At 61.9% G+C, this 223,935-nt stretch carries 218 protein-coding genes and 2 pseudogenes (2 of these 220 only partly in view); 108 read left to right on the forward strand and 112 right to left on the reverse strand.

The annotated features are described in order from the left end of the window. Together CWR53_RS08710 and CWR53_RS08715 are read right to left on the reverse strand one after the other, a co-directional pair. A protein-coding gene (locus CWR53_RS08710; RefSeq protein ID WP_100851258.1) for a LysE family translocator crosses the window boundary here: on the reverse strand, positions 1–249 show its 5' portion. The gene continues 381 nt to the left of window position 1, outside the view; the window shows 249 of its 630 coding nt (coding positions 1–249); it begins with the start codon at positions 247–249; the stop codon falls past the left edge of the window. A gap of 1 nt (position 250) precedes the next feature. Beyond that, the gene (locus tag CWR53_RS08715) at positions 251–1,039 is read right to left on the reverse strand and encodes a YqcI/YcgG family protein (RefSeq protein WP_100851259.1); all 789 of its coding nucleotides are present in this window, start codon (positions 1,037–1,039) and stop codon (positions 251–253) included. A 159-nt stretch (positions 1,040–1,198) separates the two neighbouring features. On the opposite strand from CWR53_RS08715, the gene CWR53_RS08720 reads away from it, so the two are divergent. The 4 genes from CWR53_RS08720 to CWR53_RS08735 all read left to right on the forward strand — a co-directional run bounded on the left by CWR53_RS08720 (position 1,199) and on the right by CWR53_RS08735 (position 9,961). Beyond that, positions 1,199–2,119, forward strand: coding sequence for a LysR substrate-binding domain-containing protein (locus CWR53_RS08720; protein WP_058603856.1), 921 nt, complete (start codon positions 1,199–1,201; stop codon positions 2,117–2,119). A 157-nt stretch (positions 2,120–2,276) separates the two neighbouring features. Then, the gene (locus CWR53_RS08725) at positions 2,277–4,637 is read left to right on the forward strand and encodes a DNA polymerase II (protein WP_100851260.1); all 2,361 of its coding nucleotides are present in this window, start codon (positions 2,277–2,279) and stop codon (positions 4,635–4,637) included. Between the two features lie 83 nt (positions 4,638–4,720). After that, the gene (locus CWR53_RS08730) at positions 4,721–9,199 is read left to right on the forward strand and encodes an NEL-type E3 ubiquitin ligase domain-containing protein (RefSeq protein ID WP_100851261.1); all 4,479 of its coding nucleotides are present in this window, start codon (positions 4,721–4,723) and stop codon (positions 9,197–9,199) included. 210 nt (positions 9,200–9,409) lie between these two features. Beyond that, positions 9,410–9,961: a DUF4174 domain-containing protein gene (locus CWR53_RS08735; RefSeq protein ID WP_100851262.1), complete on the forward strand. Its 552-nt coding sequence runs from the start codon at positions 9,410–9,412 to the stop codon at positions 9,959–9,961. A 68-nt stretch (positions 9,962–10,029) separates the two neighbouring features. Here CWR53_RS08735 and CWR53_RS08740 read toward each other — a convergent pair whose 3' ends face one another. The 3 genes from CWR53_RS08740 to CWR53_RS08750 form a co-directional block, all read right to left on the reverse strand. Further along, complete coding sequence (locus tag CWR53_RS08740) at positions 10,030–11,367, reverse strand: MFS transporter (protein WP_100851263.1); 1,338 nt, start codon at positions 11,365–11,367, stop codon at positions 10,030–10,032. 157 nt (positions 11,368–11,524) lie between these two features. After that, positions 11,525–13,090, reverse strand: coding sequence for a sensor domain-containing diguanylate cyclase (locus CWR53_RS08745; RefSeq protein ID WP_058603861.1), 1,566 nt, complete (start codon positions 13,088–13,090; stop codon positions 11,525–11,527). Between the two features lie 74 nt (positions 13,091–13,164). Beyond that, complete coding sequence (locus CWR53_RS08750; RefSeq protein WP_058603862.1) at positions 13,165–13,644, reverse strand: hypothetical protein; 480 nt, start codon at positions 13,642–13,644, stop codon at positions 13,165–13,167. Positions 13,645–13,773: 129 nt separating this feature from the next. Between CWR53_RS08750 and CWR53_RS08755 the strand changes: the two genes are divergently transcribed. Together CWR53_RS08755 and CWR53_RS08760 are read left to right on the forward strand one after the other, a co-directional pair. Continuing rightward, positions 13,774–14,271 (forward strand): GNAT family N-acetyltransferase, encoded by a 498-nt coding sequence (locus tag CWR53_RS08755; protein WP_100851264.1) that lies wholly within the window; start codon positions 13,774–13,776, stop codon positions 14,269–14,271. 122 nt (positions 14,272–14,393) lie between these two features. Continuing rightward, positions 14,394–14,714: a hypothetical protein gene (locus CWR53_RS08760; protein ID WP_058603864.1), complete on the forward strand. Its 321-nt coding sequence runs from the start codon at positions 14,394–14,396 to the stop codon at positions 14,712–14,714. A 105-nt stretch (positions 14,715–14,819) separates the two neighbouring features. Here the strand turns inward: CWR53_RS08760 and CWR53_RS08765 are convergent, their stop codons facing one another. The 6 genes from CWR53_RS08765 to lpxO form a co-directional block, all read right to left on the reverse strand. After that, a complete protein-coding gene (locus tag CWR53_RS08765) occupies positions 14,820–15,599 on the reverse strand; it encodes an ABC transporter ATP-binding protein (RefSeq protein ID WP_100852608.1) in 780 nt (259 codons plus the stop codon). A 5-nt stretch (positions 15,600–15,604) separates the two neighbouring features. Beyond that, positions 15,605–16,621 carry an iron ABC transporter permease gene (locus CWR53_RS08770; RefSeq protein ID WP_078478765.1) on the reverse strand — a complete coding sequence of 339 codons (1,017 nt, stop codon included), beginning with the start codon at positions 16,619–16,621 and terminating at the stop codon, positions 15,605–15,607. Beyond that, positions 16,618–17,628 (reverse strand): ABC transporter substrate-binding protein, encoded by a 1,011-nt coding sequence (locus tag CWR53_RS08775; RefSeq protein ID WP_100851265.1) that lies wholly within the window; start codon positions 17,626–17,628, stop codon positions 16,618–16,620. Before CWR53_RS08775 ends, CWR53_RS08770 begins: the two co-directional genes overlap by 4 nt. 147 nt (positions 17,629–17,775) lie before the next feature. Then, entirely contained in the window at positions 17,776–18,942 is a 1,167-nt protein-coding gene (locus tag CWR53_RS08780; RefSeq protein ID WP_100852609.1) for a DUF1624 domain-containing protein, read from the reverse strand. 140 nt (positions 18,943–19,082) lie between these two features. Continuing rightward, positions 19,083–19,652 (reverse strand): GNAT family N-acetyltransferase, encoded by a 570-nt coding sequence (locus CWR53_RS08785; RefSeq protein ID WP_100851266.1) that lies wholly within the window; start codon positions 19,650–19,652, stop codon positions 19,083–19,085. Positions 19,653–19,660: 8 nt separating this feature from the next. Further along, complete coding sequence (lpxO, locus tag CWR53_RS08790) at positions 19,661–20,560, reverse strand: lipid A hydroxylase LpxO (protein ID WP_023536108.1); 900 nt, start codon at positions 20,558–20,560, stop codon at positions 19,661–19,663. Between the two features lie 157 nt (positions 20,561–20,717). Here lpxO and thpR point away from each other — a divergent pair, with 157 nt between their 5' ends. Further along, complete coding sequence (gene thpR / locus CWR53_RS08795) at positions 20,718–21,299, forward strand: RNA 2',3'-cyclic phosphodiesterase (RefSeq protein ID WP_100851267.1); 582 nt, start codon at positions 20,718–20,720, stop codon at positions 21,297–21,299. Here thpR and CWR53_RS08800 read toward each other — a convergent pair. After that, positions 21,288–22,193 carry an AraC family transcriptional regulator gene (locus CWR53_RS08800; RefSeq protein ID WP_058603869.1) on the reverse strand — a complete coding sequence of 302 codons (906 nt, stop codon included), beginning with the start codon at positions 22,191–22,193 and terminating at the stop codon, positions 21,288–21,290. The two genes, thpR and CWR53_RS08800, sit on opposite strands and share 12 nt — an antisense overlap. Before the next feature lie 178 nt (positions 22,194–22,371). Here CWR53_RS08800 and calA point away from each other — a divergent pair, with 178 nt between their 5' ends. Further along, on the forward strand, positions 22,372–23,424 hold the full coding sequence (gene calA, locus CWR53_RS08805) for a vanillin reductase (RefSeq protein WP_100851268.1): 1,053 nt from the start codon (positions 22,372–22,374) through the stop codon (positions 23,422–23,424). A 51-nt stretch (positions 23,425–23,475) separates the two neighbouring features. Here calA and CWR53_RS08810 read toward each other — a convergent pair whose 3' ends face one another. Then, on the reverse strand, positions 23,476–24,792 hold the full coding sequence (locus CWR53_RS08810; RefSeq protein ID WP_100851269.1) for a hypothetical protein: 1,317 nt from the start codon (positions 24,790–24,792) through the stop codon (positions 23,476–23,478). A 198-nt stretch (positions 24,793–24,990) separates the two neighbouring features. On the opposite strand from CWR53_RS08810, the gene CWR53_RS08815 reads away from it, so the two are divergent. Continuing rightward, positions 24,991–26,190, forward strand: a complete 1,200-nt coding sequence (locus CWR53_RS08815; RefSeq protein WP_100851270.1) for a sugar transporter — start codon at positions 24,991–24,993, stop codon at positions 26,188–26,190. Between the two features lie 27 nt (positions 26,191–26,217). On the opposite strand, the gene CWR53_RS08820 is transcribed toward CWR53_RS08815, so the two are convergent. The 3 genes from CWR53_RS08820 to CWR53_RS08830 are packed head-to-tail and all read right to left on the reverse strand — an operon-like array spanning position 26,218 to position 28,670. Next, on the reverse strand, positions 26,218–26,802 hold the full coding sequence (locus CWR53_RS08820) for a LysE family translocator (protein ID WP_058603872.1): 585 nt from the start codon (positions 26,800–26,802) through the stop codon (positions 26,218–26,220). Between the two features lie 50 nt (positions 26,803–26,852). Beyond that, positions 26,853–27,683: an AraC family transcriptional regulator gene (locus tag CWR53_RS08825; protein WP_100851271.1), complete on the reverse strand. Its 831-nt coding sequence runs from the start codon at positions 27,681–27,683 to the stop codon at positions 26,853–26,855. A 45-nt stretch (positions 27,684–27,728) separates the two neighbouring features. Continuing rightward, positions 27,729–28,670, reverse strand: coding sequence for a LysR family transcriptional regulator (locus CWR53_RS08830; protein ID WP_100851272.1), 942 nt, complete (start codon positions 28,668–28,670; stop codon positions 27,729–27,731). A gap of 102 nt (positions 28,671–28,772) precedes the next feature. Between CWR53_RS08830 and nfsB the strand changes: the two genes are divergently transcribed. Then, positions 28,773–29,426 carry an oxygen-insensitive NAD(P)H nitroreductase gene (gene nfsB / locus CWR53_RS08835; RefSeq protein ID WP_100851273.1) on the forward strand — a complete coding sequence of 218 codons (654 nt, stop codon included), beginning with the start codon at positions 28,773–28,775 and terminating at the stop codon, positions 29,424–29,426. A gap of 22 nt (positions 29,427–29,448) precedes the next feature. On the opposite strand, the gene CWR53_RS08840 is transcribed toward nfsB, so the two are convergent. Next, entirely contained in the window at positions 29,449–30,603 is a 1,155-nt protein-coding gene (locus CWR53_RS08840; protein ID WP_100851274.1) for a cysteine desulfurase family protein, read from the reverse strand. A gap of 173 nt (positions 30,604–30,776) precedes the next feature. Further along, on the reverse strand, positions 30,777–31,703 hold the full coding sequence (locus CWR53_RS08845) for a LysR family transcriptional regulator (protein ID WP_100851275.1): 927 nt from the start codon (positions 31,701–31,703) through the stop codon (positions 30,777–30,779). A 140-nt stretch (positions 31,704–31,843) separates the two neighbouring features. Here CWR53_RS08845 and CWR53_RS08850 point away from each other — a divergent pair, with 140 nt between their 5' ends. Further along, positions 31,844–33,073, forward strand: coding sequence for an acyl-CoA dehydrogenase (locus tag CWR53_RS08850; RefSeq protein WP_100851276.1), 1,230 nt, complete (start codon positions 31,844–31,846; stop codon positions 33,071–33,073). A gap of 23 nt (positions 33,074–33,096) precedes the next feature. On the opposite strand, the gene CWR53_RS08855 is transcribed toward CWR53_RS08850, so the two are convergent. Next, positions 33,097–33,894: an OBAP family protein gene (locus tag CWR53_RS08855; protein WP_100851277.1), complete on the reverse strand. Its 798-nt coding sequence runs from the start codon at positions 33,892–33,894 to the stop codon at positions 33,097–33,099. 177 nt (positions 33,895–34,071) lie between these two features. Here CWR53_RS08855 and CWR53_RS08860 point away from each other — a divergent pair, with 177 nt between their 5' ends. After that, the gene (locus CWR53_RS08860) at positions 34,072–34,440 is read left to right on the forward strand and encodes a histone-like nucleoid-structuring protein, MvaT/MvaU family (protein WP_058603880.1); all 369 of its coding nucleotides are present in this window, start codon (positions 34,072–34,074) and stop codon (positions 34,438–34,440) included. After that, positions 34,440–34,772, forward strand: coding sequence for a hypothetical protein (locus CWR53_RS08865; protein WP_100851278.1), 333 nt, complete (start codon positions 34,440–34,442; stop codon positions 34,770–34,772). The genes CWR53_RS08860 and CWR53_RS08865 overlap by 1 nt, the downstream gene beginning before the upstream one ends. Here the strand turns inward: CWR53_RS08865 and CWR53_RS08870 are convergent. The 7 genes from CWR53_RS08870 to ribBA all read right to left on the reverse strand — a co-directional run bounded on the left by CWR53_RS08870 (position 34,723) and on the right by ribBA (position 42,619). After that, positions 34,723–35,757, reverse strand: coding sequence for a TerC family protein (locus CWR53_RS08870; protein WP_258313236.1), 1,035 nt, complete (start codon positions 35,755–35,757; stop codon positions 34,723–34,725). The two genes, CWR53_RS08865 and CWR53_RS08870, sit on opposite strands and share 50 nt — an antisense overlap. Positions 35,758–35,955: 198 nt before the next feature. Further along, positions 35,956–37,263: a substrate-binding domain-containing protein gene (locus CWR53_RS08875; RefSeq protein ID WP_100851279.1), complete on the reverse strand. Its 1,308-nt coding sequence runs from the start codon at positions 37,261–37,263 to the stop codon at positions 35,956–35,958. Between the two features lie 130 nt (positions 37,264–37,393). Next, positions 37,394–38,542 (reverse strand): ABC transporter ATP-binding protein, encoded by a 1,149-nt coding sequence (locus CWR53_RS08880; RefSeq protein WP_058603883.1) that lies wholly within the window; start codon positions 38,540–38,542, stop codon positions 37,394–37,396. A gap of 18 nt (positions 38,543–38,560) precedes the next feature. Further along, complete coding sequence (locus tag CWR53_RS08885) at positions 38,561–39,370, reverse strand: ABC transporter permease (RefSeq protein WP_023536057.1); 810 nt, start codon at positions 39,368–39,370, stop codon at positions 38,561–38,563. A 5-nt stretch (positions 39,371–39,375) separates the two neighbouring features. Continuing rightward, on the reverse strand, positions 39,376–40,293 hold the full coding sequence (locus tag CWR53_RS08890) for an ABC transporter permease (RefSeq protein ID WP_100851280.1): 918 nt from the start codon (positions 40,291–40,293) through the stop codon (positions 39,376–39,378). Then, complete coding sequence (locus CWR53_RS08895; protein ID WP_100851281.1) at positions 40,290–41,315, reverse strand: ABC transporter substrate-binding protein; 1,026 nt, start codon at positions 41,313–41,315, stop codon at positions 40,290–40,292. Before CWR53_RS08895 ends, CWR53_RS08890 begins: the two co-directional genes overlap by 4 nt. A 185-nt stretch (positions 41,316–41,500) precedes the next feature. Next, the gene (ribBA, locus tag CWR53_RS08900; protein ID WP_100851282.1) at positions 41,501–42,619 is read right to left on the reverse strand and encodes a bifunctional 3,4-dihydroxy-2-butanone-4-phosphate synthase/GTP cyclohydrolase II; all 1,119 of its coding nucleotides are present in this window, start codon (positions 42,617–42,619) and stop codon (positions 41,501–41,503) included. A gap of 75 nt (positions 42,620–42,694) precedes the next feature. On the opposite strand from ribBA, the gene CWR53_RS08905 reads away from it, so the two are divergent. The 5 genes from CWR53_RS08905 (at position 42,695) to CWR53_RS08925 (ending at position 45,693) form a co-directional block, all read left to right on the forward strand. Next, positions 42,695–42,988, forward strand: a complete 294-nt coding sequence (locus CWR53_RS08905) for a DUF1330 domain-containing protein (protein WP_058603887.1) — start codon at positions 42,695–42,697, stop codon at positions 42,986–42,988. Between the two features lie 48 nt (positions 42,989–43,036). Further along, on the forward strand, positions 43,037–43,438 hold the full coding sequence (locus tag CWR53_RS08910; RefSeq protein WP_058603888.1) for a hypothetical protein: 402 nt from the start codon (positions 43,037–43,039) through the stop codon (positions 43,436–43,438). Between the two features lie 134 nt (positions 43,439–43,572). Then, on the forward strand, positions 43,573–43,794 hold the full coding sequence (locus CWR53_RS08915; protein ID WP_028686977.1) for an MbtH family protein: 222 nt from the start codon (positions 43,573–43,575) through the stop codon (positions 43,792–43,794). Further along, positions 43,791–44,510 (forward strand): thioesterase II family protein, encoded by a 720-nt coding sequence (locus CWR53_RS08920; protein WP_100851283.1) that lies wholly within the window; start codon positions 43,791–43,793, stop codon positions 44,508–44,510. The genes CWR53_RS08915 and CWR53_RS08920 overlap by 4 nt, the downstream gene beginning before the upstream one ends. Positions 44,511–44,610: 100 nt before the next feature. Beyond that, complete coding sequence (locus tag CWR53_RS08925) at positions 44,611–45,693, forward strand: DUF1615 domain-containing protein (RefSeq protein ID WP_375335490.1); 1,083 nt, start codon at positions 44,611–44,613, stop codon at positions 45,691–45,693. A gap of 274 nt (positions 45,694–45,967) precedes the next feature. Here CWR53_RS08925 and CWR53_RS08930 read toward each other — a convergent pair whose 3' ends face one another. The 9 genes from CWR53_RS08930 to CWR53_RS08970 all read right to left on the reverse strand — a co-directional run bounded on the left by CWR53_RS08930 (position 45,968) and on the right by CWR53_RS08970 (position 53,498). Then, complete coding sequence (locus tag CWR53_RS08930; protein WP_100851284.1) at positions 45,968–46,831, reverse strand: metal ABC transporter solute-binding protein, Zn/Mn family; 864 nt, start codon at positions 46,829–46,831, stop codon at positions 45,968–45,970. Further along, positions 46,828–47,727, reverse strand: coding sequence for a metal ABC transporter permease (locus tag CWR53_RS08935; protein ID WP_058637323.1), 900 nt, complete (start codon positions 47,725–47,727; stop codon positions 46,828–46,830). Before CWR53_RS08935 ends, CWR53_RS08930 begins: the two co-directional genes overlap by 4 nt. Next, positions 47,727–48,473, reverse strand: a complete 747-nt coding sequence (locus tag CWR53_RS08940; protein WP_100851285.1) for a metal ABC transporter ATP-binding protein — start codon at positions 48,471–48,473, stop codon at positions 47,727–47,729. Before CWR53_RS08940 ends, CWR53_RS08935 begins: the two co-directional genes overlap by 1 nt. Further along, positions 48,470–49,372 carry a metal ABC transporter substrate-binding protein gene (locus CWR53_RS08945; RefSeq protein WP_100851286.1) on the reverse strand — a complete coding sequence of 301 codons (903 nt, stop codon included), beginning with the start codon at positions 49,370–49,372 and terminating at the stop codon, positions 48,470–48,472. The genes CWR53_RS08940 and CWR53_RS08945 overlap by 4 nt, the downstream gene beginning before the upstream one ends. Before the next feature lie 15 nt (positions 49,373–49,387). Further along, positions 49,388–49,954: a DUF6162 family protein gene (locus CWR53_RS08950; protein WP_100851287.1), complete on the reverse strand. Its 567-nt coding sequence runs from the start codon at positions 49,952–49,954 to the stop codon at positions 49,388–49,390. Next, the gene (locus CWR53_RS08955) at positions 49,951–50,271 is read right to left on the reverse strand and encodes a hypothetical protein (RefSeq protein WP_027914698.1); all 321 of its coding nucleotides are present in this window, start codon (positions 50,269–50,271) and stop codon (positions 49,951–49,953) included. Before CWR53_RS08955 ends, CWR53_RS08950 begins: the two co-directional genes overlap by 4 nt. Next, positions 50,268–50,807 carry a hypothetical protein gene (locus CWR53_RS08960; protein WP_058603897.1) on the reverse strand — a complete coding sequence of 180 codons (540 nt, stop codon included), beginning with the start codon at positions 50,805–50,807 and terminating at the stop codon, positions 50,268–50,270. The genes CWR53_RS08955 and CWR53_RS08960 overlap by 4 nt, the downstream gene beginning before the upstream one ends. Further along, entirely contained in the window at positions 50,804–51,997 is a 1,194-nt protein-coding gene (locus CWR53_RS08965) for a PepSY domain-containing protein (protein ID WP_100851288.1), read from the reverse strand. The genes CWR53_RS08960 and CWR53_RS08965 overlap by 4 nt, the downstream gene beginning before the upstream one ends. Before the next feature lie 166 nt (positions 51,998–52,163). After that, a complete protein-coding gene (locus CWR53_RS08970; RefSeq protein ID WP_100851289.1) occupies positions 52,164–53,498 on the reverse strand; it encodes a lysine N(6)-hydroxylase/L-ornithine N(5)-oxygenase family protein in 1,335 nt (444 codons plus the stop codon). 165 nt (positions 53,499–53,663) lie between these two features. Here CWR53_RS08970 and CWR53_RS08975 point away from each other — a divergent pair, with 165 nt between their 5' ends. After that, entirely contained in the window at positions 53,664–54,110 is a 447-nt protein-coding gene (locus CWR53_RS08975) for a hypothetical protein (protein ID WP_100851290.1), read from the forward strand. Positions 54,111–54,134: 24 nt separating this feature from the next. Here the strand turns inward: CWR53_RS08975 and pbpG are convergent, their stop codons facing one another. Then, positions 54,135–55,061 carry a D-alanyl-D-alanine endopeptidase gene (gene pbpG, locus CWR53_RS08980; RefSeq protein WP_058603901.1) on the reverse strand — a complete coding sequence of 309 codons (927 nt, stop codon included), beginning with the start codon at positions 55,059–55,061 and terminating at the stop codon, positions 54,135–54,137. 292 nt (positions 55,062–55,353) lie between these two features. On the opposite strand from pbpG, the gene CWR53_RS08985 reads away from it, so the two are divergent. Further along, positions 55,354–55,542 carry a hypothetical protein gene (locus tag CWR53_RS08985; RefSeq protein WP_058637315.1) on the forward strand — a complete coding sequence of 63 codons (189 nt, stop codon included), beginning with the start codon at positions 55,354–55,356 and terminating at the stop codon, positions 55,540–55,542. Between the two features lie 72 nt (positions 55,543–55,614). Here the strand turns inward: CWR53_RS08985 and CWR53_RS08990 are convergent, their stop codons facing one another. The 3 genes from CWR53_RS08990 to CWR53_RS09000 form a co-directional block, all read right to left on the reverse strand. Beyond that, positions 55,615–56,493, reverse strand: a complete 879-nt coding sequence (locus CWR53_RS08990; RefSeq protein ID WP_058603903.1) for a DMT family transporter — start codon at positions 56,491–56,493, stop codon at positions 55,615–55,617. 141 nt (positions 56,494–56,634) lie between these two features. Further along, entirely contained in the window at positions 56,635–57,009 is a 375-nt protein-coding gene (locus tag CWR53_RS08995) for a response regulator (protein ID WP_081322820.1), read from the reverse strand. Between the two features lie 282 nt (positions 57,010–57,291). After that, entirely contained in the window at positions 57,292–57,474 is a 183-nt protein-coding gene (locus CWR53_RS09000) for a hypothetical protein (protein ID WP_100851291.1), read from the reverse strand. Between the two features lie 217 nt (positions 57,475–57,691). Here CWR53_RS09000 and CWR53_RS09005 point away from each other — a divergent pair, with 217 nt between their 5' ends. After that, positions 57,692–58,513 (forward strand): shikimate 5-dehydrogenase, encoded by an 822-nt coding sequence (locus CWR53_RS09005; protein WP_100851292.1) that lies wholly within the window; start codon positions 57,692–57,694, stop codon positions 58,511–58,513. A gap of 59 nt (positions 58,514–58,572) precedes the next feature. On the opposite strand, the gene CWR53_RS09010 is transcribed toward CWR53_RS09005, so the two are convergent. Both CWR53_RS09010 and gloA read right to left on the reverse strand, forming a co-directional pair. Next, positions 58,573–58,815 carry a hypothetical protein gene (locus tag CWR53_RS09010; RefSeq protein ID WP_058637310.1) on the reverse strand — a complete coding sequence of 81 codons (243 nt, stop codon included), beginning with the start codon at positions 58,813–58,815 and terminating at the stop codon, positions 58,573–58,575. Positions 58,816–58,908: 93 nt separating this feature from the next. Continuing rightward, positions 58,909–59,436 carry a lactoylglutathione lyase gene (gloA, locus tag CWR53_RS09015; RefSeq protein WP_058603908.1) on the reverse strand — a complete coding sequence of 176 codons (528 nt, stop codon included), beginning with the start codon at positions 59,434–59,436 and terminating at the stop codon, positions 58,909–58,911. 300 nt (positions 59,437–59,736) lie between these two features. Between gloA and cobF the strand changes: the two genes are divergently transcribed. After that, entirely contained in the window at positions 59,737–60,501 is a 765-nt protein-coding gene (gene cobF / locus CWR53_RS09020; protein WP_100851293.1) for a precorrin-6A synthase (deacetylating), read from the forward strand. Positions 60,502–60,510: 9 nt separating this feature from the next. Here cobF and CWR53_RS09025 read toward each other — a convergent pair whose 3' ends face one another. Next, positions 60,511–60,870 carry a response regulator gene (locus CWR53_RS09025; RefSeq protein ID WP_058637307.1) on the reverse strand — a complete coding sequence of 120 codons (360 nt, stop codon included), beginning with the start codon at positions 60,868–60,870 and terminating at the stop codon, positions 60,511–60,513. A 234-nt stretch (positions 60,871–61,104) separates the two neighbouring features. Here CWR53_RS09025 and CWR53_RS09030 point away from each other — a divergent pair, with 234 nt between their 5' ends. Genes CWR53_RS09030 through CWR53_RS09050 form a run of 5 tightly spaced genes read left to right on the forward strand, consistent with a single transcriptional unit; the run spans position 61,105 to position 67,602 of the window. Further along, positions 61,105–64,569, forward strand: coding sequence for a response regulator (locus tag CWR53_RS09030; RefSeq protein WP_100851294.1), 3,465 nt, complete (start codon positions 61,105–61,107; stop codon positions 64,567–64,569). Then, a complete protein-coding gene (locus tag CWR53_RS09035; RefSeq protein ID WP_058603911.1) occupies positions 64,566–65,387 on the forward strand; it encodes a protein-glutamate O-methyltransferase CheR in 822 nt (273 codons plus the stop codon). Before CWR53_RS09030 ends, CWR53_RS09035 begins: the two co-directional genes overlap by 4 nt. Beyond that, a complete protein-coding gene (locus CWR53_RS09040; RefSeq protein ID WP_058603912.1) occupies positions 65,384–65,959 on the forward strand; it encodes a chemotaxis protein CheB in 576 nt (191 codons plus the stop codon). The genes CWR53_RS09035 and CWR53_RS09040 overlap by 4 nt, the downstream gene beginning before the upstream one ends. Then, entirely contained in the window at positions 65,953–67,179 is a 1,227-nt protein-coding gene (locus tag CWR53_RS09045; protein WP_100851295.1) for a hybrid sensor histidine kinase/response regulator, read from the forward strand. Before CWR53_RS09040 ends, CWR53_RS09045 begins: the two co-directional genes overlap by 7 nt. A gap of 45 nt (positions 67,180–67,224) precedes the next feature. Beyond that, positions 67,225–67,602 (forward strand): response regulator, encoded by a 378-nt coding sequence (locus tag CWR53_RS09050; protein WP_027914716.1) that lies wholly within the window; start codon positions 67,225–67,227, stop codon positions 67,600–67,602. Between the two features lie 122 nt (positions 67,603–67,724). Here CWR53_RS09050 and CWR53_RS09055 read toward each other — a convergent pair whose 3' ends face one another. Next, complete coding sequence (locus CWR53_RS09055; RefSeq protein ID WP_100851296.1) at positions 67,725–68,594, reverse strand: DMT family transporter; 870 nt, start codon at positions 68,592–68,594, stop codon at positions 67,725–67,727. 124 nt (positions 68,595–68,718) lie between these two features. On the opposite strand from CWR53_RS09055, the gene CWR53_RS09060 reads away from it, so the two are divergent. Together CWR53_RS09060 and CWR53_RS09065 are read left to right on the forward strand one after the other, a co-directional pair. Further along, complete coding sequence (locus CWR53_RS09060; RefSeq protein ID WP_100851297.1) at positions 68,719–70,101, forward strand: PLP-dependent aminotransferase family protein; 1,383 nt, start codon at positions 68,719–68,721, stop codon at positions 70,099–70,101. Between the two features lie 129 nt (positions 70,102–70,230). Continuing rightward, entirely contained in the window at positions 70,231–71,655 is a 1,425-nt protein-coding gene (locus tag CWR53_RS09065) for an MBL fold metallo-hydrolase RNA specificity domain-containing protein (protein WP_181405471.1), read from the forward strand. Here the strand turns inward: CWR53_RS09065 and CWR53_RS09070 are convergent. Next, on the reverse strand, positions 71,628–72,539 hold the full coding sequence (locus CWR53_RS09070) for a LysR family transcriptional regulator (protein ID WP_100851298.1): 912 nt from the start codon (positions 72,537–72,539) through the stop codon (positions 71,628–71,630). The two genes, CWR53_RS09065 and CWR53_RS09070, sit on opposite strands and share 28 nt — an antisense overlap. 95 nt (positions 72,540–72,634) lie before the next feature. Here CWR53_RS09070 and CWR53_RS09075 point away from each other — a divergent pair, with 95 nt between their 5' ends. Continuing rightward, positions 72,635–73,804 (forward strand): MFS transporter, encoded by a 1,170-nt coding sequence (locus tag CWR53_RS09075; protein ID WP_100851299.1) that lies wholly within the window; start codon positions 72,635–72,637, stop codon positions 73,802–73,804. 33 nt (positions 73,805–73,837) lie between these two features. On the opposite strand, the gene CWR53_RS09080 is transcribed toward CWR53_RS09075, so the two are convergent. Beyond that, positions 73,838–74,461: a glutathione S-transferase family protein gene (locus tag CWR53_RS09080; protein WP_100851300.1), complete on the reverse strand. Its 624-nt coding sequence runs from the start codon at positions 74,459–74,461 to the stop codon at positions 73,838–73,840. A 167-nt stretch (positions 74,462–74,628) separates the two neighbouring features. On the opposite strand from CWR53_RS09080, the gene CWR53_RS09085 reads away from it, so the two are divergent. Both CWR53_RS09085 and CWR53_RS09090 read left to right on the forward strand, forming a co-directional pair. Continuing rightward, entirely contained in the window at positions 74,629–74,931 is a 303-nt protein-coding gene (locus CWR53_RS09085; RefSeq protein WP_100851301.1) for a DUF3077 domain-containing protein, read from the forward strand. 83 nt (positions 74,932–75,014) lie between these two features. Then, a complete protein-coding gene (locus CWR53_RS09090; RefSeq protein WP_058637298.1) occupies positions 75,015–75,737 on the forward strand; it encodes a hypothetical protein in 723 nt (240 codons plus the stop codon). 7 nt (positions 75,738–75,744) lie between these two features. Here CWR53_RS09090 and CWR53_RS09095 read toward each other — a convergent pair whose 3' ends face one another. After that, positions 75,745–76,281, reverse strand: coding sequence for a WYL domain-containing protein (locus tag CWR53_RS09095; protein WP_058603922.1), 537 nt, complete (start codon positions 76,279–76,281; stop codon positions 75,745–75,747). A gap of 228 nt (positions 76,282–76,509) precedes the next feature. Further along, positions 76,510–78,363, reverse strand: a complete 1,854-nt coding sequence (locus tag CWR53_RS09100) for an ABC transporter ATP-binding protein (protein WP_100851302.1) — start codon at positions 78,361–78,363, stop codon at positions 76,510–76,512. 309 nt (positions 78,364–78,672) lie between these two features. Here CWR53_RS09100 and CWR53_RS09105 point away from each other — a divergent pair, with 309 nt between their 5' ends. From CWR53_RS09105 to xth, 4 genes are all read left to right on the forward strand, one after another. Then, on the forward strand, positions 78,673–79,578 hold the full coding sequence (locus CWR53_RS09105; RefSeq protein WP_100851303.1) for a LysR substrate-binding domain-containing protein: 906 nt from the start codon (positions 78,673–78,675) through the stop codon (positions 79,576–79,578). An 84-nt stretch (positions 79,579–79,662) separates the two neighbouring features. Next, positions 79,663–80,367 (forward strand): SDR family oxidoreductase, encoded by a 705-nt coding sequence (locus tag CWR53_RS09110; protein ID WP_100851304.1) that lies wholly within the window; start codon positions 79,663–79,665, stop codon positions 80,365–80,367. 59 nt (positions 80,368–80,426) lie between these two features. Next, positions 80,427–80,669, forward strand: a complete 243-nt coding sequence (locus CWR53_RS09115; RefSeq protein WP_023536082.1) for a hypothetical protein — start codon at positions 80,427–80,429, stop codon at positions 80,667–80,669. Then, entirely contained in the window at positions 80,666–81,469 is an 804-nt protein-coding gene (gene xth / locus CWR53_RS09120) for an exodeoxyribonuclease III (protein WP_058603926.1), read from the forward strand. Before CWR53_RS09115 ends, xth begins: the two co-directional genes overlap by 4 nt. 78 nt (positions 81,470–81,547) lie before the next feature. On the opposite strand, the gene CWR53_RS09125 is transcribed toward xth, so the two are convergent. Next, a protein-coding gene (locus tag CWR53_RS09125) for an IS3 family transposase (protein WP_375335469.1) occupies positions 81,548–82,917 on the reverse strand; the annotation gives its coding sequence in 2 pieces (ribosomal slippage) (positions 81,548–82,435 and positions 82,438–82,917; 1,368 coding nt in all). Positions 82,918–83,216: 299 nt separating this feature from the next. Between CWR53_RS09125 and CWR53_RS09130 the strand changes: the two genes are divergently transcribed. Beyond that, a complete protein-coding gene (locus CWR53_RS09130) occupies positions 83,217–83,444 on the forward strand; it encodes a hypothetical protein (RefSeq protein ID WP_100851305.1) in 228 nt (75 codons plus the stop codon). A gap of 17 nt (positions 83,445–83,461) precedes the next feature. Here the strand turns inward: CWR53_RS09130 and uvsE are convergent, their stop codons facing one another. The 8 genes from uvsE to CWR53_RS09170 form a co-directional block, all read right to left on the reverse strand. Further along, complete coding sequence (uvsE, locus tag CWR53_RS09135; RefSeq protein ID WP_100851306.1) at positions 83,462–84,475, reverse strand: UV DNA damage repair endonuclease UvsE; 1,014 nt, start codon at positions 84,473–84,475, stop codon at positions 83,462–83,464. Positions 84,476–84,502: 27 nt separating this feature from the next. Next, a complete protein-coding gene (locus CWR53_RS09140; RefSeq protein ID WP_100851307.1) occupies positions 84,503–86,695 on the reverse strand; it encodes a xanthine dehydrogenase family protein molybdopterin-binding subunit in 2,193 nt (730 codons plus the stop codon). Next, the gene (locus tag CWR53_RS09145) at positions 86,692–87,693 is read right to left on the reverse strand and encodes a xanthine dehydrogenase family protein subunit M (protein WP_100851308.1); all 1,002 of its coding nucleotides are present in this window, start codon (positions 87,691–87,693) and stop codon (positions 86,692–86,694) included. The genes CWR53_RS09140 and CWR53_RS09145 overlap by 4 nt, the downstream gene beginning before the upstream one ends. Beyond that, complete coding sequence (locus CWR53_RS09150) at positions 87,690–88,196, reverse strand: (2Fe-2S)-binding protein (protein WP_058603931.1); 507 nt, start codon at positions 88,194–88,196, stop codon at positions 87,690–87,692. The genes CWR53_RS09145 and CWR53_RS09150 overlap by 4 nt, the downstream gene beginning before the upstream one ends. 97 nt (positions 88,197–88,293) lie before the next feature. After that, positions 88,294–90,081, reverse strand: a complete 1,788-nt coding sequence (locus tag CWR53_RS09155; protein WP_100851309.1) for a thiamine pyrophosphate-requiring protein — start codon at positions 90,079–90,081, stop codon at positions 88,294–88,296. Positions 90,082–90,188: 107 nt separating this feature from the next. After that, positions 90,189–90,569 carry a hypothetical protein gene (locus tag CWR53_RS09160; protein WP_058603933.1) on the reverse strand — a complete coding sequence of 127 codons (381 nt, stop codon included), beginning with the start codon at positions 90,567–90,569 and terminating at the stop codon, positions 90,189–90,191. Between the two features lie 84 nt (positions 90,570–90,653). After that, entirely contained in the window at positions 90,654–92,132 is a 1,479-nt protein-coding gene (locus CWR53_RS09165; RefSeq protein WP_100852611.1) for an MFS transporter, read from the reverse strand. Positions 92,133–92,244: 112 nt separating this feature from the next. Then, entirely contained in the window at positions 92,245–92,691 is a 447-nt protein-coding gene (locus tag CWR53_RS09170; protein WP_100851310.1) for a hypothetical protein, read from the reverse strand. A gap of 298 nt (positions 92,692–92,989) precedes the next feature. Between CWR53_RS09170 and CWR53_RS09175 the strand changes: the two genes are divergently transcribed. Then, entirely contained in the window at positions 92,990–93,277 is a 288-nt protein-coding gene (locus CWR53_RS09175; protein WP_058603935.1) for a general stress protein, read from the forward strand. A gap of 60 nt (positions 93,278–93,337) precedes the next feature. Continuing rightward, positions 93,338–94,216 (forward strand): manganese catalase family protein, encoded by an 879-nt coding sequence (locus CWR53_RS09180; protein WP_058603936.1) that lies wholly within the window; start codon positions 93,338–93,340, stop codon positions 94,214–94,216. A gap of 60 nt (positions 94,217–94,276) precedes the next feature. Here CWR53_RS09180 and CWR53_RS09185 read toward each other — a convergent pair whose 3' ends face one another. From CWR53_RS09185 to CWR53_RS22940, 3 genes are all read right to left on the reverse strand, one after another. Continuing rightward, positions 94,277–95,401 (reverse strand): mechanosensitive ion channel family protein, encoded by a 1,125-nt coding sequence (locus CWR53_RS09185; protein WP_058603937.1) that lies wholly within the window; start codon positions 95,399–95,401, stop codon positions 94,277–94,279. 210 nt (positions 95,402–95,611) lie between these two features. Then, on the reverse strand, positions 95,612–95,995 hold the full coding sequence (locus tag CWR53_RS09190) for a low affinity iron permease family protein (protein ID WP_100851311.1): 384 nt from the start codon (positions 95,993–95,995) through the stop codon (positions 95,612–95,614). A 64-nt stretch (positions 95,996–96,059) separates the two neighbouring features. Continuing rightward, positions 96,060–96,209 (reverse strand): hypothetical protein, encoded by a 150-nt coding sequence (locus tag CWR53_RS22940; RefSeq protein WP_181405472.1) that lies wholly within the window; start codon positions 96,207–96,209, stop codon positions 96,060–96,062. Between the two features lie 129 nt (positions 96,210–96,338). Here CWR53_RS22940 and CWR53_RS09195 point away from each other — a divergent pair, with 129 nt between their 5' ends. Both CWR53_RS09195 and CWR53_RS09200 read left to right on the forward strand, forming a co-directional pair. After that, on the forward strand, positions 96,339–97,052 hold the full coding sequence (locus CWR53_RS09195) for a DUF72 domain-containing protein (protein WP_100851312.1): 714 nt from the start codon (positions 96,339–96,341) through the stop codon (positions 97,050–97,052). Between the two features lie 73 nt (positions 97,053–97,125). After that, positions 97,126–97,350: a hypothetical protein gene (locus CWR53_RS09200; protein ID WP_100851313.1), complete on the forward strand. Its 225-nt coding sequence runs from the start codon at positions 97,126–97,128 to the stop codon at positions 97,348–97,350. A gap of 203 nt (positions 97,351–97,553) precedes the next feature. On the opposite strand, the gene CWR53_RS09205 is transcribed toward CWR53_RS09200, so the two are convergent. Continuing rightward, positions 97,554–97,799 carry a hypothetical protein gene (locus CWR53_RS09205; RefSeq protein ID WP_058605215.1) on the reverse strand — a complete coding sequence of 82 codons (246 nt, stop codon included), beginning with the start codon at positions 97,797–97,799 and terminating at the stop codon, positions 97,554–97,556. A 186-nt stretch (positions 97,800–97,985) separates the two neighbouring features. Here CWR53_RS09205 and CWR53_RS09210 point away from each other — a divergent pair, with 186 nt between their 5' ends. Next, complete coding sequence (locus tag CWR53_RS09210) at positions 97,986–99,095, forward strand: Gfo/Idh/MocA family protein (protein ID WP_100851314.1); 1,110 nt, start codon at positions 97,986–97,988, stop codon at positions 99,093–99,095. Between the two features lie 39 nt (positions 99,096–99,134). On the opposite strand, the gene CWR53_RS09215 is transcribed toward CWR53_RS09210, so the two are convergent. Next, positions 99,135–99,605 (reverse strand): hemerythrin domain-containing protein, encoded by a 471-nt coding sequence (locus CWR53_RS09215; protein WP_058605217.1) that lies wholly within the window; start codon positions 99,603–99,605, stop codon positions 99,135–99,137. A gap of 100 nt (positions 99,606–99,705) precedes the next feature. Next, positions 99,706–101,460 (reverse strand): glycoside hydrolase family 15 protein, encoded by a 1,755-nt coding sequence (locus tag CWR53_RS09220; RefSeq protein ID WP_100852612.1) that lies wholly within the window; start codon positions 101,458–101,460, stop codon positions 99,706–99,708. Between the two features lie 225 nt (positions 101,461–101,685). Between CWR53_RS09220 and CWR53_RS09225 the strand changes: the two genes are divergently transcribed. Continuing rightward, positions 101,686–101,979 carry a DUF6555 family protein gene (locus tag CWR53_RS09225; protein WP_100851315.1) on the forward strand — a complete coding sequence of 98 codons (294 nt, stop codon included), beginning with the start codon at positions 101,686–101,688 and terminating at the stop codon, positions 101,977–101,979. A 69-nt stretch (positions 101,980–102,048) separates the two neighbouring features. On the opposite strand, the gene CWR53_RS09230 is transcribed toward CWR53_RS09225, so the two are convergent. Both CWR53_RS09230 and CWR53_RS09235 read right to left on the reverse strand, forming a co-directional pair. Beyond that, positions 102,049–102,540 carry a hypothetical protein gene (locus CWR53_RS09230; RefSeq protein ID WP_100851316.1) on the reverse strand — a complete coding sequence of 164 codons (492 nt, stop codon included), beginning with the start codon at positions 102,538–102,540 and terminating at the stop codon, positions 102,049–102,051. A 25-nt stretch (positions 102,541–102,565) separates the two neighbouring features. Beyond that, positions 102,566–103,069: a CinA family protein gene (locus CWR53_RS09235; RefSeq protein ID WP_100851317.1), complete on the reverse strand. Its 504-nt coding sequence runs from the start codon at positions 103,067–103,069 to the stop codon at positions 102,566–102,568. A gap of 164 nt (positions 103,070–103,233) precedes the next feature. Between CWR53_RS09235 and CWR53_RS09240 the strand changes: the two genes are divergently transcribed. From CWR53_RS09240 to CWR53_RS09250, 4 genes are all read left to right on the forward strand, one after another. After that, positions 103,234–103,467 carry a PLDc N-terminal domain-containing protein gene (locus CWR53_RS09240; protein WP_058605221.1) on the forward strand — a complete coding sequence of 78 codons (234 nt, stop codon included), beginning with the start codon at positions 103,234–103,236 and terminating at the stop codon, positions 103,465–103,467. A 9-nt stretch (positions 103,468–103,476) separates the two neighbouring features. Then, complete coding sequence (locus tag CWR53_RS22945) at positions 103,477–103,641, forward strand: hypothetical protein (protein ID WP_181405473.1); 165 nt, start codon at positions 103,477–103,479, stop codon at positions 103,639–103,641. Positions 103,642–103,752: 111 nt separating this feature from the next. Further along, a complete protein-coding gene (locus tag CWR53_RS09245; RefSeq protein WP_023536033.1) occupies positions 103,753–104,277 on the forward strand; it encodes a hypothetical protein in 525 nt (174 codons plus the stop codon). Between the two features lie 107 nt (positions 104,278–104,384). Further along, on the forward strand, positions 104,385–106,418 hold the full coding sequence (locus CWR53_RS09250; RefSeq protein WP_100851318.1) for a PAS domain-containing sensor histidine kinase: 2,034 nt from the start codon (positions 104,385–104,387) through the stop codon (positions 106,416–106,418). 54 nt (positions 106,419–106,472) lie between these two features. Here the strand turns inward: CWR53_RS09250 and CWR53_RS09255 are convergent, their stop codons facing one another. From CWR53_RS09255 to CWR53_RS09265, 3 genes are all read right to left on the reverse strand, one after another. Continuing rightward, positions 106,473–107,678: a zinc-dependent alcohol dehydrogenase gene (locus CWR53_RS09255; RefSeq protein WP_100851319.1), complete on the reverse strand. Its 1,206-nt coding sequence runs from the start codon at positions 107,676–107,678 to the stop codon at positions 106,473–106,475. A 102-nt stretch (positions 107,679–107,780) separates the two neighbouring features. Beyond that, a complete protein-coding gene (locus CWR53_RS09260) occupies positions 107,781–108,953 on the reverse strand; it encodes a PAS domain-containing sensor histidine kinase (RefSeq protein WP_058605224.1) in 1,173 nt (390 codons plus the stop codon). Next, positions 108,950–109,759: an alpha/beta fold hydrolase gene (locus CWR53_RS09265; RefSeq protein ID WP_100851320.1), complete on the reverse strand. Its 810-nt coding sequence runs from the start codon at positions 109,757–109,759 to the stop codon at positions 108,950–108,952. The genes CWR53_RS09260 and CWR53_RS09265 overlap by 4 nt, the downstream gene beginning before the upstream one ends. 226 nt (positions 109,760–109,985) lie before the next feature. On the opposite strand from CWR53_RS09265, the gene CWR53_RS09270 reads away from it, so the two are divergent. Next, positions 109,986–111,584 (forward strand): hybrid sensor histidine kinase/response regulator, encoded by a 1,599-nt coding sequence (locus tag CWR53_RS09270; RefSeq protein WP_058605226.1) that lies wholly within the window; start codon positions 109,986–109,988, stop codon positions 111,582–111,584. Positions 111,585–111,668: 84 nt separating this feature from the next. Continuing rightward, a complete protein-coding gene (locus CWR53_RS09275; protein WP_100851321.1) occupies positions 111,669–111,908 on the forward strand; it encodes a hypothetical protein in 240 nt (79 codons plus the stop codon). Positions 111,909–111,987: 79 nt separating this feature from the next. On the opposite strand, the gene CWR53_RS09280 is transcribed toward CWR53_RS09275, so the two are convergent. Both CWR53_RS09280 and CWR53_RS09285 read right to left on the reverse strand, forming a co-directional pair. Beyond that, on the reverse strand, positions 111,988–112,395 hold the full coding sequence (locus tag CWR53_RS09280) for a response regulator (RefSeq protein ID WP_100851322.1): 408 nt from the start codon (positions 112,393–112,395) through the stop codon (positions 111,988–111,990). Between the two features lie 161 nt (positions 112,396–112,556). Further along, the gene (locus tag CWR53_RS09285; protein ID WP_058605229.1) at positions 112,557–113,252 is read right to left on the reverse strand and encodes a type 1 glutamine amidotransferase domain-containing protein; all 696 of its coding nucleotides are present in this window, start codon (positions 113,250–113,252) and stop codon (positions 112,557–112,559) included. A gap of 229 nt (positions 113,253–113,481) precedes the next feature. On the opposite strand from CWR53_RS09285, the gene pstS reads away from it, so the two are divergent. The 11 genes from pstS (at position 113,482) to nahK (ending at position 126,221) form a co-directional block, all read left to right on the forward strand. Next, on the forward strand, positions 113,482–114,513 hold the full coding sequence (pstS, locus tag CWR53_RS09290) for a phosphate ABC transporter substrate-binding protein PstS (protein WP_100851323.1): 1,032 nt from the start codon (positions 113,482–113,484) through the stop codon (positions 114,511–114,513). Between the two features lie 65 nt (positions 114,514–114,578). Further along, on the forward strand, positions 114,579–115,544 hold the full coding sequence (gene pstC / locus CWR53_RS09295) for a phosphate ABC transporter permease subunit PstC (protein WP_100851324.1): 966 nt from the start codon (positions 114,579–114,581) through the stop codon (positions 115,542–115,544). After that, positions 115,544–116,437, forward strand: coding sequence for a phosphate ABC transporter permease PstA (pstA, locus tag CWR53_RS09300; protein WP_058605232.1), 894 nt, complete (start codon positions 115,544–115,546; stop codon positions 116,435–116,437). The genes pstC and pstA overlap by 1 nt, the downstream gene beginning before the upstream one ends. A gap of 72 nt (positions 116,438–116,509) precedes the next feature. After that, positions 116,510–117,271: a phosphate ABC transporter ATP-binding protein PstB gene (gene pstB, locus CWR53_RS09305; RefSeq protein WP_042139286.1), complete on the forward strand. Its 762-nt coding sequence runs from the start codon at positions 116,510–116,512 to the stop codon at positions 117,269–117,271. An 88-nt stretch (positions 117,272–117,359) separates the two neighbouring features. Then, positions 117,360–118,052 (forward strand): hypothetical protein, encoded by a 693-nt coding sequence (locus tag CWR53_RS09310; RefSeq protein WP_058605233.1) that lies wholly within the window; start codon positions 117,360–117,362, stop codon positions 118,050–118,052. Beyond that, positions 118,049–118,648 (forward strand): hypothetical protein, encoded by a 600-nt coding sequence (locus tag CWR53_RS09315; RefSeq protein WP_100851325.1) that lies wholly within the window; start codon positions 118,049–118,051, stop codon positions 118,646–118,648. The genes CWR53_RS09310 and CWR53_RS09315 overlap by 4 nt, the downstream gene beginning before the upstream one ends. A gap of 259 nt (positions 118,649–118,907) precedes the next feature. Continuing rightward, entirely contained in the window at positions 118,908–120,098 is a 1,191-nt protein-coding gene (locus CWR53_RS09320) for a porin (protein ID WP_100851326.1), read from the forward strand. Positions 120,099–120,396: 298 nt separating this feature from the next. Continuing rightward, complete coding sequence (locus tag CWR53_RS09325) at positions 120,397–121,713, forward strand: type II toxin-antitoxin system HipA family toxin (RefSeq protein WP_100851327.1); 1,317 nt, start codon at positions 120,397–120,399, stop codon at positions 121,711–121,713. After that, complete coding sequence (locus CWR53_RS09330) at positions 121,710–122,147, forward strand: helix-turn-helix domain-containing protein (RefSeq protein ID WP_100851328.1); 438 nt, start codon at positions 121,710–121,712, stop codon at positions 122,145–122,147. The genes CWR53_RS09325 and CWR53_RS09330 overlap by 4 nt, the downstream gene beginning before the upstream one ends. Before the next feature lie 326 nt (positions 122,148–122,473). Next, a complete protein-coding gene (gene nosP, locus CWR53_RS09335) occupies positions 122,474–123,637 on the forward strand; it encodes a nitric oxide-sensing protein NosP (protein ID WP_058605237.1) in 1,164 nt (387 codons plus the stop codon). Next, positions 123,567–126,221 (forward strand): hybrid sensor histidine kinase/response regulator NahK/ErcS', encoded by a 2,655-nt coding sequence (gene nahK / locus CWR53_RS09340; RefSeq protein WP_100851329.1) that lies wholly within the window; start codon positions 123,567–123,569, stop codon positions 126,219–126,221. Before nosP ends, nahK begins: the two co-directional genes overlap by 71 nt. Here nahK and CWR53_RS09345 read toward each other — a convergent pair. The 6 genes from CWR53_RS09345 to CWR53_RS09370 form a co-directional block, all read right to left on the reverse strand. Next, positions 126,210–126,872, reverse strand: coding sequence for a response regulator transcription factor (locus CWR53_RS09345; protein WP_078478721.1), 663 nt, complete (start codon positions 126,870–126,872; stop codon positions 126,210–126,212). The two genes, nahK and CWR53_RS09345, sit on opposite strands and share 12 nt — an antisense overlap. A 56-nt stretch (positions 126,873–126,928) precedes the next feature. Beyond that, positions 126,929–127,489, reverse strand: coding sequence for a PQQ-dependent catabolism-associated CXXCW motif protein (locus CWR53_RS09350; RefSeq protein ID WP_058637254.1), 561 nt, complete (start codon positions 127,487–127,489; stop codon positions 126,929–126,931). A gap of 108 nt (positions 127,490–127,597) precedes the next feature. Further along, positions 127,598–128,389 carry an ABC transporter permease gene (locus CWR53_RS09355; RefSeq protein ID WP_100851330.1) on the reverse strand — a complete coding sequence of 264 codons (792 nt, stop codon included), beginning with the start codon at positions 128,387–128,389 and terminating at the stop codon, positions 127,598–127,600. After that, positions 128,389–129,129: an ABC transporter ATP-binding protein gene (locus CWR53_RS09360; protein ID WP_100851331.1), complete on the reverse strand. Its 741-nt coding sequence runs from the start codon at positions 129,127–129,129 to the stop codon at positions 128,389–128,391. Before CWR53_RS09360 ends, CWR53_RS09355 begins: the two co-directional genes overlap by 1 nt. Next, on the reverse strand, positions 129,126–130,115 hold the full coding sequence (locus CWR53_RS09365) for a YVTN family beta-propeller repeat protein (RefSeq protein WP_100851332.1): 990 nt from the start codon (positions 130,113–130,115) through the stop codon (positions 129,126–129,128). The genes CWR53_RS09360 and CWR53_RS09365 overlap by 4 nt, the downstream gene beginning before the upstream one ends. 29 nt (positions 130,116–130,144) lie before the next feature. Further along, complete coding sequence (locus tag CWR53_RS09370) at positions 130,145–131,338, reverse strand: ABC transporter substrate-binding protein (RefSeq protein ID WP_100851333.1); 1,194 nt, start codon at positions 131,336–131,338, stop codon at positions 130,145–130,147. 147 nt (positions 131,339–131,485) lie between these two features. On the opposite strand from CWR53_RS09370, the gene CWR53_RS09375 reads away from it, so the two are divergent. Next, positions 131,486–132,769: a histidine kinase gene (locus CWR53_RS09375; RefSeq protein WP_100851334.1), complete on the forward strand. Its 1,284-nt coding sequence runs from the start codon at positions 131,486–131,488 to the stop codon at positions 132,767–132,769. Beyond that, a complete protein-coding gene (locus CWR53_RS09380) occupies positions 132,766–133,404 on the forward strand; it encodes a response regulator transcription factor (RefSeq protein ID WP_058605246.1) in 639 nt (212 codons plus the stop codon). Before CWR53_RS09375 ends, CWR53_RS09380 begins: the two co-directional genes overlap by 4 nt. Positions 133,405–133,418: 14 nt before the next feature. Here the strand turns inward: CWR53_RS09380 and CWR53_RS09385 are convergent, their stop codons facing one another. Both CWR53_RS09385 and exaA read right to left on the reverse strand, forming a co-directional pair. Continuing rightward, a complete protein-coding gene (locus CWR53_RS09385) occupies positions 133,419–134,078 on the reverse strand; it encodes a pentapeptide repeat-containing protein (RefSeq protein WP_100852613.1) in 660 nt (219 codons plus the stop codon). A gap of 62 nt (positions 134,079–134,140) precedes the next feature. Beyond that, positions 134,141–136,036: a quinoprotein ethanol dehydrogenase gene (gene exaA / locus CWR53_RS09390; protein WP_100851335.1), complete on the reverse strand. Its 1,896-nt coding sequence runs from the start codon at positions 136,034–136,036 to the stop codon at positions 134,141–134,143. A 251-nt stretch (positions 136,037–136,287) separates the two neighbouring features. Here exaA and pedF point away from each other — a divergent pair, with 251 nt between their 5' ends. The 11 genes from pedF (at position 136,288) to CWR53_RS22950 (ending at position 146,811) form a co-directional block, all read left to right on the forward strand. Continuing rightward, positions 136,288–136,749 carry a cytochrome c-550 PedF gene (gene pedF, locus CWR53_RS09395; protein WP_058605249.1) on the forward strand — a complete coding sequence of 154 codons (462 nt, stop codon included), beginning with the start codon at positions 136,288–136,290 and terminating at the stop codon, positions 136,747–136,749. Continuing rightward, positions 136,746–137,639: an ABC transporter substrate-binding protein gene (locus CWR53_RS09400; protein WP_100851336.1), complete on the forward strand. Its 894-nt coding sequence runs from the start codon at positions 136,746–136,748 to the stop codon at positions 137,637–137,639. The genes pedF and CWR53_RS09400 overlap by 4 nt, the downstream gene beginning before the upstream one ends. A 9-nt stretch (positions 137,640–137,648) precedes the next feature. Further along, entirely contained in the window at positions 137,649–138,413 is a 765-nt protein-coding gene (locus tag CWR53_RS09405; protein WP_058637245.1) for a quinoprotein dehydrogenase-associated SoxYZ-like carrier, read from the forward strand. Between the two features lie 40 nt (positions 138,414–138,453). Next, positions 138,454–139,386, forward strand: a complete 933-nt coding sequence (locus CWR53_RS09410; protein WP_100851337.1) for a quinoprotein relay system zinc metallohydrolase 1 — start codon at positions 138,454–138,456, stop codon at positions 139,384–139,386. Positions 139,387–139,528: 142 nt separating this feature from the next. Next, positions 139,529–141,319, forward strand: coding sequence for a PQQ-dependent alcohol dehydrogenase PedH (gene pedH / locus CWR53_RS09415; protein WP_100851338.1), 1,791 nt, complete (start codon positions 139,529–139,531; stop codon positions 141,317–141,319). A 118-nt stretch (positions 141,320–141,437) separates the two neighbouring features. Then, positions 141,438–142,958 carry an aldehyde dehydrogenase family protein gene (locus CWR53_RS09420; RefSeq protein WP_058637424.1) on the forward strand — a complete coding sequence of 507 codons (1,521 nt, stop codon included), beginning with the start codon at positions 141,438–141,440 and terminating at the stop codon, positions 142,956–142,958. 119 nt (positions 142,959–143,077) lie between these two features. Then, positions 143,078–143,149 carry a pyrroloquinoline quinone precursor peptide PqqA gene (gene pqqA / locus CWR53_RS09425; RefSeq protein ID WP_003253598.1) on the forward strand — a complete coding sequence of 24 codons (72 nt, stop codon included), beginning with the start codon at positions 143,078–143,080 and terminating at the stop codon, positions 143,147–143,149. Positions 143,150–143,212: 63 nt separating this feature from the next. Further along, positions 143,213–143,485 (forward strand): pyrroloquinoline quinone biosynthesis peptide chaperone PqqD, encoded by a 273-nt coding sequence (pqqD, locus tag CWR53_RS09430; RefSeq protein WP_100851339.1) that lies wholly within the window; start codon positions 143,213–143,215, stop codon positions 143,483–143,485. An 88-nt stretch (positions 143,486–143,573) separates the two neighbouring features. Beyond that, positions 143,574–144,737: an alcohol dehydrogenase-like regulatory protein ErcA gene (gene ercA / locus CWR53_RS09435; RefSeq protein WP_058605255.1), complete on the forward strand. Its 1,164-nt coding sequence runs from the start codon at positions 143,574–143,576 to the stop codon at positions 144,735–144,737. Then, the gene (locus CWR53_RS09440; RefSeq protein WP_100851340.1) at positions 144,721–146,448 is read left to right on the forward strand and encodes a NahK/ErcS family hybrid sensor histidine kinase/response regulator; all 1,728 of its coding nucleotides are present in this window, start codon (positions 144,721–144,723) and stop codon (positions 146,446–146,448) included. The genes ercA and CWR53_RS09440 overlap by 17 nt, the downstream gene beginning before the upstream one ends. Before the next feature lie 222 nt (positions 146,449–146,670). Beyond that, the gene (locus tag CWR53_RS22950) at positions 146,671–146,811 is read left to right on the forward strand and encodes a hypothetical protein (RefSeq protein WP_167340226.1); all 141 of its coding nucleotides are present in this window, start codon (positions 146,671–146,673) and stop codon (positions 146,809–146,811) included. 39 nt (positions 146,812–146,850) lie between these two features. Here CWR53_RS22950 and CWR53_RS09445 read toward each other — a convergent pair whose 3' ends face one another. Both CWR53_RS09445 and nhaA read right to left on the reverse strand, forming a co-directional pair. After that, positions 146,851–147,708 (reverse strand): SDR family oxidoreductase, encoded by an 858-nt coding sequence (locus CWR53_RS09445; protein WP_078478710.1) that lies wholly within the window; start codon positions 147,706–147,708, stop codon positions 146,851–146,853. A gap of 154 nt (positions 147,709–147,862) precedes the next feature. Beyond that, entirely contained in the window at positions 147,863–149,200 is a 1,338-nt protein-coding gene (gene nhaA, locus CWR53_RS09450) for a Na+/H+ antiporter NhaA (protein WP_058605259.1), read from the reverse strand. Between the two features lie 229 nt (positions 149,201–149,429). On the opposite strand from nhaA, the gene CWR53_RS09455 reads away from it, so the two are divergent. After that, complete coding sequence (locus tag CWR53_RS09455; RefSeq protein WP_100851341.1) at positions 149,430–153,767, forward strand: NEL-type E3 ubiquitin ligase domain-containing protein; 4,338 nt, start codon at positions 149,430–149,432, stop codon at positions 153,765–153,767. A gap of 51 nt (positions 153,768–153,818) precedes the next feature. Here CWR53_RS09455 and CWR53_RS09460 read toward each other — a convergent pair whose 3' ends face one another. Continuing rightward, positions 153,819–156,245, reverse strand: coding sequence for a TonB-dependent receptor (locus CWR53_RS09460; protein ID WP_100851342.1), 2,427 nt, complete (start codon positions 156,243–156,245; stop codon positions 153,819–153,821). 794 nt (positions 156,246–157,039) lie between these two features. Here CWR53_RS09460 and CWR53_RS09465 point away from each other — a divergent pair. The 4 genes from CWR53_RS09465 to CWR53_RS22955 all read left to right on the forward strand — a co-directional run bounded on the left by CWR53_RS09465 (position 157,040) and on the right by CWR53_RS22955 (position 161,427). After that, entirely contained in the window at positions 157,040–157,384 is a 345-nt protein-coding gene (locus CWR53_RS09465; RefSeq protein WP_258313220.1) for a hypothetical protein, read from the forward strand. A 306-nt stretch (positions 157,385–157,690) separates the two neighbouring features. Beyond that, positions 157,691–160,045, forward strand: a complete 2,355-nt coding sequence (locus CWR53_RS09470; protein WP_100851343.1) for an FdhF/YdeP family oxidoreductase — start codon at positions 157,691–157,693, stop codon at positions 160,043–160,045. A gap of 90 nt (positions 160,046–160,135) precedes the next feature. Further along, entirely contained in the window at positions 160,136–161,251 is a 1,116-nt protein-coding gene (locus CWR53_RS09475; protein ID WP_100851344.1) for a catalase family protein, read from the forward strand. 17 nt (positions 161,252–161,268) lie between these two features. Further along, entirely contained in the window at positions 161,269–161,427 is a 159-nt protein-coding gene (locus CWR53_RS22955) for a hypothetical protein (protein ID WP_165919269.1), read from the forward strand. 93 nt (positions 161,428–161,520) lie between these two features. Here CWR53_RS22955 and CWR53_RS09480 read toward each other — a convergent pair whose 3' ends face one another. The 3 genes from CWR53_RS09480 to CWR53_RS09490 all read right to left on the reverse strand — a co-directional run bounded on the left by CWR53_RS09480 (position 161,521) and on the right by CWR53_RS09490 (position 164,920). Then, positions 161,521–162,441, reverse strand: a complete 921-nt coding sequence (locus tag CWR53_RS09480) for an amidohydrolase family protein (RefSeq protein WP_100851345.1) — start codon at positions 162,439–162,441, stop codon at positions 161,521–161,523. A 99-nt stretch (positions 162,442–162,540) separates the two neighbouring features. After that, entirely contained in the window at positions 162,541–163,869 is a 1,329-nt protein-coding gene (locus tag CWR53_RS09485; RefSeq protein ID WP_100851346.1) for an MFS transporter, read from the reverse strand. Between the two features lie 73 nt (positions 163,870–163,942). Next, positions 163,943–164,920, reverse strand: a complete 978-nt coding sequence (locus tag CWR53_RS09490) for a hydroxyacid dehydrogenase (protein WP_100851347.1) — start codon at positions 164,918–164,920, stop codon at positions 163,943–163,945. Positions 164,921–165,144: 224 nt separating this feature from the next. Between CWR53_RS09490 and CWR53_RS09495 the strand changes: the two genes are divergently transcribed. Further along, positions 165,145–165,822, forward strand: a complete 678-nt coding sequence (locus CWR53_RS09495) for an RraA family protein (RefSeq protein WP_100851348.1) — start codon at positions 165,145–165,147, stop codon at positions 165,820–165,822. Positions 165,823–165,892: 70 nt separating this feature from the next. Beyond that, a complete protein-coding gene (locus tag CWR53_RS09500; protein WP_100851349.1) occupies positions 165,893–167,125 on the forward strand; it encodes an MFS transporter in 1,233 nt (410 codons plus the stop codon). A gap of 51 nt (positions 167,126–167,176) precedes the next feature. Here CWR53_RS09500 and CWR53_RS09505 read toward each other — a convergent pair whose 3' ends face one another. Further along, entirely contained in the window at positions 167,177–167,686 is a 510-nt protein-coding gene (locus CWR53_RS09505) for a ferritin-like domain-containing protein (protein ID WP_058605114.1), read from the reverse strand. 187 nt (positions 167,687–167,873) lie between these two features. On the opposite strand from CWR53_RS09505, the gene CWR53_RS09510 reads away from it, so the two are divergent. Then, positions 167,874–168,092: a hypothetical protein gene (locus tag CWR53_RS09510; RefSeq protein WP_058605115.1), complete on the forward strand. Its 219-nt coding sequence runs from the start codon at positions 167,874–167,876 to the stop codon at positions 168,090–168,092. A 57-nt stretch (positions 168,093–168,149) separates the two neighbouring features. On the opposite strand, the gene cyoD is transcribed toward CWR53_RS09510, so the two are convergent. From cyoD to cyoA, 4 genes are read right to left on the reverse strand one after another with little or no spacing between them, the layout of a single operon-like run. Beyond that, positions 168,150–168,491 (reverse strand): cytochrome o ubiquinol oxidase subunit IV, encoded by a 342-nt coding sequence (gene cyoD / locus CWR53_RS09515; RefSeq protein ID WP_371921600.1) that lies wholly within the window; start codon positions 168,489–168,491, stop codon positions 168,150–168,152. Further along, positions 168,488–169,099, reverse strand: coding sequence for a cytochrome o ubiquinol oxidase subunit III (gene cyoC, locus CWR53_RS09520; RefSeq protein WP_058605117.1), 612 nt, complete (start codon positions 169,097–169,099; stop codon positions 168,488–168,490). The genes cyoD and cyoC overlap by 4 nt, the downstream gene beginning before the upstream one ends. Before the next feature lie 3 nt (positions 169,100–169,102). Further along, a complete protein-coding gene (gene cyoB / locus CWR53_RS09525; RefSeq protein ID WP_100851350.1) occupies positions 169,103–171,076 on the reverse strand; it encodes a cytochrome o ubiquinol oxidase subunit I in 1,974 nt (657 codons plus the stop codon). Positions 171,077–171,080: 4 nt separating this feature from the next. Beyond that, positions 171,081–171,962, reverse strand: a complete 882-nt coding sequence (gene cyoA, locus CWR53_RS09530; RefSeq protein ID WP_181405487.1) for a ubiquinol oxidase subunit II — start codon at positions 171,960–171,962, stop codon at positions 171,081–171,083. 269 nt (positions 171,963–172,231) lie between these two features. Here cyoA and CWR53_RS09535 point away from each other — a divergent pair, with 269 nt between their 5' ends. Further along, positions 172,232–173,554 (forward strand): APC family permease, encoded by a 1,323-nt coding sequence (locus CWR53_RS09535; protein ID WP_100851352.1) that lies wholly within the window; start codon positions 172,232–172,234, stop codon positions 173,552–173,554. 100 nt (positions 173,555–173,654) lie between these two features. After that, positions 173,655–173,840 (forward strand): DUF1289 domain-containing protein, encoded by a 186-nt coding sequence (locus tag CWR53_RS09540; RefSeq protein WP_058605120.1) that lies wholly within the window; start codon positions 173,655–173,657, stop codon positions 173,838–173,840. A 107-nt stretch (positions 173,841–173,947) separates the two neighbouring features. Here CWR53_RS09540 and CWR53_RS09545 read toward each other — a convergent pair. The 6 genes and pseudogenes from CWR53_RS09545 to CWR53_RS09570 form a co-directional block, all read right to left on the reverse strand. Then, positions 173,948–174,463: pseudogene (locus tag CWR53_RS09545) on the reverse strand (LysR family substrate-binding domain-containing protein); the annotation flags it as partial. Positions 174,464–174,811: 348 nt separating this feature from the next. Beyond that, a complete protein-coding gene (gene hxsA / locus CWR53_RS09550; RefSeq protein WP_100851353.1) occupies positions 174,812–175,420 on the reverse strand; it encodes a His-Xaa-Ser repeat protein HxsA in 609 nt (202 codons plus the stop codon). Continuing rightward, positions 175,417–176,652: a His-Xaa-Ser system radical SAM maturase HxsC gene (hxsC, locus tag CWR53_RS09555; RefSeq protein ID WP_100851354.1), complete on the reverse strand. Its 1,236-nt coding sequence runs from the start codon at positions 176,650–176,652 to the stop codon at positions 175,417–175,419. Before hxsC ends, hxsA begins: the two co-directional genes overlap by 4 nt. Then, positions 176,652–178,139 carry a His-Xaa-Ser system radical SAM maturase HxsB gene (gene hxsB, locus CWR53_RS09560; protein WP_100851355.1) on the reverse strand — a complete coding sequence of 496 codons (1,488 nt, stop codon included), beginning with the start codon at positions 178,137–178,139 and terminating at the stop codon, positions 176,652–176,654. Before hxsB ends, hxsC begins: the two co-directional genes overlap by 1 nt. Continuing rightward, on the reverse strand, positions 178,136–178,435 hold the full coding sequence (gene hxsD, locus CWR53_RS09565; protein WP_100851356.1) for a His-Xaa-Ser system protein HxsD: 300 nt from the start codon (positions 178,433–178,435) through the stop codon (positions 178,136–178,138). Before hxsD ends, hxsB begins: the two co-directional genes overlap by 4 nt. A gap of 347 nt (positions 178,436–178,782) precedes the next feature. Beyond that, entirely contained in the window at positions 178,783–179,697 is a 915-nt protein-coding gene (locus CWR53_RS09570) for a LysR family transcriptional regulator (RefSeq protein ID WP_058605121.1), read from the reverse strand. A gap of 204 nt (positions 179,698–179,901) precedes the next feature. Here CWR53_RS09570 and CWR53_RS09575 point away from each other — a divergent pair, with 204 nt between their 5' ends. The 14 genes from CWR53_RS09575 (at position 179,902) to ureG (ending at position 195,276) form a co-directional block, all read left to right on the forward strand. Then, positions 179,902–180,924: a zinc-dependent alcohol dehydrogenase family protein gene (locus CWR53_RS09575; protein ID WP_058605122.1), complete on the forward strand. Its 1,023-nt coding sequence runs from the start codon at positions 179,902–179,904 to the stop codon at positions 180,922–180,924. Positions 180,925–181,538: 614 nt separating this feature from the next. Continuing rightward, positions 181,539–182,918 carry a hypothetical protein gene (locus CWR53_RS09580; protein WP_100851357.1) on the forward strand — a complete coding sequence of 460 codons (1,380 nt, stop codon included), beginning with the start codon at positions 181,539–181,541 and terminating at the stop codon, positions 182,916–182,918. Continuing rightward, entirely contained in the window at positions 182,918–184,246 is a 1,329-nt protein-coding gene (locus CWR53_RS09585) for a GntR family transcriptional regulator (RefSeq protein ID WP_100851358.1), read from the forward strand. The genes CWR53_RS09580 and CWR53_RS09585 overlap by 1 nt, the downstream gene beginning before the upstream one ends. Positions 184,247–184,377: 131 nt before the next feature. Beyond that, entirely contained in the window at positions 184,378–186,027 is a 1,650-nt protein-coding gene (locus CWR53_RS09590) for a VRR-NUC domain-containing protein (protein ID WP_058605125.1), read from the forward strand. Beyond that, positions 186,024–188,285, forward strand: coding sequence for an ATP-dependent DNA helicase (locus CWR53_RS09595; RefSeq protein WP_100851359.1), 2,262 nt, complete (start codon positions 186,024–186,026; stop codon positions 188,283–188,285). Before CWR53_RS09590 ends, CWR53_RS09595 begins: the two co-directional genes overlap by 4 nt. Before the next feature lie 243 nt (positions 188,286–188,528). Further along, the gene (gene xerC, locus CWR53_RS09600; protein WP_100851360.1) at positions 188,529–189,443 is read left to right on the forward strand and encodes a tyrosine recombinase XerC; all 915 of its coding nucleotides are present in this window, start codon (positions 188,529–188,531) and stop codon (positions 189,441–189,443) included. Between the two features lie 280 nt (positions 189,444–189,723). Beyond that, entirely contained in the window at positions 189,724–190,557 is an 834-nt protein-coding gene (locus CWR53_RS09605; protein ID WP_100851361.1) for an urease accessory protein UreD, read from the forward strand. A gap of 11 nt (positions 190,558–190,568) precedes the next feature. Beyond that, the gene (locus CWR53_RS09610; protein WP_003253929.1) at positions 190,569–190,871 is read left to right on the forward strand and encodes an urease subunit gamma; all 303 of its coding nucleotides are present in this window, start codon (positions 190,569–190,571) and stop codon (positions 190,869–190,871) included. Positions 190,872–190,890: 19 nt separating this feature from the next. Then, complete coding sequence (locus tag CWR53_RS09615) at positions 190,891–191,208, forward strand: urease subunit beta (RefSeq protein ID WP_028687722.1); 318 nt, start codon at positions 190,891–190,893, stop codon at positions 191,206–191,208. Beyond that, the gene (ureC, locus tag CWR53_RS09620; protein ID WP_058605129.1) at positions 191,205–192,908 is read left to right on the forward strand and encodes an urease subunit alpha; all 1,704 of its coding nucleotides are present in this window, start codon (positions 191,205–191,207) and stop codon (positions 192,906–192,908) included. Before CWR53_RS09615 ends, ureC begins: the two co-directional genes overlap by 4 nt. A 10-nt stretch (positions 192,909–192,918) precedes the next feature. Next, the gene (ureE, locus tag CWR53_RS09625; RefSeq protein WP_100851362.1) at positions 192,919–193,404 is read left to right on the forward strand and encodes an urease accessory protein UreE; all 486 of its coding nucleotides are present in this window, start codon (positions 192,919–192,921) and stop codon (positions 193,402–193,404) included. Positions 193,405–193,421: 17 nt separating this feature from the next. Then, the gene (locus CWR53_RS09630; protein WP_058605131.1) at positions 193,422–193,967 is read left to right on the forward strand and encodes a HupE/UreJ family protein; all 546 of its coding nucleotides are present in this window, start codon (positions 193,422–193,424) and stop codon (positions 193,965–193,967) included. Next, positions 193,967–194,641, forward strand: a complete 675-nt coding sequence (locus tag CWR53_RS09635; RefSeq protein WP_100851363.1) for an urease accessory protein UreF — start codon at positions 193,967–193,969, stop codon at positions 194,639–194,641. Before CWR53_RS09630 ends, CWR53_RS09635 begins: the two co-directional genes overlap by 1 nt. A gap of 11 nt (positions 194,642–194,652) precedes the next feature. After that, the gene (gene ureG / locus CWR53_RS09640) at positions 194,653–195,276 is read left to right on the forward strand and encodes an urease accessory protein UreG (RefSeq protein WP_100851364.1); all 624 of its coding nucleotides are present in this window, start codon (positions 194,653–194,655) and stop codon (positions 195,274–195,276) included. Positions 195,277–195,345: 69 nt separating this feature from the next. On the opposite strand, the gene CWR53_RS09645 is transcribed toward ureG, so the two are convergent. The 11 genes and pseudogenes from CWR53_RS09645 to CWR53_RS23485 all read right to left on the reverse strand — a co-directional run. After that, positions 195,346–197,547, reverse strand: a complete 2,202-nt coding sequence (locus CWR53_RS09645) for an LTA synthase family protein (RefSeq protein WP_100851365.1) — start codon at positions 197,545–197,547, stop codon at positions 195,346–195,348. A 135-nt stretch (positions 197,548–197,682) separates the two neighbouring features. Then, positions 197,683–198,963 (reverse strand): hypothetical protein, encoded by a 1,281-nt coding sequence (locus CWR53_RS09650; protein WP_100851366.1) that lies wholly within the window; start codon positions 198,961–198,963, stop codon positions 197,683–197,685. 45 nt (positions 198,964–199,008) lie between these two features. Further along, the gene (locus CWR53_RS09655; protein ID WP_100851367.1) at positions 199,009–199,767 is read right to left on the reverse strand and encodes a hypothetical protein; all 759 of its coding nucleotides are present in this window, start codon (positions 199,765–199,767) and stop codon (positions 199,009–199,011) included. A 45-nt stretch (positions 199,768–199,812) separates the two neighbouring features. Continuing rightward, a complete protein-coding gene (locus CWR53_RS09660) occupies positions 199,813–200,493 on the reverse strand; it encodes a C39 family peptidase (RefSeq protein ID WP_058605137.1) in 681 nt (226 codons plus the stop codon). A 61-nt stretch (positions 200,494–200,554) separates the two neighbouring features. Continuing rightward, the gene (locus tag CWR53_RS09665; protein ID WP_058605138.1) at positions 200,555–201,973 is read right to left on the reverse strand and encodes a hypothetical protein; all 1,419 of its coding nucleotides are present in this window, start codon (positions 201,971–201,973) and stop codon (positions 200,555–200,557) included. A 49-nt stretch (positions 201,974–202,022) separates the two neighbouring features. Next, positions 202,023–202,601 (reverse strand): hypothetical protein, encoded by a 579-nt coding sequence (locus tag CWR53_RS09670; RefSeq protein WP_058605139.1) that lies wholly within the window; start codon positions 202,599–202,601, stop codon positions 202,023–202,025. Position 202,602: 1 nt separating this feature from the next. Then, complete coding sequence (locus tag CWR53_RS09675) at positions 202,603–203,037, reverse strand: hypothetical protein (protein ID WP_058605140.1); 435 nt, start codon at positions 203,035–203,037, stop codon at positions 202,603–202,605. A gap of 299 nt (positions 203,038–203,336) precedes the next feature. Beyond that, positions 203,337–203,891: an AAA family ATPase gene (locus CWR53_RS09680; RefSeq protein WP_100851368.1), complete on the reverse strand. Its 555-nt coding sequence runs from the start codon at positions 203,889–203,891 to the stop codon at positions 203,337–203,339. Continuing rightward, positions 203,888–204,454, reverse strand: coding sequence for a nicotinamide riboside transporter PnuC (gene pnuC / locus CWR53_RS09685; protein WP_100851369.1), 567 nt, complete (start codon positions 204,452–204,454; stop codon positions 203,888–203,890). The genes CWR53_RS09680 and pnuC overlap by 4 nt, the downstream gene beginning before the upstream one ends. A 112-nt stretch (positions 204,455–204,566) precedes the next feature. Then, positions 204,567–205,301: a methyl-accepting chemotaxis protein gene (locus CWR53_RS23480; RefSeq protein ID WP_375335491.1), complete on the reverse strand. Its 735-nt coding sequence runs from the start codon at positions 205,299–205,301 to the stop codon at positions 204,567–204,569. Positions 205,302–205,487: 186 nt separating this feature from the next. Further along, positions 205,488–206,237: pseudogene (locus tag CWR53_RS23485) on the reverse strand (cache domain-containing protein); the annotation flags it as partial. A gap of 261 nt (positions 206,238–206,498) precedes the next feature. On the opposite strand from CWR53_RS23485, the gene CWR53_RS09695 reads away from it, so the two are divergent. Together CWR53_RS09695 and CWR53_RS09700 are read left to right on the forward strand one after the other, a co-directional pair. Next, positions 206,499–207,329, forward strand: coding sequence for an undecaprenyl-diphosphate phosphatase (locus tag CWR53_RS09695; RefSeq protein ID WP_100852615.1), 831 nt, complete (start codon positions 206,499–206,501; stop codon positions 207,327–207,329). Next, complete coding sequence (locus CWR53_RS09700) at positions 207,322–207,735, forward strand: DUF1294 domain-containing protein (RefSeq protein WP_100851371.1); 414 nt, start codon at positions 207,322–207,324, stop codon at positions 207,733–207,735. The genes CWR53_RS09695 and CWR53_RS09700 overlap by 8 nt, the downstream gene beginning before the upstream one ends. Before the next feature lie 73 nt (positions 207,736–207,808). On the opposite strand, the gene CWR53_RS09705 is transcribed toward CWR53_RS09700, so the two are convergent. Further along, a complete protein-coding gene (locus CWR53_RS09705; protein ID WP_100851372.1) occupies positions 207,809–208,711 on the reverse strand; it encodes a LysR substrate-binding domain-containing protein in 903 nt (300 codons plus the stop codon). Positions 208,712–208,840: 129 nt separating this feature from the next. On the opposite strand from CWR53_RS09705, the gene CWR53_RS09710 reads away from it, so the two are divergent. The 3 genes from CWR53_RS09710 to CWR53_RS09720 all read left to right on the forward strand — a co-directional run bounded on the left by CWR53_RS09710 (position 208,841) and on the right by CWR53_RS09720 (position 210,959). Beyond that, a complete protein-coding gene (locus CWR53_RS09710) occupies positions 208,841–209,452 on the forward strand; it encodes an FMN-dependent NADH-azoreductase (protein ID WP_058605146.1) in 612 nt (203 codons plus the stop codon). 191 nt (positions 209,453–209,643) lie between these two features. Further along, complete coding sequence (locus tag CWR53_RS09715; protein ID WP_058605147.1) at positions 209,644–210,528, forward strand: EamA family transporter; 885 nt, start codon at positions 209,644–209,646, stop codon at positions 210,526–210,528. Between the two features lie 131 nt (positions 210,529–210,659). Next, positions 210,660–210,959: a hypothetical protein gene (locus CWR53_RS09720; RefSeq protein ID WP_058639337.1), complete on the forward strand. Its 300-nt coding sequence runs from the start codon at positions 210,660–210,662 to the stop codon at positions 210,957–210,959. A 41-nt stretch (positions 210,960–211,000) separates the two neighbouring features. Here the strand turns inward: CWR53_RS09720 and CWR53_RS09725 are convergent, their stop codons facing one another. Beyond that, positions 211,001–211,333 (reverse strand): hypothetical protein, encoded by a 333-nt coding sequence (locus CWR53_RS09725; RefSeq protein ID WP_058605149.1) that lies wholly within the window; start codon positions 211,331–211,333, stop codon positions 211,001–211,003. Positions 211,334–211,630: 297 nt separating this feature from the next. Next, positions 211,631–212,773, reverse strand: coding sequence for a class C beta-lactamase (gene ampC, locus CWR53_RS09730; RefSeq protein ID WP_100851373.1), 1,143 nt, complete (start codon positions 212,771–212,773; stop codon positions 211,631–211,633). Positions 212,774–212,887: 114 nt separating this feature from the next. On the opposite strand from ampC, the gene CWR53_RS09735 reads away from it, so the two are divergent. Beyond that, positions 212,888–213,880, forward strand: coding sequence for a bile acid:sodium symporter family protein (locus tag CWR53_RS09735; RefSeq protein ID WP_058605151.1), 993 nt, complete (start codon positions 212,888–212,890; stop codon positions 213,878–213,880). A 50-nt stretch (positions 213,881–213,930) separates the two neighbouring features. On the opposite strand, the gene CWR53_RS09740 is transcribed toward CWR53_RS09735, so the two are convergent. The 3 genes from CWR53_RS09740 to CWR53_RS09750 all read right to left on the reverse strand — a co-directional run bounded on the left by CWR53_RS09740 (position 213,931) and on the right by CWR53_RS09750 (position 216,192). Then, complete coding sequence (locus CWR53_RS09740; RefSeq protein ID WP_027915556.1) at positions 213,931–214,476, reverse strand: cupin domain-containing protein; 546 nt, start codon at positions 214,474–214,476, stop codon at positions 213,931–213,933. Positions 214,477–214,615: 139 nt separating this feature from the next. Then, complete coding sequence (locus CWR53_RS09745; RefSeq protein WP_100851374.1) at positions 214,616–215,143, reverse strand: cytochrome b; 528 nt, start codon at positions 215,141–215,143, stop codon at positions 214,616–214,618. Beyond that, positions 215,140–216,192 (reverse strand): catalase family peroxidase, encoded by a 1,053-nt coding sequence (locus CWR53_RS09750; protein ID WP_100852616.1) that lies wholly within the window; start codon positions 216,190–216,192, stop codon positions 215,140–215,142. Before CWR53_RS09750 ends, CWR53_RS09745 begins: the two co-directional genes overlap by 4 nt. 124 nt (positions 216,193–216,316) lie before the next feature. Here CWR53_RS09750 and CWR53_RS09755 point away from each other — a divergent pair, with 124 nt between their 5' ends. Together CWR53_RS09755 and CWR53_RS09760 are read left to right on the forward strand one after the other, a co-directional pair. After that, positions 216,317–216,838: a sigma-70 family RNA polymerase sigma factor gene (locus CWR53_RS09755; protein WP_058605153.1), complete on the forward strand. Its 522-nt coding sequence runs from the start codon at positions 216,317–216,319 to the stop codon at positions 216,836–216,838. Beyond that, positions 216,835–217,584 (forward strand): anti-sigma factor, encoded by a 750-nt coding sequence (locus tag CWR53_RS09760; protein WP_100851375.1) that lies wholly within the window; start codon positions 216,835–216,837, stop codon positions 217,582–217,584. The genes CWR53_RS09755 and CWR53_RS09760 overlap by 4 nt, the downstream gene beginning before the upstream one ends. Before the next feature lie 32 nt (positions 217,585–217,616). On the opposite strand, the gene xthA is transcribed toward CWR53_RS09760, so the two are convergent. Beyond that, positions 217,617–218,429, reverse strand: coding sequence for an exodeoxyribonuclease III (xthA, locus tag CWR53_RS09765; protein WP_100851376.1), 813 nt, complete (start codon positions 218,427–218,429; stop codon positions 217,617–217,619). 156 nt (positions 218,430–218,585) lie between these two features. Between xthA and CWR53_RS09770 the strand changes: the two genes are divergently transcribed. The 3 genes in view from CWR53_RS09770 to CWR53_RS09780 are tightly spaced (at most 52 nt apart) and all read left to right on the forward strand, a layout consistent with a single transcriptional unit that may run on beyond the window. Further along, positions 218,586–219,233 carry a GNAT family N-acetyltransferase gene (locus tag CWR53_RS09770; RefSeq protein ID WP_100851377.1) on the forward strand — a complete coding sequence of 216 codons (648 nt, stop codon included), beginning with the start codon at positions 218,586–218,588 and terminating at the stop codon, positions 219,231–219,233. Positions 219,234–219,285: 52 nt separating this feature from the next. Further along, entirely contained in the window at positions 219,286–221,028 is a 1,743-nt protein-coding gene (locus CWR53_RS09775) for an autotransporter assembly complex family protein (protein WP_058605157.1), read from the forward strand. Then, a protein-coding gene (locus CWR53_RS09780) for a translocation/assembly module TamB domain-containing protein (RefSeq protein WP_100851378.1) crosses the window boundary here: on the forward strand, positions 221,025–223,935 show its 5' portion. It continues 764 nt past the right edge of the window; the window shows 2,911 of its 3,675 coding nt (coding positions 1–2,911); the start codon lies at positions 221,025–221,027; its stop codon lies beyond the right edge, outside the window. The genes CWR53_RS09775 and CWR53_RS09780 overlap by 4 nt, the downstream gene beginning before the upstream one ends.

The following is a 223,935-nucleotide window of genomic DNA, read 5'->3' on the forward strand; positions in this document are numbered from 1 at the left end:
GATGAACAGGCAACCCAACAGGCTCATGGCACTAAGCCACGCCCTGTCGATGGCCGCGCTGGTGAGGATGATCCACGCCGCTGCGCCGATCAGTACCAGCGAGGCCCAGTTGGTGCCCAAGGCCGTGAAAATGGCCTTGCGTGAGCCAGAAGCGGCTGCGGTATTGACGATCAATGCCACGACCGGACCCGGAGTGGCGATCAGCAGCAGGACGGTAAGGGCGTAGGTGGCAGTCAGGGCGGTATTCACGTCAGTTCTCGATCATGTTGTCGGGGGTGGCAGGCACTGCGGTCCGGGCATGGAAAGGGCAGCGTGCCGGGTTCAACGAACCGGTTTCCTGTAATTGATATTGCGTCCACTCAAAGTTATCCGCTTCACCGAAGAAGCCGAGGCTGTCAGGTATTACCCCGTCGTTGTAGTGGCCGACCCGCTGGCGAATGCGCTCGCGGATGCGCTGGCCGCTCGTGGTGGCGACATTGGCCACTTCGTCGAAGTTCTCGCGCGGGTTGATGACGAATGTGATGTGTTTGCCCAGGTTGCGGCTTTTCATCTGCAGGTGGCCCGGGAAATTCATGTTGATGAACAGCGCCATGCCGGCAAAGCAGAACGACCAGCCGCTGTGTGCGGGGTCGGCCGGCACTGTCTGGGGCCAGGGATTCGGATCCCGTGCGTGAACGCCTTGCAGCACCTTCCAGGCAAGTGCCTGCTGTTGCGCGAGCGGCATGTCGGTCACTGTTTCTAGAAACACCACCAACGGGTGGCCGATGCGAAGCTTAGGCGCAATCGGATCCATCAACCCGACATAGCTGGCCAGCCCTTGAGCGATGTCATCAGCCAGTTGTTCAGCGCTGGCGAAAAGGACGTAGCAAGTTTGCGCATTGACCGCCTTGCGCCCGAACAGGCAGGGGAAATCCGGATTGGCAACGGTATGGCGAAAGTGTTGCAGTGCAGCGGTTGTCCAGTGTGGTTCGATGCACGCATGTTCGAGGGTCTGCTCAAACGCATCCAGGCGATAGCATTGTCCATATCCCGTAAACATGGTTTCCCCAAACTTTTAATTGATGAACGATCTACGCAGTTTCAGGCAGGATCTAGGTTATGTATGTTTTTTTAATGCATTTTCTAGAACTAACAGCAGGTTGTAAAACGCGTGAAACTATGACCTACTATTAGTCTTGCTAATAGTCAGGAGGCGTCTATGTCGGAAAGGATTCAGGCCTTGCATGCACTGCGTGCGTTCGAGGTCGCGTCCCGCTATGGTTCGTTCACCAAGGCGGCGGAAGAGCTGGCACTGACCCAAGGCGCAGTCAGCCACCATATCAAGACCCTCGAGGGCATGTTCGGCTGCGATTTGTTCGAACGGCGAGGGCCCAAGTTGAGCCTGACCGAGCACGGACGCCTGCTCTCTCAAGAGCTCAAGGTCGGTTTCAAGATCATCGAAAACGCTTGCGCGCTGCTGCGCCAGGATCGCTACGGCCTGCGTTTGAAGGCGCCTTCGACGCTCACCGTGCGCTGGTTGCTAAGGGCACTGGACGGTTTCAAGAAACACGAAGACACCTGCACTGTGCAGCTCTCGAGCGTGTGGATGGACATCGACAGCGTCGATTTCTACTCTGAGCCCTACGATTGCGCCATCTTGCTGGCCAACGGCCGTTTCGCGGCCGATGTGGAGAGCTTCAGGCTGTTCGACGAGTGGCTCATTCCGGTCTGCCACCCCGACTACATGGGACAGGCGCAACCTGCGCTGTCGGACCTGAACCGTTGTGAACTGCTGCATCCCTCGCCTGATCGGCGCGACTGGCGGCGCTGGTTGGCGCGCATGGATGCCCTCGATGTCAGCATCGACCAGGGCCAGGTGTTCGACACGCTCGATCAAGGTATCTCTGCCGCTCAGCAGGGCCTGGGCATCTCCGTGGTCGATCTGGTATTGGCCAGTGCCGACCTGGCAGCCGGGCGCCTGGTCACGCCGTTCAAGCAGGCCGTGGCGACTGGGGATGGCTACTACATGACCTGGCTGAAAAACAGCCCCAAGGCCCGTCAGATGCAAAAATTGCGAGATTTTCTCCTCGGTCAGGTGCCACCCTTGGTGCTCAAGGACATCAACTACCTGTACAGCTGAGCCCGCTGTACCGCACACGGCAAGCGCAGCCACTTCACCGACGGTGGGCGCCGTGGGTTTGGATGCCGAAGCATCTTGTCGTCTCACAGGCAAGGCCCGGTGCGCCGGGGGCCACCCGTTACACTTGTCATCATCAACGAATGCAGAGGGCGCGGCAGTGGATTTGCAGCAGGGCTTCGTCCTGACCCGGCACTGGTACGACACGCAGGCAGGCACGTGCGTGGAGCTGTGGTTGGCCACCGATCAGGGCCCTCGGCAAGTGAGACTGGCGCCCCAGGTCAACGTGGCGTTCGTCCCTCAGGCGCAACAAGCGCACGCGCAGCTGCTGCTGGCCGACGAGCCGGATGCAGAGCTGCGCCCGCTTGGGTTGAAGACGTTCGATCAACGCCCAGTGGTGGGCCTGTACTGTCGTCAATACCGGCAATTGCTTCAGGTAGAACAACGGCTGCGCGCCGCGGGTATCGACGTCTACGAGGCCGATGTCAGGCCACCGGAGCGCTACCTCATGGAGCGCTTCATTACAGCCCCTGTGCAGTTCGCTGGACGCCTGGACGAGCAGGGTGTGCTCTGCGATGCCCAGCTCAAGCCGCACGGCAGCTACCGGCCATCGCTGCGCCTGGTGTCGCTGGACATCGAAACCACCGAGCGGGGGGAGTTGTACAGCATTGCACTGGAAGGCTGCGGGCAGCGCCAGGTGTACATGCTCGGGCCAGCCAACGGCGACGCCCGCGAAGTTGACTTCGACCTGCACTACTGCGCCGATCGCAGTGCGTTGCTGCACTGCCTGAACCACTGGATAGCGCGCCACGACCCGGACGCGATCATCGGCTGGAATGTGGTGCAGTTCGATCTGCGCCTGCTGCATGAGCACGGCAAGAAGCTGCAAGTGGCCATGGGCCTGGGCAGGGGCGGGGCGCCCATGACCCTGCGCGCGTCAGGTAGCGGTGGCCATGTCTTCATCGATGTGCCCGGCAGGTTGGTGATCGACGGCGTCGAAGCGCTGCGCTCGGCAACGTGGAGTTTCCCATCGTTCAGCCTTGAGAATGTCGCGCAAACCCTCTTGGGTGACGGCAAGGCCATCAGCACTCCCTACCAGCGCATGGATGAAATCAATCGCATGTTCGCCGAGGACAAGCCTGCGCTGGCCCGCTACAACCTCAAGGACTGTGAACTGGTCACACGCATCTTTGCCCACACCCGGTTGCTGGATTTTCTGCTTGAGCGTGCTTCGGTCACGGGCCTGGCGGCAGACCGCAGCGGTGGCTCGGTGGCCGCCTTCTGCCACTTGTACATGCCGCACATGCACCGCCAGGGCTACGTCGCGCCCAACCTGGGCAGCCGCCCCGAGGAAGCCAGCCCCGGCGGGTTCGTCATGGATTCCCGACCTGGGCTATACGATTCGGTGCTGGTGCTGGACTACAAGAGCCTGTACCCCTCGATCATCCGCACATTTCTGATTGACCCTGTCGGCCTCGCCGAAGGGCTGCAACAGCCAGATGACGCGCGTTCGGTCGAGGGTTTCAGAGGGGCGCGTTTCTCCCGCACACGTCACTGTCTACCGGCGATCGTCGAACGTGTGTGGCGCGCCAGGGAACAAGCCAAGCAGGATTGCAATGCGCCATTGTCACAGGCGCTGAAAATCATCATGAATGCCTTCTACGGTGTATTAGGCTCAAGCGGCTGCCGATTTTTCGACGCGCGTCTGGCCTCCTCGATCACGTTGCGCGGGCACCAGATCATGCGCCAGACCCGCGCCCTGGTCGAAGCCTGCGGGTATGACGTGATCTACGGCGATACGGACTCGACGTTCGTCTGGCTCAAGACCGGCCACGATGAAGCGGCGGCTGCGCAGATTGGCAATGCACTGGTGAGCGAGGTAAATCGGTGGTGGCGCGAGCACCTGCGCCAGACGCTTGGCCTGGAGAGCGCGCTTGAGCTGCAGTTCGAAACCCATTACCGACGTTTTCTCATGCCCACCATACGCGGCACCGAGGAGGGCAGCAAAAAGCGCTATGCCGGCCTCGTTCAGCGTGCCGATGGCACCGAAGACATGGTCTACAAAGGGCTGGAATCGGTACGCACCGATTGGTCGCCGCTGGCCAGAACCTTCCAGCAGCAGCTCTACCGGCGAATTTTTCGCGGTGAGCCTTACCGCGAATACGTACGGGAGTACGTCAGTCAGATGCTTGGCGGGAAGCACGACGCTTCGCTTGTGTACCGCAAACGCCTGCGCCGCCCGTTGGCTGAGTATCAGCGCAACGTGCCACCGCACGTACGGGCCGCACGGCTTGCCGATGACTACAACCGGCAACTGGGTCGCTCGCTCCAGTACCAGCGGGGGGGCTGGATCAGCTACCTCATGACCACCGCCGGGCCCCAGCCGCTGGAGAACCGTCGTGCCCCCATCGACTATGACCATTATCTTTCGCGCCAGCTGCAGCCGGTCGCCGATGCGATTCTTCCCTTTGTGGGTGACAGCTTTTCTGCGTTGATCGATGACCAGATGCTGCTGTTTTGACCCTGAGGTAGTACCCCGTCGCCACGGGTTTGTTCTTAGGTCTCGCTAACCTCCCGTGCACAATCATTTCACGGGAGTAACTGATGGATACCGCACTCACTGATCTTCAGCTGGCAGAGCAGGCCGGCCAGGACGGCCTGATCGCTGCTCGCTTGCCGGGCTGGCTCAAAAAGCTCGACAAGGCATTCGTCACCCAGGCAGGCCAAGCCCTCAACAGCAGCCTGACCTGCCGCCACCGTCTGGCGGCGCGGTGGGGATCGATCAAAGGCATCGACGCATTCGCCAAGCCCCTGCTGGAGAAGACCTTGAGCGCTCGCTTCGGTATCACCCAGGGCGTGGACCAGTTGTGGTTTCGCGATGCTTACGAGGTGCCGCTGGCCACGTACTTCCCTGTACGGGTGCCCTTGACCAAGCGCGAGTACTACCTGATACCGCTGCTCGAAGCCGTATTGCGAAATTTTACCGCTCAAGAGATGCAGCCACAGATCTTGCCGCCCATGGCCGGCGTATATGACGCGGCAGGTAACGCGGTGCCGGGACTTAGTGCCGCTCGGTTTGCCCAATGGGTCCGGGAATTGGATCTAGGGGCGCTCTATCAACAGCACTTGGCCGCCCATCTGACGTCGGCCTCCATGCAAGCGCTACTGGGCGAGCTGAACCGGCACGAAATGTTGCTCGATGCATTCAAGGCTGACGCCCAGGGCGTATTTGCCCCTGGCGAACTCAAACTGCTGGTCGACTTGTGGCAAAGCGGCAGGCTTGGACACCTGCACGGCGATCGGGTGATTCCCAAGCGTCTGCAGATACTGGACTGTCCATTGCAGCAGATTCTGGTGCTGGATGTGCGGGACGAATCGTTAGCACCTTTCTACACCTCGAGCAAGCGTGTGCTGGTGTATATCCCGGGTGACCCGTTTGGAGCCTGGAGCACTGCCGATAATCTGGAGCGCTTTGAGCGCGCCGTGCTGAACAAACGCTTGCGCCAGCCTGCCTATCAGCAATTTTTTGCGCGCTTCATCCGACGTCGTGATAGTCAACGGTTCTTCAGCCAGGTCGCAACGGCGTTCTATGAAGGCATGCCGGTCTGGGCCACGGCTGACTTGTACCCGGTAGCTAGCGCCTTGTCGGAGCCTGTGTTCGAAACGCTCGCCAGCGCTCGCGCTCAACACGTAATGGACGATGCCGCGACGCTGGCGCCTCCGGTCAATGCCTTGGATCGGGCGCTCGAGCGTGCCCATGAGCAACGCCTGGCAGCCGAAGGCTGGACGCTGCTGGGAATGGCCAGCTTCTGGCTACCTGGACTGGGGCTGGTACTGCTTGCCGTGACTGCCTGGGAATTGCTGAAGGAGGTGTTCCATGGGGTGGACGCCTGGCATGAAGGCGAGACGGAGCAGGCCATGAATCATATGACCCATGTGGCCGCTGAAGTCACGCTGATTGGCGCTACCGCAGGGGCGGGTTATGGCTTGGCCAAGGCGTGGAAACGCTCGACCTGGGTTGATGGCCTGGTCCAGTCCGATGTGCAAGATGACGGCGCGCGCCTGTGGTCTGAGGACTTGTCGCCGTTTCGAAGCGCCCCGCCACCTGCTCAAGCGTTGACAGATCACGAGGGAGTCAGCCGCCAAGGCACTGATGCATGGATCCGCATGGACGGCCACACTTACCCGGTGCAGCAACGGGCGACCGACGATCAGTGGCAACTGTTGCCGCGCGACGGTATGGGTCCTCTTTTACAGCACAACGGTGCAGGTGCGTGGCGGTTGTGGAGTGAATCCCCCCTCGATTGGTCGACAACCCATTACCTGTTCAGGCGATTGGGCGGGCCGATGGCCGAACTCGATGACACGCGCATCGAGCAGGTCATGGCCATTCACGCGCTCGACGACGACCAGCTACGCGGTTTGCATATTCGCGGCGCCGACCCCTTGCCAGCGCTGATCGACACCAGCAGCCGTGCGCATCTTGCTCAGCGTGTCGACAACCTGCTGGCGCAGTTGCGCACTGGCGTTGTAACCGAGGATCAGAGCCTGCTGGCGCAGGTTGTCCAGCTGACCGGTGGCGAAGGGCTGTCCAATGTGGATCTAGCGGCGCAGCTCGATGGACAACGGTACGAAGTCATGCAGCACCTGTTGGATCAGCAAACGCCCCCTTCGAGCCAGGAAATCCAAGCCTTACAGTGCGTATTTCCACGCTTGTACCCCGCTGCGGCACAGACGCTGCTGGCCAGTGCGAGCAGCGTCGACCTGCAACGTCTGCGTCAGACTGGCCGCGTACCCTTGCAACTGGCCGAAGCTGCCCGTCAGCGCAGCTCGTACATTCGGGTGCAACGCGCCCTCGAAAGCCTGTATTTGCGGACGTCCCAGGATACGGATTTGGCCAAGCTGGTCCTGGGGTTGCTCGCTTATCGAGCTGGCGGCATCGGTGATGTGCGTTGGCGGCTGTTAAGTGCGCAGTCCGACGGCGTACAACTGGCCAGTGCTGGAGAAGGGGATACCGAGCTACAGCTACTCCATGAAAACCAAGGCTTCAGCGTGAGAAACGCCTTCGCGCAGGAGATCTGTCCTCCTAGCGACCTCTTTGACGCTTTGGTGAGTGCCTATGATCAGACACAACTGACGTGCATGGGGCTGCATGCACCATTCGCCCAAAGCTTGCGCCAAGAAGTCGCTGCGCTTGCCCAGGTTCACCGGGCAGCCTTGCCTGAACTCCTGGGCATCAGGACTCGCCGCCGCTGGCAATTGCCCACCCGCTTGGCCGACGGTCGCGTGGGGTACCTGCTCAGTGGACGTGGAGGGCGCAGGCCGAACCCTTATCTGCGAAGGCTGAGGTTTCTGTATCCCACTTATACCGATGCTCAGCTTGACGCGTGGCTGAATGATGCGCGATCGGCAGCAGGAGGGATCGAAGCGCGGTTGCAGCGCCTGGAGGATCAGTACCGGCTCCTCAGCGTGCAGTTGCGCACCTGGGCCAGGCAAGGACCCAGCCACGCCGAACGACAACGCCGCCGATCGCTAGGGCAAGCCCTGCGCAGCTGCTGGCAACACGTCCTAGATGAGGGCATGCACGGCGACAGTCTCATTGAAGCGTATCGTTGGGACATGATCGGCATTCACACCGAAAGCCTACCGCAGCTGCCTCCCCAGGTAGGGTTCGATCATGTGTATTCGCTGTCGCTGCGCGACGCCAGCATCCGCGATCTGCCTGAAAGTTTCTTGGGGGCATTCACCAGTGTCCGGTCGCTCGAGCTTCCCGGTAACCAGCTCTCGCGTGTTCCTCAGGCGCTCTTGCAGCTGGAACACCTGTGGACGTTGGACATGGCGCACAATCAGATCGTGCTAGATGCGGGGCAAGCAACCATTCTGGCCAGCTGCAGCAACTTGCGTTATCTGGAGCTCTCACGCAACCCATTGGGCAGGCCCTTTTCGGTTGGCGGGCTCACACATTTGCATGAGTTGCGCCTAGCAGGTACCGGTCTGCGCAGCTTGCCTTACCAACTGCTCGAGAGCACATCGCTGCGGGTGGTTGATTTGCGCGACAACCTGCTCACGGCGTTGCCCGAGGACTTCTATGAATCGCGCCTGTGGGTGGAGGGCGAGGTCCACCTGGGCGGCAATCCGCTGTCGGCTGCTGAGCGCGAACGGCTGGCGCAAGCGTTGCTCACAGCCGCTACCCGCGCACGTGACCGAGCGATGGCACTGGTGCGGTTGCGCTGGATGGATGCGATCGGCCTGGCCCAGCGCACCGAACTGGGCGCCTGCTGGGAGCACCTGCAGGCCATGGACGACGCCGGCGAGTTCTTCGGTCTGCTCGAACGCCTCATGGAAACAGCCGACTTTCAACACCGCACCGGCGCGCGCTATCTCGCCGGCCGAGTACTGACCCTGTTAAGAGCCATGCGTGATTCGAGCGACCTGAGGGTGGCGATGTTCAGCGACGCCGAGCAACTGACCTGTCAGGACAGCGTGGCCTTGCGTTTCAGCGATCTGGAAGTGCGCCTGCGGGTCTGGCAGGCCGAAGCCCAAGCGCAGCTTGGTGAGCAAGAGCAGGCTCTGTTGCAGCTGGGGCGGCAGCTATGGCGTTTGGATGAGGTCGAGCGTGTGGCCATGGATGATGTGCGCTGGCGCCAGGCCGATGGTGCCGATCCTGACGAGATCGAGGTGGTGCTGGCTTACCGCTTGGCGCTACGCGAGCGCCTTGACCTGCCCATTTTCACCAGCGGCATGTCATTCAGGGCGGTAGCCGGGGTTACCGAAGCGCATATGGAACGGGCAGCCAGGCGCGTGCTGCAGGCAGAAACCAGCGAGCAATTGGCCAACTCTCTGTTGGATCGGGAGTTCTGGTGCAGGCACGTACGCAACGTGCATGCGCAGCGTTTTGAGGAGATGAACGCCCCTTTTCATGCACGGCTGGAGGCTGTGCAAGAAACTACAGATCTGAGCGAACAGCAGGTGTTGCAGCAGACAGAAGAAATAGCACAGCAACGCCAGGCAGGCGAACGGGCTCTTCTGCTGGCCATCACGCGTCAGGCGCTGGACAGCGCGGCCGAGCCCATCTCACCCTGAGGTGAAGCAGGCCGTCGTACCAGCGCAGGATAAGCGTGTTGAGCTATGCTCATAGGCATGCATGGGCTATCTAGGGCGCCACCTGGCAGGGTGGACACCTCCAGTTACTTTTGAGTTGCGCCCTGCCGGGTGGGTTGGTTTAGGCTCCTGCGTCGGACCTTTCTCCAAGGTTTGTAGTCTTTGTTTGATCGAGAGAAAAAGGAGATGCGCATGCTCGTCCGGTCACTGACCCTCGCCACCCTGCTCGCCGCCGTGAGCCCGGCCTTTGCGGCTGACAGCAATGGGCCACTGGCCCAGGAGCTGGGCAAGGCAAGGCCATTGGTCATCATCGCACCCAGCAGTGCCGACCCCACCCTCAGGGCTGTGACCAAGGCCATGGAGGATCCGGCTACGCAGGCCGCCTTCAAGGAACGTAACGTGGTGCTGTACAGCGTCGCCCAGATGATGGGCAAACAGGGCGACAAGAACCTCGAGCAGCAGACCACCATGGCACTGATCCGCGAGCTCAAGCTCGGTGCGAGCAAGGGCACCAAGGTCATCCTCGTTGGCAAGGACGGTGAGCGGCACATGCTCAAGGACGATGACACAGGGGAGGTCCTCGATCCCCAAGCCATCATCAAAGCGGTGGACGACCTACCTGCGAGCGAAAAAGCGATCAAGGCATCCGAGCCGGTCGCGGCCGCGGTGCAGGAAAAGACCAGGGATGCAAAACCGGCCAAGCCCTCCAAGCCCAGTGCACCGCCCAAGCCCCTGGAAGATTGAGCGTTTTGTCGAGCAAGCGCCTGCGAGAGGCAGGCGCCATGTAGGGCTGCCGGTGCAGCCCTCACGGGTCAGGCGGTGGGCTGCCCGGCGCTCCCAGTCGCAACGAGGGTAGGGTCATCGTGCAGCGATACCCGCGAAGTTTCCGGCAATGCCAGACCGCCTACTAGCGCTATCAAGGCAATGACGACCAGGTAGAAAGCTGGCGCCAGACTGCTGCCTGTCTGCCCGATCAGCCAGGTGGCGACCAGTGGGGCGGTGCCGCCGAACAGGGTGTAGGCGACGTTGTAGGTGATGGCCGATGCGGTATAGCGGGTACGTGTAGGGAAGCTTTCCGATAGCAGGGCCGCTGTTACCACGCCGCTCGACAACGCTCCCACCGCCAGCAGTACCACACCTAGCAGCGCGCCGAGCATCGACCCCGAGCTGGCCAGCCAGTAGGCCGGGAACACGCACAGCATCACCCACAAGCAGGTAAAGCCAATGGTTTTGCGCCGCCCGATGCGATCCGACACAGCGCCGGCAATCGGGCAACCAGCGGCGGCGAACAGCAGCGCAACAGTGGTCACCAGCAATGACTGGGCGCGAGTCAGGTTGCCCACCAATTGCAGGTAGGTGGCAAAGTAGGTGGTGAACATATAGAACGACAGTGCGGTGAGGGAAATGAACGCGCCCAGGTTGCGTATCGCTCCTCCATGATGGCGCAGGGTTTGCTTAAGGGGCGAATGCTCATGTTCCTTGCCTTGCGCCAGTGCTTCACGGAAGGCTGGCGTTTCTTCCATGCGCCAGCGCAGGTACAAACCCACCAGGCCCAAGGGTGCGGCGATCAGAAACGGTACACGCCAGCCCCAGGCGGCCATGGCCTCTGTGCTCAGGCTCGCTTCCAGGCCGTAGGCGATCACGGCAGCGCAGGCAAAGGCCGAGAACGTCGAGACCGGCACGAAGCTGCCATAGAACGCGCGCTTGTCGTTTGGTGCATGCTCCATCAGGTAAGCGCATGCCCCCGCATATTCACCTCCGGCCGAGAAACCCTGCAGGCAGCGTGCGAGCGTCAACAGCACGGGGGCTGCCAACCCGATGCTGGCATAGGTTGGGAGCAGGCCGATAAGGGTGGTGGAGCCTGCCATCAGCAAGATTGTCAGCGACAGGATGCGCTTGCGTCCCAGGCGGTCTCCCAGCGCGCCGAACACGATGCCACCCAGTGGGCGCAGGGCGAATGCCACGGCGAACACGGCGAAGGTCTTGAGCAGGGCGACGCTCGGGTCACCACTGGCGAAGAATTGGCTGGCGATGAGGGTTGCAAGAAAGCCGTAGACGGCGAAATCGAACCATTCGACAAAGTTGCCGATGGCCGAAGCGGCGATCACCCTGCGCAGGGTGGCAGGGGATACCTCGTGAGGTGCGGACATGCGGGTGCTCTCCGATTTTCCATTGGCAGCCATGACGAGCGTGGTGCGGTCGAGCCGCGCCATCAGTTGTTGTGGTTGTCAGTAGAGCGGCCCCGCTTATGGGTTGCTTTGTCGAGGACGACCTTCGGATGCCAGAAACGACCGCGGCGATGGGGGCCTAGGCCACGACAACGCGATTGCGCCCACCCTGCTTGGCCAGATACAGCGCTCTGTCCGCCGCGGCCAACGTGCCAGCCACCTCGTCTGTACCTTCCCACTGCGCCACCCCAAGCGATACGGTCAGGGCGCCCACCGGAGCTATCGGGGTGTCCTCGATGATCGCGCGCAGGCGCTCGGCCACACTGGCTGCCACAGCCAGGTCTGCGCCAGGCAAGAGCATCAGAAACTCCTCGCCGCCAGTACGGCAAAGCAAGTCGCCTTCCCGACAACAGCGGCGCATCGAATGGGCCAGTTGTCGTAGCACGGCATCGCCTGTGTCGTGCCCGTGGCTGTCGTTGATCCGTTTGAAATGATCCACGTCCATGACGATGGCTGAAAAACGCCGGCCTTCAGCCTCCAACAACGACAGGCTGAATTCCAGCCCGCGGCGATTGACCAGCCCTGTCAGGGGGTCGGTCTGGGCTTCGCGGTTCAGCCGGCCAATGCGTTCGTGTAGCAAATTCAGGCCGAACAACAACGCTCGCTTGAGCTCAGCTGCCTCGAAATACCACGCACGCACCCGGTGCAAATCTTCGGCCGTGTTGGCGCTGTCCATCCTCCTTGCACTGGCGGCGAGCTGCCAGAGCGGCCGAGCGATGACCAATGCCAGCCACCAGAGCAACAGGCTGCCGACCAGCGCCAGTGGCACCGATGTACCTATCACGTTGAGGACCAGGGTATTGAGCGGCGCCACGGTGCGTGACAGTGGCTGCTGGGCGACCACGCCCCAACGGGCACTGGGCACGGTGGCGAAGCCTGCTAGCATCTCGACGTTCTGGCTGTTGGTGAGCGCCAGGGTGCCGCTGGGCAGCGTTGGCAACTGGTCGATCAAGGCATTGCCCTGCACGACGGTACCGACACGCTGGTTATCAGGGTGGTACAGCAGGCGTCGTTGGTGGTCGACTACATAGAGGTATGAGCCGTCCTTGTAGAAATGCTCGCCCAGCAAACTGTTGAGGATGTTGCGTTCGCGCAGGTAGAGCGTGCCCCCTACGTAGCCCAGGTAACGGCCTTGCTCGTCGATGATCGGCTGCGAAAGGGTGACCACCAGGTTGTTGGCAGCAGAGACGTACGGGGTAGAGACCAGCGCACGCCGCAGGTGCAGCGCTTCGTCGACCCCCGGGGAGTGCATGCGCCCGCCCACCAGGTGCCGCAGCGGCGCAGGGGAGACGGACAGCAACGTGCCGTCGGCATCGATCACGAAGGTGGAATTGAACGCCATGCTCTGCGCCAGCACGCGGTCTGTTTCAGCCTGCAAGGCCACGGCGTCACTCAGTTGCCGGCCTTGCACACCTGCGCTGAACTGCAATTGCTGCAAGGCGTTCCCGATGAAGGTTTCGGTGATGCTGGCCAGCTTGGTGGCGTACACCCGGTTCGCTTCCAGCGCGTGGTCGATCAGCAACTGGCGCTGGACGCGGTAGCTGGCAAAATAGCTGGCGCACAGCATCACCAGTGCAGTGAGTGCACAGAGCACCAGAATGAGCCTGCGCAGGTCCAGTCGCAATCCATGCTTGGTGTTTGGCAATCCTGACCTCGAAATCATCAGATACGGAGAATGGCAAGCAATCCTCGATAGCCGTCGCGTAGAGCGCGTGACGCTCAGGGGGCGGGGTTTTCCAGAGCCTGGAGTTCTGCCTCCACGTCCTGCATGCGCTGTTCAGCCACCGCCTGTACCTTGGCATCTGCGGCGGTTTGCTGCATCAGTGCCGTGAGTTTTTCGCTCAACCGCTTGCCTTCAGGGGTTTTTTCCAAAGCGCGGGCCTTGGCGGGGTCCTGCAAGGCGCCGACGATACTGGCGAACTCGGCATCGGTAAAATTCTGTTCGCTGTACAGGCGGAACAGGTCTTGGCGCTGGTCGTCGACGGTCAGATGTCGGCGCAGGACCTGTTCGATGCTGGCCTGACTCACGTCCGGGTGCTTGCCTGCAAGGAGCACGGCCATGCGTTGAATGTTGTGGTCATAAGCCTCCTGCAGCGGCAGCTGGGCAACGATCTGTTCTTCACGCGTGGGCTTCTGGTCGCACGCCGTGACCGCGGCGATGAGCGCAAACATGAGCAGCAACTTCGGAGGGCGAGGCATGGCTTGGCCTGAGGTGGGCTGTGGAGTAGGGCAATTATACGGGTGCGCACGCGTCCTGGACGAGCGTTGCATTTGCCTTGCCGAGCTCGCTGCGGTAGAACCAGGCCCTTTCACTGTAACGGTTGCCCCATGCCTGAACTCATCCTGCGCCCCGTGACCCCAGAAACCCGGGAGGAGGTCGTGGCCTTTGTCGAGGCCGCGCGGCGGGACTTGTTTCCGATGCTTGCCAGCGCGCCAAAACCTGCGGACCTTGAACATTTTGATGATGTCTATCTGCAAGGCGCCGGCGCGTTCATCGAAGCACGGGCAGGCGCAGACCTGGTGGGCGTAATCGGCTACCTGCCCTATGACAATCGTTTTGCGCAGTTCGATTACGGTGACCAGCGTGTGGTCGAGGTCGTGCGTCTGTTCGTGTTGCCTGCCTATCGCCGGCACGGCGTTGCGGCGCGCTTGTTCGGGGCCTTGACGGCGCAAGCGGCAAGCGAAGAAATCGACCGTTTTTACCTGCATACCCATCCGTTTCTGCCGGGGGCCGTCAGCTTCTGGGAGCGACAGGGCTTCACCATGCTGCAGGTCGAGGACGACCCGGTCTGGCAGACAACCCACATGGACCTGCGGCTGCGTTAAGCGCTCGGACATGTCCTACATTGACGTGGGCGTGATGGACCACGCGTTCATTTTCTTACAAGGCAGGTGATGATTTGCTTCCTCGTGCACGGACTTTTCACAGCCGCAGAGGGAGAGCGACAATGCCGCACATGGCCCTGTACAAACTGAAACTGCTGGATGAATTCGAAGTTCGCACAGACGGTTGGTCGTTCGACGATTTCCAAAACCGCCTGATGGACATATGGCGTGGCGCCACCCGCCAGGATGCCGCCAGCATCATCAATGCCGCGCACCGAGAGGGCCGATGGCCCAGGACGGTCAGGCAGTACCTGCTCAGTCGCATCAAGGTGGCCGGTCACGTCGAACCGGAACTGGAAGCCACCTTCATCGAACTGTCGGGCTCCCTCACCGGTCAGGAGCGGGCGCAGTGGTGCCGCACGGCGACCGATACGGTTCACTGACCGCTGACATGGGCGCGCGGTGGCTTCGCTGTCGCCGCCCCTATACAACACGCAAGGCCGTCAGCCTACCCGTTGTCCATAATGCGCCGCGTGGCATGGAGGCAGTCACGCGCAGCGAAAACGCAGTACCTGAGCGCCGTCCAGCGGGTCGGTGAGCACGTGCGCGTGAACGCCGAAGGTGCTCAGCAAGCAAGCGGGCGTGAGCACATCCAGCGGTTTGCCCAGTGCCACCAGTCGCCCATTGTTCAACACCGCAACACGGTCGCACGTCAATGCCTGATTGAGGTCATGCAAGGCCACCAGCGTCGTGACCGGCAACCCCTGCACCTGCTGCAACAGGCCGAGTTGATGCTGGATGTCGAGGTGGTTGGTGGGCTCGTCCAGCAACAGTACCGCGGGGCGTTGCGCCAGCGCCCGGGCGATGTGAACGCGCTGGCGCTCGCCACCGGACAACGACCCCCACAGGCGGCTGCGCAAATGCAGCGCATCCACATCAGCCAGGGCGTGCTCGACGATGGCCTTGTCGTCGTCACCGAGCGGCGCCAAGGCCGATAACCATGGGATGCGGCCCAACGCCACGGCGTCGAAGACTCGAATGGCATCGAGCGTGTCAGCATGCTGCTCGACCAGTGCCAGTGCCCTTGCCACCGTTCTGCGAGGCAGGCGCGAGAGCGGCTTGCCCAGAAGTTGCACGGTCCCCGTGGCGGGCTTGCGCAGGCCTGCCAGCACCTTGAGCAGCGACGACTTCCCCGAGCCGTTTGGCCCGACGATGGCCAGGGTCTCACCGGCGTGCACCGTCAGGTCGATCCCGTCGAGCACCGGGCGGCCACCCAGGTGCAGGCTGATGCCCTGGCAATCCAGTGGGCCGAGCTGGATGGGCGCCATGGCGGTCACGCGCGTCCCCTTCGGGCTACCAGGATAACGGCGAACACCGGTGCGCCGATCAGGGCCGTGACCACCCCTACGGGGATGACCTGTCCGGCGATCAACGTCCGCGACAGGATATCCGCGGTGATCAAGAACAGCGCCCCGCCCAGGGCGCTGGCCGGTAGGAGCCGGTTATGACCGGGCCCGAGCAGCAGGCGCAGCGCATGGGGAATGACCAGGCCCACGAAACCGATCGCGCCGACGATGGAGACCATGACGGCGGTGACCAGGGCTGCACAGCTGATCAGTAACAGTTGAGTGCGCCGTACCGGCACTCCCAGGGATGCTGCCGAATCGGCGCCAAAGGTGAACGCATCCAGCGCACGGCGTTGCCACAGGCAAATCAGAAGGCCCAATAGGGCAACCGGCACGGTCAGCCAGACCGAAGGCCAGCGCACGCCACTGAGATTGCCCAGCAGCCAGAACAGGATGCCGCGGGCCTGTTCGGCCGTCGCCGACTTGGTGATCAGAAGCGCCGTCACAGCATTGAACAACTGCGAGCCGGCCACCCCGGCAAGGATGACGTGAGCCCCCGTGCTGCCTGGGCTCGCGGCGCGCGCCAGCAGCAGCACCAGTGCAAAGGCTGCCAAGGCGCCGATGAAGGCCCCAGCAGACATGCTCAGGGTCATGCTGCCCACGCCCAGCAGACCCACCAGCACCGCTCCTGTAGATGCGCCCGCCGACAGGCCCAGCAGATAGGGCTCGGCCAGCGGATTGCGCAGCAGCGCCTGGAGGATCACGCCGCAGGTGGCCAGCCCGGCGCCGCAAGCCGCCGCGACGAGGCTACGGGTCAGCCGGTAGTTCCACACAACGCCAGCATCGATGGGGTCGAGCGGGTAGCCCGCTTGCCAGGCGTGGTTGGCCAGCACCTGGCCGACCAGGCGCAATGACAGAGGGTTTTCACCGATCGCAGTACCCGCCAGCAGCGCACCCCCCAGGGCTACCAATGCGGCGCAGGTCACCGTCAGACGCTTGATCACGGGGCTGCAACGCCAGTGGAAAAGGCTGCCGCTAGCGTCTGCAAGCCGCGGAACAAACGAATGCCCGCCTGCATCGCTTCGGCATCGAGCACGATGATGCGCCCATGCTTGACCGCGTCCATGTGCTGGGTCACAGGGTCATTGCGCAAGAAGTCGAGTTTCTTCTGATAGTCGTCGGCCGGAAAACGACGGCGGTCCATGCGTGCAATGATCAGCCAGGTTGGGTTGGCCTTGGCTAATGTCTCCCAACTCACGGTTGGCCACTCCTCGGTGGAGCTCACCACGTTGCGCACGCCAAGGGCACGCAGCATGAAATCCGCAACGCCCTGGCGACCAGCCACGTACGGGTCGGTGGCCAGGTCAGCGCTGGAGAACCAGAACAGCGCCGAGGTGTTTGACAGGTCCACGCCTGCCAGCTGCGCCTGGGCATTGGCCAAACGGCCCTTGAGTTCGTCATTGAGGGCGGCGCCACGGGCCTGCACATCGAAGACGCTGGCCAATTCACTGACACTCTTGTAAATGCTTTCGACCTGGAAGGCTTGCAGCCGCGTGCCGTCGGCGCCTACCAGGTTGTCCTTGCCTTCGCAATCCGATGGCAGCACATAGGTGGCGATGCCCAACTCATCGAATTGCTCGCGCGTACCCACCGCGCCCTGGTGCCCGACCATCCATTCAAACTGGGCCGTCACCAGTTGCGGGCGCTTGCCCACCACAGCCTCGAAGCTGGGCTCGTTGTCGGCAAGCCGAGGGACCTTGGCGTCTTGCGCCTGGTAATCGGGCAATACGTCATTGAACCACAGCGATGAACCGGCGAGCTGGGCACCCAAGCCCAACGCGTACAGCATTTCGGTGCCCGCCTGACCGATGGTCACCACGCGCTGGGGTGCCTGGGTGAACACCTGGGGTTTACCGCAGTTGTCGATCGTCAGCGGATACGCGGTGGGTGCACCCTGGGCCAGGCCGGCGATGCCAAGGCCAGCGAGCAGGGTGGCGGAATGGGGCAGCATGCAGGACGATCTCCTGTGGGGCAGTTCCCGATGGCTCGCGCAAGACGAACGCGGGATTCCCTATTGATTTGAGGGTGGAAACCGGCGGCACGCATGGTAGACCATCGCGCCGCCGGGTGAAACGCTTTTAGGGCCTGGTTGAGTCGCCTAGAAGTACTTCAGCCACGCCAGATCACGCCGGCGTGCCTTCAGCCGGGCGAACCAGCGTACAGGCGGGTAGAGCATCAGCGGTAGCAGGGCCGACGTGAGCCAAACCGCGGCAATGGTCTGGAAACCAAAGTAGGCCCCCTGGTTGGCCCCCCACACACCTAGTGCGCTCAGATACAGGAGCTTGAGCACGTAAAGGTGCAGCAGATAGAAAAACATCGGGGCTGCGCCAAACATCGCCAGCACTCCGATCCAGCGCGGGTGCCCTGCGCGCTCGAATGCACGCAGCAGCAGCAACCCAACGCCCAGGGTTAACGTCAGGAACACCAGTGACGGCGGGTATTTGGTGATGTTGAAGAAACTCATCAGCGTCTGCGCCAGCGCTGGGTAAACGCTCCAGTGCGCTTCGCCATAGGCGTTGATCGCGCGCAGCGCGACAAAGCCCAACAGTGCGCCGCACCCAGCGTGTAGCAGCCGTCGTTGACGCAGTGCCGGTGTGCACGCGCTGTGCAACCAGGGGCCGAGCCAGTAGCCAACGGCGATGACGCCGACCCAGGGCAGTACCGGGTAGGAGGTGCGCAAGCGCAGTGTGGAACTGACGTCGAGCCAGGTACGGTCGTGAGCGATGGCCCAGGGCACATGCCAGGGGGATGCGGCGTCGAAGTGCACACCGTCAAGCAGGTTGTGCCCGGCGATGAGGGTCAGCCCAACGGCGAGCAGGCCAGCCCGGGGCAGCCATATCAAGGCTGACAGCGCCATCATGCTGATACCGATGGCCCAGATCACTTGCAGGTAGATCACAGTCGGCGGCACCTGGAATGTCCAGGCGAAGTTCACCAGGGTGAATTCCAGCACCACCAGAAAAAGCCCGCGCTTGAACAAAAACATCGAGACTTCGCCCCGACGCTGCCGTTTCTCGCCGTAAAGCCAGGCAGACAGGCCGGTGAGCAGCACGAAGACCGGCGCGCACAGGTGTGCGAGGGTGCGACTGACGAATAACGCAGGCTCGGTGGTTTCCACGGCCATCGGGTCACTGACCTGATGCTGCATGAAAAACGTTTCGCGCACGTGGTCCAGCAGCATGATCAGCATGACGAAACCGCGAAGGGCGTCGATGCTCTGCAAGCGTTGGTGTGAGAGGGGGGGTGCCAAGGATGTAGGGGGCATGGGCATCACGGTTAAAGACGACGGACGAAACGTTATCTTATAACCCGAGCGCTGAGCAAGACTGCCTGTTTTAAACCGTCAGAATCTGGCGTGTACTGGCTCCAGGGCACGGGCATCAGACCCTGGAGCGCCAAGGCTGACTACCGACCCTTGCGACGCGATACACGCGCTTCGATGTTCTTGCGGCCAATGAGCAGCGCAGGCTTGTCCGTGACTGGCTCATCGGCCAGCCATTTATACATGACAAGGCAATCCACCAACCCCAGGTGTGCATGGCGATAAGCCTTGGGCAAGCGGCCGACGGTTTCGAAGCCCAGCTTGTGCCACAAAGCCACTGCCACTTCGTTGCTGGCGACCACCGAGTTGAACTGCAGCGCCAGAAAGCCTTCCTGACGAGCCAGCTTCTGCGAGTGCTCGCACATCAAGCGTGCCACCCCGCGGCCACGTGCCTGCTCGGTCACCATGTAGCCACAATTGCCCACGTGGCTGCCTGGCCCGCCGGCGTTGGCCTTGAGGTAGTAGGAGCCCAGGAGCTCGCCCTGCGCTTCGGCTACCAGTGTGTGCCGGGGCAGCTCGAGCCACATATGGCGGGCCTGCTCAAAGGTCATGTCGGGATCAAGGGCGTAGGTTTCGCGCGCCTGGACCACGCCCTGCAGCGTGGGCCAGAAGCGCTCGAAGTCTTCTGGCGTCATGGGGCGGAGATTGATCATGTGCAGCCTCAGATGTAGATGAACACCAGCACCAGCGCCGCCACCACTGCCCATTTCTCGAGGTAGTAACGCGTGCGGTTCCGCTTCTTCAGCGCCTTGCCGCGTTCGCGGATGCGGTAGATGCGGGTGAACAGGCGGTTGATGGCGCCGGTCTTGTCCCCTGCATCGTTGGGCGCCGCGGCGGCGGCCATGACGTTGCGGCTGAACCAGCGATTGAACGCCGTGGCCCAGCGGTACTTGAGCGGGCGCTCCACATCGCAGAACAGAATGATGCGATTGTGCTCGGTGGTGTTGGCCGCGTAGTGGATGTAGGTTTCGTCGAACACAACGCCCTGGCCATCGCGCCACGAATATTTCTCGCCATCGACGTCGATGTAGCAGCCGTCGTCGTTTGGAGTATCCAGGCCCAAGTGATAGCGGTAGGAGCCAGCATAGGGGTCGCGGTGCCGAACCAGCTTGGCCCCAGGGGGCAGGGTGGCGAACATGGCGGCCTTGACGGTGCCAATGCCTTGGAGCAGTTGCGTGGTGCGCGGGCAAAGGGTCATGGCCGACGGATGACTTTCGCCGTACCACTTCAGATAAAACCGCTTCCAGCCTGTCTTGAAGAACGAGTTGAAGCCCACGTCGTCGTAATTATCGGACTTCTTGATTTCGCCAACCTGGAGTAAGCGCTGGGCTTCTTCACGGATTTCCTGCCAGTGTTCCTGCAGCGGTTGTAGCTCAGGGAAGGCTTCGACCGGCAGGTAAGGTTTGGCCGGATGTTTCGAGAACAAGTAAAGGAAACTGTTGACCGGGGCCAGGAAGCTGGAATGGTCACCCAGCTGGCGGGTCAGCTTGTGACGCACCCGGCCGCGCAGGTGGACGTAGGCGATCGAGAGGACGAATAGCAGAACGAGTGCAATTTTCATGGACGTTTACTTGTCGAAAAATGGCCATGCGCGATGGCATAAGCCCGCCAGCATAAACAATCGTCGCGGCAGTTTGTACCTATTGTTACGAAACTGTCCGCCCGGTTCGGTGTCGCGTTATATCGTCCGCTACCTGGTTTCACCTTCAGGAGATCTTATGGTTCAGGACACTCGCTCCACGGCCAGCCCGTTCAAGCGGCTGTTTTTCGCCCTGCCAGTCAGTGATGCCCAGCGCCGCGATGTCTCCCAGTGGCGACGCAGCCTGGCGCTGCGCAGCGGCAGGCCGGTGCCAGCCGCCAATTTCCATATCACCCTGGCATTCCTGGGCAATGTCGATGCGGCGCAGGTCCCATCGGTGTGCGCTGCCGTCGACCAATTGCTGCTGCCCGACAAGGCGCCACGGCTGGTGCTTGATCGCTTGCAGGTGTGGCACAAGGCCGGTGCCCTGGTGCTTGAGGCGCAGCATACGCCTGCGCCCCTTCTTCAACTGGTCTATGGGCTGCAACAGGCCCTGCTGCCCTTGGGTATCGCCGTTGCAGACCGCACCTTTCGACCCCACTTGACGTTGTCCCGCGACTTTCACGGGCAGCCCCCTGAGGCCAGCACGCCGCCTGAGTTCTTTGTCAGCGCCCGGGAATGTGTACTTTACGAGTCTCGAAAGGGCGCCTATCAGCCATTGGCACGCTGGGCATTGGGGGATGGGGGCGCATTCATTAGCCCACTGGGCTCACACCGGTAGGCTCTGATAGGGCAATTCTTCGCCGGGGCTGCGTTCGAACTGGCGCTTGTACTCGCGGCTGAACTGCGACGTGCTCTGGTAGCCCACCCGATGGGCGACCTGCGCCACGCCCATCCCTTCGCCGATCAGCATCTGCTGTGCCTTGAGCAGCCGCAGGCGCTTGAGGTACTGCATGGGGGCCATATCGGTGCAGCGCTTGAAATGCTCGTGGAAGGTGGAGACGCTCATGTTCGCTCGCCCAGCCAGAGCCTCGACACTCAGTGGCTCGCTGTAGTGTTCGCGCAGGTGGGCCAAGGCGGCGCCGATGCGGGCGAAATGGCCCTGTTGCTCGACCAGCGCTCTGAGTACCCCGGCCTGCGGGCCACGCAGGGCGGCGTACAGCACTTCGCGCACCCGGGCCGGCCCCAGCACCTTGGCGTCCACAGGGTCTTGCAGGCACTCCAGCAACCGCTCGACCCGCTCACGCATGGGCGCATCCAGGGCGGCCGAGGTCATCGACTGGGGCGTCTGAGCCTGTACCGGGCCGTCGGTGGCAAGGCCGCTGCTCTGCACCAGTTCGCTCAGCGTGGCACGGTCGATGGCGACTGCCACGCCCAGCAAGGGCACATCGGGCGTGGCGAAGGTTTCGCACATGAACGGTACCGACAATGCCTGCACCAGGTAATGCCCCGCGCCGTACTCGAGCGTGCGGGGTCCCAGGCGGGCCAGCTTGCTGCCCTGAGCCAGGATCATCAGGCTCGGCTCGTAGATCTGGGGACTGCTGGCCACGTAGTGATCCCAGCTCAGCACTTGTACCTGGGGCAGGTGGGTGGGCACGAACCCTGGGCGAACCGCCAGACGGCGTATGAGTGCGCAAAGCGGGGCATTGGCGTCGACGTGACGGGTCAGTTGCATGGAGCACCGGGGCAGAGAATCGGACAGCATGGATGGACGGATTATGCCCGTCACGCGTTGGCTGCACCAGAAGCTTCGGAGAATCAGGCAAGGCTTCCGGAGAATCTGCGGTGGGCAATGTTCCTATCTGAGAACAAAATGCTTCACATGAACCGTTTCACTTAACCGCGAGGTCTCCATGTATACCGCTATCGGTTACGCCGCCCAAACCCCCACCAGCCCGTTGGCACCCATGACCTTCGAGCGCCGCAGCCCGCGACCGGATGACGTGGCCATCGACATCCTGTATTGCGGGGTGTGCCACTCGGACATTCACCAGGCCCGCAACGAATGGGGCATTGCGGTCTACCCCTTGATGCCGGGCCACGAGATCGTCGGCCGTGTGACCGCGGTAGGCGCCCAGGTCACCGGCCACAAGGTCGGTGACCTGGTCGGTGTCGGCTGCATGGTGGATTCCTGCCGTCAGTGCGCGGCCTGTGCCAAAAACCTTGAGCAATACTGCCTCGAAGGCCCGACCATGACCTACGCCACGCCCGATCGGGTCGATGGCAGCAACACCATGGGTGGCTACTCCAGCAGCATCGTGGTGAGCGAGCATTTCGTGGTACGCATCCCCGAGGGCATGGACCTGCCCAGCGCCGCCCCTATCCTGTGCGCCGGTATCACCACCTATTCGCCGCTCAAGCACCACGGTGTAGGCCCAGGCCACAAGGTGGGCATCCTTGGCATGGGTGGCCTGGGCCACATGGGCATCAAGCTGGCCAAGGCGCTGGGTGCCGAAGTCACGCTGTTCACCCGTTCCGAGGCCAAGGCCGCTGAGGCGCGCCGCCAAGGGGCAGACCATGTGATCGTGTCCACCGACGCCGAGCAGATGAAAGCCGCCGCCGGTCGCTTCGATTTCCTGCTCGACACCATCCCGGTCCAGCATGACCTCAATCCCTACCTGGAAACCCTGACATTCGACGGCGTACACATCCTCGTCGGGCTGATCGAACCGATCGAGCCTGCGCTGCATGCTGCCAACCTGGTCATGAAGCGCCGCGTGCTGGCCGGCTCGTTGATCGGCGGTATCGCCGAAACCCAGGAAGTGCTGGACTTCTGTGCCAAGCACGACATTCGGTGCGACATCGAGATGCTGGATATCCGGCACATCAACGAGGCGTATGAGCGCATGATCGCAGGCGATGTGAAGTACCGCTTCGTGATCGACATGGCGACCCTCAAGGCCTGATCGGCCGTCGACCTGCACCGGGATCAAACGGTGCAGGTCCTGTTGCTGGCCTTACCAGGCCAGCGGCTTGTCCCCACCTTTCCAGAACAGCCAGCGGCGGACCTCGCCATGCGGGCCTGTACCGATCTGCCAATCAGGTCGGCCACTGTCGAGCGCGATCACCGAGATGAACCCCGCATGGCTTGCGGCAACGAGGGTTCGACCATCCTCGCTGATGTCCATTGCGCTGATGGTCGAACCTAGATAGTGCTGCCAGCGTTCGCCACCGTCTTCCCCAAAAGCCCGTAAATAACCATAGGCATCGCCGACGATGTACTCGTCCTGGCGCGCCACGCCTGCGTAGACCCGTGCGCCTTCCTGCACCACCGGCGTGCGGGGGTCCTGGCTGTAGTAATCCGTATCCAGACCCTCCAGATCGCTCACTCGGACGCCCAGCGACGCACCGCTGTAGAAGTGACAGGCATTGAGCAGCAACTGGTCCCCGGTACGGTTGAACAGGGCGTAGTGCGGGTATTCGCTGGCCGGTCCGATACTGGCAACAGGCGTTAACTGGCGGTCTAGCACCTGGTGTCGGTTGGCTTGCTCGCCTACCACGACCCATTGCCCGTCGGGCGATACAGCGCCATGGGCCATGCTCAGGCCCAGGATGATGTCATCGGGGTCCGTGCCCTCTGCCAGCGCTTGCTCGACCTGCTCCTGGCGCGGCAGCAGCCGGCTCGCGCCCTGCTCAGAGAGCACGAAAATGCCCTCGTCGCTGATCAGCAGCACCTGTTGCCCGTCGGGGAAGGGTATCAATGCAGTCGCAATGGGCGGCAGGTCGAAAGGCTCGAACGGATAGCCTTTGGGCAACCCCTCCAAACCGGTAGGCCACGCCAGCCGCCGCACCTGTGGGCCGCCCCATCCATCGGTCACGCGCACACCCTCGGCGTTGGCCAGGGCGAAGAAGCGTCGAGCCGGGCAACGGCCGAAATGCTCGACGCCGATGATGGGTGTCACGGTATAACCATCGATACGCACCACCTGGCCTTTCTCGTGGGGCATGCCGATCCGTGCGAGCAGGCTCCCGTCATCGAGCAGCAGCAACGTGGCGATACCCTGACCATGGGTGTCGAGCAGGGGCAACAAGGGCGCATGGGCTGGCGGCCAAGCCTGGCGAAATGCCTGGCGCTGGTGCTCCTCGACGGTCGGCTGGTTGACCTTGCGCAAGGCGGCGCGCCAGGCGTCCAGCAAGTGTTCGGTGGCAGGGTGCCGGGGTTCTTCGAGCTGCTCCCAGCCGTGCGCACTGCCTTGTGCGACATAGTCGTTGACCGCCTGGGCGTAGGTGATAACGGCCTGCTGCCATTGCTGCTGGGGATGCTGCTTGTCCATGAGTGGGTGGAACTCCTTGATGTGCGCCAGTATCCGAGATTGCGCATGGTACTCCTTCGGTAGGGCGGTTGTGAGGCCCGAGCATGACGCGTACCATGCCTGCGTCCCCAATTTTAATAAGACACACGCTCATACCGCTCCTTGCCGGGGCCTGACGTGCGTGGTCTTGCCTTGCCTGTGGAGAACCGGTTTCACGCCATGAACGGACCCTTACCTGACCACTTGCCGCCCACAGTAGGCGGCGGCAGCTGGCTGAGCGTCATCGCCCTGGCGTTGGCTGCCTTCATCTTCAACACCACCGAGTTCGTGCCGGTGGCGCTGCTCAGTGACATTGGCCGCAGCTTCGACATGACCACCGCGCAAGTGGGGCTGATGCTGACCATTTATGCCTGGGTCGTGGCATTGGCGTCACTGCCGATGATGTTGATGACACGCAACATCGAGCGGCGGCGCCTGCTGTTGTTCGTGTTTCTGGTGTTCATCGTCAGCCATCTGCTGTCCTGGCTGTCGCAGAGTTTTGCGATGCTGCTGTTCAGCCGTATCGGCATAGCCTTGGCGCATGCCGTGTTCTGGGCCATTACTGCCTCGCTTGCGGTGCGCGTCGCGCCCCCTGGGCAGCAGGCCAAGGCGCTGGGCCTGTTGGCCACCGGCACGACGCTGGCGATGGTGCTTGGCATCCCCCTGGGGCGCGTGGTGGGCGAGGCGCTGGGGTGGCGCGTCACCTTCCTGAGCATCGCTGGGGTGGCGCTGGCGACCATGCTGTGCCTGATGAAGTCGCTGCCGTTGTTGCCGAGCCAGAACTCGGGATCGTTGCGCAGCCTGCCGATACTGTTCAAGCGGCCTGCGCTGGTCATCACCTACCTGCTGGTGACGCTGGTGATCACGGCGCAGTTTACCGCCTACAGCTATATCGAGCCGTTCGCCCTGCATGTCGCGCAGATCAGCGGTGAGCGCACCACGTTGGTCTTGCTGTTGTTTGGCGGCGCAGGTGTGGTCGGCTCGTTCCTGTTCAGCCGCTACAGCGACCGTTTTCCCCAAGGTTTTCTGGTGGGCTCGATCGGCATGCTGGCAGTCTGCTTGCTGCTGCTCTTGCCATTGTCCGGCAGCTTCCATGCGTTCGCCGTGCTGAGCATGTGCTGGGGTGTGGCGATCTTGAGCTTCAGCCTGTCATTGCAGTCACGCACCTTGAAGCTGGCCTCCGACGCCACGGATGTGGCCATGGCGTTGTTTTCCGGCATCTACAACATCGGCATCGGCGGTGGTGCATTGCTGGGCAGTATCGTCAGCAGCTACCTGGGCGTGGCCAATATCGGCCTGGTCGGGGGCAGCGTGGCAGTGGTCGGCTTGTTGCTAGCAGTGGGCAGTACCCGCCGCTTTCGCGACGCGCTGACCCATTGAGTCTGGCTTTGCGGGCAACAAGGCTGCTCAGCTCAATACCGCAGCCCACGCTGAGAGCAAGAGCAGGCCGCCCAGGGCCTGGTTGAACACGCGCAGGCGGCGTGGCGTTTGCAGCCAGGCCGCACTGCCTGCGCCCAGCACCGCCCACAGCGTCATGCACGGCAGTGCGATCACCAGGAACACCAGTGCCAGTTGCCACACCGCCAGGCCTGGCGCGGCAAACACGCCGATTACGGACACGGCCATCAGCCACACCTTGGGGTTGATCACCTGCAGCGTTGCCGCGTCCACTGCCGTGAACACCCGCGCCTGGGCTGGCGCGCCGGTAACGCCGGTGCTGCGCAGCAGTTGCCAGGCCAGCCAGCTCAACCACAACACTCCGGCCCACATCATCAGATGCTGGGCTTGTGGGTGGCGCGTCAACCATTGACCCAGCCCCATGCCAACCAGCAACACAGTGGCCGCAGCGGCCAGGCATGCCGCCAGGATGGGCACCAGCGTGCTGCGCAGGCCATGTCGGGCGCCTTGGGCAAGGATAAGCAGATTGGTCGGTCCTGGGCTGATGCTGGCAACCAGGGCAAATGCAACGAATGGCAGAAAAGAATGCGTCATGTGCTGGGGCTCCTTTGGTGTCAGCCCCAATGCTCGCCATTTGCATCGCCTCAGTCTGGAAGGATTGAGCAGCGCTTGCGGTAGTATGCCGGGGTGAGCTGATAGGCCCGCCGAAACCACCGGCCCAGGTGGCTCTGATCGGCAAAGCCCAAGGTGCCGGCTACGTCTGCAGGGCTGGCCCCGCTGGCAAGCAAACGCCGGGCCCTGGCCAGGCGCAGCTGGATGAGGTACGCATGCGGGGCGAGCCCGAATGCTGCCTTGAAGGCTCTGGTCAAGCGGTAACGGTCGATGCCACAGGCAGTCGCCAGCTCTTGGAGGCCAACATCCCGTGCGAGGTTGTCATGCAGATAATCGCGGGCCCGTTGCGCCGTGAGCGGCAAGCGCGGGTCTGGATCGACTCGCTTGCGCCAGTGCAGGTGGCGTGTGAGGCAGGCGAGCAAGGCGTCGGTGGCTGACTGCCTGACGATGAGCAGCTCGTGTGCATGCAGGGCATTGAAGGCAAACGCGGTGGCTTGGCCAAGCTGCAGGTCCTGGGTCAGCGTGTCGGCGAAACGGGGCAAGGCATCACGCGGCGCGTGTTCGAATAGCAGGCGCAACTGCTGCTCCAGCCAGTCCGGCTCCAGGTAGAGCGTGGAGTAGGTAAAACCTTCTTCAGTGGGCGCGAGCCCGTCGTGCAGGTCCCCAGGTTCAAGCATGAAGACTTGCCCCGGCACACTATGGTGCCTGACCCGCCGGCAATTGAATTGCTGGACCCCTTGCTCGGTGACGCCTACCAGAAAGCTCTCGTGCCAATGGGGGTCGTAGGCATGACCGACGAAATGGGCGCGGATCGACTCGATGCCGGTCTCGGCGTCCTGCTTGAGGTCGATCCAGTTACTCATGGGGGCTCGCTGTGTGCATGCTGATGCTTAGGCTGTACAAGAAGCCTAGCGCCCTCGGCTACAGGTGTCTGGAAGATTTGTGCAACTGCCGAGCCTGGCTGCCGGCTGCAGTGCATCGAACCGCTGGCGCAGCCACTGGTGCAGTTGCGTGACGGCGGGGGTGAGCTGCTTGCGGTGCGGGCATACCAGCGTGACAGGCGTCGGCTCGCCCGGCCATTGAGGCAGGACGATTTCCAGCCTGCCGCAGGCAAGGTCGTCACTGACATCCAGCCACGACTTGTAGACGATTCCCTCGCCAAGCACCGCTAGGCGGCGAATCACATCGGCGTCATCACTGATCAGTGGCCCTTTCACGTGCACCGTGCGTTGGCCAAGTTGCCACTTGTCGTACACCCGACCGTGCTGCATGTACAACAAGCAGGCATGGGCATGCAGTGCCTCGGGCGTCTGCGGTCGGCCGTGGCGGGCCAGGTAATCGGGGGAGGCGACCAGGACGCGCTGGTTCCAGTCGGCCAGGGGGAGGGCGATGTAGTTGGCGTCCTGGTTCAGGCCGTAACGCACGGCAACGTCCACCGGATCACGGTTCAGGTCGGCAATCTGGTCGGACAGCATGAACCGCAGGTGCAAGGCCGGGTGCTCCCGGCGAAACGCGCTGAGCCAGGGCAGCAGCATGTTGCGGCCCAGGTCCGAGGGTGCTGAAACCTGTAAGGTGCCGCGCAGGGCGGTGGCATTGCCGTGCAAATCGTCATGCCCGCGGCGCAGGCTTTCCAGCACGTTCACGGCAGTCGGCAGGTAGCGCTCGCCCTCGGCAGTCAGGCGCAGGCTGCGGGTAGTGCGAACGAACAGACGTACGTCCAGATCACGCTCCAGCCGCTTGATGGCGGCCGCCACCTGGCCGGGCAACAGGTTCGCTTCGATGGCAGCTGCGGTGAAGCTGCCCAGCACGCTGCTGCGCACGAACAGTTCGAGGTCGGCAAGACGCAACATTGTCACTCCAGGGGTGAAAGTGTTGCTCGATTGTGCCGGTTTTTATTTGTGGCAGGAAAGATACCATGGGCATTCCTTTTCTCTCGACGTCCGGAATTGCCCATGGATACCGTCTCGCTGGCCAAGCGCCGCTACACCACCAAAGCCTACGATGCATCGCGTCAAATTCCCCAAGCCACGGTCGATGCCTTGCTCGAGCAATTGCGTCACAGCCCATCTTCGGTGAATTCCCAGCCCTGGCATTTCGTCGTTGCCCAGAGCGAAGCTGCCAAAGCCCGCCTGACCATGAGTACCGACACCGACTACGCCTACAATTCGCCCAAATTGCGCGATGCTTCCCATGTCATCGTTTTTTGCACGCGCACCGACATGACCCAGGCGCACCTGGAGGCCGTGCTCGCCCAGGAGGCACTCGACGGGCGTTTTCGCGATGAGCAGGCCAAGGCGGCGCAGGACAACAGCCGACGCCACTACGCCGACCTGCATCGTTACGAGCGCAAGGACCTGCAGCATTGGATGGAAAAGCAAACCTATCTTGCCCTGGGTACAGCCTTGCTGGGCGCCGCTGCCCTGGGCCTGGACGCTACCCCCATCGAAGGCTTCGATAGCCAGCGCCTGGATGCCGAGCTTGGCTTGCGCGAACAAGGCTTCACCAGCGTAGTGCTGCTGAGCCTGGGCTATCGCAGTGAAACCGACTTCAATGCCGGGTTAAGCAAATCGCGGCTCCCGGCATCCAAGGTATTCACCTTCCTGTAAGGGCATGCCCGGCTGGCGTGGTTCACCAGAGTGCAGCGCTGGCCGTGGTCAGTGCCGAGGCCAATACCGCAATGGCCTTGTCGACTTCCGCCTCGGTGGTGAACCTGCCAACGCTCAGGCGAATGCTGTTACGGGCACGGCGCTCGTCCAACCCCAGCGCCAGCAGGACGTGGGATGCCGCATTGTTCGCTGAATTGCAGGCCGAGGTGGTCGACAGCGCCAGTTGTGTGGCGAGCGCCGCGCTGTTGAACCTTGCCTGATCGATACACAGGTTCAGGGTGTGCGGCACGCGCTGGGTAGCGCAGCCGTTGAGCGTGATGCCGGGCAGTGCCAATAGGCCCTCGCGCAGGCGCTTGGCCAGCTGCGCCAAGCGCTGGTACTCGCCATCGCCTGGTTGGCCGGCCAGGGCAAACGCGCTGCCCATGCCCGCGATCTGATGCGTGGCCAGGGTACCGGAGCGCAAGCCTTGCTCATGACCACCCCCATGCAGTTGGGCACGCATGCCGGCGCGCGCGCGCGGGCCAACGAACAGCGCACCGATGCCCTTGGGGCCATACACCTTGTGGGCGGAAAAGGACATCAGGTCAACGGGCAGGCTAGCCAGGTCGATGGCCAGCTTGCCTACCGCCTGAGCTGCGTCCACGTGGAACACGGCGCCGTGCGCCCGCACCCGCTCGCCGATGGCAGCGATGTCGGTGACTGTGCCCAATTCATTATTCACCGCCATCAGCGACACCAGGCGCGTATCGGCGCGCAGCGCGTCCTGAACCATGGCCGGATGGATCAGGCCTGATTGATCAGGTTGCAGTCGGGTCACCGCCCAGCCTTGGCGCTCCAGTTCGGCTGCGGTGTCCAGAACGGCTTTGTGCTCTAGCTGACTGGTAAGCAAATGCCCAGGCTGGCCCAGTCCCTGCGCGACGCCTTTGAGCGCCAGGTTGTTGGACTCGGTAGCCCCGGATGTCCATACCAGTGACGCCGGCGGCGCCCCCACGCGTTCGGCTACTTGCTCACGGGCCAGTTCGACTGCATCACGCGCTGCCTTGCCATAGACATGCCCGCTCGAGGCCGGGTTACCGAAATGGGCATGCCGACCCAGACATGCAAGCATGGTCTGGATCACTCGATCGTCGACCGGGGTAGTGGCAGCGTAATCGAAGTAGAGAGGAGCGTCAGACATAAGCAGGTCCATTGGCAAGAGAGCGAGGATGCCTGAACAAGATTAACTGCGTCACGAAGAGACTTTTGCTCTAAATCAAGGCTTTTTAAGACCATTTTGCAAAAGCATTCTCCCGATCGGGCATAACGAAAAAAATATTCTCACCCTTGTCTCGACACTCAGACGGTCTTTTCTCACTGACCGTTGAGAGACCGTTCCTCTTCGCTGACTACTCGCTCGCACAACTCGGTGATCTGCTCGCGCATCCAGCGGTTCGCTGGGTCCTGGTCAGTGCTTTCATGCCAGTACAGGTGCGTCTCCAACGCCGGCACCTCTACAGGCAAAGGCTTGTAGCACAACTGATGACGGCGGGCGAAACGCTCTGGCACGGTCATCACCATGTCGGTTTGCTGCAGTACTTGCGAGGCCATCAGGTAATGCTGTGAGCGCAGGGCCACCTTGCGCTGCACGCCCATCTTGCCCAGCGCAAGGTCCACGTAACCCAGCCCGTTGCGGCGGCTGGAAATGTGGATGTGGGTCATGCCAAGGTACCCATCCAGGCTCAATGCCCTGTCGGCCAGCGGGTGACCTTGGCGCAGGGCGCAGACGTAGCGGTCCTGCATCAACTTGATGTGCCGCACTTGAGGGTCGGTGTTGAGGGGGGCGTCGATGGCGAAGTCCAGTCGTCCTGCGGCAAGCTCCTTGGTGGTCTCCCGGCGCTTGCACAGGAAACTCTCGATCAGCACCCCAGGTGCCAGGCGACGCAGGCGTTGGAACAGCGGCGGCAGGATCACGGCCTCGGTCAGGTCGGTCATGCTGATGCGAAACGTCTTGCTCGCTTGCAGGGGGTTGAACGTCCGGCTTTCCTGCACCGAGGTGCGTAGCAATGCCAGCGCGCTGCGGACCGAGCCGATGATGTTCTGCGCCATGGGTGTTGGCACCATGCCCTGGGCGGTCCGTACGAACAGCGGGTCGTTGAACGTTTCACGCAGCCTGGACAATGCATTGGACACGGCAGGCTGGGTGATGCCGACGATCTGCCCGGCACGGGTGAGGTTGGCTTCGGTGTAGATCGCATCGAAGACGATGAACAGGTTGAGATCGACCTTGCTGAGGTTCATGAGCGCCGCTCGTTTTTGGAATTATCGGCCGATCATATATCGGTTATGAATGTTAATACACGCCGAAAATAGACTAGGTGGATGACCAGCGCCTGCCCTAGGCTTGCCCTAATGTCATTCGACCCTGAAGGAACCCGCCAATGGATTTCGCCTATTTGCCCAAGGTGCAAGCGCTGCGCGAGCGCGTGACTGCCTTCATGGATGCCTACGTCTATCCTGCCGAGTCCGTATTCGAACGCCAGGTTGCCGAAGGCGATCGTTGGCAGCCTACCGCCATCATGGAATCGCTGAAAATCAAGGCACGCGAGGAGGGCTTGTGGAACCTCTTTCTGCCTGAATCCGAATACGGCGCAGGGCTGACAAACCTGGAGTACGCCCCACTGGCCGAGATCATGGGCCGTTCATTGTTGGGCCCGGAGCCGTTCAACTGCTCGGCACCGGACACAGGAAACATGGAAGTGCTGGTGCGCTACGGTACGGCCGCGCAGAAGCAGCAGTGGCTGGAGCCTTTGTTGCGGGGTGAAATCCGCTCGGCATTCGCCATGACCGAGCCCGATGTGGCGTCTTCGGATGCCACCAACATGGCGGCTACAGCAGTGCGCGAAGGGGACCAATGGGTCATCAACGGCCGCAAGTGGTGGACCTCGGGCGCATGTGACCCGCGGTGCAAGGTCCTGATCTTCATGGGCCTTTCCAACCCGAACGGCCCGCGGCACCAACAACACTCGATGGTTCTGGTGCCGATGGATACGCCCGGTGTGAGGGTGCTCAGACCTCTGCCGGTATTTGGCTACGACGACGCGCCCCATGGCCATGCCGAGGTGGTGTTTGAAAACGTGCGGGTGCCGTTGGAGAACGTGCTGCTTGGAGAGGGCAGGGGGTTCGAGATCGCCCAAGGCCGACTGGGGCCTGGACGCATCCACCATTGCATGCGGTCCATTGGCATGGCCGAACGGGCCCTGGAGCTGATGTGCAAGCGCGCGGTTGCCCGGACTGCGTTCGGGCAGCCACTGGCGCGCCTGGGCGGGAATATCGACAAGATTGCTGATTCGCGCATGGACATCGACATGGCACGCCTGCTCACGCTCAAAGCGGCCTACATGATGGACACCGTGGGTAACAAGGTAGCCCGCAGCGAGATCGCCCAGATCAAGGTGGTAGCACCGAATGTTGCGCTGCGCGTAATTGATCGGGCGATCCAGTTGCACGGTGGTGCGGGGGTGAGCGCTGATTTTCCGTTGGCCTACATGTACGCCATGCAGCGCACCCTGCGCCTGGCCGACGGGCCCGATGAAGTGCACCGGGCAGCGATCGGCAAGTACGAAATCGGCAGGTATCTGCCTGCGTCAGGCTCAGCGGCCGAACGCTGATTGCTGGGTTCATGCCGCCAGGCTCAACGGGCCGAGCGGCTGTTGGTATCGGCAGGCGTAGTGGTGGCAGGTTTGTGCAAATGCGCGCCAGTCGGGTCATCCAACTGAATGATGACGCCTTTCTGCCAACTGTCGGCGTCAGTGTCGGGTGTAGGAATGTCAATATCAGCGCGCTGCTTGCGCGTCTGGGCGGTATCGATGCCCAGGCGACGGTTGCGCTGCTCGACCATCACCGGGTCTGCCTGACCGTCCGCAGTGAAGCCCATCATCAGTTGCGGCACGCCCATCGGCAGTGACTTGTCCTGGTCGGTATGCCAGGTATGCCACGTCTTGCCGTAGGTGGTGGCCAGGCGTTTCATCAAGGCATGTTCGGCAGGCGCAGGGATACCGGGCGCCACCAACTGGCCAGAGGACACTTCAAACCCGTGGCTGTGCCACAGCGCTTTTTCCTTGGCGGGTAACCGGGCGAACAACTTCTGATCGATGATGTACTCCACGCCCATGATCTTGGCCGTGGCCGTGCTGCCATCGTAGATCACGCACTGAATGACGTCTTCGTTGAGGATCGCACAGTAATGATGCGCTTCCATTTGAATATCCGGATGGCCGTTATAGAAGTGAAAACCATCCAGGTAGGCATTGAGTGCGTCAATAGGCGGTTTGGCCTGTAACAGCGCCGCGCCTTTTTCAAGCCATTGCGTGCCGGGTTTTATTGGGGCGCCGGGTGTTTGCACGGGCGATGCGGTTTTGGCCCCTGAGCAACCCGCGAGCAGGGCGCTGGCGAAACATAGGCCAAGAAAGCCGAGGGAAGGGTTGGGCATGATTGAGTCTCCGTAGGGTGTGCGCAACAGACCGCTTGCCGGGCACTAACATTTTCTTTGACGGACAGACGGTAATGCTGTCTAGTTAGTCAAGCCGGTTGAACCAAGTCTATGTTCGACTGCACTAACAAGTTACTGAAGTTTCATTGCCCGTCGTACTGAAAAGGAAACGTCCCCATGTCTCGTCTTGCAGAGTTTCGTCAACTGGAACAGAAATTGGCTGCCCAACTTGCAGAGCTGGAAGCCATGAAAGGTAGCCCTGAGCTGCAAAAAGAAATCGAGTTTGAAACCAAACTGCGAAATCTGCTGGCCAAGTACGAATACAGTTTGCGCGATATCGTCAACCTGCTCGACCCGAAAAACGGTCAACGGCCCGCTGCGCCTGCCGCGGCCCAGAAAGCGCCACGCCGTGCTCGGCAAGTCAAGCAGTACAAGAACCCTCACACCGGTGAAGTCATTGAGACCAAAGGTGGCAATCACACCAAGCTCAAAGCATGGAAGGCCGAACACGGCGCTGATGAAGTGGAAAACTGGCTGGCCAAGTAATGCCCACCCAACGTTATCCCACTACCCCGGACGGCCGCTATTTCGTTGTCCGGGGGCGTTTGTGGCGCTGCACCGATCCCTCCTTGTCCGACGCTGAGCGCCAGCACTGGGTGCATGCCCTGATGGACGCGCGCAGAGCGATAAAGGACGCAAAGGCCAACGACGAACCCGATCAGCTTGCCCGCGCCCGTGCCCAGGTTCAGGCGGCAAAGGTCGCGCTGGGGGAGCGTGGCCCCGTCTGGTGGGGCGACGGGAGTCCGGACTTCAACCGGCGCATGGCGGTCAATACTCCTTATGCCGAGTGGTTTCAATCGCTTGATCCGGCTCAGTAACCGGGGCCTTGGCTTGACCGCGGGTTTTTATCAGCGACACCAGCACACCGCCCAGCAACAGCCCGAACGTGACGCCCAGCGACAATAGGGCGGGCACCTTGCCCACCATGCCGTGGTAGAAGATCTTGCAGCCGATGAAGATCAGCACGAGCGCCAGCGCATATTTCAAGTACACGAAACGGTGCATCAGTGCCGACAAGGCAAAGTACAGCGAACGCAGGCCCAAGATGGCAAAGATATTGGATGTGTAGACGATGAAAGGGTCCTGGGTGATGGCGAATATCGCCGGGACGCTGTCCACGGCAAATACGAGGTCAGCCAGTTCAATCAAAACCAGCGCAAGAAACAGCGGCGTAGCGTGGCGCACGGCATTGCTTTCCCCACGGGGCGTAACGTGCACGAAAAACTTCGAGCCGTGGATCTGATCGGTTACCCGCATGTGCCGCCTTACAAACTTCAGAATCGGATTGTTGGCCAGGTCCGGCTGACTGTCTTCCCTGGACAACGCCATTTTCACGCCGGTAAAAAGCAGGAAAGCGCCGAAGAGATAAAGTACCCAGGCAAAGTTCTGCACCAAGGCCGCGCCGACGCCAATCATGATCGCGCGCAACACCACCACGCCGAGAATGCCCCAGAACAACACGCGGTGCTGATACCGTCGGGGAACGGCGAAATAGCTGAAGATCATCGCCATCACGAAGACGTTATCCATCGACAACGACTGCTCGACGAGAAACCCCGTATAGAACTCCAGTGCCGGTTGCGCGCCCAGGTAGTACCAAACACCGACGCCGAACAGCACGCCGACGCCGAAGTAGCCTGAATACAGCAGCAGGCTTTCGCGCATTTCGATTTCGCGGTCATGGCGATGCAGCACGCCCAGGTCGAGCACCAGCAAGCCGACGACGATGGCGACAAAGACCAGCCACAGCCAAGCGCTGGTGCCGAGAAAAGGTGTTGTGAGAAAGGTGTGCAGAGCTGTCATGAGCCCCTCCTGATCGGTCGACGTTGCGTGGCAACAGTGATCCGACATGGCGGCTGGCAACCGTCAGAGGGGCCCGGTATCACTTAGGCTTGAGCGTAGATCCGTTTGCGGGGCACGCCGAATGAGCAGCTGTTACATTTTTTTGCGAAGGGCCTAGGATGCGCTGACGGCGCAGGTCTTGATGCAGTGCGTCAAGCCTCAATAGACCCAGACTTCGACGCGACGGTTACGCAAGCGGCCTTGCTCCATCTCGTTACCCGCCACCGGCATCAGGTCACCTAACCCCGCCACTTCCAGCACCTCGATACCCCCGCGCGCCAGTGCCTGGCGTACCGCCTCGCCGCGCAGGCGCGAGAGCAGGGCAGCGCGCCCCGGTCTGTCCTTGGGGTCGCCGAAGCCCACCAGTACGGCCTTGCGGTGCGGCTTGCCGGCCTGGTTCAGGTAATCGATCACCCGCTGCACATCCTGGGTAGCCTTGCTGTCCAGGGCGGCACTGCCCGGTTGAAAGCGCAAGTTCACGCTCAACCGCTGGGCGTGCTCTGCCAGCGCCCGATACCGTGCAGGCATGATCGCAACAGGCGCCACACGCTGGGCCACGATCTGTTGTGACACAAAGCCTTGCTCGGCCACGATGGCCTGACCGGCGGGGCTCTGGATGAAGTCGATCAATGCGGTGGCCTGAGGGCTTGGGGGAGTGGGCAGATACAGGAACAGGCGGCGTGACAGCGGGTAGACCTCACTGGCCACCAGGGCGCGTTCGGGCAGCAGCGCCGCCGCGGTGCCATCGGCTACTGCCAGTACCTTGGTGCCGTGGAGGGTCGAAAGCCCGGTAAACCCGATGGCCTGGCGATCGACTGCTACTTGGGCGGCCAGACGCTCGCCGGCTTCGAAACGCCTGGCTGTCGGCGCCAGGTTGACCTGCCTAGGCGCCAGGACCCGTGACCTGAACGTTTCGAACGTCCCGGAGCGCTCGTCCCTGGCGTACAGGTGGATGTCGCCACCGGCCACCCCGAGTTGCTCCCAGCGCCGTACCTGCCCGCTGAAAACCTGCGCAATTTGATCCAGGGACAACTCAGACAAGGGGTTGGCGGGATTGACGAGGATGGCGACACCGTCCAGCCCGATGACATGTTCAGCTGCAGGGGAGCGCAAGTCGCCAAATGCCTGCAACTGCCGCGCTTCGCTGTCACTGATTGGGCGAGAGGCGGCGATCAGCTCAGCCTCGCCCCGAGCCAAGGCATCAAAGCCTGTGCTGGAGCCATGCGCCGCGATATCGACCTGAACGTCTACGCCGTCGGCGCGGGTCGCCGTGATCACTGACTCGTTGTCCGCCTTAGCGCTGTGGACTTGCACCTGGGTAGCGTGCTCGGCACGCAGCTGCGCCCGTACCAACGCCGGTAGCAGGGCACTGCCCAGGGTGTTGGAGCCCTGGATGCGCAGGTGCACGGGCTCGGCCCAGGCCATCATCGGCAGCGCGGTCAACAGGAAGACGAGCAGGCGGGCCATGCTGATTGGGCCTTCACGGTGGCAATGGCCGCAGCGTAAGGCAGTGGCGTGATGGTGTGATGACAAGGCGGCAACGCCGCCAGGCGACCGTGCGCGGGCACTTGCGCACGGCCGATGGGCGGCGCCTGGATCAGTGAGCGCCGGCCGATTTGCTCAGGTCACTTTCTGCCCACTGGGTATAGATACACGCATCGGCCACCGCCCAGCGTACCTTGACGGTGTCGCCCGGCTGCATCGGCATGCCTGCCGCCGACAAAGCCTTGACCGTCAACGAGGTACCGCCTGCGGTGACCACATGACAGGTTTGGCTTTCACCGAGGAACAACACCTCGCCGACCTTGGCGCTGACTTCGTTCCAGCCGGCAGGCAACGGTTGCTCGGCAGCTTGCTGGGCAGTCAGGGCAAGGGCTTTCTCAGGCCGCACCATGATCAGGGCATCCTGATCTTGGCCCAGGCCTGGGGTCAGGCGAATGGCGACGCTTTGGCCTTCGAAGCTGCCTGCGCCATTGCTGCTGGCCTTGATGCGCAGGAAGTTGGAGTTGCCCAGGAACGAGGCCACAAACGCGTTGGGCGGGTTCTGGTAAAGGTCGTAGCCACTGCCAAGGCCCACGATTTTGCCATGGCTGAAGATCGCGATGCGCTGGGACAGGCGCATGGCCTCTTCCTGATCATGAGTGACGTAGACGATGGTAATGCCAAGACGCCGGTGCAACTGGCGCAGTTCATCCTGCAGGTCTTCACGCAGCTTCTTGTCCAGGGCACCCAGCGGCTCGTCCATCAGCAGGATGCGCGGCTCGTAGACCAGCGCCCTGGCGATGGCCACGCGTTGCTGTTGCCCGCCAGACATCTGCGAGGGCTTGCGGTGCGCGAAAGGCTCCAGTTGCACCAGCTTGAGCATGGCATCGACACGCGTGCGTGTTTCAGCCGTACCCAGCTTGCGAATGGCCAGGGGGAAGCCAATGTTGTCGCGCACGTTCAGGTGCGGAAACAGCGAATAGCGCTGAAACACCATGCCGATGTCGCGCTTGTGCGGCGGCACGTTGACCAGCGACTGGCCCTCAACGAGTATCTGGCCGCTGCTGGGAGTCTCGAAGCCAGCCAGCATCGACAAGGTGGTGGACTTGCCGGAGCCGCTCGAACCCAGGAAGGTCAGAAATTCGCCTTCCTGAATGTCCAGGTCCAGGTTGTCCACGGCGGTGAAGTCGCCGTAATGCTTGTTCAGGCCGCGCAGGCTGACCAGGGCCCTGCCACGCGCGTTGTCTTGGATCACTGCACTCATGGGTTAATCTCCGCGCGCTCAGGCGTTGGTTTCGGCACGCCGACGCAAGGCGGCGGCAAGGAACATCACAAGCAGCGACAGACCGATCAGCAAGGTCGATGCCACGGCGATCACCGGGCTGAGGTCCTGGCGCAGGGTGGTCCACATTTTTACCGGCAGTGTCTGCAGGTCGGGGCTGGCCATCATCACGCTCAGCACCACTTCATCCCAGGACACCAGAAACGCGAACAACCCGCCGGCGATCATCCCAGGCCGGATGGCCGGGAAGGTCACCTTGAAGATGGCCTGCAGGCGCGAGGCACCGCAGATGACGGCGGCGTCCTCGATCGACTGGTCGAACAGCTTCAGGGAATTGATGATGGAGATGATGGTGAAGGGCAGGGCGACGATCACGTGGCTCACCACGAAGGCGAACAAGGTCCCGGTGTAGCCCAGCTTGAGGAACAGGGCGTACACCGCTACGGCGATGATCACCAGGGGCACGATCATCGGCATGGTGAACAGGCCGTACAGCAGCTCGCGCCCCGGGAAGCGCCCGCGCACCAGGGCGAAGGCCGTGGGCAGGCCCAGCAGCACTGCCGCAACGGTGGTGAGCACGGCGACTTTGAGGCTGGCCAGGGCTGCGTCCATCCACTCAGGGTTGGAAAAGAACTGCCCGTACCATTTGAACGTCCAGCCGGGCGGTGGAAACACCAGCCATTGGGACGAACCGAACGACAGCAGCACGATGAAGACCACCGGCAGCAAGAGGAAGGCGGCAATTACACCGGTGGTCAGGTACAGGCCGGTGCGAAGCGGCCGGCCCATGGCATTGGGAGACAAGAGCATGTGGTTTACCTCGCAGTGCCAACCGGGGATTCCGGCTGCAGCTTCAGGTACAGGTAGAACAGCACCAGGGTGATGACCACCAACAAGGCAGCCGCCGCGCTGGCCAGGCCCCAATTGAGGAACGACTGCACCTGCTGGATGATGAATTCAGGCAGCATCATGTTCTGCGCCCCGCCCAGCAACGCCGGGGTGACGTAGTACCCCAACGACATGACGAACACCATCAACGCCCCGGAGAATAGCCCCGACCGGCACAGCGGCAGGAACACCTTCCAGAAGTTGGTCCACGGGCTGGCACCGCACACCGAGCCTGCCTGGAGCACCATCGGGTCGATGGCATGCATGGTTGCCTGCAGCGGTAGCACGATGAACGGGATCATGATGTAGCTCATGCCGATCACCACGCCTGTGAGGTTGTGCACCATCTCAAGTGGGCTGTCGATGATGCCCATGGCCATCAGCATTTTGTTGATGACCCCCGAGCTTTGCAGCAGCACCAACCAGGAGTAGGTGCGCGCCAGCAGGCTGGTCCACATCGACAGCAGGACGATGTTAAGCAGCCACCGGCCCCAGCCCTTGGGTACCAGCGTGATCGCCCAGGCCAGCGGAAAGCCCAGCAGTACGCTGATCAGCGTGACCAGCCCTGCCACCGAAAAGGTGTTGAACAACACCCGGGCATAGGCCGAGTTGGCGAACAGCTGTTCATAGTTGCCAAGGCCAGGCGTAGGCTCGAGCACGCCGCGCAGTAACAGGCCAACCAGCGGTGCGAAGAAAAACAGGCCCAGGAACAGCAAGGCTGGCAGCAGGTTGCGGCTGCCCTTCCAGCGCTGGCTCAGGGAGGCGCGCCGTGGCCTGGCTCCGGGAGCACCGGTGCCCGAAGGGGCACCTTGGGCGTTATGCAGGGCATTGATCGCGACTTTCATTTGACCAGCCACTCATTCCAGCGGGCCGCGATGGCCTGGCCGTTCTTGGCCCAGTAGGCAAAGTCCAGGGTGACCTGATCCTGCGCATAGGCGGTCGGCAGGTTCGGAGCCAGGTCCTTGTCCAGCTTGGCGACGCTGTCGGTGTTGACCGGGGCGTAGGCCGTCTTGTTGGCGAATTCGGCTTGGCCTTCGGCGCTGCTGGCGTTGGCCAGGAACTTCATCGCCGCATCCTTGTTCTTGGCGCCTTTGGGAACGACCAGGAAATCGGCCATGACCAGGTTCTGCTTCCAGCTCACCCCTACAGGGGCGCCGTCTTGCTGCAGGGCGTAGATGCGGCCATTCCAGAACTGGCCGAGGGAGGCTTCACCCGAGGCCAGCAGTTGTTGCGACTGCGCGCCGCCGCCCCACCAGACGATGTCTTGCTTGATGGTGTCGAGCTTCTTGAAGGCGCGATCCAGGTCCAGCGGGTAGAGCTTGTCGGGCGCCACGCCATCGGCCAGCAGCGCCAGTTCCAGTACGCCTGGGCTTGGCCATTTGTAGAGGGCGCGCTTGCCGGGGTAGGTCTTGGTGTCGAACAGCGCGGTCCAGTCGGTTGGCTTGCTGGCACCGAGCTTGCCTTCGTTGTAGCCGAGCACGAAGGAGAAGAAGAACGAACCCACGCCATGATCGGAAACGAAGCGCGGGTCGATCTTGTCGCGCTGGATCTGGGAAAAGTCCAGGGGCTCGAGCAGGCCTTCGCTGGCGGCGCGCAGGGCGAAGTCAGCCTCGACGTCGACCACGTCCCACTGCACGTTGCCGCTTTCGACCATCGCCTTGAGCTTGCCGTAGTCGGTCGGGCCGTCCTGCACCACCTTGATGCCGGTGGCCTTGCTGAACGGGGCTGCCCACGCTTGCTTCTGAGCATCCTGGGTCGTTCCGCCCCAGCTTACGAAGTTCAGGCTTTCAGCCGCCTGAGTGGCCTGGCAGGCCAGTGTCAGGAGGCTGGCCGACAGCACTGCGGTTACACGTTTGCTCAACAGCATGATTACGCCCTCGTTGCTTTTTGTTATTCGAGGCAGGGCTTGTGGTGCGCCCGCCAACAGTATTCGGGGAGCAGCAGTTACACATTCAAGGTCTACGGAATGTCATATTATGGTATTCCAAACTTTTCGCAAGTAGCAGCAGGCTACCGGCCATCATTTGGTTGATGGCCATGCAGGCGCTGCAATCAGCCGGTCATTGGCTCGAAGGGTATGCTTTGCACCACTTCCAGTTCGTAGCCCGCCAAGCCTGCATATTTCAAGGGCGGACCCAGGTGGCGAAGCTTGCCCACGCCCAGGTCTTGAAGAATCTGCGCACCGGTGCCGACCTCCGAATACACCTTCGACTGCCCGCGCTGGTAGGGGCGCTGGGGTTGGGTCAAGTGGGGCACACGCTCGAGCAGCGCCTGGGAGGACTCGTGGTTGGCCAGGATCACGACCACGCCTGTTCCTTGCTCAGCCACTTTCTGCAATGCCGCCCACAACGTCCAGTTGGCCGGGCCCGCCCACTCGGCGCCGACCAGGTCGCGTAGCGGATCGATCACGTGCACCCTCACCAGCGTAGGCGTTTCACGGCGCAATTGGCCCATGACCATGGCCATGTGCACGCCGCCGTCGATACGGTCTTCATACGTGACCAGGCGGAAGGGGCCATGCACCGTGGGCAGCTCACGCTCTCCGATACGCTTGATGGTCTGCTCAGTGCTCAGCCGGTAATGGATGAGGTCGGCAATGGTGCCGATCTTGATGCCGTGGCGGGCCGCAAAGGCCTCGAGTTCAGGCCGACGTGCCATGGTGCCGTCGTCGTTGAGCACCTCGACGATGACCGACGCCGGGCTCAAGCCTGCCAGGCGGGCCAGGTCGCAGCCGGCCTCTGTGTGCCCTGCACGGGTAAGGACACCGCCTTCGCGAGCGCGCAACGGGAAAATATGCCCAGGCTGTACCAGGTCCTCCGGGCAAGCGTCAGCGGCCATGGCAGCTGCCACGGTGCGTGCGCGATCGGCGGCGGAAATGCCCGTGGTGACACCGGTCGCAGCCTCGATTGAGACGGTGAATGCCGTGCTGAACATGCTGCCGTTGGCCGGAACCATCTGTTCCAGGCCCAGGCGCTGGCAGTGCTCATCCGTCAGCGTCAGGCAGATCAGGCCACGGGCTTGCTTGGCCATGAAGTTAATGGCTTGCGCATCGCAGTATTGGGCGGCGATCAGCAGGTCGCCTTCGTTCTCCCGATCTTCGTCGTCCACCAGCAAGACCATCTTGCCTTGCCGATAATCCTGGAGAATTTCATCGATGGTATTGAAAGGCATGTCAGGTGCTCGTGCTGAGATTAATTGTTTATGGTATACCATCATACACAAATGCCCAGCGCAGGAGACAAGCGGATGAAAGCCTACTGGATTGCCCATGTGGACGTGACCGACCCGGTCCAATATCAGCAGTACACACAGCGTGCTCCGGCGGCCTTCCAGGCCTACGGCGGGCGCTTTCTGGCCAGGGGCGGGCGCAGTGAGGCCATGGAAGGGCGGCCTACGCCGCAACGCAGCGTGGTCATCGAATTCGACTCCTATGACCAGGCCGTGGCCTGCTATCGCTCCGACCTTTACCAGCAAGCCTGCGGCCTGCGCCAAGGTGCGGCGTGCGCCGAGGTGATCATCGTCGAGGGCGTCGCGCCCTGATGCCAACGGGCGTGGAGCAGGCGCCGCAATTCTGGCTATGCTTGGGCAATGACCAACCCTGTCCCGTTGCGCCAACCTTGCCCGCCCGGTGCCTGCATTTGCGGTCGCGATCAGCTGGCCACCGAGTGCGAGCCGGCCCGGCGCATCCTGCTGCTCACCCGGCAGGAAGAAAAGCGCCTGCTCGAACGCCTGGAAAACCTTCAGGACATTCAGGACCTCTATCGCCTGCAACGCCGGCTGTATGACAACCTGGGCATCCGGCTGCATATCGCACCGGGCCACCATGAAGTGCGCACCATGCGCGGGATAGTCATCGAACTGGACGATCAGCCTGGGTTGTGCCGCAAGACGCGCCAGGCCATACCGGCGGCCATTCGCAAGGGGCTCGAACGAAATCCGCAGGTTGCCTTCCGCCTGCTCGATACCCACGACCTGCTGCGCGATACCTGACCGAACCGGCCTCACATTCACAGGCCGGCCCGGCCTCACCCAGTCGCCTAATTTTTTCCACGCCCTGCACGTCTACTTGAAAGTTCCCCTGCGCCGCGTGCGCAGTGGCAATCCCAATCAAGGAGGCAGGCAACATGACTTCAGTTTTCGACCGTGAAGACATCCAGTTCCAGGTCGTGGTCAATCACGAAGAACAGTATTCGATCTGGCCGGAGTACAAGGCGATTCCCGAGGGCTGGCGGGCGGTGGGCAAGGCAGGGCTGAAAAAGGACTGCCTGGCCTACATCGACGAGGTGTGGACCGACATGCGCCCACTCAGCCTGCGTCAGAAAATGGCTGAAGCTGGCGCGCAGTGACGGTGATCAATCTTCTGTGCCTGCCGTATTCGGGGGCCAGTGCGATGGTGTACAGCCGGTGGCGCCGCGCGCTGCCAGCGTGGTTGCAGGTTCGTCCAGTGGAATTGCCTGGGCGCGGCGCACGCATGGCCGAGGCGCTGCACACCGACATGCAGGGACTGGCCCGGCAGCTGGCCCAGGAGCAGCGGTTGGCGACCAGTACGCCCTATGCCTTGCTCGGCCATAGCCTGGGCGCACTGCTGGCCTTTGAACTGGCCCATGAGCTGCAGGCGCTTGGTTGCCCGCCACCGCTGGCGCTGTTCGCCTGCGGCACTGCCGCGCCTACTCGCCGGGAAGACTACGACGGCCAGCGCTGGCGCGAGCCGAAGTCCGACACCGAGCTGATCGATGAATTGCGTGAGCTGCAAGGCACGCCAGAACAAGTGCTTGCCAATGACGAATTGATGAGCCTGACACTGCCGATACTGCGGGCCGACTTCCTGCTGTGTGGGACGTATGCGTATCGTCAGCGGCCCGCGCTTGGCTGCCCGTTGCACGTACTGGGTGGCGAAGAGGATCGGGCCAGCCGCGAGCAGCTACAGGCCTGGCAGCACGAAACACAGCGCACCTTTTCGCTGCAGATGTTTCCTGGCGGTCACTTCTTCATCCATGACCATGAGCCAGGCGTGCTGGCGGCATTGACCAGCGCCTTGGAACCGCTGCGGCTGACGGGTTGATTGACGTCTTGCCCAGGGTCGGCGAGGCTAGGGCATTTCAACCCTCAGGACAGACCATGCTGATCGATCCCTCTGCGAGCACGTTGGCAGGAGCATCCCTCTGAACGGGCGCATACTGGCCGCAGGCGTTCTGGCCTTGACCGTGTTGCAAGGGTGTACGGGGCACCGAGCGTCCGTACCCCAAGCTGACCCTGCGCAGGTGCGCGCCGAACTGATGCGGCTATTGCCCGCCAATGCCGGTGATCGCGCTGGCTGGGCCGCTGATATCCAGAAGGCGTTCCAGGCACAGGGTATCGAGCCCTCCAGGCGCAACCTGTGCGCGGTACTGGCTGTGACCGAGCAGGAGTCCACCTTCAACGCCGACCCCCAGGTGCCCCAGCTGGGCCGTATCGCCCGGGAGGAAATCAATCGGCGGGCTGCCCGTGTGCATGTGCCCAGGATGCTGGTCGACGGCGCGCTGCAAACCCCGTCAGGCAATGGCAAGACCTATGCACAGCGCTTGCAGGCAGTGCGCACCGAGAAGCAGCTGAGCGAACTGTACGATGAAGTGATCGCGCGGGTGCCTTTGGGCCGTACCTTGCTGGGGGGGCTCAACCCGGTACATACCGGCGGCCCGATGCAGGTGAGCATCGACTTTGCCGAGAAACATGCGCAAGCCTATCCCTACACGCGCGAGGGCAGCGTGCGACAGGAAGTGTTCACGCGCCGTGGTGGCCTGTACTTCGGGATTGCGCATCTATTGGGCTATCCCGCCAACTACGAGCGTCAGCTCTATCGGTTCGCCGACTTCAACGCCGGTTGGTACGCCAGCCGGAATGCGGCGTTTCAAGCGGCGCTCAGCCAGGTTACCGGGACAGACCTGGCGCTGGACGGTGACCTGATTGCGCCTGGGTCGATCATGCCCGGCACCACCGAAAGGGCAGCACGTCAGCTAGGTCGTCAGTTAGGTTTGCGTAACCCGCAGATTCGCAGTCAGCTAGAGCAGGGAACTGAACTGGATTTTGAAGATACCCGGCTATACCGTGAGGTGTTTGCCCTGGCCGATGCCAAGGCCGGCCGTGCATTGCCGCGGGCCGTGCTGCCGGGCATCGAGCTGAAAAGCCCGAAGATCACCCGCAAGCTGACCACTGCCTGGTTTGCCGAGCGGGTGGATGGGCGTTACGAGCGGTGTATGCGTCGGTGATTGGGTGTGGGTGGCTCACTGCCTAGCACTTGACAAGTGCAAGCTGTAGCGCAGAACCCGTGTAGGAGCGGTCTTGTACCGCGATGGGCCGCATAGCGGCCCCAGCAATATAAGGTGCGAAGCTGAAGTCCTGGGACTGCTGCGCAGCCCATCGCGGCACAAGGCCGCTCCCACACGGGTACTGCGTTACAGCTTGGACTTGTGAAGTGCTCGTAGAATCCCGCATAGCGGTCAAGCCCAAACCCAAGTCACCTTCGCCTGTCCGCAGACCCCTTCAGCCTTGACCCAATGCCTCGACAATCTGATCAACGCTGCTCTTCAGCCCAGCCAGTGTGTCCTCGTTATCGCTCTGCACGACAACCAGTTTCGCGCCGCTGTCTTTAATTACCTGCGCCACCGCAGCCTCTGGTTGCCGATGATCCAAGACCAGGGCCACATCCTGGCCTTTGAGGTTATCGGCCAGGGCTTTGAGCGCAGCCGCATCCCACTCGGTGGGCAGCGGCTGATCTACCAGGTCCAGGTTCAATCCGCTGGCCAGATAACCCAGTCGCTCCGACAGGCTGACGGTGGTCAGGTTTTCCACCTTGGCCAGGCGCGTCTGGCTATTGGCGGCCAGTGCCAATACTTGCTGCTTGAAGCCGGCAAGGTTGGTCTGGATGCGTGCCTTGTCCGCGGGCGACAGCCGCTCCAGATCATTGGCCACGACATCGGCCATGCGTCCCAGATTGGTGGGGCTGAGCCATGGGTAGCCGGCGTAGGCATCAGCCCCCGTCACGGCGATGCCTGGCAATGCACCATCGACTGGGCGAGCGGCGTCGATTTCGACGATGCGAATATTGCTGCGGCGCGCCACCGGGTAAAGCGGATCGTCTCGCCAGATCGAGCGTACGCCGATCACCGCGTCAGCCTGCTGGGCCGCCTTGTGCAGGCTGGCTTCGCCACGGCCACTGAAATACGACGGCTGGCGGCTGGCAGGCAAATTCGCCGGCGCAGCGCGTTTGAGCTCAACCGAAGTGCCTTCGAGCAATGTGTTGGCCAGGCTGTGGGTGACCGGCAGCGTGGTCAGCACTTGGGTGGCCGAGGCCAGGGACGGCAGGCTGGTAAGGGCGAGGGCCAGACACAGGCGTTTGAGGTTCATGCCGGGTTTCCTTGCAGGCGTGGGACGAGCGCGCGGGCCAGGGCGGCCAGGGCGAAGCAGAGGCCGGCGACCAGAATGATCGCGGCGCCGGACGGTACAGGCAGGTCGAAGACAATGGGCAGCAGAATGCCGAACAGGGTGCTCAAAGTAGCGATAAATACCGAGATGAAGAAAAAGCCTTTCAATGACTGGCTGACCAGGCGCGCGGCAGCGGCGGGGATGACCAGCAACGCACCCACCAAGATGGCGCCAATCACCTTGACCGCAGCCACCGTGACCAGGGTCACCAGCACCACGAACAAGTAGTCCAGGGTCTTGACGGCCACCCCGCGTACAGCAGCCAGTTGCGGATTGAAGCTGGCCAGCATGATGCGGTTGTAAAGCGGCAGCGCCAAGGCCAGCACCAGCACAGCGACGATTCCCAGCACGACCAGGTCCTGACCGCTGACGGTCAACACCGAACCGAACAGCACGTTTTCCAGAATGTGCACGTTGATCTTGCCTGCCAGCATCAGCAGCAGGCTGGCCCCCAGCGCCAGGGACACCGACAGGAAGACCCCAATCAGCGTGTCAGGCGACAGGCCGGTGCGGTTACGCAGGAAATTCAGCAAAATACCGAACAACAGGCAATAGCCGAACAGGCTGCCGTAAGGGCCGGTGTAGGGTTCGCCCAACAGAATGCCGATGGCCACGCCGGTCAGCGCCGCGTGGCCGACTGCTTCGGAGAAGAAGGCAAAGCGCTTGACCACCACCAGCGTTCCAAGGCCACCGAGCACCGGCCCGATCATCAACCCGGCCAGCAAAGCATTGACCACGAAGCCGTAGGCCAGCGCCTCGGGCAAGTAGCCTTGAACGGCCCATTGTTGAACCAATTCACGGAAGGATTCGAAACTCATCAGGCAAGGCTCTCGCTGCGCGGATGGACGGAGAACAGGCCGAGCAGACGCTCAGGGGTGAGCGCCTGGGCAGGCGCAGCATCGAACAGCACGCGGCGACTCAGGCCGGTGACTCGGTCAGCCAGGCGCAGCACGGCTTCAAGATCATGTTCGATCCACAAGACAGTGGTGCCGGATCGGCGCCAGCTGGCCAGCAGATGCTCGAACACGCGAATACCCGCTTCGTCCAGCGCCGACATGGGTTCGTCCAGCACCAGCAGTTGCGGCTCGGGAATCAGCCCTTGCGCCAGCAGCACCCGCTGACGCTCACCGCCTGACAGCGCGCCCATGCGCCGCTTGCGCTTGTCGAGCATGCCGACGTGGGTCAGGGCTGCCTCGATGGCCGGCTGGACCCGCTTGGACAGCCCTAGAAAGGCGGGCTGGCGCTGGCACATGGCGGCCATGAAATCGTCCACGGTCATGGGCAGGCCGCGGTCGAACTCCAGCGCCTGCGGCACGTAGCCGATCACCTCCCGCTCGCTGGGCCAATGCATGGCCAATCGACCTTGATGCGGCATCTGCCCCAGCAGTGTCTTGATCAGCGAGCTCTTGCCGCCCCCATTGGGCCCGACGATGGCATGCACCGAGCCGGCCGCGACGCTGAAACTGACCTGCTCAAGAATGCGCGTACGGCCCAGTTCGAGGTTGACCGCCTCGAACTCGATGCGCGGCCCACAAACCGGCAGCACCTGGGTGGCGGCGGTCATGCGCGGTTCTCCTCGATGGCGCGCACCACCGTGTCGAGGTTGCGCTTCATTTCGACTTCATACTTGTCCTTGGTGTATTCGCCATAGGAAATGTGCGTCAACGGGTACAAGCGCACGCCGGATTCGCGCTGGATCGTTTCCACATAGGCAGAGGGGAAGTCCATCTCCGAAAAAATGACCCGCACATCCAGCGCTTTGAGTTGGTCGATGGTTTTCTTCAACTGAGCGGGACTGGGCTCGATACCGTGGGCAGGTTCCACCACGGCGGTCACTTCAAGGCCAAAATCACGCACGAGATAATCGTAGGCAGCGTGGATCGTGGCCACACGGAAGGTGGCGCCAGGCGCTTGACTCACCTTGGCCAGGGCCTCGGCACGCAGGGCGCGCAGACGCTTGGCATAAGCCCGCGCATTTTGCGTGTAGAGCTTCGCGTTTTCCGGGTCCAGCTTGCCCAGTTCTCGGGCAATATTGTTGACCTGTGCAATGGTGGTACTGATGGACAGGAAGGTATGCGGATTGACGACCTTGCCAGCGCCGCGTGCGGCAATGCCGGTTGCCGCGAGCAGAGGCACGTTCTGGTTCGATTCGATGGTGGCGATGTTCGGTTTTTCGCTGGCCGCGATCATGCGGTCGGCAAAGTCGTCATGACCGACGCCGTTGAGCACGACCACATCGAGCGTCCCGATGCGCTTGATGTCCTCGGCGCGAGGCTCGTAGGCATGGGGGTTGAAACCAGCTGGGATCAACGGCACCACCTCGGCCTTGTCGCCAACGATATTGCTCACATAGCTGTAGTAAGGGTGCAGGGTGATGCCGATACGCAGCGGCTTGCCGGGGTCGGCCAGGGCAAAGGCGGGTAGGGCACAGGCCAGGAGCAGGGCGAGGGCGGAGCGAAGCATGGGGCGTTCCTTAAGTCAGTGACGGTGTTCGCGGGTGACACCGGCGTCGTAGTGGCTGACGACCTGGCGCCAGCCGACGGCGATCAGGCTTGCCGGGGCAAGGTCATCGACCGATGGGCTGGGGTTGCCTCGGTAGAGCCAGACGTCGGCCTCGGCGCCCCCTTCGGGCAGGATCATCAGCAGGTGGCCGGCGATTTCCGGCGCCTGGCTGCGGCCCAGGTAGGCGCCGTCGGCTAGCAACGACCATTGGTGATCGCCACGGCCCTGGCTACCGGCATCAATGACGAAAGGCGGCAGCCCCTCGGCCGTCAGCGCCTGCACCTCGGGGACGGCGCCCTGTTCCTCGCGCAGGTACTGTATTTCGTCGAAAGCCACCCGCAGGTCGGTATAGAGGCCTTGCTCAGCTGGGGTCAGGTCCCGGCGAGCGTCGATTTGATGGCTGGCGATCGGCTGATCGTCGACACGCTCCCCGCGCACCAGCACGACGCTGGCTGCCAGGGCCACGATCAATGCACTGACCAAAAGCACATACAGCGTTTCATGCCCGGCGCCGGCCGGGCGAATCACCTGAACCCGGCTCATGGTTGTGAAATATCGGCGTAGTCGACTTCGACCACATGGCCTGGGCCTGCGTCGAACAACACGTAGAATTCGCCATCCGGGCGCTTGAAGGTGAGTGTGGAGTCATCCCCGAGCTTACCGCCGACCAGCACCTGTTCGTCGTAGCCGATCACATCCAAGGTGACCCCGGGTGCACCGCTCCCGTCCGAAAAGCCACCCGTGCATTTGATCTGACTGCCCGGCACCTCTTCACACTCACACATGGGGTTGTGTGCCATGGCAGCCGTGGCGGTTAACAGCAGTGAAGGGAGCATGAGCCTGCGCATGAGGTGTTTCATTTGTTGCCTCCTTGTTTCTTGAGCCAGGCCACGGTGGCTGGCGATGCCTGGGCCAAGGGCACCGAGGCTTGATGCATGCTGCCGTCCCAGCCTTCGAGGGTGATCCACACCTGGGCATCTGGCCGAGTACGCGGCGCAATCGGAAGGGAGGTACCCATGTGGTAGGGCGCCCCGAAGAAAATGGTGCCGGCGGCGCGCAGGCTGCGCGGCTTGCCGATGCGCAGGTAGGTGGCTTTCACCTCTTGGGCGCAGCCTTTGCAGAGTGAGGCATTGAACACCTTGAAGTAGCCGGCCGGGCCATCGGCCTGGGGCACTTCGTCACGCATTTCAGCCAGGTCCAGGCTGTAGGGCCCTACCTTGATATCGCGGATGACGTTCGCGCCCAGCCCGGCTTCGCCGCGAAACAGCTTGGCATCGGCGAAGTACTGGGGCATGAAACCCAGCGGGATCAGGATCAGCAGAATGTTCAAGTGGAACCGCCACTTCAACCAGAACTGTTTCAATGGCCGTTGCGCGAGGGTGTGTGCCTGGCTCATGGTTGGGTCTCCAGGGTAGGCTCGCGCTGCGCGACGCGGGGCGCGCGCTCGCTGCGCTTGAGGGCGGCGGCGGTGGCCTGGGCGGTGCGCTTGGTCCAGATGAGCAGGCCGCTGAACACCATCAAGGTCAACACCAGGCCAAAGAAGAACCACACCAGCTTGATCGGCAGCCCGCCGAAGTCGCCGGTGTGCAGCGGACGCATGGATTCGGTGACGAACTCCAGGGGCGTGCGGTCGCTGATGCGGAACTGGCTGTCGACCTGGCGGGTGTAGGGGTTGACCGAGGCGTTCTGGAACATCAGCGGGTACCAACCCGGCCCCGAAAGACTGATGTGGCTGTAGGCCGTGGCGGGCAATATCACGAAGCTGACCTCAAGGCCCGGCACCGCGTGCCCGGCAATGCGCACGGCTTCGTCCAGGTCGATGCGTGGTGCGGGGGTGCCGTCGGTGGTCTGCGGCACGTCTTCGCGTGCAATCACCGGCACGATGGGCCGTGTGGAAATCGTGACGTGGTTATCGCCCAGAATGGCTTGGATCAGGAACCAGGTACCGGTAATGGAAATGACGGCAATGAACCAGATGGACCAGACGCCGGCCAGGCGGTGCACGTCCCCCCAGAAAATCCGCGAGCCGTGACCGGTGCGCACCGGCTTGAAGAACCCTTTCCAGAATTTCTTGTACACCACAAGCCCCGTGACCAGGGACGCCAGCATGGGCAGGCCCAGTAGCGAAACAAGGTACCAGCCCCAGCTGTAACCGTTGGTGAACGGCACCAGCCACCACCCATGCAAGGCACGGGTGAAGGCTTCGAAGTCGAAGTCGGGGGTCTTGCCCTGGATGGCCCCGGTATAGGGGTTTACATACAGCGTAGGGCTGGTGCCGTCGGGCAGGGTAACGTTGGCAACGACCGCGAAGTGAGAGCCGTCGGGCTGGCGAAGCATGTCCACGATCATGTCCGGCTCAGCCTTGTGCAGCGCATCGAGCACTTGCTGGAAACTCAGGCGGTCCACGTCGGCATCGGGCTTGTTGGCGCGCACCGCAGGGTCGGCCAGCCATACGATCTCCTGGCTGACCACCGCGAGCATGCCGGTGAAACAGACGATGAGAACAAAGAACCAGATCGGCAGCGCGAGCCAGCTGTGGACCAGGAACCAGAGCCTGGACTTGGATTTCTTTGGAGTTTTGGCCATCAGACGATCTTCACAATAAGGGGCCGAGCTTAAGCCCAACCCTGGAGAGCTGTATTGATAAGGACGAATGAGAATCGAAATTCCGTCGATTTAAATGCAAGGAAATGTTTCAGGCTGGGGAGCCGGCCCCTGCGCCTGAAGCTGGGGGCCGGTGGCAAAGCGTCTGTCAGGCGCGGGACAGGACCGCTTCTGGCAGTGGCAGGGTGCGCAACGAGGGCAGGTCTTGATAAAGCGCACGGCCAATCTCGGCGGCCCGCGAGGGCAGAACTGACAACAGGGTGTCGCTCAGGCCATGGCTGTTCTCGCAGAAGCCTTGCAGGTACACCGACGCCTTGAGGTCGGGGCTGGTCAGTACGCGGTAGTTGCGATCAACGTTAAAATCCTCGAGGTAGCCAGCCAGCGGGGCCAGCAGGTCCCGGTGCGAACGGCGCTCATAGCCGGTAGCCAGGATGACGGCATCGTAGCGGTGGGTCTGTTGTTGGCCGGTGGCCAGGTCGCTGAGCGTCAGCTCGATGCCGTCTGCGTTGCCCACCACGGCGTCTACCTGGCGCCGGCACAGCACATTGTGGCGGAACTGATGAGCCACTTTCTGCCGATAGAGGATGGCGTAGATGCGCTCGATCAGGTTCAGGTCGACCACCGAGTAATTGGTGTTGTGGTATTCATCGAGCAACTTGCTGCGTTGATCGGCCGGTTCGTTATAGACCAGGTCGGTGTAGTCGGGTGCGAAGATCTCGTTGACGAACGGGCTGTCGTCGGCCGGCTTGAGTGCCGAGGCGCGCAGGATCATGTCCACCTTTACCGACGGGTAGCTGTCGTTGAGGTCGATGAACGCCTCGGCTGCGCTCTGGCCTGAGCCGATGACCGCGATGCGCATCGGTTTGCCGGCGTTGCAGGGCAGCTGGCTGAGGCTGCTGAGGTAGCGGGAATGGTGGAACACGCGCGGGTCGTTCTTGAAGGCCGCGAACGTTTCCGGAATCTTCGGGGTACCGCCGCTACCCACTACGACCGAACGGGCCCTGCGGCTGTATTCCCGGCCCTCGGCATCACGGGACACCAGGCGCAGGTGTTCGACACGGCCCTGGGTGAGTTCAGGTTCGATGCGCAGCACTTCTTCACCGTATACCGCCTGGGTCGCGAAGTGTTCGGCAGCCCAGCGCAGGTAGTCGTTGTATTCCAGTCGGCACGGGTAGAAGGTGCCCAGGTTGATGAAGTCGGCCAGGCGCTGTTTCTGGTGTAGGTAATTGACGAAGCTGTAGGGGCTGGTGGGGTTGCGCAGGGATACCAGGTCCTTGAGGAAGGAAATCTGCAACTCGCTTTGGGTCGCCAGGGTTTCACCGTGCCAGCGATAGTCTCGCTGCTTTTCGATAAATAGCGCGTCCAGGGCACGCCCTTGGCTTTCGGCCAGCTCTTCCAGGGCGATTGCCAGCGCCAGGTTGGACGGGCCGAAGCCTACGCCGATCAGATCTTTGATGGTTTCCTGCTGTGAGGCTTGGGTCATGGCCGCGATTCCATAAGGTCGATGTGGACGCTCACCGGTGATCCGGCTACCGCGCTGGTACATCTTCTGGAACGAGCCAACCGAGAGGGAATTTAGCAGGGCTCAAGACAAGGCCGTCGTAGCCGATAAATGGGGCAAGGACCGGTTTTGGAGTAAGGAATCATCATGGTCGCAATCACCTCGAGCAATCTGTTGATCAACGGCGTCTCAGCCCAGACACTGAGCGTTGACGCTGCCGCCGAGCGCGAACGGCGCTTGCAGGCGGGCGAGGCGCCCGGCCCGTTGAGCATCGCCAGTGACAGCCTAAAAGCCACGGCCACAGGCCAGGCACAAGCGGCCCAGGGCGAGGACAGCGACGAGCCAGAGGCGGTCAAGCAGTTGCGCGAGTTGATCAAGGCGTTGCAGAAACAGCTGGCAGAGGAGCAGAAACAACTGGCAGCGCTGATGAACAGTGACATGGAAGAGACCGCGAAGATGGCTGCCATCAGCACCAAGCAGAGCAGCATTGCCACGCTCAGCAGCCAGATCATCGCGGCCTCGGCACAATTGCTGGAACTGTTGCAGCAAAGCGGTGGCGGCAGTGCCGGTGGCCTGGTCAGCACCCGTGCCTAGCGGGCACTGACCAAACCCTGGGAGTCAGTCAGCGGCCAATCGCGCCTTGTGCCGATCGGCCTTGTACTGCATGGCCACCGCCGGGGCCGGCTTGGTCGCGCCCGTCTCCAGCCACTGGCGCATACGGCTGGCATCGGCGAAGTGGGTGTACTTGCCGAATGCATCGAGAATGACCATGGCGACCGGCCGGTTGTCCATGCGGGTCAACAGCACCAGGCAGTGCCCAGCCTCGTTGGTGAAACCGGTCTTGGTCAGCTTGATGTCCCAGTTGCTCTTGTTCACCAGGTGGTCGGTATTGCGAAACCCGAGTGTGTAGTTGGGTTTGCTGAACGCTACGGTTTTCTCACGGGTTGTCGACAGCGTACTCAGCAGGGGGTACTTGCGCGACGCCATCAACAGTTTGGTCAGGTCGCGCGCAGTAGAAACGTTCTGGGTGGAAAGACCGGTGGGCTCGATGTACCGGGTATGGCTCATGCCCAAGCTGCGTGCCTTGGCGTTCATTGCCTTGATGAACGCCGGGTAACCACCAGGGTAGTGGTTGGCCAGGGTGGTCGCGGCGCGGTTTTCCGAGGACATCAGGGTGATCAGCAGCGTCTCGCGTCTATTCAGCTGGCTGCCGAGCCGAACCCTTGAGTAGACGCCTTTCATGTCCGGGTTGTTGGCGATGGTCATGGTCAGCATTTCGTCCATGGGCAGCTTGGCGTCGAGCACGACCATGGCCGTCATCAGTTTGGTCACCGACGCGATGGGCAGCACGCGGTCTGGGTGACTGGCGTACAGCTCCTTGTTGCTGTTGAGGTCGATCAACAGGGCGCTCCCGGAGGCCAGGTGCAGCTTGGCAGGGTCACGTTGCAGCTGGGCGGCGGGCTGTGCAGCAACAGCGGCGCTGATGGGGGTCACGGTACCTGTGAGCAACAACAAAAGGCTGAGGGTAGACAGGATCGTTTTCACGTTGACGCTCACTAAAGGGGGCTATGTCGTTGGCATTGCGAGGGTTTTCCCCAAGCCGGCGCATTCTGGAGTATGGCTCAAGCCGTGTCGATTGCCTTATCACCAATGGGCGCAAGGTGAAGAGAATTTAATCCTGGGGGTAGGGCTACAGCCATTTGGCTGCCCCGATTCTGTCCAGCCCCTACGGCCCTTGGTCGCCCACCTCCTAGAGCCGCTTGGGCTGTTTTACTGATTCGAGGTGAACTCCATGGGACCCAGCCCTGTCACCTTTGAACACACGGAGGATCCAGGCATGGTTGTGAAGTTGAGGACGTATCGCGGAGACGACATCCCGGAGTGGTACCAGCGTGACGATCTCGATGAGCTCTACGAGGTCGAGGATCAGCAGGGGGATGTGCAATTGCTCGAAGATGACGAGGATGCAGTGAAGCTCGTCGTAGACCTCACCTATGAAGATGAAGATGCGCCCAAGCCTGAGTGATGGGAAGCTCATGATGCCTCGCAGCGAGTCCAGCATCCGCGGGCCTGGCGTTACTTGCGTATCGCAAAGGCGTTAGGACCTGCGCCAGGCAAGCCAGGCAATGCCTGTGATTCGAAGCTCTGTCACGGCCAGCCCGACCAGGATCAAGCCTGCGCCGGCCAGGCGCTCGGCAGGTAAGCGATCACCGGCAAGGAAGTAGCCGAACAGGCCACCGAAAATTGGCTCGCATATCAATATCAACGCCACCTTTTCTGGGGCCAACACCGCCTGTGCGCGGTTCTGGATCGCGTAAGCCAAGGCTGTTGCCAGCAGCGCCAATGCCAGTAGGGTGGCGGCGACAGGCAGCGTGGTGGGCACGGAGAACGCGTTGTTCGCCACACTCCATATCACCGAAAGCACGCCGACGACGCCCAGTTGAATCGAAGCCGATGCCATGGCCAGCGCTGGCGTGGTGAACGTCGATACCATCACGATATGCAAGGCGAAGCACACGGCACACCCCAGCACCAGCAAGTCACCGTAGTGCAGGGTGAACCCGTCCAGGCTCAGCAGGCCAAGTCCGAACACCGCGATCCCGGTTCCGATCCCTTGCTTGAGGCTCGGGCGACCCTTGCCCATGAGGTAAAGCAGCACTGGTGTAAAAACAGTGCACAGGCCCGTGATGAATCCGGCATTGGAGGGCGTAGTCAGCGCGGTCCCGGAGGTCTGCAGCGAAAAAGCCATGAACAACACGACCCCGGCCAAGCCCGCATTCAACAGCGTGCCTAGGTTCATCAGTCGAAACGAGCGAATCGAGAAGGGAAACAAGGCCGCTGCTGCCAGGCTGAACATCCACGCATTCAAGGTGGAGGCAGCCATGATGGTCAGCGTGTCGTGTTTGGCCACGAAGCTCCAGCCCCACACCGCCGTGACAGCCAGAAGCGAAATCGACCATAAAGTATTTTTCGACATGACGAATCCTTGGGCAGGCATTTATACCGAATGCCAGGCCGAGCTATTTTCGTCAGCGGTACCCAAAGAGCGCAAAGATAATTCAGCGCCCGGTCAATGGCAATTGTTCAATCCACCCCACAAGACTCTCACCCCAGGCTCTCAACAGGTGCCCTGATCGGCAGTGGTACAGCGCATCAATAAGCAGATCATGTCGTCAATCGACCAAGGCTTGCCAATGAACGCTGCAGTGGGTGGCAAAGGCATATCGACCTTGCTGTAGCCACCACTCGTCACGATCACGGGCATGCATGGACGTTGCTCGTAAGCCATCCAGGCAAGGTCCCAGCCATCGAACGGGCCCGGCGTACGGACATCGGTCACGACCGCTGCCCAGGGTTGCTTGTCGAGTTGCCGAATACCTTCTGTTGCGGTTTCCACCGCCATTACCCGAGCGCCTGTTTCTTCAATGATCAAAGACAGGAACTCTCGCAAAGCGGGTTCGTCTTCGACGACCAAAATCCGTTTTCCAATCATCACCGCTGACCATATTCGCCCTATGCCTTTTCCGAGGACACAGAGCCCGACCTGTTGCCTTGAGGGGATGAGCGGTGGGGTTTGTACAACTATTGGTGCGATTGCCGCCCTTTGTACAACCCCTTGTTATTGACTATCTCCGCTGCTCGGACGAGTTTTCCAATACGCAGCAGGGGGCATCTCAAGTGCCTGGCTCAATAGTCGGTAGCCTGTGCATGGTCATGAGGCCAAAAAAAAGCCCGCACAGTGGCGGGCAATAGGGAGCAGCGCTAAATGTCCGTGTCAGGCGAGGAGGGTGCCGGGTTGCAACTTTTCAATCAGCGCGCGGGCACTAGCCAGGCTTGGTATCGGTCCGCTGACCGGCTCGCCATTGCTGACCAGGTACCAGCAAGCCAGCAGGCCCTGATCGCGCAAATTGGCCGGTACTGCCGAGCCGATAACGGACATGATCTCGATAGTGGCCATCTGCAGCCCTCCGCTAAAACATGGGATTACTGTACCGACGCTGTGGGCGCGACTGAAATCAATGTGCTCAATAGTGCTTATCAGTTTTGCCTAACATGCAGGCGTCATTGTGCAATGACCGTTGAGCACAGCGTCACGCGCAGTGTCGAGCCGGTAGGCTTGGGCCATCCGCTCTGCTAGGCTCACATACCGTCTGTACACCGTAAAAGGATCGCGTATGCCCCTTACCCCCAGCAGGGATACCGTGCTGTGCATATCCCTGGCAGGCCGCCCAGGCACCTTTGGTGTTCGCTTTCACAATCACCTCTACGAGCAGCTTGGCCTCGATTTCTATTACAAGGCCATGCGCACCGATGACTTGCCGGCAGCTGTTGCAGGCATCCGGGCGCTTGGGATTCGTGGTTGTGGTGTCTCGATGCCGTACAAGGAAGCGTGCATGGCGTTGGTCGATGAAATCGACCCGTCGGCTGCGGCAATCGATTCAGTCAACACCCTGGTCAATACCGAGGGCCACCTCAAAGCCTATAACACGGACTACCTGGCGGTCCGGCAGTTGCTGACGCAGCACAAGGTCGACCCGACTACGGCGTTCGCCTTGCGGGGCAGCGGTGGCATGGCCAAGGCGGTGGCCAGCGCGTTGCGGGACGCAGGGTTTGGCGAAGGCATCATTGTCGCCCGTAACGAGCAGGCCGGGCGGGAGCTGGCCGATGTGTGCGGCTACCGCTGGCTGCCTGAGCTTGACGACCTTTGCCCGCCGATGCTGATCAACGTCACCCCGGTGGGCATGGCCGGTGGGCCAGAGGCGCAGCAGCTCGCGTTCAGCGAGATGGCAATTGCAGCGTCCGAGCGCGTATTCGATGTCGTGGCCATGCCAGTGCAAACGCCTCTGATCGAGCATGCAGAGAAGCTTGGCAAGCAGGTGATCACCGGGCTTGAAGTCATCGCATTGCAGGCGTTGGAGCAATTTGTCCTGTACACCGGCATCAGACCAACCCCTGAGCAGGTACAGGCTGCCGTGGCCTACGCGCGCCAAGGTTGAGCCAGGGGCAGATCCTGCACTATTCGGCGACCAGCAAGTTGAGCTGGTCGCTGCAGCGATTAGAACGCTTGCCTGGCCTTATCCAATTGCTCGTCAACCAGCGCACGACCGTACGCCAGCGACACATGCTGAGCATTGTCCAAGTCGCTGAAGAACTTCATGGGCATCGATAGCCGCCGGCTGACATGGCCGTCGGGTGCCGTGATCAGGCAGCCTGCTGCAAAGGGTAAGGGCGAGTCAGGGTGAGGCATCACGCTGGCGGTGATGAGGTGCTTGCGATATTCACACTGGAGCGATTGCATGATCGGTACCTCGCTGTGGCAATGAAGCCTTTACTTCATATACCACAGCAGAGGGCATGCAGGCGGTCGCCCGACGAGCGTGGCCTGTGAGCCTTAAGCTTTGAGCTCGCCAGGCTGGATGACCTCGACCCAGTAACCATCTGGGTCCTTGATGAAGGCCAAGTGGTTCATACGCCCGTCTTGCAGGCGTTTCTGGAACGGCACGCCTAAGGCTTCGAAACGGGCGCATGCTTCACGCACGTCCGGCACCGATACACAGATGTGGCCGAAGCCGCGTGGATCGGTATTGCCATCGTGGTAGGCGAAGTCGGCATCCTGTTCGGTGCCATGGTTGTGCGTAAGCTCAAGCACGCCTGGGATCGACTTCATCCACTGATGGCGCGCTTGGTCATCCTCCGGAATCTGTGCAGGGTCGACCAGGGCCAGGAAGTACAGGCTGAAAGCGGCCTCTGGGAAATCACGCTTGTCCACCAGGCGGAAACCCAGCACGCGCGTATAGAAATCCAGCGACTTCTGGATGTCCTTGACCCGCAGCATGGTGTGGTTGAAGACGAATTGGGCAGTGGCAGCGTCAGGCTGTGCGGTGACGCCCGGAACGGTTTGCAGATCGTGCAAGCTCATGGAAACTCCTGAGACGGGGCCGGGTTCAAGACCCGGCGGAAACGGGACAGGCGGCTCATGATACGGCAGTGAAACGATTGCGCAAATGAAAGCGCCCTGCTCAAGGCAGGGCGCTGGAATTAGAGGCCCGCGTGTGCGGGCGCGTGATGGGGTCGCTAGTCCGTTAGCTGTGTTCATGGTGCCTACGGTGCTGTGAAAAAAGTGTGAAGCCAGTGTTGAGGTTTCATCATGGCGCTGACGCGATCAAGTTCATGGCCGGTTGCTTTGTAGCAACTGGACGAAAGAGTACGGGGAGGGTAGATGAAACAGGTACTGCTGATCGGTATCGGCGCTGGGGATCCTTGTCAGCTGACCTACGAGGCGGTCGATGCGCTACGCGGTGTGGACGTGTTTTTTGTCACGGACAAAGGTCCCGAGGTGCAAGACCTTCTGGGGTTGCGCAAGGCGATTCTGCAACATTACCTGCCCGACGACAGCTATCGCATCGTGCAGATCACCGACCCCCCACGTGCCAGACAGCCCTCAGGGTATGCAGCGTCCGTCGATGTCTGGCACCAACAGAGAGCAGCAGCCTATGCCGCCGCGCTGCAAACGGAACTGCAACCAGGGCAGACTGGCGCATTTTTGCTGTGGGGGGAGCCCGGCTTGTACGACAGCACGCTGCGTGTGATGGAACTGGTGCGCGAGCGGGGAGTGTCGCTTGTTTTGAAGGTGGTACCCGGAATAAGCAGCATGCAGCTGTTGGCCGCCCGTCACCAGATCGCGCTCACGCGTGTCGGTGAGCCGTTGATCGTGGTGCCGGGGCGGCAGCTGGCGAATCTTGAGCGCATCGATAATGTTGTGGTGATGCTCGACAGTCACTGCGCCTTCGCTGCACTGTCTGATCCGGCGCTCACGATCTTCTGGGGCGCTTACCTGGGATGCGCGGAAGAAATGCTGATCGCCGGGCCACTGGAAGCGGTCAAGACACGCATCCTGGAGGCCCGGGCAAGTCAACGTCGGCGCAAGGGTTGGATAATGGACATCTACTTGCTGCGTCGTGAAGTGTTCGCGACTACGGATTGACCAACCTGGCTACTGCGCCGAGCGGGGGCCAAGGATGGAGGCCACCGTGTCTCGCAACTGATCAATGGAGTAAGGCTTGCCAATTCTATACATACCTTCCGGCACGTCGACGTTTTCTCCATACCCACTGGCGAACAGCACAGGGAGCATAGGGCGCAGCCCGCGTGCGCTCTTGGCCAGGTCATGGCCATCCATGTCCGGCAAGCCAACATCGGTTATCATGAGTTCGAGCGTTTGGTCAGGATTTTCGAGTACTTTCAGTGCGGTCGCAGCGTCATGCGCCTCGATCACGGCGTAGCTCAGATCTTCGAGGACCTCGACCATGAGCATGCGTACGATGTCGTCGTCCTCGACTACCAGAAGGGACATGGTTCAGATCCTGTCTTGATGAATGTCTTTGCTCTGTGCCTCACCAGGGCCCAGAAGTTCCCGAAGGATACCGATCTGATCGATCCGATGGAACGATTGGAACAGGTATGTTTCAAATGCTGGCTAAATGCCGGGCCAACTGATCAGAGCTTGCGCCAGGCCAGGGGCTGCCCCTCACCATAAGGAAAGATTGACCATGCTGTTCATGGACTTCATTTGCTCGGGCGTTTTCAGATGATACAAGCTGCCTCGATGGATCAACGTAGCTTTCGCAAGCTGCTGAGCCGCAACATCGGCCTGCCCCTGGGGCTCGGCCTGCTCGGTGCCGTGGCATTCGTCGCCGTTATCAACTACCTGCTGTCTGCCATGCAGTGGGTGGAACATACCGACCAGGTCATTGGCAATGCCAACGAGACGCTCAAGCTCTCGATCGACATGGAAACGGGCATGCGCGGGTTTCTGATCACGGGCGATGAGCGCTTCCTGGACCCTTACGAGGTGGCCAAGCCCAGGATCTTCAACAGCCTGCAAAGCCTGCGCAGCATGGTCGAGGACAATCCCCAGCAGGTCGAACGCATCGACCGGCTGATCGCACTGCAGGGCGCGTGGAACGATTTCGGCAGCCAGATGATCGACCTGCGCCGCGTGGAAGGGGGATACCGCGAGCTGATCGGTAATGGCCGTGGCAAACGCCTGACCGACGAAATCCGCAAGGAGTTCGAGGACCTGATCGGGGCCGAGCAACAGCTGCGCATGACCCGTAATGAGACGGTCAGCAGTGTCACCGTCGCTGGCATCATCACGTTCGTTGTGTTGCTGGTCGGGCTCAGCGCATTGCTCGCTTATCTCGGGCGCCGCGACCTGCTGGCCTTGTCCGACAGCTACACCAAGAACTTGCAGGCCCAGCAGCGCGCTGCTGAGCGCCTGGAGCATCAGGCGTGGCTGCGCAACGGCCAGACCCAACTGGCCCAGCAGGTGCTGGGTCAACTGTCCCTGCCCATGCTGGGTGACAAGATCCTGCGCTTCTTCGCTGCCTACCTGGGCAGCGTGGTGGGCGCCGTGTATGTGCGCGATGAACATGGCCGCCTGGTGCGCGTGGCCAGTTATGGGCTCGAAGCCCAGGAGCAGGCCCGCGAGCAGGTGCTGGGTGATCATCACGGCTTGCTGGCACAAGCAGTGCGTGAAGAACGGCTGATCCGCCTCGATGCCTTGCCGGAGGACTACTACCGGTTGGCATCCGGCCTGGGCAAGGGTTTACCCCGCAGCGGCCTGATTGTGCCGGCCACCGAGGACGGCCAGGTCAACGGCGTCATCGAGCTGGGGCTGCTGCGCCCTTTGCAGGAGCGCGACGCGGAGATGCTCGAGCGCGTGGCGGGCAACCTGGGTATGTCGATCGAAAGCGCCCGCTACCGTCAACGCCTGCAGGAGGTGCTGGCCGAAACCCAGCAGCTCAACGAAGAGTTACAGGTCCAGCAGGAAGAGCTCAAGACCGCCAACGAAGAACTCGAAGAGCAGTCCCGGGTGCTCAAGGAGTCCCAGGCTTATCTGGAGACCCAACAGGCGGAGCTCGAGCAGACCAACGAGCAACTGTCCGAACGCACCGATGCACTGGACCTCAAGAACGAGGAGCTCAGCCGTGCCCAGGACGAGCTTCAGGCTCGCGCCGATGAGCTGCAGCGTTCGAGCAAGTACAAGTCCGAATTCCTCGCCAACATGTCCCACGAGCTGCGTACGCCGCTCAACAGCTCGCTGATCCTGGCCAAGCTGCTGGCCGAGAACGGTGAAGGCAACCTGAGCCAGGAGCAGGTCAAATTCGCCGAGTCCATCTACTCGGCAGGCAATGACCTGCTCAACCTCATCAACGACATCCTGGACATCGCCAAGGTCGAGGCCGGCAAGCTTGAGGTGCGCCCCGAAACGACCCACGTTGATCGGCTGGTCGAGGGCTTGCGCGACATGTTCACGCCCCTGGCCTCCCAGAAAGGGCTGAGCTTCGAGGTCACAGCTGAGGACCACGTGCCTGCGACCCTGTTCACCGATCGCCAGCGCCTGGAACAGATCCTCAAGAACCTGTTGTCCAACGCCATCAAATTCACCGAGCGTGGCCAGGTCAGCCTGAATATCGGCTACCAGCCCGAGGCCGGTATCGTTTTCGCGGTGCACGACACCGGGATTGGTATCGCGCCTGATCAGCAGCAAGCCATCTTCGGCGCATTTCACCAAGTCGATGGCACCAGTAACCGCCGCTATGGAGGGACCGGGCTCGGCCTGTCCATCTCGCGCGACCTGGCCCGCCTGTTGGGCGGGCAGATCACCGTACAGAGCACGCCGGGCCAAGGCAGCGTATTCAGCCTGGTACTGCCAGAGCGCCATGATGTCGACGAACAGCCCGTCGCGCCGCTTACCCTGCGCCCTGCGGTGACTTCAATGCCATCGGTCATCCAGCCGCCAGCATCGGCGGCCAAGCCCCCGGTACTGGCCTTCACCGATGATCGCGAGCGGGCGCCGTTTACCAACCGCTGCATTCTGGTCATTGAGGACGAGCCAAACTTTGCCCGTATTCTCTTCGATCTGGCCCATGAACTGGGCTACAGCTGCCTGGTGGCCCATGGCGCGGACGAAGGTTTCGAGCTGGCCGCTCGGTTCCTGCCCGATGCCGTACTCCTGGACATGCGACTGCCGGACCATTCCGGCCTCACTGTACTGCAGCGCCTGAAGGAGCGGACCGAGACGCGCCACATCCCGGTGCATATCATTTCAGTCGAGGATCGGGTCGAGGCGGCCATGCACATGGGCGCGGTCGGTTACGCGGTCAAACCCACCAGTCGCGAGGAGCTCAAGGAAGTCTTCGGGCGCCTGGAAGCCAAGCTGACCCAGAAGCTCAAGCGCATCCTGCTGGTCGAAGACGATGACCTGCAGCGCGAGAGCATTGCCCGGTTGATTGGCGACGAGGACGTCGAGATCACCGCCGTGGGCCTGGCCCAGGAGGCCTTGGCACTGCTGCGCGAGCACGTCTACGACTGCATGATCATCGACCTCAAGTTACCCGACATGCTCGGCAACGAGTTGCTCAAGCGCATGACGGCCGAAGACATCCGCGCGTTCCCGCCTGTGATCGTCTATACAGGCCGTAACCTGACGCGCGAAGAGGAGGCCGACCTGCTCAAGTATTCGCGCTCGATCATCATCAAGGGCGCACGCTCGCCCGAGCGTCTGCTCGATGAGGTCACCCTGTTCCTGCACAAGGTGGAGTCGCAGCTGTCCCATGAACGTCAGCGCATGCTCAAGACCGCACGAAGCCGCGACAAGGTATTCGAAGGGCGCAAGATCCTGTTGGTAGACGACGATGTGCGCAACATCTTCGCCCTGACCAGTGCTTTGGAGCACAAGGGGGCCATCGTCGAAATCGGCCGCAATGGCCGCGAAGCCATCGAACGCCTGGAACAGCATGAAGATATCGACCTGGTGCTGATGGATGTGATGATGCCGGAGATGGATGGTTTCGAAGCGACCCGGCTGATCCGCCAGCAGCCTCGCTGGCGCAAGCTGCCGATCATCGCCGTGACCGCCAAGGCGATGAAGGACGACCAGCACCGCTGCCTGCAGGCCGGCGCTAATGATTACCTGGCAAAGCCCATCGATCTGGACCGCCTGTTCTCGCTGATACGTGTATGGTTGCCGCAACTGGAGCGAATTTGATTAGCGAACGCAATACCGACATCGAGATCCGCTTGCTCATCGAGGCCATCTACCTCAAGTACAGCTACGATTTTCGCAATTACTCCGGCGCTTCGATCAAGCGCCGGATCCTCCATGCCCTGCGCCAGTTCGACTGCCAAACCGTGTCTGCGCTTCAGGAGCGGGTACTGCATGACCCTGGCATGTTCATGCAACTGTTGCAGTACCTGACGATTCCGGTCAGCGAGATGTTCCGCGACCCTGGCCACTTCCTTGCCCTGCGCAATGAAGTGGTCCCGCTGTTGCGCACATGGCCATCGATCAAGATCTGGATTGCCGGCTGCAGCACAGGCGAAGAGGTGTATTCGATGGCCATCTTGCTGCGCGAGGAGGGTCTGCTGGAGCGCACCATCATCTATGCCACCGACATCAACCCGCACTCTCTGGAAAAGGCCAAGCAAGGCATCTATTCCATGCCGAGCATGCGCGAGTACGAAGAGAACTACAGGTTGGCCGGTGGGCGTCGTGACTTTTCGGAGTACTACACCGCTGCCTACGGCAATGCCATCATGGACAGCACCTTGCGTGAGCAGGTGACCTTCGCCGACCACAGCCTGGCCACCGACAGTGTGTTCTCCGAAACCCAGCTCGTCTCGTGCCGCAACGTGCTCATCTATTTCGACAAGGTCTTGCAGGATCGCGCCTTGGGCCTGTTCCACGAGTCCCTTTGCCACCGAGGTTTCCTGGTACTGGGCAGCAAGGAGTCGGTCGATTTCTCGGCTTATAGCCAGCGCTTCGAGCCCTGGGTCAAGCCTGAACGGATCTACCGCAAGTCATGAAGGGCATACAGGCTGTGGTGATCGGTGCTTCGGCGGGCGGTGTGACTGCTCTGTTCAAGGTGCTCGGCGGGTTGCCAGGGACGTGCAGGGTTCCGGTGGTGTGCCTGTTGCATCTGCCTGAGGACCGGCATAGCCATCTGGCTGAAGTGCTGCAACGTCGCCTGGGCCGGCCGGTGCTCGAAGCGCGTGACAAGCAGTCTTTGCAAGACGGCGGCATTTTTGTGGCGGGCCCTGGTTATCACCTTTCGGTAGAGTGCGACTTCACCCTGTCTTTGAGCCAGGAACCGCCGCAGCATTTTTCCAGGCCTTCGATCGACTACCTGTTCATGTCGGCAGCCGATGCCTATGGCAAGGCACTGCTCGGCATATTGCTCACTGGCGCAAACGAAGATGGCGCCCAAGGGCTTGCCTACATCAAGAACAGCGGCGGCCGGACCATCGTCCAGGACCCCCGCGATGCACAGGTCGCGCTAATGCCGGAGGCCGCATTGGCCCTGCACCGGCCCGACCATATTCTTCCTTTGAGTGGTATCGAGCAGTTGCTTGGTACTCTGGAATCCAGCGCATGTTAAGCCAGACCATCGCTAAACTGCTGATCGTCGACGATCTGCCAGAAAACCTCCTGGCCCTCGATGCCCTCATCCAGGGTGACCATCGCGAGGTGCACCAAGCCCAGTCCGCCGAAGCGGCGCTGTCCCTGCTGCTTGAGCACGAATTCGCCTTGGCCATCCTGGACGTGCAGATGCCTGGCATGAACGGGTTCGAGCTGGCCGAGCTGATGCGCGGCACCGAAAAAACCCGCAACATCCCCATCGTTTTCGTGACTGCGGCCGGGCGCGAGATGAACTATGCCTTCAAGGGCTACGAAAGCGGTGCCGTGGATTTTCTCTACAAGCCGCTCGATACCATGGCGGTCAAAAGCAAAGTCTCGGTTTTCGTCGATCTCTACCGTCAGCGCAAAGTGCTCGACCAGCAACTGCAAGCGCTCGAACGCAGCCGGCAGGAGCAGGAAGCCTTGCTGGACAAGCTGCAAAGCGCACGCTGCGAGCTGGAGCACGCCGTGCGGATGCGTGATGATTTCATGTCCATCGTTTCCCATGAGGTGAGGACGCCGCTAAACGGTTTGATCCTGGAAACGCAGCTGCGCAAGCTGAACCTGGCCAGGGGCAATCTGGAGGCCTTCAGTGAGGAAAAGCTCAAGGCCATGGTCGAGCGCGACGAGCGTCAGATCAACAGCCTGATACGGCTGATCGAAGACATGCTCGACGTGTCACGCATCCGCACCGGTAAACTGTCACTGCGCCCGAAGCTGTTTGACCTCACTCAGCTGGTACGGGGGTTGGTGGAGAACTTCACGGCGCAAGCGATCGCGCTGGATACCCGAATCGACCTGCATTGTGACGGGCGCCTGGCTGGCGAATGGGACGAGTTCCGTATCGAGCAAGTGCTGGCCAACCTTTTGTCCAACGCCCTGCGCTACGGGGAGCGCAAACCTGTGCACGTCCGGGTGTTCGAGCTCGACGGCATGGCATGCGTGCAGGTGCAAGACAACGGCATCGGCATTGGTGCGGCCAACCAGCAGCGCATCTTCCAGCAGTTCGAGCGGGTGTCGAACCATCAGGCTACTGGTGGCCTGGGGCTTGGGCTTTATATCTCCGAGCAGATCGTCCAGGCCCATCGCGGGCGCATTCTGGTCGAAAGCGAAGAGGGCCAAGGTGCCACGTTCACCCTGCAACTGCCGCTTGGCGTGTGCGAACAACAAAACGATCAGGCGCGAGCAACCTCTGCGTGAGCCCGGGGTCTGATGGCAAACTGCAAGAATTTCCAAGGTTTCGATATGAGTGAAGATGCACAAGATGTGGTACTGGTCGTCGAGGACGAGCCGGCCATTCGCATGATTTTGCGGGACTACCTGGCCGGGGAGGGCTACCATGTGCTGGTTGCCGAAGATGGCGAGCAGGCGTTTGCCATCCTGGCCAGCAAGCCGCACCTGGACCTGATGGTGACTGACTTTCGCTTGCCCGGTGGCATTTCGGGGGTGGAAATCGCTGAGCCCGCTGTGAAGCTGCGGCCGGACCTCAAGGTGATCTTCATCAGCGGCTATCCAGCGGAGATCCTGGAGTCTGGCAGCCCGATCACCCGCAAGGCGCCTATTCTGGCCAAGCCGTTCGACCTCGATACGTTGCACGACAAGATCCAGACTCTGCTGCGCTGACAGCGGTAGGTTGCAGCAAAGCGGCTGGCCATTGGTCGAGCAATCAGTGGTCTGGCTCAAGTTCGACCGCGCTTGAATACGAGCTTCATGCTCGTCGTTGGCCAATGGCGCGGGATCAAGCGTCATTGGGCGAACCGCTTGGCCCCGGCAACACACAGCACCGCACCCACCGTCACCGACACCATGGCCCAGCTCACCTGCTCATGCAACAACAGCGCCGCCAACCCCAACCCTATGAAGGGCTGGACCAACTGCAGTTGGCCTACCGCTGCAATCCCGCCCTGGACGAGCCCGCGATACCAGAACACGAATCCAATGAACATGCTGAACAACGCCACATAACCGAAGCTGAACCAGGCAGAGGCGCCGACTTGCGTCAGGTTTGCCAGGGTGGGCATGGTGATGATCGCCAACACCAGCATCGCTGGCAGGGCAAGCAGCAACGACCAGCTGATCACTTGCCAGCCGCCCAGTGTGCGGGACAGGCGTGCACCTTCTGCGTACCCCAATCCGCACACCACCACTGCAGCGACCATCAATCCATCACCCAGTAGCGAACCCTGCGCTACGGAAGTGGATGCATACCCCGCTACCAACCCGGCACCTGCCAACGAAAATGCCCAGAATAACGGCCTGGGACGCTCGCCACCTCGCAGCACAGCAAAGCCAGCGGTGCACAGCGGCAGCAACCCCACAAACACAATGGAGTGGGCCGAGCTGACGTGCTGCAAGGCCAACGCAGTCAGTAGCGGAAACCCGACCACGACGCCGAGCGCCGTCACGGCCAGGGATGACCAATCGCCTCGCCCAGGCCGAGGCTGACGCAGCAAGATCAGGCAACAAGCACCCACTAACGCGGCAATGGTTGCCCTCGCGCAGGTCAAGAACGTCGGCTCGAACGCCGTCACGGCAACGCGTGTTGCGGGCAAGGAACCTGCGAAAATTACCACGCCGATGAAACCGTTGATCCAGCCGCTTGCTGTTCTCTGCATCTCGCACTCCTTGTCATCGATGACGCCAGTACAGCACCAACGTGCGCTTTGAAGCCATGTACAATCCAGTACAGTTTGGCGGAACTGTTAGGTATAGGTGGGCAGTACAGGTGAGAGGATTTCAGTGAAAGAGCACAGCACACGCATTCGAAAAGTCATGACTGAAGTCCATGCGCGCATCGCGGCCCGTACCTATTTGCCCGGTGCACGAATACCTTCAGTACGGGCAATGGCGCAAAGCATGCAGGTTTCGGTGTCGACTGTGGTCGAGGCCTACGAACGACTGGTGGCCGAAGGCGTAGTCCATGCGCGCCGTGGCGCCGGGTTTTATGTGGCAGGGGTCGCGGCGCCCTTGGTGCTGACCGAGGTGGGGCCCAAGCTCGAGCATGAAGTCGACCCGCTGTGGATCTCTCGCCAGGCGCTCGAACCCGCTGGCGCCACGTTGAAACCTGGGTGCGGCTGGCTTCCTGCGCAATGGATGTTCGAGGCGGGGGTGCGCCAGGCGCTCAGGGCTACTGCACGCTCGCAAGCCGAGCAAGTGGTTGAGTATGCATCGCCGCAGGGCCATCCGCCGCTGCGTCATTTTCTGTCGCGGCGACTGGCAGGCTTTAACATCGACGTGCCGGCAGAGCAGATCATGCTCACCGAGTCCGGCACGCACGCCATCGACCTGATCTGCCGTTTTCTGCTCCAACCCGGTGACATCGTACTGCTCGACGATCCCTGTTATTTCAACTTCCATGCCTTGCTCAGAGCCCATAGCGTCAACGTCGTCGGTGTACGTCAGACGCCTACTGGCCCTGACATCGATGCATTTGGTGCTGCCCTGGCGGCGCATTCGCCACGGCTCTACATCACCAATTCCGGTATTCACAACCCAACGGGTGCCTCCCTGTCACCGGGCACTGCACACCGGCTGCTCAAGCTCGCTGAGGCCGCGGGCTTGTTGATCGTCGAGGACGACGTTTTTGCCGATTTCGAGCATACGCCAGCGCCTAGGCTCGCGGCCTTCGATGGCCTGGCGCGGGTCATCCAGATTGGCAGTTTTTCCAAGACCGTCTCCGCTTCGGTCAGGTGTGGGTATATCGCCACGCGTCACGACTGGATCCAGAGCCTGGTCGACCTGAAGATCGCCACCACGTTCGGGGGCGGTCGCCTGGCAGCGGACATCATTCACCATGCGATCACCGGCAGCGGCTACCGCAAGCATATGGAGAACGTGAGGATGCGCCTTGCCATCGAACGGGACAGGACGGCTGAAAAGCTCAAAGCGCTCGGCATCATCCCCTGGCTGATGCCACAGGCAGGGCTGTACCTGTGGTGCCGTCTGCCGCAGGGCAAGGACGCCGCCGCGTTGGCCAAGGTGTGTTTGAACGATGGCGTGGTGCTGGCGCCTGGGAACGCTTTCAGCCAGTCCCAGACGGCGGGGGACTATGTACGTTTCAACGTCGCGCAGTCAGCCGACGGGAAAATCTACGAGGCACTGGCTCGGGCACTGGATGCCTGAACCCGGCGCCTGGGCTTGCCGGCAGCGGGCCGCAATGCGGCCCTGGCAAGCATGACGCTCGAGCTTTTCTGAACCCTCCTCAAGCGGGCAGTGCCCAATGTTTCTCCAGGCTCACGCAGGCTAGCCATCATGGATCACCCAGAAATCATTCACCACGGCGCCCGCGAGGGCGTGACCGGCTCCTGCCATCAAGTCTGGATGGACCAGACGGCCAGCTTGCTGATCGACTGCGGCGCCTTCCAAGGCGAGGACGAGGGGCAAGGCGGGGAGGGCTTGACCCTCGACTTCACCATCGATGGCGTCAAGGCCCTGATCGTGACCCATGTGCATCTGGATCACGTCGGGCGAATCCCACATTTGCTGGCTGCGGGTTTTGAGGGGCCGATCCTGTGCAGCGAACCGTCATCCCAACTGTTGCCCATCGTACTCGAAGACGCGTTCCGTCTAGGTATCAGCGACGATCCGGAGCAACTGGAACGCTATCTCAAGGTGGTGGAGCAGCGCACCATCGCCTTGCCTTACGGCAACTGGTTCACGCTCCACGAAACCGAGGGTGCCCATTGCAAAGTCAGGCTGCAACCGGCCGGCCATGTGCTGGGTTCGGCTTATGTGGAACTCGAAATGACAGGGCCGGATGCCACTGCCCAGCGCGTGGTCTTCAGTGGTGACCTGGGGGCGCCGCATTCCCCGCTCTTGCCAGACCTGACCCCTCCCGAGCGCGCTGACCTGCTGATTCTGGAAAGCACCTACGGCGACCGCCGCCACGCCGACCGGGAGCACCGGCGTGAACGCTTGCAGGCCGTCATCGAGCGCGCCTTGCAAGATCAGGGCACGGTGCTTATCCCATCTTTCTGTATTGGCCGCACCCAGGACTTGCTCTACGAGCTGGAGGAAATCCTCCACGAGCATGAACTGGCGGGGCAGGACCAGACCAACAGCGGCCCCGAGGTGGATTGGCCACATTTGCCGATCATCCTCGATTCACCTTTGGCCAGCCGATTCACGCAGGTCTATAAAGGTCTGCAAGGGTATTGGGACGAATCAGCCCAGGAGCGCATCAAGGAGGGACGCAAGCCCCTGTCCTTCAAGCAATTGATCACCATCGACAGCCATGAGGAGCACCAGCGCATCGTTCAGCACCTGGCCGAGACGGCCCGGCCGGCCATCGTCATCGCGGGCAATGGCATGTGCTCGGGTGGGCGTATCGTCAACTACCTCAAGGCGATGCTGGGTGATGCCCGGCACGATGTGGTCTTCGTCGGTTACCAGGCCCATGGCACACCTGGCCGGGACATTCTGACCCACGGCCCGGAAGGCGGTTACGTCATGCTGGACGGCGAGCGCATAGACATCCGTGCCGCAATAGAGCGCGTGGAGGGCTATTCAGCCCACGCCGATCAGGCAGATCTGGTCGGTTTCGTCACACGCATGCAGGCCTGGCCGTCGCATATCCGCCTGATACACGGAGAGCCTGAGGCCAAGCAGTGCCTGGCTGGCGTTTTGCAAGCGCGTTATCGCGAGAGCGGTCACGAGGGAAGTGTGCACATCCCCTGATGGTTGGCGACCAGAAAGTCCACGAACACCCGCACGCGTGCGGGCATGTTCGGTCCACCGGCAAAGACGGCGTGAATCGGTTCACGGTCGCCTGGGTTGAAGGCCTCGAGCAGTGACACCAGGCGCCCGCTGGCCAGGTCATCGGCGACGGTGAAGGTGCCTATCCGGGCGATGCCTGCGCCCAGCCTGGCCAACTGGGCCAGAGCCTCGCCGCTGCTGCATTCGATGTTGCCGCTTACTTTCAATGCGAACTCGCGCCCGTCACGTACGAACGGCCAGTCCGAGGTGGCGCGCCTGAAGTTGAACCGCAAGCAGTTGTGCTTGGCCAAGTCTTCGGGCAGCAAAGGGGTGCCCCGCCGGCTCAGATAGTCCGGTGAGGCCACGATCACTTGGCCCGTTTCATCGATTTGCCGAGCATTCAGCGAACTGTCTGGCAGCGCTCCGAAGCGCACGGCTACATCGGCCTGCCCACCGAGTACGTCGGCAACTTCGTCACTGAGGGTGAGATCAACCAGTACCTGCGGGTACTGCACGCTGAACGCCGCCACCAAGGGGACGATGCGCAGCCGGCCATGCCCAAGGGCAGCGCTGACGCGAATCCGACCACGTGGCACGCCCTGGTCGGTAATGGCCTGCTCCACTTCCTGAAGGTCGGTCAGTACACGGCGTGCCCCTCGCAGATACGCCTCGCCTTCTGGCGTGAGGGTAATCGCGCGGGTGGTGCGCAGCATCAGCCGTGTACCCAGACGCTGCTCGGTACGCGCCAATATGCGGCTGACGGCAGAGGGGGTCAGGCCAAGTGCACGGGCGGCGGCGGACAGGCTGCCTGCTTGCGCCACTTTGGTGAACACTTCCATCTCGCCTGATCGTCCTGTCAGATCCATTTGTGCCTCGTACGCAAAGGTGGTTCGCACAATCGCTATCTAGTGCCTCGGTGAAACAGATCGTAGCATTTACGGCACAGATAAGGAGTTTAGCCATGCGTATCAACCCACCCCTTGTAGCGCTCGCCATGGGCGCATTCGGTATCGGGGTTACCGAGTTCGCCCCCATGGGTATGCTGCCCAGCATCGCCACTGACCTGGGCGTTTCCATTCCGGCCGCTGGTCTGTTGGTCAGCGCCTATGCACTGGGTGTACTGATCGGCGCCCCGCTCATGACCCTGGCAACCGTACGCGTACCGCGCCGATACCTGCTGATCGGCCTGATGGCCATCTTCACCTTGGGCAACCTGATGTCGGCCCTGGCCAGTGACTACGCCAGCCTGTTGGTCGCACGGGTGGTGACCTCGCTCAACCACGGCGCCTTCTTCGGTATAGGTGCCATCGTCGCGGCCAGCGTGGTGCCCGCTGAGAAACGTGCCGGCGCCGTGGCTGCAATGTTCATGGGCCTGACGCTGGCCACCATCGGCGGTGTCCCTCTGGCGACCTGGTTTGGCGAGTTGCTCGGCTGGCGCACGGCGTTCTGGGGCATAGCCGGGCTCGGGTTGGTGGCGATGACCACGCTGTGGTACGCCTTGCCCAATGTGCCATCGCCCAAAGGCGACGGTGCACTGGCCGAGATACGCGTGCTGACCCGTGGGCCCGTGTTGGCTGCCTTGCTCCTGACCGTGGTGGGTTCCAGCGCGATGTTCACGGTGTTTACCTACATCGCGCCCATCCTGCAAAACGAAGCCGGCGCCTCTACTGCATTCGTCACGTCCATGCTGGTGCTGTTTGGTGTTGGCCTGACCCTGGGTAACGTGTGGGGCGGTAAGGCGGCGGACCGTTCCGTAGATCGAACCCTGATCGTCTCGCTCGCCGTGCTGATTGCAGTGCTGCTGGCGTTTCCACTTGTGCTGGGCTCGTCCCTGCTGACCGCTGGCGCAATCCTGGTTTGGGGCGCAGCCAGCTTCGCCCTCGTGCCGCCCCTGCAGATGCGCGTGATGGAGGCCGCCAAGGACGCACCGAACCTGGCATCGGCTGTGAACATCGGTGCTTTCAACCTGGGCAACGCCATTGGCGCTGCCTTGGGGGGCGCCGTGATCAATGGCGGCCTCGGTTACTCGGCCATCGCGTTGGCGGGCGCTGGCACTGCGGCGCTGGGCTTGATAATGGTGCTGACGTTCGCCTGGCGGGGTCGCCACCAGGTTACCCAGGTCGCGGTCTGAGGCATGGGCCTGCGCCAAGGCCTCTGCTAGCGGTCAGGGCGTGCCGTTACGCCCATGTTCGTGATAGGCCGGGCGCTCGCTCAGGCGCTCGTAATAATCGCGCAATGCAGGCAGCTGAGGGTGTTCGAGCGGCGTTTCGAACCAGCGGTTGACCGACAGGCCAATGGGAATGTCGGCCAGTGTGAAGTCGCGCCCGGCTACAAAGGCGCCGGTGCGGGCCAGCTGGCGCTCGAGAATGAGCATGTTGCGCCCCCACTCGGCGCAGCCGTTAGCCAGGGCATGCGGGTCCTGATGGGCAGGTGAATGCCGAACCAGCGACAGGAACGCATAGCGCCAGGAGGCGTTCAGGTCCGAAGCCTGCCAGTCGATCCACTGGTCGATCCTGGCCCGGGTGCGGGCCTCCACTGGGTAGAACGCTGCTGCGCCATAGCAGTTGGCCAAGTAGCGAATGATGCTGTTGGACTCCCACAAGGTGAAGTCGCCGTCCTGGATAACGGGGATCATGGCGTTTGGGTTGAGCGCAAGAAACGCTTCGCTGTCGGTTGCCTGAAAGCCCAATCCCCAGTCCTCACGCACGAACGGGACCTGAAACTCCGCGCACGCCCACAGCACCTTGCGAACGTTGATCGATGAGGCTTTGCCCAGTATGCGCAGCATGTTGACATCCTTGTAGGCGGGGTTTCGATCCTCGGTGACCGAGGGCAAACGGTCAAGAGGCAGCGATCATGTAGGCTCTTTCTGAAAATGCGCGCATGCACTTGCTGGTCGTTGTGCTCAGGGAAGCACCTGCCTAGTCTCGGGTCTCCAGACAGGGAGCAAACAGCATGGACAACGACCCCACCCGACCAACCCAAGGCCCCACCGTGGTCAACGCAGCCCGACGTTTCGCAAGCGCCGGTTCCGACCTGGTCCAGATGAAGCCAGCGTTGCCCTTGCGTACTGCCTTGATGGAAGCATCCTCCATCATGGGTTGCATCACCGAGCTTACCCGCAAGGCCATCGACAAGCCTGCAGACCGCAAGAACGCGATGCTTGCCACCTGCTATCTGGCCGCCATGGCCAAGGCCCTTATCGACGGGCAATTGCAGACGTTGCGCAATGTTCGTGAGGACGATGTCGAACGATAGCGGTCAGGCGCTTGCCTGGGGGCTGCGAACTTGGCACCCTTGGCGGCGCGTATCGCCTGTAACTCGACAAAAGGAAGAGTGCATTGAGCTGGGACAAGGTGGGGAAACTCCTCGTAGCCGTTCTGATCGGGCTGGCGGCCCTGTTGTTCGTCTACAAGGCAGTGGTGGGCAGCCCGCGCTTGGAAGCGTCGCTGACCTACGCCTACCTGACCTATCCAGGGCAGTTCAGCGAGCGCATCAGCAAAGCCAGCGAGCAGCTCAAGTACGAGCAGTTGAGTGCACGCATAAACACGATCGGCCAAGGGCAACTGAGCCGTGATCAGGTCGACCGGCTGGTGGAGATAGCCCAGGCGCCTTATGCCCAGCTGTTTGCAAAACCTTTCGAGGCCGGCCTGGTCGACCACCGGACTGGCTTGCTCATCGAGTTGCAGAACACCGGCAATGCACCCGTGGACCAGGTGAGGATTCGCTTGCCGTCCAAAGGCCTGGTGCAAATCCGCGATTCGGCCGGCAATGACACCTTGCTTGAAGCTGCCACTGCTCAGCTTGAGATCCCGGCGATAGAGGCCGGTGGCGCCAGCAAGGTCTGGGTGTATTTCGATGCTGATTATTCGCAGATACGCCAGAGTGGGGTCGGTATCAGCTACGCCGAAGGCACGGCGGATATTCAGGTGTATCAGTCGGTCACCGGCTTCCCGGCCTGGGTTGCCCGCTACAGCACAGAGCTGATGGGGCTGTTGGCTGTTCTGGGGGTGAGCGTGCTGGCGCTGGGTTACGCCTGCCTGTCCCGCCGGCGGCCGTCCTAGGCGTTACTCAAGCGCCAGTGTCGTGCAGTGCCAGGCTCTGCCGCAGGTGTTCCAGCAAGGCCAGGCGCACCGATTGCGGTCCCTGAACGCGGATCGCCCCGGCCTGGGACAGCAGCCAGCCCATCAGCGCTCGATCATCCGCTACCGTCGTCACCAGGATGGCACCGCCGTTGGGCAGGACTGTGAGGCGCATGCCCGTACCCAGCGGATGCATCTCCAAATGATGATAGAGCGACTCGTCGACCCAGGCGTGCAATTCCACGTGGACAGGGGCCTCACCTGGCGTGGTCGTTGCCCCGTCGCGCAACTTGCTTCCGGGCTGCCAGTGCCAGCTATAGGGCATGCACGCGCTGTTGCGCTGCAACGGGAACAGCCCTGCCAGTTCGACCAGGTCACGCTCGACCGTTCGCTTAGTCGTGGCATGACCTGCGCTGGACAGCGCTGCCTGTAATTGCGTGCAACTCATGCCGGGATGGCGGCCCGGCAGTAGCTTGAGGAGTTCCCATTGGCGGGCGATGGTGTGACGAGATGATCGACTGGGCAACGGCTCTTCCTTGAGGGCTGACAATGAACGCCTAACTGGTGGCTTTAAGCTACCGGAGGATACCGTCTAGAAGAGTTTGGACCAAGTCGTTCATGCCAGTGATGTGAGCGACGAGCGCAAACAGCGCCTTTGTAATTGCAAACCCATCGCCCCTGAGTCAACCACACAGGGGCGATGGGTCAACGCTCTAACATTGTTTGTCCAGGCAACGGATCAGCGCGCGCCCATTCAGTTGAGCGCGTGCGCCATACCCTGGTCTTCGCCAAGGAAGCCGCCGCTCTGATGCTGCCACAGGCGCGCATAGGTGCCGTTCTTCTCCAGCAACTGGGCATGCGTGCCCTGCTCGATGATGCGCCCTTCATCCATCACGATCAGACGGTCCATGGCGGCGATCGTGGACAAGCGATGAGCAATCGCAATCACGGTCTTGCCCTCCATCATCTCGTCCAGGCTTTCCTGGATGGCGACCTCCACCTCGGAATCCAGTGCACTGGTCGCCTCGTCGAGCAGCAGGATGGGCGCGTTCTTGAGCATCACCCGGGCGATGGCGATGCGCTGACGTTGCCCACCGGAGAGCTTGATGCCGCGCTCGCCGACCATGGTGTCGTAGCCGGTGCGGCCCTGTTGGTCGCTGAGCTGGCTGATGAACCCGTGAGCTTGCGCATCACGGGCGGCCGCCTGGATTTGCGCCTCGGTGGCATCTGGCCGACCATAGGCGATGTTCTCGCCAATGGTGCGATGCAGCAGGGACGTATCCTGGGTCACCATGCCAATGGCGCTGCGCAGGCTGTCCTGAGTGACCTTCGCGATATCCTGACCATCGATGCGGATCTGGCCACTGTCCACGTCGTAAAAGCGCAGCAGCAGGTTGATCAACGTCGACTTGCCAGCACCGGAGCGGCCGACCAGGCCCACTTTTTCACCCGGTTTGATGTCCAGGCTGAGGTCGGTCAGTACCTGGCGTTCACCGTTGTAGTTGAAACTGACCTTGTCGAATGTCACCGCGCCACCACGGGTCACCAGCGCAGTGGCGTCCGGGGCGTCCTGCACTTTCGGGCCGCGCGTCAGGGTGGCCATGCCGTCCTGGAGTGTGCCGATGTTTTCGAACAATGAGGTCATCTGCCACATTATCCAGTGCGACATGCCATTGATGCGCAGGGCCATGGCGGTGATGGCCGCCACAGCGCCGGTGCCCACCTGGCCCTGGTGCCATAGCCACAGCGCATAACCGCCTGCACCGAGAATCAGCCCTACCACCAACGCCTGGTTGACGATCTCGAACTGGCTCACCAGACGCATCTGCCGGAAGCCGGTCTGCTTGAAGTCCTCCATGGCCGCCCGGGCAAAATGGGCTTCGCGCTTGGAGTGCGAGAACAACTTGACCGTGGTGATGTTGGTATAGGCGTCGGAAATGCGTCCAGTCATCGACGAGCGCGCATGGGCCTGCTCTTCACCTACTGCGCCCAAGCGTGGAACGAAATAAACCATTGCCAGCCCGAACAGCACCAGCCAGGCAATGAAAGGCAGCATCAGTTTCAAGGCAAAGCCGCCGGCCAGGGCGATGATGGCGATGAAATAGACGCCAATGCCAGGCAGGATCTCAATGACCGTGAACAGTACCTCGCGCACGGCCAATGCAGTCTGCATCACCTTGGTGGTGACCCGCCCGGAAAACTCATCGGAGAAGAAAGACAGGCTCTGGCGCAGCATCAACCGGTGAAAATCCCAGCGCAGGCGCAGCGGCAGGTTGATGGCCAGTACCTGGTGCTGGACCATGGTGCGTAGCGCCACCAGGCCTATGCTGATCACCAGGACGATGCCAATTCCCCACAATACGTGGCTTTCCTGGGCGGCAGCGGTGTCGCCGGCCTGCCAGGCCGACAGCAGGTCCACCACCTGGCCAAGGAAGCTGAACAGCCAGGCTTCGTACAGGGACACACCGGCACTGAGCAGGGCCATCGCCAGAATGTAGCCGCGCGCCCCACGGGTGCACGCCCACAGAAAGGGCAAGAGGCCAACGGGAGGCGGCGGTACCTCATCAGGGGGGAAAGGGTCGAGCCTACGCTCAAAGATACGAAGCATGCAGTGTCTCCGGGAAAAACGAATGGCGTGGCAGCGCTGGTACTGCACCAGCAGTACCCGCCTTTACATAGACACAACGAGTGTCCATCTGATCAAAAATCTCAGCGTCATTGGCCTGCGTGAGGCGTCACAGGCTTGTTTCTGGCAATTGCAAGGAATGTATTCGTGCCCGCCTGAGCGTGCAGCGAGGGAGTTGCCGGTCAATCCCGCTCGGCCGAACGGATACTTTGGCCTGAACGCTCATCGACTTCCTGCATGGATGGGGCTAGCCTCGTGCCAACCTGCCCAGCCTGGATCGAGCAACGTCCTATGCCTGCCGTTTTTTCCGACTTGCCGTCCCTTGGCGCCCTGCGGGTATTCGAGGTCGTGGCACGGCACCTCAATTTTCGCCTGGCCGCTGCAGAGCTGGGGGTTACCCAGGCTGCCGTGGCTCAGCAGATTCGGGGGTTGGAGCGCGCCCTGGAGGTACGCTTGTTCGAACGCCTGCCTCGGGGGCTGGCGTTGACCGACGCCGGCCGGGGATATAGCGAGACCGTGCGCACTGCGATGGGCATGCTCGACGAGGCGACGCGCCGGCTGCGACCTGTGCCTTCCCATATCACTGTCAGCGTGACACCCACCTTCGCCGCCAAGTGGCTGATACCTAGACTCGGTGCACTGGCTGAGCGCCACCCGACATTGGATGTGCGAATACTGGCCACCGATCGGCTGTCGCATTTTCATACCGACGGCGTCGACCTTGCCGTGCGCTACGGGCGCCCGCCTTTTGGGCCAGGGCTTGGGCAGGCACTGTTGATGGCCTCGGACATCATCGCGGTGGCGAGCCCCACCCTGGTAGCGGCGCTTGGCCCGCCTGAAGACTTCGCAAGTCTGGAGCGCTATGTGGCCCTGAGTGATGCCCATGATTGGTGGCCGTCTTACCGTGCGCAGGTCTATCCCGGTCACCGCGCCGTCTGTGCAAGGTCTGTCCAGTTCAACCAGACGTCGCTCGCCATCGACGCGGCCATTGGCGGGCAGGGCATTGCGCTGGCGGAACGCGCCTTCGTTGTGCAGGACATCGACGCCGGGCGCCTGGTTCAGGTCGCCGAATCGCACCTGCGCCCAGACAAGGCATTCTACCTGGTATGGCCCCGCAAAGGGCGAGAGACGCAGCTGCTGCAGGGGGTCATCGACTGGCTCAGGTCTGATGCCGGTGATAGAAAAACTACTGGCTGAAGCATTGATAGCTGTCTCCCTCACTGTTCTGCCCCTTGGTAGCCTGAGTCTTGTACGCACTTGACGCTCATCACAGGAGGCAGCATGACAAACGAGAAGGTTGCAATCATCACCGCGGGCGGTAGTGGCATGGGCGCGGCGGCAGCCAGGCGCCTGGCCGCCGATGGCTACAAGGTCGCGATTCTTTCCTCCTCTGGCAAGGGCGAGGCCTTGGCCAAGATGCTGGGCGGGCTGGGCGTGACGGGTAGTAACCAGCGCACGGATGACCTTGAGCGCTTGGTCGACGAGGTCATGCAGCGGTGGGGTCGCATCGACGTGCTGGTCAACAGCGCGGGCCACGGACCTCGGGGGCCGGTGCTGGAGCTGAGCGACGCCGACTGGCATGCCGGCATGGACACCTACCTGCTCAACGTCATCCGGCCCACACGCCTGGTCACGCCAGTGATGCAGCGCCAGGGCGGCGGGGTCATCGTGAATATCTCCAGTGCCTGGGCCTTCGAACCCAGCGATTTGTTTCCCACTTCCGCCGTGATGCGTGCAGGGCTGGCGGCGTTCAGCAAACTCTTCGCGGACACTTACGCACGTGACAATGTGCGCATGAACAACGTGCTGCCGGGCTGGATCGACAGCTTGCCGGCCACCGAGCAGCGTCGCGACAGCGTGCCGCTCAAGCGCTATGGCAGCAGCGACGAAATCGCCGCCACGGTCGCGTTTCTGGCCAGTGATGGCGCCGCCTACATCACCGGGCAGAATATCCGAGTCGATGGCGGCCTGACCCGAAGCGTCTGAGTTGAACGATGCGCTCAAGCCAGGCTCACAACCCCAAAGGGTTTCTCAGGAGCAGTGTGATGAGTATCGAACGCAGTATCCCTGAACTCGCGGCCTGGTACGCCCAGTACGACGACATCAGCTACCGCCGTGAGTCACCCGATGCCTACCACCACGAACTGGTGCGTACCGCCGAAGCGTTGCGTGACGATGGCATCATCGATTGGGACGATTGGCTGGCGCTCAAGGCCTTGGCCGACCAGGCGCATGTGCATGCCCTGGAAGATGCCGTGCGCGCCCATGTGATCGACCCTGACACATGAAAGCGCTGAGGATCGCCACGTTCAACATCAACGGCATTCGCAGCCGACTGCCAGCACTGCTGGCCTGGCTCGAACGTGAAAAGCCCGATGTGGTCTGCCTTCAGGAGCTCAAGGCACCCGACCAACAGTTCCCGGGTGAGGCCCTGGAGGCCGCTGGCTACGGTTGCCTGCACCTGGGTCAGCCTGCCTGGAACGGGGTGGCGATCCTGGCGCGCGACAGCGAGCCGCTCGAGGTACGGCGAGGCTTGCCGGGCATGGAGGACGACACCCAGAGCCGCTACTTGGAGGCAGCGGTACAGGGTGTGTTGGTCGGGTGTTTGTACCTGCCCAATGGCAACCCGCAACCAGGGCCGAAGTTCGACTACAAGCTGCGTTGGTTCGAGTGCCTCATCGCGCATGCCCGGCAGTTGCAGGGCAGTGGTCACCCCACCGTCCTGGCTGGGGACTTCAATGTCGTGCCCACGGACCTTGATATCTACGACCCCAAGTCCTGGCGCAAGGATGCACTGCTGCAACCCGAATCGCGCGATTGCTTCGAGCGCTTGCTGGCCAGCGGCTGGATCGACGCCATCCGGCACCTGCATCCGCAACAACAGGTATTTACGTTCTGGGACTACTTCCGCAACCACTGGGCGCGCAATGCTGGCCTGCGCATAGATCACCTGCTGCTCAACCGGGATTTGGCGCCGTACCTGAAACGAGCCGGCGTCGATGCCTGGGTGCGCAATGAACCCAAGGCCAGTGACCATGCCCCTACCTGGATCGAGCTGGGGAGTCGGCGTAGCCGCAAGTCAGCTTGAGCCAGTTAGTCAGGATGGGTGCTGTACCTATCTCTGGGCTATGAGGTTTGAGCTGCGCCCCAAATGTTGGACAGTTGGTTAGCCTATCTCAGCCTGAGTCCTGTAAGCCACAGGGCTCAGGCCGTTGAGCTTCATTTTGATTCGATCATGGTTGTAATAATGGATGTATTCAGCCAACCCCGCCTTAAGCTCAGCCACGCTTGCGAAGCGCTCACGGTGGAAGTACTCCGATTTGAGCGTCCCAAAAAAGCTTTCCATCGCCGCGTTGTCCAGGCAGTTGCCCTTGCGTGACATGCTCTGTTCAAGCCCTGCTTCTTTCAACCGCTTGCAGTAGTCAGGGTATCGATAATGCCAGCCTTGATCTGAGTGCAAGAGCGGCCGGCTGTTAGCTGGTAGCCTATTGATTGCTGTCTCCAACATTTCGCCTACCAAGGTAAATCGGGGTCGGGAGTCGGTACGATAGGCAACGATCTCGCCGTTATAAAGATCCATGATCGGAGAAAGGTATAGCTTCTCACCTGCCACTTTGAACTCGGTAACATCCGTTACCCACTTTTGATTTGGCTGGTCTGCGCGGAAGTCGCGCTTAAGGATGTTGGGGGCGGCTTCGCCCATTAGCCCCCGATAAGATTTGTACTTCTTGGGGCGCACTGTACATTTCAGGTCCAGTTCGGCCATCAGACGGCGTACCTTCTTACTGTTAACCGATTGCCCTTCGCTACGCAGCGTAGAGGTGACTCGCCGATACCCGTAGCGGCCGCGGTGCCGGTGGCTGATGTCTTGTATCAACGTTTTGAGCGAGGCACACCGATCCCCAGCCTCGAGCACGCCGAGCTGGTAATAATAAGTGCTGCGCGACAAATGAGCTGCTTTGAGCAGCCAGGCAAGCGGGTAAAGCTTACGTAGCGCCGCGACTAGCCGGGTTTTTTCCTGGCTATCTTCTTCTTCGCCTTCTCCTCGTCTAGCTCCTCGAGCTTTTTTAGATAGGCGTTCTCCGCTTCGAGCTGGGCTAGCCTTGTCAGCAACTGCTCGCGAGTGAGTTGCTCAGTAGGCGTGGATGAAACGTCTTCAGACTTGCGGGGTGCTTTAGGCATCGCGGTAATCACTGGCTTCTTACGGGGCGGTCGGGGTTGATGTCCGCCACTGTAATACTGTTCCTCCCAACTGCGAACCAGTGTGGAATTGCCGAGGTTGTAAAGCGCTGACGTGGCACGCAACGAAAGGTCTTCGCGCCATTTATGATGAAGAACGGCGAGCTTGAACTCGGCGCTGTAATGGCGGCCTGTTTTCTCCAGACTGGCCTGACCGTGCGTACGGTAGGCCACGACCCAGCGACGAAGGAGCGTCGGATCCATTTGGAACTGTGCGGCAACATGGCGAAAGCCATACCCGCGATCAAGAAAGGCCTGAATGGCTGACAGCTTGAACTGCTTTGAATACCTGCGCATAAAAACCCCAAAAGTGGACGGATGTCCAACATTTGGGGCGCAGCTCAGTTCCGTGTGGGAGCGGCCCTTGTGCCGCGATGGGGCGCGAAGCGGCCCCAGGATATCAGCTTTGCCGCTGACGTTGCCGGGGCCGCTTCGCGCCCCATCGCGGCACAAGGGCCGCTCCCACAAGGAGATTGCTAGCTTGGGGACGTAATCACGTCATCCACGTATTCGACTTAATGAACGACGTAAACACGCATGAGTCTACTTGATGCTTTCTCTTAGCATGACTAATACTAAGGAACGGCCGATGAGGGATGATCATGCAGATGCGCTTCGTTGTGGTTCCAGCTGTACCGCAAACCAAAGAATGGCTGCCACGGCGACTCGGCTTTCCATCATCGTTAGGGGAGGGCTACGACCTGTACGACACCCAGGACAAGGTCAGGCTGAGTCTAAACCTGCCGACTCGCGCACAAGCTGAATACGAGTGCAGCTGTCGTAACGGCTGCGAAGTGGCCGACGACCTGACCGGAAGCGGCTGAGGGCATGCCCGGGGCGATCAAGCCAGGTAGTCGTTGAAGAACTCCAGCGTGGCCAGGTTCTTGTCCTTGCATTCGAACATAATGTCGAACCTATCCAGAAACTGCAGTGCGTAGCGGTTCGTCCAGCGGTTCCACATGCGAGCGCTGTGGGCATACAGGTCGCGTTTGTTCACCTGTTCCAGCAACTCATCGATCACCAGCTTGCGATCAGGGTCGAAACCCAGCGCCTGCAGATGTTCCGGGGGCTGAGAATAGTGCATGGTCGGGCGTACGCCGCGCCAGCTCTCGATCACCCGCTCCACTCGCCCATCGTTCGGGTCGATGTAGTCACCCTCATGGATCCAGCAATGGTGGATATCCAGCACCACCGGCGCCAGGTCCGTCAGCGCTAGACAGTCGTCGAGCCCATAGGTCTTCTCGTCGTTCTCGAAGGTGATCACGTTGCGGGCCACATCGGACAGGCGCGGCCATACGGTGCGAATACCCGCACCGCCCAGCCGGCCAGCAATGTGCACATTGCATTTGAAGTCCTGGAAGACCTGTCCGTAGCCCATCATGCGGATCATGTCGGCATGGTATTCGAACTCGGCCAAGCTGTTGTCCACCACATCGGGGCGGTCTGAGCCCAGCACGCAGTACTGCCCAGGGTGAAACGACAGGCGTATCTCCCGGGCGCGTGCGAAAGCACCAATGGCGGCGAAACGTTCGGTCATCAGCGCTTGGAAATCCGCCTCGCGGTACACGTGGGCCACGCTAGGGTGGCTGTACAGCGGTAGCAGGTCGCTGCTCAGGCGCAGCATGCGCAGCGCCTGGGGCAGCTGGGCCACGTAGTCGAGCAAGCGCAGCTGGGCCTGGAGATTGTGTTCAACCAGTTCCAGCAACTTGTTCCGGGCCGCCTCGCGGGAGGCGCCCGAGACCCAGCGCAGCGTCGTGCTGCGCGGGTTGAACGTCCGCTCGATGGTCTCCAGCTCCTTGACCGACAAGCTGCGGTGGGGGTGCCGGTACATGCAGGCGAAACCCAGGCGTGGCATGCAAATACTCCAGAGGGCTGGGCCCGTTTACAGCAGTTTGTCCAAGGTGATCGGGAACTCGCGTACCCGCTTGCCCGTGGCATGGTAAATGGCATTGGCCACAGCCGCGGCTACCCCCACCACGCCAATCTCGCCCACCCCTTTGGAACCCAGCTCGTTGACGACATGATCATGCTCTTCGACGAAGACCACCTCGATATCGCCAATGTCAGCGTTCACCGGTACGTGGTACTCGGCCAGATTGTGGTTGAGGATGCGGCCCAGTGCATGGTCGGTCTGGGTTTCTTCGTGTAGTGCCATGCCGATGCCCCACACCACGCCCCCCAGAATCTGGCTGCGCGCTGTCTTGGGGTTGACGACCCTGCCTGCCGCCACCGCACTGACTACGCGGTTGACGCGCACGGTGCCTAGGTCTTCGTCCACCGATACCTCGACGAACACCGCCGAATGGGTGGCCGTGGAGTAGGGTTTGCGCTTGTCGTCTGGGCCTGCCTCTACCTGCACCTCGAAGCAGGCTTGCTGGGCACTGGGCAGCAGGTCGGCAAGGGCGAAGCAATGCTCACCGGCGCTCACCTGGCCACCTGCAATCACGAACGCGGAATCGTCCAGGCTGGCCAGGCTCGGGAGCTGTTGCCTGGCCTGCTCGACAACCTGCTTGCGCAGCTCCAGGCAAGCTTTGCGTACGGCAGAGCCGACGGAAGACACGGTGAATGACCCGCCTTGCAACGGAGCCTTGGGCAAGGAGGAATCGCCCAGCAGGAACGTCACATTGGCCATGTCGAGGCCTGCGGCGTCGGCAGCGATCTGCGTCATGACGGTATAGGTGCCAGTGCCAATGTCGGTGGTGGCACTGCTGACGGTCAGGTGCCCGTCGCAGCCCAGGCGCGCCTTGGCGCTGGCTTGCATTTGCATGGCTTCCCATACACCACCGGCCATGCCCCAGCCTATGCGCTGGTTGCCGTCACGCATCGAGCCGGGCGTAGCCTGACGCTTGTGCCAACCGAAACGCTCGGCCCCTTGCGCGTAACAGGCCAGCAGTTCTTTGCTCGAATAAGGCTTGCCCTCGTTGCCGTTGTGGCTGGCAAAGTTACGTCGCCGCAACTCGACCGGGTCCAGCCCGGCTGCGCAGGCCAACTCGTCCATGGCACATTCCAGCGCCAGCACGCCCGAACCTGCACCCGGCGCGCGCATATCCAACGGGGTGTAGACGTCCAATGGCGCCAGGCGGTAACTCAACGCAACGTTGTCGCACTGGTACAGCATGCCGCTCCACTCGACGACGTGTTCGGCAAAGTCTTCAAAACGTGACGTCTGGCCAATGGCATCGTGACCAATGGCAGACAGGCGGCCTTGCGCATCGGCCGCCAGGCGCAGGCGCTGCTGTGTGCGTGGGCGGTAGCCAAAGGTAAACATCTGCTGACGGGTCAAGGTCACGCGAACCGAGCGCATCAGGTGCAGGGCAGCCATGACCGCCAGAGGCAGCTGATACTGCGGACGCAGGCCCGAACCGAAGGCGCCACCGACGAAGGCTGCCTTGACGCGCACTTTTTCCTTGGGCAGGCCAAAGACGTTGTGCACGTATTCCTGGCAATTTTGCGTACCTTGGGTTTTGTCATGAATGACCAGGCTTCCGTCGAGCTGATAGCACACGGTGGAGGCATGGGGCTCCATCGGGTTGTGGTGCTCGTTGGCCGTCCAGTAGGTGGCGTCCACGCGGGTAGGGGCACTGGCGTACTGGCCTGGAAAGTCACCGCGCGGCTCAGGTGTTTCAGCCGGCGCATCGTGCGCTTGACCCAGTACCTTCTCAAGGTCGGATTCATGGCTTTGCTGGCTATAGTGGATCTCGACCAGCGAACCTGCATGACGGGCGATTTCCAGCGTCTGTGCTACGACCAGGGCAACGGGCTGGCCGCTGTAGAACACGCGGTCGTTGAACAACGGTCTGAAGGGCGAGCCCTCGGCTGCATCATCGTCGCTGTAGTCATCGTCGTAGCTGGAAATACGCGGACGGTTGATGTGGTCCAGCACCGCCACCACGCCTGGTACCTGCAGCGCTTTCTCGCTGTTGACCTTGACCACCCGGCCACGGGCGATGGTGCTGGAAACGACGCTGCCGTGCAGCAGGCCTTCTTCCGGGTAATCGGCGGCATAGCGCGCCTGCCCGGTGACCTTGGCCGCGCCGTCGACGCGGTCCGCTGGGGTTCCTACTACTTTGCTCATTGTGCGTCCCCTTCGAGGCTGCCGCCGGCGGCGGCCTCGTTCAATGCCCGAATGATGGCTTGTTGAGCCAGCTGCACCTTGAAGCCGTTCTGGCTCAAGGGCTGTGCCCCTTGCAGCAGGGCAGTGGCCGCTTGGGTGAACAGCTCGGTGCTGGGCGCCTGGCCTTGCAAAATGGCTTCGACAGCTTCGTTGCGCCATGGCTTGTGGGCCACGCCACCCAGGGCGATGCGGGCCTCTTGAATTAACCCGTTTTCGATGCGCAGGGCAGCGGCAACCGAGACCAGCGCGAAGGCGTAGGAGGCTCGATCACGCACCTTCACATAGCGGAAATGTTCGGCAAATCCTTGGTCGGGCAGCTCGATGGCGGTAATCAGTTCATCAGGCGCCAGGTGGTTGTCCTGCTGCGGCGTATCGCCGGGCAGACGATGGAACTCGGCGAACGGAATCTGGCGCTTGGCGGCAGGCCCTTGCACATGCACCACGGCCTTCAGGGCAGCCAGTGCCACGCACATGTCTGAAGGATGAGTCGCCACGCACGCCTCGCTGGCGCCGAGAATCGCATGAATGCGATTCAAGCCGCTGCGTGCTGGGCAACCGCTGCCGGGTTCACGTTTGTTGCAAGGCGTACCGGTGTCGTAGAAGTAGTAGCAGCGCGTACGTTGCAACAGGTTGCCGCCAGTGCTTGCCATGTTGCGCAGCTGCGGCGATGCGCCGGCCAGGATCGCTTGCGACAGCAATGGGTAGCGCTGGCGGATGAGCGGGTCCCACGCCAGGTCCGCGTTGCTGACCAATGCGCCGATCAACACACCACCTGCGTCGCACGGCTCGATGCGGTTGAGTTCCAGCCCCGTGATGTCAATCAGTCGCTCGGGCCGCTCGACATTTTCCTTCATCAAGTCGACCAGGTTGGTCCCGCCTGCAATGAAGCGCGAGGACCCATCGGTCAGGCGCAGCGCCTCTTCCACCGAGGCCGGCTTGTGGTAGCTGAACGGGGTCATGTGCGCGCCCTCTTGATCAGCGGCAGGGCCTGTTCGACCGCGGCCACGATGTTGCTGTAGGCGCCGCAGCGGCATAGGTTGCCGCTCATCTGCTCACGGATGTCGGCACGGGTATGGGCGTGGCCTTCGTTGGCCAGGCCCACGGCCGAGCAGATTTGGCCAGGTGTGCAGTAACCGCACTGGAAGGCATCCTGGCTGATGAATGCCTGCTGCATGGGGTGCAATTGGTCACCCTCGGCCAGGCCTTCGATGGTGACGAGGTCGGCACCTTCGCACATCACCGCCAGGGTCAGGCAAGCGTTCACCCGGCGGCCATCGCGCAGCACGGTACAGGCCCCGCATTGGCCATGGTCGCAACCTTTCTTGGTGCCCACCAGGTCCAGCTGCTCACGCAGCAAGTCGAGCAGGGTGGTCCAGGGTTGTACCGTCAGGGCCTGGGGTTGGCCATTGAGGGTGAAGTTCAGGGTCTGCTGTGCAGTGCCCTGTTCAGGGAGTGCAGTCATGGTAGGTCCTCACGGTTCGATTGCGCACAGTGGGCTGTGTCTATGGAGTGCGACTGGTCAGGCGCCCGGAACGTTCATCCCGAGCGCCAGGCCCTTGTCATTTCTTGGCCGGCAGTACCGCGCTCAGCACCTGCTTGGCGGTCTGCACGATCACGCCGGCCTCATCCGGGTCACCCTTGAGCAAGGTGGTTGCAAACTTCCTGGCCTGCTCGAGTTTCAGGTGCGGCGGCAGTGGCGCTACGTTGGGGTCAGTCTTGAACTCGATCAGCACCGGGCGATCAGCTGCCAGTGCGCGCTCCCAGGCGGGGGCGACATCTTCCTCGCGCTCGACGTAGATGCCCTCAAGACCAATCGAAATGGCGAACAAGTGATAAGGCACGTCGGGTATCGATTGAGAGGCTTCGAACTTCGGATCGCCCTCCATCACGCGCTGCTCCCAGGTCACCTGATTGAGGTCTTCGTTGTTGAACACCGCGCAGATCCACGTGGGGCTTTCCCACTGCTGCCAGTATTTGGCCACAGTGATCAGTTCGGCGAGGTTGTTCATCTGCATGGCGCCGTCGCCCACCAGGGCGATCACTGGCCGGGTCGGGTGGGCGAACTTGGCAGCAATGGCGTAAGGTACGGCCGCGCCCATGCAGGCCAGGCCGCCCGACAAGGAGCACTGCATCCCCTCACGGATCATCAGGTCCCGGGCGTACCAGTTGGCGCACGAACCCGAATCACTGGATATGATCGCCAGATCTGGCAGGCGCGGGGATAGCTCGTGCACCACTCGCTGCGGGTTGATCGGGTCGGCCTTGACCAGCGCGCGTTTGGTCAATGTCTTGTCCCAGCTTGCGCGCCATTTCTCGATTTTCTTGCGCCAGCTGTGATCTGGGCGCGTGTGCAGCAATGGAAGTAATGCCTGCAACGTCTGCGCGGCGTCACCGACCAGGTTCACCTCCATGGGATAGCGCAGGCTGAGCATGTCTGGCTGCAGGTCGATTTGAACGCCGCGCGCCTGACCTTCCTTGGGCAGAAATTCGGAATACGGGAAGCCAGAACCAATCATCAGCAGCGTGTCGCATTCGGCCATCAGTTTATAACTCGGCTCGGTCCCCAGCAGGCCGATGGCGCCCGTTACCCACGGCAGTTCATCGGGCAGAACGCCTTTGCCAAGCAGGGCCTTGGCAACGCCAGCACCCAGTTGCTCAGCCACGGCGGCTACCTCTTCACTGGCCCCCAGCGCGCCGGCCCCGACCAGGATGGCGACCTTGCGTCCTGCGTTGAGCACATCGGCCGCGCGCTGCAAGTCGGCATCGAAGGGGACCACCTTGGGTTTGCTATAGCCAATGCCCGAGTGCACGGTGCCATGGGCACGGGTTGGGTCTTCGTAGGGCAGGTCCTGCAGGTCGTTGGGCAGGATCACGGCCGTCACGCGTCGCTCTCCAACGGCTGTGCGCACGGCGCGGTCCACCAGATGACGTAGCTGTTGCGGCGTGGATGCCTGCTGCACAAACGCACCGGCGACGTCCTTGAACATCGAGACCAGGTCCAGCTCCTGCTGGTAATGACCGCCCAAGGCGGCACGCGCTTGCTGGCCCACGATCGCCAGGACCGGCTGATGGTCCATGCGCGCGTCGTACAGGCCGGTGAGCAGGTGCGAGGCACCCGGCCCGGACGTGGCGATGCACACGCCCAACTCGCCGGTGAACTTGGCGTGGGCACTGGCCATGAAGGCGGCCATTTCTTCGTGCCGGGCCTGGATGAATTGGATCTTGCCGCCCGCGCGGTTCAAGGCGCCGAACACACCGTTGATTCCGTCGCCTGGGTAACCAAAGATGCGGCGTACGCCCCATTGATACAGCCGTTCGACCAGAAAATCGCCTACAGTGCCGCTCATCGTCTTCTCCTGCCGCGTCTCGGATAAGTTCTGGACTTGGCAGGGAAGACTAAAGTTTCAACGGACTTGAAGCGGTTCAGCTGACCGGGATAACCCGTTCCTGCACATCAGCCGTGCTTGCGCAGCGCTTCGATCAACTCGGCCTTGGTCATGGTCGAGCGGCCCTTGATATCCTTGCTGCGCGCCTCCTTGAGCAGGCTCTCCTTGGTCTGGGATTCCAGTGAGGCCGAGCTGTTGCGCGGGTGACCCTCGCGGGACTTGGCAGCCCGCTTGGCAGAATCGGAACGTGCGGCTTTCTTGTCGGTGCTGCTGGTCTTGCTGCCAGAGCCACCCTGCTTGTCGCCCCCGCCCGATTGCTTGTTCACCGTGGCCCAGGCACGCGCCTCGGCCTTGTCCTTGGGCAAACCCTTGTCCTCATAGCTTTGCTCGATGTGCTCGGCTTTGCGCTTTTGCTCTTGGGTGTACTTGTCCTTGTCGCCGCGTGCCATGGTGGTCGCTCCTCATTGGTTGGGTATTAGGGTTGAAGGCCAGCACACGCTCGAGTGCCGATGGGCGGACGGACGGCAGGCCCTTTAATCGGCGGATTCCACCTGAGATAGGGGGCGGGCGACGTGCTCCAGTGACCGGCGCTCTGCGGCTACCCCGTAAATGGCCTGGACGACTGCCGCTGCCAGCATGAGCGCAGCGCCGAGCAGGTACCCATACCAGACTTGGGTACGCTCGCCCGATTCGATCAAGGCACCGAACAATGTCGGCCCTACCATGCCACCCAGCCCCGTGCCGAACGCATAGAACACGGCAATGGCCAGAGCACGGATCTCCAGCGGGAAGGTTTCTGCCACCGTGAGGTAAGCAGAGCTGGCCGCGGCCGAGGCAAAGAAGAAGATGACCATCCACGCGATCGTTTGCTCGACGGCATTGATCATCCCCTGTTCGAACAGATAGCCGCTCAGGGTCAGCAATACGCCCGACAGGGCATAGGTGGTGCTGATCATGATGCGCCGCCCTAACACATCGAACAGCCGCCCGAGTAACAAGGGGCCACAGAAGTTGCCGAGCGCGAACGGCAGGACATACCAGCCAACGCTGGAGGAGGGCACATCGTAGAAGTCGGTCAGCACCAGGGCGTAGGTGAAGAAGATGGCGTTGTAGAAAAAGGCCTGTGCCGTGAGCAGCGTCAGGCCTACCATGGCCCGGCGCCTGTGGACGACGAACAGGCTGTGAAATACCTCGGGCAAAGGCGTGTGGTGCCTGGCTCGCAATTGCAGGGGCGGGCTATCCAGTGCAGGCAGTGCCAAGCCTTGATCGCGGCACCTGCGCTCGATGTCGGCCACAATGCGTTCAGCCGCCTCGGGTTGATTGTGGATCATCAGCCAGCGCGGGCTTTCCGGCACCCACAGCCGCATCAGCATGATCAGCAGGCCCAACGCAGCGCCAATGCCAAAGCATAGGCGCCATCCAAGATCACCGTGCGCCATCGAAGGGTTCAGCAGCACGATGGCACCCACTGCACCCAGCGCAGCGCCTAGCCAGAACGTACCGTTGATGGTCAGGTCGACCCAGCCACGGTAGCGCGCTGGAGTGAACTCCTGGATGGTTGAGTTGATAGCGGTATATTCCCCACCAATGCCCGCGCCTGTGAGAAAGCGAAAGACCATGAAGCTCCACAGGTTCCAGGAAAATGCCGTGGCAGCGGTGGCGCCGATGTAGAGCGCCAGGGTGATGAAAAACAGCTTGCGCCGACCCAGGCGGTCGGTCAGCCAGCCGAAAAAGAGCGCGCCGAGCACTGCCCCGGCGATATAGATGGCGCCAGCCAGGCCGACATCGCGGTTGCTCATGGCCAGGGCAGGGCTGTCCTTCAAGGCGCCGGCCAATGACCCGGCAAGGGTGACTTCCAGACCGTCCAGTAGCCAGGTGATGCCAAGCGCTACCACCAGCAATGTGTGAAATCGTGTCCATGGCAGTCGATCGAGGCGGGCGGGGATATCCGTGTCGTAGAACCGCTGGTCGTGACTACTGGCGTGTGTGTCGTGTCTGGATTCAGTCGCCACGTCAGCCTCAAGTCCGTTGTAGCTGTCGTTCAAAGGAAGGGCTGCACAGCAGCCCTTGTATTCCACGTGTCAGGCTTGGTGAGCCATAGCGCGAGTCACATGCACCGGATGATCAGCTACCACCCGAGCCGCCTGCGCCGCCGGCACCGCTACCTGAGCCGCCGCTCCCGCTCCCGCTGCCCATGCCGGTACCTCCGCTGCCGCCCATGTCGCCTCTACCGCCCATGTCGCCACTCCCGGTGCCGCCCATGCCCGAGCCGCTCCCGGTGCCGCCGGCGCCCGTGTTCGCCCCATTACCGGTACCGGTACCCGAGCCGGGAGCAGTGCCATCGCCCCCCGTGGCGTCGGTGCCGTTGCTCCCGGTGCCGCTTCCGGTGCCCATGCCATCGCCCGGGGTGCCAGAACCGCTGGCGCCGCTGGTGCCATTCATGGTGCCGTGATCGCCCGATTGCATGCTGGGGGTGTGTTGATCATTCATGTTGGTTGCTGCCATGACCACCGGCGCGGATGCGCCCAGGCAGAGCGCGAGCAGCAGGGAAGAAGGTTTTAGCATTGTCATGATGAAGCTCCTTTTATGAGGTGTCCTCGTAGTGTTCGTCAGGTTGGACTGCCGGCCGTGCCCGGTAATCGACGAACGGGCTTAGCTGAGCCCGTAACTAATGGCACGACAGTCATTTGCCCGCCTTCGTCCTGAGTGCACCCCAACATCGCGGCAAGCTCAAGGGTCCCAAACGTTCGCCCAACAGTGCTTCGCGCAATTCGTCAGGCTGGAGTGAATCGCTTTGACCAGCCGCCGTTTGCTGCGGGTCACCCATGAACACAGACCAACCTGTGTGAACACATGAGAGGTGAACATCATGGCTAGCAATGACAACAAGCATGCAAACCAAGGCGGCAGCTCCAACACCAACCCAGGCAACTTCGCCAATGACCGAGAGAAAGCGTCCCAGGCAGGTCACAAGGGAGGCCAGGCATCAGGCGGTAATTTCGCCAACGACCGTGAGAAAGCGTCCGAAGCGGGCCGTAAAGGTGGGCAGGCCTCCGGAGGCAACTTCGCCAATGATCCGCAGAAAGCCGCTGAGGCGGGCCGCGAAGGCGGCAAGAACAGCCACGGCGGTGGCCGCTCGAGCGATGAGAATCGTTGATCAACGTTGAACCGACCGGGGCAGTGACCGCTGCCCCGGCACGATGATGAGGATTTACCGATGTTCATGCACAACAAGCGACTGCAGTACACCGTCCGTGTTTCCCAGCCCAACCCTGGCCTTGCGAACCTGTTGCTTGAACAGTTCGGCGGGCCCCAGGGTGAACTTGCCGCCGCGATGCGCTATTTCACCCAGGCCGTGACCGAGGATGACCCAGGGCGCAAGGACATGTTGTTCGATATCGCCACCGAAGAACTCAGCCACCTCGAGATCATCGGATCGATCGTGGTGATGCTCAACAAAGGTGCCAAAGGCCGTCTGGCCGAAGGGGTGGAAGCCGAGGGTGAACTGTATCGATCACTCACCGGCGCGGGTAACGACTCGCATGTCACCAGCCTTTTGTATGGGGGTGGCGCTGCGCTGGTGAACTCTGGTGGCATTCCCTGGACCGCTGCCTACATCGACACCATTGGAGAGCCGACGGCAGATCTGCGCTCGAACATTGCCGCCGAGGCCCGCGCCAAGATCGTGTATGAGCGTCTGATCAACGTGACCGATGACCCCGGCATCAAGGATGCGCTCGGTTTTCTGATGAGCCGAGAAATTGCCCATCAGATGTCTTTCGAGAAAGCGCTGCATTCCATCCAGCCCAACTTCCCGCAAGGCAAAATGCCGGGTGATCCCGAGTTCAACCGTACCTACTTCAACATGTCCCACGGCGGGGAGGTGCGCGGCTCATGGAACGAAGGCCAGGATTGGGTCTACGTGGATCAGCCGCAACCGGCCGTCGATGGCGGTAATGGTATGGCGTCGGTGGAGCTCGATGGGGCCAGTGCAGACGCAGTGGAGGCCATGAAGCTGAGAACCCAGTCCGATCCCGACCTGCAGCCAATGACCGGTGCCGAATTGGGCAAGGTCAATGGTGATGAGCCTATATGAACCGGCAGGGCAGCGGACCGTCGGGTCCGCTGCTACGTTCAAGCGTTACATGTCACGCGTTCACGCCCCCCGCATACCCATGTTGTCTCGCCCTTGCGCATGCACGTTCGCCTCCTGCGGCAGCGCCGTGACCTTGATGGCCCGCACCGGCACAGCGAACTTGGCGCCGATTTTCGAGAACCGTTCAAGCAGCTTGAAGTTGATGGCCTGCTGGATGTCCATATACAGGTTGTAGCCTGGGTCCTGCACGATGTAGACGCATTCGAACTCCAGCGCCTCCTTGCCGAAGCCACGCAAGTGCGCCCGGTCGAAGCGTGCTTGGGCTTGAGCCTTGATCGCTTCCTCGACGATCCCGGGCGCTTTCTTCACCGCCTCGGTAGGCGTATCGTAGGACAGACCAAACTCGAACACGATGCGACGTTCTTGCAGGCGCTTGTAGTTCTGGATGGTGCTGCTGATCATGCTGGCATTGGCCATGACGATCTGCTCGCCGCCCAGGCTGCGGATGCGCGTGGTTTTCAGGCCAACATGCTCGACGGTGCCGGCCAGGGGGCCAATGACGATGAAGTCACCTACCTCGAACGGTTTGTCCACAGCGATGGACAGCGAGGCGAACAGGTCACCCAGAATGTTCTGCACAGCCAGAGCGACCGCAATACCGCCCACACCCAAGCTGGCGACGAAGGCGGTGATGTTCACGCCCAGGTTCGACAGCATGGCCAGTAGCACGATCGACCACAACAGCACCCGCGCACCCCAGGCCGACAACGTGGCCAGGGCACTGCTCTGCTGGGAACCGTCCGGGTTGTGGCGGGTGAAGTAGCGATCCAGGCCCAGGCCGATGGCACGGTTGGCCCACAGGCCGATCTGCAGCGCTGCGACGACGAACCAGAGGCTGCCAACCCGGCTCAACCAACGCTCCGGCAGGTCGAGCATGCTCAACCCCACCAGCAGCGAAGCCAGAAACAGCAGCGAGTTACTGGTGCCTGATAGGACCTTCTCCACCACATGGCTCAAGGCCCCGGAATGCGAGGACCAGTGCTTGACGCGCCGCTGTACGAAACTGATGGCTGCCCTGGCGACCAGGAACGTCAGTACGGCCACAGTGACTGCGAGTAACAGGTTGAGAATGGAGATACCGAAGAACGTGGTATCGGTGAACAGTGTGATGATGCGATCGCTCATGAAGGCTTGCCTCCTCTAGCAAAGATTTCGAGGTGTCAGGCGTCGAGCAAAACAATTGCCCTGCGAATGGTTATCGGATGATCCGTGCACGTCGATCCTAGACAGATGAACTGTGCGGGTCGGGTAGGGGCCCGTGCGCGTGTAGGCCATTGATTGGTCCACGATGGACAACAAGTGGGGCCCGGTCCAGCGATGCGCTGATACGGCACATCATGGCTGCGGCGCGTCGTCTTCAAGCGGTGTGCCGGTACGTGCGGCCAGTGCACGGTATTCCTTGCGCAGCTCGCGCAGGGTCTTGCTGTCCATGGCCTCCAGGTCCAGCACCGAACGTTGCGCCGATTGAGTGGCGCGGATCAGCTCGTCGAGCTTGACGTGAATGATGTCGTTGTCTCGGTTCTGGGTGTTCTGGATCAGAAACACCATCAGGAAGGTGATGATGGTGGTCGAGGTGTTGATGATCAGTTGCCAGGTATCGTTGTAGTGGAACCATGGGCCGGAAACCGCCCACATGATGATGAGCACGATGGCCATCAAGAACGTGCTGGGGCGGCCGGCCTGGTTGGATAGCCACTGACAGAACTGCGCGAACTTCATCGGATCCCTCCAGGTGATTGCAGCGTTTGCGGCGACGCAGTGTGCGCCGCCAAATGTGTAAGGGTCAGCCGTCAGATTGCTCTTCGGGTGGTACCTGGCCTTCCGGCCATTCGGGAGCCGGTTCGGTGGGTTCCTGCTTAGGTGCTTCAATGGGATCACCCGGATTGTGCGGTACGTCGTCCACATAGGGGTCTGGTTGAGTGGGGTGGGTCATGGGGGATTCCTCCTGGGATGTGCTGCGTTAGTGCCCAGCCCGTTGCCGGGTGTTCCATCGAATCTGCCAAGTGGAACGCCTGGACACTCAAGCGACTCCACCATCGAGTGAGGTCAAGGGGCTACTGAGATGATCTACCTAGGCTGTGCAGGCTGGAGCCTGCCCAAGGAGCACGCTCCGGCTTTTCCCGAACCAGGCAGCCATCTGGAGCGCTACGCCGCGCGCCTGAGTGCTGTGGAAATTAACAGTTCGTTCTACCGGCCCCATCGCCCGCAGACCTATGCGCGCTGGGCCGCATCGACGCCTGAGGACTTTCGCTTCTCGGTCAAGGTGCCCAAGGCGGTCACCCATGAAATGCGTCTGCAAGGGTGTGAGACGGCGCTGGACAGCTTTCTGGCCCAATGCGGGGAGTTGGGGGAGAAGTTGGGCTGCTTGCTCGTCCAGTTACCACCGTCGTTAGGGTTTGACGAGGCTGTCGTCAGGCGCTTTTTCGAAGCACTGCGGTGCAGGTTCGACAAGCCAGTAGTCGTCGAACCTCGGCATGAGACATGGCGTTCAGCCCAACAGCTGCTGATCGACTTTCAGGTAGGGCAGGTGGGGGCAAGCCCCTCCAGATTCGAGCTCGACGGCCAGCCCTCTGGCTGGTCAGGCATAGCGTATTGGCGGCTGCACGGCGTACCGGTGGTGTATCGGAGCGCTTATACCGATCAATGCCTACGGGAGCTTGCCGTCCAATTGAAACGCGCCCATGCCCAAGGGGCGATTACCTGGTGCATCTTTGACAACACGGCCAGTGGCGCCGCTGTCGGTGATGCGTTGTCGGTTCGCAGTTACCTGGGCTGAGCGAAGCGGATCAAACTTTTCCCCGGCGTTGCGCTCTGCTCATAAAGAAACCCTGTTCACGTTGGAGATGCTCATGAAAGACACTCACACCCACACCGGCGACAAAGTTCCGCGTCCGATTTCCTCAGAGCAAGCGCAAAAAGGCGATCAGTCACCTGATCCTGTGTTGGAACGCCCTGATCCGGCCACCGAGGCCATCGACAAGGCTATCACCCCAACTTCCATCAAGGAGCTGGAGGAGCAGACCCGTGCGATTGAGCAGCAGACTGAGAACGTGGAGAAGCGCTTGAATCGTTAAGCGATGGGGTCGTTTTGCTGCATGCGCTGTGCTTTCCTGAAATTCAAGCCAGCGGCTTATTGCTGCGATGGGCCGCAAAGCGGCCCCAAGATTTGAGCTCCGCCCTGATATTGCAGCGTCGCACCTTGAGTTGTCGGGGCAGGTCTGGCGCCCTTGCAAGGCCGCTTACCCACTGGCAGCGCGTAGCCTTGACAAGCCCCACGTCAACCCGGCTCCATCATCGTATTCTTTTTCCATCCCCGCAGATTCATGACGCACAGCGTGAACTGCAGAATGATCAGCGCCCAAGCCTCGGCTTGCCAGCCCCAGGCCGCCCACAACAGGTTGCTTGCAATGAAGCAGCAGAAGCCGACCTTGCGCCGGGCGGGTCGCCGCGAGCCTATGCACCATGCTGCCACTACCGTTAGCACCATGGCCGGCCATTCCAGCCAATCGATCCAAGCCTCCATCGAACGGTCCTCGGTCCTGGTTTGTTCGTGGGACAGGCCAGTCGAAGCCGGGTTCAGATCGATCTTCTTTCCCAGACATTCCTTGCGATGACAGCGCGTGCGTCAACGTTTTTTTGAACCTCACCCGGCGTCGGCTTGCCCACTTCAGAGGTATTGCTTTGAATCATGATCTAGAGGAGGGGTGTCATGCCCAGCACAGCACGCAAGGTCCGTTATGGTGTAGTGGCCGGCGGTTCGATTTCCCAGGGCGCGTTCATGCCCGGTATCGGGCAAACCGACAACTCGGAAATTACCGTCCTGGTCACCGGAGATGAGGAAAAAGCTCGGCAGTTGGGCGAGCGTTATGCCCTGCGCACCTACCATTACGACCAGTATGCTCAGATGCTCGCTGCGCGGGAGGTGGACGCACTGTACATTGCAACGCCCAATTTCCGTCACCGCGAGTTTGTAGTGCCGGCGCTTGAAGCCGGTATCCATGTGTTGCTCGAAAAGCCCATGGGCATCAGCGAAGCCGATTGCAAAGCCATGATCGAGGCTTCGAAACGCACGGGTGCCAAGCTGATGGTTGCCTACCGCCTGCACTGCGAGCCGGGCACGCTGGACATGATCGAGCGCGTGCACAAGGGCGATTTCGGTGATCCCAGGTTGTTCACATCCATCTTCACGCAGCGGGTCAAACCCAATAACCACCGTGCCCAGAATGGTTTCGAGGCCGGGCCGGTACCGGACATGGGCCCCTATCCCCTGAACATGGTCCGCCAGTTGTTCAACGCCGAACCCATCGAAGTCTCGGCCATGGGTGTTCGATCGCCTAGCAGCACCATGGATACCTGGGATACGGTCACCGTGAGCCTGCGCTTCGAAGACGAGCGGCTGGCGCAGTTCACCGTCAGCTATACCTTGCCGTCTACCGAGCGGTTCCAGCTATTGGGTACCAAGGGCGAGATCGAGGCTTCGCCGTGCTTCGGTTATGGGGAAGGGGTAGCGATCAGCTACAGGGCCACCATCGATGGCGAGACGCGTGTGCACGTCAACCCTGTGGTGGACCAGTTTGCTGGGGAAACGGCCTACTTCTCCGATTGCATCCTCAACAACGTCGCGCCCGAACCCGATGGGGAAGAGGGCTGGCGTGATGTACGAGTAGTCGAGGCAATCAAGCGAGCGCTTGAAACCGGTACACCGCAACGACTCGAACCACTGCCCGCTCGGCCGTTCGCGCGTCGATCCGAGCAGCGCAGGGCTTTTGCCCTGGCCCCGGTACCACCGATGGTTGATGCCGAGTCGCCGGCAGAATAACGGGCGAGCTGCGCGCCCCTTGAGGGCGCGCAGGCTTGATCACGCGGCGCGCTGTTCCGATTTGCCCTTGAGCAATTTCTTCTGCGCCATCATCGCCTGGCCCATCTCCTCGAGTTGCTGCTTACCCAGCAGCTTGCGTGCCGTGGGGAACAGCTCGCTTTCTTCTTCCTCGATATGGTGCTCCAACAACTCTTTCATCACCTTGACCCGCCCTGCGAACTCGACCGTGCCGGTGTCTGTGCCTTCAAGGTCAGGCAGCACCAGTGAATCGACGGTACGGTGCTCTTCCTTGGCCTCGTAGTACATCTTTTCCTCTTCTTTGCCACCAGCTTCTTTGATGGCTGGGTAAAGGATTTCCTCTTCCAGGGCGGTATGAATGGTGACTTCCTGCTTGATGCGTTCCAGCAGGTCGGCACGCTTTTTTACTGCGCGCTCTGTTGTCGAAGACAGCTCTTCAAGCAGTTTCTTGACCAACTGATGGTCCTGGGTCAGCAATTCGATGGCGTTCATGGATCACCTCTGCAGGTTGTTGTCATCACGGTTGCCATGGGTTGAGTCAAGCGCCAGGCCATCAGTTCCGCTGCACAGATGACGTGCCTGGCGTGTCCCCTCATCGACACGGTGCGCGACCACCCAGTGCCAACGCTGCGCGCAGCGCCGCCAGGTGCGTGAGGCCTTGCGGCAGGTTGCCCAGGTACTCTGCGGTATCAGGGTCGACCATCTCCGAATAGATACCTGCGCCATGGTCAAGGCCTTGCAGGGCACCTTCATAGGCTTGCTGCGCGCGGTCGTACTGACCGAGCAGCACCCAGGCTTCCACCAGCCAGAACGTGCACGCCAGGAAGCAGCCTTCCTCCTCGACCGCACCGCTGTAGCGATAGTGGAAGGGTCCTGCCGACAGGCTGTGCTGCACAGCGTCAAGGGTGCTCTGCAGCCGCTCAGGCGCCGGATAGCCGAAGCGCACCGCCAGGGCGATGCCTGCGTCCAGCCGGTCGCTGCCTGGGTAGAACACATACGCCTGGCGGGCCTCATGCCAGCAGTGGGTTTCGATCCACTCGAAAACACGGTCACGCTCGCGCGCCCAGCGCTGCCGGCAGGTAGTGGGCAGATGCCCGCCGTCGGCCAGTTCGATGGCCCGGCTCAGGGCCTGCCAGCAGCTGATCTTCGACAAGGTGTAGTGCCGCGTTTCTGGCAGCTCCCAGATGCCGGCATCTGGCTGGCGCCACTGGTCGGCGCATTGATCTGCCAGGCGTGACAGCAGCATCGCACTGCTGCCGTCCAGGATGTTGCCGGTGTCGATGAAGCAACGGGCAGTTTCGAATATGTCGCCGAATACGCCGTGCTGTAACTGGTCGCGCGCATCATTGCCCACTACGGGCGGCGATTGCTTGTAGCCCGGCAGGTCGATGGCGCGTGTGCATTCGCCAATGGCCCCGTCCAGGGTGTAGAAGACCTGCGCGCCATGCTCGGCCAGCCTGCGCAGCAACCAGGTAAATGCCGCCTTGGCTTCAGGCTGAGCGCCAATACCGAGGAAGGCTTCGATGGTATACCCGGCATCGCGCACCCATGCGAAGCGGTAGTCATAGTTCTTGCTGCCGCCGATGCGCTCTGGCAGGGAGGTGGTGGCAGCCGCCATGATCGAACCGCTGGGCGATGACAGCAGCAGTTTGAGCGCCAGCGCGTTGCGTACCACCACTGACTGGTAGGGCCCTTCATAGATGAGGCTTTGCGACCACTGCCGCCATTCGCGATCAGAGCCGTCGATTCGGTCATCGATCAAGCTAAGTGGCGGCACCACCAAGGGCTCGTCGTGCCCCGCGATCAAGGCCACTACGGTACGTTGCCCGGGCGAGGTGTCGAGCGTGGCGCGCACGCCCATATCGTCCTTGCGCCGCACGCTGAGCTGTTGGTCATGCAGGAACATCCCGAGAATATGGCCCGCGTGAAAAACGCAGCCGTTGTCGTTGGGCGTCAGGTACGGGCTCACCGTGTCGGCCTGGGTGCCGAAATCGATGGCGATTTCGAATGCGATCGACCCTTCGATGCCCTCGATACGGCGGGCCAGTTCCGCCCAAGGTAGGCGCCCGGCAGGCCCACTGTTCAGCGATTCGGTCAACCGCGCCCGGCCGGTTGCAGTGATGTACTCGGTCTCCACCACGTTGCTGCCGGGGCGATAGCGACGCTTTGCCTGATAGGGCTGGGTCGGGGTGATGGCGAAGAAACCGCCGGTCCTGGGCGAGAGCAGTCGATCGAACAGAGGGGGCGAATCCATGTGCGGCACGCACCACCAGTCGATGGAGCCGTCCAGGCCTACTAGCGCTACCGAGCGCCCATCGCCAAGGGCTGCATACTGCTCCAGCGCCAGCCATCCACCGGCGTCCCGTTGGGGCTCGGCACATTGCCGCGGGCTTTCAGATACGTCTTCCACATTGCAGCTCCTGCACCTTTGGTAGAGATGTGACTGAAGCGAAGCGAGAACAGTTCGTCATGACGTGGGCAACGGCAAGACGATGACTGTCGGGTCAAAATAAATGGAATCTTTTGTTACGCCTTTGGCTCCATTAGGCTGAGTTTGATGGAGGAGAGTCCAATGGCAGGACAACAACTGTATGTAATCGAGTACGAGCTACACGGAGAATTCAGGACTTTCATCATTCGACTGGAACGCATGGACAACGCCGAGGCCTGGCACTGGGCTAGCTGCGATGCAGGTGTCGGCATCATTCCGCGATTTGGTCAGCACAAGATCAAGAAAGTCAGCAGGCCCATGGCCGAGCGCTATGGGTTGACTAACGTGCGCTGGAGAGTCTCGGGCAAAGGCCCGGAGTTCGTTGCGCCTCCGGTGGACATGAAGAAATTCGCTGTTGCCACTGACAAGCCCTGAATTCGATGAGCTACACGCCGGTGGCATATGCCCCGGCGTGTCCAAGCGTCTGTACTCACCCGTTCAGTGCTACGGGTACAAGAATGTCGACAGTCGCACGGCGCTCTTGGCGCCGGCCCTTACGTGGCCTGTAACCTGGCCAAATGCTTCATTGCGCACGGTGAGGTGAACAGTGGCCATTCCTGCTTCGTCGGTCGCCACTTCAATGAGTATCGCCTTCCCTTGGGTTTGAGTACGCAGCGGTTGCGGTTGCACGGTTTCGATGCTGGCCTCCTGGAGCATGCTCCCGTCGAGTTGAACCCAAACCGGTTTGCTCGGCGCTCCCTTCACGCTGATCGATAGCTCGACAGGGCTTGCGCTGCGACCTAGTCGTTTGTAGTACACCTGTACCTTGCCATCAGCACTGATCGCCCTGGCATCGATCAACCAGGGGCTGGCAGGCACCATGGCGATCGCCAAGCCCAGTGGCAGTAAAAGTGCAAGCCATTTGAAGCGTCCGGCGCGCCTGAAGCGGTGATGGGCAAAGGCGCCTTCGGGTGCTGGGTAATGCTTGGAAGTCATCGGGTACTCGTTCATCGAAGTGTGATCAGGCCCGTTCGCCGCGTAGCCAACGTTGGTGATAATGCGCAAGTTGCGACAGTCCATAGGCCGCCCCCTGGCGCATCACCTCGTCACGCTCGCCAAAAAAGCGTTGGGTGACGGTGAAAACGGCAAGCGGCTCTCCGGCGAACGCCCAGGCAAAACACAGCGTACCGGGCGGAATTTTGCCTTGCGCGGCAGGTCCTGCGACCCCTGTGGTGGCAATGGCGACGGTCGCGTCGCTGTCTTTCAATGCGCCTAATGCCATTTCCCAGGCAACCGCCTCGCTGGTCAGGCCATAGCGCTCGATGGTCACGGGGCTAACGCCCAGCAAGCGCTGTTTGGCAGTGGGGGAGTAAACGACATAGCCGCTTTCAAGCACCTCGGCGGTGCCTGGCAGGGCGGCCAGGGCCGCTACCATGGCGCCGGCGGTGCATGATTCGGCAGTGGTCAAAACAAGGTCATGTTTTTTCAAGTAATCGAAGACGGACTCAATTGTGTCGATGGCCATACCTGTAACTCGCGCAGCATTTTGCAGTGGACGCGAGCGCCACGCTGTTGGTTCACTGCAAGTGCGTCCGCCCGTCCACCCTGCAGCAATCGAGCTGAACTTAGCGGGACTCCCAGGCTTCCTTTTTAAAGAAGGTTGAAAAACCGATAAAAGGGAGAGCGGTTATGAACGAGCCTGTGACGTACTTCTGGATCGCTGTGGCGGTTCTGGTCCTACTGGTAGACCTGTGGGCTATCGTCAGTGTGTTTCGTAGCGACAAGACCGATGCCACAAAGGCAGCCTGGGCGCTATTGCTCTTGGCGCTGCCCGTGGCGGGTCTGGCCATCTGGGGGATTTGGGGGCCGCGTGGCATCAAGCGCGGCACCGGACCGTCTTCCCCTGAACATAGCAAAGGCTGAGGTGTCTTCATGAGCACATCGAATGGGCATGACGCCAAGCGCGTTGAGCAAGCGCGCACCACGGGCGAAAAAGAGCGAGACAACGACGCTCAGCGCCCAGACGGGTCTACGGGCACCGAGCACGACACTACGGCGCAGAAGACCGCCAGGGATGTACCGGCGCACAAGCCGTAAATCAGTGCTCAGCTAACCTCGCTACATCGCGCGATGTCTACGGCCGCCAAGCGCCGTTGACGAGCGCGTGGGCACTCGCCCTGCCCGTGGATAATTTCTAGGAGCTGTACTGTGCCACGTATTATCACTCCAGCCACCCCGGAGCACGAAATCCAGGAGCATAACGCCCGCATGTTCGGCTCGCCCAAGGAGCGGCTGGACTTCTACCGACAGGAGATCCAGTACGAGACGAGCATCCTCGCCAACCGCACGGATGCTTACCTGGCCGCCCAGTCCTTTTTGGTGATTGCCTATGCATCAGCCATGGGCAATACCAATCAGAGCTGGGGCGAAATGTTCACGCTCGTGGTACCGCCCTTTTTGGCGTTGCTTGGCGTGCTCAGTTCACTGAACGCCTGGCCAGGTATTCACGCCGCCTACAAGATCATCGAGCATTGGCAACTCAAGCAAAGTCATCTGCTGCGAAGCGAACCCATGATGGGGCTGGCTTATGACGAATCGCCATTATTTAGCGAAACCGAGACTTCCCAGGCCGGCCATCGAAAGTCCTTGCTGTTCTCGCTGCGTACACCCTGGATTTTCCTCGTATGCTGGGTATTGCTCGGGTCATACGCCATATTTATTCAATTGGCGTGAAGACCAGACCTTCCAACTCTTGTGCGTGAGGCTCATCATAGGCGTCTTTTGCGCATAGTAACGTGCCTGTAGCCGATGCTTGTTTTCAGGAAGTTCGAGGTCGATCGATGAATCAACGTACCGCTGGTGTCGCTACCAGTGGCCAGGATGATGCCGCGCTAACCGCGGAACGGTTGCAGCTTGCGCTGGATGCGGGTGCGATCATCGGCACATGGGTGTGGGATATACCCAATGACAGGGTGACGGCCGATGAGCGATTCTCGCATTCGTTTGGTTTGCCGCTGGCCAGATGCCTGACAGGTATGCCACTGGCGGAAGCATTTGCCTCCATCTATCCCGATGACCGTGAACGCGTCGCGCAAGCCATCCAGGCGGCCATGGCCCTGGGCGGTCCGTTTCGCTGTGAATACCGGGTCCGCCAGGACGATGGCTGCTATCGCTGGGTTGAAGCCAACGGTCGGGTCGAACTCGATGAGCAGGGCGTTGCGGTGCGCTTTCCGGGCGTGCTGATGAACATCGAGTCGCGTCGCAAGGCCCAGGCCGAACGCGACCGTATGTCCGCGTTGCTGCGTACCTTCACTGCCGCGGTCCCCGGCGTTGTATATGCCAAGGACCTGGAAGGGCGCATGCTGGTGGCCAACCATGGCGCCACGCAGCTGATCGGCAAGCCGCCTGAGTTTTACCTGGGCAAGACCGACCTTGAGTTCCTAGAGGATAAGGATCAGGCCAGGCAGGTGATGGAAACCGATCAGCGTGTGATGGCCGGCGGGACGGCCGTTCAGGTCGAAGAGCGGGTGGACATGCCAGACGGCTCGGCCACGTATTGGCTATCGGTCAAGGCGCCGCTGCTCAGTGACGAAGGGGAGGTGATCGGCCTGGTTGGCTCTTCGATCGACGTCACCGCCCGCCGGCAGGCAGAAGAGCAACTACTTGAGCTTAACCGGACACTTGAGGCGCGTATCGCCCAGGCGGTAGCTGAACGGGAGGAGGCTGAAGCCGCCTTGCGCCAGGCACAGAAAATGGAAGCAGTAGGGCAGTTGACTGGGGGCATTGCCCATGACTTCAACAACTTGTTGGCGGGCATCTCGGGCAGTCTTGATCTGATCAGGTCTCGCTTGGCACAGGGTCGTCTTGAGGATGTGGAACGTTACATGACCGTGGCCTACGGGGCTACTCGCAAGGCCGCCGCGTTGACGCACCGACTTTTGGCGTTTGCAAGGCGCCAAACCCTGGTGCCTGTGCAGACCGATGTCCATGCGCTGATCGATGGCATGGCTGAGCTTGTGCGCCGCACGGTAGGCCCCTGCGTGAAGCTGGAGGTCCAGTTGTCCGCTTCGTTGCACACCTGCCTGGTCGATCCCGCCCAGCTCGAAAATGCCTTGCTGAACCTGTGCATCAATGCGCGCGATGCCATGGACGGGAACGGCCGGATTTGCATTCAAACGGCGGACCAGTACATCGACGGTGATGCAGACCCGGAGATCGCGTCGGGCGATTACCTGAGCATTTGCGTCACCGATGATGGCATTGGTATGGATGTCGAGACGCTCTCCAGGGCATTCGAGCCGTTCTTCACCACCAAGCCGCTGGGTGCAGGGACCGGCCTGGGCCTCTCGATGGTGTACGGTTTCGCCCGTCAGACCGGCGGGCATGTGCATATCGATTCGGTACCGGGGCAAGGAACTCGGGTGTTTATGCAACTACCCAGTCACGGTGGGCCTGCCCGAGTGGTCAGCGACAGCGTTGCCCCTGTGGTGAGTCATCGGGCGCGGCCGGGTGAAACGGTATTGGTGGTGGACGATGAAGCGTCAGTTCGCCTGTATGTCAGTGAAACGCTCAGTGGTATGGGCTACGTCGTCATCGAAGCAGCCGACAGCCTGGCAGGCTTGCAATTGCTGCGCTCGGACACTCGAATCGACCTGTTGATCACCGATGTGGGACTACCTGGCGGGCTGGACGGCAGGAAGATGGTGGACGTTGCCAGGGGAACAAGGCCGCGGCTACCGGTGTTGTTCATCACCGGATACGCACCGCCCGCGCCTGGGCAGCAAAGCTGGCCTGCCCACGGCGGCATGGTGCTGAGCAAGCCGTTTGATCAACAGACGCTGGTCAAGGCCCTGATCACCCTGATGCACCCTTGAGGTCTGGCCTGGCCCACTGGCAGTGGGCCAGGCCCTGACAAGGCTCGGTGCCGCTTAGATCGCTACTTCAGGCGCCAATGTCCCCGCTGCCGCACCAGGCACCAGAATCACCTTGCGGCAATCATCCTTTTTCTGATCGAACATCTTGTAGCCCATCGCCGCTTCCTCGAGCGCCAAGCGATGCGTCACGATCAATTCAGGTTGCAGCCGACCGGCCTCGATGTGCTCGAGCAGTTCTGGCAAGAACTTCTGCACATGGGTCTGGCCCATCTTGAAGGTCAGGCCCTTGTCGAACGCGTCGCCGAAGAGAAAACCATGAATGAACCCGGCATACACACCAGGGACGCTGACCACGCCGCCGCGCCGCACGGCAGCAATGCATTGACGCAACGCCTTGCCACTGCTGCCTTCGATCTTGAGGGCTGTCATGACGGTTTCGGTGGTGCTGCCCTTGGCCTCGAAGCCCACTGCATCGATGACTGCATCGACGCCGCGCATGCCTGGGGTCAGCCGAATGATGCTGTCGGCAGGGTCATCGTCCTGCTCGAAATTGATTGGCACTACCCCATAGGCGTCACGGGCAAACGTCAGGCGGTAGTCGTTGTCATCGACCAGGAAAATGGTGTGGGCGCCCAGCATGCGGGCGCATGCCGCGCTCAACAGGCCGACGGGGCCCGCACCGTAGATAGCTACTGTCGACCCCTGGCCCACTTGCGCGTTGGTCACCGCCTGCCAGGCGGTGGGCAGAATATCCGACAAGAACAGCACCTTGTCGTCAGACAGCGAGGTCGGCACCTTGAAGGGGCCTACATTGGCCTTGGGTACCCGTACATAGTCCGCCTGGCCACCCGGAATGCCACCATACAAATGGCTGTAGCCGAACAACGCTGCACCGGGTGGAATGACTTTCTTGTTGATGATGGCGCCGCGGCCGGTATTGGTCGTCTCGCAGGCGGCAAACAAGTCGTGCTGGCAGAAGAAACAGCCGCCGCAGGCGATCACGAACGGAATCACCACGCGGTCGCCAACTTGCACATTGGTCACCGCGCGGCCGACGTCCTCGACGACCCCCATGAACTCGTGGCCAAAAATGTCGCCGTGTTCGGTTTGTGGGATCTTGCCGTGATACAGATGCAGGTCAGACCCGCAGATAGCGGTAGCCGTGACTCTCAGAATGATGTCGTCAGCCTCTTGCAGGATGGGGTCCGGAACCGTGTCGACCCTTACATCCTGTGCACCGTGGTACGTCAATGCTCTCATGGTTCAACTCCTGCGAAGGCGGGTGTGCTATGCAGGTGAAACCACAAGGTAAGCAAAAGTTCAGGTCGAAAGCTTGACCGGTGTATGCCGGACCGTCCTTGTTCAGGCTGCCAGTAACGGCAGGCGTATCGTGAAGGTGGTACCAAGTGCGGCGTCCGAATCGACGGTGATATCGCCACCATGGGCCAGGGTGATCTCGCTCACGATAAATAACCCCAACCCGACAGAGCGTACCGAGTCGGCATGGTCCGTGCCCCGGGTCATGGGCGCAAACAGGGACGTAAGCAAGGTGTCGGGAATGCAAGGGCCATGGTTGTGTACGCTGACCACGGCGCCATGCTCATGAAGGTCAGTGGTAATGGTAACGGGGTGAGCGAGGTCACCATAGGCCACGCTGTTGGCCACCAGATTGCCAATCATCTGCTGCACGCGATCCGGGTCCAGTGCAAGTTGCCCTTTGCCTTTGCAAAGGTGACGAATGCGCGCCTGGGCGAAGGCGACTCTCAATTCGTTTACGCTCTGATCGACCGTTGAACACAGGTCTATCGGTTGGCGGCGGATGGTAATGCCTTGGCCAATTCTGACCGAGGCAAAGTCGAGCAGGTCAGCGATCATGCGCCTGGCGCGTTCCGAGGAATGGCTGATACTGCCCAGCAGGCGTCTTTCCTTGTCCCTGTGCTCGCCGCGTTCGAGCAACTGCGTAGCCATCTTGATCGCGGTCAGCGGGTTTTTCAGGTCATGGCTGGCGATGGCGACCATCTGCTCGGCAAAGGCTGCACGTCGTTGGGCGCTCTGGTAGGCGTCGGCCAGTTCAGCCTTGGCCTGCTGCAATGCAGCTTCGGCCTCAGTGGTCTGCGCCAGCAATTGCTCTGCTCGGCGCCGGGCGGTAAGCAATTCACGCTCGTAGCGATCACGCTCGATGGTGCCGAACAGTGCCAGTTCGTGGAACACGCCGTGGGCATATTGACGGCGCACGCCATTGAGCAACATGGTGATGACGTGACCGGCGCGGTGCCGGACCTCGAGCTTCACCTCGGCCACCGAACCCTGCATTTTCATCAGTGGCGCCCAATGGGTCTGATGGAAGATGCGTCCGCCCATGGTCAACAGCTCCTGAAACCTGCACTGCGTCAGGTCCTCGGGCGCGTAGCCCAACCATTTGCAGAAGGTCTGGTTGGCCTTAACGATCATCCCCGTCTCAGTGGTGACCACCAGGCCGCAGGGTGCCCCTTCGAACAACGATTCGACAGCCGGTATCTCACCCGCGCCAGTCATGGTCCCGGTGCCCAGGGTTGCAGGAAAGCATCCATGGCCTGGGAACAGGCTGTAGGGGCACTCATGTGCGGGCAATGGCCGATGTTGTCGATCAGGCACAGCGTGCTGTTGGGTAGCACTGCATTGAGGTACTGGCCCACGGAAACCGGGGCGATAAGATCGTCGATGGATTGGAGAATCAGTACAGGTGTAGGCAAGCCTTGCACATCCAGCCGGTTGTCAGACAGGAACGTGACACGTGCGAACTGCCGCGCGATGTCTGGATTGGTGCGGCAGAAGCTGTTGGTCAGCTCCTCGCTCAGCATCGGCTGGCCGGGCGCCCCCATGATCACCGGCGCCATGGTGCTCGACCAGCCCAGGTAATTGCTGTCCAGGGTTTCAAGCAGTTCGTGGATATCCTGATGCGTGAAACCGCCAATGTAATCACCATCGTCGATATAGCACGGGGAAGGACCCACCATCACATGGGCCGCAATGCGACCCGGTTGCTGCCTGTCCGCCAGTGCGCCAATCATGGCGCTGACCGAGTGGCCGACCAGAATCACGGTGCCTTGGCCATATTCGGTGATTATCTCGTTCAGATCCGTCGCATAACCTGCCAAGGAGTCATAGCGAACGCGATCATAGGCAGTCAGGTCCGACTGCCCGGCGCCGACCAGATCGTAGGTCACGGTGCGAAAGCGCGCTTGAAAATGCGGTAAAAGGTACTTCCACATCGATTGATCGCAGCCAAAACCGTGGGAGAAGATCAACGTGACAGGGCCTGCGCCCGCAATGCGCACGTTGTTACGCTTAGATAAGGTCATGGCTTTCCAAGAGGCTGTGCAGCATCCGTGGCAGGGTGGGTAGGGCATGCTTGGCCATCGTCGGCAGTTCACGCTACCGCTTAACAGCAAGCGTAGGCTCTAGATGACGAATCGACATTGGCCATTGAACAATAGTTTCGTAAGCAGCCCCTGTTGGTGGAGCAATTTGCCGCTTGGCGTTGTCAAGAAGTGACCAGTTGCACCATTGCCCAATCAGGAGAGTCACGTGACGGACAAGAAGGCCCGCGTCAGCAATCAGGCGACCGGAGACATATCCAACCTGCCGCACGACATGTTCTTCGCTGCCGTTCAAACGACGCGTATGCCCATGATCGTGACCGATCCCAGCCGCGACGACAATCCTATCATCTTTGCCAATCGCGCGTTTCTGGAAATGACCGGCTATGAAGCCGGTGAGATCATTGGGCGAAATTGTCGTTTCCTGCAGGGCCCGGAAACCGAGCGGACAGTGGTCGACGCCATCCGTGAGGCGATCGAGAAGCGCGTGGACATCGCCACCGAAGTGCTCAATTACCGCAAAGACGGCTCCAGTTTCTGGAATGCGCTGTTCATCTCGCCGATTTTCAACGAGCGTGGCGACCTGATCTACTTCTTCGCCTCGCAGCTGGATGTCAGCCGTCGTCGCGATGCCGAGGATGCACTGCGTCAGGCGCAGAAGATGGAAGCCCTGGGTCAGCTGACAGGCGGCATCGCCCACGACTTCAATAACCTGCTGCAAGTGATGGGCGGCTACATGGGCCTGGTGGCCAGCGAGACCGACAAGGCGCAGCCTGACCTGAGCCGCATTCGCCGAAGCGTCGGGCACGCGCAAACGGCGGTCGATCGTGCCAGCACCCTCACCAAACAGTTGCTGGCCTTTGCCCGCAAGCAGAAATTGCACGGTCGGGTGCTTAACCTCAATCATCTTCTCGATGACGTTGTCCCTATCATCGAGCGCACCTTCGGTGCCGAGGTGACGGTCGAATACGACTTGGAAGAGCACTTGCGCAACTGTCGCATCGATCCGACCCAGGCCGAAGTGGCGCTGTTGAACATCTTCATGAATGCCCGAGACGCCTTGATCGGCCGCAAGCGGCCTTATGTATTGATCGAAACGCGAAACGTGCATGTAAGCGATATCAATCTGTCCTTCGACGGCCTGTTGCCGGGCAGTTACGTGAGCATCTCCATTACCGACAACGGCATCGGCATGCCTGCCAGCATTCGAGATCGTGTCATGGACCCTTTCTTCACCACCAAGGAGGAGGGCAAGGGTTCAGGGCTTGGGCTGTCCATGGTGTACGGGTTCGCGCGTCAGTCCGGTGGTGCGGCCCGGATCTACACCGAAGAGGGCGAAGGCACCACGCTGCGCTTGTATTTCCCGGTGGACGAAGCCAGCCCGATTCAGGAAAAGCCCGTGAAGCTGGTTGAACGCAGTTCCGGCACCGAGAGGATTCTCATCGTCGAAGACCGCCCGGACGTCGCGGAGCTGGCCAAGATGGTGCTGGAAAACTATGGCTACGACGCCGACATGGTGCTCAACGCTCGCGAAGCGCTCAAACTGATCGAAGCAGGTGAGCGCTATGACTTGTTGTTCACCGACCTGATCATGCCCGGGGGCATGAATGGGGTGATGCTGGCGCGAGAGGTGCGCCGTTTGCAGCCGCAGATCAAGGTGCTGCTCACCACCGGCTACGCGGAAAACTCGATTGAACGCACCGACATCGGCGGCTCTGAATTCGATGTGATTTCCAAGCCCTGCCAGCCCCATGATCTGGCACGTCGTGTGCGGCAGGTACTCGATGGTCATACGGGCATTGTGTGAGGCTGGCGCGGTTGAACACCAATCGAAGTGAACCATCGGTTGCTCCCTGGGCTCGATTGAAAAAGCGAGCACAGGGAGACTGGCATGACGGCATTCATTGAGCAGCCTACTAACGACCTGATGCACTTGGAGGCGATCAACCGCTGGTTCTCGACCTTTGATGATCACGCGTTACGCAACGCATGCCCCAGTGCCTACCGCGAGGAATTGCTGCGCCAAGCAGACGAGATGAAACGTCTCGAACTGATCGCTTGGCACCAGTGGCGGGATCTTCGACAACTGGTTGACAGGTCATTGCAGCGGGCAGCGGAGGTCATCCGCTGAAAAGGCTCGATAGCGCTAGAGGGATACTCACTTCACAAGGCCGGCGGCATGCGGCCGATCCGACCTTACTGAACCAGAATCAAGCCGCTGGCTGCGCCCGCAGCGACGCTGAACGCGCAAGCTGATCACTGATCACGCCAATGAAATGATCCAGGGTCCAGGGCTTGGGCAGGAACACGGCGCCAGAGGGTAGGGCGTGGCTTGAAGGGTCGTGATAACCACTCATGACCACGATGCGAGTGTCAGGCTGCGACTGGCCGACCTGATAGGCCAACTCCAGGCCGTTGACCGCGCCAGGGGTGCGGACATCGGTCAGGAGCATCGAAAATGCAGAGCGCGAGGTAATTTCCAGACCTTCTTGTGCTGTTTCCACGCTGGTTACCGCTACGCCCAGATCCTCAAGGGCGATGGCGATCAGCTCACGGATGATAGGTTCGTCCTCAACCAGCAGAACGGTCGGACAGCTGGGGAATTCGCACGTTTTCATGGCAATACTCTGGCTCTGCGCACGCTGAATAAAGGGAACATCCGATGTAGGCTTGCAGCCAGAGGTGCAAGCGATAGCTGTGCGCTACCGGTATGACCTCGGGCTGTAGCAAAAAATTCCTTCGCGTAGCAGTTGCCTTTGTCGCTGCGCAAAACCAGGGATCAGGCGCCGGGTTCCTGGGCTAACCGTTTCAGCAATGCTTTGGCAGTTGCCTCTGACGAAGCCGGGTTTTGACCTGTGATCAAATGCCCATCCTCGACCACATGGCTTGCCCAGTCTTCGGCCTTGGCGTAGTGCGCGCCATGGCCACGCAGCATGTCCTCCACCAGAAACGGAACGACTTCAGTCAGGCCCACGGCTTGCTCTTCACTATTAGTGAAGCCGGTGACCTTTTTGCCCTTGACGACAGGGTGACCGTCAGGCGCTTTGACGTTCTTCAGAACGCCCGGTGCGTGGCATACTGCTGCGATGGGCTTGTTGGAGGCATAAAAGGCCTGCAGCAGAACGATCGAGTCCTGGTTTTCGGCCAGATCCCACAGCGGGCCGTGGCCGCCTGGATAGAACACGGCGTCGAAATCATAGGGGTCGATTTCGCCAAGGGGTACGGTATCGGCCAGGGCAGCCTGGCCTTCGGTGTCTTTGGCGAAGCGTCGAGTGGCCTCGGTCTGGGCATCGTCTTCGTCACTTTTCGGGTCCAGCGGCGGCTGGCCGCCCTTTGGCGAGGCGAGCGTGACGTCGGCTCCGGCATCCACGAATGCGTAATAAGGTGCCGCGAACTCTTCCAGCCAGAAGCCGGTTTTCTTGCCGGTGTCACCCAGTTGATCGTGGGACGTCAACACCATCAGGATCTTCTTCATGCAGGTCTGTCCTCCAGCTCGGGATGTGCGGGCTGCTGCCCTGATAAAAGGTGTGAGTGCGGCAAACGGTCAGCGTTCCATGGAGGTGAGCGTCAGGCTTGCCGACGCTACGGTTCAACGGGGCGTAGGACATGGCCTGGCGTGGGTAAGGGCTCGGTGCCATGCGGCGGTCACAAAGCTGTAACACAGCTGATGCAAAGTGTGCCGGCCATCACACGGAGCGCTTTCAATGATACGCCTGATGAAGTCTGCTGCACTCGCCGTCGCGGTCTCCCTTTGCGCCACATCGGCTTCGATCGCCGCAGAAAACATTCGCCTAACCGGTTCCGGGGCCAGCTTCCCCGCACCCATCTACCTGACCTGGTTCAAGGACTTCAGCAAGAAATCCGAGGGTGTGACCGTCGACTACCAGTCCAAGGGCAGCGGCGCCGGGGTGCAGGATTTTCTGAACAGGACCGTTGACTTTGCTGCCAGCGACTCGGCCATGAGCGAGGCCGACATGGCCAAGGTGAGCGAGGGTGTACAGCTGCTGCCCATGACCGCCGGCGAGATCGTGCTGGCCTACAACCTGCCAGGCAACCCCAAAGGGCTCAAGCTGCCGCGCGAGGTGTACTCCAACATCTTCCTTGGCAACATCACACGCTGGAACGACCCGCAAATCGCAGCCGCAAACCCCGAGCTCAAGCTGCCCGACACCCCCATCACCGTCGTGGTGCGTGCCGACTCCAGCGGCACGACAGCGGTGTTCACCAAGCACCTGTCGGCCATCAATGCCGACTTCAAGCAAGAACTGGGTGAGGGCAATACCGTCAACTGGCCGGCTACTGACAAGTTCATCAAGTCACCGAAAAACGATGGCGTGACCGCCACCGTACGCCAGACCCCAGGCGCCATCGGCTACATCGAGTACGGTTTTGCCAAGCTGGCCAAGGTGGACTTCGCCCAATTGCAGAACAAGGCTGGGCAGTACGTGGTGCCCAATGCCGAAAGCGGCGCCGAGGCTCTGGCCGCCGTGAACATGCCGGAAAACCTGGTGGCCTGGCTGCCTGATCCGGACGGCGCCAAGTCCTACCCCATCACCTCCTACACCTGGATGATCTTCCGCAAGGACAATGGCAACCCCGCCAAGGCCAAGGCCATGCGCGACATGGTCGAGTACAGCCTCACCGAAGGGCAGAAGATCGCCGACTCGATGGGCTACATCCCGCTGCCGCCCTCGGTGGTCGAGCAAGTGCGCAAAGCCTCCGCCAACATCAAGTGATACCGGCGTCCCCGGCGTGCGCCTGACACGCCGGGGGTGTCAGCACCCTGTCCCGGAACCTGCCAATGAACACACCTTTCGACCTACCGGATAACCCCGACTCCGCCTGCCGGCCGCCGTCTGCCAAGGACGTGCTGGTGGACCGCACCTTCCGTGCGCTGGCCCGCATTGGGGTTGTGCTGGTACTGGCACTGGTCTTCGCACTGGTTTACGAAGTGGGGCGCAAGGCCTTGCCCGGCATCGAGAAGCATGGCTTCGATGTGTTGTTGGGCAGCGTCTGGGACGTCAACCAAGGCAAGTACGGCATTCTTCCGGCCATCTGGGGGACGCTGTACAGCGCATTCATCGCCTTGCTGATCGCCGGTTTCTTCGGCGTCAGCATGGCCATCTTTCTGACCCAGGATTTCCTGCCGGCCAGGCTCGCGGCAGTCTTTCGCACCATTGTCGAGCTGCTGGCCGCTATCCCGAGCGTGGTGTACGGGCTGTGGGGCATCTATGTGGTGATTCCAGCCATACGGCCACTGACCACATGGCTCAACAGCGAGCTGGGCTGGATCCCGTTCTTTGGCACGTCCCTGAGCGGCCCGGGGTTGCTGCCGGCAGCCTTGGTGCTGGCGATCATGATTCTGCCGACCATCGCCGCCGTCTCCCAGGACGCGTTGACCAGTGTGCCGATGAAAACCAAGCAAGCCGCCTACGGCATGGGCACGACGCACTGGGAGGCGATTCTCAAGGTCATGGTGCCCTCGGCCGCGACCGGCATCTTTGGCTCGCTGGTGCTGGGCCTGGGCCGCGCCCTAGGGGAGACCATGGCCCTGGCGATGCTGGTGGGCAACGCCAACACCATCTCCCTGTCACTGTTCGCGCCGGCCAATACCCTGGCAGCGCTGCTGGCATTGAACTTCCCCGAAGCCGGGCCGAATGAGGTGCAAGTGCTGATGTACGCCGCCCTGGTGCTGATGTTCATCACCCTGCTGGTGAACGTATTGGGCTCGATGATCATGCTCTACGCGCAACGAGGTAACCGCTGATGACCGATCTCTCCACGCCCGTAGCCGCGCTGCCAAGCCTGCAGCGCAAGCTCGAAGGACGGGCGCTGCGCAGCGTACTGCTGACCACATTGGCCTGGCTCGCCGCGCTGGTGGCCAGCGTGCCCCTGATTTCGGTGTTGTACATGCTCATCACCCGTGGTGGCGCACGGCTGAACCTGGAAGTGTTCACCGAGCTGCCGCCAACTGGCTTCGAAATGGGGGGCGGCTTCGGCAACGCCATGGCCGGTACCCTGGTCATGGTCGGCATTGCAGCGGCCATCGCTGTGCCGGTGGGCATCCTGGCCGCCGTGTTCCTGGCCGAGCTTGGGCCTGACAGCAAGCTGGCCAACGCCGCACGTTTCGCTGCCAGGATGCTGACCGGCTTGCCGTCCATCCTGGCCGGCGTGTTCGCCTATGCCCTGGTGGTGATGACCACCGGGACCTACTCGGCGCCGGCGGGCGGCGTGGCGTTGGCCGTCCTGATGCTGCCAATCGTGGTCCTGACCGCCGAGGAGGCCATGAAGATGGTGCCCAAGATCATGAAGGACGCCGCCTACGGCATGGGCTGTACCCGGGCCCAGGTGATCTGGAAGATCGTGCTGCCCACCGGCCTGCCAGCCATCCTGACCGGCGTCATGCTGGCCGTGGCCCGGGCGGCCGGCGAAACCGCGCCGCTGCTGTTCACCGCGTTGTTCAGCAACTACTGGATCTACCACGATGGCAGCCTGGCGGTGATGAACCCGACCGCTTCGCTGGCGGTGCTGATCTACAACTTCTCCGGCATGCCGTTCGACAACCAGTTGGAGCTCGCCTGGGCGGCATCGCTGGTTCTGGTAATGATCGTGCTGGTCATCAACATTCTGAGCCGAGTATTCGGCAAGCCCAAGTACTGATAGGGAGCATTCGACGTGAACGTATCCACCGCCCAAAGAGCCGCTCCCCTGGCCAGCGAAACCCCCATCGTCATGGATTGCAAGCTGGACAAGATCTTCTACGGCAACTTCATGGCCGTGCGCGACAGCCACGTGCCGATCCGCAAGAACGAGATCACTGGCTTCATCGGCCCGTCCGGTTGTGGCAAAAGCACCGTGCTGCGCAGCCTCAACCGCATGAACGACTTGGTCAAGGGCTTTCGCTTCGAAGGCCATGTGCACTTTCTGGGGCAGGACGTCTACGGCAAAGGGGTCGATCCAGTCGTGGTACGTCGCTACATCGGCATGGTGTTCCAGCAACCCAACCCGTTCTCGATGAGCATTTTCGACAACGTGGCCTTCGGTCTGCGCCTGAACCGCTACAAAGGCGACATCGGCGACCGGGTCAAGCATGCCCTGCAAGGCGCTGCGTTGTGGGATGAAGTGAAGGACAAGCTCAAGGTCAGTGGCCTGTCCCTGTCCGGTGGCCAGCAGCAGCGCTTGTGCATTGCCCGGGCCATCGCCACCGAGCCCGAAGTGTTGTTGCTCGATGAACCCTGTTCGGCCCTGGACCCGATCGCGACCCGGCGGGTGGAGGAGCTGATGGTGGAGTTGAAAAAGGATTACACCATTGCGCTGGTGACCCACAACATGCAGCAGGCCATTCGCGTGGCCGACACTACGGCGTTCTTTTCGGTCGACATTTCCCAAGGCACCCGCACGGGCTATCTGGTAGAGATGGGTCCCACCACCCAGATCTTCCAAGACCCTCGTGAACAGCTGACCGCCGACTACATCAGTGGCAAGTTCAGCTAACCCTCGCTTGAGAACGCCCGCGCGCCAGTGCCAGGACGGCCGAGGCTCGCGGTTGCCTTTACTCGAATACCGTAATCAGGGATATCCGATGCCAGCGACACCCCGCCTGGATCTCAATGCCGTCGAGCATGCCCTGCGCCAAGTGCAGGCGCATTTTGCCGAGCTCAGCCGCCACTTCACCGAGCCTCGCGACCCGTTCACGGACGAGGTGCTGTGCAACGTGCTGGAGGGCTACGCGCTGGTCGATCACTATGTGGCGCGCGGCATCGACCTGTTTCACCTGCAGCAGGTGAACCTGATGCTGGAAATCAATGCCACCGTGCTCTGTGGCAGCGACGCCGCCCGTCGCGAGGAGTTCGCCGCGCACCTGGCCGCTACCGAAGCCCATTTTTTCAACAACGTCGAAGGCGGCATCAAGGACTTGTACAACTGGTACTGCGGTTATGGCAGCGATTCGGTATGGAAGCGGGCTGCCGGTGTATACGTGCGCATCCTCAGCAAGCCGCAGCTGTTCATCGAAGGCAATAACCGTACCGGCTCGCTGATCGTCAGCTATCTGCTGATGCGTGCAGGCTTGCCGCCATTTGTGCTGTCGCTCGAGAACGCCGAAGGCTACTTCAATCCTTCGTCAGTCATCCGCAACTCGGCCAAGCATGGCGTCAAGGCGCTGTACGAGCTGCCCAAGATCAAGAAAAAGTACGCCGCGTTCCTGGAAGCCCATGCACCGGCGCCCAACACGTTTTTCCTGCCAACCCCCTTGCGCGAGAGGAGCCTTCGATGAGTCGCGGATCAGCCTGGCAGCGCTGCCGAGCGGTGCTCGACAGCGCTACACGTCAAGCCCAAGTGCGCATCTCGTTCGACATCGACGATACCTTGGCCTGCCTGCCCGAACACGCCGAAGCCGAGCCGAATCGGCTGCCGAGCTTCGTCCACCGCTGGTTGGGCGAGCCCCTGCGCAGCGGTACTCGCGAACTGATCGGCGACCTGCGCCGCCAGGGTTGCAGCGTGTGGATCTACACATCCTCCGGGCGCACGCCGGCCTATATCCGCCGCTGGTTGCTGCTGTACGGTATCCGTGTCGATGGCGTGGTCAACAGCGACCGCCATCAGCATATGCTGGGCCAGCGGGGGCTGGTCAATTCCCCTTCCAAGCTGCCTTCGGCGTTCGACATCGACCTGCATGTGGACGACTCCGACGGTGTACGGCTCGAGGGGCTCGAACATGGTTTTCGCGTGGTAGTGGTGTGCCCCAAGGACGACCAATGGGCGCAGAAGGTCAAGCAAGCGGCTACCGATGTTCAGGCCATGCTGGCTTGGCAGCAACCTCATCGCTTTAGCACAGCACGTGCGCAGCGCGGATCGATGCTCGCTTCCTGACCCGACAGAGGCCAGGCAGGCTACAGCTGGTAGGCGTTCCCGTTCATACGCTTGGCTACCTGCCTGCCGGTCTTCGGTGTCCATCATTGATGCGTAAGCCCTAGGTCGCACGACCCGGCACAGCCCGTAGCGGTCCCAAACCACCGGGCCTTGCACGCCCTTCGCAAGCAGGCTCAAGACTGCGCCAAAGCAGCGTTTCTGACCGCTACCCACCTTTCGATAATCGCCTCCGACACTCTGTCCCCGTTTGGAGCGCGCCATGCACAACAACAAAAACAAGTCTCTGCCGCCTCGGTACCTGGCAGTTGCCATCGCCAGCCTTGCGGCTGTCAGCCTGAGTTCCCTGGCGCAGGCCGAGATCATGCTGTACGACCAGAATCAGACCACCTTTTCCACCGACGGCTATATCAACGCGTTCTACGTCAACAGTAAGGTCGACCGTGAAGGTGAACAATTCGACCGCCACCAGTCCCGGGTGAAAATGGGTTTCCTGCCCAATTACCTGGGTTTCAACATGGGCAAGCAGGTCAATGACCTGAAGCTCGGTGCCCGTGCTTCGTTCTGGGTCACCATCAACGACAGCGAAAGCAACGGTACCGACACGGCCATCGATGTCCGGCAGTTCTACGGCACCGTAGCCAACCCCGAATGGGGCGAGGTGCTCATCGGCAAGGACTTCGGGCTGTTCGCCCGTTCGAACATCCTGCTCGACGAGTTGCTCGCCGGTTACGGCCAGGTCAGTGACACGCTGGGTCTTGTCGATGGCGGTGGGGTGTCGTTTGGCAACATCGGTAGCGGCTATCCATACCCGTTCCCGACCTCGCAGATCACCTACCGTACCCCGGTCATGGAGGGCCTGCGGATCGCCGTGGGGATCATGGACCCGGTCGACACCAACGACAGCAGCCCCACGGGCAAGGCCTACCAGAAAAACCCCCGCACCGAGTCCGAGATCACGTACCAGTTCGACTTGGCAGGCGCACAGATCTACAGCTGGCTAAACGGCAGCTACCAGACTTCCGACAACACCGATGATTCGGTGCGATCAGTCACTTCCAAGGGCCTTGGCTACGGCGTACAAGCCAAGCTGGGCGGGCTGTCCCTGACTGGGTCCGGTTTCCAGGCCAAGGGCATCAACCCGTTCTTCACCAACAATGCGGGCGAGCCGGTGTTGCGCAACGTGGACAGCGAAGGCTACCTGCTGCAAGCCTCTTACAAGGTGGGCAAGAACCGGGTTGCGCTTTCCTACGGCAAAACCAAGGACGACGGCAACGGCGCGGTAGGCAGTGGTGCCGATTATGAAACCCGCGGGGTGGCGCTGTTCCATGACATAAACGACAACCTCAAGCTGGTGGCCGAGTACAATCAGTTTTCCATTGAGGGCCATGACACCCGCGCGCAGAACGAAGACACCGATACCTTCGCCGTGGGTGCGGTGCTGACCTGGTAGCGATCTGGCGCAGGCCTGGCGTTCGGGCGGTATTCGAAACCTTCAGGGTCAGGCTCCTGATGGCAGGGCAGCGCCACGGCTCGAATGACGCTGGCGTGAATGACAACGTTGATGCTTATTCGCATGCCGAACGCTTTCCAAGCGTTAGGACCGCTACTGCGTTCATCCGGCAAGCCGCTACAACCAGCAGTCCAGTGCCGATTTAGGCGTGACTTACCCAATTAATCGGCATTTTTTTGCTGATTGATGTCCTGCATATTATCCTAACCAGCATTACAGTGCTGATTAGGAGGTAGCCATGCCGCTTAGGCTCGTTATCCAAGCTTTTTATGAGGGTACCTGGACCGATGCGGCTACGCTCACGGTTGAGAACCCCGCCCATGTTGCTGAGGGTGCGAGCCTGGTTGCGTATGACGACGACTACATCATCGCAAACTTCGATCGCATGGAAGATCGTTGTGAGCGGGCGCTGAGCGTTAATCTCCCATTGAACTGGGAGCACCACCACGGTAAAGGCTATCCGGCATTTCTGTACGACATCATTCCCTCTGGCGCTGCCAAGAATGCTCTTGAATCGCGCTACGCGCGCTCCAAACCCGAAGGGATGGAAATGGGGCTGTACCTCTTGAAGCGCTTCACGCCGGCCCCTGTTGGCCATCTGCGCATCAAGGAGTCGATAGAGGATCTGAAGCCGGGTCGACAAGAGGCTTTCGCGCGTCTTGAAGTCGTGAATAGGACGAATGAGTTTTTAGAGTACGCCTTTGAAACCGGTGCGGCGTTGGGTGGCGCTACCGGTGCCAACGGGCAAGCCCCCAAGCTGCTTATGACTCAAGCCCACGACGGTGCGCTGTACGCTGATGCAATGCTTGCCGATGATCAGGCGCGCCACCACTGGCTGATCAAGTTCGCGCGCAATAGAGGGAGCGAGCGCGATAACGATATCCTGCGCACAGAGTTTCACTATTACAACGCGGTGGCGGCGCTCGGACTTGATACGGTTCCCACTGAGGGCTTGATGCTCGAGGAGGCAGTCAAGCCCAGCCTGTGGATGCCGCGCTTCGATCGCCGAGTCGTGCACGGCGTAGTGGAGCGGGTGCCGCTTGAGTCGGTGTACTCAATCTGCGGCATTACCGGTTACGGACAGGTGATGGCCCATACTGAAGTCGTTCGCCGATTGGTGGAACTGTGGACTCACAACGGCCAGCGGGATGAGGTGGAGGACCTGGTGTTCGAGTACGCACGGCGCGATCTGCTCAATCGCATTCTGGGCAATACCGACAACCATGGCCGAAACATTTCCATCATCCGTGAAGGGGGAAAGTTTCGTTTGGCCCCGATCTATGATCTCGCACCAATGATACTTGATGAAGAGGGCGTCACGCGAACGACGAAGTGGGCGGCCGAGCGCAAGGGCTCCTCAAACTGGAGGGACAATTGTGCTGAACTAGCCGGTTACACCGATCCCGATGTACTGCTGCAACGGTTGATGGATGCGGCTGATGGCTTCAGGGCGTTGCCCGATCTGCTGACAGGCGTCCCTGAGTCGGTACGCAATGCAGCCCCGTTGCCGGTGAATGACCTGGACAAACGACTCGCGCAGTGGGGATTGAGATGAAAAAACTGAAGCCTGAGCAGCGTGCTCAGCTTGTGGAGGAAATTGCCCAGCGCAACGCCGCGGGGCTTGATTCGATCGGAACATCAATTCGTCGCCTGCGGCTCGAAGTGACCGGTCTGGACCAAGAGACCTTTGCCACAATGTGCAAGATGTCCACGAAAAGTTTGTATGAGCTCGAAAGTGGCAAATCGAACCCTAAACTCGGCACTGTGGAAGCTGTACTGCGCCTGTTTGGGCTGCGGATGGGTATGGTGATCGGTACCAAAGCCAATCTCTCGCGTATGGCGGTTAGCGATAATCCAAAAATAAAGGTAGGGCAGTCGACTGCAGCTGCCACTGACTGGGTGACTGATCCTTCGTCACTGAACCCTGTAAGCGCAGATGCGGGGCCGAAAAGAGGGAAAAGCCCTGCGGCAGTTAAGCGAGGCAGGTAGGTATCGCCAAGATCACCCGAACGCGATGACGGGCAATCAGAGAGTGATTGGCGGTGAATGTAGAAGGTGCTCTGGAGGTCGCCGGGATCATTTCCTGATCACGAGTGGCGTTTGGTCAATGCAGCGCGCTGGGCTGGGCGCTTGGGCAGTGCAGCTACCCGATATTTCGGATCACCAGGGCCGCCACCCGCCTCCAGCAAGCGCGGCGTATGCCACTCGCTCACGACTACGCCCAACGAAGCGTGCACCCGCGACCCAAGTAGCATTCGAACCCCAGCCCACGCTTCGTACACTCAGCGCTCAGCCAGCCCTTGCCGGAGATCCCGATGCAGCAGGCACATAACGAGGGCGTGGTGAGCGCCATGTCCCAGGCCAGCGATGCACGCGTGGCGGCACAGGAGCTGGCGCGGCAACTGCTGCATCCGCATTTGGGCTTCGTGCTGTTCTTCTGCACCGCCGAGTACGACCTGCAGGCCCTGGGCCAGGCCCTTGAACAAAGCTTTGGCGGCATACCGTTGGTAGGGTGCACCAGTGCAGGGGAGATCACACCGCTGGGCTATGGGCGTAGTTGCGTGACGGCCGTGGGATTTGATCATCGGCACTTTTCCATCGCCACCGAACTGATCGACGAGATGGACCGTTTCAGCCTGATCGACGCCCAGCAGATGGTCGAACGACTGGTCGGCAGCTGTCGTGGGAATGCCCTGGCCCAAATCAAGGGGCACAGCTTTGCATTGACCTTGCTCGATGGCTTGTCCAGCCGTGAAGAGACGGTGCTGGCGGCCCTGAGCGCAGCGTTGGGCGATATCCCGCATTTTGGTGGCTCGGCCGGGGACGACAACTACCTGACCCAGACCCACGTCTTCTACGGCGGGGCGTTTCACCACGGTGCTGCCGTGGTGGTGCTGGTCAATACCTGGCTGGACTTCGAAGTGTTCACCACCCACCACCTTGAGCCACGGCAGGAAAAACTGGTGGTCACCGGCGCCGACAGCGCCCAGCGGCGGGTCTACGAGCTCAATGCCGAGCCTGCTGCCGAAGAATATGCACGCCATATCGGGGTGCCGGTCAGCGCCCTGGACCACAGGCTGTTTGCCGCCCACCCCCTGGCCGTGCGCATGCACGATCGGTACTACGTGCGGGCCATCCAGCAGGTACATGCCGACCTGAGCCTGAGCTTTTACTGTGCGGTAGAGAACGGGATCGTGCTCACGCCCATGACGCCTGGCCCGTTGCTGCCGAACCTGCAGGATTTGTTCGATGGCCTGCAGCAGCGCCTGGGTCCGCTGTTGCTCACCATCGGTTGCGACTGCTTTCTGCGCCGCCTGGAGCTTGAGACCCAGCAAGGTCTTGAAGCGGTGGGTGATTTTCTGCGTGAGCAGCGGGTGATGGGCTTCAACACCTATGGAGAACAGTTCAATGGCATGCACATCAACCAGACCTTCACCGGGGTCGCCATTGCCCGCAACCGAACCCGCCCCGGCCAGTGAGGTGCAGGCCGAACTGGCGCAACTTCGCTACGAAAACCGCAAGCTGCAGCGGATCAACGCCGCGCTGATCGAGCGCATCGAGTCGGGGGTGACGCGGGGCAGCGACCCCTATGCGGCGTTTCAGCATTCGGTGGTGCTGGCCGAGCAGGTGCGCGAGCGCACTGACGCGTTGAACCAGGCCATGGCCGAACTCAAGGCGGGCAACCAGCTGCTCAGCGAGGCGCGTCTGCGCGCCGAAACCGCGCACCAGCACCTGATCGATGCCATCGAAAGTATCTCCGACGCATTCATCCTGTTCGACCGAAACCTGCGCATGGTGCTGTGCAACAGCCGCTTCAAGGCCTTCTGGGAAAACCGCCGCGTGCGCATCATTCCCGGCATGCGCCTGGCCGAAGTGCGCAGGCTGATGACCAGCAGCGGGTTGTTCAGCGAGGAGCCGCGCAGCCCGACCGACGAACACCTGTTGTACCGACAGCACAACGGGCGCTGGCTGCAGGTCAATGAGCGGCCCACCTGCGAGGGTGGCCGGGTGATCCTGTTCACCGACATCACCGAGGTCAAACTCAGCGAAACCCTGCGCCGGGAACAGGCTGTGGCGCAGAAATCGCACCTGTTGCAGCGGGCGGTGGACAATTTGTCCCAGGGCGTGGCCATGGTCAACGCGGACGGTGTGCTGGAGTTGTGGAACCGCCGGTTCCTGGAGCTGAGCGGGCTGGCTCCGGTTGCCGCCCACCGTCCCTTCGCCGACGTGATCGCCGACAGCGAGCTGCGTTTGCTCACCCCCGAAAGCCGCGACGACAGCGGCCGTGTCGTGCACGAGTGCGAGCAACGCCTGTTCGACGGGCGCATGCTGGAGATCCGCACGCATCCACTGCCCACTGGCGGATTCGTCAACACCTTTACCGACATCACCGAACGCTACCTGCATGCCGAGGCCCTGAGCGAAAGCGAGCGCTGGATTCGCTTGATCACGGACCATGTGCCGGCGCTGATCGCTTACCTGAACGCCGACCTGGTGTATGAGTTCACCAACAAGGTCTATGAGCAGTGGTACTGCTGGCCCAGTGGGCTGATGCTGGGCCAGAGCCTGCGCCAGGCCCATAGCGAACAGCATTACCAGCGCCTGGAAGCCTACGTGGCGCAGGCGCTGGCAGGGGAGAGCGTTACGTTCGAATTCCCGGAAACCAACATCAGCGGACAGGAGCGCCACATGCTGCGCTCCTATGTGCCAAACCGGCTGGCCTCTGGCGAGGTGGTGGGTATCTTCGTGTTGATCCGTGACATCACCGAACGGCGCAACACCGCCCAGGCGTTGCACCAGGCTTATCAGCACCTGGAGCTGCGGGTCAGGGAACGTACGGCCGAGTTGACCAGCCTCAACGAACAATTGCTGAGGGAAATCGAGGAGCGGCGACGTGCCGAGGCGCGCTTGCGCGAGGCCAAGCATGAGGCTGACCAGGCCAACCTGTCCAAGACCAAGTTCCTCGCCGCGGTCAGCCATGACCTGCTGCAGCCCCTGAACGCGGCGCGCTTGTTCACCAGCGCCTTGCTCGAGCGCCGTGATCCGCAGGCCAGTGCACAGCTGGTGCGTAACGTCAGCAACTCCCTGGAAGACGTCGAGAACCTGCTGGGAACGCTGGTGGACATCTCAAAGCTCGATGCCGGTGTCATCACCGCCGACGTGGCACCCTTCGCCCTGGCGGAGCTGATGGACAACCTGGCAGCAGAATATGCCCAGGTCGCCCGCAGCGAAGGGCTGGCCCTGCACTTCATAGGCTGCTCGGTCGTGGTGCGCAGCGATATCCAACTGCTGGCGCGCATTCTGCGCAACCTGCTCAGCAACGCCATTCGCTACACCCCAAGCGGACGCGTGGTGCTGGGCTGTCGCCGCCAGCCGGGTCGCGTGCGCATCGAGGTGTGGGACACCGGTATCGGCATCGCCGAGGAGCACCTGGAGGAAATGTTCCAGGAATTCAAGCGTGGCGCCGTGCAGCGGCCGGATCAGGACCGCGGCCTGGGCCTGGGGCTTGCCATCGTCGAGAAGATTGCGGGCATCCTCGGCCACCGTATCGCCGTGCGCTCCCGGCCCGGCAAGGGGTCGGTATTCAGTGTGGAAGTGCCATTGAGCACCACCGCCCCGATTGCCAGGGCCCAGCATGCCGTGTGCGAGTCGATGCTCGAGTGCCTGCGCGGGGCCCGGGTGTGGGTGCTGGACAATGACGCTGCCATCTGTGCCGGCATGCGCACGTTGCTAGAAGGCTGGGGCTGTTGCGTGATCACGGCACTGTCGGAGCAGGACCTGGCCCGCCAGGTGGACAACTACCACGCCGATGCCGACCTGCTGATTGCCGACTATCACCTCGACGACGATTGCAATGGGGTCGATGCCGTTGCACGCATCAATGCCCGCCGCGCCAAGGCGCTGCCGGCGCTGATGATCACCGCCAACTACAGCAACGAACTCAAGCAGCAGATCCGCGAGCGAGGCCATACGCTGATGCACAAGCCCGTACGACCCATGAAGCTCAAGACTGCCATGAGCCACTTGCTGGCCACCCGGGCCCCTAACGGATCAGCGTCGTAGGTAGTCAGCGAAGTCGATGTCGCCGGCACTGAGGATGGCTTGTACCCGGTTGTGCACGTTCAGCTTGCGCAGGATGGCCGAGACGTGGGCCTTGACCGTGGTTTCGGCGATGTCCAAGGCATAGGCGATCTGTTTGTTCGATTCGCCCTTGGTCATGCGCTCGAGCACCAGCAACTGCTTGCGGGTCAGGGCCTGGAGCATTTCCGGCGGGAAACTTGGGGCATCGCTCAAGCGGCGGCTACTGCTTTTCTGCGCGCGGATGATATCCGGCGGCAGGTACACATTGCCGTTGAGGATCTGCTCGATCGCTTCGATCATCTGCGCGCGCGGCGAGGACTTGGTGATGAAGCCCACCGCACCATAGGTGATGGCTTGCAGCACGATCTGCTTTTCCTGCTCGGCAGAGACGATCACCACCGGGGTGGTGGGTGCCTCGTTGCGCAAGGTGATCAGCCCGTTCAGGCCATGCATGCCTGGCATGTTCAGGTCGAGCAGGATCAGGTCCAGGTCGTCATGGTCCTTGGTCAGCGTCAGCGCGCTGTCAAGGTCAGCGGTTTCCATGATTTCACTGCCCTGGAACCCGTCGCTGATGACGTTGTGGATCGCTTCGCGAAACAGCGGGTGATCGTCGGCGATCAAGATTTTGTACATGGCCTATTCACCTTGTTCTTGTTTGAATGATTGAGCGCGCAGGGGCAAGGGCCCGGTCAGGGAAACGGTGCTGGCTGGGCCGCCTGCACGGGCAGGTTGGCCTGTTGCCAGGCGTCGAGCCCGTCGCGGTACCAGTAGAGGTTGGTGTAGCCCAGGTGTGCTGCGCGTTTTACCGCGTTCCAGCTCAACCAGCAATCGGCCCGGCAGTAGAAAACGACGGGGTACTGAGGCTCGCCCCCTGTGGCCAGACGCAGGTGATGCTCGAAGTAACGTTGCCAGTCTGGGCTGAGCACGCCGTCTCCGGTGTTGGGCAGCCACAGGCTACCGGGCAGGTTGGCATGGGGTTCATCTTCGATGAAGCGTTCATGCAGCCACTGACGGCGGTAAACGTCAATCAGGACAGGCGCCGGATGGCCCCGCATCATCGCCTGCAGTGCGGCAGTGTCTATCACCCTGCCACCTTCGACCTGCGGTGGGGTCGGGCTGCGGTACAGCGTGGCGCGGTAGCCATCTGGCGTGAACGTCGGTGGGGTGTCGGCCTGGGCATGGCCCAGCAGAAGGCTCAGCGAGGCGGCGGCCAGCAAACGCAGGGGCAGCCTTTGGAGGGCACGTGGCATGGTCTGTTCCTTCTTGTTATAGGCGCATTACATGCCAGTGCCGTGGCTTTGTGAATGCGACCATAGACACCCTGGGCAGTACCAAAGTAGTAGAGGCGAGGGCCTGGCTCACCGTGGCTTGCGCAGGGCGGCGTGCTGCGGGTTGAAGGTGACGATGGCCAGCAGCGTGAACAGCACGCTCAGCGCCAGGCATACCGCCAGCGCCAGCAGGTTCAGCCGCTCGTAGAGCGCAAAGCGCACCAGCTCGACCGCATGGGTGAACGGGTTGACCGCGCACAGCCAGTACAGCCACTGGCTGGCCTCCTGCATTTTCCACAGCGGATAAAGCGCCGACGACAGAAAGAACAGAGGGAAGATCACGAAATTCATCACCCCGGCAAAATTCTCCAGCTGGCGGATGGCATTGGACAGCAGCAGTCCCAATGCACTGAGCATGAACCCCACCAGCAGCACTGCGGGCAGGGCCAGCCCCAGGCCGCCGACCGGGGGCTCAATGCCGTACAGCCAGGCGATGACGAGGAAGATGTACACCTGCAACACGGAGATCAGCGACGTCGCCATAAGCTTGCTGCACAACAGAAAAGCCCTGGGCAGCGGGCTGGTCAACAGCACCCGCATGCTGCCCATCTCCCGGTCGTAGACCATCAATAGCGAACCCTGCATGCCATTGAACAGCAGGATCATGCAGGCCAGCCCCGGCACGATGTAGACCTCGTAGGGAATGTAGCTGTCGTAAGGCTCGATGATGGCGATGCCCAGTGCCGCACGAAACCCGGCAGCGAATACCACCAGCCACAGCAAAGGGCGCACCAGTGCGCTCAACAGGCGCGTGCGCTGGCGCACGAAGCGCAGGGCTTCACGCATGAGGATGCCGCTGAAGCAGTACCAGTAGGCGTTCATCAGGTGAGTGCTCCGGTCATGTCCCGCGTGTGATGGGCGAACGTGCGGCCCAGGTCGCCGTCGTGGGGCTGCATCATGGCTTCGGCAGGCCCACTCGCCACCACCCGACCCTGGTGCAGGATGACCAAGTCATCGGCCGGTTGCACTTCATCGAGCAGGTGAGTGGTCCACAGCACGCTCAAGGGCTGATCGCTAAGGCACAAGTCACGCACGTGCTGGTTGAGCGCCTGCCGGCTGGCCGGGTCCAGGCCCACGCTGGCTTCGTCGAGCAGCAACAGGCGGGGCCCGTGTAGCAAGGCCCGGGCAATTTCGACGCGGCGCCTGTGCCCGGCATTGAGTTCACGCACAGGGTCACGACGCCGCTCCCCCAGCCCTTGGCGGGCCAGCTCGGCGTCCACGCGGCGCTGGGCTTCCCGTCGGGGCAGGCCATGCAGCGCCGCGTGATAGCGCAGGTTCTGCTCCACGCCAAGGTCCAGGTCCAGCGTGCTCTGCTGAAACACGACGCCCAACTGGCCCAGGGCCGCCCGCGGCTGGTGGCGCAGCGAACAGCCCAATACCTGGATATCGCCGTGCTGCAAGTCATACAGGCAGGTCATCAAGGCAATCAGGGTCGACTTGCCGGCGCCATTGGGCCCCAGCAAGGCGGTAAAGTGGCCCGGCGCCAGGTTGAAGGTCACGTCCCTGAGCGCTGCGCGCTGACCATAGGCGAAACTGACCCCCGTTACGTGCAGTGCGTTCATGGCGTGACCACCACACCCCATGGGTAGCGGCCGACCTTGATCGACTTGAGCACCTTGAGGCTGGCCACGTCGATCACCGACACGTCGCCGCTCACGCCATTGGTGGCCAGCAACTGCTGCTGGTCAGGGGTGAAGGCCAGCTGCCAGACGCGGCGCCCCACCAGCAGGTAGTCCAGCACCTCGAATGTCCTGGCATCGACCACCGCCACATGATTGGCCGGGCCCAGCGCCACGAACGCGTACTTGCCATCGGCGCTGAGCTTGACGCCCACCGGCTGGACTTTGTCAGGGTGCACACCCTTAATGGCGAAGTTCAGGGTCTTGAGCACCTGGCGCGAAGCCACGTCCAGGATGGTGACGGTCCCGCCAATTTCCGCCGACGCCCACAGGTGTTTGCCGTCCTGGCTGAATTCCACGAAACGCGGGCGCTGGTCCACCGGCGTGCTGTCGGCCAGGGTCTGGGTCTGGGTGTCGATCCAGTGCAGCATGTTGGTGGTTTCGCTGGTATTGACCGCCCATTTGCCATCCGGGCTCACGGCCATGCCCTCAGGTTCGATGCCCACCTCCACCTGGGCCAGTACCGTGTCGGTTACGGTATCAATGACCGTGACCAGGGCATCGTCTTCGTTGGACACGTACAGCCAACGGTCATTGGGATGCAGGGCGAACTGCTCGGGGTCTTTGCCTGAGGGCAGTTCCTTGACGAGGGTACGGCTGGCCACGTCCATCACCTGCACCCGATCCGAATCGCTGGCGCAGATGTACAGCAGCTTGTTGTCGTGTGACAGCAGCAGGCCGCGCGGGCGTTGGCCGACGGGCAGGGTGTCGGTTACCGTCAGGGTCTGCAGGTCGATCAGGCTCAGGGTGTTGTCTTTCTCGTTGGACACCCAAGCGGTGGCGGCCAGGGTAGGCTCGCAGGCTATGGCCAGCACGGCCGGCAGCAGATGGGCGCACAGCAGGCTGCGTGGTGAGGGGAGGCGGCGCATGGCAGGTTCCTTGTTATTGTGTGGGCGTTTCAGGGGTACGGGCAGGTCACGTCGGCCTTGTCGAACCCCAGGCTGTCCATCTCATTGGAAGGGTGCAGGAAGCCTTCCTGCGGTGAGGTGCTGACCAGGGCCCTTGGCTGCACCAGGGGGATGGGTTGGCGCAGCTCGCCATTCCAGGGCCTGTAGCTGAGCTTGCGCCCCTTGAAGCCATCGAGTGGCAATCGTTCGCTGACAAGCAGTTGTTGCAAGGCCTGGGGCTTGGCCTCACGCAGCTTGCTGACCGCCGTAGCGATGCTGCGCACCGCCATCCAGGCTGCGAAGTCACGGTCGTTCATCCAGCGGCCGGCCTGCGCTTGGAAACGTTTTTGCAATTGCGCGGCGCCAAACGTTTCCACGGTCTTGTGCCAGCCAGTGGGCGTCAGGCCCTGAGTGCCGGCGACCGGGCGGGGCAACCAGGTCTGGTAGGGCACGTATTCGCCGAAGTCGCCACGTTCATCAGCCACCAGCACCACGTCGTATTCGCGCGCCTGGGTGAACAGCGGCATGTCGGCCTGGGCGCTGCGGCGCTGGTCGTTGTCGAACGTCCAGCGTTTCTCGGCCACCAGGTGCAGGCCAAAGCGCTTCGCCGCGCGGCGCAGTGCGGCGGCGTAGGCTTCATCGTCCGGGGTCTGCCCGACGATCAGCAAGCCGCGCTGCCATTTGCGCAGCACCAGAAACTGCACCAGCGCATCGGCCAGCATCGCCCGCCCAGGCAGGGCGTGCAGCACATTGCCCAGGCACTGCGCGCTGCGTACGGCGTCATCCGGGCTGCCGGCATTGAACAGCAGGCTGTCGGGCAGTGCCGCAGACAAGGCCCGCAGGCTGGCGACCGGCGCATTGACGACGAACAACCGCACGCCTTCCCCATGCTGGGCCTGGGCGGCATGCAGCAGTCGCTCGGCGGAGTCGGCACGGGCGCTGACCAGCTCGAACTGCTGCTTGAGAAACCGCCCGGTGCTGTTGCTGTCGGCAATGGCCAGTTGCGCCCCTTGCAGGCCGGCATCGTCCGGTTCAGGCAGGATGTTGGACAACAGCGGCCCGCTGTCAGGGCGATAGCCCAGGTAGCCGATGCGGATGTGCAACGCGCTCGCAGCCTGGGTGTCAGCCCCTTGGTCGTGCGCCCAAACCGTCGGCGCGAGCAAGGTCAGCAGGCAGGTCAGGACAAGGTGGGCAGGCTGGCGCATATCGCACTCCACGGCAGATGGCGCCAGCATAGAAAGCCTGCCGGGGCCGGGGAATATGCAGAAAGTAGCGCCCAGCCGCTACCAAGGTAGTAGCCGATGCGCCCGCGCCGGGCCCTAGGATGGCAGCAGTTGCCCTGGAGTCCGGTCATGCACGCTGCCAATCTGTCTGCCCTATGGCGTATCAACCTGTGGGTCACCGGCTGTTTCGCGGTGTTGACCCTGGCCTGTGCGGGGGTCGTGCTGCATCAGGCATCAGCCGATGTGAAACGGGAGTTGCAGTCGGCCGAAGCGGTAATGGCATACATGGCCCAAGCCGCCATCCACAACCCGGCGAGCCTGCAACCTGCGCTGACCGAGCACCTGCGCCACGTGCGCGTGCAGTGGCTGGTCCCTGGCGAGGTTGAAAAAGCGTCGGTGCCGTCCGCGGCCGGGCTCGATGGCTGGTTGGGCGCGGTGCTGGCAGGCAAGTACTACGACAGCACGCGCCTGCTGGCCCTCGATGACGGCCGGCGCGTCGCGCTGAGCGTGGACGCCCGCGATGAGGTGGACGAAGTCTGGGATTCGCTGCAACAGTTGCTGGCGGTCTGTGTTGTCGCGTTGGCCGTGAGCCTGCTGTCCATCAGTTGGGCCGTGCGGCGCGGGCTGCGCCTGCTGGCCGCGCTGCTGTGTGCATTGCGTCAGGTGTCGGGAGGTCAGCTGGACGTGCGCCTGCAAGAGACCGGTGGCCCGGAAGCGCGCCAGTTGGCCGGGCACTTCAACCAGATGGCTGCGGCGATCGAGCAGGCCCAGGCCGACAACCGGCAACTGACCGGCGCTTTGCTGGCGGTTCAGGAGCAGGAGCGGACAAGACTGGCCCAGGCGTTGCACGACGACCTGGGCCAGTACGTGGCCGGCATCCGCGCCCAGGTGTGCCTGTTGCAATTGTGTGCCCACCAGCCTGAGCAGGTGCGGCAAACCACCCAGACGCTGGAAAGCAATTGCGCAGGCTTGCAGTTCGGTTTCCGCGCCTTGGTACGGGACTTGTATCCGGTTGCGCTACAGCACCTGCCCATGGCGGAGGCGCTCAACCAGTTGGTGAGCCAATGGCGTGCCAGCCAGGCCATCGAGTGCCAGTTGCTGGTCGGCGCCCAGTTGCCGGCGCTGTCACCCACTCGACGCACGCACCTGTACCGGTTGTTGCAGGAAGCGCTGACCAACGTTGCACGCCATGCCCGCGCCCGTCAGGTGCGGATACGCCTGCAACGCGGCGCCAACGGGCTGCGCCTGCTGGTTCGCGACGATGGCTGTGGTGCCAGCCAGCCTGGGCGCCCAGGGGTAGGCCTGCATTCGATGGCCGAGCGCGCCCGCAGCCTGGGCGGTGAGTTGCGCATACTCAGCCATCCCGGTGCCGGGTGGGCACTGGCCCTGACGATTCCTTTGGAGGTGTCATGAATATCGTGCTGGTCGACGACCACGCCGTGGTCCGCCAGGGCTACGCCAGCCTGTTGCGCGCCGTGTTGCCAGCGATGCAGGTGCGCGAGGCTGCCAGCGGTGAAGAAGCCCTGGCTCGGGTGCAGGAGCAGGTACCGAACCTGGTGATCATGGACTTCGGCCTGCCCGGCATCAGCGGGTTGGAAACCACCCGACGCCTGCGCCAGCGCCTGCCGCAGTTGCGGGTGCTGTTCTTCAGCATGCATGACGAGCTGCCACTGGTGCGCCAGGCGCTGGACGCCGGCGCCGCCGGCTACCTGACCAAGAACTCGGCCCCGCAAGTGTTGGTCGAGGCCGTACAGCGCGTGCTTGCCGGGCACGCCTACATCGAGCAGGGGCTGGCCACGCAGCTGGCTTGCAGCACGACGCACGATGCCTGTGACCCCAGGCTGCAACGCCTGACCCAGCGGGAGCTGGAAATCTTCGTGATGCTGGTTCGTGGCACACCAGCCCGGTCGATCGCCGAGCAGCTGTGCATCAGCGCAAAGACCGTCTCCAATCACCTGACCACGCTCAAGAGCAAACTGCAGGTCGGCTCCCATGCTGAACTGGTGCACGTGGGTATCGACCTAGGTCTGGTACGTGTAGCGGGGTAGTCAAGTTCTGCAGGTCAATGTTCCCAAGTGGCTGGGCAGCCGGTGCAGCCTTGCATGTTGGCGTCCTGGAAGTTGCCGTAGTGCAAGCGCGCGCCCTCCAGATGGGCTTGTTCGAGGTTGCTCTGGCCGAGCTTGGCTTCCTGAAGGTTGGCATCGTTCAGATGAGCGCCGCGCAAGTCGGTCTTGCTCAGCCAGGCCATTTCCAGATCGGCCGCCTGCAAGTTGGCCTGCTGCATCCTGGCACCGGAGAGCCGGGCGAATTGCAAGTAGGCGGCGCTCAGGTCGGCGTTGGCGAACTGGGCGCCTTGGGCGAACAGCCCCCAGCCCTGGATGGCCATCAGCCGTGCGCCGCTTAGGTTGGCCAGGCGCAGGTTGCTTTGCTGCAGGCTGGCGCGGGTCAGGTTGGCGCCCTGCAATCGGGCCTTTTCGAGGTTGGCCAGGTCCAGCCGGGCGTGGCGCAGGTCGGCATCGCGCAGGTCGGCGCCGGCCAGGTTCATCTTGCGCAGGTCCTGGTTGGCCAGTTTGGCGCCCCGCAGGTCGGCGCCGGGGCATTGGCTGGCTTCGGCAATCACGCAGCCGTTGATGCTCAACGGCGTGTCGCTGTCGTCGATGTCAGTGGCCAGCGCCATGGCGGGTGTGACGGCCAGCAACAAGGCCAGGGGTAGAAAAGTCATCATCGAGCTCTCTGGGCAGACGGAAAAGGGCAGGGCGCAGCCAGACCGCACCCCGCTGTCGGTCAACGTTGAGCGGTCGGGTTGTCCCAGCTCGGTATCTTGAACACCCAGAACGAACCGCCTTGGGCAACTGGCTTGGTCAGTTCGGCCATGTCGCCACCCCACAGCGGTACCGCGCCGCCATAGCCGACGGTGACGCCGATGTACTGCTCTCCGTCCTGCTCCCAGGTAATGGGCGGGGAAACGATGCCGCTGCCGGTCTGGAATTTCCACAGCTCCTTGCCGGTCTTGGCGTCGAACGCCTTGAAGAAACCGTCACCGGTGCCGGTGAACACCAGGTTGCCCTTGGTCGCCAGCACCCCGGCCCACAGCGGCAGGTGCTCCTTGTGTTCCCACACCAGCTTGCCGGTGGTCGGGTCCATGGCACGCAGGGTGCCTACGTGGTCGTCGTACATGCGCTTGATGCGAAAGCCCATGCCCAGGTAAGCGGAGCCTTTCTTGTAGTTCACCTCCTCGGTCCAGTACTCCTCTTTCCACTGGTTGCCCGGGATGTAGAAAAGCCCGGTGTCCTGGCTATAGGCCATGGGGTTCCAGTTCTTGCCGCCCAGGAAGGGTGGCGACACTTCCACCGGCTTGCCCTTGGTTTCGCCCGGCAGCGGCTTGGCGGGCCGTTGCCCTGGATTTTCCACGGGGCGGCCGGTCTTGAGGTCGATGTGGCTGGCCCAGGTGATGTTGTCGACGAAGGGGAAGGCGTTCTGCAGCTTGCCGTCGTTACGATCGACCACGTAGAAGAAGCCGTTGCGGTCGGCATGCCCCGTGGCCTTGATCACCTTGCCTTGCTTGTCCTTGTAGTCGAACAGCACCAGCTCGTTGTTGCCAGAGAAGTCCCAGGCGTCGTTAGGGGTGTGCTGGTAGAACCATTTGACCTCGCCGGTGCTGGGGTCCACGCCCACCTGGCCGGAGGTATAGAGGCTATCGTAATCGTGCGGGTTGCCGTCCTTGGCGGTGCGTGCCCAGGTGTTCCAGGGGCCGGGGTTGCCGGCACCGACGATGATGGTGTTGGTCTCGGCATCGAAGCTTGCGCTCTGCCAGGGAGCGCCGCCGCCGTGGCTCCAGGCCTCCACCTTGCCGGTTTCGGTGGTCGGGTCATCCGGCCAGGACGGTGCCTTGACGTTGCCGGTGGGGGTGCTGTCCTTGCCATTGAGGCGGCCCATGTGGCCCTCCACGAAGGGGCGCATCCACACTTCCTCGCCGGTTTCCGGGTCACGGGCGAACAGCTGGCCCACCACACCGAATTCATCGCCCGAGCTGCCGTGAATCAGCAGCACCTTGCCGCTGGTCTTGTCTTTGACCAGCACGGGCGCCCCGGTCATGGTGTAGCCGGCGCTGTGGTCGCCGAACTTCTTGTTCCACACCACCTTGCCGGTATTCTTGTTCAGCGCGATGACCCGAGCGTCCAGGGTGCCGAAATAGACCTTGTCGCCGTAGATGGCAGCGCCACGGTTGACCACGTCGCAGCACGGACGAATGTTGTCCGGCAGGCGGTGGTTGTAGGTCCACAGGCGTTTGCCGGTCTTGGCATCGAGGGCGAATACCCGCGAGTAGGAGCCGGTAACGTACACCACGCCGTCGCTGACGATGGCCTGGGACTCCTGGCCCCGCTGCTTTTCGTCACCAAAGGAGTAGGACCAGGCCGGGGTCAGCTTGAACACGTTCTTGTCGTTGACCTGGGCCAGCGGGCTCCAGCGCTGGGCGTTGGTGCCCATGCCGTATTGCAGCACATCCCCGGGCGTGAGGTGGTCGTTGGCGATGTCTTCCCAGGTCACGTTCTTGCTGGCAGGTGCCGGGCTTGTGGTGGCCGCCGTGGCCACTGTCCCGGTGGCCAGGCTTGCGGCCAGCAGCAGGGCCCTCACGCTCAGGGCCAGGGGAGACGGGGCGGGTAGCGATCTTGTTGTCATGGTTGCGATTCCCTGTGGAGTTTGGCCCGCACAGCGTGGTCCGCCTGGGCGCTGCGCAACAGGGAGAAAATCCCGCCGTGGCCGGGAAAACTTCCCAGCGCCAACCTCTTTTCGCACTTCGTCGCAAGCCCTACTACCAAGGAACGAACACCCGACCACCAAAGCAGCATACGGCGTCGGCGCTGCGGTTTCTAAGATGGCGGCACGGCCTCTGTGGTTGAGGCCTTGCGTGCAACCGTGAGGGCATAACAATGACAATCAAACGCAACGTCGTGCTTGCTGCAGGCCTGTTGGCCGGTGCCGTGTTGACCGGGTCGGCCTGGGCCCACGGCAACGTGGTGCCTCAGGCGGTGGAAACCCAGGGGCTGACCCCGATCAAGGATGCCGGCGTAAGCCTGGATGCCGATGGCTGGGCGGCGGTCAACCCTTACCGGGAGTCTCCCGAGCACGACAAGGCGGTTGAAATCGGCGCGTCGGCGTACAACCAGAACTGCGCAGCGTGCCATGGTCTGGAAGCCAAGTCCGGCGGCATCGCACCTGACCTGCGCATGCTCGACGTCGGCGAAGCGGGCGATGAATGGTTTGTCGAACGTGTGCGTCACGGTGCCGTGCGCGATGGCCGCGTGTACATGCCCAAGATGGCGGACTACCTGAGCCAGGAAGCGCTATGGGCGGTGCGCACCTACCTGGACAGCGTACACGTGGACGAATGAACGTCGTGCGCTCCTGGGCAGCCAGGCTTTGTGCCATCGCCGGCCTGCTGCTGTGGGGGGCGGCGGTGCAGGGGCAGGTGCGCAATTACGATTCGATCATCGCCGCAGGCGAGCTCAAGGTCGCGGTCTACAAGGACTTTGCCCCCTACAGTTTCCAGGACCATGGCCAGGCCCGTGGGGTGGACGTGGAGCTGGCGCAGGCGCTTGCCGACGCGATGGGCGTGCGGCTGCAGCTGATCTGGGCGCCGCCTGGCGAGAAGCTCGACGACGACCTGCGCGATTACATCTGGCGAGCAAGTCCGCTGCGTCACCAGCAGTTGGCCGATGTGATGATGCGCGTGCCTTACGACCAGGCGTATACCCAGAAGCGCAACGAACTGGGCGAGCTGGAAAATGGCCAGGTGGTGATGTTCGGCCCTTACCAGCAGGAGCGCTGGCAGGTGGCGTTCGATCGCAGGCGCCTGCCGTCGGTTGGCAGTATCGCGACGCTCAAGGGCCACCCGGTCGGAGTCGAGGTAGACAGCGTGCCTTCGTTCTACCTGACATCGGTGTTCGACGGGCTACTGCGTGCCAGCGCACGCCACTACCCCAGCGTGCAGCGGGCGTTTGCGGCCCTGGGCCAAGGCGAGGTGGATGCGGTGATGGCCATGCGCGGTGAAGTGGACTGGCAACTGCACCAGGCCCGCAACCCGCATCTGCAGGTGGCCGAAAACGCCTACCCCAGCCTGGGCAAGCAGATGTGGGAAATCGGAATGGCGGTGCATGAAAGCAACCGGCAGCTGGCCTACGCCCTGGAAGAAACCCTCGAAGCGATGATCCGCGAGGGTCGCATGCAGGCGCTCTACGCGCACTACGGGCTGCGCTATGAGGTCCCGGAGATGTACCAATAGGAGCGAGCGATGAACTGGCGAGCGGGGTTGGGGCTGCTGTGCATCCTGAGCTGGTCGACTCATGGGCTGGGCGACGCGCCCGCCAGCAATGCCGACCCTGTCCCTTCGGTGATGTGGGCGTTCTACCACAAGCAGATCCTGAACCAGGCGCCGTTCGTCTTCGATGATCGGGTCAAACTGCTGGCGCCGCCTTTTGCCGAGGATGCCCGCCAGGTCCCGCTGGAGATCGATGCCAGGGCTTTGCCTGATGTGGTGCGGATTCTGGCCTGGGCCGAGCTCAATCCATTGCCGCGCATCGTCGACTTCGAACCAGGGGAACAGGTCATGCCTTGGCTGTCGGTGCGCATTCGGGTCGAGCAGGCCACGCCGTTACGGGCAGCTGCGCTGACCCGCGACGGCATCTGGCATGTGGGGTCGGCCCTGGTCGACGCAGCCGGTGGGGGTTGCACCGCACCCAGCGTGGTGCGCACCCAGCCAGGGTGGGAGGAGCATCTGGGTGAAGTGCTCGGCGGGCGCTATCGGCGTCAGGAAGGCAGCCGCTTGCGCCTGCAGATCGCTCACCCCATGGACAATGGCCTGGTCAGCGGGATTCCGGAATTTTTTATCAACCAAGCTGAGCTACTGGATGAACATGGGCAGCGGTTGGCGGCTTTGGTGCTTTATCCGGCGGTGAGTGAAAACCCAAGCCTTGGGTTCGATGTGCGCGCACCAGGGCCTACCCGCCTGGTGCTGCAGGATAACAGCGGCAATCGGTTCGAAGCCGCCGTGCCCTGAACGTGACTGGCTTGTTTTGATGCTCAACAGGAGGCACCTGATGCGATGGATGATGCTCTTGCTGCTGGGCGTGTGCCTGCCGGCGCTGGCCGACTTCGACTACCGGCTGGCGCCGCGCCAGATCGCCCAGGGCACCTGGGTGCTTGAAGGTAGCACCGAGAATTTCGCCAAGGCCAACGGCGGCAATGTTGTGAACACGGCGTTCATCGTGACCGACACTGGCGTGGTAGTGATCGACAGCGGGCCATCCAAGCGCTATGGGGAGGCCTTGCGCCAGGCAATCGCCGGGGTCACGAACAAGCCTGTCATCGAAGTCCTGTTGACCCACCACCACCCTGATCATGTGTTGGGTAGCCAGGCATTCGCCGATGTGCCGATCGCTGCGCTGGCCGGTACGACCGAGCTGTTGCGCAAGCAGGGCGATGCCATGGCTGAAAACATGTACCGTTTGGTCGGCGACTGGATGCGTGGCACCGAAGTGCTCTTGCCGACCGAGGTGGTCCAACCCGGCGTGCGTGAAGTGGGCGGGCATCGATTGCGCCTGTTGGGGTTGGCAGGGCATACCGGCGCTGACCTGGCCATTTTCGACGAAACGACCGGCGTGCTGTTCGCTGGCGACCTGGTGTTCTACGAGCGCGCCCTGACCACGCCCAACAGCCCGGGGCTGGACGTTTGGCAGCGTGACCTGGACACGTTGCAAGCCCTGCCCTGGAAACAACTGGTACCGGGCCATGGCCCTGTCGCAAGCGATACCAGGCCCTTTGTCCAGATGCACGATTACCTGGGCTGGCTGGACGGCCTGATGCGCGAAGGCGCCGAGCGGGGCGCCGACATGGTCGAGCTGATCCGCAGCCCTGTGCCTGAGCGGTTTGCCGCGATCAGCCTGACGCGCTATGAGCTGATTCGAAGTGTCAGCCACCTGTACCCGCGCTATGAAAAGCAGGTAATGCAACGGGTGGATCTCAGGCCCTGATAACGGCCAGGCCTAGTGCTCTTGTACCAAGGAACTAGGGTTTTGCGTATTGCGGTCAATTGCTGGCAGCCAGGGCGGGAACAAGAATTCCCGCCACACCGGGAAAATTTCCCGGCATAACAAAAAGCCAAAGGTAGCTGCCATGACCCGTACTCCATGCCGTCCCGTGTTTGCCTTGAGCCTTGTGTTCAGCGCCTTGCTGCTCGCCGGCGCAGCCCATGCCGGCGTCACCGATGCCGAAATCCTGCAAGATCCCAAGAACCCCCAGCAGATCGTGACCAACGGGCTGGGCGTGCAGGGCCAGCGCTACAGCCCGTTGGACATGCTTAACACCGGCAACGTCAAGGAGTTGCGGCCGGTTTGGGCATTCTCCTTCGGCGGGGAGAAGCAACGCGGCCAGCAGGCGCAGCCGTTGATCAAGGATGGGGTCATGTACCTCACAGGCTCCTACTCACGGGTATTTGCCGTGGACGCACGCACCGGCAAGAAACTGTGGCAATACGACGCCCGCCTGCCCGACGATATCCGCCCTTGTTGCGATGTCATCAACCGAGGTGTTGCGCTGTACGGCAACCTGGTGTTCTTCGGCACCCTGGATGCCAAGCTGGTGGCTCTGAACAAGGACACTGGCAAGGTGGTGTGGAGCAAGAAGGTGGCTGACCACAAGGAAGGCTACTCCATCAGCGCTGCACCCATGATCGTCAACGGCAAGCTCATTACCGGCGTTGCCGGAGGCGAGTTCGGGGTGGTGGGCAAGATCCAGGCCTACAACCCGGAGAACGGCGAGTTGCTCTGGATGCGGCCCACCGTCGAGGGCCACATGGGCTATGTCTACAAGGACGGTAAGGCCATTGAGAACGGCATCTCGGGCGGTGAAGCCGGCAAGACCTGGCCGGGCGACCTGTGGAAGACCGGCGGTGCTGCTCCCTGGCTGGGCGGCTACTACGACCCGGAAACCAACCTGATTCTGTTCGGCACCGGTAACCCCGCCCCCTGGAACTCGCACCTGCGTCCCGGCGACAACCTGTATTCGTCTTCGCGCCTGGCACTGAACCCGGACGATGGCACGATCAAGTGGCACTTCCAGAGCACGCCCCACGACGGCTGGGACTTCGACGGTGTCAACGAGTTGATATCGTTCAACTACAAGGACGGGGGCAAGGAGGTGAAGGCCGCCGCCACGGCTGACCGCAACGGCTTTTTCTACGTGCTCGACCGCACCAACGGCAAGTTCATCCGCGGCTTCCCCTTTGTCGACAAGATCACCTGGGCCACGGGCCTGGACAAGGACGGCCGCGCGCTCTACAACGACGCCAGTCGCCCGGGTGCACCGGGCAGCGAAGCCAAGGGCAGCTCGGTCTTCGTCGCGCCAGCATTCCTGGGCGCCAAGAACTGGATGCCCATGGCCTACAACCGTGACACCGGGCTGTTCTACGTGCCTTCGAACGAATGGGGCATGGACATCTGGAACGAAGGCATCGCCTACAAGAAAGGCGCAGCGTTTCTGGGCGCAGGCTTCACCATCAAGCCGCTCAACGAGGACTACATCGGCGTGCTGCGTGCCATCGACCCGGTCAGCGGCAAGGAAGTCTGGCGCCACAAGAACTACGCCCCGTTGTGGGGTGGGGTGTTGACCACCAAGGGCAACCTGGTCTTCACCGGCACCCCTGAGGGGTTCCTCCAGGCTTTCGATGCCAAGACCGGCGAAAAGGTGTGGGAGTTCCAGACCGGCTCCGGTGTGCTCGGCTCACCTGTGACCTGGGAAATGGACGGCGAGCAGTACGTCTCGGTGGTCTCCGGCTGGGGCGGCGCAGTGCCTCTGTGGGGCGGGGAGGTGGCCAAGCGGGTCAAGGACTTCAACCAAGGCGGCATGCTCTGGACGTTCAAGCTGCCCAAGCACCTGCAAGGCACCAGCGCGACTGCGCAGCGCTGAACCCTACTACCAAATGACGAGCGCCCCGCTGCCAACGATGCATTCGCCTGGCAGGCGGGGCTTTTTACCATCGTCGTATCGCCTGTCGCAGGCAGGCATCGACCCGCAGAGGCTCAGCATGATCTACGCACAACCCGGAACCCCAGGCGCCGTCGTGTCCTTCAAGCCACGCTATGGCAACTTCATCAACGGCCAGTTTGTACCGCCGGTGGCGGGGCAGTATTTCACCAACAGCTCGCCGGTCAACGGCCAGCCGATCGCCGAGTTTCCTCGGTCCACGGCCCAGGACGTGGACAAGGCCCTGGACGCCGCCCACGCCGCCGCCGATGCCTGGGGCAGGACCTCGGTGCAGGACCGCGCGCTGATGCTGCTGCGCATCGCCGATCGCATCGAGCAGAACCTGGAGGTACTGGCGGTCACCGAAACCTGGGACAACGGCAAGGCCGTGCGTGAAACGCTCAATGCCGACGTGCCGCTGGCGGCGGATCATTTCCGCTATTTCGCCGGCTGCATCCGGGCTCAGGAGGGCGGCGCCGCCGAGATCAACGAGGGCACCGTCGCCTACCACTTCCATGAACCGCTGGGTGTGGTGGGGCAGATCATCCCCTGGAACTTCCCCTTGCTGATGGCCGCCTGGAAGCTGGCCCCGGCACTGGCCGCCGGCAACTGCGTGGTGCTCAAGCCCGCCGAGCAGACGCCGCTGTCGATTACCGTCTTCGCCGAGCTCATCGCCGACCTGCTGCCAGCTGGCGTGCTCAACATCGTCCAGGGGTTTGGCCGTGAAGCCGGGGAGGCCCTGGCCACCAGCAAGCGCATCGCCAAAATCGCTTTCACAGGCTCTACGCCGGTGGGCTCGCACATCATGAAGTGCGCCGCGGACAACATCATTCCCTCGACGGTAGAGCTGGGCGGCAAATCGCCGAACGTATTCTTCGAGGACATCATGCAGGCCGAACCGGCCTTCATCGAGAAGGCGGCCGAAGGGTTGGTACTGGCCTTCTTCAACCAGGGCGAGGTGTGCACCTGCCCGTCGCGGGCGCTGATTCAGGAATCGATCTACGAGCCGTTCATGGCTGAGGTGATGAAGAAGATCGCCAAGATCAGCCGTGGCAACCCGCTCGATACCGAGACCATGGTCGGTGCGCAAGCCTCCGAACAGCAGTACGACAAGATCCTGTCCTACCTGCAGATTGCCCAGGACGAAGGCGCTCAGTTGTTGACCGGCGGCGCTGCCGAGCGCCTGCAGGGCGACCTGGCCAGCGGCTATTACATCCAGCCCACGCTGCTCAAGGGCGACAACAAGATGCGCGTGTTCCAGGAGGAGATCTTCGGGCCCGTGGTGGGCGTGACCACCTTCAGGGACGAAGCCGAGGCGCTGGCCATCGCCAACGACAGTGAATTCGGGCTGGGTGCCGGCGTGTGGACCCGCGATATCAACCGTGCCTACCGCATGGGCCGCGGGATCAAGGCCGGGCGTGTCTGGACCAACTGCTACCACTTGTACCCGGCGCACGCTGCATTCGGGGGCTACAAGAAGTCGGGCGTGGGCCGTGAAACCCACAAGATGATGCTCGACCACTACCAGCAGACCAAGAACCTGCTGGTGAGCTATGACATCAATCCACTGGGCTTCTTCTAAGGCCCAGACACCCTCGTCCATGGGCGCCGTGAGTTCGTTCCAAAGTAGCATTTGGCCCTGCGGCTGCCCGTGCATTAATGGCTGTACCGGAATCGTCCGGCACAAGAAGAGGACACGCCATGTGGACCAAACCCGCCTTCACCGACTTGCGCATTGGCTTTGAAGTGACGATGTACTTCGCTAACCGTTGATCCGCCCTCCGGCCACCCACGCGGTGGCCGGTGTCTTTCTACCCGCCAGGAACAATCTGGGCCGTGGAGCCGATCACCCGTCATCAGGCCTTGCAAGTGCACCGCCGGGCCCGCTTGCGCTGGGAGCCGAGCACAGGCATGCATGTGCTGCAGTGCCCGGGCGTGGTCATCGAACTGAACGGCAGTGCTGGCTGGGTGCTGGAACTGCTGGACGGTCAGCTCAGCGTGGCGGGTGTGATCGAGTGCTTGCGTCAGCGCTTTGCCGATGTGCAAGGTCTTGAGGAGGACGTGCTGGGCTTTCTCGAGCTCGCCAGGGCCAGGGCCTGGGTCGAGTGAACACGATGCCACCTAGGTCTGGTTGCTTTCGTCGATGGATGCATTACGCTGGCACTCACCTTCCAGAACAATAAGAACAGGCTTGCCCATGAGCCAGAGTTTCAGCCCGCTTCGCAAATTCGTTTCGCCTGAAATCATCTTCGGTGCCGGCTGCCGGCATAACGTGGCCAACTACGCCAAGACCTTCGGTGCCCGCAAGGTGCTGGTGGTCAGCGACCCTGGGGTGATCGCTGCCGGGTGGGTGGCCGACGTCGAGGCCAGCCTGCAAGCCCAAGGCATCGACTATTGCCTCTACAGCGCGGTGTCGCCCAACCCCCGGGTCGAGGAGGTGATGCTCGGCGCCGAGATCTACCGGCAAAACCATTGCGATGTCATCGTCGCAGTCGGCGGGGGCAGCCCGATGGACTGCGGCAAGGCCATCGGCATCGTGGTGGCGCACGGGCGCAGCATCCTCGAGTTCGAGGGCGTGGACATGATCCGCGTGCCCAGCCCCCCGCTGATCCTGATCCCGACCACGGCCGGCACCTCGGCGGATGTGTCGCAGTTCGTGATCATCTCCAACCAGCAAGAACGCATGAAGTTCTCCATCGTCAGCAAGGCGGTGGTACCCGACGTGTCGTTGATCGATCCACAGACCACCCTGAGCATGGACCCGTTCTTGTCGGCCTGTACCGGGATCGATGCCCTGGTGCACGCCATCGAGGCGTTCGTCTCCACTGGCCACGGCCCCCTGACCGACCCGCATGCCCTTGAGGCCATGCGCCTGATCAACGGCAACCTGGTGCAGATGATCGCCAATCCGACCGACATCAGCCTGCGCGAAAAAGTCATGCTGGGCAGCATGCAGGCGGGGCTTGCCTTTTCCAATGCCATCCTCGGCGCCGTGCACGCGATGTCCCACAGCCTCGGCGGCTTCCTGGATCTGCCCCACGGCCTGTGCAACGCCGTGCTGGTCGAGCATGTGGTGGCTTTCAACTACAGTTCGGCGCCCGAGCGCTTCAAGGTGATTGCCGAAGTGATGGGCATCGATTGCCGGGGCCTGAACCACCGGCAGATCTGCGCGCGCCTGGTCGAGCACCTGATCGCCCTGAAATACGCCATGGGTTTTCATGAAACCCTTGGGCTGCACGGTGTGCGCACCAGCGATATTCCATTCCTGTCGCAGCACGCGATGGACGATCCGTGCATCCTGACCAACCCACGCGCCTCCAGCCAGCGCGACGTCGAGGTCGTTTATGGCGAAGCCCTCTGAAGCGCAGCAGCGAGCCCTGGCCGGGCTGCTGGGGCTGGGCGACCAGTCCGCGCGCAAGAGTCATTACCCGGAACTGGCTGCGCGGCTGGAAGAACTGGAAGCTGAGCGCAACCGCTACAAGTGGTTGTTCGAAAATGCCGTTCACGGGATCTTCCAGGCCAGCCTGCAGGACGGCATGCGCGCCGCCAACCCGGCCCTGGCGCGGATGCTGGGCTATGACGACCCCCAGGCCGTACTGTTTTCGTTGACCGACCTTGCCGCCAACCTCTTCGTCGGGGGCGCTCAGGAACTGCACGCCATCACCACGACCCTGGCCCGCGAGCATAGCCTGCACGGTTACGAAACCCGCCTGCGCCGCCGCGATGGCAGCCACATCGACGTGCTCATGAACCTGTTGCGTAAACCTGGGCATGAGGGCTTGGTGGAAGGGTTCGTGGCCGATATCACCGAGCGCAAGCTGGCGCAGCAGCACTTGCAGCAACTCAACGATGAGCTTGAGCAGCGGGTGGCCGACCGCACCGATCAACTGCTCGAAGCCAACCGCAACCTGCACCAGCAGATCACCGAGCGCAAGCAGATTGCCCGGGCCCTGCGCGACGCCCGGGACGCGGCACAGCTGGCCAACCGCAGCAAAGACAAATACCTGGCGGCGGCCAGCCATGACCTGCTGCAACCGCTCAATGCCGCCCGCTTGCTGATTTCGACCCTGCGCGAGCGGCCGCTGGCGCAGGCCGAACAACTGCTGGTGGAACGCACTCATCAGGCCTTGGAAGGGGCCGAAGACCTGCTGACCGACCTGCTGGACATCTCGCGACTTGATCAGGCCGCCGTGAAGCCGGACATCGGCGTGTACCACCTGAGCACCCTGTTCGCGCCACTGGTGTCCGAGTTCGAATCGGTGGCCGAAGCCGCAGGCCTCAAGCTCAGGTCACGTATTCCCGACGTTGCCATGGGCACCGATGTGCGGCTGATGACCCGCATCCTGCGCAACTTTCTCAGCAATGCCTGCCGCTACACGTCAAAGGGCGGCGTGCTGTTGGCGGCGCGGCGGCGTGGCCCTAACCTCGAACTGCAGGTGTGGGATACCGGGCGCGGTATCCCGGACGATCGCCTGGAGTCGATCTTCCTCGAGTTCAACCAGTTGGATGTGGGCCGGGCAGCCGAGCGCAAGGGGGTTGGGCTGGGCCTGGCGATCGTCGAGCGCATCGCCAAGATACTCGGACATCCGGTACGGGTGCGCTCACGGCCAGGGCAAGGGTCGGTGTTCACGATTCAGGTGCCGATGGCAAGCTGTCTACCAGCGGCCACGGCAGTGGCGCTACCGCAGCCGAGCATGGGGGACCCCCTGCCAGGGCGGCGGCTGCTGGTGCTGGACAACGAGTCGAGTATCTTGCACAGCATGGGCGCCCTGTTGGGGCAGTGGGGCTGCAAGGTCGTCACGGCCATCGATCAGCATGCAGCCTTGGACGCGCTGCAAGGTCAGCCGCCGGAACTGATCCTGGCAGACTACCATCTGGACCACGGCATTCTGGGGTGCGACGTGGTGGAGCGGTTACGTGGGCAGTTCGGGTGCACGATCCCCGCCGTCATCATCACCGCCGACCGCAGCGACGAAGGCAGGCAGGCGTTGCAGGCGCTGGGCATGCCGGTGCTGAACAAACCGGTCAAACCCGGGAAACTGCGCGCGGTGCTCAGTCAACTGCTGACCTAACCGACAATCGGGCAGCGCATTTCACTGAATTTAAGCATTGGCACGGGTATCTCATGGAAGTTGGCCATGTCCGGGTTGGGTAGGTCATGGGACCACGCTCTGGTGAACAAGAACAAGAAGGGGGCTTATATGAGCTGTCTGATATGCGCAGGACAAGCAGAGTCCATCGAATGTGCCGGCGGGTGGGAGCAGCGCCAGTGCGCCCAGTGTGGGTGTTACCGAATGTCCCAGGCATTGATTCTGACGATGATGGAAGAAGGCCAGATATTCGACACTGCTCGCATGCGTCAGTGGCTCATGGTGAGCAGGGACAGCATGCCAGTGCCTTCGATCGACCGCGCCCAGGCGATCCTGATGCCGTGAGGTGGCGCAGGGGCTCTGTCGTGCAGAGCCCCGCGTCCGTCAGAGAATGGGCTTGCCGCCTGTGACCGCATAGCGCGAGCCACTGATGTAGCTGGCTTCGTCCGAACCCAGCAGTACGTAGATCGGCGCCACTTCCACCGGTTGGCCAGGGCGGCCCATGGGGTAGCTGGAGCCGAAATTCTTGACGGCTTCGTCGGGCATGGTCGCGGGGATCAACGGCGTCCAGATCGGGCCTGGTGCGACGCTGTTGACGCGCACGCCCTTTTTGGCCAGCAGTTGCGCAAGCCCTGCAGAGAAGTTGGCAATGGCGCCTTTGGTCGCCGCGTAGGCCAGCAGCGAGGAAGACGGATCATCGGAGTTGACCGAGCTGGTGTTGATGATCGAGCTGCCTTTGGGCATGGACGGCAAGGCGGCCTTGCAGATGCGGAAGATGGCCGTGATGTTGGTGTCGAAGGTCTTTACCCATTCCTCGTCCTCGATTTCCTCGAACGTTTCGTGGGCCATCTGGAAGGCGGCATTGTTCACCAGAATGTCGATGCGGCCGAACTCGGCCACGGTCTGCTCCACGATCGCGTGGCATTGCTGCTTCTGCGCCAGATCGCCTGGCAGCAGTAGGCACTTGCGCCCGGCTGCCTCCACCCAGCGCTTGGTCTCTTCGGCGTCTTCGTGTTCATCCAGGTAGGAGATGGCGACATCGGCGCCTTCACGGGCATAGGCGATGGCCACCGCGCGGCCGATGCCGCTGTCGCCGCCGGTGATCAGCGCCTTCTTGCCTTCGAGCCGGCCATGGCCGACGTAGGTCTGCTCGCCGCAGTCCGGTACCGGGTCCATTTTCGGCTGGGAGCCGGGTACGGTCTGGGGCTGAGAGGGGAAGGGTGGGGTAGGGTAGTCGCGCATGGTAGAAGCTCCTGCAGTTGAGAATGCTCGTACCTGTTCGAAAGGTCCCGTTGCCCTGGGTTGACTTGGATCGACGATTGGGACGACGAGCGGCCGTGGGCAACCCTTCAGCGTGTTTCCCCATGCGCTTGAGCATGGGGAAACAGCGTAGGCGCTATCGGTGTCTACCGCGCACGCGGCATGCGCCCCATGCCAGGCCCAGCGAGGCCGCAACCACCGAACCTGCCAGCACGCCCAACTTGGCCGCACCCAGCGCCGCTGGGCTGGCGAACGCCAGGTTGGCGATGAAGATGGACATGGTGAAGCCGATGCCGGCCAGCAGCCCGATCAAGGTGATGCCGCTCCAGTTGACCCCTGGCGGCAACGAGCAGAGCCCCAAGCGCACCATCAGCCAGCTGATGCCGACGATGCCTACCGGTTTGCCGATGACCAACGCCGCCATCACCGACTCCATCACCCAGCGCGGTGTTTCGCTGTCCAGGTTGACGCCCGACAGGCTTACCCCGGCATTGGCCAAAGCGAACAGCGGCATGATGCCGAATGCCACCCAAGGGTGCAGCGCACTCTGCACACGCACCACCGGCGGCAGCACTTCACGTTGCGCCACGCGCAGGTGCTTGAGGGGCGTCAGCAATTGGCTGGCGTCCTGGGTCGCGGCTTTGGCCCGGCCGACCACTTCTTCGCTCAGGCGCGACACGGCCTCTACGGGGCGTTCCCACATAGGGCGGCTGGTGACGGGGGTCATCAGCCCCAGGACGACGCCTGCCAGGGTAGGGTGGGCACCGGTCATCAGCACACCCACCCATGTGATCGCGCCTGGGATGACATAGGCAAAGGCCGAGCCCACGCCAATGCGCTGCATGATCAGGACCAACAGCAGGCCCGCTGCCGCGACAGCAAAGCCCAGGTAGTCCAGGCCACCGGAGTAGAACACGGCGATGATCAGCACCGCGATGATGTCGTCGATGATCGCCAGCGCCAGCAGAAAGACACGAATGTTCGACGGGATCGACTTGCCCAGCAACGCCAATACGCCGACCGCGAACGCGATATCGGTGGCTGTCGGCACGGCCCAGCCTTGCTGCTCGCTGGGCGCATGGCCGAAGCCCAGGTAAACCATGGCAGGCACAGCCACGCCGCCCATGGCTGCCACCATGGGCAAGGATGCCTGGCGCAGGCTGGAAAGGGCACCTTCATGGATCTCGCGGCGGATCTCCATCCCGACCACCAGGAAGAAGATCGTCATCAGGCCATCGTTGATCCAGAAATGCAGGGACTGGGAATAGACCAGCGAGCCGATACCCAGCGTGATCGGTGTGTGCCAGAGGGCGTCGTAGCTGGCGGCGGCCGGGGAATTGGCCCAGATCAGGGCGGCGATGGCGGCGATCAGCAGTACCACACCACTGACGGCTTCGATGTGCAGGAAACGTTCGAGGCTGGCCAGCGCACGCTCGGCCAGTTGCTGTGCTTTGGGGACCTTGGTGTTTTGCATAGGCGCAATGACTCCCGCATGGCGGCCCGACCTGCGTAGCTTTTTTAACCTGCTTCACTGCCCCAAGCAGCTAGCACCCGGGCGCGATTGTAGCGCAAGTGGCCACGCGTGGGGAGATTGAGGGCGTTGGGGCTGTGCACGGCGCTGCGTTCGAGTGGTGTTAGACAACTACCTCAAGAACGGATCCCCAAGCTGGCTGAGTGGCGGTTTTGCAACTCACAGGTGCTCCATGAAAAATACGCCGTTCCCCGACGACTCCGTTGACGCGTTCATTGCCGACCGACTGCCGCCTTGGATGGCAAATGCCACGGTCGAGCAGCTCCAGGGCCTGCACCAGGCGCTGCTCGACCAGCAACGGGCGCGTGAGCAAGTACAAGCCGTTTTCGCTCAGGTGCAGCCTCTTGACGAATTCGCCAGTCCATTGCTGGAGGCGGCTTTGGAGAGGCTCTTGCACCGGCCGGTGGACGTCCGAGCAGCCAAGCTGCGCCGGGTTGTGCATATTCGTTACCCGTCCGGTGTTACAACCGTCCCTGATCGTGTGGTTCCCACCACACTGGAGCAACCCTTGCTGGCCTGTGCGTTGCACAATTTCGACCGGCGAGAGACCGCCGAGGTCGCCTGGTTGCCACAGTCGAACGTGCTGGATGCAGATGGGACGGTGCTTCCCTTGCGCCCGCGGGCTTTCGCGGGGGTGTGTCGGTCCTTGGACCTGGGCGCGGCTTATCAGCAGCACCTCAAACAGGTGCTATTTGCCGACGACAAGCGCCGACGCGAGGTCAGCGCGGTGCTTGAAGAGGGGTGGCGCCGCAGCCTGCTGGCCGCTATAGAGCTTGCGCGGCTACAGGGCGTTGTGAAGGGTGGGGCTCTCGATCGCCTGGTCAGTGCCGTAGCCGGCGCCAGCGAGCCACCCGCCGGCGCATTCAGCGAACTTCGCCTGTTGGGCCGAGTGGTGACCGGTATCACGGTTTTCGAGCCAGCGTCTGACCAAGCCTCGTCCGCACCGCAGGACCTGATCGTGTGGATACCCGACGATCCCTACGGCGCCATTGGCACTTACCCATCGTGGTCGCAGTTGTTTCGCAGCCTTGGCACTCGCTTGCGCGACCCTGCGTACCGGCAGTTCTTCCAACGCTTCATCAAGGAGCATGATCGCCTGCATTTCAGCCAGCGCTTTCAGCATCTGCTGGCCAGCGCAACGACTGGGGAGCCCCTCGAACTGGACGCTCGCCACCAAGTTATCCACGGTGCACTGATCGCACACCTGCGCAGCGTCCAAGTCGATACCCTGCTCGAGGACGCACAGGCCCTGGCTGTACCCAACACGGCGGTGGACAGTCAAGCGCGCGACCGGCGTAACCACGTACTCAAGGGCCTCGGGCTGGACCTGCTGGGGTTGGCCAGTTTCTTCGTACCCGAGCTCGGGCTGCCCTTGCTCGCACTGGCGGCGCGCCAGATTACCGATGACGTGATCGATGGCTACCACGAGTGGGCGCTTGGCGATCGGGAGGCAGCGCTCGCGCATCTGATAGCGGTGGCGCAGAACGTCGTCATGATCGGGGTAGGTGCAGCTGTCGGTGCAGCCGCGGGCCGGATGCTGGCGCGAGAAGGCATCATCGATGAACTGGCGCCTGTACTGACGCCTACGGGCGAGCATCGTCTGGCCCGGGTTGACTTGCCGGGTTATGCGGTTCCCGACACGCACCTGATGGCGGGGCAACGGGGTTTGCTCGATGGGCGTCCACACGTGGCCATCGAGGGTAATGCTTACAGGTTGGGACTCGATGAGCAACGGCCAACGATTGAGCATCCGCAGCGTGGCCAAGCTCCTGAAATTATCTTGGAAGACAACGAGGCGGGCGGGGTGCGTCATGCATTGGAGCGTCCCCAGGCGTGGTCCAACGTCGACATGCTGGTAGCGCGTCTGGGTTCGAACCTGGGTACGGTGAGCCCTTCGGCGGCGCGAGCGGTGCTGCGCAGTGTCGGCCTGGACGAAGCCGCGCTGCGACGCTTGCATCTTGAAAATGCACCTGCACCCGCGCGGTTGTGTGATGCCTTGCAAAGATACGAGCTGCATCGAGCGTTCCCCCGCCTGCGTGGACCAGCCTTCGAAGCCCAGTGGCAAGAAGCTCAGGGAGTGCCCGCGCTTGCGGCAGATCCGCTGCACCGGGATTTTCCGGGGCTTTCCACGCGCGCTGGCCGGGAGTTGCTCGCGGCCGCCAGCGATACCGAGCTCAGCCAGTTGCTGGAGCAATGCAAAGTGCCGCTTGCACTGGCCGAGCGGGCGCGATGGGTGCTGCATGATGCTCGCCTGGACCGTGCTTGTGCCGGCTTCGAGCAGCCCAACGCTGTTGACAGCGATACCGAGCGGTTGGCCTTGGCATTGCTGCACCTCGAATGGCCTTGGGCTGCGTCAGTCAAGATAGAAGTGCACGAGGCGCAGTTGGGTGGCGCTAGGCGAGCCAGCGTGGGCGCTGACACGGCACCCGAGACCCGCTGCGTGATTCACACGGCACAAGGATATCTGGCAACCGATCATGCAGGACGTCCCTTGCCCGGTGCTGTGGTCAATGACGGATTTTTCCAGGCATTGCTGCGCACCCTTGACCCAGAGCAGCGCGTTGCGATGGGGGGCGCCTCAAAGGCGCCCGCCGATCTTGCCAGCGCGCTGGCAGACCGTGCTTTTGCAGACCGGACTCAGGCTGCGCGGCTCCTGGGCATGACACCGGTTGGCAAGCCAAGGCCTCCGATGCGCCTTGGCGATGGACGCATCGGCTATGTGCTCAGTGGCCGACCGGAAGGGTCGCGGCAGGCCATGCTTCGTGGCTACCAGCAGATCTTCCCGACGCTGAGCGACATGGAAATCGAAGTGTATCTTGAGCGGGTGCGCTTGCAGGGCGAGCAACCGTGGGATCACCTGCGCCAATTGCAGCAGTGCCTTGTCGATCTGGGTGACAACCTGGCAGCCTGGCGCCGAGAAGCCACCACTGCGCCTTTGCCCGAGCGCCGTCGACAGATTGCCCGTCGCATCCGCCAATGTTGGCGGCGAAAGCGACCCGATGCCAACGGCGAATACCGCCTGGTCATCGACAGCGAGCGCATCGATAGCCTTCCGCTGCTGCCTGAGCAAGCGTTATTCGATCACGTCACCCACCTGACACTGCGCCGCGCGCACTTGTCGAGCATCACTGAGGGGTTTCTCCAGCGGTTCCCTAATGTGCGCACCCTGGACCTGAGCCACAACATGCTGACCAGTGTCCCTGAGGGCATCCAGACACTGACGCAGCTCACCGAGCTGCACCTGACGCGTAACCAGATCGTGATCGACGACGCAGGCCTTGCCAGGCTCAGCGCGTTGACCAAATTGCGCGTGCTTGACCTGTCGCACAACCCGATCGGGCAACTGCCACCCCTGGGTCGACTGCTGGATCTACAGCGTCTGCACTTGCGTGACACGGGCTTGGAGGCGTTGCCAGTAGAGCTTTATATGCACCCTGCCTTGGAGGACATTGACCTTCGCGACAACCGTATCGCGGACATGAGCCCGATCCTTGCTCATTCCCATCGGCGCTTGGCTGGGCTAAGCCTGCACGATAACCCTGTGCCCGAACCCACCCAGACCGCGCTGCGCAGCACTCTGGGCGAGGCCGGGGCAACGGCGTTGCCTTTGCGCCGTCATGGCCCTGGTGGGCAAGAATCCCTTGAACGCTGGTTGGCGGACTCCAGCCCTGAGGAGCGTGTGATCCGCTCCGAGCACTGGACGGCGCTGACCGACGAACCTGGCAGTGATGACCTGATGCGGTTCTTAAACGACCTTGGGCGTTCGAACGATTATGACTTTCAAGGCATCGATCTGCGCAGGCGCATCTGGGCGTTGATCGAGGTTTGTGTTGAAAATTCGCAAGTCCGTGAAGCTGTCTTCCAGCAGGCAGCGGGCCCGCGCACCTGTGCTGATCAGATGCTGCTGATGCTTAGCCTGTTCGAGGTTCGTGCCCTGGTCGCGACGCGTACCGCAGGGCTTGCCGCCGCAGACATGGCGCCTGCTCTGGTGCGTATTGGTCGCGAGCTCTATCGCCTGGACGAGGTGGATCGCGTCGCAGCCCAGCACATTGCCAGGGAGCGGGCCAGCAACCCCTACGGCTTGATTGATGAAGTGGAAATACACCTGGCGTACCGGGCAGGATTGGTCCGGCCGTTGGGGCTGCCGGCTCAGTCGCGCTACATGTATCACCGGGTATTTTCCGACGTCAACGATGTGCGTCTGCGTGAAGCCGCGCGCAGCATTCTGCTGGCAGAAAGCAATGCGCGGATCGCCGATTCGCTGCTGCAGCGCACGTTTTGGATCGATTTTCTGCGCACTTCGTATGCGGGGGAGTACGAGACGCTGAACCAGCCCTATCACGTCCGGCTCGAGGGGCTTTTGCAGGGCCAGGAAGGTATGACCGAGCAGCAGATCCTCGAGGCCGTGGGCACCCTGGCCGATGAGCGCAGCGAGGCCGAGCGTCAGCTGACACTGTCGTTGACCTTGCGGCTGCTGCTCGAGCATCCCTGGGAGGGAGAGTTGGCGTGACAACGGGGCCTGTCATTGACGGTCCCGCTTATCCGCCGACGGGTATGGGCCTCAGAAGTTGTAGCGCAGCGTCGTCATGACGTTGCGTGGGGCGCCGTAGATCCCGCCTGCCGTGGTCGTCAAGTAGTGCTTGTCGAACAGGTTGCTGACGTTCACGCTGGCTGATAGCTGCGGCGTCACCTGATAGCGCGTCATCAGGTTGACCAGCGCATAACTGCTCTGGGTGGTGGCGTAGCTCAGGGCATAGCCCGTTTCGCTTTGCCAGTTGATCCCGCCGCCGACAGTCCATTTGTCCAGCTCGCCCGGCAGGCGGTACGTGGTGAACAGCTTCACGCTATTGCGCGGAATCTCGGTTACGATGCGCTGGTCGTTGGTATCGAAGCTGACGTTGTAGGAATAGCCCGCCATGACCTGCCAGCCTTCGGCCAGCTCACCGTTGAGCTCAAGCTCTACACCTTCGCTCGTGGTGCCGCTCTCGGCGCGATACGCCTGAAACCCGTTGGGCTGCAGCAAGCGCCCATCGGCGATTGCCAGGTTGTCCTGCTCCACCCGGAATAGGGCCAGGCTTGCGGTCAGGCGTTTGTCGAGCAGATCGGCTTTCAACCCCACTTCGTAGCCTGTGCCTTCTTGCGGGTCGAGGGGCGAGCCCTTGACGTCGCGAATCTGGTTACCTTGCGGGTTGAAGATTTGCGTGTAGCTGGCGTAGGCAGCCCAGGTATCGTTCAGGTCATAGACCAGCCCAGCATAGGGGATCACTACACCGTTTTCGGTCCGCTCGGTACGTTGACGCGAGCCGGTATAGAGCGCGCTCTTGTTCACCCTGTTCCAGTCGACCACGCGCGCCCCGAGGATCAGCCTGGCGGCATCGCTCAGGTGCAGCCGCGAGGTCAGGTAGCCTGCGTACTGGGTTTCGGTCATGTCGGTGGTGCCGATTTGGGTGAACACCGGCTTGGGGGACGATCCGTTCCAGTTGAAAATGTTGTCGATGGTGTCGTCGTAGCCCGTTCGGGCACTCTGCCAGCCGCCGAAGTTGGATGTGCCCCTTTCCTCGGTCCGTGACAGGGTCACGCCGCCGATCACTTCGTGCTCGCGTCCCAGGGCGTCGAAGGTGCCGGTGAGGTAAGCGTCCAGGCTGTGCTGGGTGGGCGCGGCCTTCCAGCGGGTCGGGTTGATCGTAGCCCCGGCACCGGTTGCTGGGTCGATTTCGCCATCGACGTAGGCGATCACGGTGTCGTAGTCGTTGCGCGCATGGCTGTACTCCACCTTGCCGCTCCAGCCGTTGGCGAACTGATGTTCTAGCGAAGTGAAGAGGGTACTTTGCTGCCGGTCGTAATAGCTCCAGTCTGGCGCGGTATTGAACGAGCGGGAGAAATGCGTGCGTGCCCCGTCCGTGGTGAACAGCGGGAAGCCGGTGCGAATGGGGGCGGTACTCTGGGTCACCTGATGGCTGAGGCCCACCGTCAGCAGGGTCTCGTCGCCCAGGTCCAGTTCGGTGATGCCGTACAGGGTCGAGAGCTGTTGGTCAAAGCGGTCGATCCAGGCGTGCTGGTCCTTGTGATCGGCCACCAGGCGGCCACGCAGCCTGCCGCTTTCATCGAGCGCGCCGCTCACGTCAACGCCCAGGCCGTAGCGGTCCCAGCTTCCGGCCTCTGCGCTTAACTGCACTTGAGGATCAACGGTGGGGCGTTTGCGGATCAGGTTGATGGTGGCTGATGGGTTACCCATGCCGCTGATCAAGCCTGTGGCGCCGCGTACGATTTCCACCCGGTCGTACATGGCTGTGTTCTGGGTGTAGTTGTCCATGTTCGCCGACGTGGGGACGCCGTCGATCTCGAAGTTGCGGATGGCAAAGCCCCGGGACAGGTACGCCGTGCTGTCGGCCCCCAGGCTTTCGCGAATGACGGTGATGCCGGTGGTAGCGTCCAGTGCGTCGGTGAGGGTATCGAGCTTCTGGTCGTCCAGGCGCTGGCGCGTCAGGACCGTGATCGATTGTGGGGTTTCCTTGAGTGACAGGTTCAGGCGCGTAGAGCTGCTGGACGATTCGGTGGTGTACGCGCCCGAACCTTCGGTGAGTGCACCGGGGGCCTTGCCGGAAATGCTCAGGGCGGTCAGTTCCATCGCCCCGCTGGTGCTTGGGGCAGGTGGGAGCACAAGGTAGCCACCGTTGGTGTCGCGACCAAGGCGCAGGTCAGTGCCTTGCAATAGGTGATTTAGACCTTCCCATACGCCATAGCGTCCTTGCAGGCCGTTTGAACGAAGGCCAGCGAGGGCGGTACGCTCGAACGATATCGAGATGGCGGCGCGCTGGGCGTATTCGTTCAGTATGCTGCCGAGTGGGCCGGGGGCGATGTCGAAGGAGATCGTCTGCACCTGATCAGCTGCCAGGGCGGGCTGGTGAGCAAGGGGCGAGAGAGCAATGCCTAGCAAGGTTAGGCGTAACATCTGGGCAAGGGGAATTGACGGGTTGCGAAGTGTCATGGCGTGTCCGTTCGTCCTAGGCGTGATCGCGGCTTATCCGCCGCTTTTTTACATGAACGAACGAGCACGACGATTCACTAGGGCTGGCAGAGGATGAGCCATGGCCAGGGCGATACTAAAATCGTCCCATACAACTTGCCGTTGCCGTTGCCGTTGCCGTTGCCGTTGCCGTTGCCGTTGCTGTTGCTTTGGCTTTTGCTTCTAAGCGCGCGGTAGCTCAGGCGCCGCAGATCGCGACTTCAGGAGGCCGAGCGCAGGGCTTGCGGAGGGAGGTGACAGGCATGGATGCCTGTCAAGCGCTGGGCCCCAGGATGGGGCCTGCAGCGCGGTCCTCCCGGGAGCAAGCCCGGAGCGAGGGAACCCCGGAGCGTAGCGTAGGGGCCGGATGATAGGAGCAGGCGGTTTTTGCTTACTTTTTGACAAGACAAAAAGTGAGCCGCCGTAAGGGCGGAAAGGTGACTGTGCGCCACCCGTGCCAATGAATACCAACTTGCTGTGCGCGCCCACGCTTTCAAGTTTCAAGCTTCACGCTTCAAGTTTGAAGTTTGAAGTTTGATTGCGTTGGTGTGGGTATTGAAAGAGAGCATAGTCCATTTGCGATGGCGACGCTTAGTCACCTTTTCGCCATTACGGCGAGTCACTTTTTGTCAAACGCGACAAAAAGTAACCAAAAAACGCTGTGCTCCATTCATACGGCCCCTACGCTACGCTTCGGGGTTCCCTCACTCCGGCCTTGCTCCCGGGAGGACCGCGCTGTAGGCCCCATCCTGGGGCCCAGCGCTTGACAGGCATCCATGCCTGTCACCTCCCTCCGCAAGACCTGCGTTCGGCCTTCTGAAGTCGCGAAGATCAAAAGCAAGATCAAGATCAAGATCAAGATCAAGATCAAGATCAAGATCAAGATCAAGATCAAGATCAAGATCAAGATCAAGATCAAGATCAAGATCAAGATCAAGATCAAGATCAAGATCAAGATCAAGATCAAGATCAAGATCAAGATCAACAGCGACAGCGACAGCGACAGCAACAGCAACAGCAACAGCAACAGCAACAGCAACAGTAACAGCAACAGCAACAGCAACAGCAACAGCAACGGCAACGGCAATAATCTGAGAAGAACAAATTCTAAGTGTGTCTAAGTTGCATAACGCCGCATTGCGCATTGCTTACAGATAGCCTCATTCCCAATGTAGGAGCGGTCTTTTGCCGCGATGGGCCGCACAGCGGCCCCCGGCATTTATTGGGTAGATCTCATAAAAAGGGCCAACCTGCGGCGGACCCCTGTAATAAGCTCCCATCCGCCTCCCGCCTCCCGCCTCCCGCCTCCCGCCTCCCGCCTCCCGCCTTCCGCCCCCCGCCGCTTAGCCAGCAGACACCATGCCCGCTTGAACTTCCATCTCCCGCTCCGCCTCGAAATATGCAGACATAACTACAGCGAGGCGGCCATGTCGCTTATCCACCCTCAAGCGCGATACAAGCCCTACAAAGATGCAGCAGGCGGTTGGGGGTCGGCGCGTTCTGTCATGAGCATACTCTGGCGTGAACAAGCCTTTACCACGGCACCCATGGCACTGGTCAGACAGAACAAACCCAACGGCTTCGCCTGCGTCAGCTGTGCCTGGGCCAAGCCTGGCAACCCACACGCGCTGGAATTTTGCGAGAACGGCGCCAAGGCCACTGCCTGGGAACTCACCCGCCACCGCACCGGCCCGGAATTCTTCGCCACTCATACCCTGTCAGCGCTGCGCACATGGACCGATTACGCCTTGGAGCAGCAAGGCCGGTTGACCCACCCCATGCGCTACGACCCGACCAGCGATCGCTACCAGGTCACCACCTGGGGGGAGGCATATCAGCAAATCGGCCAACAGCTGCAGGCCCTGACGCCTGACGAAGCGGTGTTCTACGCCTCGGGCAGGGCGTCGCTGGAAGCCTCGTTCATGTACCAGCTGTTTGCCCGTGCCTATGGCACCAACAACCTCCCGGACAGCTCGAACATGTGCCATGAGAGTACATCGGTCGGGCTGCAGGAGAGTATCGGCGTACCTGTCGGCACCGTCACGCTGGAAGACTTTGAACACACCGACTGCATTTTCTTCTTTGGCCAGAACGTGGGCAGCAACAGCCCGCGAATGCTTCACCCGCTGCAGGAAGCGCGCAAGCGCGATGTGCCCATCATCACCTTCAACCCACTGCGTGAGCGGGGGCTCGAGCGCTTCGTCAATCCACAGTCTCCCAGTGAGATGTTGGGGCCTGACTCGACCGTGATCAGCACTCAATATCACCAGGTCAGGGTCGGGGGCGATCTGGCTGCAGTGATGGGGATTATCAAGGCCCTGCTCGCGATGGAGCAGCACGCAAATGAGCAGGGCAAGCCGGCCGTTCTGGACCATGCGTTCATCCAGGCGCACACCGACGGGTTGGATGCGCTGCGAGAGGACGTTCAGGGCCATCAGTGGGCGACCCTGGAGCGTCAGTCCGGCCTCGGGCGCGCTGCCATGGAAGCTGCAGCCACCGTCTATGCCCGCAGCAGCAAGGTCATGATCGTCTACGGCATGGGCATGACCCAGCACCGACGCGGTGTAGACAACGTGCAGATGCTGGTCAACCTGTTGCTGCTGCGCGGCAACATTGGCAAGCCTGGCGCAGGCATCTGTCCAGTGCGCGGACACTCGAATGTGCAGGGCCAGCGCACGGTCGGTATCACGGAAGACCCGGGCAAGGTTCCGGCTGAAAAACTGCAAGCGCTGTTTGGCGTGCAGGTCCCGCCGAACAAGGGCATGGCCACGGTGGACTGCTGCCAGGCGCTGGTTGAGGGCAAGGTCAAGGCCTTCATCGGCCTGGGTGGTAATTTCCTGCGGGCGATCCCCGACACCCAGCGCATGGAGGCGGCCTGGCAGACGCTGACGCTGAACGTCCAGGTGGCCACCAAGCTCAATCGCACGCATCTGTTCCCAGGACGACATGGCTGGTTATTGCCCTGCCTGGGGCACATCGAAGCGGATCGTCAGGACGAGGTGGAGCAGGTCTATACCACCGAGGACAGTACCGGCTGCATCCGCGCCTGGCAGGGCCGCAACGAGCCGGCCAGCGAGCAACTGCGCTCCGAAGTGGCGATCATTGCCGGGTTGGCTGAAGCGACCTTGGGTCAGCGAACTACCATCGACTGGGATGCTTGGCGACACGACTATGCATTGATTCGCAAAGCGATTAGCCAGGTCTACCCCGAGATATTTCACGACATGGAGACCCGCATGTGGGAGCACGGCGGCTTCCATAGGCCCTTGCCCGCGGCCAAGCGGGAGTGGCAGACCGCGTCTGGCAAAGCCCAGTTCGTGGCTCCCCAGCGCCTTGATGAGGACGACGACTTGCAGCCCACTGTCTCGGCGCATGATGTGCTGCAATTGATGACGCTGCGCAGCAATGATCAGTTCAACACCACCGTCTATGGCTATGACGACCGTTTCCGCGGCGTAAAAGGTACCCGCAGCGTCGTGTTCCTCAATCGCAGTGATGTGGTTCGGTTGGGCTTGGCTGCAGGCGATTGGGTGCTGCTACGCACCGCTGTCGAGCCAAAGGTGGTGCGAGAAGTGGGTCCTTTGCAGATCATCGCCTATGACATTCCGGAGGGCTGCGCCGGCGCTTACTACCCCGAGTGCAATCCCCTGATCCCGCTGTGGCATCACGCTGAACGAAGCAAGGTGCCCGCCGCCAAATGCGTGCCGGTTACGCTGCACAAGGTGGAGCCGTCGCCAAATGACCTGAGCAAGGCAGTGCCGGCGCACGATCAGATCAATTGAGCGATTGAGAGGCTGGGCGATGCAGGTTCTTGAAGGCTGTACGTTGATGATCCATCCCATTGTTCGTCACGAGACGACTGGAGCGTATTAATGAACAAGCTGCCCGATGACTCCACCTTGGTAGTGCCATTACCGTTTGAGCCCGGATTCGAACAGATTCCCGAGGATGAAGCACAGACCAGCCAGGCGTTGCAGGATACGCTGCGTCAGATCATGGAGATCACCTTCAAGGACAATGGTCACGCCAATCGGGGCGTCCATGCCAAAGCACATGGATTATTGCGCGGCACACTGAAGGTGGCGCCGGGGCTGCCTGCGCAGCTCGCTCAGGGAGCCTTCGCCACACCCGGTGAGTTCGATGCCTACCTGCGGTTCTCCACCAACCCAGGTGACATCCTCGACGACAAGGTTTCCACCCCACGGGGGCTGGCGCTCAAAATCGTAGGCGTGCAAGGGCCGCGGTTGCCAGGCAGTGAAGGGCAAGTCACGCAGGACTTTGTGATGCAGAATGCCAAAGCCTTCACCGCGCCAGACCCCAAGGCGTTTCTCAAGACGTTGAGGTTGCTCGCCAAGACCACTGACAAAGCCCCGGTTACCAAAAAGGCATTGTCCGCCGTGCTGCGCGGTGCAGAAAAGGTGGTCGAAGCGTTTGGCGGCGAGAGCGGCACCCTCAAAAGCCTTGGCGGGCATCCTCAAACCCACATTCTTGGCGAAAGCTTCAGCACCGTCGTACCTGTGCTCTATGGCCCTTACTACGCAAAACTTGCGGTAGTGCCCGTGTCGACGGCCTTGACTGCGCTGACCGATCAGGCCGTGGACCTCAAAGACGACACAGACGGGCTGCGCCACGCGGTGGAGGCGTTTTTTGCAAGCCAGGGTGGCGTCTGGGAACTCCGGGTGCAGTTGGCCACCGATCTAGATCAGATGCCGATCGAAGATGCATCCAAGCAGTGGCCCGAAGCGCTTAGCCCTTATGTGAGCGTGGCCACCTTGGAGGTCAAGCCTCAAGCCGCGTGGAGCGAAGAGAATGTGCGCCGTATCGACGACGGCATGGCGTTCAGCCCTTGGCACGGCTTGGCGGCGCACAGGCCGTTGGGCGGCGTGATGCGGGTGCGCAAGCCGGCCTATGAAATGTCGGCAAATTTTCGTGGGCAGCACAATGGTTGCCCAATCCATGAGCCCGGTTTCAAAGGGCCGAGCCTGTAAGTCGAGGAGAGTACGCCATGCAACCAGAAACCGCGGGCACTGAAGAGAAAGGCCCAAGCGATGTGCCGTATATCAACGATCCGTTGAAACCCACTTCCCCTGCGCTCAATGACGCGGATGCCACGGAGGCAGCTGAGGCTGAGATGGATATCGAGGACGACGGCGAATCGCTCTGAGTTCACTGGCGCCGTCGTCTGAGCAGCGGCGGCGCCAGTGTGTAGAGCATCGATGTGTAGGCGATCCGGGTCGTGCGAGGCTAAGCGCGAGCGCTAGGCGAAGCCGTACAGGTCCACGGGGTTATCCCGCAGGATCAGCTGCCGAACCTGGGCATCCGGTGCCCAGTCAAGCAAGGTATCCAGTAATGCGGCATCGTCAGGCTTGTTCTGCAGAGACTGGGTGGGGTGCGGCCAATCACTGCCCCACAGCAGGCGTTGAGGGTAGTGTGAGATCAACCTGCGTGCCACCACGCCTACGTCCTCAAAATGCGGTGCGCCCGTTTTGGAACGCAGGTAGGGACCAGAAAGTTTGACCCAGGTGCGCCCTTGTTGCATGAGCCCATCCAGCGCCTTGAAGGCAGGCGACAGAACACCCTCGGGTTGCGGTACGTGCCCCATGTGATCGATGACTACCTTGCCAGGCAGCGCAGCCAGCCGTGGAGCGATATCGGCCAGCAGCGGGCCTGTGGCCAGTTGTACGTGCCAGCCCAACTCATTCACCCGCGGCGCGAGCAGCTCGATGCCGTCGAGCGCTTGCCCACCGGTGCTGAGGTTGAAGCGAATGCCCCGCACGCCTGCCACGTGCAAGCGAGCAAGCTCCTCATCGCTGACGGTGCTGGCGACGACGGCTATGCCCCGTGCATCTGTACCGCTGCGGGCCAGACCCTCGAGCATCACACGGTTGTCCGTACCGTAGGTCGAAGGCGTGACGATGACCATGCGGCGCAGGCCTAGTCGGCGTTGCAATTGACGATAGTCGTCCAAAGACGCGTCCGGCGGCAACAATGTCGCACCCGGTGCCGGTGGGATGCGGCTGTCGTAAAGGTGCATGTGGCAGTCCACGCTGCCCGAAGGCGGGACCAGACGCGGACGATCTTCACCTTGACTGTACGGGACGCTGGCCGCAGCGCCCATTGCACCCAGGACACTCAGGCTACCGGTCGCCTGAAGAAATCTTCGACGTGATAAAGCCATTACAGCCTCTTTTTTGTTGTGTTTTGACTTGGCACCGGTTTCACCGGCTCCATGGCACGTTGTGCGTGCCATGGACGCCAATCGAGCGCCAAGCGGCTTCTACTTGGCAGCCAGCGTTCCTGCGGCCTGCGCCTGTTCCAGCTGACGCTTGCGGCCAATGACCAACACCATGACCCCGGCCAGCGTGCACAGCGCCGCCAGTGGCATCAGTGCCAGGGCATAGCTGCCCGTGGCGTCATGGATGGCGCCGTACATGTTGACCATCAGGCCACCCCCGATCAGGTTGGCCATGGCGCCGACCGCAGCCAGCCCAGCCGCTGCAGTGGAGGAGGACAACCAGCCCGACACCAGTGCCCAGAACGGGCCTTTCATGGAGTAGGCCCCCACCAGCACCATGGTCAGCATCACCACCGTGGCCGGCAGCGACGAGGTGAACAGGGTCATCAGCAGGCCGGCCGCAATCAGCAGCATGGTCATCGCGGTGTGCCAGCGACGTTCACCCGTGCGGTCGGAACTGCGGCCCCAGATGATCATCATGATCGAGGCAATACCGTAAGGGATCGCGTTCACCAGGCCGATCTCCATGGAGCTCAGGCCGAACGTCTTGAGCAGTTGCGGCGCCCAGACGCTCATGGTGCTGCCGGCCGCCGAGGCGCCCGAGTAGATCAGCGCAAGCACCCAGATGTCCTTGTGGCGCAGCAGCTTCCACAGCGAGATATGACCGATGGTGGTTTTCTGCGCTCGTTCCTCGGCCAGCCGCCCGGTGAGCCAGCCGCGTTGCTCGTCATTCAGCCATTTGGCCTGTTCAGGCCGATCGGTGAGTACGAACAGACAGGCGATACCCAGCAGCACCGCCGGAATGCCCTCGAGGATGAACAGCCAATGCCAGCCGCGCATGCCCAACCAGCCGTCCAGGCTCAAGAGCAGCCCCGAAATTGGCGAGCCGATGAAGTTGGCGGCGGGAATGGCGACCATGAATAGCGCCACCATGCGCGCGCGATACGCCGACGGCAGCCAGTAGGTGAGGTAGAGCAACACTCCAGGGAAGAACCCGGCCTCGGCAGCGCCCAGCAGAAAGCGCATCACGTATAGCGAGTTGGCGCCTTGCACGAAGGCGGTACCGGCGGAGATGAGCCCCCAGGTGATCATGATGCGCGCGATCCAGATGCGCGCCCCGTAGCGCTGCATGGCCAGGTTGCTGGGTACTTCCACCAGAAAGTAGGCGAAGAAGAACAAGCTGCTGGCGAAACCGAAGACCTTGGCTGACAACTCCAGGTCCTGGTTCATTTGCAACGATGCCATGCCGATGTTGCCGCGATCGATGATCGCGATCAGGTAGCAGATGATCAGAAAGGGCAGTAGGCGCCAGGCAACACGGCGCATGGTGGCGCGCTCGAGCTCGCTGGGCGGGGTTGAGGCTGCTTTCATGGTGCTCTCCAATTGTTTTTTTTCTGGAGTTACGCAGTGGTCCGTGCCGCCGGACCAGCCGGCGCAGGTGCAATCAGTTATCGATCAGGTGACGATTCACCACACAGCGCGGGTCCAGCGCCTTGCCGTCCCAGGCATCGAGGACTTGCTGCAGGGCAACCAGGCCTACACGGTCCCGGGCTTCGCTGGTGTTGGCCCCGATGTGAGGCGTAGCGACCAATGTTGGCAGGCCCCACAGCGGGCTGTCGGCCGGAGGCGGTTCGGGGTGGAAGGTGTCCAGGCCGGCACCCCCGATACGCCGTTCGCTCAACGCATGCACCAGTGCATCGGTATCAACCAGCTCGCCACGTGCGGTATTGATCAAGATGGCGCCGGGACGCATGCGCTCAAGTTGCTGGGCGCCGATGAGGTTGCGATTGGTGTCCGTGAGCGGGCAATGCAGGCTGATGATATCGCTATCGGCCAGCAAGCGATCGAAATCCTCTTCGCGTTCGACATGGTCACGCTCCGGCAACTGCCGCAGGTAAGGGTCGTAAACCTTGACCTTCATGCGCAGCGGCGCCACCAGGTCCATCAGGATCGCGCCGATCGAGCCAAGGCCGACCAAGCCCAGGGTCTTGCCCGCCAATTCCATGCCGTTGGCAGTGGCCTTGTCCCAGTGGCCTTCGCGCATGCGCGCATCGAGCAAGGCGGTCTGGCGCGCGACGCTGAACATCAACGCAAAAGCGTGCTCGGCCACTGATTGGGCGTTGGCCCCAACGGCGATGGAGACAGGAATACCACGGTCGGCGGCGGCCTGGATGTCGATGGTGTTGTAGCCAACCCCATGCTTGGCCACCACCTTCAATGCGCTGGAGGCGTCGATCATGGCGCGGGTCAGGCTGCCCTGACGCACGATGATGCCATCGGGTTGCTCTGCGCGAATGATCGCTTCGAGCTCTTGCTCGGGCAGATAGGGCGTGGTGGGGATGACGCGGATGGCGTGTTGTTCGGCCAGGCGCATCGCTTGGTCGGCCAGCGCCGGACCTGTCAGCAGAAGGGTACGGGACATCGTCGATACCTTGTTTTTGTTCAAGACGGCAGGACTGCACTGTGTGTGCTTTCACCAATAACCTAGCATAATGAAACGGCGTTGCAACAAAAGTTTTATCGTCAATCAGATTCCGTAATTAGCGTCATTTAAAATCCTTGAAATGCGTTTAATGAAATGCCATTCTGAAATGGCGTTCTGGTTTACCTGGGGCGCGCCCAATAAATCCAAGAGAGGAAGGTCACATGAGCATTGGTTTCCAGGTGCTTGAACGCACGCGCAAAATCGGTGATGAATGGGTATCGCGCTACCGCGAGGTGCCGGTTGCCAACGTCAGCGATTCGATGAATCGCATGACGGCCGGTGGTGCGCGTCTGCGTCCCATGCACCGGGAAGGTGTGCTGTGCGGCGCGGCGCTGACAGTCAAGGCCCGCCCTGGTGACAACCTGATGCTGCACTACGCCATCGACATCGCCGAGCCAGGGGATGTGATCGTGGTCGATGCTGGCGGTGACCTGACCAATGCACTGATCGGCGAGATGATGGTGGCGTACGCTGTAAAGCGTGGCGTAGCCGGCATCGTCATCAACGGTGCAATCCGCGATGCCGGAAGCATCAAGGCCGGTGATTTCCCCCTTTTCGCTGCCGGTGTTTCCCACCGCGGCCCCTACAAGGACGGACCGGGTGAGATCAATGTGCCAATCGCCATCGATGGCATGGTGATCGAACCTGGGGACCTGATCATCGGTGACGATGACGGCTTGCTGTGCGTACCCTATGCCCATGTCGCAGAGGTTTACCAACGCGCCACGGCCAAGCACGCTGCCGAAACGGCGCAAATGGAACATATCGCTCAAGGTACCAATGACCGCACCTGGGTCCTGGAATCCTTGAAAAAGAAAGGCTGCCTGCTGCCAGGCTGAGGATCGACCCGCACGTGGTCCGAGCAAGATCCTTCAATGGCGGCGGCTTCTCACTGGAGGACTTGCTCACTTGTCAGACCTGACGCCGCCCCCTCGTACCCGTTGGCCTTCTGCAGTACGCGCATTGGGCCACCGCAACTTCCAGGTTTACTTCGCAGGCCAGGGTGTTTCCACCCTGGGCAAGTGGGTCCAGCAAGTCGCGCTGTCCTGGCTGGCCTATCACCTGACCGGTTCAGCCGTATTGCTGGGGCTGATCACCTTCCTTTCCCTCGCCCCGCAGCTGGTCATCGGTCCTCTGGCAGGCGCCTGGATCGATCGCCATGACAAGCGCCGATTGCTGGTCGTCGTCCAGTCGATACTGGTGGTGCAGTCAGCCGTGCTTGGGCTGGCCACCTGGGCGCATTGGGTAGATGGCCCTTTCATCGCCGCCATGGCGTTGCTGCTGGGCTTGCTCAACGCCGTCGAAACGCCACTGCGCCAAGCCTTGATTGCTTCTTTCGTGGATGACCCGGCCGACCTGCCCAATGCGCTGGTGCTAAACGCGATGCTCATCAACGCGGCCCGCTTCGTCGGCCCGCCATTGGCCGGTGGCTTGATTGCCGTGGCAGGGGAGGCGGCGTGCTTTGCCTTGACCGCCTTTGCTTTCACCGCCTTGCTCGTTGGGTTGCTGAAGGTGCAAGCCAAAGCCAGCCCTCGGGCCACAGGTTCCACCGCCCAGGTGTTCCGTGAGGGCCTGGCTTATCTATGGCGCGAGCGTGGCGTCAGGCAATTGCTGTTCAATGTCATCATGGTCAACCTCCTGGCGTCCTGCTATGCAGCGCTCCTGCCGATCCTGGCCAAGAGTGTGTATGCCGGTGACGCACGGGTGCTGGGCTGGCTTTGGGGCGCGGCGGGCGCGGGCGCGTTCGTGGCCACGCTGGTGCTGGCGGTGGGCGGAGCCTTGCCTCGCCTTCGCCAGTTCATCGAAATGGGCGCAGGGCTTTGCGCCCTGGCACTACTGGGTTTGTGCTGGGCAGGGCAGTTGCAGCTGGCATTGCTTGCCCTGGTGGTGCTGGGTTTCGGCATCACGCTGAGCAACGTGAGCACCAACATGCAGCTGCAAAGCCAAGCGCCAGGCCATCTGCGCGGACGTGTCATTGCGTTCTACATCGCCATGCGCTTCGGCTTCGAGGCACTGGGCGGAATGGCCGCCGGGCTGCTGGCTGCTCGGGTTGGCGCCCCGGCTACCTTGGGTGCAGCCGGGGCAGTGTTGCTGTTGGGTGTTGCAAGCACCTGTGCATGGCGTTATCGCCGTGCGGCATGACCGCGCCACGCTAAAGCCCAAAATCCAGGGCTGTCGCTGCCGAGTGTCTGGCTAGCGCTTGGCTTCGGCGTCAGGATCAGCCGAGCGCGCCAGGAACGCCCGGGTAATTTCCGGCAGGTGATCCTTCAGCCATTGGGCCATCGCTTCTTCCTGCTTGAGAATGGTCCGGCAGGTGTCTGCTGTAGCAGCATCACCTGCGGCCTCGGCCGCCTCGATCAATACGGTGTACGAGGCGATTTCCATATTCTCGAACACGTAGCCGGACATGGCGCCCTTGACCACCTCGTCGCTCATGACCATGCCACCGACCGCTTGACCGAACGCCATGAGTTTGCCGGCCAGGTCCTTGAACGTGGAAGTGCTGCCACCCCGGCGTTCGATGCATTCGAGCAGCAGCTTCTGCTGCCCCTGGGTTTCCTCGATGTGCTGGACGATGCGCGCTTTGAGCTGCGGATAATGCTCCAGCCGCTCGGCTTGCCCCTTTAGCATGCTTTCAGCCTGTTGCTCCATGCCGTGGGCGTCGCGCAGCCAGTCCAACAGATTGTCTTGTACGGTTGCCATTTCAATTACCTCTCGCTTCCAGTGATAGGTATTGGTTTGAAGACACTCAGCCTGTGCTGATCGGTTCAATCGACGGATGGCATAAAGGCCTTGCAGCATGCCGATCGTCCCTGGCAGTGAACGCGCAAGCAGTAGCGGCCTCCACCGACAGGCTGTAACAATCAAACCTGATACAAGGAGTCATGCGATGAGCAAACACCTCTATCTGATCAGCTACATTCTCGACAATCAGCCAGGCACATGCGAAGTGCACTCGGATGAGCCTGAGCTCAGCCAAGAGGCGGCCCGGCAGCATCTGCAAGGCGCGTTGGGCGCGCAATCATCGGCGTTCACCGATGTGCAGGTTCAACGTCAGGCGCATGAACACGAACCCGGTACTTCGCCGGGCCATTACCAGCAACCGTGACCCCCACGGCGCGTCATGCCTGCTGCGCAGACGCGCCCGCCGACGTTGTGGCAGGTGTCATAACCCGAGCATGTTGTAGTGCACGTAGTACATGATCCACAGCGACAACCCCACCAACAGCGTGATGATCACCACTGTGAACACCAGCGCGACCAGGTTCCAACGCTGCTCTCGCGCTGTGGTCAGGTGCAGGAAAAACACCATGTGCACCACGATCTGGACCAGGGCGCACACCAGCACAGCGATGAAGGTCAGGTGACGCGGCAGGCTGGGGTACATGGCCAGCCCGAAGGGGAGCAGGGTGAGCAGGGCGGCCAGGACGAACCCTGTGTTGTAGGAACGGTGGCTGCTCTGGCTAGCGCCGGCACTGCTAGGCACATGGCTTTGACGATTCATCAGATCACCCCGAACAGGTAGACGACGGTAAACACGCACACCCACACGATGTCCAGGAAATGCCAGAACAGGCTCAGGCAGCTCAAGCGTGTGGCATTGACACAGGTCAGGCCGCGTTGATGGACCTGCATCATCAACAGGGCCATCCAGATCAACCCCACCAGCACATGCAGGCCGTGGGTGCCCACCAACGTGAAGAACGCCGTCAGAAACGCGCTGCGTTCAGGGCCTGCGCCCTCGCTGATCAGCTGATGGAATTCGTTGATCTCCATGGCGATGAAGCCCAGGCCGAGGAGAAACGTGACGCCCAGCCAGCGCAATACCCAGCGCTTGTCCCGACGGTGGTTGGCGAGCATCGCATAGCCGTAGGTGATGCTGCTCAACAGCAGCAGGAACGTCTCCACCAGCACATAGGGCAGTTCGAAGATGTCCGCCGCGCTGGGCCCACCTGCCACAGACTGGCCCAGCACCGCGTAGGTAGCGAACAGGGTGGCGAACAGAATGCAGTCGGTCATCAGGTAGACCCAGAAGCCGAACAGGCTCAGGGAGCCTGCGTCTTCGTGGCCATGCTCCTGCTCGCGGGCCGTTTCGTTGTGCACGACATGGGACATGATTCAGGCCTCCGCCAGCCGTTGGCGCCGCTCGGTTTCCATCCGTTCGACCTCTTCGGCCGGGATGTAGTAGTCGGTATCGGGGTCGTAACTGCGCACGATCAGGGTGGCGATGACTGCCAATGAACTGGCGATGACCAACCACCAGATGTGCCAGATCAACGCGAAGCCCAGCGCCGTGGACAGAACGCCTAGCACCAGGCCCAGGCTGGTGTTGCAAGGCATGTGAATCTTGCGAAAATCCATCTCGGCCAGGGTTTTCACGCCTTTCTCCTTCATGCCCCAGTACGCGTCGATGCCGCCCACGACCGGTTGTTCGGCGAAGTTGTAGAACGGGGGCGGCGAAGCGGTCGCCCATTCGAGCGTACGCCCGTCCCAGGGGTCGCCTGTGGTGTCGCGGTTCTCATGACGTTTGCGGATACTTACCACCAGTTGCATGACCTGGCAGGCCACGCCGCACAGGATGATCAGTACCCCGACCATTTCCAGCAGCAGGAAGGGCCGCCACTCGGGTACGTCGAAGTGATTCAGGCGCCGGGTCATGCCCATGAACCCCAGGAAGTAGGACGGCATGAAGGCAAAGTAAAATCCAGCCAACCAGCACCAGAAGGCAGCACGCCCCAAGGGGTCGTAGAGCTTGAAACCGAAGGCCTTGGGGAACCAGTACGTCAGGCCGCAGAGGTAGCCGAAGACCGCGCCGCCGATGATCACGTTGTGGAAATGGGCAATGAGGAACAGACTGTTGTGCAACAGGAAGTCCGCCCCAGGCACCGCCAGCAGGACCCCGGTCATGCCCCCGATGCTGAAGGTGACGATGAAGCCAACCGTCCACAGCATTGGCGTCTCGAAACGCACTCGGCCCCGGTACATGGTGAACAACCAGGTAAAGATCTTCACCCCGGTGGGCACGGCGATGATCATGGTCATGATGCCGAAGAACGCATTCACGTTGGGCCCGGCGCCCATGGTGAAGAAGTGGTGCACCCAGACGATGAACGACAGCACCGTGATGACGATGGTCGCCCACACCAGGGAGTAGTAGCCGAACAGCTTCTTGCGCGAGAACGTCGAGGCCACCTCCGAGAAGATACCGAACGCTGGGAGTATGAGGATGTACACCTCGGGGTGGCCCCAGGCCCAGATGAGGTTCACATACATCATGGGGTTGCCGCCCAGTTCATTGGTGAAGAAGTGCATACCCAAATAGCGATCAAGCGTGAGCATGAACAAGGTGGCAGTGAGAATGGGAAAGGCAGCCAGGATCAGGATCGAGGTGCACAATACCGTCCAGGTGAACACTGGCATGCGAAACAGCGTCATGCCGGTGGTACGCATCTTCAAGATGGTGACGAAAAAGTTCAGCCCGGTGAGCAGGGTGCCGACCCCGGATATCTGCAGCGCCCAGATGTAGTAGTCCACCCCCACCCCGGGGCTGTACCCGATGCCCGACAACGGGGGATAGGCCACCCAGCCTGTGCGGGCAAATTCGCCAATGCCCAGCGAAAGGTTGACCAGTACAGCGCCGGAGACGAACAGCCAGAAGCTGACGGCGTTCAAGAATGGATAAGCCACGTCGCGTGCGCCGATCTGCAGAGGTACCACCACGTTCATCAGCCCGACCACGAACGGCATGGCCATGAAGAAGATCATGATCACCCCATGGGCGGTGAAGATCTGGTCGTAGTGCTCAGGTGGCAGGTAGCCGGGCGATCCGTCCGAGGCCATGGCCTGCTGGGTGCGCATCATCAACGCGTCGGCGAAGCCGCGCAGCAGCATCACCAAGGCGACGACGATGTACATCACGCCGATGCGCTTGTGGTCCACGGTGGTGAACCACTCTTGCCACAGGTATTTCCATTTGCCCATGTAGGTAATGGCCCCCACGACCGCCAGGCCCAGCAGCCCGACGACGGCCAGCGTGTACATGATGATCGGCTCATGGAGGGGAATGGCATCCCAGGTCAGTTTTCCGAACATGGTCTTACTCCTTGCTGCCTTGGGGGCTCTCGCCCTGGGAATCGCCAAGCCGGCGCTCGACCTCGCGGGAGCGGTTGACGCCCTGGTACTTGTCGATCAGCGACTGGAACAGGTGCGGCTCGACCTGGCCGTAATGTTCTACCGGGTGGGCAATACTGGGCTTGGCCAACTGCGTGTAGGCAGCCCCATCGAGCTGGCGCCCGGCAGCGCGTGTGCGTTTTACCCACTCTTCGAAGCCTGCCGGGTCGAGGGCCAGCGCCTTGAAGTGCATGTCCGAGAACCCCGGCCCGTTGTAGTTGGCGGCGATCCCCGTGTAGTCGCCTGCGTGGTTGGCGATCAGGTGCAGCCGTGTCTGCATCCCGGCCATGGCGTAGATCTGGCCACCCAGGGCTGGGATGAAGAACGAGGTGATGGCCCCGTCGGAAGTCACCCTGAAGTCGACGGGCGTGTCCACAGGCATCGCCATCTCGTTGACCGAAGCAATGCCGAGTTCGGGGTAGACGAACAGCCACTTCCAGTCCATGGCGATGACCTGGACCTTGAGCGCCGGGGTATCGGATGCCAGCGGCCGGTACGGGTCCAGCGTATGGGTCGAGCGCCAGGTGACGACGCCCAGCACGATGATGATGGCCAGTGGTACGCCCCATACCACCGCTTCGATCAGCCGCGAGTGGCTCCAGTCGGGGGTATAGCGGGCCTTTTCGTTCGAGGCCCGATAGCGCACCGAAAACACCAGCGCCATGATCATCACCGGTATCACCACGATCAGCATGAGCAGGGTGGCGAGGATGATCAGGTTGCGTTGCTCGAGCCCCACCTGCCCCTTGGGGTTGAATAACACCATGTCGCAGCCCGAGAGCTGGAGTGCCACAGTGCCTAGCGCCATTATCCAAAGCAGTCGGCTTGCCGTTTTCGGTTCCCTGGCCATGTGAGCGTCCCGTATTTGTTGGCAGATGTTTCGGCTATCACCTGTGAGAGGAAACCCGTGCTAGCAAGGTTTTTTGCAATGTTCGATTAGTCGACGAATGGCAGCGCGGGTCAGGGAACTTAAGTCCATGGGACGGTGGGGTTGGCGCGCCATTTGGGCAAGGGCACTGAACCTTGCGCGCAGGTGCTCAGTCACAGCGCCATTGCCCAGACGAATGGAGCGCCATGATGGCCAGCGACGCAACTGCCTCACTCAAACGCGTGATCACCCTACCGTTGCTGGTGTTCTTCATTCTCGGGGACGTATTGGGCGCTGGCGTATACGCGCTGGCAGGCGCCATCGCCGACCGGGCCGGTGGCGCCATCTGGGCCCCGCTGGCCCTGGCACTGTTCTTCGCCCTGTTGACGGCGACGTCCTACGCCGAACTGGTCAGCAAATATCCCCGGGCCGGCGGTGCGGCCGTGTTTGCACGGCGTGCGTTCGGCTCGCCCTTGCTGGCTTTCTTGGTGGGGTTCGCCATGTTGGCGGCAGGCATCACCAGTGCTGCCGGGCTGGCGTTGGCGTTTGCAGGGGAATACCTGCGCGTGTTCATCGACTGGCCTTCGGCGGTGCTGGCGCCCCTGTTTCTGGTGCTGATGGCAATGCTCAACGCCCGGGGTATCAAGGAGTCGCTAAGCGCCAATCTGGTCATGACCCTGATCGAACTCAGCGGCCTGGTGCTGGTGATCATCGCGGTGGCGGTGTTGAGCGGCCAAGGGCAGGCCGAGCCTGCCCGCTTGTTGGACTTCGGTGATCAGGGCCCGGCAACTGCGATACTGGGCGGCGCCTTGCTGGCGTTCTACTCGTACGTGGGGTTCGAGACTTCCGCCAACCTGGCCGAGGAGATCAAGGACGTACGCCGGACGTACCCGCGCGCGCTGTTCGCGGCCTTGCTGGTGGCTGGGCTGGTTTACCTGGCTGTCGGCGCCGGCGCCGCGTTGGTGATGCCAGTGCAAGCGCTGATCGACGCCAAGACGCCCTTGATGGACATCGTGCACAACGCAGAACTTGGGCTGCCCCACGGCGTATTCGCCATCATCGCCCTGGTGGCGGTGGCCAACGGCGCCATGTTGACCATGATCATGGCCAGTCGTCTGACCTGGGGCATGGCCCGCGATGGCATGCTGCCGCGCATGCTGGGCCAGGTGCTACCCAACCGCGGTACCCCTGGTTATGCGATAGCCGCGACCACGCTGCTGGCCATCGTGCTGACCTTTACTGGCTCGCTGGAGGTGCTGGCCGAAACTGTCGTGCTGTTGCTGTTGTTCGTGTTTTTGAGCACGAACGTGGCGGTATTGGTGCTAAAGAAGGACAAGGTCGATGCCGAGCATTTCTCGGTGCATCCGGTGGTGCCTGTGTTGGGTATCCTGTCCTGCCTGCTGGTACTGGGTCAGCAGCCCTTCGAGAACTGGCTGAGGGCGGGGGCGTTGTTGGGATTGGGTGCGGTGTTGCACTGGCTGGCGGGCAAGGGTTTTGGTCGTACCATCAGCGACGTTGATGCGGGGCAGTGACTGGAGCAAGCGATCATGTGCGAGCTTTGGATGTCCAACTGCTATGTTGCGAACCGCGTCCTCGTGCAGACTTGTACTGCTACTCATCAGGAAGTCTTCAATGGCCAAAGAAATTGAAAGCCCTTGCGTGTCGAGCTGCAAGCTCAAGCATGAAGTGTGCACGGGCTGTGGGCGCAGCAAGGAGGAAATTAAAGGCTGGCGAAACATGAAGCGCTCTGAGAAGAAGGCGACGGTCGAGAAAGCAGCTGCTCGCTTGAAGAAGATCAAGAAGAAAGGGAAGGGTTGAGCGGTGTGCAGGGTTGGCTGATAGCAGTAACGGTCGGTAGACGCCATTCACTGGACGACCGATCCGCGAATATCAACCGGATAGTCTCTTGCCGCTTGGTTCCAGAATTACCAGCTGGCGCTCTGACTGACCTGAGCGGCCAGCATCCCCTCGAGCTGAGGAGCGACGTTGAAGTCGAGCATGGAAATGAAGCTGTCCATCAACGGTGATTCGTTGTGGGTGTTCCAACTCATATACAGGCCGATGGCCGGGTTGGGGGAGGCGGTCACGGGGTAGATACGACGGAACAGGACCTTGTCGCGCATGATCGAGTTGGCAATTGACTCAGGCACCAAAGCAACGCCGAAACCGCAGGCCACCAGGCCTATCAAGGTATGAATCTTCGCGGCCTCCTGCACCACCTTGGGGTAAAAACCGGCGGCTTCACACAAGGCGATCAGCTGGCTGTGATAGCCGGTGCCCAGAGCTTCAGGGGTAAATACGAAGTCTTCCCCGGCAAAGTCCCTCAGGTCGATCTGCCCTCCCTTTGCCTTCGGGTGGTGGGCGGGCAGGGCCATCACGATCTCTTAGTCCAGCAACAGGCGTGACTCGACGTTTTCCGCCGAGATCGGCAACTTGCGCATGACTCTAGTATGGCAGTTGATGGCTTTCGGTATATCCCTCATTGGATCTGGAGGTAGGGCGCAGGGCTCATCAAGGACAAGCTAATCCGCTTTCGTAGTCATCGCCCAATGCAGCTGTTCAGGGTATATGTTGACCCTGGGCAAACGATGCCGGTACGGGGAGAGACAGGGTGGCTGCTCACCACCGAAACGGCGGTGGCTGCAAGCGGGCGCTACGCGACGGTGTTTGCATTTCCTTGTCTTGCTGGCGGCTGACCAATGCCCAGACAGTGTTGTCGACTTGAGTGATGTGCTGCATGGGATAATTCCTTCGTTGCTGAACGGCGCTAGCTCTAGCCTCAAAGCGACTTATGGAATCTTGATACCCAACGCATTCAGCGATGGCGTATCCATCCGGCCATTCACGGTCAGCCCACTGTCCATCTGAAAGGCCATCAACGCACCACGTGTCGCCTTGCCCATCACCCCATCAATGGTGCCTTGGTAATACTGGCGCACCATCAGCGCGGTCTGCACCCGGGTGACCAGGTTGCTTTTCTGCTCATTGGTAGCGCGGCTCTTTGAAGTGCTCGAACTTGTCCCGCTGGTAGTGCCAGACGACTGATAAAGGCTGTTGCTGCTTGACGTACTGCTCGAAGCACTCGGCGCGCTGTAGCTTCGGGTACTGGTAGCGGGTGGGCTGTAGTAGCGAGGTGCGCTATAGCCACCCGAGCCGCTGTAGTGAGAACTGTGCGAACTGTGGGATCGGTGCGAACTGTGCGATCGATGTGCCGCATAGATGTTGACGGTGTCTGACGCATTGAGCGTATCGGCAAATACCGGGGGCTGTAGCTTGTCTTTGGGTTGCCAGTTCGCATCGGCGAGCGACAGATGGCCCGCCTGTGCCAGGGTGGTACCTGCCATTGGCAGCAAGCTGATCCCACTGATCAGGACTTTCCAGCGGTCGAGCAATTTCACTGTGCACTCCTTGCATAGGCGCTAAAGGCCTCGGTCGATAGTAGTTGTACGCCGCGGCTCTGCCAGCGGTCGGTGTGGGATCTGAAGAAGCCACAGCAATGTTTGACGGCAGCGCATTGCTGGCAGGTATCGATGAACAGGTTCTTCCAGTCCGAGATGCTCTGGCGGGCGAAGCGCGAGAGGTGGGCCGGGATCAGGCACAGGGGCAAGTTGTAGATCGAAACCGGCACTCCGCGGTTGAACAGGAAATAAACGGCCTGGCTCAACGACTCTTGATAGTCCAGCGGGTCAACCCACAGTTCTTCGTAGTTCTTCCTGGCCAGGCCGGTACTTTCGATACCCATCAGCGCAACATGCCGCACGAAGGGCAGGTTCCTGAACACGTAGTGGGAGAGTTCGGGCAAGCGTGGTGTGGTCAGGCGATTGAGCACCACGCGTACCTCGATGATCTGGTTGGCGCGTGCGAGGTTGTAAAGACCTTGCAGGGTTTCGCTGAACGCGCCTGGAGCCTGTACCACATGGTCATGGTCTTCGGCATTGTCGGCATACAGCGGGATGCCCCAGCTCAACTGAGGGTGGCCGATTGCAGAGAGCGCTGCGATCCAGCTAGGGTCTTGGAACAGACGCCCGTTGCTGAGCACATGAATGGATTTCTGCGGCAAAACGGCTTTGCACTTGGCCAGGATTTCGAGCAGGCCGTCGCGATAAAGCGTTGGTTCTCCGCCGCTGATTCCCAGATTTTCCTCGCCCGGGTCCATCAGGTCGATCAGCCGTAGGTTCTCCTCGATGTGCCAACGGTCATCGATTTCTTTGGGCGGCTGCGAGCACATCAGACAGAGGCTGTTGCAACGATCAGTCATGAACAGCAGGTTGCTGTCTGAGCCTCGTCGATAGAGCACTCGCACCATCGCGTTGCCTGGTGTGATGGCAATGACATCGCCGGGCTGCACGACATCCGCATGTTTAGGGGTGTGCAGGTGTGGCCGCTCGCTGTCGAAGTCGCCGATCAATGGCTCCGGGATCAGGAATCCACCCACTGGTAAAGAGAGCAGGTGAGGGCTCCGTAGCCGTTCTTCGTTTGGCAGCCAAAGCAGCAGGTCACCGAACTCAGCGCTTCCGGCACAAACAGCCAGGCCTTGTTCGATCAACTCATCCAGAGTGATGACCTTGAGCAGTTTCGGCTCATTCAGGTGATGGATTTCGAAGTGGGTATCTTTGCGCAGCATCGCCATCAGCCCCTGTAACCCAGGAACCGGACATCATCGTAAGAGCGCCTGTTCAACCAAGACAGCAGCACCCTTTGCACGTTGTCGTCGCCATCGCAAAGCAGGACGAAAAGATACTTCAGCAGCCCCATGTTCTTCTTGCAGAAGCTGCTGAACACTCGGTGTCCGATCGGGTCAGCTTGGCGGGCATAGTGTTCGACGGGGTCAGCACCACAGTACGGGACAAGTGCGCAGTCGGAGCAGCCCGGCAGCGCTTCTGCCACGCCACTGGCGAGCAACGCATTCATGACGGGCGATGCGAGTAATTCAGACAAGGGTTGCTGTACGGTGCCGAGCCTCAAGCCGTCCTCACCCATCTCCAGCAACATTCGGGCTTCGTCCGAGGGATAGACATAACCGTCATAGTTGTAAACCAGCGCCGCAGTGCCTGCGCCAGCAGGGGAGCGCAGGTCTACATAGCCAGAGGAGAAGGGTGTCAGGATATTCTTCAGCAACAGGGTCGTATAACTCTCTGACAGGTATACGCCCTGTTGGTTGATATGCAGCAAATAGGCCAGTGCCTTCTTGTAGAAGGCCAGGTATCGTTCAATAGGGTAATCAAGTCGATGGGCACTCTTGGTGGCAAACCCATAAGGGCTCAGAGGTCGAAGCGAGACGCTGGAGAAGCCCTGACTTACATACTCATCGATGATCGCTTCAGGTTGTTCGAGGCTTCTTGAAGTCAGCGTGGTCAGCGCGGAAACCGCATCATGGCCAAGGCGCTCACGGACCCACTGGATACCTTTTACAGTGCGTTCGTAGGAGTCTCGTGACGGGGTAGGGCGGTTGGCATTGTGTAAAGCCGCCGGCCCATCGAGCGAGGTCGAAAACTGGATGCGGTTTTGTTCTGCGAAGTCGAGTATTTCGTCCGTCAGGTGGTGCAGCGTGGTGGTGATGACGAACTGGATATCCCTTTGTTCGACCACGTTCCGTTCAACGACCCATTCAACAATCTGGCGGACGCGCTCGAAGGCCAGAAGCGGCTCGCCCCCCTGGAACTCTACAGTCAAAGCGGGAGCGTTAGATTCGAACAGGCGATCGACCGCCGCCTGTGCATCTGCTTCAGACAGGTCGTGGCCGGATCCTCCCAGAGGGGCCCTCGATACCTGGCAGTACTGGCAGGTGTGGTTGCAGCGCAATGTAACCACGAACAAGTGCAGTGCAGGGCCCTGGAGGAGGAAGTCCTTTCGGCTCCGATATTGCGCGGCCATTTCCGGGAACGGGTCGTGGCGGCCTGGTTCGTAGATGAAGTGGCGGGCCAGCAGGTCCTTGTAAAAAGGTGTACTTGCTTTAACGTGGAACTGACTGAGGGCTCGTAATTGCGCGTCGTTCACGTGCATGTACTCACCGGTATCGGAGGTGAGCAGGATGTCACGGTCATTTCCCGTGTTCATGCGCATGAAGCGAAAAGGTAGCAAGCGGTAGTGCTTGGCGTCTGTCGCAATCAGTGTCACTGGGAAATCCCACATCCAGCGAGCGCGGCTCGGGCCAGGACTTCGCGCAACCCTGCTGTTTCGCGGTTGATATGGTCGCGTAGGGCGAAGTCGTTCAGATGCTGGAGTATCAACGAGTGAGCTTGCTGCGGATAAAGCGTTAGCCTTGCTTCAACGGGGTGGGCCGTGAGGCTTATCTGATTGGCTTCAATACCGACCTGGATCATGACAGTGTCGGCCAGGGAATAAGCGGTGCGTTGCACCACGCTGAGCGGGTAGGCTGCACTGTCGAGTTTCAGCGTGACTGGCCATGTCATCGGAACCGGTCCTTCAAATCCGTTGGGAGCATGTGGATTTTGCCGGTTGACGAGGCATTATGCCATCATAATTTTTTTCATTTGCACGCATTTGTCCAGCGTGGCGGGTGGTGAGCTCACTACGGCTCGGTCATTGAGACGGGGTAGGGTCGCGGGTTCATACCTCCCTCAGTCCACCCATCGCCATCTATAACCTGCTTAGCCTCAGACTGGGGGCATCCTTTTCAAACCATCCATAGCATGCCCTCAAATATGCTCCCCAATGTAGAAATCCACTGGAAGTAAATAGAGCTCCATGGTTTGTGGAAAGGCAGGAATGATCAGCCGAACAGCCTATCCGGCGGCGACTAGAGACTCTCAGGATCCCCAAAAAACATCTGTATCCTAGACCTCAACCACCGCTCCGCCGGATCGTTGTCCTGCGCCCCGCGCCAGGCCATGTGCAATTCAAAACTGCGCACCTCCAGCGGCAGCTCCTCAGCCCGCAACCCACCGGCCGCTGTCAGGGCATCGGCCGTGTAATCGGGCACGGTGGCCACAATGTCGGTGCCGGCCAGCAGGCTGCCCAGGCCATTGAACTGCGGCACGGCCAGGACCACGTGGCGCTTGCGTCCAAGCGCCTGCAGGGCTTCGTCGATGAAGCCCGACAGGTCCCCGGCGAACGACACCAGGGCATGGGGCCTTGCGCAAAAATCATCGAGGCTGATGCTGCCCGGTACGCTGTCGGCCCGCAGCAGCTTCGGCCGGCTGCGGCGCAGCACCTTGCGTTTGGCATTGGCGGGCAGTTCGCTGGTGTAGCTGACGCCGACCGAAATTTCACCGGAGGCCAGCAAGGTGGGCATCAACAGGTAATTGACGCGCCGTATCACCAGCACGATACCTGGCGCTTCGGCGCGTACGCGCTTGAGCAACTGGGGCAGCAGGCCGAATTCGGCATCGTCCGACAGGCCGATGCGAAACACCGCGTTGCTGGTGGCTGGATCGAACTCGGCCGCTCGGCTGACGGCCGTGGAAATCGAATCCAGCGCAGGCGAAAGCAGGGCGAAGATTTCGTTGGCGCGGGCCGAAGGCTCCATGCTGCGGCCGGTGCGCACGAAAAGCGGATCATCGAACAGGTTGCGCAGGCGCGACAGGGCGGCGCTGATGGCGGGCTGGCCGAGGAACAGCTTTTCAGCTGCACGGGTCACGCTTCGCTCGTGCATGAGCGTTTCGAACACGATCAGCAGGTTGAGGTCTACGCGACGCAAGTCGTTTCGATTCATCGGGGCGCTTCGCCAGAAAAGGAGCAGGGGTGAATATTAAGGCCAAAGGCTGGTAACCTGCACCCATCCAGGGGGCCAATTGCAGGGAAAATGCAGGGCCCAATCGATGACAGGCATGTCGACTATTAATGACCGCGGCTGGTCTGATGGGTAAAGCCCGGATAGAGTCAGTGGTAATTGATGTTTCACGAGGCGAGGTAGGCGATGTCCCGCATGATTCGGTTCCACAAGTTCGGCGCTGCGGATGTGCTCCGTTGCGAGGAGCAGGCCGAGCCGATGCCCGCCGCCGGTGAGGTGCAAATCCGCGTCGAGGCGATCGGTGTCAGCTGGTACGACGTGCTCTGGCGCCAGAACCTGGCGTCTTCCCGTGCACGGCTGCCAGCCGGTATAGGTCATGAAATGGCCGGTGTGGTGACGGCGGTGGGCGAGGCGGTCGACGACATCGTGGTCGGTGACAGGGTCGCGAGCTTCCCGGCCACCAGTGCCAACGATCACCCGGTGTACGGTGACGTCATCGTCTTGCCCCGTTCAGCCATCACCCGCTATCCCGAGGTGCTGACACCGATCGAAGCGAGCGTGCACTACACGCCGCTGCTGATCGCCTATTTTGCGTACGTCGATCTGGCCCGTGCAAAAAGTGGGCAGACGGCACTGGTCACTGATGCCAGTCATTGCGCGGGCCCGGCGTTCGTGCAGCTGGGCAAGGCGCTTGGGCTGACGGTGTTTGCCGCGACCAAGGATGGCGAGCAGCGTGACTATCTGCTCGGCCTGGGCGCTGACAAAGTGATCGTCACCGAGGAGCAGGACCTGGTGATGCAGGTAGGCAAGTACACCGAAGGTCGCGGTGTAGACATGGTGCTCGATGGCCTGGGTGGGCCACAGATGTCGTTGCTCGGTGATGTCTTGGCCCCGCGTGGCAGCCTGGTGCTGTATGGCCTGCAAGGCGGCAACCAGACCCCATTCCCGGCCTGTGCTGCATTCCAGAAGAACATTCAGTTCTACGTGCACTGTATTGGTAATTTCACAGGCAAGCCTGAATTGGGCATCAGCCAGGACCAGGTGGCCTTGCACAGGGCATTGCGCGACATCAACCAGTTCACGGCCGACAAGCTGCTCACGCCGCAGATCATCAAGGTGTATCCGTTCGAGCAAGTGGTCGACGCCCATCGGTACATGGACCAGTGCCCTTGCGGCGGGCGCGTGGTTCTGGACCTTACGCCAGCCTGACAAGCCGCTTGTAGATGGCTCGCTTTACTGGGTGGGCATCTACAGGTCGCTGCCGGCCACATCTGGCTTTACCCGCACATACTCCTCCCAACAGTCAGCCGTCGCCGGCGTGATCCCCGGCGACGGCTGACTGTTCCTGGCTGTTTACTCGCTTCGACCCGTGGCCGGGGGGCCTGTGCATGAATTTATAAAAGGATAAGTCCTACAATGGACGAAGACTGATACTACATAAAGTTTCAGTGTTCTAGAGTTGCAGAAATATTTCGCCTCTTATCTTTGATTGAAGTCTTGAAGTTTCAACGTCAAGCTGTCGTTTCATCACCGCTGACTACTTTTTTTCCCCTGATCTGTATCTTTAATTCTTCTGTTGCATATCGATAATGGCGCAATGACAGTTTACGCAAGGAGCGTGATATGAGCAGGGCTGAGCTGGCTGGGCAATGGCGTGAAGGTCCGGTGTGCCATGGGCATGCGGTGTGGGTTTCTGGTGTGTGTCGACAGTGAAGGTGAACTTCGTTGTGCGTGAACTGTAACGACCTTTCGGAGTACCCCGGGCCGGTGGATGCCAAGTGCTTGTGCATCGACTGGCCGCATGAAATGGACGAGGTAATATCGTGACGGCTATTCACGATCAGGCTATGCATCATATCTATCGGCAAGTGCTGGAGCGCTTGTTGAATCATATGTCCCAATCACAACGTGCGTCCTTGCAGTTGTTGATTCAGCGATTGCTAATAGCTGCCGGAGGTGCTGAATATATCGGGACATTCCGTGTATTGGTCCTGCATGGCAACGACCGCCGTAGTGCAAGGTTACTGGCCATGCTTCGGGCTGCGCAATTGAGCTTCGCCGCACGCGGGCCGGTCACCTTCCAGTTGCGCGTGTTGGTGATCAGTCAACCCGCTCCCGGTTTCAACACCCTGATAGCTCACGAGCGTGCGTTCAATGCCTTGTTCCTGCAGGATGATCCACGCGTTGAGTTGCTTATGGTCCAGGGCCGGGCAGTCAGACCTTTTTCGCGAGACTGGGTGCCCAGCAGAGACGACGCCCCTGCGGCCAGCACTGCCATGCTGCTGTTGGGGCATCTGGCAGGGACCAGGCCCGAGGGGTTGCTAGGCGCTTGGCTTTATCTGGACCTGGCAACCACCTTCAGTGAGGCCGTGCAGTACCAAACACCTGTCGACGTGATGATCACGGCAATACCGGCGCGAGAGCGGCATCGTTTTCTGGCCTGGTTCCGGCGCATCCTGCATCTTGCAGGCGAAAATGGCTTGCCCGAGGCGCAGCATTGCCTGGCTGCGTTAGCCGATGGGCTCAGTCAACTGTCACGCCGGCTGGAGGGTGTTGGCGGCCAGGAAACCAGGCAGGCAGGCCGGGAGGGGGAGCTACGTACACCACTGCGGGTCATGGCGATCGATGCGCTTTTGGCAGACTTGCTTGAAGGGCAAAAACTCGAATCGATGCTCGGCAATGCGTGTGCAGTGCCAGAGGATGCCTATCCATTAGGGGCGTTCGTGGAGCCTGAAACGTTGGCGCAGGTGCGCCAATTGCAGAGCCGCGCTCAGCAAACCCTGGGGTGCAGGCCCGCATTGTCGCTCAAAAGTCAGGTAGACAAACCGGGCCGGGGCCGCGCCGCGCAGGCGGGCGGCGTGCTGGGTTTGAGTCACGATCAGTTGATTTGCCTGCTGTTTGCACCTTTCGCTCGCAGGGGTGAGCATTTGGAGCGCTACCTCAAGTGCCGGCATACCGACATGCTGGTGGCATTGCCCTATTTGCACTACGCCTTACGCGGCGAGCCATGTCCACAGGCCGTGAAGGCTTGGCTCGTCAATGTCAGTGGCTTGCCTGTTGCACAGCTGCGGGCCGTGTATGAAACCAGCTTGCCTGCCTCGGCCATGCGCGTGTTGAGGCACCTGGCCAGGCGTGACATCAACCTGCGTCTGCTGTGTCAGGCGCCCTTGCCGGCGCAGGGCAGTGACGTGGAGTGGTCGTGATGCCGCAGGCCCCGCATCGCGAATTTGCCTACCGCAAGGTCTACCGGTACATCGAAGCACTCATCGATCAATCGCCGCCCGGCCAACGACAGCGTTTGCCCTCGCTGCGTGGCCTTGCTTCGAGGCTGCGGGTGTCGTTGGGCACTGTTCAGCACGCCTATAACCTGCTGGAGGAAGCCGGTCGTGTTCAGCGCCGGCCCAGATCGGGCTATTTCGTGCACAGTGCGTCGAGCAGCGAAGTGGCCATCGTGCCCCGGCAACCGCCGGTATTCGAGCCATCGCTGTTCGAGCTGAACTTGCACAACCATGAACGCCGGCTGGCGCGTCAGCGGCTGCGAGCCGTGGGCTGGGGCCAGGATCCGGGCAGCGTGAGATTGCGTCAGGCGCTTGCAGAGCGCTATACCCTTTCCAGCAGCCGTTACTGGTGCGCCAAGGATGTGCACGTGGCGCCGGACCTCACTGCGTTGCTCGATACGGTGTGGGCAGCGCTCGAACTCCGGCATGCGACAGTACTGGTTCATTCACCATGCTGCTGGCAGCTGCTGCAGGCGCTCGCCCGGACCGGGGTGCCCGTGCTGGAGGTGCCAGTGGATACTCGGGGTGTTCTGAATCTGTATGCGCTGACCTGTCTGTTGGAAAGCGAGCCAGTGGGGCTTGTGGTGTTGCCCTCATGTCTGAGCACGCCACAAGGGCGGTTGATGTCCTCGGCGGGCCAGCAGCAGTTGGGTCATCTGCTTTCACGCTATCGGGTATGGGTGCTGGAAAGCGACCTGGACAGCGAGCTCTGTCACGCAGGCCCCCCTGTCATACGCCAGCGAGACTGGGTGGATGTCAGGCAACTGTTGGTGGTGGGTGGGTTCGAGGCAGTGCTTGGGCCCGAGGCCCCGTATGCCTACGTACTCGGACCAACCGGCGCACTGGCCAGAGGCTTTGGCGAGCGGGCTTTCCGCTTGCCACCCTTACGCATGCAAGCGCTGGCCTGCATGTTGGACAAGGGGGAGGTGGATGCACAATGGGCCTGGCTTCGCCAGGCGCTGCAACGCCGTACCCGAACATTGGCACGCGTGCTCGCGTTACGCTTCGGGCCACAGTTGCAACTGCGTTTGCCCGACGGCGGCGGCTTGATCTGGGCAAGGTTGCGCCAGCCTGTGCATTGGGAGTCCATCAGCAAGGCGCTGGCAGGCACGTCGCTGCATGCCATGCCTGGCAAGCACTTCAGCTTGCAAAGCCGCTTTCAGCACCACCTGGCCCTGGGCTGGACCGGCGATGACCCGGTAGAGCTACAGATTGCCGTCGATCGACTGGCTCGGATCGCCGGGCATCCCTGATGACCTTACCAGCCTGCATCGGCCGTGCTGCCACGGTGCGAAGGTGCACGGCCCGACCCGCGGCACTTGTCACATGGGTCAATCTGTATGTATAACCAGTACCCCGTAAAGCTGCCGTCCGACCGATTTCCGTGATTGCCCATTCTGTCGAAGATCCCCTGTATTACCTGCATAACTTCCGCCAGGTCCTGTGCTGGGTGGGTCAGCGCTATGCAGACCTGCTCGATCTGAGCGAGCAGGCGTTCATCGCTGCGTTCGCCGAGTTGGACCCGCCTGCGCAAGCGATCATGGTGCGCATGGTCATGCGCAAGGGTGAGCTGTTTCGCGATGATCGCCTGCAGTATGCCGAAGTCGGTGATATCGGGCAGGCCCTGGCACCTCTGATCGGGCTCGGCTGGGTGTGCGAGCCCGAGTACTTGACCCTTGAGCAGTTGTTCACGCTCTTGCGCAAGGATGAACTGGCGCAGTGCTTTGCAGCGCAGCTCAGCCGGCCGCGTGCGGCCAAGCATGAGCTGCTGGCCGAGTTGCAAGCATTGGAACTGGCTCCGCGGTCGCTGCGCCAATGGTTCGCCGACAGTGAGCTGCGTATCGTGCAGTGGTGTCGACAGCCGGTCTGTGACCGAATTCGGCTGCTGTTTTTCGGCAATCTCTATCAAGACTGGTCGGACTTCGTGCTCGCCGACCTGGGGGTACTGCGCTTCGAGCAGGTAGCGTTCAGCGCTGACTCGCGGGCCTTGCACCAGCGCTCGGAGGTTGATCTGGCCCTGGCGCTGCACCAGTGCGCCGAGCGTCTTGAGGAGGGCGCCGATACCGCTTCGATCCTGGCGACACTGCAAGGCTTGCACAGTGGCAATGCATGGCTGGCCAGGCGCCGGGCGCGGTTGCTGTTCGCGCTGGGCCAGCAGTGCGAACGCAGGGGCGAGTGGGATCAGGCTATGACGGTATACGCCCAGTGCGCCCACCCCCAGGCGCGCATTCGTCAAGTACGCGTACTGGAGCGCACACAGTCCTGGGAGCAGGCCCATGCCTTGGCTCTGCAACTGGCAGCAGCGCCGGCCAATGCGCTCGAGGTACAGGCGCTGGAGCGCATGTTGCCGCGTCTGGCGCGCAAGCTCGGCGGGCCACCTCAGCGTCGCCAGCGCCTCAAGCCCGTCGAGTTGATCGAGCTGGAACTGCCCAGAGCCCACGCCGAGCTTGGCGTCGAGGAAGCGGTGCGACAGCATCTGGCTACGGCGGGTGGGGAGGTCCACTATGTGGAAAACACCCTGTTCAACAGCTTGTTCGGCCTGCTGTGCTGGGAGGCCGTGTTCGCCCCGGTCCCAGGAGCCTTCTTCAACCCGTTCCAGTCGGCGCCACAAGACCTGCACGACAGCGACTTCCAGCATCGGCGCAGCCAAGTGTTCGAGCGTTGCCTGAGCCGGCTGGACGACGGGACACATCGGCAGGCCATTCTGGACTGCTATGCCACCAAGCGCGGCCTGCAATCGCCTTTCGTATTCTGGGGCATGCTCAGTGAAACCCTGCTGGACCAAGCCTTGGGCTGCTTGCCGGGCGCCCATCTGAAGCAGTGCTTTTTGAGGCTGCTGCAGGACATTCGCAACAACCGCACCGGTATGCCGGACCTGATCCAGTTCTGGCCGGAGCAAGGCCGCTACCGCATGGTGGAGGTCAAGGGGCCAGGTGATCGCCTGCAGGACAACCAGCTGCGGTGGCTGGAATTCTGCCGCCTGCATGGCCTGCCGGTCGCGGTGTGTCATGTGCGCTGGAGCGAGGCGGCGTGAGCTACAGCGTAGCCGTACGGGCGTTGTGTGAGTTCAGCGCCAAGGTGGGTGACCTGGACCTGCGCTTCACGCCGTCGCCCACAGCCCAGGAAGGCATTGAAGGCCATCGGCGCGTGGTCGCCCGCCGGGGGGCGGGCTATGAGTCGGAAATCGCCCTTGAAGGGCAGTTTGAAACCCTGCGTGTTCGCGGACGCGCCGACGGCTATGACCCGGCCTGCAACCGCCTCGAAGAAATCAAGACCCACCGCGGTGACCTGGCCCGCCAGCCTGACAATCATCGCCAATTGCATTGGGCACAGGCAAAGGTGTATGGCTGGCTGCTGTGTCAGGCGCGTGGCCTGTCAGCCCTTGATGTGGCCCTGGTGTATCTGGACGTCGACAGTGACGGGCAGACGCTGATCACCCAGCACTGCACGGCGACTGATCTGCAGGCCTTCTTCGACGACCAGTGCCAACGGTTTCTGGCCTGGGCTCACCGTCAGCAACGACGCCTTGCGCAGCGCGACCAAGGGCTACTGGCGCTGCGCTTTCCCTATCCGCAGTTTCGACAAGGGCAGCGGCAGCTGTCTGAGACCCTGTACAAGGCCGTGAGCACTGGCCGCTGCCTGATGGCCCAGGCCAGTACCGGCATCGGCAAGACGCTTGGCACGCTGTTTCCCCTGCTCAAGGCCATGGTGCCGCAGCAGTTGGACAAGCTGTTCTTCCTGACAGCCAAGACACCGGGGCGCGCGCTGGCCCTGGATGCCCTTCGCCAACTGACCGATACCCAGGCCCAGCCCGGCTTGCGCACGCTGGAGCTGATCGCCCGCGACAAGGCCTGCGAACACCCGGACAAGGCCTGCCACGGGGAGTCATGCCCGCTGGCGGCGGGCTTCTACGACAGGCTGCCTGCTGCACGCGAAGCCGCCGCTGGCCAGCCCATGCTCGACCGCAGCAGCCTGCGCGCAGTGGCGTTGGCCCATCAGGTATGCCCTTATTACCTGGGGCAGGAAATGGCGCGCTGGGTCGATGTGCTGATTGCCGACTACAACTACTACTTCGATGCCCACGCCTTGCTCTTCGGCCTGGCCCAGGCCAACCAATGGCGTACTGCCGTTTTGGTGGATGAAGCCCACAACCTGGTCGAGCGCGGCCGCAGCATGTACAGCGCCAGTCTCGATCAGGGCCAGCTGCAGGCATTACGTCAACGTAAGCCGGCCGGGCTGACCACGGCGCTGGACCGTTTGAACCGGCAGTGGAATGCGCTGCACAAGGAACAGCGCGCGCCGTACCAGGCCAGTGACGCGTTGCCCCAAGCGCTGCTACGCGCGCTCCAGCAGTGCACCAGCCTGATCCAGGAGCAGATGAACCAATCCCCGGCGCATACTGATCCGCACCTGCTGCAGTTTTTCTTCAACGCGTTGCAGTTCAACCGGGTGGCTGAACTGTTCGACGAGCATTTTCTTTTCGACATCAGCGTGCGCAACGGCCCACGCAATAAGCGCTATTCCACCCTATGCCTGCGTAACGTCAACCCGGCGCGGCTGCTCTCGCCCCGTATGCAGGCGGCCCGCAGCGTGACCTTGTTTTCAGCCACCCTGAGCCCCCGGCGCTTCTACCACGACCTGCTGGGCATGCCGGCGGACACCGCCTGGCTCGAGGTAGCCGCGCCGTTTCGCGCCGAGCAGCTGGAAGTGCGCATCGCAAGTCAGGTTTCCACGCGTTATCAGCAGCGCAGCGCCTCGTTGGCGCCGATCGTCGAGCTGATTGCGCAGCAATACCAGCGCCTTCCGGGTAACTACCTTGCCTTCTTCAGCAGCTTCGAATATCTGCAGCAGGTGGCCGAGCTGCTGGCGCGCCAGCACGGGCAAATCCCCCTCTGGTCGCAAGCCCCAGGGATGGACGAGGGCGAGCGTCAAGCGTTTCTCGACCGTTTCGTCGAGGGCGGCCGCGGCGTAGGGTTTGCGGTGTTGGGCGGGGCCTTCGGTGAAGGGGTCGATCTGCCGGGGACGCGCTTGATCGGCGCGTTCGTGGCCACCTTGGGCCTGCCCCAGGTCAACCCGATCAACGAGCAGTTCAAGCAGCGGCTTGGTCGCCAGTTCGGCGCTGGGTTCGACTATGCCTACCTGTATCCAGGTGTGCGCAAAGTCATCCAGGCAGCAGGCAGGGTCATCCGGGGCGACCAGGACCGCGGGGTACTGGTACTTATCGACGAGCGCTTTGCCGAACCCCGTGTTCAGCAGATGTTTCCAGGCTGGTGGCCGCCAGCGATTGCTTGACACTGCAGCGCGGGCCCTTTGCCGCTACTGATGAAAAGGCAGCTTTAAGGCCCTGCGTTCGTTCTGGTGGGCCCTTTGCGGTAAGATCAGCGGCCACACCGTTCCACAATCCGTTGTATTTGAGGGCGGTTGAGCGTGTCAGGTTCGCAGTGGCTTGGCCCGTGCGCTGTCTCCAAGGCCTGAGAATGGGTAGCTTGCACTCATCGTCCGCCTGCGCTGCAACACGGCTACAGGATTTATGTTTTGTCCGAACTTCCGAAAAACCCGCTCTTGCAGTACATGGACCGGCTGGCGCCCTCCAGCCAGCAGACCATGCGCTATATCCTCCAGGACGCTGCCGACCGGCTAGGGTTCGTGGACTGCAACCTGGTCGATGTGCCGTGGCATCAGCTCGAGCCTGGTCATGTGATAGGGCTGGTCGCCGCGCTGCGCAGCGATGGTTTTGCGCCCAACAGCTCGTCGCTGTACGTCAACGCCATCCGCGGCGTGATGAACGAGGCCTGGCGACAGGGCCTGATCGACCACGAGCACCTGCTGCGCATGCGTGAGGTCAAACCTGCCACTGGCTCGCGACTACCGCCTGGGCGCAACCTGCGGCGCAGCCTGATTCGGGAACTGATGGACGTCTGCGCCGCCGACCCGCGTCCGCAGGGCGTTCGTGATGCGGCCATCATCGCCTTGTTGTACGGCACCGGCATGCGCAAGTCGGAAGCGGTGGACATCGACCTGGACCAGGTGGATTTCGAGGCGCGCAGTTTGCAGGTGGTGGGCAAGGGCAATCACCAGTTGATCAAGTACGCACCGCCCTGGGCCTTCGAAAAACTGCAGGCCTGGCTTGACCTGCGGCGCGCTGGCTTGCCTGCCGGCGCTGAGGACGATCCGTTCCTGTTCAACCGAATTCGGCGGGGCAACCACATCACCCGGGCTCGCATCACCAAGCATGCGATCTACTACATTGCCCGCCAACGCGGTGCGCAGGTCGGTGTGAAGATCATGCCGCACGATTTTCGTCGCGCCTTCATCACGCGGGTCATCGAAGAGCATGACCTGTCCATCGCTCAGAAGTTGGCGCACCACGCCAACATCCAGACCACGGCCATCTATGACCGGCGCGATGACAACGAACGTCGGCGTGCCGTGGACCGTTTCGACTACTGAACACGCCTACCCCTTGTCGCAAGATAGCCCACTCCATGCCTAGGCCCACGAGCACCTCAATGGCGCTCGTGCATGCCCTTGGCTAGTGCGCGCACCAACCAGCTGCCCAATGCGGGCGCAGCGCTCTGATTCAAGCATCTACCGCTGAGCTGCCGAATTGGCCCATTCCCTGCTATGTCCACCTGGAGAATTTGATCGAGTGGTCAGGCAGGAAAGCGTAGTCGTCCCCGCCCGGTCCCCTCGCAACGGCCATCAGGCCACGCACTACAAGGGCTGCAGGATGATGCTCGCAGAGCCGCTTAAAGCATTGGACGACCCGACCGGGTGGAGCGCTTGTCTGCAATTGCGTTTTGTCGTACGCGAGGATGTGACCCGCCTTGGTGCGCGCCGGCATTTCGGACCTCTTTTGGTGCAGCGGCCATTCTATCCGGAAGGCGCGCCATGCCACGTCTATGTCCTGCACCCGCCAGGCGGCATCGTCGCCGGTGACCGGCTAGAGTTGGACATCAGCCTGGAGCCCGGTAGTCACGCGCTGCTTACCATGCCGGGGGCGAGCAAGTTCTACCGCAGCGTGGGCCCGACGGCGCGCCTGACCCAGCGCTTTCACCTGGCAGCGGGCAGCACACTGGAGTGGCTGCCTCAGGACAGCATCTTTTTCAATGGTGCCAAGGCAACGCTCGAGAGCCGCTTCACCCTCGAAGCCGGCGCTCGACTACTGGCCTGGGAAACCTTGTGCCTGGGTAGGCCGGTCATGCAAGAGCGCTTCGAGCAAGGCGCGCTCGACAGCCTGCTGAGCATCGAGCTTGCAGGCCAAATCGGCCTGCACGAACGCTTGCGGGTGCGCGGTGGACGTCTGGAGAAGCTCGGTGGTCATCCGTTGCTGGCAACGTTCTGCGCTGCGCCCGCCAATCAAGACACGCTTGAGGCCATACGCCCGCATCTGGACGCGCTGGGTATCCCGGCAGGCGCGACGCTGCTCGGCTCGCTGCTGGTGATCCGCCTGCTCGATCACGACAACCAACACCTGCAACACACCCTGCAACGCCTTTGGCAGGTGCTGCGTCCGGCCATCCTGGGGTTGTCCGCCTGCCCGCCACGAATCTGGGCCACCTGAAGAGAGTACCGATGGAGCTGACCCCTAGAGAGAAAGACAAACTGTTGCTGTTCACCGCCGCATTGCTGGCCGAACGGCGCCTGGCCCGTGGCCTTAAGCTCAACTACCCCGAGGCGGTGGCGCTGATCAGCGCGGCGGTGCTCGAAGGGGCACGTGACGGGCGTACGGTCGCCGAGCTGATGAGCCTTGGCCGTGAAGTACTGACCCGCGAGCAGGTTATGCCCGGCATCGCCGAGATGCTGCACGACGTGCAGGTAGAAGCAACGTTTCCCGATGGCACCAAGCTTGTGACGGTGCATGACCCCATTGTCTGAAACCCCACCGGAGCCCCTGATGATTCCAGGTGAAATCCAGGTCGCCCTTGGCGACATCGAGCTCAACAGCGGCCGTGCCACCGTCAGCGTGAGCGTTGCCAACCACGGCGACCGCCCCGTGCAGGTCGGGTCGCATTACCATTTCTACGAGGTCAACGCGGCCCTGGTCTTCGAGCGTGGCCCCACCCGCGGGTTTCGCCTGGACATCCCGGCAGGTACCGCCGTGCGTTTCGAACCAGGCCAGGCCCGTACCGTGCAGTTGGTCGCCTATGCCGGCAAGCGCGAGGTGTATGGGTTTCAGGGCAAGGTCATGGGGCCTTTGGAGCGTGAAGCATGAGCCGACTGTCTCGCCAGGCCTATGCCGACATGTTCGGGCCCACGGTAGGGGACCGGGTACGCCTGGCCGACACCGAGCTGTGGGTGGCCGTCGAAAAGGATTACACCCTGTACGGTGAAGAGGTGAAGTTCGGCGGCGGCAAGGTCATCCGTGACGGCATGGGCCAAGGGCAGATGCTGGCCGCCGAGGCCATGGACCTGGTCTTTACCAATGCGCTGATCATCGACCACTGGGGCATCGTCAAAGCTGACATTGGCATCAAGCATGGCCGCATCGCCGGCATTGGCAAGGCCGGCAACCCTGACGTCCAGCCAGGCGTCACCTTGCCGATCGGCCCTGGCACCGAGGTGATTGCGGCCGAAGGCAAGATCGTCACAGCCGGCGGCATCGATTCGCACATCCATTTCATCTGCCCCCAACAGGTGGATGAAGCCCTCAATAGCGGCGTGACGACCTTCATTGGCGGTGGTACCGGGCCCGCCACCGGCACCAATGCCACCACCTGCACCCCAGGCCCCTGGTACTTGGCGCGCATGCTCCAGGCAGCCGACAGCTTGCCCATCAACATAGGGCTGCTGGGCAAAGGCAATGCATCGCGACCCGAGGCACTGCACGAGCAGATCGCCGCCGGCGCCGTGGGGCTGAAGCTGCACGAGGATTGGGGCTCGACCCCAGCGGCCATCGACTGTTGCCTGGGGGTGGCCGAGGAGATGGACATCCAGGTGGCCATCCATACCGACACGCTCAATGAGTCCGGCTGCATCGAAGACACCCTGGCCGCCATTGGCGAGCGCACCATCCATACCTTCCACACCGAAGGGGCTGGCGGGGGCCATGCGCCGGACATCATTCGGGCAGCGGGGCAGGCCAATGTACTGCCGTCCTCGACCAACCCCACGTTGCCTTACACGGTCAATACCGTGGATGAGCATCTGGACATGCTGATGGTCTGCCACCACCTGGACCCGAGCATTGCCGAAGACGTCGCCTTCGCCGAGTCGCGCATCCGGCGCGAGACCATCGCGGCCGAGGATATCCTGCACGACATGGGCGCCTTCGCCATGACATCTTCCGATTCCCAGGCCATGGGCCGGGTCGGAGAAGTCGTGCTGCGCACCTGGCAGGTGGCGCACCAGATGAAAAAGCGGCGCGGGCCCCTGGCGCCCGACACGGCGTATAGCGATAACTTCCGGGTCAAGCGCTACATCGCCAAATACACCATCAACCCTGCGGTCACCCACGGCATCGCCCATGAGGTCGGCTCGGTCGAGCCGGGCAAACTGGCGGACCTGGTGTTGTGGTCTCCGGCGTTCTTCGCGGTCAAGCCGGCGTTGGTGATCAAGGGCGGAATGATCGTCACTGCGCCGATGGGCGACGTCAACGGCTCGATTCCAACGCCGCAACCGGTGCACTACCGACCGATGTTCGGCGCCCTGGGCGCGGCCCGCCATGCCACCCGCATGACCTTCCTGCCACAAGCCGCAATCGACGATGGCCTGCACCAGGCGTTGAACCTGCGCAGCCTGATCGGGGTGGCCCACGGCTGCCGACGGGTGCGCAAGGCCGACATGATCCACAACACCCTGCAACCGGTGATCGAAGTCGATGCCCAGACCTATCAGGTCAGGGCCGACGGTGAACTGCTGGTGTGCGAACCGGCCACCGAGCTGCCGCTGGCGCAGCGCTATTTCCTGTTCTGAAGGAGCCCTGATGTTAGTTCTGACCCGTCGTATCACCGACCCCGGCACCCATGCCGTAACCGGCACTGTCACCCTGGATGTGGACAGCCGCATCAAGAGCCGTTTGCGGGTAACCCTTGACGATGGCCGCGAAGCGGGCCTGATGCTCGAACGGGGGCACTTGCTGCGCGGCGGAGAACTGCTGACGGATGCCACCGGCAGCCAGTTGATCCGGGTGCAGGCCGCGCCCGAAGCAGTCTCGACCGTGCGGTGTGCAGACCCGCACCTGCTGGCACGCGCCGCCTACCACCTGGGGAATCGACACGTACCTCTGCAGATCGAGCCTGGCCTGCTGCGCTTTCAGCATGACCATGTGCTCGATGACATGCTGCGTGGCCTGGGCCTGACCGTGGAGGCCGAACAAGCGCCTTTCGAGCCGGAGGCCGGTGCCTACCAGAGCACACCCCATACCCATGGCCACGGTCACCCCTTCGTGCGCCTGCCTGCTCATTCCTGACCCTACTGGAGCTACCTATGAAAAAGACGTTCGCGTTGTTGTTGCTGATGCTGGCGTTGCCCGCTTTCGCTCACCCTGGTCACGATACCCACCCGCTACAGGACGGGCTGTTGCACCCGTTGACCGGGCTGGATCACTTGTTGATGCTGCTGGGCACTGGCGTGTTGGCGGCGCTCACTGGCCGCACGTTGCTGCTGCCTTTGGCGACATTGGCGACGATGTTCGCCGGTGCTGTAGGGGGGCACTTGTTCGGCAATGTGCTGGGCATGGAAACCCTGATTGCAGGCTCGCTGGTGGTGGCCGGTGCGGCCATGCTGCTGCCAGCACGGCAACTGCTGCTGGCGCTGGCCATGCCGGTGTTTGCGCTGTTCCATGGCTGGGCGCATGGAGTAGAGGCGACGCCCAGCGCGTTCTGGCAATTCAGCGCAGGCTTCGTTGCAGTGAGCGGCCTGTTACTGGCCTGTGGCTACGCAGCAGGCTTGCTGCTGCGCCGCCATGCACGGCTGCAGAAAGCGTTCGGCGGTGGGCTGCTGGCCGGCGCAGCACTGGTGCTGGCCGGTTGATGAGCACCGATCTGGCGTTGCTGCGGTTGCTGCAGCTGGCAAGCCCCGGCTTGCCAGTCGGGGGCTTCACCTATTCGCAAGGCCTGGAATGGGCAGTCGAGGCAGGGTGGGTCAAGGACACAGATGGTTTTGCCGCCTGGCAGCGCGAACAGATCCAGGACACCTTGGCGTACCTGGACTGGCCCGTGCTTGTCCGCCTGTACAACGCCTGCCTGGCCAGCAATGCCCAGGCCTACGCCCATTGGTGCCAGTTCTTGCTGGCCAATCGCGAAACGGCAGAGCTGCGCCTGGAAGAGCAACAGCGTGGGGCCGCCCTGGCGCGACTGCTCGACGGTTGGCAGCTGGCACAGGTCCCGGCTTGGCGTGACAGCCTGGGGCTCACCCAGCTGGGTGGCATGGCCTGGCTGGCCGTGCATTGGGCGATCCCCTTGCGGCAACTGGCCATGGGCTACGGTTTCGCCTGGCTTGAAGGGGCGGTGATGGCCGGTGTCAAGCTGGTGCCGTTCGGCCAACAGGCTGCCCAGACCCTGCTGCATGCGCTGAGCAATGACTTGCCCGAGGCATTCGACCACGCCCTGACCCTTGGCGACGACCAGCTTGGCGGCGGCTTGCCACTGCTGGCCATCGCTTCATCGCGTCATGAAACCCAATACACCCGTTTGTTCCGTTCTTGAGGACTGCCTGAATGCAAAGCTATCAACAACCCCTGCGTGTCGGTGTGGGTGGCCCCGTGGGCTCCGGCAAGACCGCATTGCTCGAAGCGCTGTGCAAGGCCATGCGCGACCATTACCAGATCGCGGTGGTGACCAATGACATCTATACCAAGGAAGACCAGCGCATCCTGACCGAAGCCGGTGCACTTGAGCCTGAGCGCATCGTAGGCGTCGAAACCGGCGGCTGCCCGCACACGGCCATCCGTGAAGATGCGTCGATGAACCTCGCAGCCGTCGAGGAGCTGGCACGCAAGTTTGGCAACCTTGAAGTCATCTTTGTCGAAAGTGGCGGCGATAACCTGAGTGCGACGTTCAGCCCCGAGCTGGCCGACCTCACTATCTACGTGATCGACGTAGCCGAAGGCGAGAAGATTCCGCGCAAGGGTGGACCCGGCATCACCAAGTCCGATTTCCTGGTCATCAACAAGACCGACCTGGCACCGTACGTTGGGGCTTCACTCCAAGTAATGGAGCGTGACACCCAACGGATGCGGCCCGAGCGGCCCTGGACGTTCAGCAATCTGAAAAAGGGGGAGGGGTTGCAGGCGGTGATCGACTTCATCATCGAGCGGGGCATGCTGGGCGTGCGAACCTGACACCCGCTTGATGGGCAATACCCAGCCAGGCGGGCATGCCAGGCTGGGTAGACGCGACCCGGCAGCGCATCAGCCTGAGTGCGCGACGTGCTCCGGCGTCAGTTCATCCTGGAAATCCTCCTCGCCAGGCAATGCGGTGATCACGCTGAAGTCACTCACCTCGACCTGCCCACCGCCATAGCCCAGCAGGTGGAAGGAGAAGGCCTTGCGCTCCACCGGGTTGTCGAAACCGAACTCCATCTCCAGCGGCTCGTCAGCGGTGACCCTGACTTCCTTGGGCAAGCCTAGCGGCACATCCTGCTCCAGTTGCTTGGCCTTGAGCTGGATATAGGCGGCGTGCCTGGCGTCCAGCGCACGCACCTTGACCCTTACCCGCGTGCGCGAGCCCTCGGGCATTTCCAGGTACTGCGCACCGATCAGGTTATCGGCCCAATCGTCATGGATGCGCTTGCGCAACTGGATGGGTGAAGGCCCGCCAAATTGATAGCGCAGGTTGAGGGGGCTTTGCATCAGCGACTGGTCCAGTACGCCGGCCAATGCACCCATCTGCTGGCCCAGTGCGCTGTCGCCCTGGTCCAGGTAGCGGGCCTGATCGGCAATGAAACCTTCGCTGGCGTAACGGCGACAGCGCTGCTGGAAATCGCACTCGGTAAACACGCCCTTGCCGTTGTGGTAGCGGAGCATGCCATTGGTGAACGAGATCATTTCACGACCGGTGTCGTAGTCTCGGTACATCGACCGCCCGCCAAGGGCCAGCGGGATGGGCAGCGCGAAATAGTCCAGCAGCGAAGTGGCCAGGTCGACATGCCCGTAGGTGCCGCCCTTGAGGTGAGGTAACTGGGCCTGATCGGGTGCGAGGGTCAGGTTGAAGCCCCAGGAAGAGGCCAGACGCACCCCATCAATGCCGTGGGATTCATCCGAGGTGATAACCACCAAGGTGTCCTTGAGCACGCCCCGGCGCTCCAGGTTATCCAGGAAGGCCCCCAGGGCATCGTCCAGATAGGCCACGGCGGCCTGCTTGGGCGTGTCGAAGCGCGCCAGGTAATCGGCAGGGGCGGAGTAGGGCTGGTGGGTGCCGACGGTGAGCAGGGTGAGCATCCACGGTTTGTCTTGCTTGCGCAGTTGCCCGACGTAATTCAGTGCGCCCTCGAAAAAGGCTCGGTCATCCTTGCCCCACGGGAAGTCCAGGTAATTGCGGTTGGCGAACCACTCCACGCCATGTACCGAATCAAAACCTATGTGGGGCATGATGCGGTCCTTGGCCATGAAACGCAGCCCAGCGCCCTGCAGGTAATGGGTGGTAAAACCAGCCTGGCGCAACTGCGCCGGCAGGCAGGCCTGGTTGCGCTCGGCCTGGGTCAGCAACTCCACGCCCTTGGGCGTACCGTTGGCCAGCTTGTCGTAGTCGCCACAGAGCATTGCATACAAGCCGCGTATGGTCTGATGGCTGTGCAGGACATAGTCCGGGGTGTTCATGCCCCGCGCTGCCCATTGGCTCAGGCGCGGCATCAGGTCTTCGTCGAAGCGGCTGTGCAGCGCCTCGCGATTGGGGCGCAGGTAGGCACCCGGTATGCCCTCGAGCGTGATGACCAGCAGGTTGCGCGCGCTGCCCGGGCCATTGAGCAGGCGTTGGCCGTTGAGGTCCGACTGGGTGAGGCCGGCGCTCGGCAGGGGGGTGAACGGCGTCGCCTGGCCGCTCCAGCGTTGCACCTGGCGCTGTACATCGCCCACCGCCGCAGAGACGAGCTGATGGCCCAGGTTGTATTGGCGCCACTGCTCGGCATCGGAGGGTGCCAGGTGTTGGCTGGCCCAATGCACGCCGAACAACGCCAGGACCGCCATCCATGCCTTGCGTGGCAGCGATCGGCCAGGCTGTGTACGCGTCTTCCACGCCCAGGCCAGCCAGGCCAGCAGCCCGGCACCCAAGGACCAAGGCAGCCAGGCGTGGGCCAGACCGCCCCCGGTGGAGTTCTCCATGAACTGCGGGTCGACCAGATAGGCGAGGTCTGCGCTGGTGGGCAACCGTCCCACCGCGCTGACCAGTTCGGCCGAGGCGACCCAGAGGAGGGCCCACGCCAACAGCACCGGCAGCGCCAGCCACCAAGGCCGGCGGTGCAAAAGCAGCACCAGTGCGCCGCCCAAGGCCAGGTCGGAGAGATAGCCAAGCGGGTTGGACCAGCCCAACACGGCACGTGCGCCCAGAGGTAGCACCAGCACCAACACGGCCAAGGCGGCGAGCCGCTGGTGTGAGGGGTCTGAAAGGCTCTTCACAAAAAACTTTCCTTTGCCATTAAATCGTCATCAAACTGTGGCTGATGATAACAGGCCGAGGCCGGGCAAGGCGGGCGTGCAAAGCGCGGGCACACAAAAGGAGGGCCCGCGTAAGCGGGCCCGGTGCGTCGTTCATCAGAAGTAGTAAGGGAATTTGAGGCTGAACGAGAAATCGGGCGCATCATTGGTCAGCCCAATGGACAGGTTGGGCACGATCGTGAGGTTGTTGGTCGCCGCAAACGTCATGCCGACGTTGAAGTTGGCCGCGTTGTAGTCACTGTTGGAGACCGATTGCCAGTCACCACCGTCGGGCTTGATCTTGCTCTTGCGTCCGAACTGGTCGGAGACCGAGAACGACATGCTCATCTTCTCGTTCAGCGCGAAGGCAATACCCGCACCGATCTGCCACGAGTCGCCCAGCTTCACGTCACCTGGGACCTTGCTGTTGACCTGCGGGCTGATGTCGCTGAAGGAGTCTTGCAGGTTGTAGGTGTAGGACAAGCTGCCGAACAGCACGGCCGGATCGAACGTCTTGACCAGCGAGATACCCGGCGTGATGGACCAGACCCCATTGCCGGTCGGCAGGCTCTCGGGCACGGAAAGGTTGTCGTTGCCCGCCACTTCGCGCAGCTTGATCCCATAGGGGTCCTTGCCGGTCGGCGCCTTGACCCGCAGGGTGGCCACGGCGTCCGGCCAGGTCTCGGATTCGTCCAGGAACTTGTAGGCGACACCTACGTTGATATCGCCGATTTCCGGGTCCCGCGTGACCGTGGCGTCCGAGGTGCTCGGCCCGGCACCGCCGGCGCCGCCAGACGAATAGGTGGACTCGCGGTAGATGACCGGGACGTTGATGTCGAACTGCCAGCGCTGGTCCAGGTTGTAGCGTGCCGTCAGGTCCAAGGTCCAGTTGTCGGCCTTGATCCGGTCCAGGTTGATATTGCCCAGGAAGATCGAATCCAGCGCCAGGAAGCCGTTGAGGGTCAGGGCGCGGGTGTCGTAGTGAGTGTAGGTCAAGCCGGTTTCGAGGCTGAACTTGCCACCCCCGAAGAACCCGCTGGCCTCGTCGTACAGGTTGGAGACGCTTTGCGCAGGCTCGGAGTCTGCGGCCAGCGCCTGTCCATACGAACTGCCGGTGGTCCCAGGCGCCCCGGCAGCGACGGTCTGGGCCCCTTTGACCCGTTCGCTGGGCGATCGCACCAGGCGTTTTGGCGGGGGCGCGGCCGGGGTTTCTTCGACCTGGCGAACCCGCTGCTCCAGCACCATCAGCGCCTGCTGCTGGGCTTCATAGCGGCGCTTGAGTTCGGTCAGTTCCTGTTTGAGTGCTTCTACTTGCGGATCTACAGCGGCGTACAGCGATGTGGCGGGTGCCAAGGTTGTCAAACACACAACCGCTTTGAGTGCTAACGATCGTTGCATGAAGATGCCGTCCCTTCCGACTGCTGTGATGAGACTGAGCGTAGATCAGTATCCGACAGAGCGAAGCCCTTTGAGCTGGTCCAGGCTGCCATTTAGCGAAGCGGCAGTCGGCAGGTTCTGACGCATGACCACGTTCAGGGAGGTGACGTTGTTCACTAGGTTGCCATTGCCGAGCACGGTGGTGTTCTGCATCAATCCGCCCTGGGCCAGGCGCTGCACGCTGCTGCCCTGGTTGGCGTTGGCGTCTATGTTCATTTGTACGCCCACGCCTGTGGACGATACGCTCAGCGCGCCGGCACCGTTCTCGGCCATCAGCGTCTGCCCAGCGGCCAAGACCTGGCCATGGGGCTGCACGGCGGGGGCCTGATCGGCCTTGGTCACGTTGACGTTTACAGTGTTGTACGCACTGTTGTCGTCGCCGGCCGCGCGGACCACTTGGGTCACTCCCTGGGTGGTGCCGAGCCCGGCACCGCCGCTCACCGTGCCGCTGCCTTGGGCGACCGGCTGGGCACCTCCCTGGGCCGTCGGCGCGCCGTGCTCATCGATCAGCGAGACATAGAACTGCGGCTTGATCGTGGCCTCTTGCACCTGCAAGGTGCTGCTGGCGCCTATCACTTCACCGCGCGCGTTCTGCCAGGTGCTGCTCATGACGATGCCAAAACTCACGATTCGGCCCGGCATCACGTAGCGCCCACGCAAGCTCGCCAGCTCCTGGTCCTTGAGCTCGATGGGGTGCAGCACTTCGGCGTGGACAGGCAGGCTGGCCGTCATGCAGGCCAGCACCAACCAGGTAGGGGTCTTCATGCAATGCTCCCCGGCGCATCATGCACCTTGTTCTTGGAAGAGGCGTTAGAAGAAATCGCTTCGAATGAAGCCGTAGTCCAGCAGATCGGCATCCTTGACCGGCGTGAAGCCGTCCAGGCGGCCTTTGGCCGTCAGCGGCAACGGAGGGTCGAGCAGAGCGTTGTGCTTGTCGTAGCCCTGGCCGATCACCGCGAAGATGATGCCGTTCCAGCCCTTGAGGAAGTCCTCGGTTCTGTAGCGCTTGTGCCCCAACACCGGATCGCCGATGTAGACCCAGCCGCGGTCGACCTTCTGCATGACCACAAAATGCTTGTAGCCGCGGATGTCCATCAGCACCACCACCGGGATTCTTACGCTGTTAAGGGTCTCGGGTGCCACCCGGTATCCCCGGGCGCGCATGCCCAGGCTTTCCACGTAGCGCTTCATGTCGAGCATTGAAAACCCCTGGGTGCGGACCAGGTCCTGGTCGGCATGGGTCAGCATGCCTTCGATGATCTGGTGTTCGTCCACGTCCAGCCAGTAGGCCTGACGCAGGATGGTTGCCAGCGCCGCGGCGCCGCAGCTGAAGTCGGTCTTCTGTTGCACCAAGTCGGCGAACTTGCGTTCGCGCATGCTCTGGATGGGCTTGAACACCACCGCACCGCCGGGCAGGACGGACAGGGGCATCTGGGCTGCTTGACCCATGCTGGCCAGGCACAGCAGGAACGCCAGGGCGAATACGCGCATGATCGACGCCTTTGGATGCGTTGAAGATAGGCCCCCTGACAGGGGGCCTTGGGGTCTGGCATCAGAACGAGGTATTGGAGATGGCCAGCGAGTTGCTCTGCTGGTTGCCGACACCGGCCGCCACGTTCACGCCCAGGTTGCCGCTGCCGCCATTGACCGAACCGCTAAGGGTTGCAGTGTTGGTCACAGGGTTGGCCCAGCCGGTCGGGGTCAGCACTTGGAAGGACACGGTATTGCTCAAGTCGTAAGCGCTGCTTTCGCTGTAGCTCTTGGCAACGTCGTTGGAGGACTGACTGGAGGTTTCGCCAGACTTTTCAAACGCCGAAGCCGAAGCGTTCTCGTAGGACGAGTCATGGGACTTGGTGTACGACGAGTCCCGCGAATGGTTATAGGCCGACTCGCTCGACTTGTCGTAGTTGGAGTCGAAGGCTTTCTCGAACGAAGAGTCGTAGGCACTTTGCTGCGAGGTGTTCACCGAGGCGTCCAGGGATGCATTGAGCGAACCGTCGACGCTGCTGGTGCGGGTGCGCTCGCGATCACCGTTGGTCAGGGTCAGGGTACGCGTGGCATCGGCAGCCGCTGCCAGGCTGGCACTGAGGCTGGCGCTGTTCGAGGCGCTGGCGCTGCCGCTGGCCGAACCGTTCATGCCCCAGCTGTTGGAGCCACTGGCACTGGCACTGTTGGAGCCGCTGGCGTTGTTGGCACTCGAACCACTCGAATTCCAACCGCTGGAGCCGCTGGAGCTGGCACTTTGCGAGCCCGCCAGGTTGAAGCTGGAGGAGGCACTGCGGTCATCGGTCGAGTTCAGCGTACCTTCACGCGAGCTGGAACCGGTGGCCGAGGTGGTGAAGGTCAGGGTATCGACACGGTAAGTGCGGTCGGCCCCATTGTTGACCACAAGCCCAGGACCGTTCTGGTCGGCCTTGGCCGTAGCCGTGGCGTTGCCGATACCGGCATTGGTATTGGCGATGGCCATGCTGTTTTTCTGCTGGTTCAGGTCGCCGCCGGCAATGTTGATGCCTACGTTGCCCGAGCTGCCTTCGCCAGAGCCGCTCATTACCGCCGAAGACTGGGTCGACCAGTTGTCGACACGGTTGTTGTTGCTGTACTGGCTGACGTCAGCATTGGCTTGCGCGGTGCCGAAGACGAAACTGTTGTCCAGGGTAGAGTCGGCAGCGGCGTTGGCGATGGCCGACGCGTTGCCCTGCTGGTTACCGTTACCAGACGCCACGTTGACACCCACGTTGCCACTGGCGCCAGTTGCCGAGCTGCTCATTTCAGCTTCGTTCACGGTGCCCTGGTTGGTGATGGTGTTGCCGGTGCTACGCTGGGTGTCCAGCGCATCGGCCTTGGCCGAGATAGGCAGCCAGGTGGTGCTGTTGCCGTTGTAGCTGCGACGGTTCTGATCGGCTTGTACAGCAACGGCCATGACCGCAGCAATTGCGAAAACCAGAGGCTTGAGTGCCATCGAAGGTTTCATGGTGATTCTCCGTACTCTAAAGGTTAAGTGTCGTTCATGACTCAAACGGTCAGTCGGCGACTCGTATGCTCAAGGTGTTGGCCATGCGGTTTCCCACCCCGGCACTCTGATTCAGCTGAACCACGCCACGGCCACCGGTGAACGCCTGGTCACTGGTGGTGACCTGGCGATGACCTGTCGGGGTAGCAGCTGAGTCAAAGGTGTTGAGCAGCGTCACGTTCTGTTGCAGGAGGACGCTGTCGTCGATGCTTTGCGGTTGTGTTCCGACGCTGATGCGCAGGGCGTTGGCCTGCTGGGTGCCGGCACCGGCGCTCTGGTTGACGCCAAGCGCGCCATTGCCGTGGCTGAACGAGGCGCCGCCAATGCGGGCTTGGGCATCCATGGGAGCGTGCGCAGGCGTATTGAGCCGTTGCCGGATCTGGGTCGTGGCACTGGCGCCGTGGCCAAGGGCGAAGGCCCGGGCATTGGCCTGCTGCTGCATGTCCCCGGCGGCCTGGTTGACCGTCATGTTGCCCTGATAGGCACGGCCGGCGTCGTCGATGGTGGCGCTGTTGCTGATGGCAGTCGGTGGCTGGGCCATGGCGGAGGCGCTGCACAGCAGGGTGATGACGAGCAGGGCAGGCTTCATGTCATTTGCCCCCCGTCAAGATCTGCAGGGGCGCGAGGCCTTTCTGCACGCTTGAATTGACCATGTTGGAAATCCCGTTGCCCGACCCTGATCCACGCCCGCCAGAGAGGTTGGGCAACTGGCTCTGGTGGCCAAGGTTGCTGCCCAGGTGATCGGTGTGTTGGGTGATCAGGGCGTTGATGCCTGAGCCGCTGCTGATGCTGGCGAAGTCGCCATCGCTCAACTCGTTGGTCTGGCGCAGCACATGATTGACCGGGTTGGCATTGACGGTGGTGGGTGTGGGGTCCGGACGCAGTGGGGGAATCACGGCATTGCGTGTCTGCACGTCGCGGGTAATGACGATGGTGCCATTGTCGGCTTGGGCGGTCGCGCTGAGCGAGCTGATCGCGCACCCCAGCAGCAACAGGTAACCCAGGCGTTTGTCGATGTTCCTCACGACGGCAATTCCTTCTTCAGCCGCTGGCCTTGTTCAGCGTTGCGCTAGCAAGAGCAGAAGCCGTGCCGCTTTTGAGAAGTCGCTGTATTTCAGGGGGTTAGCGCGATGAAAGCTGTCGTGTAGGGCTGCGTTGTGTCAGTGCTGATACAACGACCATGGACTGATGACCAAGCGGTCACCTCTAGGGCTTGGTTTGATTGGAATGACAGGCAGTGTATCGGTGGCGTGACACTTATCGGAGCTCACCGCGTAAGCCGCATGCTTGCGGGGTTGGCAACAGCCGGGGTGTGTCAGAGGCTTTACACCGGGTCAGAGCCCCGCAGCGTCGAGGCGACCAGTTCCAGCGCCAGGTCCTGACGTGTCGCCCAGTCACCTTCGATGATGCGATAAGGCTGATCGTGGTCTTGCAGCCAGTGCAGGCTTGCCTCGAAAAACTGCTGGCGCTCTCGCACATCCGGTTGGGTGCGCTGGCCATCGGCAACCCAGGGCACGCCCTCTGGGCTGAGAAGCAGGTGCAGGTCGTAGTGACGATCGAGCAGAGCCTGCTCCAGCCAAGGTGGGCAGTCACCGAACAAGGTCTGGCTCCAGAGCATGTTGCTGAGCAGGTGGGTGTCCAGAATCAACAGCGACGGCGAGGCTGCGCGTGCAGCGTCTTCCCAGGCCAACTGCCCACGGGCGATGCTGGGGATGTCGGCGTAGCACGTGTCGCGGCAGTGCTGGTCGATGAAATGACGCACGTACTCACCCACCACCAGCCCTCCGAAACGCGCCTGGATCTGGCCGCTGAGCCAGCTCTTGCCACTGGATTCGGGGCCGCACAGCACCACAACCTGTGTGCTCGTGACAGCGCTCATGCCTTCACCAACGCCGGGTCCCGGTGCCACTCCAGCCATCCGCGCAGGGCAATGAGGGTGAGCACCGCAAACAGCGCCGCGGTGAAATACAAGTGCTGGTGCAGGTACTGCCCGACATAGATGATGTCCACAACGACCCACAGGGGCCAGCATTGCAAGCGCTTTTGCGCCATCCACAGCTGGGCCACCAGGCTAAAGCCGGTCAGGCTGGCATCCAGCCAAGGCAGGGCGGCATCGGTCCAGGTGGCCATGGCAGTACCCAATGCTGCGCTAAGCAGTACGCCCAGGCCCAGGTGGATGACCAGCGCGCCGGGCCGTAAGCTCGATACCTGGCGTGCCGCGTCTTGCCGTTCAGGGCGCTTCCACTGCCACCAGCCATACAGTTGCAACAGCGCATAGGCAACTTGGAGCAGCATCCCCGAATAGAGCTTGACCTCATAAAATAGCCAGGCATAGATCAGCACCATGATCAGGCCGAGGGGCCAGCACCAGGCGTTCTGCTTGACCGTGAGCCACACAGCGATGACGCCGAGGACGGCGGCGATGAGTTCAAGGCCGGACATCGGCGATCCTTGGAGATTTCAGGGAGGGGCGCGATTGTAGCGGTTAGCTCAAGGAAGGTGTAGAGCGTTGCCGGGATCAGGGCCGTCTAGCAGCCCTGAGCCGGTGTCGGCTTCAGACCCTGAACTGGCGCAGCAGTTGCTCCAGGTCCTGGCTGAGGCGGCCCAGCGCCACGCCGGCCTCACTGGACTGGCGTGCCGCCTCGGCCGCCTGCTGCGAGAGGCCTGCCGTGTCCAGCACGTTGCGGTTGATGTCCTCGACCACGTGGGACTGCTGCAGTGTGGCGCTGGCAATAGAGGCATTCAACGCTGTCAGGGTGTGCAGGGCCTGGTTGATCGCATCCAGGCTGGCGCCTGCTTCGCGGGCTTGCGTGATGGTTTGCCGTGAGGCCTCGCTGCTGGTGTCGATCGCCTTGACGGCGGCATCGGACTGGCTCTGCAAGTGTTCGATCATGGTGTGGATCTCGGCCGTGGACTGGGCCGTGCGCTGCGCCAGCAGGCGCACCTCATCGGCTACCACGGCAAAACCCCTGCCTTGTTCGCCCGCGCGAGCCGCTTCGATCGCCGCGTTAAGCGCCAGCAGGTTGGTTTGTTCTGCGATCGAGCGGATCACGTCCAGCACGCCGCCAATACGGGTACTGTGCCCGGCCAGGTCACGGATTACTTGCACCGCCTGTTCGATGGTCATGGACAATCGGTCAATCTGGGCCAGGCTGCCATGGATCGCCTGCTGCCCATGGGCGACCTGTTGCTGAGCGCAGTGCATTTCCCCGGCGGCCTGCTCGGCGGTCTTGGCCACATCCTGCACGGCGTAGGTCACCTGGTTCACGGCCGTTGCCACCTGGTCCATCTGCAGGGACTGTTGCGCGCTTTGCTGTTGCGCCACGCCGGCGTTGTCGCCTACATGGTCGGCTGATCTGGCCAACGCATGCGCCGCCCCTTGCAGTTGCCCGATCACCCCTTGCAGCTTGCCGTTGAAGCGGTTGAAGTGCTCGCCCAGCTGGCTGAGTTCATCACGCCCATGGGTGTCCAGCCGCCGGGTCAGGTCGCTTTCGCCGCTGGCGATATTGCCCATGGCCTGCACGGCTTCCTGCAGCGGACGGGCAATGCTGCGTGCGATCACCCAGACCATCAGGCCCATCAGCAGCGCGATCGCCATGCCCAGCAGCGAAGCGTCACGCAGCTGGCGAGCGAACTCGGTCTGTACGTCGTCAACGTAGACGCCAGAGCCGATGATCCAGCCCCAGGGCTTGAACAGCTGGATGTAGGATGTCTTGGCAACAGCTTCGCTAGCTCCTGGCTTGGGCCAGCGGTAATTCACAGGCCCAGCCTCCTGCTGGCGCGCCAGCGCGACCATTTCGTTGAATACGGCAAAGCCATCCGGGTCGCGAATGCCCGAAAGGTCCTGGCCGTCGAGCTTGGGATTAGCCGGATGCATGATCATGCGCGGGGTGAGGTCGTTGATCCAGAAGTAGTCGTCATGGTCATAGCGCAACGCCCTTACCACTTGCAGGGCTTGTTGCTGGGCCGCGTCACGGCTCAAGGTACCGGCGGCCTCCAGCTGCTGGAAATGCGCCAGTACACCTGTGGCCGTTTCCACCACATGCCGGGTTTTCTCTGCCTTGGCTTGGTACAAGTCGCCGTGGATCTGGCGCAGCATCAGCAGACCAAGCACCACCAGCATGGCTATGGCCACTATCAGGATCAGCCATAAACGGCTGCTGATCGACATCGATCTAAGCGTCTTCATTGCGCATGCTCCATTTGTTCTTGTTTTCACCTGCATCCAAGCACGCCTGTGGCCATGGACCCACTCGACCAATGGCTAAGTGCCATATCCCGTGGAGTCTGTTGCCTGCCACGTCATGACAGTGCAAAGGGGCTCTGCCAGCATTTCGGCGGCGCAACATGAAACCTTTAGTAACCGTGAACTTTTCCACTGGCGTTGCGACCAACAGACGCTGTAAAACAGCCGGGCCGCGTGCGGCAATATTCAGGCAAATCAAGAACAAGGAGCTTGCCACGAGCAGGCTCCATCGGGGGGATGATGGATTTTTGGACGGCCTTTCAGGCAATCATACTGGGCGTGGTGGAAGGGCTGACGGAGTTCCTGCCGATTTCCAGTACTGGCCACCAGATCATCGTTGCCGACCTCATCGGGTTTACAGGTGAGCGGGCGATGGCCTTCAACATCATCATTCAGCTGGCCGCCATCCTGGCGGTGATGTGGGAGTTTCGCGGCAAAATATTCGATGTGGTCCGTGGGTTGCCGAATCAGCCCAGGGCGCAGCGCTTCACCGGCAACTTGCTGTTGGCCTTCCTGCCTGCGTTGGTATTGGGTGTATTGTTCGCCGACCTGATTCATGAGTACTTGTTCAATGCTGTCACCGTGGCAGCTGCGCTGGTACTGGGTGGGGTGATCATGCTCTGGGCCGAGCGACGCCAACACAGGGTTCAGGTGACTCATGTCGACGAGATGCACTGGAGCCACGCGCTCAAAATCGGTTTCGTGCAGTGTCTGGCCATGATCCCGGGTACCTCGCGTTCCGGCTCGACCATCATCGGCGGCCTACTGTTTGGCCTGTCGCGTACTGCCGCGACGGAGTTTTCTTTCTTTCTGGCGATGCCGACGATGGTGGGGGCTGCCGTGTATTCGGGTTACAAGTACCGTCATCTGTTCCAGCCCGATGATCTGCCGGTCTTTGCGCTGGGCTTCGTCACCTCGTTCATCTTCGCGATGATCGCCGTACGCGGCCTGCTGAAATTCATCGCCAACCACAGTTATGCAGCCTTTGCCTGGTATCGGATCGTCTTCGGCATGCTGATCCTGGCGAGCTGGCTGTTTGGCTGGGTCGACTGGACCGTCGCTCATGGATGAGCAGTCAGACCGCCAGCGCCCGACACGGATACGCAATGCCAAGTTAAAGGGAGTGCTGCTGGGGCTGCTGTGTGTGCTGCCGGTGTTAGGCGTCGCGTGCCTGGCCTACGACGCGCAGGCGTGGTGGCCGCTGGTGGTGTACCCGGTGATGAGCCTGCTCAGTGTGTTGCTCTACTGGCGCGACAAGTCCCAGGCCCGCAGCCAAGCGCGACGCACCCCGGAGAAGCTGCTGCATGGTGTAGAACTGTTCGGTGGCTGGCCTGGGGCCCTGCTGGCGCAGCAGGTGTTCCGGCACAAGACACGCAAGGTGCCTTACCAGGTCAAGTTCTGGGCCATCGTGGTCGTGCACCAGGCCGCCTGGGCGTACTGGCTGTTCTTTCAAGGGCGAGCTGCAGCGCTGGGGTGAAGCCGCTGTATCACGAACGGGGGCGAGCGCCCCTATTGAAGTCCCGGCCACTCGGGTTGGGCTCAGTGATGTGTCAGACGTAACGTTCCCCGCACGTTTCGAATGAGGCGGCCAAATGGTCGATCCATACCCGCACCGCAGGCGTGACACCGCGTCGGTGCGGGTAAACCGCCTGCAGGTAGCCGCCTGGCAAGGACCAGTCCGGAAGTAATCTGACGAGTTCACCGCGTTGGAGCTGCTCTTCACAAAACAGGCTGGGCAGGGCGGTGAAGCCCAGGCCAGCGCGTACAGCTGCATTTCGTACCACGAAATCGTCCGCTGACAGCCTGGGTTCGAGCGCCAAGGCGCGTTGTTGGCCCCCTGGCCCCTGCAGCCTCAGGTGTACCAGGCGGTCGGCCTCGGGTGCACCCAGCACCGGCAGGTCGGCCAGCTGCTCAGGCGTGCGCACCTGCGGGGCGAAACCGGGCGCGGCTACCAGTTGCATCTGTGCCTGACACAGTCGCCGGGTCACCAGCGTAGGGTCTTCATCGCCCAAGTCGCGCACTCGCAGCGCTACATCTATTCCTTCAGAGATCAGGTCCACCCTACGGTTGAGCAAGACCAGATCCAGCTGCACGAGCGGATACTGTTGCAGAAACCGGGTTACCACGTCCGGCAAGAACGCATGACCCAAGGCCACCGGGCAGGACACGCGTAGCCTGCCGCGTGGTTCACTGCTCATGCTGGCTACTGCTTCTTCAGCGGCTTCAGCTTCGAGGAGCATGGCTTGGCAGTGATGCAGGTAGCGTTCGCCCACGGCGGTCAGTTTCACTTGCCGCGTGGTGCGCTGTAGCAGGCGCATGCCCAAGCGCTCCTCCAGTTCGGCGATACGGCGGGATAGCCTTGATTTCGGAATGCCGAGCTGGCGTCCAGCGGCGGCGAACCCGCCTGCTTCGACGACACGGGCAAAGTAAAACAGGTCGTTCAAATCCTGCATGGCATGGCTCATTGTTCCAGGGGTAGGACAAACTAGCGCGATTGGGCGCACTTATCATCCATTACGCACTTAGGTAACATCCTTTTCATCGAATATATCCAGCATCCACCCCCTTCACAGGAGTACCCCATGAAACTGCTGCACATCGATTCGAGCATCCTGGGTGACAACTCGGCCTCGCGCCAATTGAGCCGTGAAGTCGTAGCCGCGTGGCAGGCCGCTGAGCCGAACGTTGAAGTGGTTTATCGCGACCTGGCAGCCGATGCCATCGCTCACTTCTCGGCCGCTACCCTGATGGCTGCCGGCACCGGTGAAGAGCTGCGCGATGCGGCCCAGGCCTTCGAGGCCAAGCTCAGTGCCGAGACCCTCGAAGAGTTCCTGGCCGCCGACGCAGTGGTCATCGGCGCGCCAATGTACAACTTCAGCGTGCCAACCCAACTCAAGGCTTGGATCGACCGCATCGCCGTCGCCGGCAAGACCTTCCGTTATACCGAGGCTGGTCCAGAAGGCCTGTGCGGTGACAAGAAAGTGGTGCTGGTTTCCACGGCAGGGGGTCTGCACGCCGATCAACCGACAGGGGTCGGCCACGAAGACTTCCTCAAGGTGTTCCTGGGCTTCATCGGCATTACCGACCTGCACGTGGTTCGGGCTCATGGCCTGGCTTATGGCCCGGAGCAGCGCACCCAAGCGATTGCTGCGGCACAGGCGCACATCGAAAACGATCTGTTCGCGGTGGCATGAAGGCAGGGGGGAACACCGCAAATTGAGGGTCGCCTAGGCGGCCCTTTTTCATGGGCGTACCAACCGCGTGCTGCTAATGGCCGCACAGCCCACTGTTGCGCAACGCTAGGGCGCAACTGTAATGGTGGTTCATTGAGGAATAGCCTTATGCTGTAACGAAATATGTATAAGTGCTGAAGAAGGAAGCCGCAATGCCGCTCAAGGACCTGCTCATCGCTCTGGTGGTAATCATCGCCTGGGGCGTCAACTTCGTCGTGATCAAGGTCGGGCTCGATGGGTTGCCACCCATGTTGCTGGGGGCGCTGCGTTTTCTGCTTGTGGCTTTTCCCGCGGTGTTCTTCATCAAACGGCCGAACCTGCCGTGGCGTTGGCTGATCGCCTACGGTGCGACCATCTCGCTGGGGCAGTTTGCATTTCTGTTCCAGGCCATGGCCAGCGGCATGCCACCGGGGCTCGCTTCATTGGTCCTGCAGTCCCAGGCCTTCTTCACCTTGGGCTTCGCTGCGCTGTTTCTGGGCGAGCGCTTGCGCGTGGCCAGCGTGCTCGGGCTGCTGGTGGCCGCCGGTGGGCTGGCGCTGATCGGCAGCGAAGACGGTAGCCATGTCCCCATGCTCGCGCTGGTACTGACCTTGTGTGGCGGGGCGATGTGGGGCTTGGGCAACATCATCACTCGTCGCTTCGGGTCGATAGACCTGGTGGCATTGGTCATCTGGGGCGGCTTGATCCCTCCGCTGCCGTTTCTGCTGCTCTCTGGCTGGTTGGAGGGGCCTGAACGCATCAGCCAGGCGCTCACGCACATCGGCTGGCACTCGATTGCCGCGCTGGCATACCTGGCATTCGTGGCCACCATTCTGGGCTACAGCCTCTGGAGCACGCTGTTGTCGCGCCATCCGGCCGGAAAGGTCGCGCCTTTTTCGCTGCTGGTACCTGTCATAGGCCTGAGTTCATCAGCGCTGCTGCTGGGCGAGCGCCTGACCGAAACACAGGGTTGGGGTGCCTTGCTGGTCATGAGTGGCTTGTTGGTGAACGTGTTTGGCGCCCGACTCGGACAGCGGCTCAAGGCTGCGAGGGCCTGAGTAATTAAGAGTGCTACCTGTCTTTTTTTAAGCGTTGATTGACCAAGCTCATGATGTCGGTCAGTTACGGTCGCCTATCAGGCACGGATATGGTTCCTTGGTTACGTTTTTTGTAAGGAGGACCGCAAACGATGCGAGTCAGGGACGAAACCTATTGGCAGTGGGCCGATGCACAACTGCACAGCCGCTGCCACGACGAGGTGCTGAGCGATGGCACCACCCTGGATGTGCAGGTGCGCCTGTCCAGGCAAGGCGCAACTCAACTGTTTCTCGGCCTTTACGCACGCAATGGGCAGGCTCTGGTGGAGGAGTATTATCCTGCGCGCTCCGGGGAAACCATGACCCGGGCGCTGGTTTGGGGTGTGGAGCGCGCTCGGGCGTTGGCCACAGGTGCCATGCCATTACCTAAAAACGCCAAAAGGCGCGCATGAAAAAGCCCGGCGCGGTGGCCGGGCTTGATACAGCGTGACGGTCAATACTGCGCTTCGATCACTTTCACGGCACGTTGCGTACGTGCCTCTGGCCATTGCTGTTGCAGGGTTTGCAAGACACGGCCGACGAACTCGGTATCGGCAGCCGCCTTCTTGCCCACATAGCCCTGGCCTCGGCGGTAGGCCTTGAATCGCGCACGCATGCTTGGCAGGTGCTCCTGGAATTCATCTTCGATCGTGTTGGGTGGCAAGCGGTCCAGGCGCACTTCGCCGCTTTGGCTCACCCACAGCAGATGGTCATCAAGGCTGTCCTTGCGCGTGGCGAACAGCTTGGCCAATTGATCGATGGTCGGATTGTCGTTCAAGTTCATCATAAAGCCCCCATTACCCAGTTTCAGGTGATTTTCACAGTTGGCGCTATCGCGATGTAGCGCGTTTCCAAGGCTGCTACTGCAGCTTTGCAACAGGGGCTTTCTCACGCTGCCTTTTGGACAGTTCCCTCTCCACGGACCGCCTGCGTTACCGCGCAGGCGGCCTGGAACACCCTTGCCACGGCTCCCGATCAGGGAGACGGCCTCATCATGCACAAGCGCGATGAACGGCGTCAACCATTTTGTAGTGATATTTTTTTCTCACTACATTTTCGTAGAGTTGTTCGACAATCCTCGATTTCAAAGCCCTGAAAGAATCTCGTAAGCCGCGCGCACGCGGGCTTCGTTGGGGTAGTTGCGGTTGGCCAGAAGCACGATGGCCAACCCCTCAGACGGGACGAACGCTGCGTAGGCACCGAAACCATTGGTGGAGCCTGTCTTGTTGTACCAGGCTCCCGCCAATGGGGCGGCAGGCGGCTGCAGCCGTTGTGCCGGCTGGGGGCCTTGTATCATCTGCGGACCATTGCCGGCGATGAGGGTGCGCAGTGCAACGGGGTACGCATAACGCTCCCAGCCCAGGCCTTGTGTCATTTCACCGATCTGGGCGTAGCCGCTACGGGTGATGAGGGTGGCCCGGGCCAAGGGCGCAGGCAGACCGTCGGGCTGCATGTTCAAGCGCACATAACGCAGCAGATCGCTGGCACTGGTCTTGATGCCGTAGGCTTGCTGCGCATAAGGGCCAGGGTTTACGCGCACTGGCTTGTCGCTGGCATCGTAGCCTTGGGCATACAGGCTACGTGCATCACTGGGCACCTCCAGGTAGGTGCTGTGCAGCCCCATGGGCTCCAGCACGTTGTGCTCAAGCAAGGTGGCAAACGGTTGATGTTGGGCGCGGGCGGCCAGGTCGCCGAACAGGCCCAGGCTCAGGTTGGAGTAACACCGTTGGGCACCTGGCGTGCCTTTGGGCTGCCATTGGCGCAAAAACGTCACCACTTGCTGGGGTGTGTCCACGGTGTCGGGAAACTGCAGGGGCAGGCAATCGGCACTGTAGGTGCCCAAATCCAGCACGGTGGCGTCGCCCATGGCGGTGCCAGCCAGGGCCGGGTGATAGCGTTTGGCAGGGGCGTCCAGGGCAAGCTGGCCTTCGGCATTGGCCACTGCCACCAACGTGGCGGTGAATGTCTTGCTCAGCGAGCCAATTTCGAAGAGGGTGTCGCGGCTAACGGGCACGCCGCTTTCGCGGCTGGCGACGCCGTAGCTGAAGTAATGAGCGTGGCCATGCGCATACAGCGCGACCGCCATGCCGCTGATGCCCTGGGCCTGCATCAGGGGGCCAATGACGGTGTCGACTTTGATTCGCAGCGGGTCATTGGCGTAGGCGGGTAACCAGGGGGCGCCGAGTGTGAGGGCGACCGCAAGGGCCACGGAGCGGGAGCAGATCATGAAGATTCCTTGGCTGACTGTCCGTTGCGCGATACCAGGAGGGGTTCCGGCGTTAGCGCCTGGGGGCGCAAGACCTTATCCTCCGTGCTTGCCCAAAGACAAGACGGAACTGTGATGAAGTACCTGCGCATGCTGTTCGACAACTTCACCCTTGCCTTGCTGGCTGTGGTAGCGATCGCCACCGTGTTGCCTTGCTCAGGACAAGGGGCGGTGTATTTCGGCTGGCTCACCAACCTGGCGATCGGTTTGTTGTTCTTCCTGCACGGGGCCAAGCTCTCGCGGGAGGCAATCATCGCTGGAGCGGGGCATTGGCGCCTGCACCTGCTGGTGTTTTCCTGCACGTTCGTGCTGTTTCCGCTGCTGGGCATGGCGTTCAAGCCGCTGTTCCTGCCACTGGTAGGAGACGAGCTCTACTTGGGGGTGCTGTACCTTTGCGCCCTGCCTGCCACCGTCCAGTCGGCCATCGCGTTCACCTCGCTGGCGCGGGGTAACGTGCCAGCGGCCATCTGCAGCGCAGCCGCATCCAGCCTGCTGGGCATATTCCTGACTCCGGTTCTGGTGATGCTGTTGCTGGGCGCCAGCGGCGACACCGGCTCGGGTCTGGACGCAGTGCTCAAGATTACTCTGCAGTTGCTGGTGCCGTTCGTGGCCGGGCAACTGGCCCGCCGCTGGATTGGTGCCTGGGTTAAACGCAATGCGCGCTGGCTGAAGATCGTCGACCAGGGCTCGATTCTGCTGGTGGTCTACACCGCCTTCAGCGAGGCGGTGGTCACAGGCTTGTGGCACACTGTTTCGCCGCAGCACCTGGCAGGCCTGTTCGCCGTTTGCGGCATCCTGCTGACCGTGGTGTTGGTGGGGACCAGCCTGTTGGGCAAAGTGCTTGGCTTCAACCTCGAAGACCGGATCACCATCCTGTTCGCAGGCTCGAAGAAGAGCCTGGCAACCGGTGTGCCGATGGCGCAGGTGCTGTTCGTCGGTAGCGGCATCGGCGCAATGATCCTGCCATTGATGCTGTTCCACCAGATCCAGCTGATGGTCTGCGCTGTGCTGGCGCAACACTATGCGAGCCGCGAGCAGGATGATATCGAGCTGCCGACGGTGCGATGACCCGGTGATGGTTGCAGCTCACGTGGTCTGCAACCATCACGTCGCCTGGGTCAGAAGTTCGCGGGGGTATTGGCGCTGATGATCTCTGCTTCGTCCTGGCCAATATTCTTGAAACTGTGGGGCAGGGTGGTAGGGATGTAGTAGCCATCTCCCGCATTGAGCACGCTGACCTGGCCATCGACCCACAGCTCGACGGTGCCTCGCGTGACGAGCCCGCACTCTTCGCCCTCGGCGTGCACGATGGGCTCGCCCGAGTCGGCACCTGGGGCGTAAAGCTCGCGCAGCATGCGCATTTGCCGGCCCTCGACGCTGGCACCTACCAGCAGCATGCGCAACCCGTTGCGACCCAAGTCGGGCTGCTCGCCCGCCCGGAACACGAAACGCTCCTCACGCACGGGTTCATCAAAGCTGAAGAACTCTGCCAGGCTCATCGGAATGCCCTCCAGCAGCTTCTTCAAGGAGCTGACCGAAGGGCTGACGCGGTTCTGCTCGATCTGCGAAATGGTCGAGTTGGTGAGCCCGCTGCGGCGCGCCAACTCCCGCTGGGAGAGGTTGTTGCGTTCACGCACTAGTTTGAGTCGCGTCCCCGTGTCCATAGCCGCCTTGTAATAAGAGGTGTCAAGAATAATGAGCGAGGCGCATTAAAACATACTCTCAAGGCTTGCGCGCTGCGGTTTGCCGGTGCCGGCTGCCAGCGATGCCGGATGGGCCATCGCTCGGCAAGATACGGCGCCCTCACTGCGCCCTTGGCCCTGGCCACATGCTGCGCAGCACCCCATCACGGCGAACCCAGGCGTGCATCAGCGCAGCGCCCACGTGTACCAGTATCGTGGCGAACAACAGGTAGCCTGCCCAGCCGTGCGCCTGGCGCAGCACGGCATACAGCTGCAAGTCATGGGGCGCGATCGTCGGCAGGCCAAACGGGCGAGGGTACCCGCCGGCCGAGAGCATGGCCCACCCCAGCAAGGGCATGGCTAGCATGAGGCCGTACAGCAGCAGGTGCGAAGCGCCGGCAGCCAGGCGCTGGAAGGCTGGCAGGTCCTGGGGCAGAGGTGGATGGGGAATGCTCAGGCGCACGATGATGCGCGCTACGACCAGCACCAGCAGCGCAAGCCCCGTGGCCTTGTGCAAGCTGACCAGTACGGGGTGACGGACCGACAGGTCCGTGACCATGCTCACGCCGATCAAGAGCATGGCCAGGATCAGGATCGCCATCGACCAGTGCAGCAGGCGGGCGACGGGATGAAAGGCGGTGGGTTTCATGGTCGGGCTCCAGTGCTCAAGGACTCGCGGCTACGACGGTTGAATGATTCCGAATAGGCCGCTGACCGGGCCGCGAGTATAGGGTCGGCGGAGGGTTCGATGCCGTGGGGCAGTATCAAGGGGTCGAAGTTGAGGTCGCGGCAGGCACCCTGTTCTGGTGCGTCGACCTGCTCAAGCACCAGGGTGCCCGCGTTGACGCTGCGCCGGCTCGCTGGCCAGGGTTTGGCAGGGTCGTCGATAGCGTCGTCCGGTTCCGCCAGTACCAGGCGCAGGGTCCAGCGCAACGGCCCCTGCGCCAGCCGTCGTTGCAAGTCATGTTGCAGGAACAGAGGGTCGTCCACCTTCGCCGGTAAGGCCATGTACGGCGTGAGCGGCTCAAGCTGCCAGCGCACCGGATGGGCATGACCGTCGTGATCGATCAACTTGAATGCATTGATGCTGTGGTACTGGGTGTTGGCGAAGCTGTCGCTGGGCTTGTAGCTGGCTGCCCATTGCCGAAACGCGGCGCTCTCGGGGTGGGCTGCAAAGAAGGCCTGTACCTTGGCAGGGTCGGGCTTGCGCGTGGTCGGGTCCGGGGTGTTGGCCAGCACCTGCTCGTAGAACGCCTCTGCCGTACTCACCGCCAGAACGGGCGGGTTGTTCATACCGGTCCTCCAGACTTGCCCATCGTCGGTGGCGAGCTCGATTGCCAGGCTGCGCACGGGGATGCCGGTGTCAGGCGCAAACGGGTTGGCACCACCAATGGCCAGGCGGCCTGTGACCGGCACGTGCGCCTGGGTGAACGCCCGTGCCGTCGACAAGCTTGCCGCTTGCCCGCTGGCCTGGAAATAGCCGCTCACGCACAGGCCTTTAGCGTGGTTCTTGCGATAGCCCGGGTAGTGCCCAGCCTGGGCCTCGAACGTGTCGATGATGCGCTGTGGTGTGAGCGCGGATTGGCCAAGCCAGCCGGCGCTGTAGGCAAAGCCCGTACCGGCAGCCAGCATCACCGCGCCGATTGCTGCAAGCCGCCAGGCCTTGGCCCGGCCGTGCAAAGGTTGGTTCATGGTCAGTCCCGTTGATTCACGAAAAGTGCCAGTACGACGCTGCCCTGGAAAAGTTATTCCCGGGCGGGAATAACTTTTTCTCCGGCGCGTCTGTTCTCTACACTGCCCCATCATCGACCGGATAATTTCCATGCAGGACTTGGACGACCAACAATGGCGAGCGCTACTGGCCCGACTGCGTCGCTTCGCCCTCTGGCTGACCCGCGAGGCAGGAAGTGCGGATGACCTTGTGCAGGCCACGGTCGAGCGTGCCTTGAGCCGGCGTCAGCAGCACCAGGATCCCGATGCCCTGCGCGCTTGGCTCTTCACCATCCTTTATCGATTGTTTCTGGATGGCAAACGGCGAGAACGGTTGCATGCCCGCTGGTTGTCCTGGTTCGCCAGCAGTAGCGCGGCCGAAGAAACGGCCGGCGATAACCTTGAGGACATCGTGCTGGCCCAGGCGGATTTGCAGGCATTTGGCCGGCTCAAGACCGAGCAACGCGCGTTGCTGTTGCTGGTGAGCGTTGAGGGCCTGAGTTACAAGGAGGCTGCCCAGACGTTGGGTATTCCCATCGGTACTGTCATGTCACGGCTGTCGCGCGCGCGCGATGCCCTGCGTGCATTAACCGAGGACAGCCCTCGACCACCGGCCTTGCGGAGATTGAAATGACCCGTCTTATTCCTAGCGAAGAAGAGCTTCACGCCTACGTTGATGACCTCCTGGACCCGGTGCGCCGTGCCGAAGTCCAGGCCTGGCTGGCCAATCATCCAAAGGCTGCGCAGCGTGTGGAAGGCTGGCGCGCCGATGCGCGCCAGTTGCGCACGAGCCTGGCGGGGCTTGCGCAGCCGCTGGCAGGCCCGCGGGTTGACCGCGATCAGCTGCGCCAACAGGCGCGACACCGCCTGAAGCGTCGCTGGGCAAGTGCTGCAGCGATCGTCCTAGCCTTAGGCGCTGGGGGAGTTGGCGGGTGGCAGGCGCGCGATGCCAGCTTTGCCGACGCAAAGCCCATGGCTGATGCCGTGCAGGCCCACCGATTGTTCGCCGACAGCCAAGCGCTGGATATTCAGGCGCGTGATCCCGATCAATTGCGCACCTGGCTGCAAGCGCACTTTCACCAGGTGGGCCAACTGCCTGATCTGGCAGGCTATGGGTTCGTCCCGGTGGGCGCCCGGCTGCTCAGTAACGAGCAAGGGCCGGCGGCGCTGGTGGTGTTCCAGGACGGGGCGGGGCGCCGTATCAGCCTGTTCCTGCGCTCACCCGGCGAGCACTTCCGGCGCATGCCGCAAGGGCAGCGAATCGATGGTCAGCTCCAGGCCCGATACTGGTCCCATGGCGCCTACAGTTTCGCCCTGGTCAGTGCTGCCGATGATGGCCGCGGTGTGGGTATCGGCGAGGCCTTGCGCACCACGTTGTGAGCCGTACAAGGCCTCCTGCGCCCTAGGCTGGCTTAGCTGAGCTCTAGCCAGATGGGCGCATGATCCGACGGTTTTTCCATCGCGCGCAGTTCGTAATCCACGCCTGCAGCCTTGATCCTCGGAACCAGGCTTGCCGAGGCCATGATCAGGTCGATGCGCAGGCCACGCTTGGGTTCGTCCTCGAAGCCGCGGCTGCGGTAGTCGAACCAGCTGAAACGGTCGTCGACACCGGGGTGCAGATGCCGAAAGCTGTCCACCAGCCCCCAGCTTTTCAAGCGCTCCATCCACTCCCGCTCCTCTGGCAGGAAGCTGCATTTGCCGGTCCTGAGCCAGCGCTTGGCATTGTCTGGGCCGATACCGATGTCGCAGTCCTCTGGGGATATGTTCATGTCGCCCATGACCAACACGGGCTGGTCACTGCGAAACTGGCTTTCGAGCAGTGCTTGCAGGTCCGCGTAGAAGCGCTGCTTGGCCGGAAACTTGGTGGGGTGGTCGCGGCTTTCGCCCTGGGGGAAGTAGCCGTTCATGACAGTGACGGGGTTGCCGTGGTGGTCGGCGAAGGTGCCCCAGATGAAGCGCCGCTGGGCGTCTTCTTCGTCCGTTGCGAACCCTTTGTGCAAGCTCAAAGGTGCCTGGCGTGACAGCAAGGCGACACCGTAGTGGCCCTTTTGCCCGTGGTAATGCACGTGGTAGCCGAGAGCCTGGACCTCGGCCAGTGGAAACTGATCGTCGCTGACCTTGGTTTCCTGCAGGCCGATGATGTCCGGCTGGTGCTTTTCGACCAAGGCGGCCAACTGGTGTGGGCGCGCCCGCAGGCCATTGATGTTGAAACAGACGATCTTCATGCAGAGCCGATCCCGGTAAAAAGGCGCGATGCTAGCCGACATCGGCGTTGATCACCAGCATGAGGGCGCTTAGGCGCGGCTGACATGGCGCGAAGGTGAACGATGCGCGGCATTGTGCCTCCAAGGCCTATCAGCCAGCCCAGAAGGTTCACCTCCATGTCTCAAGCCCCTGCCGCCGAGGCCCGCGTTTGCCTGCTCGACTCCGGTTATCGCCGCGAAACCCGGGCACTGCTGTACACCGTCTACCGGGACGACCCTACCTTCGCTTATCTGCTCGAAGCGCATCGCCCTGGTTATGAGCGCCGCCTGCGTACGCTGCTACGCGAGTGGGTACGCCAGCATTTCTACCTTCAACTGCCCGCCGTTGGCCTGCTGCTGGACGATCGCCTGGTAGGCGTCGCGCTGATTGTGCCGCCACTGCGGCGTCTGGGTGTGGCTGACAGTTGGGCCTGGCGCCTGCGCATGATGGTTGGCGCGGGGGTGCGCGCCACCCGGCGCTTCATGGCGTACCAGGCGGCAGTCTCGACATGCCGGCCTACCGATCAAGTGCACGTGCTGCCGCTACTGGGGGTGTTGCCGGCGCTGCAAGGCCAGGTGTATCCGGCCCAGTTGTTACATGCGGTACAACAATGGTGCATGAAGGATGGGCCGGTCGAAGGGATCGTCGTCGACACGGGCAATGATGAACACGTGGCGTTTTATCACACGCAAGGCTTTGTCGAGGTTGGCGAGGTCGCCATTGGGACAGTGCGCCAACGCATCCTCATGTATGACAGCGCTCAGGTCAGTGAACCCTTGGCGTGAATGGCGTTTCGGTTGGCTTCTTTTACACCCTTGGTCTGGTAGCATGCGCGGGATGACATATTCAGGAAGAGTTCGCTGGGGCCTGGTGATCTGGGCCGCCAGCTTTGCTGCATGGGGCCAGAGCGAATTGGTGGTGACGGTCAAGCCGGCCAACAAGGCGCTCAAGGCCAATGTCGAGGGCTATATCGGTAGCTTGGGCGACCGCGACGAGCAAGCGCTGCTGCGTTTCAGTCGCGGGGCCGAGGAGCAGGCGCGCAAAGCGGCCCAGGCGCTGGGCTACTACCAGGCCCAGATAAGTACCGACGTCAAGCCGCCCCGCGACGATGACGGTTCACCACGACTGGTGGTGAATATCGTGCCCGGCGAGCCGATACGCCTGCGCAACGTGACCGTGCGCGTCGAGGGGCCCGCCAGTGACATGACCGCGTTCAGAGTGCCTTCCGGCGGCGCGCTTCGCACTGGCGAGCAACTGAACCATGGTGTCTATGAGGATGCCAAGCGTGTCATTCAGAACCAGGCCTCACGCTATGGCTTCTTCGCAGGTCGCTTCAGCCAGCAGCGCCTGGCCGTCGATCCCCGTGCCGGGGTGGCCGATATCGACCTGGTCTACCAAAGTGGGCCGCGGTACCGACTGGGCGCGGTCACCTTCAGTGGCGATACGCCGTTGGACGACGATTTGCTGCAGCGGATGGTCTCGTTCAAACCCGGTACGCCCTACGATTCGGAGCTGATTGCCGAGCTCAACAGCGACTTGCAGTCCAGCGGCTACTTCGAGGGCGTGCGCGTAGACGCCGCGCCCACGGCCGCAGTCGCTCAGAATATTCCGGTCGATGTACGCCTGGAAACCCGCAAGCCTCGCACACTGGGCTTGGGCCTTGGGTATTCCACCGACGTTGGCCCGCGCGGCAAGGCCAACTGGACTCGCCATTGGGTCAATCCCCAGGGGCACAGCTATGGCTGGGAGGCGGAGCTGTCGGCGCCGCGTCAAAACGTGGGGCTGTGGTACGATATCCCGTTGGACCCGCCATTGACCGACAAACTGCGATTTGCCGGGGGGTACCAGAACGAAGAACTGGCGGGCACCGACACCCTGAGCAAGCTCTTGACGGTAGGCCCTGAATGGCACAGCAAGCTGCCCAGCGGCTGGCAGCGAGTCATATCGCTCAAGTACCAACGCGAAGAGTACCGGCTGGGGGACGATGCGGGCCTTAGCAACCTGCTCATGCCCGGTATCAGCTATTCATTCCTGCGCAGTGACAACCGCATTGACCCCCATAATGGCTATCGCGTGCAGTTCGAAGCGCAAGTGGCAAAGGAAGGCCTGGGTTCCGATACGAACCTGCTGCGCGGCAACGTGCTGCTCAAAGGGCTCACCACGGTAGGTCAGAACCACCGGCTGCTGGGCCGCATTCAGTTCGGCGGCAGCGCCACCAACGGTTTCCAGAACAGCGTTCCGCCTTCGCTGCGGTTCTTCGCTGGTGGCGACCAGAGCGTGCGCGGCTACGACTACCAGACCCTGTCGCCGAAAAACAGCGACGGGGATCGCATCGGTGGCCGTTACCTGGTGGCGGGTAGCGTCGAATACCAGTATTCCCTGACGGACAAATGGCGCCTGGCGACCTTCGTCGACCAGGGCAACGCGTTCAACAACTTCGAGTTGCCCAACCTGAAGACGGGGGTCGGCTTCGGCGTACGCTGGGTTTCACCGGTAGGGCCGCTACGCCTGGACTTGGCCAAGGCCTTGGACGACGACGGCGGCATCCGCCTGCACTTTTCCATGGGGCCTGAGCTTTGAAACCTGTCATCAAATACATGCTGCTGGGCCTGTTTGGGCTCGTGGCCGTCCTGACGCTGACCATCGCGTTGATGATCGGCACCGAGGGCGGCAGCCGTTGGGCGCTGGGCAAGGTTCCTGGGCTGACCGTGGAGGGTTTCACAGGACGCCTGGCGGGCACCTGGCAAGCCACTCGTCTTTCCTACGTCGATGGGCAGACCCAGGTCCAGGCGCAGGCGCCGTTGCTGAGCTGGTCCCCGGCATGCCTGCTGCGTGGGGCTTTGTGCATCGAGCAGTTGCACGCAGAACGTATCGACATGGCGTTCGCCCCCTCGACTGACGTCAGCGACGACGGCCCGCTGCAACTGCCCACATTGGACTTGCCGCTTGCCATCGAACTGGGCGAGGTGAAGATAGGGCAACTGCGCCTGGATGGCAGCGACCTGCTCGGTGATCTGCAACTGGCTGCGCACTGGACCGGTGAAGGCATGCGCATCGACAGCCTGCACCTGACCCGCGACGATCTGCAGCTGGACCTGCAAGGTGACCTGAAACCCCAAGGCGATTGGCCCGTGCAGTTACAGGCCCAGGTGCAGCTCCCTGCCGTGGGTGACAAGCCATGGCAACTGGCATTGCAAGCCACGGGTGAACTGCAACGCTCGCTTGACCTGACCGGGACGAGCAGTGGGTATCTGGATGCCACCCTTGCGGGCAAGGTCCAGGCATTGGCCGACCACCTGCCGGCCAGCCTGAGCATTCAGACAAAGGCGTTCAAGCCATCCGAGGCACTGCCCGACACCCTGCAGCTCGATGACCTGGTGCTGTTAGCCGATGGGAACCTTGAGACTGGCTATGCATTGACCGGGTCTGCCAACTTGCCAGCCCAGCAGTCGCCCATCGCCCTGGCTTTGTCCGGGGTGGTCGACAGCAAAGGTGCCGTGGTCAAAGGCCTTGATCTCAACGCAGGCGATAGCCAGCAGGTGAAGCTGCAAGCCAAGGTCGACTGGCAGGATGGCCTGGCAGCGGACGCGCAATTGGCCTGGCAGGACTTTCCCTGGCTGCGCCTGTATCCGCTGGATACACCGCCTGAGGTGACGCTCAAACGCCTGAACGCGCAGGTCCGCTATCGCGACGGTCGCTACGAGGGCAGCTTCGATGGCGATCTGGACGGGCCGGCCGGCGCCTTCAAGGTGGCAAGCCCCTTCGAAGGGGATCTTGAGCAGGTCACTTTGCCAACGCTGGCGCTTACTGCGGGACAAGGCAAGGCGACAGGCCGTGTGGCCGTACGCTTCGCGCAAGCGCTCGCCTGGGACGTGGACCTGCAGTTGTCGGCGCTGAACCCGGCCTATTGGGTGGCGGAGCTACCTGGAACATTGGCCGGGCCGTTGCGTAGCAAAGGCCAGCTGCAGGGCGATGACCTGTCGCTCGACGCTCAGCTCGACCTCAAGGGGCGCCTGCGCGGCCAACCCGCTGTGCTCAACGTTCAGGCGGACGGGGCAGGGCAGCGCTGGACACTGGCAGCCTTGCGCGTGCAACTGGGTGACAACCGTATAAACGGAAGTGGCAGCCTGCAACAGCGCCTGGCCGGCAAGGTGGACATTGATCTGCCACGGCTGGGGCAGCTGTGGCCCGAGCTGCAGGGCCAGGTCAAGGGGCAACTGGACGTGGCCGGTACCCTGCAGGCGCCGCAAGGCACGCTGGCATTGCGCGGTACCGGGTTGGCACAGGCCGAAAATCGCTTGCAGCAACTGAATCTCTCGGCCCGTCTGGACGACCGGCAACGGGCCAATGTCGACTTGAAGGTCACGGGTATCCAGGCGGGTGATACCGCCCTCGGTACGCTGCAGGCGGTCGGCAATGGCGACATGCGACGACAGGCATTGACGCTGGCGTTGAACGGCCCGCAGCTGAAGCTGGACGTGGGGCTGGACGGGCAACTGGACAACGGTGACTGGCGCGGCCGTCTGGCCACTGGGCGGGTACAGGCTGGCGGGCAAGACTGGCAATTGCAGGCGCCTGCCAAACTGCAGCGCCTGGCCAGCGGTCAGCTGGATTTCGGCGCCCACTGCTGGCGTTCCGGGCAGGCCAGTCTGTGTGGTGATGATCAACGGTTGGCGCCTGAGCCGCGCCTGCGGTACCACCTCAAGCGCTTCCCGCTGGACAGCCTGGCGCAGTGGATGCCCAAGGATTTCGCATGGCAGGGCCTGCTCAATGCCGACATCAACCTGGACCTGCCCGCCAGCGGCCCAAAGGGCACCGTGGTGGTTGACGCCAGTGGCGGCACATTGCGCGTCAATGACGGTAACCGCTGGGTCGATTTCCCCTACCAGACCCTGCGGCTGGATAGCACCTTGGCGCCGCGGCGTATCGATACGCGTCTTGCATTCCTGGGGGAGCGCCTGGGGCAGCTGAATCTCACGGCGCGTATTGATCCACTGGGCAAGGACAAGCCGTTGTCCGGCGACTTCAACCTGGCCGGTCTCGACCTCTCAGTGGCCCGTCCCTTCGTGCCGATGGTTGAGCACCTGGCTGGGGAGCTCAAGGGGAGCGGACAGCTGTCTGGCACGCTGCTGGCACCGCAAGTCAACGGCAGCATGAATTTGAGCGGCGGCCAGATCACCGGTGCCGAACTGCCGATTCAGTTCCAGGACCTGGGCCTTCAGGCCCGGATCGCGGGTGAACAGGTGCAGCTTGCCGGCACCTGGCGCAGCGGCACTGCAGGCCGCGGCCAGGTCGATGGCAACCTGACCTGGGGCCAGGCGCTGGGGATGAACATCCGCGTGCAAGGGCAGCAGTTGCCTGTCACGGTCGAACCCTATGCCACGCTGGAGGTAGCGCCGGACCTTACCCTGGAACTGATCGACGACAAGTTGGCAGTCACAGGCAAGGTGCAGGTGCCCAACGGCAAGATCACGGTGCGCGAGCTGC

Origin of the sequence: Pseudomonas sp. SGAir0191, from assembly GCF_002812565.2 — a bacterium.
GTDB lineage: Bacteria > Pseudomonadota > Gammaproteobacteria > Pseudomonadales > Pseudomonadaceae > Aquipseudomonas > Aquipseudomonas parafulva_B.

Excerpts from the sequence above, each read along its gene's own strand:
- CWR53_RS09720 (WP_058639337.1), top strand. The coding sequence starts at position 210,660 with ATGCGAGTCAGGGACGAAACCTATTGGCAGTGGGCCGATGCACAACTG.
- pedH (WP_100851338.1), top strand. The coding sequence starts at position 139,529 with ATGACCCGTACTCCATGCCGTCCCGTGTTTGCCTTGAGCCTTGTGTTC.
- CWR53_RS08750 (WP_058603862.1), bottom strand. The coding sequence starts at position 13,644 with ATGCCTCGCCCTCCGAAGTTGCTGCTCATGTTTGCGCTCATCGCCGCG.
- cyoA (WP_181405487.1), bottom strand. The coding sequence starts at position 171,962 with ATGGCGCTAGGCACTGTGGCACTCCAGCTCTCGGGCTGCGACATGGTG.
- cyoC (WP_058605117.1), bottom strand. The coding sequence starts at position 169,099 with ATGTCCCATGTCGTGCACAACGAAACGGCCCGCGAGCAGGAGCATGGC.
- CWR53_RS09755 (WP_058605153.1), top strand. The coding sequence starts at position 216,317 with ATGCAGGACTTGGACGACCAACAATGGCGAGCGCTACTGGCCCGACTG.
- CWR53_RS08785 (WP_100851266.1), bottom strand. The coding sequence starts at position 19,652 with ATGATCAATCTCCGCCCCATGACGCCAGAAGACTTCGAGCGCTTCTGG.
- CWR53_RS09160 (WP_058603933.1), bottom strand. The coding sequence starts at position 90,569 with ATGGCACGCGGCGACAAGGACAAGTACACCCAAGAGCAAAAGCGCAAA.
- CWR53_RS09145 (WP_100851308.1), bottom strand. The coding sequence starts at position 87,693 with ATGACCCCGTTCAGCTACCACAAGCCGGCCTCGGTGGAAGAGGCGCTG.
- CWR53_RS09275 (WP_100851321.1), top strand. The coding sequence starts at position 111,669 with ATGACGGCATTCATTGAGCAGCCTACTAACGACCTGATGCACTTGGAG.
- CWR53_RS08845 (WP_100851275.1), bottom strand. The coding sequence starts at position 31,703 with ATGAACCTCAGCAAGGTCGATCTCAACCTGTTCATCGTCTTCGATGCG.
- CWR53_RS09495 (WP_100851348.1), top strand. The coding sequence starts at position 165,145 with ATGAGCATTGGTTTCCAGGTGCTTGAACGCACGCGCAAAATCGGTGAT.
- CWR53_RS08940 (WP_100851285.1), bottom strand. The coding sequence starts at position 48,473 with ATGACCGCCGCCACCCAGGTGCTGCCGGTTTGTGGGCCGCGCATCGAG.
- CWR53_RS09490 (WP_100851347.1), bottom strand. The coding sequence starts at position 164,920 with ATGTCCCGTACCCTTCTGCTGACAGGTCCGGCGCTGGCCGACCAAGCG.
- CWR53_RS22950 (WP_167340226.1), top strand. The coding sequence starts at position 146,671 with ATGTCCCAGGCATTGATTCTGACGATGATGGAAGAAGGCCAGATATTC.
- CWR53_RS09465 (WP_258313220.1), top strand. The coding sequence starts at position 157,040 with ATGCCTGTCACCTCCCTCCGCAAGACCTGCGTTCGGCCTTCTGAAGTC.
- CWR53_RS08800 (WP_058603869.1), bottom strand. The coding sequence starts at position 22,193 with ATGCAACTGACCCGTCACGTCGACGCCAATGCCCCGCTTTGCGCACTC.
- CWR53_RS09330 (WP_100851328.1), top strand. The coding sequence starts at position 121,710 with ATGAAAAAACTGAAGCCTGAGCAGCGTGCTCAGCTTGTGGAGGAAATT.
- CWR53_RS09115 (WP_023536082.1), top strand. The coding sequence starts at position 80,427 with ATGAGTATCGAACGCAGTATCCCTGAACTCGCGGCCTGGTACGCCCAG.
- ribBA (WP_100851282.1), bottom strand. The coding sequence starts at position 42,619 with ATGCCTTTCAATACCATCGATGAAATTCTCCAGGATTATCGGCAAGGC.
- CWR53_RS09230 (WP_100851316.1), bottom strand. The coding sequence starts at position 102,540 with ATGACTTCCAAGCATTACCCAGCACCCGAAGGCGCCTTTGCCCATCAC.
- CWR53_RS09315 (WP_100851325.1), top strand. The coding sequence starts at position 118,049 with ATGAGTCGCGGATCAGCCTGGCAGCGCTGCCGAGCGGTGCTCGACAGC.
- uvsE (WP_100851306.1), bottom strand. The coding sequence starts at position 84,475 with ATGCCACGCCTGGGTTTCGCCTGCATGTACCGGCACCCCCACCGCAGC.
- CWR53_RS09025 (WP_058637307.1), bottom strand. The coding sequence starts at position 60,870 with ATGTCCCTTCTGGTAGTCGAGGACGACGACATCGTACGCATGCTCATG.
- CWR53_RS09005 (WP_100851292.1), top strand. The coding sequence starts at position 57,692 with ATGCCCCTTACCCCCAGCAGGGATACCGTGCTGTGCATATCCCTGGCA.
- CWR53_RS09610 (WP_003253929.1), top strand. The coding sequence starts at position 190,569 with ATGGAGCTGACCCCTAGAGAGAAAGACAAACTGTTGCTGTTCACCGCC.
- CWR53_RS08740 (WP_100851263.1), bottom strand. The coding sequence starts at position 11,367 with ATGTCCGCACCTCACGAGGTATCCCCTGCCACCCTGCGCAGGGTGATC.
- CWR53_RS09695 (WP_100852615.1), top strand. The coding sequence starts at position 206,499 with ATGGATTTTTGGACGGCCTTTCAGGCAATCATACTGGGCGTGGTGGAA.
- CWR53_RS08935 (WP_058637323.1), bottom strand. The coding sequence starts at position 47,727 with ATGAGTTTCGAATCCTTCCGTGAATTGGTTCAACAATGGGCCGTTCAA.
- CWR53_RS09470 (WP_100851343.1), top strand. The coding sequence starts at position 157,691 with ATGTCGCTTATCCACCCTCAAGCGCGATACAAGCCCTACAAAGATGCA.
- pstA (WP_058605232.1), top strand. The coding sequence starts at position 115,544 with ATGACCGATCTCTCCACGCCCGTAGCCGCGCTGCCAAGCCTGCAGCGC.
- CWR53_RS09410 (WP_100851337.1), top strand. The coding sequence starts at position 138,454 with ATGCGATGGATGATGCTCTTGCTGCTGGGCGTGTGCCTGCCGGCGCTG.
- CWR53_RS09195 (WP_100851312.1), top strand. The coding sequence starts at position 96,339 with ATGATCTACCTAGGCTGTGCAGGCTGGAGCCTGCCCAAGGAGCACGCT.
- CWR53_RS09735 (WP_058605151.1), top strand. The coding sequence starts at position 212,888 with ATGAAGTACCTGCGCATGCTGTTCGACAACTTCACCCTTGCCTTGCTG.
- CWR53_RS08970 (WP_100851289.1), bottom strand. The coding sequence starts at position 53,498 with ATGACCCAAGCCTCACAGCAGGAAACCATCAAAGATCTGATCGGCGTA.
- CWR53_RS09370 (WP_100851333.1), bottom strand. The coding sequence starts at position 131,338 with ATGCGCCAGCCTGCCCACCTTGTCCTGACCTGCCTGCTGACCTTGCTC.
- hxsC (WP_100851354.1), bottom strand. The coding sequence starts at position 176,652 with ATGGCGATGCTGCGCAAAGATACCCACTTCGAAATCCATCACCTGAAT.
- CWR53_RS09070 (WP_100851298.1), bottom strand. The coding sequence starts at position 72,539 with ATGGATCTGACAGGACGATCAGGCGAGATGGAAGTGTTCACCAAAGTG.
- CWR53_RS09400 (WP_100851336.1), top strand. The coding sequence starts at position 136,746 with ATGAACGTCGTGCGCTCCTGGGCAGCCAGGCTTTGTGCCATCGCCGGC.
- CWR53_RS08720 (WP_058603856.1), top strand. The coding sequence starts at position 1,199 with ATGTCGGAAAGGATTCAGGCCTTGCATGCACTGCGTGCGTTCGAGGTC.
- hxsD (WP_100851356.1), bottom strand. The coding sequence starts at position 178,435 with ATGACATGGCCAGTCACGCTGAAACTCGACAGTGCAGCCTACCCGCTC.
- ureC (WP_058605129.1), top strand. The coding sequence starts at position 191,205 with ATGAGCCGACTGTCTCGCCAGGCCTATGCCGACATGTTCGGGCCCACG.
- CWR53_RS09320 (WP_100851326.1), top strand. The coding sequence starts at position 118,908 with ATGCACAACAACAAAAACAAGTCTCTGCCGCCTCGGTACCTGGCAGTT.
- CWR53_RS09280 (WP_100851322.1), bottom strand. The coding sequence starts at position 112,395 with ATGAAAACGTGCGAATTCCCCAGCTGTCCGACCGTTCTGCTGGTTGAG.
- CWR53_RS08735 (WP_100851262.1), top strand. The coding sequence starts at position 9,410 with ATGCTCGTCCGGTCACTGACCCTCGCCACCCTGCTCGCCGCCGTGAGC.
- nosP (WP_058605237.1), top strand. The coding sequence starts at position 122,474 with ATGCAGCAGGCACATAACGAGGGCGTGGTGAGCGCCATGTCCCAGGCC.
- CWR53_RS09650 (WP_100851366.1), bottom strand. The coding sequence starts at position 198,963 with ATGCAACGATCGTTAGCACTCAAAGCGGTTGTGTGTTTGACAACCTTG.
- CWR53_RS08895 (WP_100851281.1), bottom strand. The coding sequence starts at position 41,315 with ATGCTGTTGAGCAAACGTGTAACCGCAGTGCTGTCGGCCAGCCTCCTG.
- CWR53_RS08885 (WP_023536057.1), bottom strand. The coding sequence starts at position 39,370 with ATGCTCTTGTCTCCCAATGCCATGGGCCGGCCGCTTCGCACCGGCCTG.
- pstS (WP_100851323.1), top strand. The coding sequence starts at position 113,482 with ATGATACGCCTGATGAAGTCTGCTGCACTCGCCGTCGCGGTCTCCCTT.
- CWR53_RS09310 (WP_058605233.1), top strand. The coding sequence starts at position 117,360 with ATGCCAGCGACACCCCGCCTGGATCTCAATGCCGTCGAGCATGCCCTG.
- CWR53_RS09360 (WP_100851331.1), bottom strand. The coding sequence starts at position 129,129 with ATGAACGCACTGCACGTAACGGGGGTCAGTTTCGCCTATGGTCAGCGC.
- CWR53_RS09085 (WP_100851301.1), top strand. The coding sequence starts at position 74,629 with ATGGACAACGACCCCACCCGACCAACCCAAGGCCCCACCGTGGTCAAC.
- CWR53_RS09170 (WP_100851310.1), bottom strand. The coding sequence starts at position 92,691 with ATGACAATGCTAAAACCTTCTTCCCTGCTGCTCGCGCTCTGCCTGGGC.
- CWR53_RS09265 (WP_100851320.1), bottom strand. The coding sequence starts at position 109,759 with ATGACCTTATCTAAGCGTAACAACGTGCGCATTGCGGGCGCAGGCCCT.
- lpxO (WP_023536108.1), bottom strand. The coding sequence starts at position 20,560 with ATGAAAATTGCACTCGTTCTGCTATTCGTCCTCTCGATCGCCTACGTC.
- CWR53_RS09605 (WP_100851361.1), top strand. The coding sequence starts at position 189,724 with ATGATGCTCGCAGAGCCGCTTAAAGCATTGGACGACCCGACCGGGTGG.
- CWR53_RS09505 (WP_058605114.1), bottom strand. The coding sequence starts at position 167,686 with ATGGCAACCGTACAAGACAATCTGTTGGACTGGCTGCGCGACGCCCAC.
- CWR53_RS22955 (WP_165919269.1), top strand. The coding sequence starts at position 161,269 with ATGCAACCAGAAACCGCGGGCACTGAAGAGAAAGGCCCAAGCGATGTG.
- CWR53_RS09485 (WP_100851346.1), bottom strand. The coding sequence starts at position 163,869 with ATGAAAGCAGCCTCAACCCCGCCCAGCGAGCTCGAGCGCGCCACCATG.
- CWR53_RS09655 (WP_100851367.1), bottom strand. The coding sequence starts at position 199,767 with ATGAAGACCCCTACCTGGTTGGTGCTGGCCTGCATGACGGCCAGCCTG.
- CWR53_RS09380 (WP_058605246.1), top strand. The coding sequence starts at position 132,766 with ATGAATATCGTGCTGGTCGACGACCACGCCGTGGTCCGCCAGGGCTAC.
- CWR53_RS09260 (WP_058605224.1), bottom strand. The coding sequence starts at position 108,953 with ATGACTGGCGCGGGTGAGATACCGGCTGTCGAATCGTTGTTCGAAGGG.
- CWR53_RS08960 (WP_058603897.1), bottom strand. The coding sequence starts at position 50,807 with ATGAGCCAGGCACACACCCTCGCGCAACGGCCATTGAAACAGTTCTGG.
- CWR53_RS09030 (WP_100851294.1), top strand. The coding sequence starts at position 61,105 with ATGATACAAGCTGCCTCGATGGATCAACGTAGCTTTCGCAAGCTGCTG.
- CWR53_RS09365 (WP_100851332.1), bottom strand. The coding sequence starts at position 130,115 with ATGCGCCGCCTCCCCTCACCACGCAGCCTGCTGTGCGCCCATCTGCTG.
- CWR53_RS08765 (WP_100852608.1), bottom strand. The coding sequence starts at position 15,599 with ATGGCGCCCATCCAGCTCGGCCCACTGGATTGCCAGGGCATCAGCCTG.
- nfsB (WP_100851273.1), top strand. The coding sequence starts at position 28,773 with ATGGATACCGTCTCGCTGGCCAAGCGCCGCTACACCACCAAAGCCTAC.
- CWR53_RS08875 (WP_100851279.1), bottom strand. The coding sequence starts at position 37,263 with ATGGCCCGCCTGCTCGTCTTCCTGTTGACCGCGCTGCCGATGATGGCC.
- CWR53_RS09250 (WP_100851318.1), top strand. The coding sequence starts at position 104,385 with ATGAATCAACGTACCGCTGGTGTCGCTACCAGTGGCCAGGATGATGCC.
- calA (WP_100851268.1), top strand. The coding sequence starts at position 22,372 with ATGTATACCGCTATCGGTTACGCCGCCCAAACCCCCACCAGCCCGTTG.
- xthA (WP_100851376.1), bottom strand. The coding sequence starts at position 218,429 with ATGAAGATCGTCTGTTTCAACATCAATGGCCTGCGGGCGCGCCCACAC.
- CWR53_RS09570 (WP_058605121.1), bottom strand. The coding sequence starts at position 179,697 with ATGAATCGAAACGACTTGCGTCGCGTAGACCTCAACCTGCTGATCGTG.
- CWR53_RS08760 (WP_058603864.1), top strand. The coding sequence starts at position 14,394 with ATGCCGCACATGGCCCTGTACAAACTGAAACTGCTGGATGAATTCGAA.
- CWR53_RS09150 (WP_058603931.1), bottom strand. The coding sequence starts at position 88,196 with ATGACTGCACTCCCTGAACAGGGCACTGCACAGCAGACCCTGAACTTC.
- CWR53_RS09000 (WP_100851291.1), bottom strand. The coding sequence starts at position 57,474 with ATGGCCACTATCGAGATCATGTCCGTTATCGGCTCGGCAGTACCGGCC.
- CWR53_RS22945 (WP_181405473.1), top strand. The coding sequence starts at position 103,477 with ATGAGCACATCGAATGGGCATGACGCCAAGCGCGTTGAGCAAGCGCGC.
- ampC (WP_100851373.1), bottom strand. The coding sequence starts at position 212,773 with ATGATCTGCTCCCGCTCCGTGGCCCTTGCGGTCGCCCTCACACTCGGC.
- CWR53_RS09535 (WP_100851352.1), top strand. The coding sequence starts at position 172,232 with ATGGCCAGCGACGCAACTGCCTCACTCAAACGCGTGATCACCCTACCG.
- CWR53_RS09140 (WP_100851307.1), bottom strand. The coding sequence starts at position 86,695 with ATGAGCAAAGTAGTAGGAACCCCAGCGGACCGCGTCGACGGCGCGGCC.
- CWR53_RS09615 (WP_028687722.1), top strand. The coding sequence starts at position 190,891 with ATGATTCCAGGTGAAATCCAGGTCGCCCTTGGCGACATCGAGCTCAAC.
- CWR53_RS09510 (WP_058605115.1), top strand. The coding sequence starts at position 167,874 with ATGAGCAAACACCTCTATCTGATCAGCTACATTCTCGACAATCAGCCA.
- CWR53_RS09385 (WP_100852613.1), bottom strand. The coding sequence starts at position 134,078 with ATGACTTTTCTACCCCTGGCCTTGTTGCTGGCCGTCACACCCGCCATG.
- CWR53_RS09215 (WP_058605217.1), bottom strand. The coding sequence starts at position 99,605 with ATGAACGCCATCGAATTGCTGACCCAGGACCATCAGTTGGTCAAGAAA.
- CWR53_RS09670 (WP_058605139.1), bottom strand. The coding sequence starts at position 202,601 with ATGAAGCCTGCCCTGCTCGTCATCACCCTGCTGTGCAGCGCCTCCGCC.
- CWR53_RS09480 (WP_100851345.1), bottom strand. The coding sequence starts at position 162,441 with ATGGCTTTATCACGTCGAAGATTTCTTCAGGCGACCGGTAGCCTGAGT.
- CWR53_RS09700 (WP_100851371.1), top strand. The coding sequence starts at position 207,322 with ATGGATGAGCAGTCAGACCGCCAGCGCCCGACACGGATACGCAATGCC.
- CWR53_RS09185 (WP_058603937.1), bottom strand. The coding sequence starts at position 95,401 with ATGAGCGATCGCATCATCACACTGTTCACCGATACCACGTTCTTCGGT.
- CWR53_RS09240 (WP_058605221.1), top strand. The coding sequence starts at position 103,234 with ATGAACGAGCCTGTGACGTACTTCTGGATCGCTGTGGCGGTTCTGGTC.
- pstC (WP_100851324.1), top strand. The coding sequence starts at position 114,579 with ATGAACACACCTTTCGACCTACCGGATAACCCCGACTCCGCCTGCCGG.
- CWR53_RS09665 (WP_058605138.1), bottom strand. The coding sequence starts at position 201,973 with ATGAAACCTTCGATGGCACTCAAGCCTCTGGTTTTCGCAATTGCTGCG.
- CWR53_RS09660 (WP_058605137.1), bottom strand. The coding sequence starts at position 200,493 with ATGCGCGTATTCGCCCTGGCGTTCCTGCTGTGCCTGGCCAGCATGGGT.
- CWR53_RS08975 (WP_100851290.1), top strand. The coding sequence starts at position 53,664 with ATGGTCGCAATCACCTCGAGCAATCTGTTGATCAACGGCGTCTCAGCC.
- CWR53_RS08930 (WP_100851284.1), bottom strand. The coding sequence starts at position 46,831 with ATGAACCTCAAACGCCTGTGTCTGGCCCTCGCCCTTACCAGCCTGCCG.
- CWR53_RS09375 (WP_100851334.1), top strand. The coding sequence starts at position 131,486 with ATGCACGCTGCCAATCTGTCTGCCCTATGGCGTATCAACCTGTGGGTC.
- CWR53_RS09575 (WP_058605122.1), top strand. The coding sequence starts at position 179,902 with ATGTCCCGCATGATTCGGTTCCACAAGTTCGGCGCTGCGGATGTGCTC.
- CWR53_RS09225 (WP_100851315.1), top strand. The coding sequence starts at position 101,686 with ATGGCAGGACAACAACTGTATGTAATCGAGTACGAGCTACACGGAGAA.
- ureG (WP_100851364.1), top strand. The coding sequence starts at position 194,653 with ATGCAAAGCTATCAACAACCCCTGCGTGTCGGTGTGGGTGGCCCCGTG.
- exaA (WP_100851335.1), bottom strand. The coding sequence starts at position 136,036 with ATGACAACAAGATCGCTACCCGCCCCGTCTCCCCTGGCCCTGAGCGTG.
- CWR53_RS09050 (WP_027914716.1), top strand. The coding sequence starts at position 67,225 with ATGAGTGAAGATGCACAAGATGTGGTACTGGTCGTCGAGGACGAGCCG.
- CWR53_RS08865 (WP_100851278.1), top strand. The coding sequence starts at position 34,440 with ATGCCCACCCAACGTTATCCCACTACCCCGGACGGCCGCTATTTCGTT.
- CWR53_RS09705 (WP_100851372.1), bottom strand. The coding sequence starts at position 208,711 with ATGCAGGATTTGAACGACCTGTTTTACTTTGCCCGTGTCGTCGAAGCA.
- CWR53_RS08910 (WP_058603888.1), top strand. The coding sequence starts at position 43,037 with ATGACCAACCCTGTCCCGTTGCGCCAACCTTGCCCGCCCGGTGCCTGC.
- CWR53_RS09045 (WP_100851295.1), top strand. The coding sequence starts at position 65,953 with ATGTTAAGCCAGACCATCGCTAAACTGCTGATCGTCGACGATCTGCCA.
- CWR53_RS08820 (WP_058603872.1), bottom strand. The coding sequence starts at position 26,802 with ATGACGCATTCTTTTCTGCCATTCGTTGCATTTGCCCTGGTTGCCAGC.
- CWR53_RS08830 (WP_100851272.1), bottom strand. The coding sequence starts at position 28,670 with ATGTTGCGTCTTGCCGACCTCGAACTGTTCGTGCGCAGCAGCGTGCTG.
- CWR53_RS08995 (WP_081322820.1), bottom strand. The coding sequence starts at position 57,009 with ATGATTGGAAAACGGATTTTGGTCGTCGAAGACGAACCCGCTTTGCGA.
- CWR53_RS23480 (WP_375335491.1), bottom strand. The coding sequence starts at position 205,301 with ATGGACCAGGTGGCAACGGCCGTGAACCAGGTGACCTACGCCGTGCAG.
- CWR53_RS09325 (WP_100851327.1), top strand. The coding sequence starts at position 120,397 with ATGCCGCTTAGGCTCGTTATCCAAGCTTTTTATGAGGGTACCTGGACC.
- CWR53_RS09180 (WP_058603936.1), top strand. The coding sequence starts at position 93,338 with ATGTTCATGCACAACAAGCGACTGCAGTACACCGTCCGTGTTTCCCAG.
- gloA (WP_058603908.1), bottom strand. The coding sequence starts at position 59,436 with ATGAGCTTGCACGATCTGCAAACCGTTCCGGGCGTCACCGCACAGCCT.
- CWR53_RS08880 (WP_058603883.1), bottom strand. The coding sequence starts at position 38,542 with ATGAGTGCAGTGATCCAAGACAACGCGCGTGGCAGGGCCCTGGTCAGC.
- CWR53_RS08850 (WP_100851276.1), top strand. The coding sequence starts at position 31,844 with ATGGATTTCGCCTATTTGCCCAAGGTGCAAGCGCTGCGCGAGCGCGTG.
- CWR53_RS09420 (WP_058637424.1), top strand. The coding sequence starts at position 141,438 with ATGATCTACGCACAACCCGGAACCCCAGGCGCCGTCGTGTCCTTCAAG.
- CWR53_RS09710 (WP_058605146.1), top strand. The coding sequence starts at position 208,841 with ATGAAACTGCTGCACATCGATTCGAGCATCCTGGGTGACAACTCGGCC.
- CWR53_RS09440 (WP_100851340.1), top strand. The coding sequence starts at position 144,721 with ATGGCGAAGCCCTCTGAAGCGCAGCAGCGAGCCCTGGCCGGGCTGCTG.
- CWR53_RS09235 (WP_100851317.1), bottom strand. The coding sequence starts at position 103,069 with ATGGCCATCGACACAATTGAGTCCGTCTTCGATTACTTGAAAAAACAT.
- CWR53_RS09745 (WP_100851374.1), bottom strand. The coding sequence starts at position 215,143 with ATGAAACCCACCGCCTTTCATCCCGTCGCCCGCCTGCTGCACTGGTCG.
- CWR53_RS09475 (WP_100851344.1), top strand. The coding sequence starts at position 160,136 with ATGAACAAGCTGCCCGATGACTCCACCTTGGTAGTGCCATTACCGTTT.
- thpR (WP_100851267.1), top strand. The coding sequence starts at position 20,718 with ATGGTTCAGGACACTCGCTCCACGGCCAGCCCGTTCAAGCGGCTGTTT.
- CWR53_RS08905 (WP_058603887.1), top strand. The coding sequence starts at position 42,695 with ATGAAAGCCTACTGGATTGCCCATGTGGACGTGACCGACCCGGTCCAA.
- CWR53_RS09725 (WP_058605149.1), bottom strand. The coding sequence starts at position 211,333 with ATGATGAACTTGAACGACAATCCGACCATCGATCAATTGGCCAAGCTG.
- CWR53_RS08990 (WP_058603903.1), bottom strand. The coding sequence starts at position 56,493 with ATGTCGAAAAATACTTTATGGTCGATTTCGCTTCTGGCTGTCACGGCG.
- CWR53_RS09345 (WP_078478721.1), bottom strand. The coding sequence starts at position 126,872 with ATGTACAAAATCTTGATCGCCGACGATCACCCGCTGTTTCGCGAAGCG.
- CWR53_RS09190 (WP_100851311.1), bottom strand. The coding sequence starts at position 95,995 with ATGAAGTTCGCGCAGTTCTGTCAGTGGCTATCCAACCAGGCCGGCCGC.
- CWR53_RS08955 (WP_027914698.1), bottom strand. The coding sequence starts at position 50,271 with ATGAAACACCTCATGCGCAGGCTCATGCTCCCTTCACTGCTGTTAACC.
- CWR53_RS09740 (WP_027915556.1), bottom strand. The coding sequence starts at position 214,476 with ATGGACACGGGGACGCGACTCAAACTAGTGCGTGAACGCAACAACCTC.
- CWR53_RS08860 (WP_058603880.1), top strand. The coding sequence starts at position 34,072 with ATGTCTCGTCTTGCAGAGTTTCGTCAACTGGAACAGAAATTGGCTGCC.
- CWR53_RS09040 (WP_058603912.1), top strand. The coding sequence starts at position 65,384 with ATGAAGGGCATACAGGCTGTGGTGATCGGTGCTTCGGCGGGCGGTGTG.
- CWR53_RS09630 (WP_058605131.1), top strand. The coding sequence starts at position 193,422 with ATGAAAAAGACGTTCGCGTTGTTGTTGCTGATGCTGGCGTTGCCCGCT.
- CWR53_RS09775 (WP_058605157.1), top strand. The coding sequence starts at position 219,286 with ATGACATATTCAGGAAGAGTTCGCTGGGGCCTGGTGATCTGGGCCGCC.
- cobF (WP_100851293.1), top strand. The coding sequence starts at position 59,737 with ATGAAACAGGTACTGCTGATCGGTATCGGCGCTGGGGATCCTTGTCAG.
- CWR53_RS09075 (WP_100851299.1), top strand. The coding sequence starts at position 72,635 with ATGCGTATCAACCCACCCCTTGTAGCGCTCGCCATGGGCGCATTCGGT.
- pstB (WP_042139286.1), top strand. The coding sequence starts at position 116,510 with ATGGATTGCAAGCTGGACAAGATCTTCTACGGCAACTTCATGGCCGTG.
- CWR53_RS09455 (WP_100851341.1), top strand. The coding sequence starts at position 149,430 with ATGAAAAATACGCCGTTCCCCGACGACTCCGTTGACGCGTTCATTGCC.
- CWR53_RS08915 (WP_028686977.1), top strand. The coding sequence starts at position 43,573 with ATGACTTCAGTTTTCGACCGTGAAGACATCCAGTTCCAGGTCGTGGTC.
- CWR53_RS08775 (WP_100851265.1), bottom strand. The coding sequence starts at position 17,628 with ATGCTGCCCCATTCCGCCACCCTGCTCGCTGGCCTTGGCATCGCCGGC.
- CWR53_RS09760 (WP_100851375.1), top strand. The coding sequence starts at position 216,835 with ATGACCCGTCTTATTCCTAGCGAAGAAGAGCTTCACGCCTACGTTGAT.
- CWR53_RS09540 (WP_058605120.1), top strand. The coding sequence starts at position 173,655 with ATGGCCAAAGAAATTGAAAGCCCTTGCGTGTCGAGCTGCAAGCTCAAG.
- ercA (WP_058605255.1), top strand. The coding sequence starts at position 143,574 with ATGAGCCAGAGTTTCAGCCCGCTTCGCAAATTCGTTTCGCCTGAAATC.
- xth (WP_058603926.1), top strand. The coding sequence starts at position 80,666 with ATGAAAGCGCTGAGGATCGCCACGTTCAACATCAACGGCATTCGCAGC.
- nhaA (WP_058605259.1), bottom strand. The coding sequence starts at position 149,200 with ATGCAAAACACCAAGGTCCCCAAAGCACAGCAACTGGCCGAGCGTGCG.
- CWR53_RS09010 (WP_058637310.1), bottom strand. The coding sequence starts at position 58,815 with ATGCAATCGCTCCAGTGTGAATATCGCAAGCACCTCATCACCGCCAGC.
- CWR53_RS08715 (WP_100851259.1), bottom strand. The coding sequence starts at position 1,039 with ATGTTTACGGGATATGGACAATGCTATCGCCTGGATGCGTTTGAGCAG.
- CWR53_RS08730 (WP_100851261.1), top strand. The coding sequence starts at position 4,721 with ATGGATACCGCACTCACTGATCTTCAGCTGGCAGAGCAGGCCGGCCAG.
- CWR53_RS09105 (WP_100851303.1), top strand. The coding sequence starts at position 78,673 with ATGCCTGCCGTTTTTTCCGACTTGCCGTCCCTTGGCGCCCTGCGGGTA.
- CWR53_RS08985 (WP_058637315.1), top strand. The coding sequence starts at position 55,354 with ATGGTTGTGAAGTTGAGGACGTATCGCGGAGACGACATCCCGGAGTGG.
- CWR53_RS09110 (WP_100851304.1), top strand. The coding sequence starts at position 79,663 with ATGACAAACGAGAAGGTTGCAATCATCACCGCGGGCGGTAGTGGCATG.
- CWR53_RS09635 (WP_100851363.1), top strand. The coding sequence starts at position 193,967 with ATGAGCACCGATCTGGCGTTGCTGCGGTTGCTGCAGCTGGCAAGCCCC.
- nahK (WP_100851329.1), top strand. The coding sequence starts at position 123,567 with ATGGCATGCACATCAACCAGACCTTCACCGGGGTCGCCATTGCCCGCA.
- CWR53_RS08825 (WP_100851271.1), bottom strand. The coding sequence starts at position 27,683 with ATGAGTAACTGGATCGACCTCAAGCAGGACGCCGAGACCGGCATCGAG.
- CWR53_RS09130 (WP_100851305.1), top strand. The coding sequence starts at position 83,217 with ATGATCATGCAGATGCGCTTCGTTGTGGTTCCAGCTGTACCGCAAACC.
- cyoB (WP_100851350.1), bottom strand. The coding sequence starts at position 171,076 with ATGTTCGGAAAACTGACCTGGGATGCCATTCCCCTCCATGAGCCGATC.
- CWR53_RS08965 (WP_100851288.1), bottom strand. The coding sequence starts at position 51,997 with ATGGCCAAAACTCCAAAGAAATCCAAGTCCAGGCTCTGGTTCCTGGTC.
- CWR53_RS09200 (WP_100851313.1), top strand. The coding sequence starts at position 97,126 with ATGAAAGACACTCACACCCACACCGGCGACAAAGTTCCGCGTCCGATT.
- pedF (WP_058605249.1), top strand. The coding sequence starts at position 136,288 with ATGACAATCAAACGCAACGTCGTGCTTGCTGCAGGCCTGTTGGCCGGT.
- CWR53_RS08840 (WP_100851274.1), bottom strand. The coding sequence starts at position 30,603 with ATGTCTGACGCTCCTCTCTACTTCGATTACGCTGCCACTACCCCGGTC.
- CWR53_RS09355 (WP_100851330.1), bottom strand. The coding sequence starts at position 128,389 with ATGAACGCCTACTGGTACTGCTTCAGCGGCATCCTCATGCGTGAAGCC.
- CWR53_RS08810 (WP_100851269.1), bottom strand. The coding sequence starts at position 24,792 with ATGGACAAGCAGCATCCCCAGCAGCAATGGCAGCAGGCCGTTATCACC.
- CWR53_RS08855 (WP_100851277.1), bottom strand. The coding sequence starts at position 33,894 with ATGCCCAACCCTTCCCTCGGCTTTCTTGGCCTATGTTTCGCCAGCGCC.
- CWR53_RS09770 (WP_100851377.1), top strand. The coding sequence starts at position 218,586 with ATGTCTCAAGCCCCTGCCGCCGAGGCCCGCGTTTGCCTGCTCGACTCC.
- CWR53_RS09055 (WP_100851296.1), bottom strand. The coding sequence starts at position 68,594 with ATGCAGAGAACAGCAAGCGGCTGGATCAACGGTTTCATCGGCGTGGTA.
- CWR53_RS08950 (WP_100851287.1), bottom strand. The coding sequence starts at position 49,954 with ATGAGCCGGGTTCAGGTGATTCGCCCGGCCGGCGCCGGGCATGAAACG.
- CWR53_RS09255 (WP_100851319.1), bottom strand. The coding sequence starts at position 107,678 with ATGAGAGCATTGACGTACCACGGTGCACAGGATGTAAGGGTCGACACG.
- CWR53_RS09585 (WP_100851358.1), top strand. The coding sequence starts at position 182,918 with ATGCCGCAGGCCCCGCATCGCGAATTTGCCTACCGCAAGGTCTACCGG.
- CWR53_RS09100 (WP_100851302.1), bottom strand. The coding sequence starts at position 78,363 with ATGCTTCGTATCTTTGAGCGTAGGCTCGACCCTTTCCCCCCTGATGAG.
- CWR53_RS08945 (WP_100851286.1), bottom strand. The coding sequence starts at position 49,372 with ATGCTTCGCTCCGCCCTCGCCCTGCTCCTGGCCTGTGCCCTACCCGCC.
- CWR53_RS22940 (WP_181405472.1), bottom strand. The coding sequence starts at position 96,209 with ATGACCCACCCCACTCAACCAGACCCCTATGTGGACGACGTACCGCAC.
- CWR53_RS09460 (WP_100851342.1), bottom strand. The coding sequence starts at position 156,245 with ATGACACTTCGCAACCCGTCAATTCCCCTTGCCCAGATGTTACGCCTA.
- CWR53_RS09350 (WP_058637254.1), bottom strand. The coding sequence starts at position 127,489 with ATGCCACGTGCCCTCCAAAGGCTGCCCCTGCGTTTGCTGGCCGCCGCC.
- CWR53_RS09680 (WP_100851368.1), bottom strand. The coding sequence starts at position 203,891 with ATGAGCGCTGTCACGAGCACACAGGTTGTGGTGCTGTGCGGCCCCGAA.
- ureE (WP_100851362.1), top strand. The coding sequence starts at position 192,919 with ATGTTAGTTCTGACCCGTCGTATCACCGACCCCGGCACCCATGCCGTA.
- CWR53_RS09405 (WP_058637245.1), top strand. The coding sequence starts at position 137,649 with ATGAACTGGCGAGCGGGGTTGGGGCTGCTGTGCATCCTGAGCTGGTCG.
- CWR53_RS08815 (WP_100851270.1), top strand. The coding sequence starts at position 24,991 with ATGAACGGACCCTTACCTGACCACTTGCCGCCCACAGTAGGCGGCGGC.
- CWR53_RS08870 (WP_258313236.1), bottom strand. The coding sequence starts at position 35,757 with ATGACAGCTCTGCACACCTTTCTCACAACACCTTTTCTCGGCACCAGC.
- CWR53_RS08755 (WP_100851264.1), top strand. The coding sequence starts at position 13,774 with ATGCCTGAACTCATCCTGCGCCCCGTGACCCCAGAAACCCGGGAGGAG.
- CWR53_RS09065 (WP_181405471.1), top strand. The coding sequence starts at position 70,231 with ATGGATCACCCAGAAATCATTCACCACGGCGCCCGCGAGGGCGTGACC.
- CWR53_RS09175 (WP_058603935.1), top strand. The coding sequence starts at position 92,990 with ATGGCTAGCAATGACAACAAGCATGCAAACCAAGGCGGCAGCTCCAAC.
- CWR53_RS08780 (WP_100852609.1), bottom strand. The coding sequence starts at position 18,942 with ATGCCCCCTACATCCTTGGCACCCCCCCTCTCACACCAACGCTTGCAG.
- CWR53_RS09205 (WP_058605215.1), bottom strand. The coding sequence starts at position 97,799 with ATGGAGGCTTGGATCGATTGGCTGGAATGGCCGGCCATGGTGCTAACG.
- CWR53_RS09715 (WP_058605147.1), top strand. The coding sequence starts at position 209,644 with ATGCCGCTCAAGGACCTGCTCATCGCTCTGGTGGTAATCATCGCCTGG.
- pnuC (WP_100851369.1), bottom strand. The coding sequence starts at position 204,454 with ATGTCCGGCCTTGAACTCATCGCCGCCGTCCTCGGCGTCATCGCTGTG.
- CWR53_RS09285 (WP_058605229.1), bottom strand. The coding sequence starts at position 113,252 with ATGAAGAAGATCCTGATGGTGTTGACGTCCCACGATCAACTGGGTGAC.
- CWR53_RS09155 (WP_100851309.1), bottom strand. The coding sequence starts at position 90,081 with ATGAGCGGCACTGTAGGCGATTTTCTGGTCGAACGGCTGTATCAATGG.
- CWR53_RS09210 (WP_100851314.1), top strand. The coding sequence starts at position 97,986 with ATGCCCAGCACAGCACGCAAGGTCCGTTATGGTGTAGTGGCCGGCGGT.
- CWR53_RS09080 (WP_100851300.1), bottom strand. The coding sequence starts at position 74,461 with ATGCTGCGCATACTGGGCAAAGCCTCATCGATCAACGTTCGCAAGGTG.
- CWR53_RS09445 (WP_078478710.1), bottom strand. The coding sequence starts at position 147,708 with ATGCGCGACTACCCTACCCCACCCTTCCCCTCTCAGCCCCAGACCGTA.
- CWR53_RS08890 (WP_100851280.1), bottom strand. The coding sequence starts at position 40,293 with ATGAAAGTCGCGATCAATGCCCTGCATAACGCCCAAGGTGCCCCTTCG.